This is a genomic window from Klebsiella sp. C283, from assembly GCF_048822555.1.
In the GTDB taxonomy this organism is placed as follows: domain Bacteria; phylum Pseudomonadota; class Gammaproteobacteria; order Enterobacterales; family Enterobacteriaceae; genus Klebsiella; species Klebsiella quasipneumoniae.
This window is the reverse complement of record NZ_JBMEZS010000006.1, coordinates 111914-342599: the sequence shown is the minus strand read 5'-3', so window position 1 is coordinate 342599 and position 230686 is coordinate 111914. Positions and strand designations below refer to the sequence as shown.

The following is a 230686-nucleotide window of genomic DNA, read 5'->3' as shown; positions in this document are numbered from 1 at the left end:
TGTGCCCGGATCCCGGGGTGCTTTCAGCCTCCGCCAGCCGCCACTTCACCCCCAGTTCACGCAGGCTGGTTTCGCTCATCGACACGATATGGGCGGCCAGCTCCACCTGTCCGACCGGCAGATCCATCTCCTGCGCCCAGGCCTTCAGCGCCGGCAGATGCCGCGCATCATCGCGGATCAGCAGCCGATTGGTCCGCTTGTCCGCCATCAGGTTTCCCCGGGCGCTAAGCAACTTACCGCCGCTTTTAGCCAACTCCTCGGCATCGGCATAGTGCAGCGTCACGCTCTCCGCCAGCAGCGGCAGGTTCTGCAGACGTTTCGCCTGTTCAGCTTCGCGCTGCGCCAGATTGGCCTTTTGCCAGGCCTGCGTATGCGCGTAGATGACCGTCCCCTGCTGTTGCAAAGAGAGACCTGCGCTATCCGCCACTGCCCGCAGCGCCTGGGTCCAGGGGACCTTCTGCAGGCGCAGGGAGAGCGTGCCGCTGACGTCCGGTGCGACAACGAGGTTCTTATGGTTCATTTCGGCCAGGGCTTGCAGCACCTGGGCCACTGGCGCGTCGTCAACGACCAGCGAAACCGGCTTGTCATTTCGCGCGGCGACCACCGCCAGCGGTAGCAGCAGAAGCAGCAGGCTTATCCATCGCATCATCTTGTTTTCCTTCACGTTGCCAGCGCCACGCTGGAGGTTCACATCCCGGGGGCGTGACGATGTCCAGCTCGCCGGCCGTCAGCCGACTCACCCGCCAGCCCGTAGGCAATTGCTCATCCAGGCGTACCCGTCGCCACATACCGCTTCCGTCCTGCAAAAACCCCGTCCAGCCTGCGCCATCGCCGGCCGCGCCGCCATAGCGCCATTGCGACAGCTGCGCCGTGCGGCAAGGATCTTCAACCGGCAGGAAAGGATCGCGCCCGGCCGCCAGCAGCGACAGCGGCAACCACAGCAAAATCCAGCATTTACCGCCCATCTTCCGCCTCCAGCTGCAGCCGCATGCGCAGCGCCTGCCCCTCGCGCTCCAGCGAGAACGAACGCGGGTTCATCCCGCAGCGCGCCAGCCATGAGAACAGGGCGGGTACCGTCGGCCAGGGGAGAGCCAGCGCCATCTCACCGCCGCTCCCCTGCGGATGCCAGGCGATTAGCTTCGCGCCGGCGAGCGGAATGGCGATGGGCGAGAACGGCTGCTTGTCGATGCGTTCCCCGGAACTTTCACCGGCGGGGATGCGCAGCGCCATGATCCGCCGCCACTGCGTTTGCAGAGCGCCATCGCGGGACAGCGCCGCCAGCGGCGGGCGGGCATCGCGCCAGAGCGCCACGCCGCCCCCCATCAGCCCCATCGCGAGCAAGATCAACAGCCCCGCCCGGGTGCGCCGGGTGTTAATCCGCATCGGCGCGCGCTCCCGACAGGGTAAAACTGAACCGCCAGCGCCCCTCGGCGTCGCGCTGCGTTCCGCCGGCTTTAGCCGGCGCGAATCCCGCGACGCTGGCCAGAGCAGCCTCCACCCGGGCCAGCGCCTGCAGGTTGAGGGCCAGACCATCCAGCGTCAGGCGCGCCCCCTGGTACTCCAGCCGCGTCAGCCATGCCTGAGCGGGCAGGCCTGCCGCGAGCGCCATTAGTCGGGGTTGCCAGGCGGCGATCGTCGATCTGCGCTGGCGCTGCTCGCGCTGGCGTTGATGCTGCTGCCATGCCTCGCGCATCGCCTGTTCGCGCTGTTTGAGCGAGGCGAGCAACGCTGCGTCGGCTGTCGTGTGGATCCTCGCCAGGGCGTCGCGCTGTAGACCCGCTGTTCGTCCCGCCTGCAGGGTCGTCCCCACCAGCAGCACGATACCGGTGGCTAACAACAGGGCGTAGCGCAGGCGCTGGCGGCGACGCAGGTCACGCCAGGGGAGAAGATTAACGACATACGTCATGGCGCCCACCTCCCAGCGCCAGCCCAAGGGCAATGGCGTAGCGATCGCCGTCGGCTGGCAGCGGAGGCTGCCGGCGGTGAACCACCTGCCAGACATCAAAACGACTGGCCTCGTCGCCCGCATCAGCGCACAGGCGCAAAGGAACCTGAAGTTGCCCCGCCAGCTGGCTTAAGGACCCTATCGCATCGCAGGCGTCACAGCCCCAGGCCTCCTGGGTCGCCCATAGCCAGTGCTTTTCATCCCGCCACGCCAGGCCTTGCTCTGCTGCCGTCACCCAGGGGAAAAAGGCGCCGAGCGCGCTGGCATCCGGTACGATGGCCGCCACCCGCAGCCGCAGCCGCCCTGCCAGCTCCCGCAGAACATTGATATCCAGCCGCTGCGCCGCCGTCACCTGCCAGCCGTCATCCCGCGAGGTGGGCGCATAATCAATACATAGAGAGGAGGCGGGCATCGCCAGCTGTTGGGTCATGGCGCTGGCTATCCACGTCGCCTGTTCCCGCTCTCGCAGGGCAAACTGGGGATAAGGCAGGCGTTTTTGCAGCGTGCGAGCCGCGGGAAAGGCGATACTGATCTGATGCTGCGCCGGTAGCTCCCGCCGCCAGGCGGCCAGCCGTGAGCCGAGGGCGCTAACGTCCGCCACCATCCCCTGCCGCACCAGACCTGGCGGCAGAGGAATGCGCCACCAGCGGCGCAGTGCCCAGTGTGAGCGCTCATGCAGTAGCGCGACAATGGCAATGCTATCCTGTTGGATATGCATTCCGATCCGCCAGTTTCTGAAAGCCATGCTTACGATCTCCTTATCCGGCAAAACTGTCCGGCTATATCAATGCACCTGGCTTGCCTTTATACTACCGCGCGTTTGTTTATAAACTGCCCAAATAAAACTAAATGGGAAAACACCGGTGAAGTTCGTAAAGTATCTATTGATCCTTGCAGTCTGTTGCGTACTGCTGGGAGCAGGCTCGATTTTTGGCCTCTACAAATACATAGAGCCGCAACTCCCCGACGTCGCAACCCTGAAGGATGTGCGTTTGCAGATCCCGATGCAGGTCTATAGCGCCGACGGTGAGCTTATTGCGCAGTACGGCGAAAAGCGCCGTATCCCTGTAACGTTGCAGCAAATTCCCCCCGAGCTGGTGAAAGCGTTTATCGCCACCGAAGACAGTCGTTTCTATGAGCATCACGGCGTCGATCCGGTGGGTATTTTCCGCGCCGCCAGCGTGGCGATGTTCTCAGGCCACGCCTCGCAGGGCGCCAGTACCATCACCCAGCAGTTAGCGCGTAACTTCTTCCTCAGCCCCGAGAAGACGTTGATGCGTAAGATTAAAGAGGCCTTTCTGGCCATCCGCATCGAGCAACTGCTGAACAAAGATGAAATCCTTGAGCTGTATCTGAACAAGATTTACCTCGGCTACCGCGCCTATGGCGTCGGCGCCGCGGCGCAGGTCTATTTTGGCAAACCTATCGACCAGCTGACCCTCAGCGAAATGGCGGTGATTGCCGGTCTGCCGAAAGCCCCGTCCACCTTTAACCCGCTCTATTCGATGGATCGCGCCACAGCCCGTCGCAACGTGGTGCTGTCGCGTATGCTGAGCGAGGGGTACATCACCCAGGCGCAATACGATGAAGCGCGCAGCGAACCCATCGACGCCAGCTACCACGCGCCGAAAATCGCCTTCTCAGCGCCTTATCTGAGCGAAATGGTGCGCCAGGAGATGGTGAATCGCTATGGCGAGCAGGCCTATGAAGATGGCTACCGGGTGTACACCACGATTACCCGCAAAAACCAGCAGGCGGCCCAGCAGGCGGTCCGCAATAACGTGCTGGATTACGATATGCGTCACGGCTACCGCGGCCCGGCCAGCGTGCTGTGGAAGGTCGGCGAAACGCCGTGGGAGGCGAAAAAGATCGTCGACGTCCTGAAGCGCCAGCCTGGCTTAGGCCCGCTTTCTCCTGCGGTGGTCACCTCCGCGAATGCCCAGGAGGCCGTCGCGCTGTTGGCTAACGGCGACTCCGTTTCACTGACGATGGACGGCGTGCGCTGGGCTCGTCGCTTTATCTCCGATACGCAGCAGGGAGCGACTCCGCGTAAAGTCAACGACGTCGTGCAGGCCGGGCAGCAGATCTGGGTTCGCAAAGTGGGTGACAGCTGGTGGCTGTCGCAGGTCCCGGACGTCAACTCGGCTCTGGTCTCCATTAACCCGCAAAACGGCGCGATTATTGCCCTTGTCGGTGGGTTTGACTTTAACCAGAGCAAGTTTAACCGCGCCACCCAGGCGCTGCGCCAGGTCGGCTCCAACATCAAGCCGTTCCTCTACACGGCTGCGATGGATAAAGGCTTAACTCTGGCCAGCATGCTCAACGATGTGCCAATCTCGCGCTGGGACGCCGGGGCCGGCTCCGACTGGCGGCCGAAAAACTCGCCGCCGCAGTATGCCGGTCCGATTCGTTTACGCCAGGGCCTGGGGCAGTCGAAAAACGTGGTAATGGTGCGCGCCATGCGCGCCATGGGCGTTGACTATGCCGCCGAGTACCTGCAGCGCTTTGGTTTCCCGGCGCAAAACATTGTCCACACCGAATCGCTGGCGCTGGGCTCCGCCTCCTTTACGCCTCTGCAGGTCGCCCGCGGGTATTCGGTGATGGCCAACGGCGGCTTCCTGGTCAACCCATTCTTTATCAGTAAGATTGAGAATGATCAGGGTGGGGTCCTCTTCGAGGAGCGCCCGAAAATCGCCTGCCCGCAGTGTGATTTACCGGTGATTTACGGCGATACGCCAAAATCCAATGTGCTGGAAAACAAAGATGTGGAAGATGTCGCCACCTCGACGGAACCGCAGAATGGCAACGTGCCGCCGCAGCCGCAGCTGGAGCAGGCCAATCAGTCACTGGTGGCGCAGAGCGGCGCCCAGGAATACGCGCCGCATGTGATCAATACCCCGCTGGCCTTCCTGATCAAGAGCGCGCTGAACAGCAACATCTTTGGCGAACCGGGCTGGATGGGAACCGGCTGGCGCGCCGGACGGGATCTGCAGCGGCATGACATCGGCGGCAAAACCGGAACCACCAACAGCTCGAAGGACGCCTGGTTCTCAGGCTACGGGCCAGGCGTGGTGACCTCGGTTTGGATCGGCTTTGACGATCATCGTCGCGATCTTGGCCGGACCACCGCGTCAGGGGCGATTAAAGATCAGATCTCCGGCTACGAAGGCGGCGCCAAAAGCGCCCAACCGGCCTGGGACAGCTTTATGAAGAGCGTGCTGGAAGGCGTTGCGGAAGAGCCGTTAACGCCGCCGCCGGGAATCGTCACGGTGAATATCGATCGCAGCACCGGTCAGCTGGCGAACGGGGGCAACAGCCGGGCGGAATACTTTATTGAGGGTACCCAGCCCACGCAGCAGGCGGTCCATGAGGTGGGCACCACCCTGACGGACGGCGGCGGTGAAACCCACGAGCTGTTCTGACAAAAAAAGCGCCTGCGGGCGCTTTTTTATTGCTGCTTAGCGTGAACGCTCGTTCAGAGTCTCCCCTGGGCCTGCAGCCATTCCCGTACTAAAAACAGCGCGCTGACGTTGCGGGCCTCGTTAAAATCTTCTTCATCCAGCAGCGACATCAGCTGCGCCAGCGGCCAGCGCACCTGCGGCAGCGGCTCGGGCTCATCGCCCGGCAGCGACTCCGGATAGAGATCTTCCGCCACCAGGATATTCATTTTGCTGGAGAAGTAAGAGGGAGCCATACTGAGCTTCTTCAGGAACGTCAGCTTATTGGCGCCGAAGCCAACCTCTTCTTTCAGCTCGCGATTGGCCGCTTCATCCACGGTTTCACCCGGATCAATCAGCCCTTTGGAGAAGCCCAGCTCGTAGGATTCCGTCCCGACGGCATACTCGCGAATCAAAATAATATGATCATCCACAATCGGCACAATCATTACCGCTTCGCGGGTGGAAGGCCGCATACGTTCATAAACACGACGCACACCGTTGCTGAATTCCAGATCGACGCTTTCGACATTAAAGAGGCGCGAACGGGCGACAGTTTCAACATTGAGAATGGTGGGTTTTTGTAATGATTTGCTCATTGTCATCGGTCTATGCTGTGATTAAGCAGTCATTGTGCGATACGCAACACGCTTTCGGCAATCCAAATCGCCACTTATTTACAGAGTTGTAACCTTTTCCCTGCAAAGGTGAAAGTAATAAAGATAAAAAAGTCAATAGCTTGAATTCTGTTTGAGAATTTACCGATTTCTGCGCTTTAACGTTTTTGGTAAGCTTATACACTGCTGCATGACATATTCACTACCCTGCAAGCAGGTGCGCCGCTAACACTGCAGCTTGACGTTAGTCTTCACGTTCACCGACGATTTCGTAAGAAAAATATAACTATGATGGGATGGGCATGGGCACCTTACTGATATTCCTTACAGCTCTGCTAATCTGCGTATTGCTCATTGGATGGTGGTATCGCACGCACGCCAGACGCCGCCGGCTCCCCCTACTGCACGCCTTTAGCGATGCCACCACGCGGCCGCTCCCTGCCGATGAGCGCCAGGCCATCGAAAAGTATCTTGCCGAACTGAGCCGCGCCCAGCAGGTGCCCGCGTCCGGCGCCACCAGCGCGCCCGTCGCTCTGGCGCTAAACGAACAGAGCGATACCGTCTATGGGTTGACGCGAGCCATCACCCGCTACGGGATCACCACCGACGCGCCGAATAAATGGCGCTATTTTCTCGATTCGGTGGAGGTACATCTGCCGCCGTTCTGGGAACAGCATATCAACGATGAAAACAGCGTTGAGCTGATCCCCACCGACAGCCTGCCGCTGGTTATCACCCTTAACGGTCATACCCTGAGCGACTATCGTCAGGAAGCGCAAAGCTACGCTCTGGAACGCGCCTCGGCCACCCAGGCCTCGATTCGCGGCGAAGAGAGCGAACAGGTAGAGCTGCGGCAGATCCGGCGGGAAAGCCCGGAAGAGCACGCCCTGAATCGCCCGGACGGTCTGCGGGAAGCGATCCTGATCGTCGCCTCTTTCCTGGTCTTTTATTTCAGCCTGATTGGGCCAGCCGTCTTTACCCCGTGGCTGGTAGCCGCCGGTTTGCTGCTGCTCGCCGCCGGCCTGTGGGGGATCTATGCCCCGCCGCGCCGCGCCGCGCTGCGCGAAATCCACTGCCTGCGCGGCGTCCCGAAGCGCTGGGGGCTGTTCGGCGAAAACGATCAGGAACATATCAATAATATCTCGCTGGGCATTATCGATCTCATCTATCCGCGCCACTGGCAGCCCTGGATCGCCCAGGACCTCGGACAGCAGACCGATATTGATATCTATCTCAACCGCCATGTGGCCCGTCAGGGACGCTACTTGTCGCTGCATGATGAAGTGAAAAATTTCCCGCTGCAGTACTGGCTGCGCAGCGCGATTATCGCCGCCGGCGCCCTGGTGGTGGTGATCATGCTATGGGCCAGCGTACCGCTGAATATGCCGTTTAAGTTCACCCTGTCGTGGCTGAAGGGGGCGCAGACGATTGAAGCCACGACCGTCAGCCAGCTGGAAAAGGCCCATGTGCGCATTGGCGATACGCTGCGCCTGACCGGTACCGGGATGTGCAACATCCGCACGCCGGGCAGTTGGACGGCCAAAGAGGATTCGCCGTTCCTGCCTTTCGATTGTTCGCAGATTGTGTGGAACGATGCCCCTCCTCTGCCGCTGCCGGAGTCTGACATTGTCAGCAAAGCGACCGCCCTGATGGAGTCCGTCCAGCGTCAGCTGCACCCGGAAACCGACGACGACTCCCGCGTCAGCCCGGCGCTGCGCTCCGCCATTCAAAAATCTGGCATGGTGCTGCTGGATGATTTCGGCGATATCGTTCAGAAAACTAACGATCTCTGTTCGGCTGCCGATGATTGCCTGCGCCTGAAGAACGCGCTGGTTAATCTCGGCAATACCCGTAACTGGGAGACGTTAACCAAGCGCGCGTCCGCCGGGAAACTGGATGGCGTGAACGTGCTCCTGCGGCCAGTCAGCGCCGAGTCGCTGGAGAATCTGGTGACCACCTCAACCGCCCCCTTTGTAATGCGTGAAACCTCGCGAGCGGCGCAGGCGCTCAACAGCCCGGCCCCGGGCGGCTTCCTTATCGCCAGCGACGAGGGCAGCGTGCTGGTCAATCAGCCGTGGCCGGCGGTAAGCCTGTATGATTACCCGGCGCATGAGCAGTGGGGCGAACTGCGGCAGCTGGCCGGTATGCTGATGCATACCCCCTTCCATGCCGAAGGGATCGTCACCAATCTGTTTACTGACGCCAACGGCACCCAGCATATCAACCTGCACCGCATTCCCGACCGCAGCGGCCTGTGGCGCTATCTGGGCATCACCCTGCTGCTGCTGTCGATGGTGGGATGCATGGCTTACCACGGCGTGCAGGCGCTGCGTCGTTATCAACGCCATCGCCAGCGTATGGAAGAGATTCAGAAATATTACGAAAGCTGCCTGAACCCGGTGCTGCTCCCCTCGTCTGACCCGCAAGATTAATTTCCCCGGCGGCAGGGTGTGATACCCTGTCGCTCATTTCCCGCTCGCTGGAGAGTCATCATGCATTTTGATATCGCCTGGCAGGAGGTCGATACCGTTCTGCTGGATATGGACGGCACGCTCCTGGATCTCGCTTTCGATAACTATTTCTGGCAAACGCTGGTGCCGGAAACCTGGGGGGCCGCCCGCGGCCTCAATCTGCAACAGGCGAAAGAGGCCATGCACCAGGAGTATCATGCCGTGCAGCATACGCTAAACTGGTACTGTCTGGATTACTGGAGCGAGCGCCTGGGTTTGGATATTTGTGCGATGACCAGCGAACAGGGTCCGCGCGCCGCGCTGCGTGAGGATACCGTGCCGTTCCTTGATGCGCTCAAGGCCAGCGGTAAGCGACGTATTCTGTTGACCAATGCCCATCCCCACAATCTGGCGGTGAAACTCAAACACACCGGCCTGGATGCGCACCTTGATTTATTACTTTCCACCCACACATTTGGTTATCCGAAAGAGGATCAGCGTCTGTGGCGCGCCGTGGCGGAGGAAACCGGCCTTGAGGCGCATAAAACGCTGTTTGTCGACGACAGCGAGGCGATTTTGGATGCCGCGAGGGAGTTTGGCATTCGCTACTGCCTGGGCATTACCAATCCCGACTCCGGGCTGGCGGAAAAGCAGTATCTGCGCCATCCGGGGCTGAATGATTACCGACGACTGATCCCTTCGCTTACCCCGAAGGAGAGGCGATGAAAGAGAAGCCTGCCGCAACCGTCAGACTGGATAAATGGCTTTGGGCCGCCCGCTTTTACAAGACCCGCGCGCTGGCGCGGGAGATGATTGAAGGCGGCAAGGTGCATTACAACGGACAACGCAGCAAACCAGGGAAAATCGTCGAACTGGACGCCATGCTGACGCTGCGTCAGGGCAACGACGAGCGGACGGTGCGCATCGTCGGTATCACCGAGCAGCGCCGCCCGGCAAGCGAAGCCGTCACCCTGTATGAAGAGACGGCGGAGAGTATCGAGAAGCGTGAAAAAATGGCCCTGGCGCGCAAAATGAACGCCCTGACCATGCCGCACCCTGACAGACGTCCGGACAAGAAAGAGCGCCGCGACCTGATGAGATTTAAACACGGCGAGAGTGAGTAACTCGCGCCAGAAAGAGAGATGATTATGACTCAACACGATCAATTACATCGTTATCTGTTTGAAAACTATGCCGTGCGCGGCGAGCTGGTGACGGTGTCGGAAACCCTGGAACAGATTCTGGCGAATCACACTTATCCCCAGCCGGTGAAAACGGTGCTGGCGGAGCTGCTGGTCGCCACCAGTCTGCTGACTGCGACCCTGAAGTTTGCCGGCGACATTACCGTGCAGCTGCAGGGCGATGGGCCTTTACAGCTGGCGGTGATCAACGGCAATAACCAGCAGCAGCTGCGCGGCGTCGCGCGCGTGCAGGGCGAGATTGCGGACGATGCGGATCTGAAAGCGATGGTCGGCAACGGTTATCTGGTCATTACCATCTCCCCGGAAGAGGGTGAGCGCTATCAGGGCGTGGTCGGTCTGGAAGGCGATACGCTGGCTGCCTGCCTGGAAGATTACTTCCAGCGTTCAGAGCAGCTGCCGACGCGCCTTATCATCCGCACCGGCGAACATGAAGGCCAGCCGATGGCGGGCGGGATGCTGCTGCAGGTGATGCCGGCCCAGGATGCCCAGACTGCCGACTTTGAGCACCTGGCGACGCTCACCGAGACCATCAAGGCGGAAGAGCTGTTCACCCTGCCGGCGAACGATGTGCTGTGGCGTCTGTACCATGAAGAAGAAGTCACGGTCTACGATCCGCAAAGCGTGGAGTTCAAGTGCACCTGCTCCCGCGAACGCTGCGCCGGCGCGCTGAAGACGCTGCCGGACGAAGAGATAGATAGCATCCTTGCCGATGAAGGCGAGATTGATATGCACTGCGACTACTGCGGTAACCACTATATCTTCAACGCCATGGACATCGCCGAGATCCGTAACAACGCCTCTCCGGCCGACCCGCAGGTCCATTAAACCTCACTTCTTCTTCAGGCACCGGGCGGCGATGTGGTTTGTCGCCCGGTGCCTGACTTTTATTTATTCACGAGTTGAATCGATTCTCGCTGAAAGTGTTACGTAATTTTATTCCAGGAAAGCGATTACATTCACATTTCAGCAGTTTTTTTAATTACTTTTTAACCATTGAGAAACATCTAACCCCACCATCCGGCCATTTCCTGAGATAATCCACTTCACTTCGTGACAGGAGTCACCGTTTTTTTCGTCATTCTGCGGAATGTCGAGATACGTAAATCTATGAGCCTGGTCGCGGTCAATACCCGGTAATAAACCCTACAATTTACAGCAGTACATCTTGGCTAAGGAGCAGTGACATGCGCGTTAATCATGGTTTAACCCCGCAGGATCTCAAGGCTTATGGTATCAATGACGTTCAGGATATCGTCCACAACCCCAGCTACGACATGTTGTTTCAGGAAGAGCTCGACCCCAACCTGGAAGGCTACGAACGTGGCGTATTAACCAGTCTGGGTGCTATCGCCGTCGACACGGGCATTTTTACCGGTCGTTCTCCGAAAGATAAGTACCTCGTGCGCGACGACACCACCCGCGATACCGTCTGGTGGTCTGATAAAGGCAAGGGTAAAAACGACAACAAGCCGCTTTCGCAGGAAACCTGGCAGCATCTGAAAGGGCTGGTGACACAGCAGCTGTCCGGTAAACGCCTGTTTATCGTCGACGCCTTCTGCGGCGCTAACGCCGATACCCGTCTCAGCGTACGTTTCATTACCGAAGTGGCCTGGCAGGCGCACTTCGTGAAGAACATGTTCATTCGCCCGAGCGACGAAGAGCTGGCGGAATTCGCGCCCGACTTCATCGTGATGAACGGCGCGAAGTGCACCAACCCGCAGTGGAAAGAGCAGGGCCTGAACTCGGAAAACTTCATCGCTTTCAACCTCACCGAGCGCATTCAGCTGATCGGCGGCACCTGGTACGGCGGCGAAATGAAGAAAGGGATGTTCTCGATCATGAACTACCTGCTGCCGCTGAAGGGCATCGCCTCCATGCACTGTTCTGCCAACGTCGGCGAGAAAGGCGATGTCGCCATTTTCTTCGGCCTCTCAGGCACCGGCAAAACCACCCTTTCCACCGATCCGAAACGCCGCCTGATTGGCGATGACGAACATGGCTGGGATGACGATGGGGTGTTTAACTTCGAAGGGGGCTGCTACGCCAAGACCATCAAGCTCTCTGAAGCGGCCGAGCCGGATATCTATCACGCCATCCGCCGCAACGCCCTGCTGGAAAACGTGGTGGTGCGCGCCGACGGCACAATCGATTTCGATGACGGTTCAAAAACCGAAAACACCCGCGTCTCCTACCCCATCGACCATATCGATAATATCGTCAAACCGGTCTCCAAAGCGGGTCACGCCACCAAAGTGATCTTCCTGACGGCCGATGCGTTCGGCGTACTGCCGCCGGTCTCCCGCCTGACCGCCGATCAGACGCAGTACCATTTCCTGTCCGGGTTTACCGCCAAACTGGCCGGCACCGAGCGCGGCGTGACCGAACCCACGCCAACCTTCTCCGCCTGCTTCGGCGCCGCCTTCCTGTCGCTGCACCCGACGCAGTACGCCGAAGTGCTGGTCAAACGTATGCAGGCGGCTGGCGCGCAGGCTTATCTGGTCAATACCGGCTGGAACGGCACCGGCAAGCGAATCTCGATTAAAGATACCCGCGCCATCATCGACGCCATCCTCAATGGCTCGCTGGACAACGCGGAGACCTTTACCCTGCCGATGTTTAATCTGCAGATCCCGACGGCGCTCCCGGGCGTGGATACCAAGATCCTCGATCCGCGCAGCACCTATGGTTCCCCGGAGCAGTGGCAGGAAAAAGCCGACCAGCTGGCGAAGCTGTTTATTGAGAACTTTGAGAAGTATACCGATACGCCAGCGGGCGCCGCGCTGGTGGCGGCAGGGCCGCAGCGCTAACGGACGCAGAGATGAAAAAGCCGGGCTTGCCCGGCTTTTTATTGCGCAACGTTTTGACCAGCCAACCGCGGGCGCGATCAGCTCTCTTTGGCCGGTTTCATCGGCGTCAGCACCCGGTGCACCGGCAGCCAGGCGCGGATCAGTAACCCGCCGCGTTCGCTGGAGCCAATCTCCAGCCGGCCGTTGTGATTGTCGATAATACGCTGAACAATCGCCAACCCCAGCCCGGTTCCGCTGGTGCTGCGGGCGCTGTCGCCGCGCACAAACGGCTGAAACAGGTGCTCCCGCTGCTCAGGTTTAATCCCCGGTCCGTCATCTTCAACCTGGAACCAGGCCCGGCTCGCTTCGCTGCCGCTGCTGACCTTGATCCAGCCATTGCCATAGCGGGCCGCGTTGACCACCATATTCGCCAGCGCGCGCTTGATAGACAGAGGATGCATGCGTACCGGAATTTCGCCGGCCTGCAGGGCGGTGGCGATCTCCCGCTCATAGCCGCTCTCCGCAGCGATCACTTCCCCCAGCACCGCATTCAGATCCGCCAGCTCCAGCGGCATCTCCTGCCCGGTGCGCAGGTAGTCGATAAACTGCTCGATAATGGCGTTGCACTCTTCGATATCTTTGTTGATCGACTCCGCGAGATAGCCGTCCTGCTCGCCCATCATCTCAGTGGCCAGACGAATGCGGGTCAGCGGAGTACGTAAATCATGGCTGACCCCGGCCATCAGCAGCGTACGGTCGTCGGCCAGCTGCTTCACGCCCGCGGCCATGTGGTTGAAGGCGCGGGTCACCGATCGCACCTCAGAGGCGCCGTACTCGCGCAGCGGCGGCGGGATGATGCCGCGCCCGACCTGCAGCGCCGCATGCTCCAGATCCACCAGCGGGCGGTTCTGAATACGGATAAACAGCCAGGCGCCGCCTATCGCCAGCAGCATGATCGCCAGGGTATAGCGGAACAGCGGCGAGAAGTCGCCCTGATGGATCTCGGTCAGCGGCACCCGCACCCAGATATTGGGCGACAGCCAGGTCTTCAGCCACACCACAGGGGAGCTTTTATTGACCTCCACCCGCACCTCAGTGGGGCCGCCAAGCTGATGAGCCATCTGCTGGCTCAAGAATTCATAATGCTGCGCCCAGCGCAGGCCTGCGTCTTCCGCCGCTTCATTGGAATAGAGCGAAATCCCCAGCTCGCGATAAATTTCACGACGAAACGCCGGGGGCACCACCAGTTGGGTGCCATCCTCCAGCTGCAGCTTATCGGTCATCAGCATACGCACTTCGTAGGCCAATACTTTATTAAACTGCTGGAGGCTCGGCAGGATCGCGAAATTCAGTACCACCAGATAGGTCGTCACCAGGCTGACGAACAGCAAGGTGACGATCAGGAGCAGCGTGCGAGCAAAGGAGCTGCGCGGCGAAAAGCGCACGCGTTTCATGCCTTAGAACCGTCCGGGACGAAGACGTAGCCCAGACCCCAGACGGTCTGGATATAGCGCGGATGCGCCGGGTCCTCTTCCACCATGCGGCGCAGGCGGGAGATCTGTACGTCGATGGAACGCTCCATCGCAGAGTATTCGCGGCCGCGAGCGAGGTTCATTAACTTATCGCGCGACAGCGGCTCACGAGGATGGCTCACCAGCGCCTTCAGGACCGCGAACTCGCCGCTGGTCAACGGCATCGGCTCGTCTTCACGGAACATTTCGCGGGTGCCCAGGTTCAGTTTGAATTTACCAAAGGCGATAACCGCCTCTTCCTGCGACGGCGCGCCCGGCAGCTCGTTCGCCTGACGGCGCAGCACCGCCCGGATGCGGGCCAGCAGTTCGCGCGGGTTGAACGGCTTCGGAATATAGTCGTCAGCCCCGATCTCCAGGCCCACGATCCGATCGACCTCTTCGCCTTTCGCCGTCACCATAATGATCGGCATCGGGTTGCTCTGGCTGCGCAGACGGCGGCAAATCGAGAGACCATCTTCCCCGGGCAGCATCAGATCCAGCACCATCAGGTGGAAGGATTCGCGGGTTAACAGACGATCCATCTGTTCGGCGTTCGCCACGCTACGAACCTGGAAGCCCTGCTCGGTCAGATAACGTTCGAGCAGCGCACGCAGGCGCATGTCGTCATCCACAACCAGAATCTTATAATTCTCTTGCATTGTTTGTACTCCCAAAGGTTCACTGCAATAGTCAGTGCGTATTCTCAAAAAAGCCCGGCGCGCTCACCAGCTAAATCTGGTATACATTCCAGGCTAAATTGTTACAAAGCATATTTAACAGCAGGTTAAGTATACATTTAATCATAAGACACAGTATTTATCCTGTCGGTATTATTGCGCGCTGCAAATTGTGCGCAACGACAGACTGTCAGAAGGTTGAACTCACGATGAAAACGCCGCTGATCACCCGCGAGGGATATGAAAAACTGAAGCAGGAGATGGACTACCTGTGGCGCCAGGAGCGCCCGGAAGTGACCAAAAAGGTGACCTGGGCCGCCAGCCTTGGCGACCGCAGCGAGAACGCGGATTACCAGTACAACAAAAAGCGCCTGCGCGAGATCGATCGCCGGGTCCGCTATCTGACCAAATGTCTGGAACAGTTAAAGATCGTCGATTACTCCCCGCAGCAGGAGGGCAAAGTCTTCTTCGGCGCCTGGGTAGAAATTGAAAACGATGAAGGCGATATCAAGCGCTTTCGCATCGTCGGTTACGATGAAATTTTTGGCCGCAAAGACTATATCTCCATCGACTCGCCGATGGCGCGCGCGCTGTTAAAAAAAGAGGTCGGCGATCTGGCCATCGTTAACACGCCGGCGGGGGAAGCCAGCTGGTATGTCAACGAGATCGAATACGTAAAATAGACAAGAACTTTCCGAGAGACGCCGGGCGCGGCTGGCATTTTCAGCCGCCAGTCCGTATAACTAGTCCCTGTTTTTTGACCCTAAAGATGAATTAAAAGCCATGATGAATGATTCGCTCTGCCGCATTATTGCGGGTGAACTTCAGGCCAGAGCCGAACAGGTAGAAGCTGCCGTTCGCCTGCTTGATGAAGGGAACACCGTGCCGTTTATTGCACGATATCGTAAAGAAGTCACCGGCGGTCTGGATGACACGCAGCTGCGTAATCTGGAAACCCGCCTCGGCTACCTGCGCGAACTCGAAGACCGTCGTCAGGCGATCCTCAAATCCATCGCTGAACAGGGCAAACTGACCGACGCGCTGGAAAAAGCCATCAATACCACGCTCAGCAAAACCGAACTGGAAGACCTCTACCTGCCGTACAAGCCGAAGCGCCGTACCCGCGGACAGATCGCCATCGAAGCCGGGCTGGAGCCGCTGGCTGACCTGCTGTGGAACGAACCGTCCCACGATCCGGAAACGGAAGCCGCAAAATATATTGACGCCGATAAAGGCGTGGCCGACAGCAAAGCGGCGCTGGATGGCGCGCGCTATATTCTGATGGAGCGTTTTGCCGAAGACGCCGCGCTGCTGGCGAAGGTCCGTGACTATCTGTGGAAAAACGCCCACCTGGTCTCCACCGTCGTCAGCGGCAAAGAAGAGGAAGGCGCCAAATTCCGCGACTACTTCGATCACCACGAACCGATCGCCGCCGTGCCGTCGCATCGCGCGCTGGCGATGTTCCGCGGCCGCAATGAAGGCGTCCTGCAGCTCTCTTTAAACGCCGACCCGCAGTTTGACGAGCCGCCGAAAGAGAGCCACGGCGAGCAGATTATTATCGACCACCTGGGCCTGCGCCTGAACAACGCCCCGGCGGACAGCTGGCGTAAAGGCGTCGTCAGCTGGACCTGGCGGATCAAAGTCCTGATGCACCTCGAAACCGAGCTGATGGGCACCGTGCGCGAGCGCGCCGAAGACGAAGCCATTAACGTCTTCGCCCGCAACCTGCACGACCTGCTGATGGCCGCGCCCGCCGGGCTGCGCGCCACCATGGGCCTTGATCCGGGCCTGCGCACCGGGGTGAAAGTAGCCGTGGTTGACGGTACCGGCAAACTGGTGGCGACGGACACCATTTACCCCCACACCGGCCAGGCCGCCAAAGCGGCCGTCGCCGTCGCCGCGCTGTGTGAGAAGTACAACGTTGAGCTGGTGGCCATCGGCAACGGTACCGCCTCGCGTGAAACCGAGCGTTTCTTCCTCGACGTGCAGAAGCAGTTCCCGAAGGTCACCGCCCAGAAGGTGATCGTCAGCGAAGCCGGGGCTTCCGTTTACTCCGCCTCCGAGCTGGCGGCGCAGGAGTTCCCGGACCTCGACGTGTCGCTGCGCGGCGCGGTCTCCATCGCCCGCCGTCTGCAGGATCCTCTGGCCGAGCTGGTGAAAATCGACCCGAAATCCATCGGCGTCGGTCAGTATCAGCACGATGTCAGCCAGACCCAGCTGGCGCGCAAGCTGGACGCGGTGGTGGAAGACTGCGTGAACGCCGTCGGCGTTGACCTGAACACCGCCTCCGTGCCGCTGCTGACCCGCGTTGCCGGCCTGACCCGCATGATGGCGCAGAACATCGTCGCCTGGCGCGACGAGAACGGCCAGTTCCAGAACCGCCAGCAGCTGCTGAAGGTCAGCCGTCTGGGGCCGAAAGCCTTTGAACAGTGCGCCGGCTTCCTGCGTATCAACCACGGCGACAACCCGCTGGACGCCTCCACTGTTCACCCGGAAGCCTATCCGGTGGTCGAGCGCATTCTGGCCGCCACTCAGCAGGCGCTGAAAGATCTGATGGGCAACAGCAGCGAGCTACGGAACCTGAAAGCCGTCGATTTCACCGATGATAAATTTGGCGTGCCGACGGTTTCCGACATTATCAAAGAGCTGGAAAAACCGGGCCGCGATCCGCGTCCTGAGTTCAAAACCGCCCAGTTCGCCGACGGCGTGGAGACTATGAACGACCTGCTGCCGGGGATGATCCTCGAAGGCGCGGTGACCAACGTCACCAACTTCGGCGCGTTTGTTGATATCGGCGTTCACCAGGACGGCCTGGTGCATATCTCTTCCCTTTCGAACAAGTTCGTTGAAGACCCGCATACGGTGGTGAAAGCGGGCGACATCGTGAAGGTCAAGGTCATGGAAGTCGATCTGCCGCGTAAGCGTATCGCCCTGACCATGCGTCTCGACGAGCAGCCGGGCGACAGCAACGCCCGCCGCGGCGGCGGTCAGGATCGCCCGCAGGGCAATCGCCCGGCCGCGAAAGCCGCCAAACCCCGCGGTCGCGACGCGCAGCCTGCCGGCAACAGCGCGATGATGGATGCCCTCGCCGCGGCGATGGGTAAAAAACGCTAATCCCTCCCTGCCCCTTTTCAGGGGCAGTTTTCCTTTTCATTGTCACTGACCTATAGCCGCCTTTTCGCGCAAATGGCTCTCAGTTATTTCTGATAACCTGCATTTATTCCGCGCCGGGCAGATAGCGAAATTAATATTTTCATTTCGTTAACTTAAGAAACCTTAATTAAACATTAGAGCGACGAAATAATATTTCGCATATTTTCGATCACAGGCGGACTTTGCGGCATATCAATAAAAAGGTGAATTTCACTTTAAAAATGGCATAAAGCGCATCATATGTATTGATGATAAAAACCATTCTCATTATCATCGCTTGCAGAATGTTTTTTCTTTTTCGTTGGCTACGGTCCCCGGCGCAACTGCCTCCAGGCGTCCGGAAAATTCTTCTTCGGTTAGCGATAGACAAGTAGGCCCTATGCAATTCACACCTGATAGTGCGTGGAAAATTACCGGATTTTCCCGCGATATTAGCCCAGCATACCGTCAGAAATTGCTCTCCCTCGGCATGCTGCCCGGATCCTCTTTTCATGTGGTGCGCGTGGCGCCGCTCGGCGATCCTGTTCATATTGAAACCCGACGCGTCAGTCTGGTATTACGCAAAAAAGATCTCGCCTTAATCGAACTGGAAGCGGTTGCACAATAACGGCTGACCCGGCACAAGAGTTTGAAATATGAAAAAATTAACCGTTGGTTTAATTGGTAATCCTAATTCCGGCAAGACTACCCTGTTTAATCAGCTGACCGGCGCCCGCCAGCGCGTGGGCAACTGGGCCGGGGTCACCGTTGAGCGTAAAGAGGGCGTGTTCGCCACCACTGACCACCAGGTCACGCTGGTCGACCTCCCGGGAACCTACTCTCTGACCACCATCTCTTCGCAAACCTCGCTGGACGAGCAGATCGCCTGCCACTACATCCTCAGCGGCGACGCCGACATGCTGATTAACGTGGTCGACGCCTCCAACCTCGAGCGAAACCTCTATTTGACGCTGCAGCTGCTCGAGCTGGGGATCCCCTGCGTCGTGGCGCTGAACATGCTGGATATTGCCGAAAAGCAGCAGGTGCGTATCGATATCGATGCCCTCGCCGCACGCCTCGGCTGCCCGGTCATTCCGCTGGTTTCGACCCGCGGACGCGGGATCGAAGCGCTGAAGATTGCCCTCGACCGTCATCAGGCGAACAGCGATATCGAGCTGGTCCACTATCCACAGCCGCTGCTGCGCGAAGCCGACCTGCTGGCGCAGCAGATGTCAGCGCAGATCCCGGCCCGGCAGCGGCGCTGGCTCGGTCTGCAGATGCTGGAGGGCGACATCTACAGCCGGGCCTATGCCGGCGACGCCGCCGATAAACTGGATATCGCCCTGGCGAATCTCAGCGACGAGATCGACGACCCGGCCCTGCATATCGCTGACGCGCGCTATCAGACCATCGCCGCCATTTGCGACGCCGTCAGCAACACCCTGACCGCCGAGCCGAGCCGTTTCACCGCGGCGATGGACAAAGTGATCCTCAACCGCTTCCTCGGGTTGCCGATTTTTCTCTTTGTTATGTACCTGATGTTCCTGCTGGCCATCAACATCGGCGGCGCGCTGCAGCCGATTTTCGACGCCGGCTCGGTCGCGGTCTTTATTCACGGTATTCAATGGCTGGGTTACACCCTGCACTTCCCGGACTGGCTGACCGTCTTCCTCGCCCAGGGGATCGGCGGCGGTATCAACACCGTACTGCCGCTGGTGCCGCAGATCGGCATGATGTATCTGTTCCTCTCCTTCCTCGAGGACTCCGGCTACATGGCGCGCGCCGCCTTTGTCATGGACCGCCTGATGCAAGCTCTCGGCCTGCCGGGGAAATCCTTTGTCCCGTTGATTGTCGGTTTCGGCTGCAACGTGCCGTCGGTGATGGGCGCCCGCACCCTCGACGCCCCGCGCGAACGTCTGATGACCATTATGATGGCGCCGTTTATGTCCTGCGGCGCGCGGCTGGCGATCTTCGCCGTCTTCGCGGCCGCCTTCTTTGGTCAGAACGGCGCGCTGGCGGTCTTCTCGCTCTACGTGCTGGGCATTGTGATGGCCATTCTCACCGGCCTGATGCTGAAGCACACCATTATGCGCGGCGAAGCCTCGCCGTTCGTGATGGAGCTGCCGGTGTACCACGTCCCGCATATTAAGAGCCTGATTATCCAGACCTGGCAGCGCCTGAAAGGCTTTGTGCTGCGCGCCGGGAAGGTGATCGTCATTGTCAGCATCTTCCTCAGCGCGCTGAACAGCTTCTCGCTGAGCGGTAAGGTCGTCGACAACATCAACGACTCCGCGCTGGCCTCGGTGAGCCGGGTCATCACTCCGCTGTTTAAGCCGATCGGCGTGCATGAAGATAACTGGCAGGCCACCGTGGGCCTGTTTACCGGCGCAATGGCGAAGGAGGTGGTGGTCGGTACGCTGAACACCCTCTATACCGCCGAAGATATCCAGAACGAGGAGTTCAATCCGCAGACCTTCAGCCTCGGCGAGGAACTGCTGGCCGCCGTCGACGAAACATGGCAGGGACTGAAAGACACCTTCAGCCTCAGCGTCCTGGCCAACCCCATCGAAGCCAGCAAAGGCGATGGCGAAATGGCCACCGGCGCGATGGGCGTGATGGGCAGTAAATTTGGCAGCGCCGCGGCGGCTTACAGCTACCTGATCTTCGTTCTTCTCTATATCCCCTGCATCTCGGTGATGGGGGCCATCGCCCGCGAATCGAGCCGCGGCTGGATGACCTTCTCCATTCTGTGGGGACTGAATATCGCCTATTCGCTCTCGACGCTCTACTACCAGACCGTCAGCTTTAGCGACCATCCGCGCTACAGCCTGGTGTGTATCCTGGCGGTGATATTGTTCAACGTGGTGCTCTTCGGTCTGCTGCGTCGGGCGCGCAGCCGGGTTGACGTCTCGCTGCTGGCCACCCGGAAAACGCCGGCCTCCTGCTGTTCCAGCCCGGCTGGCGATTGCCACTAAGGAGGATCTGTGGCGTCGTTAATGGAAGTCCGCGATATGCTGGCCCTGCAGGGCCGCATGGAGGCGAAACAGCTCAGCGCCCGCCTGCGGACGCCTCAGCCGCTGATTGACGCCATGCTCGAACGCATGGAAGCCATGGGTAAGGTGGTACGGATCAGCGAAACCAGCGAGGGCTGTCTCTCCGGCAGCTGTAAAAGCTGTCCTGAAGGGAAAGCGGCGTGCCAGCAGGAGTGGTGGGCGCTGCGATGAAGGGAGTAAGGCCTGCCAGCGCCACGGGATAAAACGAGTGCGACAGCAGAGAAAAACGGGCCAGCAGGCCCGTTTTTATGACTGGATTATTTATACACGTCAGCGTTAGCGTGAACGGTTTTTTCGTTTTTCTGCCCGGCAATCACCACAAAGTATTTTCCACCCAGCTCATCGGCTTTTTTCGACAGATCGCGTCGGGCGTCCATCGGCGAGGTCGTCCTTGAGGTCGTGATGCTGCCGACCTTGGTCAGATTCATCTTCGCCACGTCCTCTTTTTGGATCTCTTTCGCTGCGAATGCGCCAAAAGACAGACAGCCAATCACCAGAGATGCAACCATTCCTGTAACAAGTTTCATAGCCTCTACTCTCCATTAGGTTGTTATTTTAGGTCACGGTGGCGGAATGAAATAATCAACCACCGTAACAACCTAAGTATTGCTGTGAATGGCCCTTTTACCATGGCGCGGCAAAAAAAATTACCCCAGCCGTTTTTTCAACGCCAGCAGCGGCTCGCAGAAGGCCGCGGGATGGGAAACAAACGGCGCATGCGCTGCCTTGTCAAAGAGAATTGACTCACTATCCGGCCATAGCTTATCCAGCAGCGGGACAATCTTGCGCGGCACCAGCCCGTCCAGCCGACCGTACAGCCGCAGAAACGGCATCGGCAGTCCGACCAGCGCCTGACGCAGATCGACGGTTCTGAGGATCTCCAGACCGCCGTTCAGCGCCTCAGCGGAAGGCATCGGCAGCGAGAGCACCGCCTGCTTTAACGCCCGCGCATCCTGACGAGCGCTCTCCGTTCCCATGGTTTGCAGGGCGAGGAACCGCTCGACGGTACGCTGGAAATCCTCGCTCAGCTGCTGCTGAAATCCGGCCAGCACCTCCGGCTTGATGCCCGGCCAGTCCTCATGGGCCGCGAAACAGGGGGAAGAGGCGACCGTTACCAGCGCCTGCACCCGTTGCGGGCACCTTATCGCTATCTGGCTGGCCACCAGCCCGCCCAGGCTCCAGCCCAGCCACACCGCCTGAGGCGGAGCCTGCTCCAGCACCCGCTGCGCCATCGCCTCCAGCGACATCGCCCCAAACCCGCCGCTACGGCCATAGCCCGGCAGGTCCACCAGGTGAAGGGTAAAATGCGAAGCCAGCTGCGGCGTGATGCAATCCCAGACCTGAGCGTTCAGCCCCCAACCGTGCAGCAGCACAAGATGACAATCACCTTCGCCGATTGTTTGCCACCAGATGTCGTTCATCCGTTACCGTTCTCTTTTTTACTGGACAGAAGGCCAAATATGCTAACAGCACACAGCTTATGCTGGCTATGCCAAATGCCGCTGGCGGTCGCCCGCTGGGGGATCTGCTCTCGCTGCAGCCGCGCCCTGCTCGCCTGCCCCCCGCTCTGCCCGCAGTGCGGCCTGCCGTCGGCAATGTCCCGGCATCCCTGCGGCCGCTGCCTGCAAAAGCCGCCTCCCTGGCATCGGATGGTAGCGGTCAATGACTATTGTCCGCCGCTGAGCGATCTGGTGCGGCAGCTGAAGTTTCACCATCGTCCGGAACTGGGCCCCGCCCTGGCGCGCCTGCTGCTGCTGCGCCTTAAACAGCGTGACGATTTGCCGCCGGTAGACGCGCTGGTCGGCGTGCCGCTGGGGCATCGCCGCCGCTGGCGCCGGGGTTATAATCAGTGCGATGAGCTGTGCCGACCGTTAGCCCGCTGGCGTGGGTGCGTCTGGCGTCGCGACGGCCTGACGCGCCAGCGAGCGGGCGCCGTGCAGCATTCGCTTAATGCCCGCCTGCGCAGGCAGAACCTGAAAAATGCCTTTCAGCTTGAATTTGCCGTGCAGGGACTCCATATCGCTCTGGTGGATGATGTCGTCACGACCGGCAGCACCGTCGCCGAGATATCCCGCCTGCTTTTGCGAAACGGCGCCGCGACGGTTCAGGTATGGTGTGTATGCCGTACCTTGTAGACCCCCGCTGATGGGCGTATTATAACCCAGTAAAATAGTCAACTATTAGGCCAACGCTATGATCCGTATTTCCGATGCTGCACAAGCGCACTTTGCCAAACTGCTGGCAAATCAGGAAGAAGGGACGCAAATTCGCGTATTTGTGATTAATCCCGGCACCCCAAACGCTGAGTGCGGCGTATCCTACTGCCCACCGGATGCGGTGGAAGACACCGACACGGCGCTGAAATTTGAACAGCTGACCGCCTATGTCGATGAGCTCAGCGCGCCCTATCTGGAAGACGCTGAAATTGATTTCGTCACCGACCAGCTTGGCTCGCAGCTGACCCTGAAAGCGCCGAACGCCAAAATGCGCAAAGTCGCTGACGATGCCCCGCTGATGGAGCGCGTCGAGTACCTGCTGCAGTCGCAGATTAACCCGCAGCTGGCCGGGCACGGCGGCCGCGTGTCGCTGATGGAGATCACCGACGACGGTCTGGCTATCCTGCAGTTCGGCGGCGGATGCAACGGCTGCTCGATGGTCGACGTGACCCTGAAAGAAGGTATTGAAAAACAGCTGCTGAACGAGTTTCCGGAGCTGAAAGGGGTTCGCGATCTGACCGAGCACCAGCGCGGCGAGCACTCCTACTACTAAGCCTTCCCTCCGGCGGCAGCCTGTCGCCGGCTCTCCTTTCTCCTTTCTGTGTTACCGCGCAACATCTCCCGCTAAACGACCGGCAAAAACCGGGGAAAGAGTATGACTTAAGTCTCATATTTAACATTTTCCCCCGCCAGGTGATTCTCAACCCTCACATGTTACCCGTATCATCCCCTTCAGGCGCCACCGGCAAAAAAATAGCCAGCTATCCTTTCTCTGGGTAAGGATAATGCAAGCGTTTACGGTGCCAGACTATTTTGCTCCCTGACGGAGCGAATGTTGTAAAGGTTGAAACTTTGACGTTACCCATAACAAATTAAGGCCAGGTAAATCATGCCATTAATCATCGTTGCTATCGGGGTTGCCCTGTTATTGCTGTTAATGATCCGTTTCAAAATGAACGGCTTCATTGCGCTGGTTCTGGTGGCGCTCGCCGTCGGATTAATGCAGGGTATGCCGCTGGATAAAGTGATCGTCTCCATCAAGAACGGCGTCGGCGGTACCCTTGGCAGCCTCGCGCTGATCATGGGCTTCGGCGCTATGCTCGGTAAGCTGCTGGCAGACTGCGGCGGCGCTCAGCGTATCGCCACCACGCTTATCAATAAATTCGGTAAGAAGCATATTCAATGGGCCGTGGTCCTGACCGGCTTCACCGTCGGTTTCGCCCTGTTCTATGAGGTGGGCTTCGTGCTGATGCTGCCGCTGGTGTTTACCATCGCCGCCTCGGCCCGTATTCCGCTGCTGTACGTCGGCGTACCGATGGCCGCCGCGCTCTCCGTCACCCATGGCTTCCTGCCGCCGCACCCGGGTCCGACCGCGATCGCCACCATCTTCCACGCCGATATGGGTAAAACGCTGCTCTACGGCACCATTCTGGCTATCCCGACGGTTATTCTCGCCGGCCCGGTTTTCGCCCGATTCCTGAAAGGCATTGATAAGCCGATCCCGGAAGGCCTGCATAACCCGAAAGTGTTCACTGAAGAAGAGATGCCTGGCTTTGGCGTCAGCGTCTGGACCTCGCTGGTTCCGGTGATCCTGATGGCGATGCGCGCCGTTGCCGAGATGATCCTGCCGAAGGGCCACGCCTTCCTGCCGATTGCCGAGTTCTTCGGCGACCCGGTCATGGCCACCCTGATTGCGGTACTGATCGCGCTGTTCACCTTCGGTTTGAACCGCGGCCGCTCCATGGAGCAGATCAACGATACCCTGACCTCTTCGATTAAAATCATCGCCATGATGCTGTTGATCATCGGCGGCGGCGGCGCCTTCAAACAGGTGCTGGTGGATAGCGGCATGGATAAATATATCGCTTCTATCATGCACGAATCGAATATGTCTCCGCTGTTTATGGCCTGGTCCATCGCCGCGGTGCTGCGTATCGCGCTGGGTTCGGCGACCGTTGCCGCCATCACCGCGGGCGGGATCGCCGCGCCGCTGATCGCTACCACCGGCGTCAGCCCGGAGCTGATGGTTATCGCGGTCGGCTCCGGCAGCGTTATCTTCTCCCACGTGAACGATCCGGGCTTCTGGCTGTTCAAAGAGTACTTTAACCTGACCATCGGCGAGACCATCAGGTCCTGGTCGGTGCTGGAAACCATTATCTCGGTCTGCGGCCTGGTAGGCTGTCTGCTGCTGGGGATGGTGGTGTAAGGTTACTCCCGCCATAGAAAAAGGCCGGTCCGCATCATGCGGACCGGCCTTTTTTATCGGACATACTCTTCGCCGCGCTGAGGTGCGCGCGGCGGGGAGTCATCAGGAGGCGGCTTTTTTGCTCGCCGCTTTGCGCCGTTTATCCAGATCCTTAATCAGCTTATTGACTTGTTCATCGGCAAACATCTGCTCAAGGGTGACGGACAGCTTCCGGCGCCAGTTCGGGTACTCAGTGCTGGTGCCCGGAATATTGACCGGCGACGCCATCTCCAGCCAGTCTTCCGGCTGCAGGCCCAGCAGGGCGCTGTTGCTGTCGGCAATATAACGTTGCATCCCCCGGTTGAGGATCCCCGTCATGCTCATCAGGGAGGCCTTATGGCCGGCACGCTTGGGCAGACAGCCGTACTTATGCAGCGCATCCAGCAGCCCTTGCTTCGCCAGCTCACGGTCCTGGTACAGCCCGCGCAGCACCACCTCATCAGGATAGAGACCCAGCGCTTTGCCTAACGTCAGATCGCCGCTTTCCCAGTAGCCGCGGAGGGTGGGCAGGTCGTGCGTCGTCGCCACAGCCATTGATTGCTCCGGGTACAGCGCCGGCGCGCGGAACGTTTTCTCTGCATCACTCTCAAAATAGAGCACCTTATACGAATAGACGCCGCTGTTGCGTAACTTGCTGACGATCTCCACCGGTACCGTGCCCAGATCTTCGCCGATCACCATGCAGCGATGACGCTGGCTTTCCAGCGCCAGAAGCGACAGCAGGTCGTCGACGGGATACTGAACGTAAGCGCCATGGTCGGCGGTTTCACCATAGGGGATCCACCACAGACGCAGCACCGACATCACGTGATCGATACGCAGCGCGCCGCAGTTCTGCATATTGGCGCGCAGCAGGTCGATAAACGGCTCATAGGCGCGAGCGGCAATAATATGCGGATCCATCGGCGGTAGGCCCCAGTTCTGGCCCAGCGGGCCCAGAATATCCGGCGGCGCGCCCACGGACGCTTTCAGACAGTACAGCTCACGGTCGCACCAGGTCTCCGACCCGCCTTCGGCGACGCCCACCGCCAGATCGCGGTAGAGGCCGATCGGCATCCCGTCGCGCTGGCTGGTTTCCCAGCAGGCGGCAAACTGGCTCCAGGCCAGCCACTGCAGCCAGAGATAGAAACTGACGTCGTCCTCATGCTCGACGCAGAAGGCTTTCACCTCCGGGCTGTCGATATCCTGAAAGGCCTTCGGCCAGGCCGGCCAGCCCCAGCGCAGCGGGTCCTGTTGAACCTGCCAGGCGTGCAGCGCATCGAAAGCGGCCTGCCAGTAGAGGCTTTCCCCTTCGCGCAGAACAAACTCGCGGAACGCCGTCATCTGTTCATCTTCACGACGGGAGAATCGTTTCCACGCCATACGCAGCGCGGTCATTTTCAGCGTGGTGACGGCGGTGTAATCCACATCATCCGTTTGCCGCGCCGCCTGCAAGGCCTGCTGGGTCGCAGCGGACTGCCACCACGCCTGCGCCTCTTCGCTACGCTGGAAATCTTCAACCGCGTTGACGTCGATGTAGATGACGTTCAGCCAGCGCCGTGAAGACGGGCTATACGGACTGGCGCTCTCCGGGTTCGCCGGATAGAGGGCATGGATCGGGTTGAGGCCAATAAACGACCCGCCGCGGCGGGCGATTTCCGGGAGCATGGCGCGCAGATCGCCAAAATCGCCGATCCCCCAGTTTTTCTCCGAACGCAGGGTATACAGCTGCACGCAGGTGCCCCACAGCTTTTTCCCCTCTTTCAGCGGCTGCGGCTCATAGCAGCGGGCCGGGGCGACGATGGTCCGGCAGTGCCAGCGCTCCCCCTCCTGGGTCAGCGTCAGGGAGTGATACCCCTCCGGCAGTCTGGCCGGCAGTGGCAGCGTCTCGCCGCCGCGGGTTTTACCCTGATACTGCTTACCGTCCTCAGTGGTCAGGATCCACTGATACTCACCGCGTCCTGCCACCGGCAGCGACATTTTTTTGCCGTGGGTGAAGATCTTCACGTTCGGCAGCGGGTTAACCGCCACTTTCGTGGCGGCGGTTGAGCGATGCATCGCATCCAGCAGACGCTGTTTGGTGGCAGCCGCGATAGACTGCGGCTTGCCGTGCGCGTTGATATAGCTGGGGCTGATGCCCGCCGCCAGCGCGGCATTATCGAGGCGTTTACTCTCCATAGGCCTTCCTTTAGCGTTTCGCCTGCCAGATACGTTGCTGATAATCGCGGATCGAGCGGTCGGAGCTGAACATGCCGCAGCGCGCAGTGTTGAGGATTGTCGCGCGGGTCCAGGCCTCCTGGTCGCGATACAGCTCATCTACCCGTTTTTGCGCCGCCACGTAGGCCTCGAAATCGGCCAGCACCAGGTACGGGTCGCCGCCCTGCAGCAGACTATGCAGCATCTGGTCGAAGGCATGCTTATCGCCGTTGCTATAGGTGCCGTTCTCCAGCTCCTTAAGCACTGCATCGAGCAGTTTGTCTTTTTTACGCCATTTCAGCGGATCGTAGCCTTTTGCTTTCAGGGCTTTCACTTCTTCTACCGTATGGCCGAAGATAAAGATGTTCTCTTCACCGACCTGCTCGGCGATTTCCACGTTGGCGCCATCCAGCGTCCCGACGGTCAGCGCGCCGTTCAGCGCCAGCTTCATGTTGCCGGTGCCAGAGGCTTCTTTGCCCGCGGTGGAGATCTGCTCGGAGATATCCGCCGCCGGGATCAGTTTTTCTGCAGCCGATACACAATAGTCCGGCAGGAAGACCACTTTCAGCTTATCGCCGACTTTCGGGTCGTTGTTGATCGCTTCCGCTACCTTGTTGATGGCAAAAATAATGTTTTTCGCCAGATAGTAGCCCGGCGCCGCTTTCGCGCCGAACAGGAAGACGCGCGGAACGCGGTCGGCCTGCGGGTTTTCGCGGATCTCTTTGTACAGCGCAAGGATATGCAGCAGGTTGAGGTGCTGACGCTTGTACTCGTGCAGACGTTTGATCTGAATGTCGAAAATCGCCTGCGGGTTGATCTCAATCCCGGTACGTTGCTTCACAAACTCAGCCAGATGAACTTTGTTGGCCTGCTTGATATCGCGATAAGTCTGACGGAATGCCGCATCGTCAGCGTATTTTTCCAGATTGATCAGCTGGTCGAGGTCATTGGCCCACTCTTTTTTCAGCGTCTCATCCAGCAGCGTGGCCAGCGCCGGGTTGCACTGCTTGATCCAGCGGCGCGGCGTGATGCCGTTGGTCACGTTATGGAATTTGTTCGGCCACAGCTGGTTATATTCCGGGAACAGATCTTTCACCACCAGGTCCGAGTGCAGCGCCGCCACGCCGTTGACGGCAAAACCGCCCACCACGCACATGTTGGCCATCCGCACCTGCTTGTCATGCACCACCGCCAGTTTCGCCCAGACCTGCTTATCGCCCGGCCAGGTTTTGTCCACCAGCAGTTTAAATTTGTCGTTAATCGCGTTGATGATCTGCATATGGCGCGGCAGCAGCGCTTTCACCAGCTTCTCATCCCAGCACTCCAGCGCTTCCGGCATCAGGGTATGGTTGGTGTAAGCAAAGGTTTTGCTGGTGATCGCCCAGGCGTCGTCCCAGCTCAGCTGGTGTTCGTCGATCAGCACGCGCAGCAGTTCCGGGATGGCGATGGTCGGGTGCGTATCGTTCAGCTGGATCACTTCGTAATCCGCCAGCTCGGCCAGCTTGCGACCTGCCAGATGATGACGACGCAGGATATCGGCCACTGAGCAGGCGCACTGGAAGTACTGCTGCATCAGGCGCAGTTTTTTACCGGCCTGATGGTTGTCGTTCGGGTACAGCACCTTAGTCAGTTTTTCCGCGTCGATGCCCTGCTGCTCGGCGCGCAGGAAATCGCCGTCGTTGAATTTGGTCAGGTTAAACGGATGGGCGTGTTTGGCCTGCCACAGACGCAGCGGCTGGGCGACGTTGTTGCGATAGCCGAGCACCGGCAGATCCCAGGCTTCGCCGGTAATGACGAACGCCGGCTGCCATTCGCCGTTTTTGCTGACTTTGCCGCCGATGCCGACCTGGACATCCAGCGCCTCGTTATGGCGGAACCACGGGTAGCTGCTGCGACCCCAGTCGTCCGGGGCTTCCTTCTGCTGGCCATCGTCAAAGGATTGGCGGAACAGACCATACTGGTAATTGAGGCCGTAGCCGGTCGCCGACTGCCCCACGGTCGCCATGGAGTCGAGGAAGCAGGCTGCCAGACGGCCCAGGCCGCCGTTACCCAGCGCCGGGTCGGTCTCTTCTTCCAGCAGATCGGTGAGGTTGACGTCATAGCCTTTCAGCGCGTCGCTCACGCCCTCGTACCAGCCCAGGTTGAGCAGGTTGTTGCCGGTCAGGCGACCAATCAGAAACTCCATCGAGATGTAGTTAACGTGACGTTGTCCTTGCGCTGGTTTTGCCACCGGCTGCGCCGACAGAAGTTCCGCCAGCGCTCCGCTGACGGCGCGCCACCATTGACGCTGCGTCATCTCGGAAGCGGACTGTAAACCAAAACGCTGCCACTGACGCGTCAGTGCAGCCTGAAACTGAGCTTTGTTAAATGAAGTCTGTGACATAATGAGATCCGGGTCCTTTACTAAAACGATGGCGCTAGTGTGCCGACCTCCCGATTCATCGTCCTCATCCCGACGGGGATTAGACAGGGAGGAGTACCGGGGATGAGCGAAAAGTGTGATCCTGGCCACTATAGTGTGGGTGAGAAGGCCAAAATATGCTGTAAAAATCACCGCTGTATGACAGTCGAGATGTCACCTGTGCAGGGTAAAAATTTGTTACAGGCCACTACGCGGCAAAACGCTTCCCGCCTTTCGCCTGGTTATTAAAAAAATGAATTGCGACCTCCGGGAAAATAAGCACATTTCATCACATTAATCCGCAAAAAAGATTACTTCTAAGAAATCACTGACAATAATTTAATAAAAACAAACAACTACTCCCGATATAAAATAAATCTCTCCCCGCTCCGCCAGCTGCCGGCTAAAAACCGCTGAGGACGAGTCCTGCCTGCGATTTTTACCCATTCGCAACCAATGTCGAAATTTGTGACATAGAGCAAATTCAAGAGCATAAACTTCGGACATAACTTGCAATAAATTTCATAATCACCGACCTTATTAGATATTAATTACGAAGCGCAAAAAAAATCGCAACCTCTCTCTTGCACAGCGAAATGTAGAACTATGTTGATTCCGTCCAAATTAAGTCGTCCGGTCCGCCTTGAACACACCGTGGTTCGTGAGCGTTTACTGGCGAAACTTTCCGGCGCGAACAATTATCGTCTCGTGCTGATCACCAGTCCTGCCGGGTACGGTAAAACAACGCTCATTTCTCAGTGGGCCGCAGGTAAAAACGATCTTGGGTGGTTTTCGCTGGACGAAGGCGACAACCAGCAGGAGCGTTTTGCCAGCTATCTGATCGCGGCGATCCAGCAGGCCACCGGCAACCACTGCGCGGCCAGTGAAGCGATGGTGCAAAAGCGCCAGTACGCCAGCCTCTCCTCTCTTTTTGCGCAGCTGTTTATTGAACTCGCCGACTGGCAGCGCCCGCTGTACCTCGTCATTGATGATTATCACCTGATCAATAATCCGGTGATCCATGACGCGATGCGCTTTTTCCTGCGCCATCAGCCGGAGAATATGACCCTCGTGGTCCTGTCGCGGAACCTGCCGCAGCTGGGTATTGCCAACCTGCGCGTCCGCGATCAGCTGCTGGAGATTGGCAGCCAGCAGCTGGCCTTTACCCACCAGGAAGCGAAACAATTTTTCGACTGTCGTCTGACGTCGCCTATCGAAGCCGACGACAGCAGTCGGCTGTGCGACGACGTCGCCGGGTGGGCCACCGCGCTGCAGCTCATCGCCCTCTCCGCCCGCCAGAATAACTCCTCCGCCCAACACTCCGCCCGTCGCCTCGCCGGGATTAACGCCAGCCATCTGTCGGATTATCTGGTGGATGAAGTGCTGGATAACGTCGACGCCCGCACGCGCAACTTTTTGCTGAAGAGCTCTCTGCTGCGCTCAATGAACGACGCGTTAATCGTGCGCGTCACCGGCGAAGAGAATGGCCAGATGCAGCTGGAGGAGATCGAACGTCAGGGGCTGTTCCTGCAGCGGATGGATGATTCCGGCGAATGGTTCCGCTATCACCCGCTGTTTGGCAGTTTCCTGCGCCAGCGCTGTCAGTGGGAGCTGGCGGTTGAACTGCCGGAGATCCACCGCGCCGCGGCGGAGAGTTGGATGGCGCAAGGCTTCCCCAGCGAGGCCATCCACCATGCGCTGGCGGCCGGCGATGCCAAAATGCTGCGCGATATCTTGCTCAATCACGCCTGGGGCATGTTTAACCATAGCGAACTGGGTCTGCTGGAGCAGTCGCTGTCGGCGCTGCCCTGGTCAAATTTGCTGGAAAATCCGCGCCTGATCCTGCTGCAGGCCTGGCTGATGCAGAGCCAGCATCGCTACAGCGAAGTCAACACCCTGCTGGCGCGCGCCGAGCAGGAGATGAGCGTCGAAATGGATATCGCGATGCATGGCGACTTCAACGCCCTGCGCGCGCAGGTGGCGATTAACGACGGCGATCAGGACGAAGCGGAACGTCTGTCGATGGTGGCGCTGGAAGAGCTGCCGCTGGCCAACTATTACAGCCGCATCGTCGCCACCTCAGTACATGGCGAAGTCCTCCACTGTAAGGGGAAACTGACCAAATCTCTCGCCGTGATGCAGCAGACCGAACAGATGGCCCGCCGTCACGACGTCTGGCATTACGCCCTGTGGAGCATCATTCAGCAAAGCGAAATTCTGTTCGCCCAGGGCTTCCTGCAGGCCGCCTGGGAGAGCCAGGAGAAAGCCTTCCATCTGGTACGCGAACAGCATCTTGAGCAGTTGCCGATGCATGAGTTCCTGCTGCGCATCCGCTCTCAGCTGCTGTGGGCATGGGCGCGCCTCGACGAGGCTGAAGCCTGCGCCCGCCAGGGGATGGCGGTTCTCTCAACTTATCAACCGCAGCAGCAGCTGCAGTGCCTGGCGCTGATGGTACAATGCTCGCTGGCGCGCGGCGATCTGGATAATGCCCGTAGCCACCTGAACCGGCTGGAAAACCTGCTCGGTAACGGTCACTACCACAGCGACTGGGTCTCCAACGCCGACAAGGTGCGGGTGATCTACTGGCAGATGACCGGCGATAAAACCGCGGCGGCCAACTGGCTGCGCCAGACGCCGAAGCCGGAATTCGCCAATAACCACTTCCTGCAGAGCCAGTGGCGCAATATTGCCCGCGCGCAGATCCTGCTGGGCGATTTCGAACCGGCGGAAATGGTGCTGGAAGAGCTGAACGAAAATGCGCGCTCACTGCGTTTGATGAGCGATCTCAACCGCAACCTGCTGCTGCTCAACCAGCTGTACTGGCAGGCAGGACGCAAGAGCGAAGCGCAGAAAGCCCTGCTGGAAGCCCTGACGCTCGCCAACCGCACCGGCTTTATCAACCACTTTGTGATTGAAGGCGAGGCGATGGCCCAGCAGCTGCGCCAGCTGATCCAGTTGAACACCCTGCCGGAGCTGGAGCAGCATCGCGCCCAGCGTATTCTGCGCGACATCAACCAGCATCATCGCCACAAATTCGCCCACTTTGACGAAGGGTTCGTCGAGCGGCTGCTGAATCACCCCGAGGTGCCGGAGCTTATCCGCACCAGCCCGCTGACCCAGCGCGAATGGCAGGTGCTTGGCTTAATCTATTCCGGCTACAGCAACGAGCAGATTGCCGGCGAGCTTGACGTGGCGGCCACCACCATCAAGACCCATATTCGCAACCTGTATCAGAAACTGGGCGTCGCCCACCGTCAGGACGCGGTGCAGCATGCCCAGCAGTTGCTTAAGATGATGGGATACGGCGTCTGACGACGCCGTTGTCGCTTAGCACAGCTCGAGCTGGAGGTTGTTATCGGTGATGACCTTGAGCACGCCCGCTGGGGGCAGCACATCGGTATAGACCGCATCGACCATGCTGATGCTGCCCATGTTGACCATCGCGTTACGGCCAAACTTGGTATGATCCACCACCAGCATCACGTGGCGTGAATTCTCAATAATCGCGCGCTTGGTGCGCACTTCATGATAATCAAACTCCAGCAGCGAGCCATCGCTGTCGACGCCGCTGATGCCGAGAATGCCGAAGTCGAGACGGAACTGCGAGATAAAGTCGAGGGTGGCTTCCCCGATGATCCCGCCATCGCGGCTGCGCAGTTCGCCGCCGGCGAGAATAATGCGGAAGTCCTCTTTCACCATCAGCGTGTTGGCGACGTTCAGGTTATTGGTCACAATCCGCAAATCGTTGTGATCGAGCAGGGCGTGCGCCACCGCTTCCGGCGTGGTGCCGATATCGATAAACAGCGTCGCCCCGTCCGGGATCTCGCTGGCCACCCGCCGGGCGATACGCTCTTTCTCCGCCGTCTGGGTCGCTTTGCGATCGTGCCAGGAGGTGTTCACCGAGCTGGAGGGCAGCGCCGCGCCGCCGTGATGACGGAGGATCATTTTCTGTTCGGCTAAATCGTTCAGGTCGCGGCGGATGGTCTGCGGGCTGACCGCGAACTGCTCAACCAGCTCTTCCGTGCTGACGTAACCCTGTTTTTTTACCAGCTCGATAATGGCGTCATGACGTTGTGTTTGTTTCATGAAATATCCCTGGAAAAATGTCGCCTACCCGACCCCTGTCGGTAAGTCTTTATGCGCGTTTTCGCCCATGCAAGGTATCGACAAACGCCATCGCCAGGCCGGTCGCCAGACCAGCCACGTGCGCGCCGTTGGCGATCGCCATGCCGAAAACGTCAAACCAGCCAGCAATTAACCACACTAAAGAGAAGAGTATCAACCCGCGCTGCAGATAAATACCGCTCTGCGGATCGCGCTCGCCCCGCAGCCAGACATAGCCCATCAGCGCGTAAACCACGCCCGACAGCCCGCCAAACCACGGGCCGCTAAACTGGTGCTGCACAAAGCCGCTCAGCAGGGCGCTGATGACGGTGATCACCACCAGCTTGCCGCTGCCGATGCGCTTTTCCACCGCGCCGCCGAGATACCACCACCATAGCAGGTTGAAGAGAATATGCATCAGCGAGAAATGCATGAAAGCATGGCTGAAATAGCGCCAGGCTTCGAACTGCAGCGAAGGATCGTAGGGCCAGGCCAGCCAAATCATCACCGGCTGATCGCCCAGCAGATTTTGCAGGATGAACACCGCGATGCAGATCAGCAGAATCGCCCAGGTGAACGGGCCGGCGTTATGCCGCAGCGTGGCAAAGAAAGGAAAGCGCTGATAGCGCAACCCGCTGTTGGTCTGTCCGGACTGCCAGCTCGCCGCCAGATAGCGCGGGTCCGCCGGGTTTTCGAGAAAACGCGCCAGCTCAGCCCTGACGCGCCCGGCCTGACTCTCATCAGCCAGCCAGACGTCGCTCTGGGTGTGCTGCTGGATAGTCAGGATAATCCCCTGCGTCGCCATATAATCGACAAACGCCTGGGCCACGCGCGGGTTGGCAAAAGAGGTAATCATTAACATGCAGCGAATCGCTTATTCCACACAAAGGGAGATAGTATACCTGCCAGTCGTTAAAACGTCCCGTGCGCCACTTCCGCCGGGAAATGGCGATGCCAGGCGTCGAACCCGCCGTCAACGCTGTAGACCTTATCAAACCCCTGCTGCAGCAGATACTGCGCGGCGCCCTTGCTGCTGTTGCCGTGATAGCACATCACCATCACCGCCGTGTCAAAGTCGTTGTCACGCATAAACGCGCCCAGGGTATCGTTGGTCAGATGAAACGCGCCCGGCGTATGGCCCATCGCATAGCTTTGCGGATCGCGGATATCGACCAAAACCGCCGTCTGCTGATGCAGTTTCTGGTGCGCTTCTTCAACGTTGATACATTCAAACTGTTCCATGGTTCTCTTCTCTTTCTCGTCATGACGGGCAGTGGCCGGCCCAATTTTACCCTGTAGTGTACCGTCAGGCGGTAAAGAAACGCCAATATGTTACACCCATCACTCCAAAATGTTTTTTTGATGTTACCAAAAGCGCGTTTGTTTGCTATAGTGAGCGATATCGAGCATTTGTGAGCTTAAACGAAAGTGTGAGAGGGTAAGAACGTGGAAACCAAAGATCTGATTGTGATAGGCGGAGGCATCAACGGTGCCGGTATCGCGGCAGATGCCGCCGGGCGTGGTTTATCCGTACTGATGCTGGAAGCGCGCGATCTCGCCTGCGCCACCTCCAGCGCCAGTTCCAAACTGATCCACGGCGGGCTACGCTACCTCGAACACTATGAGTTCCGCCTGGTCAGCGAAGCGCTGGCCGAACGCGAAGTGCTGTTAAAAATGGCCCCGCATATCGCCTTCCCGATGCGCTTTCGTCTCCCGCATCGCCCGCATCTGCGTCCGGCATGGATGATCCGCATCGGCTTGTTTATGTACGATCATCTGGGCAAACGCACCAGTCTGCCGGGATCCACCGGCTTGCGTTTTGGCGCAGAATCGGTACTTAAGCCGGAAATTGTGCGCGGTTTCGAATATTCCGACTGCTGGGTCGACGATGCCCGCCTGGTGCTGGCCAACGCGCAGATGGTCGTCCGCAAAGGCGGCGAGGTGCGGACCCGCACTCGCGCCATCTCGGCAAAACGGGAGAACGGCCTGTGGGTGGTGGAAGCGGAAGATATCGATAGCGGCGAGAAGTTTACCTGGAAGGCGCGCGGTCTGGTCAATGCCACCGGTCCATGGGTCAAACAGTTCTTCGACGAAGGGATGCATCTCCGCTCGCCTTACGGTATTCGCCTGATCAAGGGCAGCCACATCGTGGTGCCGCGGGTGCATACCCAGAAGCAGGCCTACATTCTGCAAAACGAAGATAAACGTATTGTGTTTGTTATCCCGTGGATGGATGAGTTCTCCATCATCGGCACGACGGACGTCGAGTATAAGGGCGATCCGAAAGCGGTGGCCATTGATGATAAAGAGATTAATTACCTGCTGAACGTCTATAACGCGCACTTTAAAAAGACCCTCAGCCGGGACGATATCGTCTGGACCTACTCCGGCGTCCGTCCGCTGTGCGACGACGAGTCGGATTCACCGCAGGCGATCACCCGCGACTACACGCTGGATATTCACGATGAGAACGGCCAGGCGCCGCTGCTCTCCGTCTTCGGCGGGAAGCTGACCACCTATCGCAAACTGGCCGAGCATGCGCTGGAAAAACTGACCCCCTATTACAAAGGGATCGGCCCGGCATGGACCAAAACCGCGGTGCTCCCAGGCGGCGATATCGGCGGCGACCGCGACGACTACGCGGCAAAACTGCGCCGTCGCTTCCCGTTCATCAGTGAATCACTGGCCCGCCATTATGCCCGCACCTACGGGAGCAACAGCGAGTGGATCCTGAAGGAAGCCAGCGCCCTGAGCGATCTGGGGGAAGATTTCGGCCATGAGTTTTATGAAGCCGAGCTGAAGTATCTGGTTGAGCATGAATGGGTGCGCAGCCTGGATGACGCCATCTGGCGTCGAACCAAACAGGGCATGTGGCTGAATGGCGAGCAGCAGGCGCGCATCAGCGAATGGCTGGCGCAGCATGCGGGAAAGTCTGAGTTGTCGTTAGCGTCTTAACGCGCCCGCCTGCGCGGGCCTGGGGAAACGCCTGAGGCCGGATCCAACCGCAATAATGAAACAACGGGGCCAAATGGCCCCGTTGTGTTGCCTTGACTGGCTTACAGCCTTACCGGGTCGATATGCCAGATATATTTCGCGTACTCCTGGATCGTCCGATCGGAAGAGAAGTAGCCCATATTGGCAATATTCAGCATCGCCTTGTAGGCCCACTCTTCCGGATGTTGATACAGCTCGTCGACGCGATCCTGGCAGTCCACATAGCTACGATAGTCCGCCAGCACCTGGTAGTGGTCGCCAAAGTTAATCAGCGAATCCAGCAGGTCGCGGTAGCGCCCCGGTTCCGCCGGGCTGAAAACGCCGGTACCGATCTGCGTCAGCGCCTGGTGAAGCTCTTCATCCTGCTCGTAATATTCGCGCGGTTTATAGCCGCTGCGACGCAGCTCCTCCACCTCTTCCGCGGTGTTGCCGAAGATAAAGATATTCTCTTCGCCCACGTGCTCCTGCATCTCCACGTTCGCCCCGTCGAGGGTGCCGATCGTCAGCGCGCCGTTAAGGGCAAACTTCATATTACTGGTGCCGGAGGCTTCCGTGCCTGCGAGCGAGATCTGTTCCGACAGGTCTGCCGCCGGAATGATCAGCTGCGCCAGGCTAACGCTGTAGTTGGGGATAAAAACGACCTTCAGCTTGTCGCCAATCTGCGGATCGTTATTGATCACCGCCGCCACATCGTTGATCAGGTGAATAATATGCTTGGCCATGTAGTAGGCTGAAGCCGCCTTACCGGCGAAAATGTTCACCCGCGGCACCCACTCCGCCTGCGGATCGGCTTTGATCCGGTTATAGCGGGTAATGACGTGCAGCACATTCATCAGCTGGCGTTTGTACTCGTGAATGCGTTTGATCTGCACATCAAACAGCGCCTTCGGATTCACCACCACATTGAGCTGCTGCGCAATATAGCTGGCCAGCCGCTGTTTGTTTTCCAGTTTAGCCTGACGCACTGCCTGATTGACCGTCGGATAGTCGATATGCTGCTTCAGCTCGTCAAGCTGGCTCAGATCGGTCCGCCAGGTGCGGCCGATATGCTCATCCAGCACTTTCGACAGCGGCGGGTTGGCCAGCGCCAGCCAGCGGCGCGGCGTGACGCCGTTGGTCACGTTGATAAAGCGCATCGGGAAAATTTTGGCGAATTCGGCAAACAGCGACTCCACCATCAATCGGGAATGTAGCTCCGACACCCCATTGACCTTGTGGCTGACCACCACCGCCAGCCAGGCCATCCGCACGCGACGGCCGTTTGACTCGTCGATAATCGAGGTCCGGCTGAGCAGCGCGGTATCGTTGGGATACTGCTCCTGCAGGGTCTTGAGGAAGTAGTCGTTAATCTCAAAGATAATCTGCAGATGGCGCGGGAGAATTTTGCCCAGCATATCCACCGGCCAGGTCTCGAGCGCTTCGCTCATCAAGGTATGGTTGGTATAGGAGAAGACCTGACAGGTCACCTCGAACGCCTCGTCCCAGCTGAATTTATGCTCGTCGATAAGCAGGCGCATCAGCTCCGGTATCGACAGCACCGGGTGGGTGTCATTCAGGTGGATGGCTATCTTGTCCGCCAGGTTGTCATAGGTCTTATGCAACAGATAGTGGCGGTTCAGAATATCCTGCACCGTGGCCGAGACGAGGAAATACTCCTGGCGCAGGCGCAGCTCGCGGCCGGAGTAGGTCGAGTCGTCCGGATAGAGGACGCGGGAGACGTTTTCGGAGTGGTTCTTATCCTCTACCGCGGCGAAGTAGTCGCCCTGGTTGAACTTACCGAGGTTAATTTCGCTACTGGCCTGCGCGCTCCACAGACGCAGCGTGTTGGTGGCGTCGGTGTCAAAGCCGGGGATAATCTGATCGTAGGCTTCGGCAATGATCTCTTCCGTCTCTATCCAGCGGGTTTTCTTCCCCTCCTGCTGAATGCGGCCGCCGAAGCGCACTTTATAGCGGGTGTTGTGGCGCTCAAACTCCCACGGGTTACCATACTCCAGCCAATAGTCAGGGGACTCTTTTTGCCGGCCATCGACGATATTCTGTTTAAACATCCCGTAGTCGTAGCGGATCCCGTAGCCACGTCCCGGCAGCCCCAGCGCCGCCAGGGAGTCAAGGAAGCAGGCCGCCAGGCGGCCCAGACCGCCGTTGCCAAGCCCGGGGTCGTTCTCTTCATCGATCAGCTCTTCGAGATCGAGCCCCATCTCCGCCAGCGCGCTGCTCACATCGTCATAGATGCCGAGCGACAACAGTGCATTCGAGAGGGTACGGCCGATCAGGAACTCCATCGACAGATAGTATACCTGGCGCACTTCCTGCGAGAGCTGCGCGCGGTTGGAGCGCAGCCAGCGCTCCACCATGCGATCGCGAACGGCAAACAGCGTGGCGTTAAGCCATTCATGCTTGTTGGCGATGGCCGGATCTTTACCGATGATAAACATCAGCTTATAGGCAATAGAATGTTTTAACGCCTCAACGCTCAGCGTCGGTGATGCATAGCTAAAGGGTACATTCATAACAATGACTCCAGTGATTACATCAAGCGTTGATAAAGTTCGCGATAGGAGTTCGCGGCAACCTGCCAGCTAAAATCCATATTCATCGCCTGACGCTGCACATAGCGCCAGAGCGATGGGCGCGACCAGAGGACAAAGGCGCGACGTATAGCGCGCAGCAATGACAGCGCATTGCTGTCCTCAAAGACAAAACCTGTCGCCAGACCATCGGCAAGGTTCTCCAGCGAACTGTCAGAGACCGTGTCCGCCAGCCCGCCGGTGCGGCGCACCAGCGGCAGCGTACCGTACTTCAGACCGTACAGCTGGGTCAGGCCGCAGGGTTCAAAGCGGCTCGGGACCAGAATGACGTCGGCGCCCCCCATAATGCGGTGGGAGAAGGCCTCATGATAGCCAATCTGCACCCCCACCTTGCCCGGGTGTTCGGCAGCGGCGGCAAGGAACCCTTCCTGCAGCACCGGGTCGCCAGCGCCCAGCAGCGCCAGCTGGCCGCCCTGCTCAAGCAGGCCCGGCAGCGCTTCGAGCACCAGATCCAGCCCTTTCTGGCTGGTGAGACGGCTGACGACGGCAAACAGCGGCGCTTTATCATCGACCTTCAGGCCCATGGCGATCTGCAGCTGACGCTTGTTCTCCGCCTTCTCCTCCAGCGTGTCGCGATCGTAGCGCATCGGCAGCAGGAGGTCGTTTTGCGGGCTCCAGATACCGTCGTCAACGCCGTTGAGAATTCCCGACAGCCGCCCTTCATGATGGCGCTGACGCAGCAGCCCCTCCATGCCGTAGGCGTACTGCGGCTCGGTGATCTCGCGCGCGTAGGTCGGGCTCACCGCCGTAATATGGTCGGCGTAGTAAAGACCGGCCTTCAGAAACGAGATCTGGCCGTTAAACTCGAGGCCATGCATGTTGTAAAACGACCACGGCAGCTCGATATCATTCATATGCCAGGAGTAAAACATCCCCTGGTACGCCAGGTTGTGCACGGTAAAGACCGATTTAGCCGGACGCCCGCGCGCCGCCAGGTAGGCCGGCGTCAGGCCGGCGTGCCAGTCGTGGGCATGGACCACATCCGGGCGCCAGAACGGATCCAGTCCGCTGGCCATTTCGCTTCCCACCCATCCCAGCAGCGCAAAGCGCAGAACGTTGTCGGTATAAGCGTGCTGGTTGGTATCGTGGTAAGGGCTCCCCGGCCGGTCATAGAGATGCGGGGCGTCTATCAGATAGATCCCCACGCCGTTAAAGTGGCCGTACAGCAGCGTGATCCGCCCGGCGAACGTATCCCGGCGGGTCACCACCTGGGCATCCACCACGCCGCGGCGGATATCGGGAAACGCCGGCAACAGCACGCGCGTATCGATACCCTCCGCGATTTGCGCCGCCGGCAGCGCGCCGATGACGTCCGCCAGACCGCCCGTCTTTAACAGCGGGAACATCTCAGAACATACATGTAAGACCTGCATTAGCGCTCCTGTTTGTGCCCCAATTTCCGCAGCATGTCGCGGGTCACCAGCACGATACCTTCCTCTGAGCGATAGAAGCGGCGTGCATCCTCTTCCGCGTTCTCACCAATCACCATACCTTCCGGGATGACGCAGGCGCGGTCAATCACGCAGCGACGCAGGCGGCATGAGCGCCCCACCCAGACATCTGGCAACAAGACTGCCGAATCAATGTTACAGAATGAGTTCACCCGCACGCGCGGGAACAGCACCGACTGCACCACCACCGACCCGGAGATAATGCAGCCCCCGGAGACCAGCGAGTTCAGGGTCATGCCGTGGCTTCCGGAACGGTCCTGCACGAACTTCGCCGGCGGCAGCGATTCCATATGGGTACGGATCGGCCAGTTCTGGTCGTACATATCCAGCTCCGGCGTAACTGACGCCAGATCGAGGTTGGCCTTCCAGTAGGCCTCCAGCGTCCCCACGTCGCGCCAGTACGGCTCGGCGTTCGGGTCGGACTGCACGCAGGAGAGCGGGAAAGGATGTGCATAAGCCATGCCAGCTTCGGTGATCTTCGGAATGATGTCTTTGCCGAAATCATGGCTGGAGTGCTCGTTGCGATCGTCTTCTTCCAGCAGCTCATAAAGATAGGCGGCGTCGAAGACATAAATGCCCATGCTGGCCAGCGATTTGGTCGGGTCGGTCGGCATCGCCGGCGGGTTGGCGGGTTTCTCGACAAACTCAATGATTTTTTCGTTTTCGTCGACCGCCATGACGCCGAAGGCGGATGCCTCTTCAATGGGCACCGGCATGCAGGCCACGGTGCAACGCGCCCCTTTTTCGACATGGTCGATCAGCATGCGCGAGTAGTCCTGCTTATAAATATGGTCGCCCGCGAGGATCACCACGTACTCGGCCTTGTAGCGGCTGATGATGTCCAGGTTCTGCGTCACCGCGTCCGCCGTGCCGCGATACCAGTTTTCGCCGTGTACGCGCTGTTGGGCCGGCAGCAGATCGACAAACTCGTTCATCTCTTCGCTGAAGAACGACCAGCCGCGCTGGATGTGCTGCACCAGCGTGTGCGACTGATACTGGGTAATAACGCCGATGCGGCGGATCCCTGAGTTAATGCAGTTAGATAATGCGAAATCGATAATACGGAACTTGCCGCCGAAGTGAACGGCAGGTTTCGCACGCTTAATGGTGAGATCCTTAAGCCGGGTGCCACGGCCGCCCGCGAGGATCAACGCCACGGATTTGATAGGTAATTGACGCGCCAGCATCAGCGGATCGTTTTTTTCAAGCCTAACCATGATTAACTCCTTTTTACACCCCAGCTTTCCTGCTCATCCCGCCGCGCCGCCGCCACGGGTTCAACCGGAAGCTTCAGGGCTTACGACCTTTGAAATACGCACACTCCGTGCGCGGGCCCATGCCAGACAGCCATGATGACCGGATTATCCTCTCCGGCGAATGGAGGAACGGCGCGCCATTCCCCCTCGGGTAAAACCATATCGACCACCTCCGCGGTGGCGTTCAGCGTGAGCAGCCAGCGATCCGACAACTGGATCTGCATACACGCTGCCCCCTGCTGCCACTCCCCGGCAGTCAGCGGCTGGGCATGGCGATTAAGCCAGCGGACGCTGCCATCCCCCTCCTGCCACCAGCGGTTGCGGGTGAGCGCCGGAATGCGCCGACGCAGGTGGATCAGCGCCGCGGTAAAGGCGGTTAATCCCGGGTTCGCCTGGCGCCAGTCGAGCCAGGTAAGGGCGTTGTCCTGACAGTAGGCATTATTGTTGCCGTGCTGGCTGTGGCCCTGCTCATCGCCCGCCAGCAGCATCGGCGTCCCCTGAGCCAGCAGCAGCGTCGTCAGCAGCGCATGCACGCTGGCGCGTCGCCGTTCAATCACCGCAAAATTAGCTTCTAATCCTTCTATACCATGATTGTTGCTGTAGTTATTGTTAGTCCCATCGCGATTCTCCTCCCCGTTCGCCTCATTGTGTTTCTGATTGAAACAAACGCAGTCGCGCAGCGTGAAGCCATCGTGGGCCGTCACCAGATTGACCGTCGCCGATGGCGGCTTGCCATCACGGGCAAAGAGATCGCTGGAGGCCGCGAAGCGTTGCGCGAAATCCCCCAGGGAGACGTTTTGCTGCAGCCAGAAGCGGCGGGCGCTATCGCGAAAATGGTCGTTCCACTCGGCGAACAGCGGGGGAAAATTGCCCACCTGGTAGCCCCCCGGGCCGATATCCCAGGGTTCGGCGATCAGTTTCACCTGCGACAGCACGCTGTCGTGGCGGATAGCCTCGAACAGCGGCGCATCCTGGCGGAATTCCGGCGTCCGCCCCATCACTGAGGCGAGATCGAAGCGAAAACCGTCGACATGGCACTCATCCACCCAGAAGCGCAAACACTGGCGCGCCAGTTCCACTACCCCCGGGTGGCTGAGATTGAGCGTATTCCCGCACCCGGTCCAGTTGTGATAATCGCCATCTTCCCTTACCCAATAATAGCTACGGTTGTCGATTCCGCGCAGGGAGACGGTGGGACCTTCAAGATCGATTTCCGCGCTATGGTTAAGCACGATATCCAGAATCACCTCGATACCGGCGGCATGCAGCGCCTTAACCGCATCGCGAAACTCATCCAGGGCGCGCGTCGGGTCGCTGGCATAGCGCGGATCCAGCGCGAACCAGGCCAGCGGGTTGTAGCCCCAGTAGTTGCTCAACCCCATCCGCTGCAGTCGCGGCTCGCTGGCGAACTGCGCCACCGGCAACAGTTCAAGGGCGCTGATGCCCAGCGATTTGAAGTAAGCGATCATCACCGGGTGGCCCAGCGCCTTATACGTTCCGCGAATGGCTTCCGGCAGCTGCGGATTAAGCAGGGTGAGCCCTTTCACGTGCGCTTCATAAATCACCGTTTCCCCCCACGGGGTACGCGGCGGTTTATCGCCCAGCCAGTCGTAACGCAGATCCACTACCTGCGATTTTGGCGCTATCGCGGCGCTATCGCGATGATCCGGCTGCCACATTCCGCCGTGCAGGCGCTCGTCGTCCGGCAGATCGCCCTCAACCCGGTGAGCGCAGGGATCGAGCAGCAGCTTGGCCGGGTTAAAGCGGTGTCCCTGCGCCGGATCCCAGGGGCCATGCACCCGGTAGCCGTAGCGCAGGCCCGGCCCGACGGCAGCCAGCCAGCCGTGCCAGATGTCGCCGCTGCGCGCCGGGAGATCGAAGCGTTGCTCGTTGCCCTGCTCGTCGAACACGCACAGCTCCACCCGCTCCGCGTGGGCGGAGAAGAGGGCGAAGTTCACCCCCTTGCCGTCATAGCTGGCGCCCAACGGCGCAGGCTTGCCTGCCGCGAGGTTGGTCATTGCGCCTCCCGGACCAGCCAGATCGTCGCCAGCGGCGGCAGGGTCAGGGACAGCGAATGTTCGCGACCGTGGCTGGGGATGGCATCGCTTTCCACCACCCCGCCGTTGCCCTGGTTGCTGCCGTGATAGTGCATTGAGTCGGTATTCAACGCCTCGCGCCAGCGGCCCGGCTGGTTGATGCCGAAGCGGTAGTCGTGGCGCGGCACCGGCGTGAAGTTGCTGGCGACGATAATCTCGTTCCCCGCCCGGTCGCGGCGCACAAAGACAAACACTGAGCGCTCGTGGTCATCCACCACCAGCCATTCGAAGCCGTACGGGTCAAAGTCCAGCTCGTGCAGCGCCTTATGGTGGCGATAGGTATGGTTCAGGTCGCGCACCAGCCGCTGGACGCCGTGGTGCCAGTTGTCGCCGCCCTCCAGCAGATGCCAGTCGAGGCTGCCGTCATGGTTCCACTCGCGGCCCTGGGCGAACTCATTGCCCATAAACAGCAGCTTTTTCCCCGGGAAGGCGAACAGCCAGCCGTAGTAGGCGCGCAGGTTGGCGAACTTCTGCCAGGCGTCCCCCGGCATGCGGTCGAGAATCGATTTTTTGCCGTGCACCACTTCATCGTGGGAGAGCGGCAGCACAAAGTTCTCGGTGTAGTTGTAGAGCATGCCGAAGGTCATTTTGTCGTGATGGTAGCGGCGGTGCACCGGATCGAGTTTCATGTAATCCAGGGTGTCGTGCATCCAGCCGAGGTTCCATTTGAACCAGAAACCGAGGCCGCCGCCGGCTGGCGGACGGGTTACCCCGGCGAAATCGGTGGACTCTTCCGCCATGGTGACCGCGCCCGGCGTCTGTTCGCCAAGGATGCGGTTGGTGTTGCGCAGAAACTCAATGGCTTCCAGATTTTCCCGGCCGCCGTATTCGTTGGGGATCCACTCCCCCGCCTTGCGGCTATAGTCGCGATAGATCATCGAGGCCACCGCGTCGACGCGCAGAGCATCGATGCCGAAGCGTTCGATCCAGTACAGCGCATTTCCCACCAGGAAGTTGCTGACTTCGCGGCGTCCGTAGTTGTAGATCAGGGTATTCCAGTCCTGGTGATACCCCTCGCGCGGATCGCTGTGCTCATACAGCGCGGTGCCATCGAAAGAGGCAAGGGCAAAATCATCCGCCGGGAAGTGGCCAGGCACCCAGTCCAGAATGACGTTTAGCCCGGCGGCGTGCGCGGCGTTGATAAAGTAACGGAAATCATCGCGGGTGCCGAAACGGCAGGTCGGCGCATAGAGGCCGGTGGGTTGATAGCCCCAGCTGCCGTCGAACGGGTGCTCGTTAACCGGCAGCAGCTCGAGATGGGTGAAGCCCATCCATTTCGCGTAGGGCACCAGCTGGTCGGCCAGCTCGCGGTAGCTCAGCCAGAAATTATTGTCGGTATGGCGACGCCATGAGCCAAGATGCACTTCATAGATAGAGACAGGGGCATCGAACTGGTTCGCCGCTTTGCGGTCCGCCGGCTGTTCGACTTTAGGCGGCAGGTCGCAGATAAGCGAGGCGCTTTCCGGACGCATTTGCGATTCAAAGGCGTAAGGATCGGCTTTGACCCGCAGATGGCCGTGGGCGTCAATCAGCTCGAATTTATACAGCTGGCCATTGTGCGCGCCGGGGACGAACAGTTCCCAGATGCCGGACTCTTTGCGGAATCGCATCGGGTGGCGCCGGCCGTCCCAGTAGTTAAACTGCCCCACCACCGAGACGCGACGGGCGTTCGGCGCCCATACCGAGAAACGGGTGCCGGTGACGCCGTCCATGGTGGCGGCGTGCGCGCCCAGCGTTTCGTAAGGGCGCAGGTGGGTCCCTTCCGACAGCAGCCAGACGTCAAGATCCTGCAGCAGCGGACCAAAGCGATAAGGGTCATCAATCAGATTCTGCTGCCCGTGCCAGGTGACGGCCAGCTGATAGCGAAAGGCGTTTTTACGCCGCGGCAGAACGCCGCTGAAGAAACCACGCGAGTCGAGGCATTCGAGCTTGCCGACTTTGCGTCCGGTTTTCGGTTCAATAACCCACACATCGGTGGCATCGGGTAATAATGCGCGCACTTCCAGCCCGGCGTCGGTACGGTGCATGCCGAGCACGGAAAAAGGGTCCGCGAAATGACCGGCGATTAGCGCATTAATCACGTCTCTATCGATATGATTAGACATGCTTTCATCCTGTTGTAAGTGTCGCTCATTCCTGTAACTGGCGACTTTTTTTGACCTGAACGGCGCAGCGCTTTCTGCATCCTTCTGCTCCGTCCCACCTTCAGGTAAGGAATTCCTTACTTAAAGCATAGCCAAGGCTGAGTTACCTCCGTGGGGAAAAATCTAACATCCGCGTTTACTCCTTGTATTACGCAAAAAAAAAGGGGGCTCGAAGACCCCCTTTCTGTTCATCCTGCGCTTACGCCAGCTGGCGAAGCATCCGGCGCAGCGGCTCCGCGGCGCCCCACAGCAGCTGGTCGCCAACGGTAAAGGCCGACAGATACTCCGGCCCCATATTCAGTTTACGCAGGCGACCTACCGGGGTGGTCAGGGTGCCAGTCACCGCGGCTGGGGTCAGCTCGCGCATGGTAATGTCGCGATCGTTCGGTACCACTTTGGCCCACGGGTTGTGCGCGGCCAGCAGCTCCTCAACGGTCGGGATAGAAACATCTTTTTTCAGCTTGATGGTGAACGCCTGGCTGTGGCAGCGCAGCGCGCCGACGCGGACGCACAGGCCGTCTACCGGGATAACGGACGAGGTGGCGAGGATCTTGTTGGTCTCCGCCTGGCCTTTCCACTCTTCGCGGCTCTGGCCGTTATCCAGCTGTTTGTCGATCCACGGGATCAGGCTGCCCGCCAGCGGTACGCCGAAGTTATCCACCGGCAGCTCGCCGCTGCGGGTCAGCGACGTCACTTTGCGCTCGATATCCAGAATGGCGGAAGCCGGGTCCGCCAGCTCTGCCGCGACGTGGTTGTGCAGCTGGCCCATCTGGCTCAGCAGTTCGCGCATATGACGCGCGCCGCCGCCGGAAGCCGCCTGGTATGTCGCCACGCTGACCCACTCCACCAGATCCTGGGCAAACAGGCCGCCGAGGGACATCAGCATCAGGCTGACGGTACAGTTGCCGCCGACAAAGGTTTTTACGCCGTTGTTCAGGCCGGCAGTGATCACGTCCTGGTTAACCGGGTCGAGGATAATGATCGCATCGTCCTTCATGCGCAGCGAAGAGGCAGCGTCAATCCAGTAACCCTGCCAGCCGCTTTCGCGCAGCTTCGGGTAAATCTCGTTGGTGTAATCGCCGCCCTGGCACGTGACAATAATGTCCAGTGCCTTCAGCGCGTCCAGATCGAACGCATCCTGGAGCGTGCCACCGGTGCTACCGCCGAAAGACGGCGCTGGCTGTCCCAGCTGGGAGGTAGAGAAGAACACCGGGCGAATGGCGTCGAAGTCGCGCTCTTCAACCATGCGTTGCATGAGAACAGAGCCGACCATTCCGCGCCAGCCGATAAAACCAACATTTTTCATAACGTATTCCTGCGAGGTGTGTGCTGTTTGTGCCTGACCAGTTTCCAACTGGATTATCCCTCACCTTACAAAATGCAGCTAAAGTCGCAAGTGAAATTAATCAATGATTGCTGAACAATCAGAAAAGCAACTTATCCTGCACATTGTCCACCGTCGCTGGTCGTCGTCAAAGCGCAATGATTATCGGGGAAATCACCAAGGGAATGGAACATTTTCCGTCGCGATTTTATTGATCCTGATTATGGATTAAGCGCGAAATCCTCTGATTTCCCCCTTGCCAAAAACAGGCAACAAACCCAGGTGCAGCAAGGCTTGCCGAAGGATACGAGCATCGTCGTAGCGCTAATAAAGGCGAGGAGCGGAAAGAGAAAAGAGGGAAAAAGCGCGGCTTATCGCCGGGAAGCCAGGGTAAACGGCGTTACCCTGGCTTTTGGCCACCCGCGAGCGGGTGGCGAACAGACTTAGCTCAGCAGCTGGAAGGCGATCATGCCGACAATCGCCCCGGTGGTGCCGAGGATGGTTTCCATCATCGTCCAGGTTTTCAGCGTCTGGGCTTCGGTGGCGCCGGTAAATTTACCGAACAGCCAGAAGCCGGCGTCGTTCACATGGCTCACGACAATCGAGCCGCCGGCGATACAGATAGACAAGGCCGCCATCTGCGCGCCGCTGTAGTTCAGTTGCTCAATCACCGGCATCACCAGGCCGACCGCCGTCAGGCACGCCACGGTGGCGGAGCCCTGGATGATACGCACCGCCGCCGCCAGCACGAAGCAGGTAATGGCGATCGGCAGCCCCATGCCGGTCAGCGCTTCACCCAGCGCCGGGCCGACGCCGGAGTCAACCAGCACCTGCTTGAAGACGCCGCCTGCCCCGATCACCAGCAGGATAATGCCCGCCGGCTGCAGCGCATGACCGCAGATCTCCATCACCCGGTCTTTCGCCATCCCCTGACGTACCGCCAGGCCGTAGATCGCCACCAGGCAGGCCACCAGGATCGCGGTGAATGGGTGACCGATAAATTCAAACCATTCGTAAGCGGTCGACCCCACCGGCACAAAGCGCGCGGCGATGGTTTTCAGGCCTACCAGCACCAGCGGCAGCAGGATCAGCGACAGACTGAAGCCGAAGGAGGGCATTTTGCCTTCGCCGAGATGCGGCTCTGTCACGTCATCAGGAATATGCAGCTCAACGTAGCGGCTGATGAAGTTGCCCCACAGCGGCCCGGCGATAATCATTCCCGGAATGGCCGCGCACAGGCCAATCAGGATCATCCAGCCAAAGTCGGCGTGCATTTGCGACGCCAGCAGCATCGGCGCCGGTCCCGGCAGCAGGAACGCCGCGGCGGCGGCCACCCCGGCAAACAGCGGGATCACCAGCTTCACGAGGTTAGTGCCGGTATGGCGCGCCATCGAGAAGGCGACGCTGATCAGTAGCACGATCGCCACTTCGAAAAACAGCGGCAGCGCGCAGATGAGGCCGGCGAGACCAATCGCATAGTGCGCGCGATTGTGGCCGAAGGATTTGAGCATCTTGACGGCAATCTGATCGACCGCCCCCGTTTCATGCAGGATCTTCCCGAACATCGCGCCCAGCGCGACGACGATCGCCAGGAAGCCCAGCGTACCGCCCATCCCCTTCTCCATCGTCGCCGCGATTTTATCCAGCGGCATGCCGGAGAAGAGACCTGCGCCAATAGAAACCACCATCAAAGCCACGAAGGCGTGCATCCGCGCCTTCATGACTAAAAACAGCAGCAGCAATACCGAGCCGACTGCTGTTAAAACAAGCGTTAAAGTACTCACTAGTGACTGCCTTTGTTGATCACCTCAATGGTGCTGGCCACCACGCCTTCCAGCGGCTGGTCGATATCGACGATAAGCACATCGCTCTCGTCGGCGCCTGGTTCCTGCAGCGTTTCAAACTGCGTCACCAACATTTGGGTTTTGAAGAAGTGCCCTTTACGCGCCTTCAGACGGTTTTCGATCACCTCGAAGTCGCCTTTCAGGTAGATGAAGGAGAGGTTCGGGTTGCCCTTGCGCAGAATGTCGCGATAGCTCTTCTTCAGCGCCGAACAGACGATCAGCGACACCTTATTGGTACGCTGCATGGCAAACGCGGCGTCATTTAGCGCCTGCAGCCACGGGGTACGGTCGTCATCGTTGAGCGGCTCACCGGAGGCCATCTTGGTGATATTGCTGCGCGGATGCAGAAAGTCGCCGTCGAGAAACGCGGCATGCAGCTGATGCGCCACTTCGCTGGCGACAGCGGATTTCCCGCTGCCGGAAACGCCCATCAGAACGTAGACGTGGTGATCATGATTAGTCGTGCTCAAAGCATCCTCCCACCGGACTGGTACGCCGCGCCGGGGCTGACTCATTGAGCGCGAAGGCGGCGTATCGGTTAATTGTTACGGGTAACTGTTATCGGTAACATTGTCATGCCGGACCTGTGGAGAAGCAATATCCATTCGTGCCAGATGTGAATATGTGTGATCTACTTCAAACTTGTCAGTTTAAATTGATCCGCCCGGTGACAATGTGAAACCTAAATCTAACATCTTAGGGGTAATCGCTTCGCCACGAATGCGCGCCAGCAGACGTTCGGCGCCAATGCGCCCCATCCGCTCGCGCGGGGTCAGGACGCTGGCCAGCCGCGGCTCCATCACCTGGCCGATATCGTGGCCGTGGAAACCGGCTATCGCCATGTCGTCCGGGATCTTCAGCCCCAGGCGCTGGCACTCAAAGGCCGCGCCGACCGCGAGGTCATCGTTGGTGCAAAAGATGCCGTCAAGCTGCGGGTATTCGCGGCGCGCCTGGCGCATCAGCTCAATCCCGGATGAATAGGACGAGGACTGCTCCACCATCACGCTGTAGGGCGTCATGCCCGCATCGAGCATCGCCTGCTCGTACCCCTTCTGTTTGATGATAGTACGTTCATCAAGACGCGCGCCGAGATAAGCAACGTGGCGGTGGCCGCGGGCGATAATCGCCGCCGTCATCTGCCGCGCCGCTTCGAAGTTATCGAAACCGACCGCGATATCAAGGCACGGTGACTGGCTGTCCATTAGCTCCACCACCGGAATGCCGGCGACTTCAATCATCTTCAGGGTGCGGGGCGTATGGGTGCGTTCGGTGAGGATCAGGCCGTCAATGTTCCAGGAGAGCATCGATTCGAGGCGTTTCTCTTCCATTTCCGGCTTGTAGCCGTAGTGCGCCAGCATGGTTTGATAGCCGAAGGCGTCAGTGACGCTTTCAATCCCGCGCAGCACTTCCGAGAACACCTGGTTGGTTAACGATGGCAGCAGCACGCCAATGGCGCGGCTGGTGGCGTTGGAGAGAATGTCAGGGGCGCGATTGGGAATATAACCCAGTTCATCGAGGGCAACGGCAATCTTGCCACGCAGCGCTTCGGAGACCTGCTCCGGGTTGCGTAAATAGCGACTGACCGTCATTTTGGTCACGCCGACAAGATCGGCTACATCCTGAAGTACGGGTCTTTTCTTTTTCATCGTCCTGACTGTGATCAACGGGGAACATTTTCTCAGTTTATCACGGACAAAGCGCAACCTTCCCTAACATGAGGGAAGGCTACGCAATTTATTTATACCTATCATACTTCGAGTTGCATGCGCGTTGGCTTTCCTCGCTCACCCCCAGTCACTTACTTAAGTAAGCTCCTGGGGATTCTCTGCGTCGCCGCCTTTCTGCAACTCGAATTATTTTGGGTATAGACGACCTCAGATAACGATCAAACCGGCGGCAGATCGAACAGCAGGATTTCGCTATCGCTGTCGGCATGAACCGAAATCGCCTGCTCGTCCCAGATAGCCAGACCATCGCTGGTAGTGGCTTTGGTACCGTTGATGGTCACTTCGCCTTTGACGACCTGGATCCAGACGCGACGTTCCGCGGCAATCTGGTGAACCGATTGCTCATCTTTCAGCAGCGCCCAGCGATACAGCTCCATATCCTGATAGACCTTCAGCGAGCCATCCCGTGCATCCGGCGACAGCACCAGCTGTTTGCCCTGGGCGGCGTCGAAGCGGCGCTGCTCGTAGCGCGGGGTAATGCCGGTTTCTTCCGGAATAATCCAGATCTGGTACAAACGCAGACGATCGGTTTTGCTCGGGTTGTACTCAGAGTGACGCACCCCGGTACCCGCGCTCATGATCTGGAACTCGCCCGCCGGCACCTGCTCTTTGTTGCCCATGCTGTCCTGGTGCTCCACCGCCCCTTCCAGCACATAGGTCAGGATCTCCATATCTTTATGCGGGTGGGTACCGAAGCCCTGACCGGCGTCGATGACGTCGTCGTTAATCACCCGCAGGGCGGAGAAGCCCATAAAGTTCGGGTCGTAGTAGTTGGCGAAAGAGAAAGTATGCCAGGAATCCAGCCAGCCATGGTTAGCGTGGCCACGTTCGTTCGCTTTGCGTAAGTAGATCATGTTGCACCCCCATATGTTTTCGATGGAGTCAGTGTGGACCCATTTCGCCGACGATCATAGAGGGTGAAAATTGACTCCTCTGTTCAAAAAATATGAACAAGCGCAGAGGAGCCGCTTGGGCTTATTTCACCAGAGTAATGGTGGCCGGTGAGGGCTGGTCAAAGCCGCGCTGCAGGATCTCCATATTGGTAAGAACGTCAGATTCCTTGACGTAATTTGGCTGGCCGTTGACGAGGGTGTCGTACAGCGCGTCGTAGACCCGACCATAGTCGCCGCTCTCCAGCGGGACCGCTTCGCGCACCGTCTCCCCCGCCTCGTTGACATACACCAGCTCGCCGACGCTGTCGTCCGCGCCAAAGCCCGGCTCGCCCGGCATGATATTGGCTTTCAGGCTGGTCTCCTGCTGGTCGATACCATATTTCACAAACGAGCCTTTATGGCCGTGGACGATGAATTTCGGGTAGTCGATCTGCACCAGGTGGCTGGTCTTAACGATGGCCTTCAGATCGCCGTAGAACAGCTGGGCCTCAAAGGTATCATCCGGGTTAGCTTTGTTGCGCAGCGAGCGCAGATCGTAAGCGACATGGTCCGGGCGGCCGAACAGCGAAATAATCTGGTCCAGGGTATGCACGCCAAGGCCATAGAACTCGCCGTTTTGCGGGCCGCCGGGGTTGGTCTCTGCCAGCGGACGGTAGTTGTCAAAATGGCTTTCGATCTCCACCAGTTCGCCAAGTTTGCCGCTCTCAATCACCTTTTTAGTGGTCAGGAAGCAGGAGTCGAAGCGGCGGTTCTGGTAGGGCGTCACCGTCAGGCCTTTGCTGTTCGCCAACGCAAACAGGGTCTTGGCTTCCTCCAGCGTCGGGGTGAACGGCTTTTCCACCAGCACGTTTTTCCCCGCCTCCAGCGCCTTTTTCGCATAGTCAAAATGGCTGTCGGCATGGGTGCAGACCACCACCAGCCTGACCTGCGGGTCGTTTAATACTTCATCGAGATCGCTGGTGAAATGGATGTGGGAATACTGCGGCGCCTGCTCCTCGGGCTTCGCCCGACGGCGATAGATGTGCGCCACCTGCCAGCGGTCCTGGCGGTGTAACACGTAAGGAAGATGGTAGCGGGTGGTGCTTTTGCCGAAGCCAATAAATGCGCAGTGCAGAGTCATAACGCTGTCCTTAGTTAATGAGCTACCTTCAACCATAGCGCAAGCCGGGACATGACTTCATCCTCTCAGTCCGTTTTCCGTGAAGATTCGTCAAAAAAATAGGTCTCGTACCATCCATACGTAATTATTAATAACTCATTGATTAACAACAGATTAAATCGACATTTTTCGGTTAAATATCTTGATCTCAATGGCGAAACTGCGGATAAGTGGAGGGCAAACCAGGACGTTGCTGATGACTAACGGAGTAGCCAGCCGCTACGGATGGACAAACAGTATCTCGCCTTAAACGGCGCCCTTTTTTTCTGGCTTCTCGCGCTGATCGCCTGGTCTGTCGATGCGATCGTGCCGGCGCGCCTGGCGGCCGCCTGCGCACTGGTCGCCTTTCTCCTCCATAGCCAACGGAACAAAATTAACGCGATGTTTATTAAGAAAAATAAAACGGAACCTCAGACGTCAGAAGTGGCCACGCCTCCGGCAAACAACCCAGAACCCCAGGCGGTCGCCAGCAAAAAACAAGAGACCACGGTCATCGCCAGCGGGGTGCATTTCGTCGGCAATATTGTCGCCAGCGGCCATGTCTATATTCACGGCCAGCTTACCGGCAACATTGAGGCGAAAGAACATCTGATTAAGGTGATGCGTGAAGGTCAGGTCGAGGGCAACATCAGCTGCCGTGAGCTGATTATTGATGGCAAGGTTCAGGGCCAGTGCCGCTGCGACAGCATCACCATTGAGGAGCACGGCAATCTGGATGGCACCCTCGCCTATCGCTCGCTGGCGATTAAAAAGGGCAGCCAGTTCACCGGCAGCGCCGAGGTGCTGGCCGCGGCGGAAAGCAAAAGTCATCTCATCGGCCTGGTTGCGGAAGACGGCGTGATGTCCGCCAGGACGCAAAGCGCCTGAGGTAGCAGCAAAAAAAAAGCCAGCACCCGGCTGGCTAAAGTAATACTGGAAGCAATGTGAGCAATGTCGTGCTTTCAGGCTTTCCGCAAGGGTCTTCCTGAATGCAGGACAATAATAATCATTCTCATTCGCACTTGTCTATCTTTTTTTGCAAAAAACGGCATTGACTCCCCGGCTGCCGTCAGAGATGGTGAAGGGGAATCAACCACCAAAAAGAGGATAAGGGAATGAGTGACATAGTGATACGCCATGCCGAACCGCGCGATGCTGAACCTTTACGTATGCTGATGGCGCACCCGGAGGTCTATCATGACACGCTACAGATCCCTTACCCCGCCATGGAAGCCTGGCAGGAGAAGCTACAGCCTAAACCCCATACCTTCCATCTGGTGGCGACGCTGGACGATCGGGTTACCGGGCATCTGTCGCTCCATGTCGAACCGCGCCCTCGTCGCAGCCACGTGGCGACCTTTGGCATGGCGGTTGCCGCCGGCCATCAGGGGCGCGGTATCGGCAGCGCGCTGATGCGCGAGATGATCGACCTGTGCGATAACTGGCTGCGCGTTGACCGCATTGAGCTGACGGTGTTCGCCGATAACAAGCCGGCGATTGCGGTGTACAAAAAACACGGATTTGAGATCGAAGGCACCGGCAAGCGTTACGCGCTGCGCAACGGTGAATATGTGGATGCATATTATATGGCGAGAATGAAGTAGCATGTTGCCGGGTGGCGGCTTCGCCTTACCCGACCTGCGTTCGTGCAGTGGTTGGCCCGGTAAGCGCAGCAGCGCCACCGGGCAACATATCAATACCCCGCCGTTAAATCATCCGGCGAACGCGGGTCGGAGGCGCCATACAGCATCCCGTCCGGCCCCACCATAATGCTCTGAGTGCTGCCCATCGCCTCTTTCAGCGCCACTTTCTGCCCTTTCGCCTCCAGCAGCTTCAGGGTATCCGGGCTAAAGCCTTTCTCCACCCGCAGCTCATCCGGCAGCCATTGATGATGGAAGCGCGGGGCGTTGGTGGCTTCTGCGACGTTCATCCCGAAATCGATGGTATTGACCACCATCTGCAGCACAGTGGTGATGATCCGGCTGCCGCCCGGGCTGCCGGTCACCAGCCAGGTTTTGCCGTCTTTCACCACAATGGTCGGCGACATCGACGACAGCGGGCGTTTTTTCGGCTCCACCGCATTGGCGTCGCCGCCCACCAGGCCATAGACGTTAGGTACGCCGGGCTTCGCCGAGAAATCATCCATCTGGTTATTCAGCAGAATGCCGGAGTCCCCCGCCACAATGCCGGTGCCGAAGGTGGTATTCAACGTATAGGTCACCGCCACCGCATTGCCGTCTTTATCGACCACCGAGAAGTGGGTGGTCTGGTTGCTTTCATAGGGCGCCAGCTTGCCCGGGCGGATCTGGCTGGAAGGCTTCGCCTTATTGACGTCGATCTCGGCGGCAATCGCTTTGGCGTAGGCTTTGCTGGTCAGCGCCTGCCACGGCACTTTGACGAAGTCAGGGTCGCCGAGATATTCAGAGCGGTCGGCATAGGCATGTTTCTCCGCCTCCGCCATCACCTGCATAGCGTCGGCGCTGCCAAAGCCATATTTCTGCAGATCGAAATTTTCGAGGATATTGAGGATCTGCACGATGTGGATCCCGCCGGAGGAGGGCGGCGGCATAGAGTAGATCTCATACCCGCGATATTCGCCGCTAATCGGCGTGCGCTCCACGGCCTTATAGTTAGCGAGGTCGGCTTTGGTGATAAGCCCGCCGTGCTTTTTCATCTCGTCCGCGATCTGGTCGGCAATAGCGCCTTTATAGAAGGCATCCGGACCGTGCTCGGCAATCAGCTCGAGGCTTTTCCCCAGGTTCTTCTGTACCAGCCGGTCGCCCTTCTTCAGCGGCTCGCCGTTCTTCCAGAAGATCGCTTTACTGTTTTCGTGCTGCGGGATCACTTCGCTGCCGTAGGTCTTCAGATCGTCCGCCAGCGCATCGTTAACAATAAAGCCCTCTTCCGCCAGCTTGATTGCCGGGCGGATCACTTTGTTCAGCGGCATGGTGCCGTATTTTTCCAGGGCAAGAGAGAAGCCCGCCACGCTACCTGGCGTACCGGAGGCCAGATGCGAGGTGAGCGATTTTTTACTGTCCGGGTTACCCTGGTCGTCGAGGAACATGTCGCGGGTGGCCTGCTCTGGCGCCATTTCGCGGAAATCGATCGCCGTAGTCTTGCCGTCTTTCGTCCGCAGCATCATAAAACCGCCGCCGCCGATATTCCCCGCCTGCGGATGAGTGACCGCCAGCGCGTAGCCAACCGCCACCGCCGCATCGACGGCGTTGCCGCCCTGGCGCAGAATATCCACCCCGACGCGGGTGGCCAGCGCATCCACCGAGGCCACCATGCCCTGCCGGGCGCGCACCGGGTGGAATACATCCTCCTCTACGCCATAAGAGACCGGCGGCGGCGGTGGACTGGCGGCGACGGTAAAACTACCGCCCGCCAGCAACGCAGCGATGACCACCTGACGCCAGATTGTTGTTTTTATCATTGTCTTACTCCTGATAGGTAGGTTTCATTCCCCGCTTAAGCCTGGTTGATAACTCCTAAAAAATCATTGTTATGGCGGATTCGAGGTACACTTAAGTGATCCCACGCACGGGAGGAGAAAACCATGAAAGCGATGTTATTTCTGGCGGCGCTGATGCCGCTCGGCGTTTTAGCCCAGCCAATCAATATTGATAACAACCCCAACCAGCCGGGTTACGTGGTCCCCAGCCAGCAGCGCATGCAAAATGAGATGAGGGTGCAGCAACAGCAGCAACAGAGCATGCTGAAGCAGAATCTGAACAATCAGACTCGCTCCCAGCAGCAGCATTTGCAAAACCAGCTGCAGACCAATCAGCAGCGCGCGGCGCAGGGCGGGAATCTCAATCCGCCGCAGCAGGTGCTGCCGAACAATAACGGAGGGATGCTGCGGCAGACCAACCCGTAAAGGCCAGCCGCCGCGCAGCGGTTATTAAGGCTGGAAATGGGGCCCGATGACGTCAATAGCATCGGTGCAGATGCAGTCTACGCCCCAGCGCAGCAGCTCGGCGGCGCGCTGGGGTTTGTTAACGGTATACACCAGGATATGCAGGCCGGCCTGTTTCAGGCTTGCCACCCGCCCGGCGTCCAGCAGCTTGTGGTTAAGGTGAATGGAGACGCAGCCCAGCCGGGTGGTCAACTCCCGCCAGTCCTCACGCCACTCATCCAGCAACAGCCCGCGCGGTAGCTCGGGGGCGGCTTCCTGCGCCGCTTCCAGGGCATCGATTTCAAACGACGACAGCAGCGGCGCGGCCATTCCCGCCCACAGCTCCCGCGCCGCCAGGGCCACCACGTTGCCGGTCTGCGGCCCAAGGCCGGTGGTCGGTTTAATTTCGATATTCGCCATCATGCCGTGACGGCGGCAGCGCTCCGCCACCTGGGAGAGCAGTGGCAGCGGCTCGCCCTTAAATTCACGGCTGAACCAGCTACCGGCATCCACCTTCAGCAGATCGTGCCATGGCAGCTCCCCCGCCACGCCCCAGCCGTTGCTGGTGCGTTCGAGATTATCGTCATGCAGCAGAAAGATCTGCCCGTCCTTTGACAGCTTGGCGTCAAATTCAATCATCGTGTGCCCGTAGCGAGCGCCGACGTCGATAGCCGCCAGGGTGTTCTCCGGCGCCAGTTTACCGCCGCCGCGATGGGCGACGATACGGGGATAAGGCCAGTTACTCATGCGCGTTGTCCTGTTTCACCATCAAAGAGGTGCAGATGTTCCAAAGGCAGATGCAGCCATAGCGTGCTGCCTGCCGCCGGGCGCTGCTGGTGCGGCAGTCTGACCACCAGCTTCTGTTCGCCCCAGCGCCCGTGGGCAAGGTTATCGGCGCCTAAAATTTCCAGGGAGTCCATCAGCAGCGGAATGCCGCCTTGCGCCTGCGAGCTTAAGATAAAATGCTCCGGGCGGATACCGAGGGTCATTTTACGCCCGGCGTGGCGCCGGTGCTCATGATTCGTCGGCAGCTGGATGCCGCCCGGCAGCTCAAAGCGACCGCCGTCATCGCTGATGCGCCCTTCCAGCAGGTTCATGGCCGGGCTGCCGATAAAGCTCGCCACAAAGCGGCTGGCCGGCTTCTCATACACTTCCACCGGGGTGCCGATCTGCTCGGCAACGCCTTTATTCATCACCATCACCCGCTGGGCGAGGGTCATCGCCTCCACCTGGTCATGGGTAACGTACAGCGAGGTGGTTTTCAGGCGGCGATGCAGCTGCTGCAGCTCAAGACGCATCTGCACGCGCAGCTTGGCGTCGAGGTTTGACAACGGTTCGTCGAAGAGGAATACCGCCGGGTCACGCACGATGGCGCGGCCCATCGCCACGCGCTGGCGCTGGCCGCCGGAGAGCTCGCGCGGGCGGCGCTTGAGCAGGCCGTCGAGCTCAAGAATACGCGCCGCCTCCTGCACCCGCTCGGCGATCAATCCCTTACCCATGCCGCGGATCTTCAGCCCCCACGCCATGTTCTCTTCCACGCTCATATGCGGATAAAGGGCATAGTTCTGGAACACCATGGCGATGCCGCGATCCTTCGGCTCCATCTCGGTGACCCGCTTGCGGTCGATCCAGATATCGCCGCTGGTCACCCGCTCCAGTCCGGCGACCATCCGCAGCAGCGTTGATTTCCCGCAGCCCGACGGGCCGACCATGACGATAAATTCCCCGTCCGCCACGTCCAGCGTCAACGGTTGAATCACCTGGGTTTTGCCATCCCAGCTTTTGCTTACTGCCTGTAGTTTTAAACCAGCCATTTTATTTCTCACTATCGACCAGGCCACGCACAAATGCGCGCTGCATGGCTAAAACGATGACAACCGGCGGGATCAGGGTCAGCAGCATCGCCGCCATCACCTGATTCCACTGGGTAGTACCTTCGCCGGTGGCGATCATGCCTTTGATGCCGGCGACGGCGGTGCCAAGATTCACATCCTGAATAATCAGCAACGGCCACAGATACTGATTCCAGCCGTAGATAAAAGTGATGACGAACAGCGCCGCGAGGTTGGTTTTCGACAGCGGCAGCACGATGTCGCGAAAGAAGCGCATCGGCGAAGCGCCATCGATACGCGCTGCTTCAATTAGCTCGTCCGGCAGGGTCATAAAGAACTGGCGGAACAGGAAGGTGGCGGTGGCCGAGGCCATTAGCGGCAGCGTAAGCCCGGCGTAGCTGTCGAGCATGTTGAGATTGGCGATCACTTCCACCGTCGGGAAAATACGCACCTCGACCGGCAGCATTAGCGTGATAAAGATCATCCAGAAGAACAGGTTACGCAGCGGAAAGCGGAACCAGACGATGGCGAACGCCGACAGCATCGACACGACGATTTTGCCCACCGTAATGGCGAACGCCATGATGAAGCTGTTGAGCATCATCAGCCAGAACGGCGCGCTGTTGACGCCAACGCCGTTCACCCAGATGGTCTTCATGTTCTCCAGCAGATGTCCGCCGGGGATCAGCGTCATCGGCGTTTCGAACACCGATTGGTTATCCAGCGTCGCCGCCACGAAGGCGACGTACAGCGGGAATAAAATGACGGCGATGCCCAGAATCAGCATGGTGTGGCTGAAAATCGTCAGCCCGCGACGGTTCTCAATCATTGGTAACGCACCTTACTTTCAACGTAACGGAACTGCACCACCGTCAGGATAATGACGAGGAACATCAGCACCACCGACTGCGCGGCGGAAGCGGAAAGATCGAGCCCGGCGAAACCTTCGCGATAGATTTTGTAAATCAGGGTGGTGGTCGCCTGCACCGGGCCGCCGGCGGTGGCGGCATCGATCACCGGGAAGGTGTCGAAGAAGGCGTAAACCAGGTTGACCACCAGCAGGAAGAAACTCACCGGCGCAATCAGCGGCAGCGCCAGCCTGAAGAAGCGGCGGATTGGCCCGGCGCCGTCGATAGCGGCAGCCTCAACCAGCGAACGCGGGATCGACTGCAGCGCGGCGAAGAAAAACAGGAAGTTGTAGCTTATCTGCTTCCATACCGAGGCGAAGACCACCAGGAACATCGCCTGGCCGCTGTTCTGCGCGTGGTTCCAGTCGTAGCCCAGCTCGCCGAGGAAATGGGTGATCAGCCCGCGCCCGGGGTTAAAGAGGAAGATCCACAGCACCGCCGCCACCGCGGGGGCCACGGCATACGGCAGCAGCATCAGAGTCTGATAGAAGCGGCTGCCGCGCACCACGTAGTCGACCAGCGCAGCGAAAAAGAGCGAAATAAGCAGGCCGCTGACGGTCACCAGGGCGCTGAATTTGATAGTGGTCCAGAACGAATCCAGATAGTACGGGTCATGGAACAGCGCCACGAAGTTATCCAGGCCGACAAACTGGCTGGACAGGCCAAACGGATCGACGCTCTGTAGCGAATACCACAGCGCTTCGCCCGCGGGCCAGATAAAGAAAATCAGCGTGATAATCAGCTGCGGCGCGACCAGGACATAGGGCAGCCAGCGCGAGCGGAATACCGGACGGGATGATGACATTGAGATTGGGTTCCTGAACAATGCCGGGTGGCGGCTACGCCCTACCCGGCCTACATAAGGCACATCGTAGGCCCGGTAAGCGCAGCGCCACCGGGCAAGTTACAGATTACGATTTGGTCGCTTGTTCGAAGCGGCGCAGCAGCTGGTTCCCACGCTGAACGGCGGAATCCAGCGCCTGTTGCGGGGTTTTCTTGCCGGTCCACACGCTCTCCAGCTCTTCATCGACGATGGTGCGGATTTGCGGCATGTTGCCCAGACGCAGACCTTTGGTGAACGGCAACGGCGGCTTGTTCAGCATCTGGCGCGTGGCGATATCGGCGCCCGGGTTCTTATCATAGAAACCCTGCTGGCGGGTCAGATCGTAGGCCGCGGTGGTGATCGGCAGATAGCCGGTTTTCTGGTGCCATTCGGCGGCATTTTCCGGTTTGGTCAGGAAGTCGAGGAACTTCGCCACGCCGGTGTAGGTCTCTTTGTCTTTACCCTGCATCACCCACAGGCTGGCCCCGCCGATGATGGCGTTCTGCGGCGCGCCTTTCACGTCGGCATCGTAAGGCATCATGCCGACGCCGTAGTTAAATTTGGCGTACTGGCGGATATCGGCCAGCGAGCCGGACGAGGCAGTGGTAATGGCGCAGTCGCCGTTATAGAACTTTTCGGTGGACTCGTCTTTACGCCCGAAGTAGCTGAAATCGCCCTTCTTGTTCATCTCTTCGAGCAGCGCGATATGCTTCACCTGCTCCGGCTTGTTGAACTCAAGAACCGCGTCGGTGCCGTCAAAGCCATTGTTTTTCGTCGCCACCGGCAGACCGTGCCAGGCGCTGAAGTTCTCAATCTGGATCCAGCCCTGCCAGCCGCTGGCGTAGCCGCACTTCATTCCGGCGGCTTTCAGCTTCGCGGTGTAGGCCGCCAGATCCTGCCAGGTCTTCGGCGGCTGCTCCGGATCTAAGCCGGCTTTTTTGAAGGCGTCTTTGTTGTAGTACAGCACCGGCGTGGAGCTGTTAAACGGCTGGGAGAGCAGATGGCCGGTTTTCGAATCGGTGTAATACCCGGCGACCGTCGGCACAAACTGCGATTCATCAAACGTGATGCCCGCCTCGCTGAACACCTGGTAGACCGGCTTAATGGCTTTTGACGCCATCATGGTGGCGGTACCCACTTCATACACCTGCAGGATCGCCGGCGCGTTGCCGGTACGGAAGGCGGCGATACCGGCGCTCAGGCTCTGTTCATAGTTGCCCTTGTATACCGGAACGATTTTGTAATCAGGATTGGCCGCGTTAAAGCGTTGCGCCAGAGAATCCACTTCTTTACCCAGTTCGCCTTCCATTGAGTGCCAGAACGGGATGGTGGTAACCGCCAGGGCCTGACCGGCAAAAGCCAGGCTCAGCGCCAGTCCTAAAGCTGTATGTCGTAACGATATCATCGGTTATCTCTCTTGTTGTGCCGGATGCGCGATTTCACGCGTTTTATGCTCGCGGGGTAACATGACATGTTCGAATTACAGAAAAATAACTTTTTTATTACAAAAAAAAGATAGTAACGGGTCAGAGAGATGACAAGCCGATGAAAGGACGGGGGAAGTAAAGTGGGAGCTGAGACACGGATAATAGTTGTGCGATCGGCTCCCGGGGTCGGCGCAAGCGCCTCGCCCGGGCTACAAACCGGCGAAGTGAATGACGCCGGGTTGCGATGAATTAACCGCCGAGATAGGCGCTGCGCACCGCCTCGTTGGCCAGCAGCGCGTCGCCGGTATCCTCCAGCACCACGTGGCCGTTCTCCAGCACGTAGCCGCGATCGGCCAGCTTCAGCGCCTGGTTGGCGTTCTGCTCAACCAGGAAGATAGTCATCCCCTGCTCGCGCAGCTGCTCGATGGTATCGAAGATCTGCTGAATGATGATCGGCGCCAGCCCCAGCGACGGTTCATCCAGCAGCAGCAGACGCGGCTGGCTCATCAGGGCGCGGCCGATGGCCAGCATCTGCTGTTCGCCGCCGGACATGGTGCCGGCGCGCTGGATACGGCGCTCGTGCAGACGCGGAAACAGCTCATACACCCATTTGATGCGGGTCTGGAACTGATCGCGGTCGGCAAAAAAACCGCCCATCGCCAGGTTCTCTTCCACCGTCATTCGCGAAAAGACGCGCCGCCCTTCCGGGACGATCGCCACCGCCTCGCGCATGATCTTCGCCGTCTGCCAGTCGGTAATATCCTTACCGTCAAAGACAATACGCCCGCTGGAGGCGCGCGGATCGCCGCACAGCGTGCCGAGCAGGGTGGTTTTCCCCGCGCCGTTGGCGCCGATAAGCGTGACGATCTCGCCCTGTTTGATATGCAGGCTGACGTTGTGCAGCGCCTGAATCTTGCCGTAGTGGGCGCTGACGTTGTCAAAAGTTAACATCGCGTTTTCCATCTTATGCCTCACCAAGGTATGCGCGGATCACGTCCGGGTTATTACGAATCTCTTCCGGCGTCCCGTTGGCCAGCGGTGTCCCCTGGTTCACGACGTAGATGCGATCGGAAATGCCCATCACCAGCTTCATATCGTGTTCGATAAGCAGGATGGTGGTGTTGTGATGGTTACGCAGCTCGGCGATAAGCTCGTCCAGCTCTTTGGTCTCTTTCGGGTTCAGCCCCGCCGCCGGTTCATCGAGCATCAGAATTTCCGGCTGGGTCACCATGCAGCGGGCAATCTCCAGCCGGCGCTGGTCGCCATAGGCCAGGTTGCTGGCCTGCCGGTTAGCGTGCTCCAGCAGGCCGATACGCTCAAGCCAGGTGGCCGCGCGGTCCAGCGCTTCGCTCTGCGCCCGACGGAAGGCCGGCGTTTTCAGCAGGCCGGAGAAGAGCCCGGTTTTCAGCTGCTGATGTTGCGCCACCAGCAGGTTTTCAATCACCGTCATTTCGCGGAACAGGCGCACGTGCTGGAAGGTCCGCACCACGCCCATCCGGGCAATCTGCTGGCCCGGCAGCCCTTCCAGATGCTGGTCGCGCAGCAGAATGGTGCCGCCGGTGGGCTTGTAAAAACCGGTCAGGCAGTTAAAGACGGTGGTCTTCCCGGCGCCGTTGGGGCCGATCAGCGAGACGATCTCGCGCTCTTTGAGCTCCAGCGACACATTGTTGACGGCCAGCAGACCGCCGAAACGCATCATCAGGCCGCTGACGGATAATAATGGCTGACTCATGCCTGCTCTCCTTTCGCCTGACCGTTTTTCAGCTTCAACTGCACGCGCGTCATTGGCAGAAGCCCCTGCGGACGCCAGATCATCATCAGCACCATCAGGCCGCCGAGCATTAACATGCTGTATTCGTTAAAATCACGCATCAGCTCACGCGACACCACCAGCAGAATAGCCGCCAGGATCACCGCAAACTGCGAGCCCATCCCGCCCAGCACGACGATCGCCAGTACAAAGGCGGACTCGGCGAAGGTAAAGGATTCCGGGCTGACGAAGCCCTGGCGCGCGGCGAACAGCGTCCCGGCGAAGCCGGCAAACGCGGCGCTGATGGTAAAGGCGGTCAGCTTGATGCGCGTCGGGCTCAGGCCCAGCGAACGACAGGCGATCTCATCTTCACGCAGCGCTTCCCACGCCCGCCCCAGCGGCATCCGCAGCAGGCGGTTGATAACGAACAGGCTCAGCACCACCAGCAGCAGCGCCACCAGATAGAGGAAAATGACCCGGTCGGAGGGATCGTATTTGACGCCGAAGAAGTTGCTGAAGGTATCCCAGCCGCCTTCGCGGGCGCTGCGGCTGAATTCGAGGCCAAAGAAGGTCGGTTTCGGGATCTGGCTGATGCCGTTTGGCCCGCCGGTGATTTCGGTATTGTTGAGCAGCAGAATACGCACGATCTCGCCGAAGCCTAAGGTCACGATCGCCAGGTAGTCGCCGCGCAGACGCAGCACCGGGAAGCCAAGCAGGAAGCCAGCCGCCGCGGAGACCAGGCCGGCCAGCGGCAGACAGGTCCAGAAGCCGAGACCGTAATAGTGGTTCAGCAGCGCGAAGGTATACGCGCCGATGGCGTAGAACCCGCCGTAGCCCAGGACCAGCAGGCCGGAAAGGCCGACCACCACGTTCAGCCCAAGGCCGAGAATGATATAGATCATCGTCAGGGTGGCGATATCCACCGTACCGCGCGACACCATAAACGGCCAGGCCACGGCAATCACCAGCAGGGCTATCAGGAACAACTTCTGCTTCACCGTCGAGCCGTCAATCGCCGGCATAATAAACTTCGGCCCGGAGACGTTCTTAACCGCTTTCTGGAACAGCGGCCGCAGCAGCTGGAAGAAAAAGACCACCGCGGTGCCGATGAAGATCCACTGCCAGCGAATATCGGCGGCGGTATCCACCACCAGTTTGGTGCCGTTCAGCTCCAGCTGCACGCCCATAAAGACGCCCGCCAGAATGAAGAACATCGCAGCAGAGAGCAGCGCCATTGCAATTTGCATCGGTTTCATACTTTTTCCACCTCCGGGCGGCCCAGAATGCCGGTCGGCATCACTAACAGCACCAGAATCAGCAGCGCAAAGGAAACCACATCCTTATATTCGGTGCTGAGATAGGCAGAAGAGAGCGCCTCGGCAATACCCAGGATCAGGCCGCCGATCATCGCGCCGGGGATACTGCCGATACCGCCGAGCACGGCGGCGGTGAAGGCCTTCATCCCGGCCATAAAGCCGATGTAGGGGTTAATCACGCCGTAGAACTGACCCAGCAGCACGCCCGCCACCGCCGCCATCGCTGCGCCGATGACAAAGGTCAGGGCAATGACGCGATCGGTGTTAATGCCGAGCAGGCTCGCCATTTTCAGGTCTTCGGCACAGGCGCGGCAGGCGCGCCCCATCCGCGAGTAGCGAATGAACAGCGTCAGGGCCAGCATGGCGATAAAGGTCACCACCCAGATCACCAGCTGCATGGTGGTGATCGTCGCGGAGAAGCTGTCGCTGTGGCCGACGACCCACTGGCCGTTAAACAGGCTCGGCAGCGCCACGTCGCGGGACCCCTGGGTCAGGCTGACGTAGTTCTGCAGGAAGATAGACATCCCGATAGCGGAGATCAGCGCAATCAGACGCTTGGAATTACGCACCGGCCGATAGGCCACGCGCTCAATGCTCCAGCCGTAGGCGCTGGCAATCACAATGGCGCCCACGAAGCCGGCGGCGACCAGCAGCCAGCTGGTGTCGATACCCATCATCATCAGCGCGGCGATGATCATGAAGGAGACATAGCTGCCAATCATGTAGACCTCGCCATGGGCGAAGTTGATCATGCCGATAATGCCGTACACCATCGTATAGCCGATGGCGATCAGCGCGTAGGTACTGCCCAGCGTAACGCCGTTAAACATCTGCTGCAGAAAATAGAGAAACTGCTCGGACATAAGGTAACCTTTTTCAAACCGCCCGCGGCTCGCGGGCGGAGGGATAACTCATCTTCAGCGCTTATTTCGCCGCGCTCGAAGAGCCGTCGGCGTGCCACTGGAAGACACCAAACTCAAATCCCTTCAGATCGCCTTTTTCATCCCAGGTCAGCGGCCCAATCACGGTTTTCGCCCCGTGCGCTTTCAAATCTTTGATTAAATCCAGCGGCTGCTGGCTGCCGGTTCTGTCCATCGCCTGCGCCAGCGACTGAACCGCGGCGTAAGTGATCCAGACATACGGCCCGCTCGGATCTTTCTTCTCCGCTTTCAGCGCGTTGACGATGGCGCTGTTGGCAGGGTCCTGATCGTAGCGTTTTGGCATCGTCACCAGCATCCCTTCCGCCGCGGCGCCCGCGATATTGGACAGCGAGGCGTTGCCGACCCCTTCCGGCCCCATAAACACGGTTTTCAGCCCCACGGAGCGCGCCTGGCGCAGCATCTGGCCCATTTCCGGGTAGTAACCGCCGTAGTAGACGAAGTCGATGTTCTCTTTCTTCAGGCGCGCCAGCAGCGCGGAGAAATCTTTCTCGCCCGCGGTGATGCCGTCAAAGAAGACGATGTTGGCCCCGGCTTTTTTCAGGTTGTCCTGCACCGAACGCGCCAGCCCTTCGCCGTACTGCTGCTTGTCATGAATGATGGCGATACGCTGCGGTTTGACGTTCTCGACGATATATTTCGCCGCGGTCGGCCCCTGCGAGGAGTCGAGGCCGGCGGTACGCATGATGTACTGATAGCCGCGCTGGGTCAGCTCCGGGTTGGTCGCTCCCGGGGAGATCATCAGGATGCCTTCATCCTCATAGATATCGGAAGCCGGCTGGGTGGAAGAGGAGCACAGGTGGCCGATAACGTACTGAATACCGTCGTTGACGATTTTGTTGGCCACCGCGACCGCTTGCTTCGGATCGCAGGCGTCGTCATATTCGACGGCCACCAGCTTGTCGCCCTTAATACCGCCGCTGGCGTTGATGTCTTTAATCGCCTGACGCGCGCCGTTGAACTCCATGTCGCCCCACTGGGCCACCGGACCCGACATCGCGCCGACCACGGCGACCTTAATATCCTTGGCCATCGCCGCGTGCGACATCGCTAATGCGACAATGCCCGCGACGATGGTTTTCGCGTTCCTTCTCATGCTGCAGAACCCCGTTCGTGATGTGGTGTAAATGTTTTGTATTTTTATGGTTAAAAAGCATTCTGTGCTTTTATTAAACAACGCCATTTTTACCATTGAGTTTAATGGTTTAGCGCAGCTTTTCACTAAAAAACAGATTAAAATCTCTATTTTTCAGTCGATTAAGCAAAGATAATATTCTGTATTTTGCTGAAGATAAACAAAAAAAAGTCCATGCGGCAGCATAAAATAACGATACATAAGGCGGAATAAAACGCTGCACATTAGGTTAAAATCCTGCTTATTTTTCGATCCATGACGGATTGCGCTACCCCAACAACGCCAGGAAAACGAATCCCCTGATGTCTGCGCAAAAAACAGCGCTCCGCCAGACAGCAATTTTGGGTACACTGGCGCCTCTGTTTTGCACTGGACTTGCCGCCCATGAAACTGACTATTATCCGTTTACAGCACTTCAGCGATCAGGATCGCATTGATCTGGGGAAAATCTGGCCGTCGCAGGATCTGTCGACGCTGACCCTGGATGAAAACCATCGTCTCTATGCCGCTCGCTTTAACGAGCGCCTGTTGGGCGCTGTGCGCGTTACCCTGCGCGGCGTCGAAGGTGAGCTCAGCGATCTGTGCGTGCGTGAAGTGACCCGCCGCCGCGGCGTCGGGCAATATTTAGTGGAAGAGACATTGCGTGATAACCCGGCGATCAATAGCTGGCGCGTCGCCGACCGCGGGGTGGAAGACCGCGGCGTGATGGCGGCCTTTATGCAGGCGCTCGGCTTTAGCGCCCAGCAGACCGGTTGGGAAAAGCATTAAGCCGTAGCCCCAATAAGCGGAGCATGGCCAAGGAAGAACCCGGCGGCGCTTCGCTTAGCCGGGCTACCTGGCTTACATCAGTAAGTGACCGGGGTTGAGGGGCGCAGACAACGCATTTGCAGCGTGAAAGGCGCCCCACCCATTTAACCCAGCATTTCGCATTGCAAAAAGGCGTCAAGACCCGACATCCCCGGGAGCTTACATCAGTAAGTGACCGGGGTTGAGGGGGGCAGACAACGCATTAGCAGCGTGAAAGGCGCCCCACCCATTTAACCCAGCATTTCGCGTTGCAAAAAGGCGTCAAGACCCGACATCCCCGGGAGCTTACATCAGTAAGTGACCGGGGTTGAGGGGCGCAGACAACGCATTTGCAGCGTGAAAGGCGCCGGTTAAATTATTTGGCGTCAGTCGCCGTACCGTTAGCATGCCAGGTAAAGACACCGAACTCGAAGCCTTTCAGGTCGCCTTTCTGATCCCACGACAGCGGGCCCATCACGGTGTCTACCGTCGCCCCTTTCAGGTATTTAGCGATTTCCGCCGGATCGTCAGACTGATTCAGGCCCGCCTGCAGCGACTGCAGCGCCGCGTAGGTGGTCCAGACGAAGGCGCCGCTCGGATCCTGTTTCTTCGCCTTGATCGCATCCACGATCGGTTTGTTCGCCGGCACCTGGTCGTAGTTCTTCGGCTTGGTCACCAGCAGGCCTTCCGCCGACTCGCCGGCGATGTTAGACAGGGAGACGTTCGCTACGCCTTCCGGGCCCATAAACTGGGTTTTCAGACCGGCAGCGCGGGCCTGACGCAGGATCTGGCCCATTTCCGGGTGGTAACCGCCGTAGTAGACGAAGTCGATATTCTCTTTCTTCAGGCGCGCCACCAGAGTGGAGAAATCTTTCTCACCGGCGGTGATCCCGTCGAAGAAGACCACGTTCGCCCCGCCTTTTTTCAGGCCATCCTGCACCGCACGGGCCAAACCTTCGCCGTACTGCTGTTTGTCATGCACGACTGCGATACGCTGCGGCTTCACTTTGTCGAGAATGTATTTCGCCGCGGTTGGTCCCTGGTCGGAGTCCAGACCGGTGGTGCGCAGGATCAGCTTATAGCCGCGCGCGGTCAGTTCCGGCGCGGTCGCTGCGGGGGTGATCATCAGAATGCCTTCGTCTTCATAGATGTCAGACGCCGGCTGAGTGGAAGAGGAGCACAGGTGGCCGATAACGTATTTGATCCCGTCGTTGACCACTTTGTTGGCGACCGCTACCGCCTGTTTCGGGTCGCAAGCGTCATCATATTTTACGATCTGCAGCTTATTGCCCTTAATGCCGCCCTTCGCGTTGATATCCGCTACCGCCTGCTCGGCGCCAGTAAACTCCTGATCGCCGTACTGGGCCACCGGGCCGGACATCGCCCCGACTACCGCGATTTTGATATCTTCCGCCAGCGCCGCGCTGCTCATAACTAAGGCAATACATCCTGCCAGTAACGCTTTACCCTTCATATTCATCCTGAGGCTCCCCATTATTATGGTTTTTGCATTTGTTGTGATGTTGTTTGTTAGCGCATTATTTTGTTTATATCGATAGGAAAAGCATATGATAGCTAACCAACCGGGGGCTGCTCGCGCTTTTGCAGCACACTATGCTAAACATACCGTCATTCTGAGGAATTTGAAACGACTAAATTGCGGGCTATGTAACAGATAAGTGACAAATAAAAAAACCGCGCCAGCATGAACCGGACGCGGTGCAAAACAGGCCCTGATTACCAGCCAGCGGGCAGGTAGCCTACCGCGGACGCTACCGCGTAGACGGCGCTGCAAAGATACAACAACACAATGAAGCATTGGATAAGCGGATGGGTCATCCAGGCCGGACAGGTCCAGCCCGGCGTCAGGTCGCCACGCTGGCGGGCGCCCTTGAGCATCAGGATCGGCATAATCGATAAAATAACGCCGCTGAACACCCCGGCAAAATAGAGCGCGTTGACGAAAGAGACCATACCGCTGTAGGCCAGCACGAACGGCGGGATCGCCACCACCAGCAGCACCATCAAGCGGCGGGCGGGCTGTTCATCATTCCCCAGGCGGAACTGATCGAAGATATTGGGCAGGAAGCTGCCGCCCAGTCCCCAGTAGGAGGTCAACATCGCGCACAGCGCAAACAGGTTGGCGGAGAAGAAGGCCCATTCGCCAAGCGCCCTGCCCCAGGAGATGGTGGCCACATCCGAAATATTGTCCAGGCCATTAAGCGAGATCACCGACAGCGGCACCAGCGCCAGCAGGGTAAAGGTCAGCGCCATACCGACCATAATGGCTTTAGGCAATTTTTCCGGTTTGTCGGCGAAGCCTCGCGCCATTTCCGGGACGATATACTGTGCCGAGAAGCAGAACGCCACGACGTTGAAGACCGGAACCATATACAGCCAGTTGCCGTCGAGCAGATAGCCCACGCGGGTGGTCTCTTTCAGCAGCGTGGCAATCACCAGCACCGAGATCATCACCACCATACCGATGCTGATAAATTTCTCGCCGCGGCCGATCGCCTTCAGCCCCAGATACAGCACCCCTGCCGCCGGGACGAAAAACAGCACGCTGCCCAGCGCCGGCGAAATGCCAAACAGGGAGTAGAGCAGCTTGCCGCTGCCGGTCATATAAGCCGTCAATGCGCCGACGCTGTTGACGCAGACGGAGAGGAACATCATCAGCGCGCCAAAGCCGCCGACGTAGCGCTTTGATAATCCGCTGAGCTGCAGATGTTTACGCGTGCGGAGCGTAGATTCCGCGACATAGAGCATGGTCACCGTGGTCAGGCTGCCCACCAGCACCAGCCAGAACAGCAGCGGTAAGAAGCCTGCTTTGCTTGACGCATAGGCGATGGAGAGGACACCCGCGCCGATATTGGTACCGACAATCATCGATACCCCTTCGACGAAGCTCAGAGATTTTGCAGGGACAGCCGTACGTTCCCGGCCGGTGAGGGCGGGAGAAAAGGTGGAGTTTTCAGACATAATACTTTCCGTTTTACTCCGGCGGTTTTCTCCGCCGGAAAAAAGGTGATATCAGGGTGATAAACCACTCACGCTGAGCATGAACAGCCGGCTGCGGCTTCCTGTTTCTGTTCGGCTTCCCTGCCGCCGCAGCCCACCGGGAGACGTTAGCTCTTCAGTACGCGCGCCAGAATATCCAGCGCTTTCGAGAACTGGGCGTCCGGAATCGTCAACGGATAGAGGAAGCGGATCACGTTGCCGTAGACGCCGCAGCTCAGCAGCAGCAGGCCGTTCTCCTGCGCTTTCTGTTGCACCTGGCGGGTGAACTCCGGCGACGGCTCGCCAGTTTGCGGATCGTTAAACTCCACCGCCACCATCGACCCCCGACCGCGGACATCGACAATCGCCGGACAGGTGGCGCGCGCCTGGTTGAGCACTTCCTGCAGATGGCTACCCAGCTGTTCAGCGCGCTGGCACAGCTGCTCTTCAGCAATCACATCCAGCACCGCGTGCGCCGCGGCTACCGCCAGCGGGTTACCGGCATAGGTTCCGCCCAGGCCGCCTGGCGCTGGGGCATCCATCACCTCGGCGCGACCAACGACGCCCGACAGCGGGAAACCGCCGGCGAGGCTTTTCGCCATCGTCATCAGATCCGGTTTCACATCATAGTGCTGCATGGCGAACAGCTTGCCGGTACGGGCGAAACCGGTCTGCACTTCATCGGCGATCAGCAGAATGCCGTGGGTATCGCACAGATCGCGCAACGCCTGCATGAAATCGGCTGGCGCGACGTTAAAGCCGCCTTCTCCCTGGATCGGCTCGAGGATGATGGCCGCGACCTGATCCGGCGCAATATCCGCTTTGAAAATGCGCTCCAGGCTTTTCAGCGCATCCGCGGTGGAGACGCCGTGCGCCGCATTCGGGTAGACACCGTGATACACCGAGCCCGGGAAGGGGCCGAAGCCGATTTTGTAGGGCGCGACCTTACCGGTGAGCGCCATGGTCATAAAGGTACGGCCGTGGAAGCCGCCGCCGAAAGTAATCAGCCCCGGACGGCCGGTGTAAGCGCGGGCAATTTTCACCGCGTTCTCGACCGCTTCCGCGCCGGTGGTGAAGAAGGCCGTTTTTGCCGGCCCGTCAATCGGCGCCAGATCGTTAATACGTTCCGCCAGCGTGACATAGCTTTCGTACGGCACAATCTGATAGGCGGTGTGGGTGAACGCCTGCAGCTGGTCAGCGACCGCGGCAACCACCTTCGGATGACGGTGACCGGTATTTAACACGGCGATACCGGCGGCGAAATCGATCACCTCATTGCCTTCGATATCCCACAGCGTGGCGTTCTCCGCCTTCTCGACAAAGTAGTTACACATTACGCCTACGCCGCGCGGCGTCGCCTGCTGGCGACGTTGATTCAGTTCTGAGCTTTTCACCTGCGAATCTCCTGTCGTGTATGTCACGTTATCGCAACAAATTAGAAACGATGTCGTTTATTTACACAGGAGTTGGCCCTATAATCGAGTACCAATTTTGAATATCTGAGGGATCCAATTGCGTTCGCTGGTGGGTGACCTGGTGCTGGTCCGTCTGCAGGAAGAGCGCGACCCTCTTCTGCACAAACGCTTATACAACGCGCTTCGCCGCGCGATCCTTGACGGTTCGCTGGCGCCGCAAAGCCGCCTGCCGCCGTCGCGGGACCTGGCGGGAGAACTCGGCGTATCAAGAAACACCATATTAACAACTTATGAACAATTACTGGCGGAAGGATATGTGGTTTCCCGTCGGGGAAGCGGAACATTCGTTGCCCAAACCGCGCCTGAAAGTTCATTGACCGCTAATGGGAGGCGGGAAAACAGCAGTATCGCGACATCGACGGCGCATCTTTCACGCCGCGGCCAGCATCTGCTCAGCCAGGTCAGCGCCAGTCCACGCCAGTGGGGAGCGTTTATTCCCGGCGTACCGGACGTTAACGCCTTTCCCCATCCGCTGTTCAGCAAGATCCAGGCCCGCATCAGCCGTCGGCCAAAGCCGGAGCGGCTCAGCTACAGCTGCAACGGCGGTACCCCGGAGCTACAGCAGGCGCTGGTGGATTATCTGCGGGTATCGCGCGGCGTCCACTGTCAGGCAGATCAAATTCTTATCACCGAGGGGATCCACCAGGCGATTGACCTGGTCACTCGCATGCTGTGCGACAACGGCGATCTGGCGTGGGTGGAGGAGCCTTCCTACTGGGGCATTCGCCATGTGCTGGCGATGAACGACGTCCGGGCGGCCCCCATCACCGTCGATGCCAATGGGCTGTGCCCGCCGGAAACGGTTGACGATGCGCCGCGGCTCATCTTCGTCACCCCCTCTCACCAGTATCCGTTGGGCGCGGTGATGAGCCTTGAACGCCGTCAGCGGCTGCTGGCGCTCGCCCGCCAGCAGGGCAGCTGGATCGTCGAAGATGATTATGACAGCGAGTTTCGCTTTTCCGGGCAGCCCATCCCCGCCCTGCAGGGGCTGGTGGCCGATGCGCCGGTGGTCTATATCGGCACCTTCAGCAAGACGCTCTATCCCGGCCTGCGCCTGGGCTATGTGGTGATCCCCCGCCCGCTGGTCAGCGATCTGAAGCACGCCCACGCCGAGCTTTATCGCGGCGGCCATTCGCTGATCCAGATGGCGCTGGCGGAGTTTATTACCGCTGGTCACTACTCGGCGCATATCCGCCGCATGCGGCTGCTCTACAGCCGCCGTCGCGCCTTTTTAACCGAGCTGATTCAGCGGCACTGTATGCCCGACGCCCTGTCGGACTTCAGCGATAATGCCGGACTGCATTTGATCCTCAATTTACCGGAGGAGGCGGACGATGTGGCGATCGCCCGCGAGGCCAATGCGCGCCACATTCTGGTGCGGCCGCTCTCGCGCTACTACCTGACGGCGGCGCGTAAGAAAGGATTATTGATGGGATTTGCCAGCCAGCCCGAGGAGCAGATGGCGCCGGCGTTCAGCGTGCTGATAGGGTGCCTGCGGACGCACTGTCCAGAGGTGCTGCTGCCCATGGATGGCGCAGAAAAACAAAACGCCCCAACCTGAGGCGGGGCGTTATCGGGGTGCCTGGCGTCAGGCAGGGGTGGCGTATCAGGCTTCGATCGCGGCACGCAGTTTTTTCATGGCGTTCTTTTCCAGCTGACGCACGCGCTCTGCGGAGACGCCGTAGCGGTCAGCCAGCTCCTGCAGCGTGGACTTGTTGTCTTCGTCCAGCCAGCGGGCGCGGATGATATCCTGGCTACGCTCGTCCAGGCCCTGCATCGCGTCAGTCAGCTTATTCGCCGCCTGCTCTTCCCAGTTGTCGTCTTCAATGCCGTCGGCAAAGTTTGACGTTTTGTCCTGCAGATAAAGGACCGGCGCCATCGGCTGGCTGTCGGATTCATCGTCCGACGACATGTCGAACGTCATGTCCTGGGCCGCCATACGGGATTCCATCTCGCGGACGTCTTTGCTCGACACGCCCAGCTCACGGGCCACCATTTCCACTTCATCCTGGTTGAACCAACCCAGACGCTGTTTGGTTTTACGCAGGTTAAAGAACAGCTTACGCTGTGCTTTGGTGGTAGCGACCTTCACGATACGCCAGTTGCGCAGCACGTATTCGTGAATTTCGGCTTTAATCCAGTGCACGGCGAAGGAGACCAGGCGCACACCCACTTCCGGGTTGAAGCGACGCACGGCTTTCATCAGGCCGATATTGCCTTCCTGGATCAGATCCGCCTGCGGCAGGCCATAGCCCGAGTAGTTACGAGCAATGTGAACAACAAAGCGCAGGTGAGACAGAATCAGCTTTTTCGCTGCTTCCAGATCGCCCTGGTAATGCAGCTTTTCAGCAAGCTCCCGCTCTTCATCAGCCGACAGCATCGGCCAAGTGTTAGCGGCCCGGATGTACGATTCCAGGTTACCAACGGGGGCTAAAGCTAAAGTTTGCATTTCTTTGGTCATTCAAATCCTCTCAATTGATATCTTCTGACGTGGTCTTGTCCCCATCAGGCAACAAGCATGCCAGCATTCATGAGCAACGAGAATATCACTCACATTAGTATCAGACAGTGATTTTATCCACAAGTTCCCTGCAACGGTGTGAATAAATTACGCACAAAATGTGACACCACGATGAAAAAGTGAGGGCAGGAAAAGGAGAACAAGCTTGCGGTATCTTTCCCTGCGAACAGGAACTCATTGCAGCAGGGAAAGATTATATCACGCTTTTTTTAATCGGGAGTAAAGTGACGTAAATGTTGCACTGTCGCCAGCCAGGCGGCCACCCACCCGATCATCGAGCAGACGATCAGCATCAGCAGACACTCGTCAAAGCCTAAGCCGCTCAGCTCAAACTGGGTGCCGAACACCTTCGCCACCTCGGTCACTGCCGACGAGAGGCGCATTACCAGAATCTCCGACAGGATCAGCGATAAAAACGCGCCGGAGAAGCCCAGCATCGCCCCGCCGTAGAGGAATGGACGCAGGATAAAGCCGTCGGTGGCGCCGATCAGTTTCTGCACGTTAATGGTATCGCGGCGGGCGAAGATGCTCAGGCGCACGCTGTTGCCGATCACCAGGAACACCGCCGCCACCATCAGCACGCCGATCATCGCCGACACGCGGCCCACCAGCCCTGTGAGCGAGGAGAGGCGGGCAAACCAGCTGTCGTCCATCCGTACTTCATCGACCCCCTGGATCCGCGATACCCGATCGCGCAGGGTGTTCAGCGCTTCCGTGCTCTGGAAATCCAGCTTCGGCACCACGATGGCGACCGCCGGCAGCGGGTTCTCTTCCAGCATATCCAGGGCGCCGCCAAAGCCGGACCAGTTACGGAATTCACCCAATGCCTCGTCACGTGACAAATAGTTCACCTTGTCGACGCCCTGCTCCGCCTGCAGCTGGCCGACCACCCGCGCCGCCGCATCGTCATCCAGCGTTTTTTCCAGATACACGGTGATCTGCGGCGAGGGATAGTACTGTGACGCCGCGCTGCTGACGTTTTTGTAGACCATGTAGCAGACGCTTGGCAGGGTCAACGAGATGGCGATAACCATCACCGTCAGGAAGGTCGCCAGCGGCGTGCTTTTTAAATCCTGGAGCGCGCCGTGCCAGGCGTAGCGCACCTGCTCGTTGAACACGTTGCTCTTACGCGAGGCCGGATTAGGCGCCGCTTTCGGCCGTTTTGGCGCATTGCGCCCGCCGCCGCCGCCGCCCGCCGCGTTGCGCAGGCGATCGAACTTGCTGCCGAACTGGCGGATTTGGTTCATTGCGTCGCGCTTATTCACCCCGAATGCCTCCATGCAGATGGCCGTCGCTGAGCGTCAGCACGCGGTACGGACGGCTGGAGATAAGCCCCAGATCGTGCGTGGCCATCAGTACCGTCACCCCGACGCGGTTAAACTCTTCAAACAGACGTAAAATCCCCTCCGAGAGCGCCTCGTCGAGGTTACCGGTCGGTTCATCCGCCAGCAGCACCGCCGGCTTGTTGACCACCGCGCGAGCGATCCCCACGCGCTGCTGCTCGCCGCCGGAGAGCTGAATCGGAAAGTTCTTCGCTTTGTCCAGCAGCCCGACCTTATCCAGCGCCGCCGAGACCCGGCGACGAATGTCATCGCCGCTGGCGCCGGCGATAATCAGCGGGATCGCCACGTTGTCATACACGGTACGATCCATCAGCAAATGGTGGTCCTGGAAAATCATGCCGATCTGGCGGCGCAGGAACGGCACCTCACGGCTCTTCAGGCGGCTGATTTCATGACCGCTGAAGAAGATTTTCCCGGCGCTGGGCCGTTCGATACCACAGATAAGCTTCAGCAGGGTACTTTTCCCTGCGCCGGAGTGGCCGGTCAGAAACGCCATCTCGCCCGGCTGCAGGTGGAAGTTCACCCCCTGCAGCGCTTGTCTCCCACCGAGATAGGCTTTGCTGACTTGTTCAAAGCGAATCATTCTTAATCCTCTCGGGCAAAAAGTGCCTCAATAAAGTCGCCCGCATTAAACGGACGCAGATCCTCAATACGCTCGCCGACGCCAATATAGCGAATCGGAATGCCGAACTGGTCGGCCACCGAGAAGATCACGCCGCCTTTGGCGGTGCCATCCAGCTTGGTCAGGGTGATCCCGGTCAAACCTACCGCTTCATGGAACAGTTTGGCCTGGCTAATGGCATTCTGCCCGGTGCTGGCGTCGATGGTTAACATCACCTCATGCGGCGCGTCGACGTCCAGCTTTTTCATCACCCGGACGATCTTCTTCAGCTCTTCCATCAGGTGCGATTTATTCTGCAGACGCCCGGCGGTATCGGCAATCAGCACATCAACATGGCGCGCCTTCGCCGCCTGAATGGCGTCGAAAATCACCGAGGCGGAATCGGCGCCGGTGTGCTGGGCGATCACCGGGATATTGTTACGCTGGCCCCAGACCTGCAGCTGTTCCACCGCCGCCGCACGGAAGGTATCCCCCGCCGCCAGCATCACCGATTTGCCCTGCTGCTCAAACTGACGCGCCAGCTTGCCGATGGTGGTGGTTTTCCCCACCCCGTTCACGCCGACCATCAGAATAACAAATGGCGTTTTGCCTTCAACATTCAGCGGCTCATCCACTTTGGCGAGGATATCGCCCATCTCTTCTTTCAGCAGACCGTACAGCGCTTCCGCATCGCGCAGTTGCTTACGGCTGGCGCCCTCGGTGAGATGAGTAATGATCTTGCGGGTAGTTTCCACCCCGACGTCGGCGATCAGCAGTTGCTCTTCCAGCTCTTCAAACAGATCGTCATCGATCTTCTTACCGCGGAACAGGCTGATAAATCCGGAACCGAGATTTTGTTTGGTTTTCAGCAGGCTACGCTTAAGGCGGGCGAAAAAGCCTTCTTTCGTCGGTTTTTCCTGCTCCTGGACCAGCGCTTCCACCGGCGCCTCTTCCTCTGGCGCCGGCACCACCACCGCCGCCTCTTCCGCCGCCTCGGCCGCCAGCGCCTGCGCTTCCAGCTCTTCATCGCTTAACGGCGCGTCCTCTTCCGGCGCTTCCGTCTCCTGAGGTTGGGCCACGACATCCTCTACAGGCTGCTCAGCCACGGCCTCCGCCGCCACCGGTTCGGCGATAACGTCCTCCACCAGCGACTCAACCGCTGCCGGCTGTTCCTCCGCCTTCAGCGGTTCGCTGACCGCAGGCTCCGGCGCGATGACTGGCGCGTCTTCAACCAAAGCAGGCGCTGGCGCCGCCTCTTCTTCCGGCGCGCTGGCAGGCTCCGCGAGGTGGGCCTTTTCGTTTTCGACCACCGTCCCGGTGACCTCGACGACCTCTTCGGCAAACGCCTCCGGGTCCGCTTTCGGCGCGCTCGGCTCAGCAGGGGTTTCCGCCGCCGGCGTCTCCTGGGCAACCGCTTGTTGTTCTTCTACTTTTTGTTCAGTCTCGGTTTCCTGTGCCTGCTCTTTCTGTCCAAAGCCCAGCCAGGAAAAGAAGCCACGTTTTTTCTCTTTTGCCATTTGCGACCACACTCCTCGCTGTTTATTCATGGCGCAGCTTCATCAGAAGCTGAAAAAATGATGAAATTAGTTGGATAGTCTATCACTTAACTTAACTCGCAGCACCGCCCCCGGATTAAGGTTTCGTCAACCGCCGTCGATCGCTAGAATAGCAGGCCGGAAGTTGAGACTTGAGCAGAGAGATGAAAAAACCAAACCACGCGGGCAGCGGCCAGATCCGCATCATCGGCGGGCAATGGCGCGGCCGTAAATTACCGGTGCCGGAGAGCCCGGGCCTGCGGCCGACCACCGACCGGGTTCGCGAAACCCTTTTTAACTGGCTGGCGCCGTCCATCGTTGACGCGCACTGCCTCGACTGCTTTGCCGGTAGCGGCGCGCTGGGGCTTGAGGCGCTGTCTCGCTATGCGGCCAGCACCACGCTACTGGAGATGGAGCGCGGCGTCGCTCAGCAGTTGCAAAAAAACCTGGCCACCCTGAAAGCGGATCGCGGCAAGGTGATCGCGACTAACACCCTCAGCTTCCTGAGCCAACCGGGCACGCCGCATCAGATTGTGTTTGTCGACCCGCCGTTCCGTCAGGGGCTGCTGGAGGAGACGCTGCGCCTGCTGGAAACGCAGGGCTGGCTGGCCGACGAAGCCCTGGTGTACGTCGAAAGCGAAGTCGAAAACGGTTTACCGCCGGTACCGGCGAACTGGCATCTGTATCGTGAAAAAGTGGCCGGACAGGTCGCGTATCGTCTTTACCAACGTGAGGCCCAAGGAGAGAACCATGCTGATTAATTTAGGCCGCCTGCTGATGCTGTGCGTCTGGGCCTTTCTGTTATTGAATCTGTTTCAGCCCTTCCCGAAGCCGCTGAATATCTTCGTCAACGTCGCGCTGATTTTTATGATCCTGATGCACGGTCTGCAGCTGACGCTGCTCAAGGCGACGCAGCCGAAGGATGCCCCGCCGCTGAGCCGCTTTGAGCAAATCCGCATTTTTATCTTCGGCGTGTTTGAGCTCGTCGCCTGGCAGAAAAAACTGAAGGCGACGCTGAAGAAATAGTCCTGACAAGGGCTCAGGGATCGGGCGTGAACGCCACGAACGCTGTGCCCTTATAACTTAACATTCCGCGATCGCCGACGCTCAGCGCATGATACTGCGGCGCGTCAAGGCGAAACACCACCTCCAGCCCGCCGTTCTCAGGGCGAAAGCTCGCTTCATAGCGCATCTCGCTGCCCGCAGGCGTCACCGTCTGCTGCCGCGAACGCCGATCGTTAATCACTTTTTCCCGCTTATTGCTGACGATCACCCGCTTTTGCAACACCGGCGCGGCGTCGTTCGCCAGTTTTTCGCGGCGCTGCTGCACATAGCGAAACGAAGCCGCCACCACAATCACCGCGACGACCAGAACAAAAAAGAGCGGCATTTTACTCATTAAGGTTACCCATAAAAAATATCAGGAATCAGCATACTGCGACTGGAATAACATTGTCATCTGCTGCGCCAAACCACTACACTGAGTGGTAGCTTCACGCATCCGTAACTTTCCTTATGATAACAGATACAGGGACTTACTATGCTTTGGTCATTTATTGCTGTCTGTTTCTCCGCATGGCTTTATGTCGATGCATCCTATCGCGGGCCGGCCTGGCGACGCTGGGTATTTAAACCTGTCACCCTGATTCTGTTGCTGTTGCTGGCCTGGCAGGCGCCGATGTTCAATGCCATCAGCTACCTGGTGCTGGCCGGCCTGTGCGCCTCCCTGCTCGGCGACGCCCTGACCCTGCTGCCGCGCCAGCGGGTGATGTACGCGGTGGGCGCCTTCTTCCTGTCGCATCTGCTGTATACCATCTGGTTCGCCAGCCAGCTGACGCTGTCGTTCTTCTGGCCGCTGCCGCTGGTGCTGCTGGTATTCGGCGCCCTGCTGATGGCGGTGATCTGGAGCCGGCTGGAAGAGATGAAAATGCCGGTGCTGACCTTTATCGGCATGACGCTAGTGATGGTCTGGCTGGCCGGCGAGCTGTGGTTTGCCCGCCCTACCAACACCGCGCTGTCCGGATTCGCCGGCGCCGCTCTGCTGCTGCTGAGCAATGCCGTGTGGCTGGTGAGCCACTATCGCCGCCGTTTCCGCGCCGATAACGCCATTGCCGCCGCGTTTTACTTTGCCGGCCACTTCCTCATCGTGCGCGCGCTGTACCTGTAATTTAGTCCTTGACTCTGGAGTCGACTCCAGAGTGTATCCTACGGCTAATGAGAAAATTATCATTTACCGGAGGGTGCCATGTCGACTCCAGACGCGCAGGATAAAAAAGTCCCACAATTCTCGTCATTCACCATGCGGCCAGCGCCCGCCCCGGCGGAAAGCTGCTGCACAGACCACGCCTGCGCCGCAGAGACCGCGCCTGCCGCCGAAGCGCTCAGCGACGCCCGCTACAGCTGGCAGGTTGCAGGCATGGACTGCGCCGCCTGCGCCCGCAAGGTGGAAACGGCGGTTCGTCAGGTGCCCGGCGTCAGTCAGGTTCAGGTGCTGTTCGCCACTGAAAAATTATTGGTTAACGCCGAAGGCGACGTTCGGACTCAGGTTGAGCAGGCGGTACGTCAGGCAGGCTATACGCTGCGCGATGCCGATGCCCCCGCGTCAGAGAAAACTCAAGGCTCGCGACTGCGCGACAATTTACCGTTGCTGACGCTGATCATGATGATGGCCCTGAGCTGGGGGCTGGAGCAGGCCAACCACCCTGCCGGTCAGTTAGCCTTTATTGCCACCACCCTGGTCGGCCTGTGGCCGGTTGCCCGCCAGGCGCTGCGCCTGATCAAGAGCGGGAGCTGGTTCGCCATTGAAACGCTGATGAGCGTCGCCGCCATCGGGGCGCTGTTTATCGGCGCCACCGCAGAGGCGGCGATGGTCCTGCTGCTGTTCCTGATCGGCGAGCGTCTCGAAGGCTGGGCCGCCAGCCGCGCGCGACAGGGGGTGAGCGCGCTGATGGCGCTGAAGCCCGACACAGCCATTCGCCTGCGCAACGGCGTGCGGGAAACCGTCGCCCAGCGCGATCTGCGCCCCGGGGATGTGATCGAAGTGGCCGCCGGCGGGCGTCTGCCGGCGGATGGTCAGCTGCTGTCGCCATTTGCCAGCTTTGATGAAAGCGCTCTGACCGGCGAGTCGGTACCGGTGGAGCGCCAGGCCGGAGAACGCGTAGCGGCGGGCGCCACCAGCGTCGACCGCCTGGTGCAGCTGACCGTAATCTCCGAACCGGGCGACAGCGCCATCGACCGCATCCTGAAGCTGATTGAAGAGGCGGAGGAGCGTCGGGCGCCGATCGAGCGTTTTATCGATCGCTTCAGCCGGATCTACACTCCGGCCATTATGGTGGTGGCCCTGTTGGTCGCCATTGTCCCGCCCCTGCTCTTCGCCAGCGCCTGGCTGCCGTGGATTTATAAAGGGCTGACGCTGCTGCTGATCGGCTGCCCGTGCGCGCTGGTCATCTCCACCCCGGCAGCCATCACTTCCGGCCTGGCGGTCGCCGCTCGACGCGGAGCGTTAATTAAAGGCGGCGCGGCGCTGGAACAGCTGGGCCAGGTGCGCCAGGTGGCGTTCGACAAAACCGGCACCCTGACCGTCGGCCAGCCGCAGGTGACCTCGGTCATCGCCACGGCTGAGAATGACGATAACACGCTGCTGGCGCTGGCGGCGGCGGTTGAGCAAGGCTCCAGCCATCCGCTGGCGCAGGCTATCGTCCGCGAAGCGCAGCGGCGTCAGCTGAGTATTCCGCAGGCCAGCGGCCAGCGGGCGCTGGCCGGCTCCGGTATCGAAGCCGAGGTCAACGGCAGCCGTATCGTGATCTGCGCGGCCAGCAAAGCCGCCCCGTCAGAGCATGAGGCGCAGATCCAGCAGCTGGAGAGCGTCGGTCAAACGGTGGTGCTGGTCATGCGCGGCGAGACGCTTCTCGGCATCCTGGCGCTGCGCGACACCCTGCGCGACGACGCGCGTCAGGCAGTGGATGCCTTACACCAGCTGGGGGTGCAGGGGGTGATCCTTACCGGGGATAACCCGCGCGCCGCGGCGGCCATCGCCAGCGAACTGGGTCTGGAATTCCGCGCCGGCCTGCTGCCGGCGGACAAAGTCGAAGCGGTGATGGCGCTGAATGCCGATGCGCCGCTGGCGATGGTCGGGGACGGCATCAACGACGCCCCGGCGATGAAGGCGGCGACCATCGGCATCGCCATGGGCAGCGGCACCGACGTGGCGCTGGAGACCGCCGACGCCGCGCTGACCCACAACCGTCTGACCGGCCTGGCGCAGATGATCTCCCTGGCGCGGGCGACCCACGCGAATATTCGCCAGAACATCGCGATTGCCTTAGGGCTGAAGGGGATTTTCCTTGTCACCACCCTGCTCGGCCTGACCGGCCTGTGGCTGGCGGTGCTGGCGGATACCGGCGCCACCGTACTGGTAACGGCTAACGCGCTGCGGTTATTGCGTAAGAAGTTGTAGCATAGATACCGGCTTCCCTGCTCGCGCTACGCTTAGCAGGGCTACGGTTCCAGACCGTCGGGTAGCCCGGATAAGGCGCTACGCGCCGCTATCCGGGAGAGGCTCAGTGGCTTTTGCGGATCAGGTAGCGGTACGGCAGAGCTTCGGTTTGCTGGGCCACCAGCTCATGCTCCATAAAGCGGCAGAATCCCGGGATATCGCGGGTGGTGGCCGGATCGTCAGCAATAATCAGCAGCGTCTCGCCGACGGGCATTGTCCGCACGGTTTTACGCACCATCATGACCGGCTCCGGGCAGCGCAGTCCCAGGGCATCCAGAGTGTGGTCTGGAGTGGAGAAAAGTTCGCTCATTTTAGTCTCACATCAACAAAACGGCCCTAGTTTACCCCCAGTTCGCCAGTACGCAAGCCAGGTTAACGTTTGCGCGAAAAACAACCATTGCATTACGCCGGCAACGCAGTATCATGCAGCCGTTTTTCATTGGGTTCCCTCACCCCAACGTTCCGCTGCCGATTGCTCATTTACCTGAAGCATGACGGGCATAAAAAGGTCACAATATGAATCCGTTTACTACCGTACAGCGCAAAAAAGCGCTCGTCTGGCTTTCGCTATTTCATCTGCTGGTGATCACCTCCAGCAACTATCTGGTTCAGCTACCGATCTCCATCTTTGGTTTCCATACCACCTGGGGGGCGTTCAGTTTTCCGTTTATCTTCCTCGCCACCGATCTGACGGTGCGAATTTTTGGCGCACCGCTGGCGCGACGCATTATTTTTGCGGTGATGGTCCCGGCGCTGGTCATCTCCTACGCCATCTCCGCCCTGTTTTACATGGGCGAGTGGCAGGGTTTCGCGGCGCTGGGCACCTTTAATCTCTTCGTCGCGCGTATCGCCATCGCCAGCTTTATGGCCTATGCGCTGGGGCAGATCCTCGACGTCCACGTCTTCAACCGCCTGCGGCAGAGCCGCCGCTGGTGGCTGGCCCCCACCGCCTCGACGCTGTTCGGCAACATCAGCGATACCGTGGCGTTCTTCTTCATCGCCTTCTGGCGCAGCCCGGATCCATTTATGGCCGCCCACTGGGGGGAAATCGCCCTCGTCGACTACAGCTTTAAAGTGCTTATCAGCATCATTTTCTTCCTGCCGATGTACGGCGTACTGTTAAATATGCTGTTGAAAAGGCTGGCGGATAAATCTGATTTGTCGGCATTGCAGCCGAGTTAAAGGTACTCGCGGGCTGATGTGTTAAGATAGCCGGATGAGCCATTAGTGGCCGTTTATCGAAAGGAAGATGTCAATGCGCAATTTGGTTAAATATGTCGGTATTGGCCTGCTGGTGATGGGGCTTGCCGCCTGCGATAACAGCGATTCAAAAGCGCCAACCGTTGGGGCAGCAGCGGAGAGCAACACCAGCGGCCAGGCGATCAGCCTGCTGGATGGCAAACTGAGCTTCACCCTGCCTGCGGGCATGGCCGACCAGAGCGGCAAACTGGGTACTCAGGCGAACAACATGCACGTCTATTCTGACGCCACCGGCCAGAAAGCAGTCATCGTCATCGTCGGCGACAGCACCAATGAAGACCTGGCGGTGCTGGCGAAACGCCTGGAAGATCAGCAGCGTAGCCGCGACCCGCAGCTGCAGGTGGTGAGCAATAAATCGCTGGAGATCAAAGGTCACACCCTGCAGCAGCTGGACAGCATCATCTCCGCCAAGGGGCAGACCGCCTGGTCTTCCGTGCTCCTCGGCAAAGTGGATGACAAACTGCTGACCCTGCAGGTCACCCTGCCGGCGGACAACCAGCAGCAGGCGCAGACCGAAGCGGAAAGCATCATCAGCACCCTCACCATCCAGTAATTACTGGCCTGGTGCGACGGCCTCCGGTTCGCTGACCGGGGGCCGTTTTTTTAACCGCCAGCCCAGCAGCAGCGCCGCCATCACCAGACCTGCCGCCGCCAGATATATCACCAGGATCCCGGTCCACGCCATCAGCAAGCCGGCCAGCGGCCCGGTGACGCCTAACGACAAATCCATAAACACGGTATAGGTGGCCAGCGCCGACCCCTGGTTATGCTGCGGCACCGCTTTCACCGCCACCACGCCCAGCGCCGGAAAGACCAGTGAGAACCCGGCCCCGGTAAGAAAGGTGCCGATTTTCGCCAGCAGCGGCGTATCGGCAAAGCCGACCAGCAGCAGGCCGATGATCTCCACGCTAAAGCAGAGCATCGCCACGTTCAGCCCGCCGAGGCGGTTAATGGCGTTGGGAAACAGCAGCCGCGCGCCAACGAACGCGCAGCTGAACAGCGTCAGGGCGAAGGCCGCCCCGTCCCAGCCTTTGGCGTCATAAAACAGCGTGATAAAGGTGGCGATAACCCCGAAACCGGCGGAGGCCAGGGCCAGCGCCATGCCGTAGGGCCACACCCGCCCGAGCACCGCGCGAAACGACATTGCTTTGCCTTTCGCCGCCTTCACCGCTGCGCGGGGCAGCGCGCAGAGGATAGCCACCAGCGCAACCGCCATAATGACCCCGGCCAGGCCGCTGAGGCCAATTTGCGAATAGCACAGCACGCCGAGCGGGGCGCCCATCGCCATCGCCCCGTAGGTCACAATGCCGTTCCATGAGATGACCCGCCCGATATGCAGCGACCCAACAACGCCGACGCCCCACAGCGTCGAGCCGGTGCCGGCAAAGCTCTGGCCGATGCCGAGAATGACTCGCCCGAGGCATAGCAGCAGCAGGCTAACCAGCGGCCAGCCGCTGCTCCAGGCGGCCAGCAGATAGCTCAGACCGCTTAAAAAGCAGCCGCAGAGGCCGAAGACGACAATCTTTTTGGGCCCCAGCAGGTCAGCGTAGCGCCCGGCGTGCGGGCGGCTGAGCAGCGTGGCGAAATATTGCAGACTAATCACCAGGCCGGCCCAGAAAGCGTTAAAGCCCATTACATCATGCACATAGCCAGGAAGTACCGCCAGCGGCAAGCCGATGGTGAGGTAGCTGGCAAAGTTAAAAATAACCACGGAGACAATCCGCAGATTGAGGCGCAGTCCATTGAGCGCCGGTTCGGCGACGGGTTCGGGCATCAGGTTCCACCAGATTTGTACTATACAGAGCCACTATTACCACGACTTCTGTTGAAAAGCAGCCTTCCGATGGCAATAACCTCAGCGGCGCCATCGCCGCGCTCATCAGCATAAATTGCCGCGACGATTATTCGACTTTCCTTAATGGAAGGATATATACACATTAATAATTATCGCTATTGCCTGAGCAGGGTTAAATTACTTATACTTCCTCACGGCTCTGATAGCGTCTCATTGTTTATCATGATGTTAATATTTTAATAACATCATATTTCCCCCTCCGGCCCGTTTTAATACAGATGAACATATTGCCTGACAGAACAACCACAGCATATCAGCCTATATAAAAGTTTCTTACGTGGCATAAGTTAATGCCAGTAGCCAATATATTGACATGGAGTATTCATGAAAAAAATTATTCACTGGATGATTGCCGCTACGGTTGTCGGTGCGCTCGCCGGTTGCGCACGGACAGCCCCTATTGAACAGGTCAATGCGATAGTGAGCGCCGGCCATACGGAAGCGCAGGTCAAGGATGCCATTATCAAAGCAGGTGCTCAGCGCCAATGGATTATGTCTGACGCGGGCCCTGGCGTCATAAAAGGTAAATTGCAAAATCGCGACCATGTCGCGGATATTAAAATTAACTACTCCGCAACAAGTTATTCTATTGTCTATGTGAGTAGCATTAATCTCATGGCCGCCAACGGAAAAATTCATAGAAACTATAACCGTTGGGTACACAACCTCGATAAAGATATTCAGGTTACGCTGGCAGCAAACACCGCTCTGCAACAATAAATATACATACGGGTCACTACTGACCCGTTTCGCCGATTATTTGTAATAAGGTTGTACCGAACGTGTACCAAAAGGATTCTCTCAGCGCACTTGATGCCATTACTGAAGCGCAGCGTATTGCTTTTGCCCCCATGCTCTTTCAAACCGCATTATGTCTACGCAACTCAGGTATTCTGGGTTATCTGGACCAACAAGGTAAACGCGGTGCAACGTTTGCAGCCATCAGTGAAATTTTCGACGGAAAAGAATATGCCGTTAGCGTTTTGCTCGATATGGGATTAAGCGGTCGTATCCTGACCTATAAAGAGGAACGCTACCACCTCTCTAAAATAGGACATTTCTTACTTCATGATCCGATGACGCGAGTAAATATGGATTTTACTCAAGACGTTTGTTATCAAGGATTATTCTTTCTGGAAAATGCGCTCCAGGAGGGAAAGCCTTCAGGATTAAAAGTTTTTGGTGAGTGGCCAACGATTTACCCTGCCTTGTCACAGCTACCACCCGCGGCGCGCAAAAGCTGGTTTGCCTTCGACCATTACTATTCTGATGGCGCTTTCACTGCAGCGCTGCCCTATGTATTCGCCAGCCAGCCCGCAAGGCTGTACGATGTAGGCGGTAATACCGGGAAATGGGCGCTACGCTGTTGCCAGTACGATGAAAATATCGCGGTCACGTTATTAGATTTACCGCAACAAATTGCACTGGCACGGGAAAATATAGAAAATGCTGGCCTTGCCCATCGCATCGATTTTCATGCTGTGGATATGCTGAGTGACGCCCCCCTACCCGGAGAAGCGGATATCTGGTGGATGAGTCAGTTCCTGGACTGTTTCTCGCCAGAACAAATCATCACCATACTCAGTAACGTGGCACAGGTCATGAAACCTGGCGCCCGCCTGTACATTCTGGAATTGTTCTGGGATGCGCAGAAATTTGAAGCAGCATCATTTAGTCTGAATGCGTCTTCACTCTATTTTACCTGTATGGCCAACGGCAACAGCCGTTTCTACAGCGTAGAGAAGTTTTATCGCTATCTTGAAATGGCGGGGTTCGAAGTAGAACAGCGTCACGATAATTTAGGCGTTGGGCATACCTTGTTGATATGCCACAAGAATAATTGATTGATCGCGGATGCGAGTGGATGACATTTTCATTTAACATTGTTGATTGGCAGGCCTTCGCGCCTGGCGTCAGTGGCCCCGAGCAATGGCAACGGTGGTCACAGCATTTGCACGCCATCGATCCCGCCGCGGCGCCACCCAAACTCAGCGAATTGCCGATGATGACCGCACGCCGGCTCAGCTCGGGAAGTAAGCTGGCTGTGGAATGCGGTCTGGCTATGCTCCGTCGCCATGAAATCGATGCCGTTCTTTATACCAGCCGTCACGGCGAACTGGAGCGCAACTATCGGATCCTCCATGCGCTGGCTATGGAGCAAGCGATCTCGCCGACCGATTTCGCCTTATCGGTGCATAATTCCGCCGTGGGTAATCTGACGATTGCTGCAAAAAAAGCGATTATGTCGTCATCCCTTTCTGCCGGGCGCGATACGTTTCAGCAGGGATTATACGAAGTGATGGGCCTGCTACAGGCGGGTTATCAGCGCGTGTTGATGGTTGATTTCGACGGTTTTCTCCCTGAGTTTTACCACGCTCAGTTGCCGTCAGGTATCACCACCTGGCCCTATGCGGCAGCCTGGGTGATTGAGCCCGGTCGCCAGTGGCAATGCCACGCCCAGCCTCATGCAGCCGTTGCTGAAAGTCCATTACCGCAAAGTTTACTGTTCTTGCAGTACTATTTGCAGAATGCCTGCACGTTCACGCTTCCCGGCGATCGCGTGCAATGGCAATGGAGCCGCGCATGAAGCCGTTTTTCCACCGGCTTAATCGGCTCTGGCGCGCAGCGATGACCGGTTTCTGCTTCGCACTGTTTGGCATTGGCGGCCTGCTGCTCTCGCTCATCTGGTTTAATCTGCTGCTGGTTTTGGTACGTAATAAAACCCGCCGACGCCGTATCGCGCGGCGCAGCATTTCCGTTAGCTTTCGCGTATTCCTCAGCGTGGTGAAAAGCGTCGGCGTTCTCGATTACCGTATCGATGGCCGCGATATTTTGCGCGCGGAGCGCGGTTGCCTGGTGGTCGCCAATCATCCCAGCCTTATTGACTACGTAATGCTGGCCTCGGTGATGCCGGAGACCGACTGCATGGTAAAAAGCGCGCTGCTGAAAAATCCATTCGTCAGCGGCGTGATCCGCGCCGCCGATTATCTGATTAACGATCAGGCCGATGCCCTGCTGCCGGCAAGCCGGCAGCGTTTACAGCAAGGCGATACGATTTTGATTTTCCCTGAAGGCACGCGCACCATGCCGGGGAAAAAAATGCAGCTACAGCGGGGGGCGGCTAATATCGCAGTACGCTGCGGCAGCGATTTACGCATTGTCGTCATCCGCTGTACCGAGCATATGCTGGGTAAACAAAGCAAATGGTACGACGCGCCGCCAACTAAGCCGCGGTTTACCGTCGAGGTTGGAGAGCGGCTGCCAATACATCAGTTTTATGATGCCAATAAACAAGAACCGGCGCTGGCCGCAAGACAGTTGAACCGTCATATTTTGCTTAAATTAGAAACAGGCACTCTCCCTGAAACAGGAATGAATGATGCAAGCGCTCTATCTTGAAATTAAAAATCTGATCATCAGTACATTGAACCTGGACGAGCTGTCCGCTGATGATATCGACACCGACGCCGCGCTTTTTGGCGATGGTCTGGGCCTGGACTCAATTGATGCGCTGGAGCTGGGTCTGGCGGTGAAAAATCAGTACGGCGTGGTGCTGTCGGCTGAAAGTGAAGAGATGCGTCAGCATTTCTACTCTGTCGCCACGCTGGCGGCATTTATTCAAGCACAGCGCGCCTGAGGAGAGTGGTTATGAATGAACAACAAGCCATTTACGAAGAAATCTCCGCGCTGCTGGTGAACGTGTTTGAAATCGATCCGCAGGATATTACGCCTGAGGCCCGCCTGTACGAAGATCTTGAACTGGACAGTATCGACGCCATCGACATGATCGTCCATCTGCAAAAGAAAATTGGCAAGAAAATCAAGCCAGAAGAGTTCAAAACTGTCCGCACCGTGCAGGATGTGGTCGATGCGGTAGAACGCCTGTTCAAAGAAGAATAATTCACCGTGTCGGGCATTCGCTCACTGCCAGTTGTGCCATTGCTGACGGGCATATTGCTGCTGGCCTGGCCGTTTATCATCTGGTTCGGCCTCGCGCATAACAGCCTGCAAGGGTTGTTACCGCTCATGGCGCTGATGTTGTTTTTACGCTTTCGTCAGACCCGGCGACGGGCGGGAGCGCTGAGCGTGGTCACTCAGATTGTGGCGGTGGCCGGCATGACGCTGTGTATTGCCAGCTACCTGCTGAAAACCCATCAGTTACTGCTATTTTACCCGGTGGTGGTGAACAGCGTGATGCTGGCGGTGTTTGGCGGTTCGCTATGGTCCAGAATGCCGATAATTGAGCGTCTGGCGCGACTGCATGAACCGGATCTTCCGGAGCGGGCTGTACGCTATACCCGGCGCGTCACCCAAATCTGGTGCGCCTTTTTCATCATTAACGGTGGCATTGCGCTTTTTACCGCGCTGTATGGCGATCTGTCCCTGTGGACGGCGTGGAACGGCATGATTTCCTATCTGCTGATGGGCACGCTCATGGCCGGCGAGTGGCTGGTGCGCCAGCGGGTGATAAAACGAGATAAACCATGAAGCAGCCTCTCCCGTTGGACCAGTGGCTCAGCGCCGCGCGTTCGCCGGAAACGCCGATCGCCTGGCAGGACACGCACCTCTGGACGCTTGCACATCTGCGCCATGATGTCGCCCACCTGCTCACGCACTTGCGTCAGCAGCCAGCCATGCGCTGGGCGTTGTGCATTGAAAATAGCTACTTGTTTATCGTCGCTCTGCTGGCAACCCTGCATGCCGGCAAAACGCCGGTCCTTCCCGGCCACGGCCGTATTTCGCTGTTAAATGAGCAGAAGGCGCTGTTTGACGGCATTCTCAGCGATAAAGCGCTGGCATGGGATGGCGCGCTGGTGATTGTCGAGTCCACGATGGCGGTAACGAGCGGCCAGATGCATTTTCCCGCGCCAGGCAAAGAGGCTTGCATTGAATTATTCACCTCCGGTTCCACCGGTCAACCGAAGCGAATTTGCAAACCGATCGGATCGCTCGACCGCGAGGCGGCGCTGTTATCCGACTGCTATGCCGGGCGTCTGGCAGGCTGTCGGGTGGTGGCATCCGTAGCGCCGCAGCATCTGTATGGCCTGACGTTTCGACTGTTCTTGCCAATGGCGTTGGGTTTACCGCTTCACGCGGACATGCTGGAGTACACCGAGCAGTTAACGGCGTTAAGCCGGAAGCATCGCTATCTGTTTATTAGTAGTCCGGCCTTCCTTAAACGTCTCGACCACCGGCTTACCCCTCCGCCGATCGAAATGATCGTGTCCGCAGGCGGCAAGCTGCTTTGGCAGGATGCCGTGCAAACCGCCCGCTGGTGCAATACCTGGCCGGATGAAATTTACGGCAGTACGGAAAGCGGCGTCATCGCCTGCCGCCAGCGCGTGCAGGATGAGGCGCCATGGCAACCGTTTCCCGGCATCCGCTTTCAGCCAGAAGGCGATGCGTTCCGCCTTTTTTCTCCGCTTATTACCGATAACCGCGGCCAGCTGCTCGAGGATATTTTGCATTTTCGCGAGAGTGGCCACTTCCATTTGGCAGGCCGTCGGGATCGCGTGGTCAAAATTGAAGAGAAGCGCATTTCGCTGAGCGAAGTGGAGCAGCGCCTGCTGGAACTTGAAGGCATCATTGATGCCGCCGTGTTACCCATCACCCGCGGAAGCCGTCAGAGTATTGGCGTATTGCTGGTGCTGGATAACCATGCCCGCCAGCGCTGGGGAAAAAGCCAGGAGACTCATTGGCGAAAAGCACTGCGCCCTCTGCTGGAACCGGTCGCCATTCCCCGCTACTGGCGGGTTATCGACGAGATCCCCGTCAATAGTATGAACAAGCGTGTCTACGCGCAGTTACAGGAGTTATTTCATGCAGCCCCATGAAATTGAGCGCCGTCAGCCACAAGCCGATCGGGTTGAAATCATTTTATCGGTGGATCCGGCGTTATTCTGGTTTCGCGGCCACTTTGCCGTTCAGCCCTTGTTGCCAGGCGTCGCGCAGATTGACTGGGCGATGCATTACGCCACCACCTTGCTGGCGCCCGGCTGGCGCTTTCACGATATTCACAATGTGAAATTCCAGTCGCCGCTCCTGCCGGGGGCGATCGTGACGCTCACTCTTAGCTGGCAGGAAGCGCGTCAGCTCATCACCTTCAGCTATCAGCGCCACGATGGCGAAACACGACATACCGCCAGCAGCGGGAAGATTCGCTTATGTCGCTAACCTTCTCCCCCTGCGTGGTGATCCCGTGCTATAACCACGGCGCGATGATGTCGCGGGTGCTGGCGCGCCTGCAGCCGTTTGATCTTCCCTGTATCGTGGTGGACGACGGCAGCGACCGTCGCACACAGCTGGAGCTGGCGCGACTGGCGCTGGAAAACCCGGATCTGACGTTGATCCGCTTACCGCAGAACGCCGGAAAAGGCGCCGCGGTCATCTGCGGATTACAGGCCGCAGCGCAAGCCGGGTTCAGCCACGCGGTGCAGGTCGATGCCGATGGACAGCACGCCATCGAAGATATTCCGCAGCTGCTGGCGCTGGCGCAGAAGCATCCCGAGGCGCTGATCTCCGGCCAGCCGGTTTACGACGACTCAATCCCGCGCTCGCGCCTGTACGGACGCTGGATCACCCACGTCTGGGTATGGATTGAAACGCTATCGCTGCAGCTAAAAGACAGCATGTGCGGCTTTCGCGTCTATCCGCTGGCGCCGACGCTGCAGCTGGCTAAGCGCGTGCCCCTCGGCAAGCGGATGGATTTTGATACCGAAGTGATGGTGCGCCTCTACTGGCAGGGGAACACCAGCTACTTTGTCCCGACCCGCGTGACCTATCCGCCGGACGGTTTGTCGCATTTCGATGCCCTCAGAGATAACTGCCGCATCTCGCTGATGCATACCCGACTGTTCCTCGGCATGTTGCCGCGGATCCCCTCGCTGCTGTTTCGCCGCGCTTCGCCGCACTGGGCGCGTCAGAAGGAGGTCAAAGGCTTATGGGGCATGCGCCTGATGCTGTTGGTGTGGCGGCTGTTGGGACGACACGCGTTTTCGCTGCTGCTCTACCCGGTGGTCGGCGTCTACTGGCTAACGGCCAGCACCGCGCGCCGCGCTTCACAAAACTGGCTTACCCGCGTGCGCGACCAGTTAGCCGCTCGTCAGCTGCCGGAGCCGGGCGAACTCAGTAGCTATCGTCACTTCCTGCGCTTTGGCAACGCGATGCTGGATAAAATCGCCAGCTGGCGCGGCGAACTGCAGTTTGGTCGCGATGTGGTGTTTGCCGCAGGAGCCGAAGAGACGCTCAATATCGACGATCCGCGCGGCAAACTACTGCTGGCCTCACATCTCGGCGATGTTGAAGCCTGCCGTGCGCTGGCGCAGCTGCAGGGCAGCAAGACCATCAACACGCTGGTGTTCAGCGACAATGCCCAACGCTTTAAGCAGATTATGGCGGAGATGGCCCCGCAGGCCGGGCTCAACCTGCTGCCGGTCACCGATATCGGTCCGGAGACCGCCATGCTGCTGCAGGAAAAACTGGATCGCGGAGAATGGATCGCCATTGTCGGCGATCGTATTGCGGTCAATCCGCAGCGCGGCGGCGAGTGGCGCGTCTGCTGGAGCCGTTTTATGGGGCAACCGGCCCCCTTCCCGCAGGGGCCCTTTATCCTCGCGGCTATTTTGCGCTGCCCGGTCAATTTGATGTTCGCTCTGCGTCAGCAGGGCAAGCTGCGCATTTACTGTGAGCCGTTCGCTGACCCGCTGCCGCTGCCGCGCGCCAATCGCCAGCAGGCACTGCAACATATCATCGATCGCTACGCCGAACGGCTGGAATATTACGCGCTGCAGTCGCCGCTCGACTGGTTTAACTTTTTCGATTTCTGGCGTTTGCCGGAGCCCAAAGATAAGGAGTAAAGGGTGCTTAACGATCCCCGTTTTACTGCTGAAGTAGAGCTAACCATTCCCTTTCACGACGTCGATATGATGGGCGTCGTCTGGCATGGCAACTATTTCCGCTACTTCGAAATTGCCCGCGAGGCGCTGCTTAACCAGTTCAACTACGGCTACCGGCAGATGAAAGCCTCCGGCTATCTGTGGCCGGTGGTGGATACCCGCGTGAAGTACCGGGACGTTATCACCTTCGAGCAGCGTATTCGCGTCCGCGCGCGTCTGGAAGAGTTCGAAAACCGCCTGCGCATTGGCTATGAAATTTTTGCCGCCGAGAGCGGCAAACGCACCACCACCGGCTACACCATCCAGGTCGCGGTGGACGAAAAAAGCGGCGAGATGTGTTTTGTCAGCCCGCAAGTTCTGTTTGAACGCATGGGGGTCACGCCATGAGATTGCTGCTGTTGGTGGGACTGTTCATCAGTCCGTTGGTCAGCGCCCTGACGCTCGATGACCTGCAAAAACAATTTAGCGAACAGCCGGTGGTGCGCGCCCACTTCGATCAAACCCGCACCATAAAGGATCTTCCGCAGCCGCTGCGATCCCAGGGGCGGATGTTGATCGCCCGCGACCAGGGCTTGCTGTGGGATCAAACCTCACCGTTCCCGATGCAACTGCTGCTGGATGACAAACGGATGGTGCAGGCGATTAACGGCCAGCCGCCGCAGACCGTCACCGCCGAAAACAACCCGCAGATGTTCCAGTTCAACCATCTGCTGCGCGCGCTGTTCCAGGCCGATCGTAACGTGCTGGAGGAGAACTTCCGCGTGGAATTCGCCGATAAAGGCGACGGGCGATGGACGCTGCGCCTGACGCCTGTCACCACGCCGCTGGATAAGATTTTCGCCAGCATCGATCTCGCCGGAAAAACCTACCTGGAGCATATTCAACTCAATGATAAACAAGGCGATCGCACCGATATCGCCCTTTCCCAACATCAACTGACGCCAGCGCAACTGACCGATGACGAACGCCAACGCTTTGCCGCCCAGTAAACGTCCTGCGCTGATCTGGGGCGTCGTCTGCCTGATACTGGCGGGCGCGCTGCTGGCGCTGTTGCCGCAGGCCCGGCTCAACAGCAGCGTGCTGGCGATGCTGCCCAAACAGACGCTCGGCGCGATCCCCCCCGCGCTGAACGACGGCTTTATGCAGCGTCTGGATCGCCAGCTGGTCTGGCTGGTCAGCCCCGGTAAACAGGCCGACCCGCAGGTGGCTCGCGACTGGCTGCGGTTGCTGCAAACCTCAGACGCGCTGGCCGAGGTCAAAGGCCCAATGGATGCCGCCAGTCAGCAGGCCTGGGGAACGTTTTTCTGGCAACATCGCAATGCGTTAATCGACCCCGCCACCCGCGCACGTCTGCAGGAGGGCGGCGAAGCGCAGGCCCAGTGGATCCTTTCGCAGCTCTATTCGGCGTTTTCCGGGGTCAGCGGTAAAGAGTTACAAAACGACCCGCTGATGCTGATGCGCGGCTCACAGCTGGCGATGGCGAATAGCGGCCAGCGGATGCAGCTGCAGGACGGGTGGCTGACCAGCAAAGACGCGCAAGGCAACGTCTGGTATCTGCTGCACGGCGAGCTGGCGGGTTCGTCGTTCGATATGCGACAGACGCACCGCCTGGTGACCACCCTCGCGCAGCTTGAAAAGGAATTAAAAGCGCGCCACCCGCAGGCGCAGCTGCTGTCGCGCGGCACCGTATTTTACAGTGATTACGCCAGCCAGCAGGCGAAGCGCGATATCTCCACTCTCGGCGCGGCCACCCTGTTCGGCGTCATCCTGTTGATCGTGGCCGTGTTCCGCTCGCTGCGTCCGCTGCTGTTATGCGCGATCTCTATCGCTATCGGCGCACTGGCCGGCACCGTTGCCACGCTGCTGCTGTTTGGCGAGCTGCATCTGATGACCCTGGTGATGAGCATGAGCATTATTGGCATTTCCGCAGATTACACGCTCTATTACCTGACCGAACGGATGGTCCATGGCGCAGCGGCTTCACCGTGGCAAAGCCTTGTTAAAGTACGGAAAGCGCTGCTGCTGGCGCTGCTTACCACCGTGGCGGCTTATTTAATCATGATGCTGGCCCCCTTCCCGGCCATTCGCCAGATGGCGCTATTTGCGGCCGTGGGGCTAAGCGCCTCATGCCTGACGGTGATTTTCTGGCAGCCATGGCTGTGCCATGGGCTCCCGGTGCGTCCCGTTCCAGCGATGGTGCTGATGTCGCGCTGGCTCGCGGCATGGCGGCGTAACAAAAAACTCGCCATCGGTCTGCCGGTGGTTCTGGCCATTTTCTCCCTGACGGGGCTCGCTCTCCTGCGGGTGGATGACGATATCTCACAGCTGCAGGCGCTACCGCAGAATATCCTCTCCCAGGAGCATGACATCACCGCGCTTACTGGCCAAAGCGTCGATCAAAAGTGGTTCGTGGTTTACGGCGACACGGCGCAACAAACGCTGCAGCGGCTTGAAGCCTTTATGCCCGCACTGGCTAAAGCGCAAACCGACGGTATGCTTGGCGGGTATCGCGCCATTCCGCTCAATTCACTGGCCCGCCAGCAGGAGGATCTGGCCCTGCTGAAGCAGGCGGCGCCGGCCATCGGCCAGGCGCTGAATAACGCCGGACTCACCGCTGTTCACCCCGACCTGCGGCCGATGCCGGTGACAGTCGGCGACTGGCTTGCCAGTCCGGCCAGCGAAGGCTGGCGGCTGCTATGGCTGACGCTGCCGGATGGCGAAAGCGGCGTACTGGTGCCAGTGAGCGGGGTGAAAGATAGCGCGGCGCTGAAGGCGCTCAGCACAACCCAGGCTGGCGTGGCGTGGGTCGATCGTAAAAGCGATTTCGACCAGCTTTTCGCGCTCTACCGTCATATTTTAACCGGGCTGCTCGGCGTTGCGCTGGCGGTGATTGCCTGCGGCGCCGCTATCCGCCTTGGCTGGCGCAAGGGCTTAATAAGCCTGGTGCCGTCGGTATTGTCGCTGGGATGCGGCCTGGGGGCGTTGGCGCTCACCGGCCACGCCGTTAACCTGTTCTCCTTACTGGCGCTGGTGCTGGTACTTGGGATTGGCATCAACTACACCCTGTTTTTCAGCAACCCGCGCGGCACGCCGCTGACATCGCTGCTGGCGGTTACCCTGGCGATGATGACCACTTTATTAACGCTTGGCATGCTGGTGTTTAGCGCCACCCAGGCCATCAGCAGCTTTGGCACTGTCCTGGTCAGCGGTATTTTCACCGCTTTCCTGCTGTCGCCGCTGGCGATGCCGAGCAAAAAAGAGAAAAAAAGACGATGAGAAGACCATCATTCTGGCGCGCCTTCGCGCTCTTCGCCGCCTTATTGCTGGCCGGCTGCAGTCATTCGCCGCCGGAGCCGCAAGGCCGTCCGCAGGCGTGGCTGGAGCCGGGTACGCGCGTCACGCTGCCGCCGCCGGGCATCTCGCCGGCCATCAGTTCCCAGCAGTTATTGACCGGCCGCTTCAACGGCCAAACCCAGTCGCTGCTGGTGCTGCTCAATGCCGATGATAAAAAGCTCACGCTGGCGGGCCTGTCGTCCGTCGGTATCCGCCTGTTCCTGGTGACCTATGATCAACAAGGGCTGCGCGCGGAACAGTCGATGGTGATCCCGCAACTGCCGCCCGCCAGCCAGGTGCTGGCCGATGTGATGCTCAGCCACTGGCCGCTTAGCGCATGGCTGCCGCAGCTGCCGAAAGGCTGGACGCTAACCGACCGCGGCGACAAACGCGAACTGCGTAACGCGCGCGGAAAACTGGTCACCGACATCACCTATATCAACCGCAAAGGCAAGCGCGTGCCGATTAGCATCGAGCAGCACGTCTTTAAATACCACATCACCATTCAATACCTGGGTGACTGAGATGATCTTCATTTCTGCTGTCGGCATGATTAACGCCCTGGGACGCGATAATGATGAAATCGCCGCCAATCTGGCCCGCGGTATAGCGCCCGGCATGCGCCCGCGTGAAGGGTGGTTACAGGGGCATCCGCAGGCGATTTTCGCGGGGGTGGACGGCGAACTACCCGCCATTCCCGATACCTTTCGCGACCATCGTTCGCGCAATAATCAGCTGCTGCTGGCGGCGCTGGCGCAGATCCAGCCGCAGGTGGATCGCGCCATCGCCCGCTATGGCCGGGCTCGGGTCGCCGTGGTGTTGGGCACCAGTACGTCAGGGCTGGATGAAGGCGACGTACACGTTAATTTGACGCTTAACGGCAAGGCGAGCGAGGCCTGGCGCTATCCACAGCAGGAGCTGGGCGACCCGTCGCGTTTTCTCAGCCGCTGGCTGGCGCTGGATGGTCCGGCATATACCCTGTCAACCGCCTGCTCCTCCAGCGCGCGGGCGATAATCAGCGGACGGCGGCTCATTGAGGCGGGGCTGGCAGATGTGGCGATCGTCGGCGGCGCGGATACCCTTAGCCGGATGCCCATCAACGGCTTTCACAGCCTGGAGTCGCTCTCCACGACGCAGTGCCAGCCGTTTAGCCGCGACCGCTGCGGGATCACCATCGGCGAAGGGGCGGCGCTGATGCTGCTGACCCGCGAGCCGCAGCCCATCGCGCTGCTGGGTATCGGCGAATCCAGCGACGCCTGGCATATTTCCGCCCCGCATCCCCAAGGAGAAGGGGCGATGCGCGCCATTCAGCAGGCGCTGGACGACGCGGGCATCATGCCGGAGCAGGTGGGTTACATTAACCTGCACGGCACCGCTACGCGGCTTAACGACCAGATAGAAGCCCGGGTGATCAACGCGCTGTTTGGCGAAAGGGTGCCCTGTAGTTCCACCAAACATCTGACCGGACATACGCTGGGTGCGGCAGGGATCACCGAGGCCGCCATCGGCATGCTGATCCTGCAACGCAATCTGTTGTTACCGGCACAGGATTTCAGCCAGTCTCCGCAGGATGACACGCTACCGCCGTGCGGGCTCATTGAACATCCGCAGCCGCTGTCGCGGCCAGTTATCCTGTCGAACTCTTTTGCCTTTGGCGGCAATAACACCAGCATCCTGCTCGGGAGAATGTCATGAGCCACTTTTTATCACCCGGCAGTTACCTGCCGCACGACGCGCCGATGCTGCTGCTGGAAGAGGTCGAGGAGGTGACCGCCGACACCGCCACCTGCCGCGTCGCGGTCTCACCCGGCAGCGTTCTGGCGCCATTTCTCGATACCAACGGCGATCTTCCCGGCTGGTTCGCCCTTGAATTAATGGCGCAGACCGTCGGCGTCTGGTCCGGCTGGCACCGCCAGCAGCAAGGACAAACATCGCTCGCTTTAGGCATGGTGCTGGGCGCGCGCGAACTGGTTTGCGCGGCCGGGAGCCTGCCGGGCGGAAAGACGCTGTCCATCAGCGTGAAGCTCTTGATGCAGGATGAACGTTTCGGCAGCTTCGAAGGCACCATTATGGTGGACGATGACGTCCTGGCCAGCGGGCGGGTCAACACCTTCCAGCCCACAACAGAAGAACTTAGCACTTTATTTCAACAAGGAGCGTCAGAATGAGTCGTTCAGTTTTGGTTACCGGCGCCAGCAAAGGCATCGGTCGCGCTATCGCCTGCCAGCTGGCAGCGGACGGTTTTGTGGTGGGCGTCCACTATCATCGCGACCGCGCGGGGGCGCAACAGACGCTGGAGGCGATAACCGCCGCCGGCGGCGACGGCCGGCTGCTGAGTTTTGACGTCGCCGATCGTCAGCAATGCCGCGAGGTACTGGAGCAGGATATGGCCGACCATGGCGCGTGGTATGGCATTGTCAGCAACGCCGGCATCGCCCGCGACGGCGCCTTCCCGGCGCTTGGCGATGACGACTGGGACGCTGTGATCCACACCAACCTCGACAGTTTTTATAACGTCATTCATCCCTGCATCATGCCGATGATTAGCGCGCGCCAGGGCGGACGTATCATCACCCTCTCCTCGGTTTCCGGCGTCATGGGCAACCGCGGCCAGGTCAACTACAGCGCCGCCAAGGCGGGCATTATCGGCGCCACCAAAGCGCTGGCGATAGAACTGGCAAAACGCAAAATCACCGTTAACTGTATTGCGCCGGGTCTTATCGACACCGGGATGATTGACATGGAAGAGCACGCGCTGAAAGAGGCGATGACCATGATCCCGATGAAACGCATGGGTCAGGCCGACGAGGTGGCCGGGCTTGCCAGCTATTTAATGTCGGATATCGCGGGCTACGTCACCCGCCAGGTCATTTCCATCAACGGGGGGATGCTATGATACGCCGGGTGGTCATTACAGGGATGGGCGGGGTGACCGCGTTTGGCGAAAACTGGCAGGATGTCGCCACCAGGCTGCGGGAATATAAAAATGCGGTGCGTAAGATGCCGGAATGGCTGGCGTATGACGGACTGCATACGCTGCTGGGGGCGCCAATCGACGATTTCACCCTGCCGGAGCATTATACCCGCAAGCGTATCCGCGCGATGGGCCGGGTATCGCGACTCTCCACCCGCGCCACTGAACTCGCGCTGGAGCAGGCCGGGCTTATCGGCGACACCGTGCTGACCAACGGCCAAACCGGCATCGCTTACGGCTCGTCAACCGGTAGTACCGGTCCGGTGAGCGAGTTCGCCACCATGTTGACGGAGAAACATACCAACAATATCACCGGCACTACCTATGTGCAGATGATGCCGCATACTACCGCGGTGAATACCGGATTATTCTTCGGTCTGCGGGGGCGCGTGATCCCCACCTCCAGCGCCTGCACCTCCGGCAGCCAGGCGATTGGCTACGCCTGGGAAGCCATTCGCCATGGTTACCAAACGGTGATGGTGGCCGGCGGTGCCGAGGAGCTCTGCCCTTCGGAAGCCGCGGTATTCGATACCCTCTTCGCCACCAGCCAACGCAATGACGAACCGGCCCTCACCCCCTCTCCGTTCGATGAACAGCGAGATGGTCTGGTGATTGGCGAAGGCGCCGGCACGCTGATCCTTGAAGATCTCGAGCATGCCAAAGCGCGCGGCGCAACCATCTACGGTGAAATCGTCGGGTTCGCCACTAACTGCGATGCGGCCCATATTACCCAGCCGCAGCGCGAAACCATGCAGATCTGCATGGAACAATCGCTAAACATGGCGGGCTTAAGCCCCCGGGACATCGGCTATATTTCGGCCCACGGCACCGCCACCGATCGCGGCGATATCGCGGAAAGCCAGGCAACGGCGGCCGTTTACGGCGACAGCGTGCCGATCTCTTCGCTGAAAAGCTATTTCGGCCATACGCTTGGCGCTTGCGGGGCGTTAGAAGCGTGGATGAGCCTGCAGATGATGCGCGAAGGCTGGTTTGCGCCAACGCTGAATCTCCATAAACCGGACGCCAACTGTGGCGAACTGGATTACATCATGGGGGAAAAGCGCAAACTGGAGTGTGAATTCCTGCAGAGCAACAACTTCGCCTTCGGCGGCATTAACACCTCAATCATTATTCGACGCTGGCCTTGAAATGTATCAGCTTTTTCTGGGTAAGATCTCCGCCCTTAGCGCCCTGCCGTTACCGCCTGCGTTGATGGCGCAGGCGCCGGACGGACCGCGACGAGCCAGCTGGCTTGCCGGCCGCGCGCTGCTGGCGCAGGCGGCTGCCCCGCTGACGGATATTCAGCTTGGCGAACAGGGCAAGCCTGCCTTCCCCGTCGCGCGCGGGCTGTGGTTTAACCTTAGCCACAGCGGCGACGATATTGCCCTGCTGCTCAGCGATAAAGGCGAGGTGGGTTGCGACATCGAAGTGATTCGCCCGCGCGAAGGCTGGCGCCGCCTGGCTAACGCCCTGTTCAGCGAAAGCGAGCACCAGGAACTGGCGCAGGCTTCGCCGGCGCAGCAGCTCACGGTCTTCTGGCGTATCTGGACGCGCAAAGAGGCGCTGGTGAAACAGCGCGGCGGCAGCGCCTGGCAGATGGCCTCCGTTGACAGCGCCTGTCACGGCCCGCTGTCGCTCAGCCAGATTCTGCACGATGGGTTAAGTATTGCGGTCTGTACGCCGACGCCGTTCACGCTGACGGACGCGCGCATTCAACATTTCAGCGGCGCGGTTTAAGCGATCAAAAGATGATGGCGGAAAAGCCGCTCGCCTTTCGGAATATTGGCAGCCAGCGAACCGCTACACTTATCAGGCGCGACTCACAAAAGGAATACCTATGTCCCCTCCGCAGGCTGATAAAGCCGGGCTCCATATTTTACTTAAGCTGGCGGCGCTGGTGATTATCCTCGCCGGGATCCACGCCGCCGCCGATATTCTGGTGCAGCTCCTGCTGGCGCTGTTTTTCGCTATTGTCCTCAACCCGCTGGTCACCTGGTTCATTCGCCGCGGGGTGCGGCGCCCGTTCGCCATTACGCTGGTGGTGACGGCAATGCTGGTCATGCTGACCGCGCTGCTTGGCGTGCTGGCGGCGTCGCTCAATGATTTTGTCGCCATGCTGCCCGATTTCAACCGCGCCCTGACGCGTAAGATCGTCCAGCTCCAGGAGTATCTCCCCTTTCTCAACCTGCATATCAATCCGGAACGCATGCTGCGACGTATGGATTCAGAACGGCTGATGACCTGGGCCACGACGCTGATGACCCAGCTTTCCGGGGCGATGGCCAGCATTGTGCTGCTGGTGATGACGGTGATCTTTATGCTGTTTGAGGTGCGCCACCTGCCCTACAAACTGCGTTTTGCCCTCAATAACCCTCGCCTGCATATCGCCGGGCTGCACCGGGCGCTGAAAGGCGTCACCCACTATCTGGCGCTGAAAACGCTGATCAGCCTGTGGACCGGCCTGATTGTCTGGCTGGGGCTGCTGGCGATGGGGGTGCAGTTCGCGCTGATGTGGGGGGTGCTGGCGTTCCTGCTGAACTATGTGCCGAATATCGGCTCCGCCATCTCCGCCATCCCGCCCATGCTGCAGGCGCTGCTGTTCAGCGGCATCTATGAGTGCCTGCTGGTCGGGGCGCTGTTTCTGGTGGTGCATATGGTGTTGGGCAACATGGTGGAGCCGCGCATGATGGGCCACCGGCTGGGGATGTCGACCCTGGTGGTGTTCCTGTCGCTGCTGGTCTGGGGCTGGCTGCTGGGGCCGGTGGGAATGCTGCTCTCGGTGCCGTTAACCAGCGTCTGTAAAATCTGGATGGAGACCACCGTCGGGGGCAGCAAGCTGGCGATCCTGCTCGGCCCGGGGCGCCCCAAAAGCCGGCTCCCCGGCTAGCGGCGTTTCACCGGCCAGAAGATGGTCAATACGCCGGCGACGATAATCGCCACGCCCAGCAGTGATTGCCAGTGGAACGGCTCATGCCAGCCGGGCAGCCAGATGGCGGCGGCCCAAACGAGGATATAGCTCAGGCTCAGCAGCGCATACGCTTTCGACAGCGGCAGACGGTGGAGGGCAAAGTACCAGCAGACCATCGACAGCAGGTAGCCCAGCAGGCCGAAAAACAGGCCGAAGGTGCCGGGCTGGAGATGCAACAGATGCTGGAGAAACGCCAGATTATCGGTCAGCGGCGGCAACACCACCATGGCGCTGCGCAGTAGCAGCTGCGCGCCGCTGACGAGGCCGACGCTGAATAATGCCCAGAGAAAGCCCATCAGACGCTGGTCCCCAGAATGACAATGCCCACGACGATCAACCCGACGCCAAACCAGTGGCGGGGAGCGACCGGCTCATGCCAGATGCCCCAGCCCGCGAGGGTGACCCAGACGAAGTTCAGACTCAGCATCGGATAGGCGATGCTCACCGGAATTGACTGCAGGACGCTCAGCCACAGCAGCATGCCGCAGCCGAGGCATAACAGCGCCATCCCCAGCCAGAAGAGTATATGACGACTCCGCCGTCCGCGACGGGACGGGCGGGTCGCCTGTTTCTGGCACAGCTGTCCGGCGCAGCTCAGCAGGCTGGCGAACACCAGACAGATCCAGACGCTCATTGCGGCAGATACTGAAGGAAAACGACCCGCCCCAGCTCGTAAGCGTTATCGGGTTTCGGTAACGGTAAGTCGAGCATACTCTCTCCTTTATCCATCAACAGCACCAGCGAGACCGGCCCCTGCTGACGATGCGCGGCCAGCCAGTCGGCAAACCCGGCCTGGCTGACAAAGCTTCCCTGAGCGTCCGGCCAGTCGAGACCGTACTTCAGCTCACCCTGTTTGTCGAACATAATAATATCGCTTCGCTTCAGCTCCCAGGCCAGGCCGCCGGCGATCCCGACGTTGTTGGTCAGGACGTAGCGGCTGGGCTGCAGGGATTCGCTGACGATATCCACGAGGAACTGCGGCTGTTTGCTGTCGATAACCCGGTCCGGGATGGCGAAGCCCACCAGCAGCGCCAGGCCGAGCGGGCAAAGCGCCGCCAGGCTCCAGCGGCGGCCAGCGTCTTTCATCGCCAGCCAGCCCATCAGCGCCCAGACGGCGAAGGCGATCGCCGCCAGCAGACATTTATACAGCTCAATCTTGGTCCACACCGGCTTGTGCATCACGCCCCAGGGCGAGACCACCAGCACGGCGATCAGCCCCAGCAGGCCGACGCCCAGGTTGATCATCCCGTTGACCCGTAACGCTTTCGCGCCGGTCTTCGCCGCCTCCAGCGCGTAGCGCGCCATCAGGATCGACAGCGGCGCAAAGCACGGCAGGATATAGGTCGGCAGTTTGCCTTTGGCGATACTGAAGAACAGGAGCGGCATCGCCACCCAGCCTAACAGATACAGCGCGCCGCGGGCCTCATCGCGCTCAAGCCAACCGCGCTTCAGCGCCCCCGGCAGCAGGGCCAGCCACGGCAGGCTGCCGGCGATCAGGAACGGGATGTAGTACCAGAACGGCGCTTTGTGCTGGGCGTCTTTTTCGGCGAAACGCTGAATATGCTCGACCCAGAAGAAGTAGCGCCAGAAGTCCGGCTCGCGCTGGGCGATAGCCAGCCCCCAGGGCAGCACCACCAGCGTACAGACGACCACCGCCAGCCAACCGTAGGTCAGCACTTCACGCCAGCGTCGACGGGCGAGCACCCACGGCAGAACGCCCACTACCGGCACCGCCAGCGCAAGGAAGCCTTTGGTCATCACCCCCATACCGCAGGCGACGCCCAGCAGCGCGTAACCCAGTATTTTGCCGCTGCGGCTCTGCGCCTGCGTCGCGCCCCAGAAACTGCACATCGCCAACGCCAGCCACAGGGTGATCATCGGGTCCAGCACCGCATAGGTGCCAATCGCATACACCAGCATCGCGGTGAGAAAAATCACCGGCGACAGGACAGCTACCTTTTTGTCGCGAAAGACGCGCCACGCCAGCCAGGCCACCAGCACGGCGGTCATGGTGATGGCGAAGACCGACCCAAAGCGTACGCCGAAGTTATTATGGCCAAACAGCCATTGACCGATACTGTTGATCCAGTAACCGGCAATCGGCTTTTCGAAATAGCGCAATCCGAGAAAATGCGGCACCACCCAGTCGCCGGTGGCCAGCATTTCACGGCTGATCTCCGCATAGCGGGTTTCATCGGGTTGCCAGAGCAAACGGAAATTAAGCGGCAGCAGGTAATACAGCGCAAACAGCGCAATCAGAGAGACGCCATAGCGAATGCTTTTCATCAAACACCCGAAGTCAGTAATTGTTCACGTCCGAGCCAGCCTTCCCGGCCAGCCAGTTCACCCCGAACCACTTTGCCAGACGGCAGCTCGCTAAAGTCAGCGGGCAACAGCTGGCTCAGTGGGCAAAACTGAATTTCTTCTTCTGCCGCCATGGTCAGCAGTTCATTGAACTGATCCGCGTAGGCAATGCCTTCCACTTCGGCGTGAATGGTATAGACCGGCACGCCCGGGTCGCGATGGATGCAGTCGAGGAGATAGCGGTTAAAGCCGGCGATTTCCACCGCCGTGCCCACCGCCTCGTCCCAGGTCGGCAGCGTGACCGGGATCTGCACCGTACCGGAGACGCCGCTGCCGAGCTGGGGCAGAAACGGCCGCGTGCCGCGACAGTCGCTGTTGTAGAGGAAATCGAAGGATTCTTTGGCTTTCACCACTCGCTGATCGGCGCGCCAGCCGGCGACAGCCGAACAGGTGACCGGCCGGCCGATGATGCGTTCGAGCTCCAGCAGGCCGCGCTCAACCTCCAGCGTCAGCCGTTCCTGCGGCCAGACGCCGCTCCACGCCTGCCAGCTGTAGTGGTCCCAGGCGTGCAGGCCCACTTCATGAGACTCGGCGGCGGCGCGGATCACCGCTTCGTTCCCCGCGCCGATGCGGCGTCCCGGCCAGGCGGTGCCGGCCAGCAGAATATCCCAGCCGTACAGCGAGGCCGCTCTGGAGCGCAGCATCTTCCACAGAAACTTCGGTTTTACCAGGCGCCACAGGTGGCGTCCCATATTGTCCGGCCCGACGCTGAAGAAGAAGCTTGCCTGGATCCCGTGCTGACCCAGCAGGTCCAGCAGCCGCGGAACGCCGTCCCGCGTGCCGCGAAAGGTATCGACATCTATGCGTAAGCCGACCTGTTTCATGGATTTTTAGCGTCCACCAGTTCAACCGTGCGCAGGAAGAAGTCCAGCGTATGCTCAACGGTCTCTTCCATCTCCACCTTCGGCTCCCAGTTCAGGCAGCGTTTGGCGTTGCGGATGCTCGGTTTGCGATGCTCAACGTCCTGATAGCCCTTGCCGTAGTAGTCGCTGCTTTCCACTTCGCGGAAGCCGGCAAACGGCGGGAAGCGATCGCGCAGCGGATGACGTTCGAAGCAGGCCAGCAGCATCTCCGCCAGCTCTTTGATGCTCGCTTCGTTATCCGGGTTACCGATGTTGATGATCTGCCCGTCGCAGCGGCCGTCTTTGTTCTCGATGATGCGGAACAGCGCTTCGATACCATCGCTGATGTCGGTGAAGCAGCGCTTCTGCTTACCGCCTTCGATGAGCTTGATCGGCGAGCCTTCCACCAGGTTGAGGATCAGCTGGGTGATGGCGCGGGAGCTGCCGATACGCGCGGCGTTGAGGTTATCCAGACGCGGCCCCATCCAGTTGAACGGACGGAACAGGGTGAACTTCAGGCCATTCTTATCGCCATAGGCCCAGATCACGCGGTCCAGCAGCTGCTTGGAGACCGAGTAGATCCAGCGCTGTTTGTTGATCGGCCCGACCACCAGATTGGAAGTGTCTTCGTCGAAGTTTTTATCAGTGCACATGCCGTACACTTCCGAGGTCGACGGGAAGATGATGCGCTTATTGTATTTCACGCAGTCGCGGATGATCTTCAGGTTCTCTTCGAAATCCAGCTCGAAGACGCGCAGCGGGTTGCGGGTGTACTCGATAGGGGTGGCGATGGCCACCAGCGGCAGCACCACGTCGCATTTCTTAATGTGATATTCGATCCACTCGGAGTGAATGCTGATATCGCCTTCCACAAAGTGGAAACGCGGGCAGTCGAGGAAACGGCTGATGGCGTCGGAGCCGATATCCAGGCCGTAAATCTCATAGTTGTCGTCCTGCAGCAGGCGTTCGGTCAGATGGTTACCGATAAAGCCATTGACGCCGAGGATCAGCACCCGGGTGCGACGCTTAACCGCCACCACCGGTTTGCTGCTGATCACCGCCCCGGACACCAGGCCCAGCCCCTGCGCCAGCTGGGCGCCCTGCATGTACACCCCGCGTTCGGTCTGGCCGGTGACAATCTCCAGCGCCCCCTCCTGGCACGCCACGATCAGCGGCGCAACGGAGATAACGGTACCCGGTTTGGCTGCCGGCAGATCATGACGGACGCGGGATTTCCAGACGATAAACTTGTTCGCGCCGGCGTAGCCGAAGGCGCCCGGCCACGGATCGGAGACCGCACGCACCAGATTGTGCAGGGTCTGCGCCGGCTGCTCCCAGTCGAGGCGGCCATCTTCCGGGGTACGACGCCCCACATAGGTCGCCTGGCTGTGATCCTGCGGACGTTCATCGGTGGTTCCGGCGAGGATCGCCGGCAGCGCCTGGCCCAGCAGCCCGGTGGCGGCGGCGCACAGCTTGCGGTGCAGCGTCAGGGCGGCGTCATCCGGGCCAATCGCCACGGCCTGCTGGGCGACGATATCCCCCGCGTCGGCGCGGTTCACCATTCGGTGCAGGGTGACGCCGGTTTCGCTTTCGCCATTGACCAGCACCCAGTTCAGCGGCGCGCGGCCGCGATATTTCGGCAGCAGCGAACCGTGCAGGTTAAACGCCCCTTTCGGCGCGAGACGGAGGATCTCATCGCCCAGCAGATTGCGGTAGTAGAAGGAGAACAGCACGTCCGGCTTCATCTCGCGGATACGCTCAATCCACAGCGGATGGTTCACGTCTTCCGGCGCCCACACCGGAATGCCCTGCTCGGCAGCAAGGCGCGCCACGGAGCCAAAGAAATGGTTTTCGCCAGGGTTATCCGGGTGGGTGAAAATAGCAGCGATATCATACCCGGCGTCCAGCAGAGCCTGGATACCGGTGCAGCCCATATCGTGATAAGCGAAGACTACGGCTTTCATGAACGATCTTCCTCTTTAGATGCCGTTTCCGGCTGGCGAACAACACGTTGAATAAAGTAGCGGGGACGCGCGCGCACGTCGTTATAGATGCGTCCGATATACTCCCCGAGCAGACCCATACCGATAAACTGGGCGCCGATAAACATAAACAGCACGGCGAAGAGCATAAACACCCCTTCCGCCGCCCACTGCGGGCCGAAGGCCAAACGCAGCACCACCAGCAGCAGGCCGAAGGCGAAGCCCAGCAGGGCTATCACGCTGCCGAAAATGCTGAGCAGACGCAGCGGCGTGGTGGTCAGACAGGTCACCAGGTCGTACATCAGGTTGATCAGGCGCATAAAGCTGTATTTGGAGTCGCCGAATTCACGCTCGGCGTGCATCACCGGGATCTCCACCGCGCGACGGGCGAAGGTATTCGCCAGAATCGGGATAAAGGTGCTGCGCTCGTGACAGTTGAGCATCGCGTCGATAATGTGGCGACGGTAGGCGCGCAGCATGCAGCCGTAGTCGCCCATCGCTTTGCCGGTGGTGCGCTGGATCAGGCGGTTGATCATCTTCGAGGCGGTTTTGCGGAAGATGCTGTCCTGACGGTTCTGACGGACGGTGCCCACCACGTCGTAACCTTCATCCGCCTTCGCCACCAGCCGCGGGATCTCTTCCGGCGGGTTTTGCAGGTCGGCATCAAGGGTAATAATCAGATCGCCCGTCACATGGCTGAAGCCGGCCATGATCGCCGAGTGCTGGCCGTAGTTACGGTTTAATAGCACGGCGACGACGTGACTGCCTTCCGCCTCGGCGGCTTCGGTGAGCATGCGCGCGGAATCGTCGCTGCTGCCATCGTCGATCAGCAGAATTTCATATTGCCGCCCCAGCGTGGCGCAGGCGGTTTCCGTACGACGAAGCAGCTCCGGCAGGCTATCCTGTTCGTTATAAACCGGGATAACCACCGAGACCTTCTTCACGGGAGGGTAAGTAAGCATATCAACGTCCTGACAGCTGGCGCAGTGCGGAAATGACGCGAGTGACATCGTCATCGGTCATGTCCGGGAACAACGGGAGAGAACAGATGCGGGCGCTGTTCCATTCGGTATTCGGCAGGGAAACCTCAGGGAAGCGCTCGCGGTAATATTTTTGCGTATGGGCCGCACGGAAGTGCAGACCGGTGCCGATACCCATCGCCTTCAGCTTTTCCATCAACGCGTCGCGGCTGATGCCGCACGCAGCCTCATCGACGCGGATGATAAACAGATGCCAGGCGTGCTGGTGATCCCAGGCCGGGACGGTCAGGGGCGTAAACGGCGTGTCCGCCAGTTCGCGCAGATAGCGCTGGGCAATTTCCGCCCGGCGCTGGTTGGCGTGAGGCAGTTTTTCCAGCTGGACCAGCGCCAGCGCGGCGTTGATGTCGGCAAGGTTGTATTTAAAGCCCGGAGCGATCACCTCCGCCTGCGGCGCGCGGCCGTGGGTCTGGCGGTCATAGGCGTCCACGCCGAGGCCATGGAATTTCAGGCTACGGATGCGGGAGGCCAGCTCGTCGTCGTCGGTGACAACCAGCCCGCCTTCAGCGCAGGTCATATTTTTGATCGCGTGGAACGAGAAAATCGCGGTCCCCTGCCAGCCTACGTGGCGGCCTTTATAGTGGGTCCCCGCCGCATGAGCGGCGTCTTCGATCACCGGAATGCCATGGCGCTCGCCCACCGCGCGAATGGCGTCGATATCGGCTGGCGCCCCCGCGTAGTGCACAGGAATAATCGCTTTAGTCCGCGAGGTGATCGCCGCTGCCACCGCCTCAGGGGTGATCATCAGATTGTCGTTATCGACATCGATCATCACCGGCGTGGCGCCCAGCAGGCAGATCATATTGAGGGTGGAAACCCAGGTCTGGGACGGCGTAATGACTTCATCGCCGGGGCCAATACCCAGCGCCATCAGGGTCACGTGCATCCCGCCGGTCGCTGAACTGACGGCAATCGCGTGGCGGTTGCCGGTCAACTGGCAGAATGCCGCTTCAAGTGCCTGATTCTTCGGCCCGGTGGTGATCCAGCCCGACGCTAAAACTTCACGCAGCGCTGCCAGCTCTGCGTCGCCCATCGACGGGCGCGAAAAAGGCAAAAAATCGCTCATCATCATCCTGTTCTGTAGATGACCCACGCACAAATCAGGGTCGTTAGAATAAAATATCCTGCGCCTGTGGACTTAAACGAAATTAAAATGAAGTGACTTCAGCGCGGCATTCCATTTCAGGGTATTTCGACCACTATTAATGTAGTTGACCTTGCTTAGGATAATATTAAGAAATTAATCTTTTCTCAGCATGGCCAAATAAATCATTAAGAAACAGAATGATAGGTTTTATTTATGGCAGAATTTTGACAAAAAAACGTTCCTGTCTGGAAAAGCAAACAGGAACGCTATCGCGGAAAGTAAACGGGGGTTAAACCAGATAACAATTAATGACGCTGTCTTTGTCACGCTTGATGACAAAAAGTTAGCGCAGATCACAAAGTTATTTCTGCTTAATTACAAATTTGCAGGAAAATCCGCAGGCAATTCACTCGCCGGGCAATTAATTACCTCATCATTATCTGCGCCACAGTCGCGAATGAAGGTGATGGTGGCGAACTCGTCAATCACTTCTGTCGGGTAGGCCGGGCCGGCATCGCGGTAAGAATTCATCAGCGGAATGTGATCGTTCTGGAAGCAGACGGTTTTTTCCGGGTTATTCATGATCCAGCGCGGGAAGAAGATGGTGCCGTGGAACAGTTTATCGCCCAGGTTGACGATCAGGCTCACGTCGGTACCGGTCGGTTCGGTCCAGGAGATTTTGTAGATACTTTCCCCCACCCGCACGATGTACGCTTCCTGATCTTTCACCCAGCGATTGCCGACGATGCCGCTGTGAATACGATAGTCGAGGGTATGGTCGTTTTTGACGTAAATTTCGTAGTTCCAGCCGTTGTCGTAGGTGTAGACCAGATGTTTACCGATAAAGCCGCTGAGGTCATGTTTGTCGAAAGTGCTCATCATTTGTTCTCCTCTGTGTTGTTGAGAACAGCATACGTCTTTAAAAATTGAATGAATAACGCTATGTTTGGATTAAATACATCCAAATTTTAGATTGATTATGCACAAGACAACCCTGGAGCAGTGGGCATTACTGGAAAAGGTAGTGGAACTCGGGAGCTTTGCCAGAGCGGCGGAGGAGACCAACCGCAGTCAGTCTTCGGTGAGCTATAACCTCGCGCTGCTGCAGGAGCGCTTAGGGGTGGCGCTGCTGGCGCCGTCCGGTCGGCGGGCGGTGCTGACCCCGGCCGGCGAACTGCTGCTGAATCAGGTCAAACCGTTGCTGCAGGCCTTCGCCTACGTTGAGACGCATGCTGCCACTCTGCGCAACGGGGCGCGCACCCGTCTGGACCTGGTGGTCGACAGCATTTTCCCACGCCAGCGGCTGTTCGCCATTTTGCGCCAGTTTCAGCAGCGTTATCCGCAGACTCAGGTCAGACTCACCGAAGTGCTGGAAAATATTGATGACGAGGGCGCGGCGCGAACGGAAGCCGATGTCATGGTTCTGACCCGCCGCCAGGATATTACCGGCCGCGGAGAGTGGCTGATGAATATTGATTTTATCGCCGTCGCCCACCGCGACCATCCTCTCGCCGCCCTCGACGGTCCGCTGGAGGATAGCGCGCTGGCGCCATGGCCGCTGGTGCGCATTGCCGACCAGACCGGCGATGGCCAGGCGACGCGTGACGCCTGGACCTTCTCCACCATTGACGCGGCCATTGATGCGGTGATGTATCAGGTCGGCTTCGGCTGGCTGCCGGAAGAGCGCATTCGTTCCCATCTCGATCAGGGCGTGCTGAAGCGGCTGCCCCTCAGCCACGGCGCGCGCCGCGCGACGCCGCTGCATCTGATCGTCAAGCGGGATCTGGCGCCGATCGACGAACAGGTGGCCACGCTGCTGGGGTTGTTCCGGGCGCCCTGAGGGGTAAGGCGGCGCCTGCCCCTGCGCATAATCATACGGATTACTTATACTTTCCGGCGCAATATTGATCCAGGTTACTCCGAAAGTATGATGAATCACTAAAATCGTCATACTTTCCTGTCGCTGAGAACGCCGTCTTGTCTATTTTCCGCCTCACTCTGCTGGCGCTGGTCGCCTGCGCCCCTCTGCTGGCTCAGGCCGCGCAGCACTCGCTTACTACCGCCTGGCCGGTGAACGTCGGCCCGCTGAATCCGCATCTCTATACGCCCAACCAGATGTTTGCCCAAAGCATGGTCTATGAACCGCTGGTGAAGTATCAGGCTGACGGCAGCGTGCAGCCCTGGCTGGCGACCCGCTGGCACCACTCCGCCGATGGTAAAACCTGGTGGTTTACCCTGCGCGAGGATGTGACCTTCTCCAACGGCGAACCCTTTAACGCCCAGGCCGCGGCGGCTAATTTCCAGGCGGTGCTCGCCAACCGCCAACGCCACGCCTGGCTTGAGCTCGCCAATCAGATAACCGACGCGCGGGCGCTCAGCGCCAGCGAGCTGCAGCTCACTCTGAAAAGCGCCTACGCCCCCTTACTACAAGAGCTGGCTCTGCCCCGCCCGTTCCGCTTTATCGCCCCCTCGCAGTTTATCGATGGCGGCACCGCCAACGGCATCAAAGCCCCGATCGGCACCGGGCCGTGGCGACTGGCGAGTTCGCAGCTCAATCAGCGCGACGTGCTGGTACGCAACGAACGCTACTGGGGTAATAAACCCGCGCTACAGCAAATCACCATCAAAGTGATCCCCGACGCCACCAGCCGCGCGGTGGCGTTCGAAACCGGAGAAATCGACATGCTCTACGGCGACGAGGGGCTGCTGCCGCTGGATACCTTCGAACGCTTTCGTCATCACCCCGGCTACGCGGCTCGTCTCTCCGCCCCGGCGGAGACGGTGATGCTGGCGCTGAACGCCAGCCAGGGCCCGACCCGCGAGCAGGCGGTTCGCGAGGCGCTCAACTACGCCGTCGACAAGCAGACCCTCGTCGATAGCGTGCTCTACGGCACCCAGCAGGTTGCCGACACCCTGTTTGCGCCCTCGGTCCCCTACGCCCCGCAGGATCTGACGCCGCGCCGTTACGACCCGGCAAAAGCCCGCGCCCTGCTGGCGCAGGCCGGCTGGCAGCAACCGGAAGGCCAGCCCTGGCGACAAAAGGCCGGGCAACCGCTGGCGATTGAGCTGGCGTTTATCGGCACCGACGCGCTGGCTAAATCGATGGCCGAAATTATTCAGGCCAATCTGCGGGAGGTCGGCGTCCGCGTCACCCTGGTGGGCGAGGAGGAGAGCAGCATCTATGCGCGCCAGCGCGAAGGGCGGTTCGGCATGATCTTCAATCGCACCTGGGGCGCCCCCTACGATCCGCATGCCTTTTTAAGCTCGATGCGCGTGCCCTCCCATGCCGATTATCAGGCCCAGCGCGGCCTGCCCGACAAGGGGCTAATTGATAAAGAGATTAGCGAGGTGCTGACCACCAGCGACGAGGCGCAGCGGAAACGGCTGTACCACGATGTGCTGAGCCGCCTGCATCAGGACGCGGTGTACCTGCCCATCAGCTATGTCTCGCTGATGTCGGTTGCGCGCCGGGAGGTCGGGGAGATCCCGTTCGCGCCGGTGAGCACCGAGATCCCTTTCGACCAGATTAAACCGGTAACGCCATAATGCTACGCTTTATTTTACGCCGCCTGCTGCTGCTGATCCCGCTGCTGCTCGCCGCCTCCGCCATCATCTTTCTGCTGCTGCGGCTCGGCACCGGCGACCCGGCGCTGGATTATTTACGCCTGTCGAACCTGCCGCCCACTGAAGAGATGGTCGCCTCGACCCGCGAACTGCTGGGGCTCAACCAGCCGCTGGCGATGCAGTATCTGCACTGGCTGTGGCGGGCGCTGCACCTGGACTTTGGCCTCTCCTATGCCACCCGGCGCCCGGTGCTGGATGACCTGCTGCACTTCCTGCCGGCCACCCTGCTGCTCACCGGCGCGGCGCTGGCGCTGATCCTCGTCACCTCGCTGCCGCTGGGGATCTGGGCGGCGCGCCATCGCGATCGCCTGCCGGACTTTGCTGTGCGGCTGATAGCCTTCCTCGGCGTGTCGATGCCGAACTTCTGGCTGGCCTTTCTGCTGGTGATGCTTTTTTCCGTGCATCTGCAGTGGCTTCCGGCGATGGGGTACGGCGACTGGCAGCACCTGATATTGCCCGCCGTCTCCATCGCCTTTATGTCGCTGGCGATCAACGCCCGCCTGCTGCGCGCCAGCATGCTGGAGGTCTCCAGTCAGCGTCACGTGGTGTGGGCGCGGCTGCGCGGCTTGAGCGCGCGCCAGGTGGAGCGGCGGCATATCCTGCGCAACGCCACCCTGCCGGTGGTGACCGCCATGGGCATGCACATTGGCGAGCTGATCGGCGGCACCATGATTATTGAAAATATCTTTGCCTGGCCGGGGGTCGGCCGCTACGCGGTTTCCGCGATCTTCAATCGCGATTACCCGGTGATTCAGTGCTTTACGCTGATGATGGTCACGGTGTTCGTGCTGGCTAACCTGGCGGTGGATGTGCTCAACGCGGCGCTCGACCCGCGCCTGCGCCGCCATGAGGAGGTGAGCGTATGAGATGGCTACGAAACTTCCGCTGGCCGGTGAAACTGGCCCTGCTGGTTATTGCGCTGCTGGCGGTCATCGCCATCGGCAGCGGCTGGTGGCTCCCCTCGGATCCGGCGGCGATTAACCTGCAGCAGCGACTGCTGCCGCCAGGGGCAGCGCACTGGCTGGGGACCGATCATCTAGGACGGGATATTTTCTCGCGCCTGCTGGCCGCTACCCGTGTCTCGCTGGGGGCGGTAATGGCCTGCCTGCTGCTGGTGCTGCTGATCGGTCTGGCGGTTGGCGGCAGCGCCGGGCTGCTGGGCGGCCGCGCCGACCGCGGCCTGATGCGCCTTGCCGAACTGTTTATGACCTTTCCAACCTCGATCCTGTCGTTCTTTATGGTGGGGGTGCTCGGCACCGGGCTGACCAACGTGATCCTCGCCATTGCGCTATCGCACTGGGCCTGGTACGCCAGAATGGTGCGTAATCTGGTGGTCTCCCTGCGCCAGCGCGAATTTATCCTCGCCGCCCGCCTGAGCGGCGCCAGCCAGTGGCGGCTGTTCAGCGACCATCTGGCAGGGGCGGTGATCCCCTCGCTGCTGGTGCTCGCCTCACTGGATATCGGCCATATGATGCTTCACGTGGCCGGCATGTCGTTCCTTGGCCTCGGCGTCAGCGCGCCGACGGCGGAATGGGGGGTGATGATCAACGACGCCCGGCAGTATATCTGGACCCAGCCGCTGCAGATGGTCTGGCCGGGGCTGGCGCTGTTCATCAGCGTGATGGCCTTTAACCTGCTGGGCGACGCGCTGCGCGATCGCCTCGATCCTCACCTGATCGCGGAGCATAGCCACTGATGCCGCAAAAGATCCAACTGCAACAGATCGCCCTTGCCGCCGACCGCCCGCTGGTCAGCGACGTCTCTCTTACCCTGCGCCGCGGCAAGGTGCTGGCGCTGCTCGGCAGCAGCGGCAGCGGGAAATCGCTTACCTGCGCCGCCGCGCTGGGCCTGCTGCCGCCCGGCGTCAGCCAGACCGCCGGCCGGGTGTTGCTTGACGGCATGCCGGTGCACGGCGAACAGCTGCGCGGCGCGACTATCGCTACCATCATGCAGAACCCACGCAGCGCCTTTAATCCGCTGCATACCATGGCCGCCCACGCCCGGGAAACTTGCCGGGCGGCGGGACGCGAAGCGAATGACGCCGCCCTGCTGGCGGTGATGGAAGAGGTGGGTCTGGATAATCCGCGCTCGCTGCTCAGCCGCTATCCCTTCGAGATGAGCGGCGGCATGCTGCAGCGGATGATGATCGCCCTCGCCCTGCTCAGCCGCGCGCCCTTTATCATCGCCGACGAGCCGACCACCGACCTCGATGCCATCGCCCAGGCGCGGATCCTCGATCTGCTGGCGGATATCGTCGCCAGCCGCGGTCTGGGGCTGCTGCTGGTGACGCATGACATGGGCGTTGTGGCGCGGCTGGCGGATGACGTAACGGTCATGGAGAACGGTCGCCTCGTTGAACAGTGCGATGTAAACACGCTGTTCAGCGCCCCACAGCACCCGCTGAGCCAGCGCCTGCTGGCGGCGCATCTGGCGCTGTACGGACTGGAGAAAACAGCATGAATTTACTCAGCGTCAACGGGGTGAGCCACGATTACCCCCACCACGGCAGGGTCCTGCACGAGATCCAACTCGCCATCGCCCCCGGCGAAACGGTGGCCCTGCTCGGGCGCAGCGGCTGCGGCAAGAGCACCCTGGCGCGGATGCTGGTGGGCCTGGAAACGCCGCAGCACGGCGATATTGTCTGGCGCGGCACACCGCTGACCGCCCTGAAGGGTGAGGCCATCGGCGCCTTCCGCCGTGATATTCAGCTGGTGTTTCAGGATGCCTTCAGCGCGGTGAATCCGCGCAAAACGGTGCGCGAGATCGTCAGCGAGCCGCTGCGCCATCTGTTCCGCTTGTCGCGCGAGGAGCGCGCACGGCGGGTGGAAGAGATGCTGCACGCGGTCGACCTTTCCACGACGCTGCTCGATAAACGCCCGGCGCAGCTCAGCGGCGGACAGCTGCAGCGCGTCTGCCTGGCTCGCGCCCTGGCGGTGCGGCCGCAGCTGTTGATCCTGGATGAAGCGGTCTCGAATCTCGATCTGCTGCTGCAGGCGGAGATTATCGCCCTGCTGAAGCGCCTGCAGGCCCGGTTTGGCACCGCCTGCCTGTTCATTACCCACGACCTGCGGCTGGTGGAGCGCTTTTGCCAGCGGGTGCTGGTGATGGAGCACGGACGCATCGTCGAAACCGCAACGGTCAGTCTACCGCTGCGCCTGCGCTCTCCTGCCGGACAGGCGCTCCAGCAGGCGGTGCTGCCACCTTTTCCTGCCACTCTGCTCAACGAGGCCATGCCATGCAGCGCGTAACCCTGACCCTTGATGATGACCTGCTGGCCGCTCTCGATGCGCTCAGCGCCCGCCGCGGCTACCATAACCGTTCGGAGGCGGTACGCGATATTCTGCGCGACGCCCTCAACCAGGATCCCGCGCCGTCGGAGCCGCGGCGCGGTTATGCCGTCCTGTCATATGTCTACGAGCATGAAAAACGCGAACTGGCGAGCCGGCTGGTGGCCACCCAGCATCATCATCACGATCTCTCCGTCGCCACGCTGCATGTGCATATCAGTCATGACGACTGCCTGGAGATTGCGGTGCTGAAGGGAGACATGGCCGAGGTGCAGCATTTTGCCGACGACGTGATTGCCCAGCGCGGTGTGCGCCATGGGCATTTGCAGTGTTTAGCGGATGATTAACTATTTGAAAATGCCTGGGTGGTTTATCAACAGTTGATAAACCACCTAAACTATACGCTTGGTGAATTATCCCTCTTCGCCAATAATGGCGCCTCATTTAACGATCTCGTTATGGCGAGGCTCCTGCATAAATACAAGTTACCGCCCTGTTGGTATCGAGAGAGACCACTCAGGGAAATACAGGCTTCCATCGAATCAAGGTGTTGCCAAGGTAACTTCTGGCGGTCATGACCGTTCAGATACGTTATGCAGTGCTAAAACCAGGACGTAGGGATCTGCCTGCGCTAACCCTGTCTTGTTCGCCCCTATGAGTGATTTTTTATAGGGATTTTAATCATGTCTTCCATTCAACTCTGCGCCGCCCATCAGGCGACCTCTGGCTTCGACGGCGATGCCATCGCCCAGTACATGCGTACCGACTTTATTACGCTGCAGGAACATCTCAGCGTCCATGAAGCGCGGGAGCACTTTATCTCACAGCTCACCAGCGATGATATTCCCGGCCAGGTGTTTGTGGTCGCCGGCAAGAAGCTGCGCGGCAGCCTGTCGGTCAAAAAGCTACTGCAGGAAGGGGATGTCGGGCAGTCTATCCGCTACCTGATGGACAGCTGCCTGTTCCGCGTCAAACCTGACGATGAACGCCCGCAGGTGATAGCCGAGCTCAACGAGCGCGGCCTCGACCTGGTTCCCGTCGTCGATAAAGGCGAGCTGGTCGGCTGCCTGATGGAAAAGGAGATCGCCCATCTGCTGGAGGATGACGTCACCGAGGACGCCCAACTGCAGGGGGCGACGCTGCCGCTGGAAAAACCGTATCTGGACATCAGCCCCTGGACGCTGTGGAAGAAACGCTCGGTGTGGCTGCTGCTGCTGTTCGTGGCCGAAGCCTACACCAGCAGCGTGCTGCAGCATTTCGAAGAGGCGCTGGAATCGGCCATCGCGCTGGCCTTCTTTATTCCGCTGCTCATCGGTACCGGCGGCAACAGCGGAACGCAGATCACCTCGACGCTGGTGCGCTCGATGGCGCTGGGAGAAGTACGGCTGCGCGATATGGGGCGGGTGATCCGCAAAGAAGTATCGACCTCGTTTCTGATTGCCTTAACGCTTGGGCTGGCGGGCTGCCTGCGCGCCTGGATGATGGGCATCGGCATGGAAATCACGCTGATCGTCAGCCTGACGCTGGTATGCATTACCCTGTGGAGCGCGATTGTCTCGTCGGTCATCCCGATGGTGCTTAAACGGATCGGCATCGATCCGGCGGTGGTTTCCGCGCCGTTTATCGCCACGCTGATCGATGGCACCGGACTGATCATCTATTTCAAAATCGCCCAGTATTTTCTTGGGTTGAACTGACGCCATGCCACAGCCCGGCCGACTGGCGCCGGGCTTATTCAGCCAGGTGCTTTGCGCGGCGAATAGTCGCGATAGCATGCAGTATGCCGAGGATCTGCGGCGTCAGCTTATAAAAAGCCCTTCCCTTTTCCGTTAATATCACCTTCCTGATATTTTTTCCTCGCAAGATGAGATTAAAACCAATCTCGTTCTCCAGCGCACAAATACTGGTGGTGACAGCAGCAGCATCAATGCCAAGCCGTTGCGCAGTATGATGAATATTTTCCGTTTGAACCATGACGCTGAAGATTTCAATCTGGGTATTATTCACGATCAATACATCCTGTGTATTTATTCATCCCGCTTCGTTTTAGTTAACCGACAACAAAATGTCAATGCCTCTCGACCCAGGCTCTGTCAAGCAACAATGTGAAATGCATAACACTGTTATTTAATTTTGCAATTCAGCCATTTCATAATGAAAAAACCAGGTGATAACGCCTAATATGAATTTGTGACACCCATCACCACGAAAACAATTTACCAATAATTAACAAAATAAAAATTATTTTAATTTCAATAGATTAAAAATAAAGTCAACGCTGAAATCATTTATGGCATCCGGCATGCATTTACCTCCTCGTAAACAACACTGGAGAAATTGACATGACGTATAAAATTCTACTCCCGCAAGAGATCATGGCCGAAGGGAGAGCGTACCTGGAAAGCCGAGGTTATCAGCTAATTAAAGGTTCGGGGATGGAAGAAGAAGATATCATTCGTGATATCGGCGACTGTGACGGTATTATCGTACGCCTTTCAAAAATGTCCGACCGCGTATTTGAAGCCGCTAAAAAGCTGAAAGTGGTGGCCCGCCATGGCGCGGGTTACGATACCGTGGATCTGGAGTCAGCCAAACGTCATGGCGTTGTGGTATTAAATGCCCCGCTAGCCAATAGCATGTCGGTCGCTGAACTGACAATATTTTATATGCTGCACTGCTCACGTAATTTCAAGCTGGTCGAAGAGAAAATGCTTGAAGATTATTATTGGGCAAAATTGCGCACGCCGAAAGTTGAACTTGACGGTAAAACCCTGGGTTTAATTGGCGTAGGAAATATCGGCTCTCGCGTCGCGATCAAAGCACTGCATGGCTTTAATATGAAAGTCATTGCCTATGATCCCTATAAAACACAGCAGCAGATCCCCGAAGGTGTCGAACTCACTGACGATTTCGACCGTATTTTCAAAGAGAGTGATTTCGTTTCGCTGCACTGCCCAACAACGGCGGAAACCACCGACTTTGTCGGCGAAAAACAGTTCTCGATGATGAAACCCAGCGCCTATTTCATTAATACCGCCCGCGGCAAGCTCGTCGATGAGCGCGCGCTTTATCACGCCTTAAGCCAGCAAATTATCGCCGGCGCCGGCGTTGATGTTTTAAAGAAAGAACCCTTCGATGCCAACGATCCTATTTTCGCATTGAGCAATATCGTCATCGGTCCTCATATCGGTGCTGCCACCATCGAAGCGACTGACAGGGCTTCCCTGCATTCCGCCATCGGTATTGACGAAGTGTTATCGGGTAAAAAACCGTCCTGGCCGGTCCCAGGTTTTTAAGGAGCAAGAGATGACTATTGGTAACCGTGTATTTTTAAAACGTCCGGCGGGAAATATTGCACTGCTGAAAGAATATGAGCACCTGCCGGCGGCAAATATTGCTGACACCATGAACCGTATTGCGGTATTAGGCAACGGCATCAAGCGCATTTCCTCACCCAAAAAACCGATAATGGCCGGCTTCGCTATTACGGTAAAAGCACGCGCCGGCGACAATTTGATGCTCCATGCCGCCCTGGATATGGCGGGGGAAAATGACGTCATTGTGGTCTCTAACGAAGGAGATCGCTCGCGGGCGTTGATGGGCGAAATCATGGTGGCGTATGCCCATCACATGAAGAACATTGCCGGCATCGTGCTCGACGGGCCAATTCGCGATATCGACGCGCTATCGGTTCTTGATTTTCCGCTCTATGCCACCGGTTCGAACCCGGCGGGCCCGTTCAAAATGGGTCCAGGGGAAGTGAATACCCCTATTGCCGTGGGCGGCGTCGCGGTCTGTCCCGGCGATCTGATTGTCGGTGATGCGGATGGCGTCATTGTCATCCCACTGAGCGATGCAGAGACTGTGCTGGATAAAGCGAAAGAGTACGCCAAATTCGACTCCAGCAAAGTGGATGCCGCAAAAAACGGCACAGCCAACCGCCAATGGGTTAGAAAATCGCTGGATGCAACCGGCGTCGAATTTATCGACGACACATATCGTTAATTCGATTGAATAATATAAGCCACGGTCATTTAACTGCCGTGGCCTTAAAGCAAAGGTAACAAAAATGCTTTATTTAAAACTCTTGCCGATTATCTTTTTCCCTGTTTTATTTTGGATAATACCGCATCCGGAAGGCGTTGCCGCCCCGACATGGCATATGGTTGGTATTTATCTGGCCATGCTCTGTGGCCTGGTTTTACGCCCGTTTACCGATTCGGTGATTATGCTGATTATTTTGGGATTCGCCTCTCTGGTACTCGACCCCGGTCCGCTATTCGCTGGATTTGGCAGCCCAATGGTATGGTTTATTATCAGCGCTTTTATTATTTGCAAAGCGTTTGTCATTACCGGGTTAGGTAAACGCATTGCTTATCTGTTACTCAAACGCTACGGCAAAAATACCCTGACGCTCGGGTATTTGATGATGGTCACCGATACCGTGCTGGCCCCAGCGACCGGTTCAAACATGTCGCGTTCGGGAGGGATTACCTACCCCATTTTCAGGAATATCGCCGAAGCGCTTGGCTCGAAGCCCGACGACGGCAGCCGCAAAATCGGCGCCTACCTGACTATTTTGATGTACGTCGTCTCGATGGGCACCTCCAGCCTGTTCCTGACCGGGATGGCCACCAACTCGATCACCGTTTCATTAGCCAATGAGATTATGAAGGTTAATCTTGAGTGGATGACCTGGTTTAAAGCCGCCATTGTCCCGGCGGGACTGGTGCTCATTCTGGCGCCCTGGATCCTGTATAAAATCTATGCCCCGGAACTGAAAGTCATTACGAACGTCAATGAAATTGCGGAAAAAGGACTCAATGAATTAGGGCCGGTAAAACGCGAAGAGAAGCTGTTAATCGCGTTCTTTATTCTTGGCGTGTTAGGCTGGATGACGGGGTCTATCACCGGCATTGCCTTTATTCCCGTGGGACTCGCCTTCCTCGCTTGTCTGTTGCTTTTCGGCGTACTGAGCTGGAATGACGTAGTCAGCGAAAAATCAGCCTGGCAAACTTTTGTCTGGTACGGCGCCTTCTACGGCTGCGCGGTCGCGCTGTCAAAAGGCGGATTCTATGTTTACCTGGTCGACGTGATTAAAAATTATCTCGATCTCTCGCATTTGAGTGAATTCAGCGCGATTGCTGTGCTGGTGTTTATCAGCCTCGCGGTCCGCTATTTCTTCGTCTCAAACAGCGCCTTTGTCGTCTCTTTCTATCCGGTACTCTTTACCCTCGGAATGACCACGCAGGCACATCCTATGTACGTGGCGCTCTCTCTGGCCTTCTCCGCAGGCTATGGCGCGTTATTGACCCACTATGGTAATGGGGCTGGCGTATTTACCTTCTCCAGCGGCTACGTGCCGCAAAAAACGTTCTGGATGCTCGGCACCATTATGGTTGTGGTTAACGTATTGATATTTTTCTTAATCGGTATTCCTTACTGGAAGCTTATCGGTATCTGACAGGAGCATAAAATGAAACTGGATATAGTCATTAAAAACGGCCAGATCGCCGATATGGAAAACCGAACTTATATCAACGCCGATATAGGTATTAAGGGTAACCGCATCGTTGATATCACGCATCAGGATGAACGACAGGCAGAAACCGTTATTGATGCCTCAGGCTGTATTGTTCTTCCCGGGCTCATCGACTTTCATGGGCACGTTTTTCATGGCGGAACGGCGATTAGCGTCAACCCCGACATCGTCTGTTTACCAAACGGCGTCACCAGCATGGTCGATGCCGGGAGCAGCGGATGGGTAAACTATTCGCTATTTCGTAATAGCGTGATTCATCCGGCGATGGTGAAAATCAAGAGCTATTTAAACGTGGTCAACGTTGGCCTTTCGACCCTTGGCGGTGGGCCAACCGGCTATCTTGAAAATACCAATCCAGCAAATTACAACGAGGAAAAAATTGCCCAGACGCTGAATGAAAATAAAGACAACATTCTGGGCTTGAAATTACGCTATAGCCAGGATATCGCCCGGGGCAAACAGTATGCCAGCGATCCGCTGTTAGCTACGGTCTCCCTGGCGCGAAAACTGGATACCTCCATTTGCGTGCATGTCACCGACTCCCTGTTATGCGCCGATGAGCTGATCCGCTATTTCGAGGAGGGTGACATCTACGCGCACTGTTTCCACGGTACCGGTCATTCCATTCTCAATGAACAGGGGCAGGTCTATGCCGCCATCAAAGAAGCGCAGTCCCGGGGGGTGATCTTCGATTGTTCAAACGGTGTCGCCCACTTTGATTTTGAGGTGGCGCAATCGGCGATGGAGCAGGGATTCTACCCTGATATCATCAGTACCGATTTAACCCTGCGTAATAGCTTGCGTACCGACAAGGTCTATAGTCTGCTGCATGTGATGTCGAAATATCTCAATATGGGCATGTCCTTCTTTGACGTTATCCGCGCCGTCACCGCTACCCCGGCTCGCCTGATGAAAATGCAAGGGCAGATTGGTACTCTGGCGCCAAATGCTCTTGCCGATATTTCCATTGTGAAATTACGCAAAGATAAAATTATGTTTGAAGATACCCGGGGAAAAATCCTGGAGGGTGATCGCTACCTCGATAACTGCGCCACTATCTGTAACGGGCAGATCGTTTATCGCCGACTGCGGTTCTAATTCGCCAGCCACCAGCCTTGCGTCTTTCCAGGCGTAAGGCTGGTACGATAAAACCCACCTTCCATGACCTTCGTCATTATTTATCTGCACCTTAAAATTATAATGATTTTAGCCAATCTTGAGCCGATGGAAGTGAATAATGTATGAAGAATAATGAAATTGTCATCTTCTCAGTTTCCAGCACTATTACCCAACGAATTATCAATGTCCTTATTGAGCGCAAACTGGAAATCCCCGTCTATGAGTTTCGTTATTCTGATGTCCTCAATAAAGCCAACGAAATGATCCAGTCCGGTACCCGAATCATTATTAGCCGGGGCGGTACCGCCGCCCTGCTTCGCAATAACATTCCCATTCCGGTGATCGAAATCGCCCATGATTTTCATGGCGTATACCGCATCCTGCAGGAAGCCAAGAATAAATCGCAGAAAATCGCCGCCATCGGTTTCCCCCAGTTTTGCCGGGCGCTGCGGCATTACCAAAGCATGACCAACGACGAGTTTAAGATTTGCCAGGTCTATAACCATCATGATATTGAAAATGTTATTAAAAACCTGTCTGAAAATGATTACCATATGGTCATTGGCGGTTTAACGGTCGCCGAAATGGCCAAGAAATACAATCTCAACGTTATTGAAGGTGATGCTGACAATAATTCTATTGAACAAGCAATTAATGAAGCTCATGGCTTACTAAAATATATCAATCGGGAAAATTTAAAGTTAGTGATGAGCCATGCGGCGCTTAACCAATCCCGCGAAGGAATTATGTGCGTTGATCAGCTGGGTGAGATTATTCATATTAATGCTATCGGCATGACCTTATTTCAATGTCAGGTGGGTGACAAATTATTTAAAAAAGAGGTTTTTAAAGATATCTATGCCAGTATGATTAATGAGTCAAACGTCAAAGAGCAAGCTATCGAAATTAATGGCACACTTGTTAGTCTCTCCGTCCGGCATTTTTCCAATCGCCACAACAGCTATGCCGTCATCACCGGCTTAAGCCAGGAAAGTACGCTCTGGCAGCAAACTACCAGTAAGAAAAGTCACTTACGCGGCTATGCCACCAGCTACTCTTTTGACAATATTATTGCGCAATCGCCGATCATGCATCAGGTGATACAAAAAGCCAGGCTGTGCGCTCAACATGAGCTTCCGGTCCATATCCTGGGCGACACCGGCACGGGGAAAGAGCTGTTTGCCCAGAGTATTCATCACGTTAGTGCCCGAAGCCATGGTCCTTTTGTCGCGCTTAACTGCGCGGCTATACCGGAGAGCCTGCTGGAAAGCGAACTGTTCGGTTATGCCGAAGGCGCGTTTACCAACGCGCGGAAGGGAGGCAAGCCCGGGGTCTTTGAAATGGCCACTAACGGAACGGTATTTATCGATGAGATCAGCGAAGCCCCGCTGTCGGTCCAGGTGAAGCTGCTGCGCGTATTGCAGGAGAAGCAATTTTCCCGTCTTGGTGGCGACACCCTGCTCTCAGCCGACTTTCGCCTGATCACCGCCAGCAATAAAGATCTGGGTCAGCTCGTCGCCAGCGGGGAGTTCCGCCAGGATCTTTATTACCGAATCAATATCCTTGAACTGCAGCTCCCGTCATTACGCGAAAGACCCGAAGATATTATGGTGCTGATTCACCATCTTCTGCAGCAACAAAACAAGCACCTCACCTTTACTGCGGATGCCGTGAACTGCCTACAAAACTATGACTGGCCGGGCAATATTCGTGAACTGCAGGCGGTCATCTATCGTCTTATCGTCTTGCTGGACGGAAACACGGTGAACAAAGAGGTTTTACAGCAGATCAGTCACCTCTCGCCGGCCTGCCACCAGAGCGTGTCTCTTGTTTCTGACCACACGCTGGTCGCGGATGAGAGCGATCTGTTAAAAAAACAGGAGAAACAGCTGATTGCGAGCGTGATTGAAAAAACGGATGGCGACAGAACCAGAGCCTCCGCCATCCTCGGCATCAGCCCTACCACGCTGTGGCGAAAACTGAAGCAGCATAACATAAGCGGATAAGCCGAAACCTATCCGCCGGAACGATACCGCCGTTACCCTTCCACCAGCGCCTGCGCGCAGGCCCAGGCGCTTGACCACGCCCACTGGAAGTTATACCCGCCGAGCCAGCCGGTGACGTCCATCACTTCGCCGATAAAGTAGAGGCCCGGCGCCTTGCGCGCCTCCATAGTACGCGACGAGAGCTCATTGGTGTCCACGCCGCCGAGGGTCACCTCCGCCGTCCGGTAGCCTTCGGTGCCGTTCGGCTGCACGCGCCAGGCGGTCAGCGTCTCCACCAGCGCCTGCTGGTCGCGAACGTTCAGCTGCTTCAGCGTGACATCAGGAATTTGCCCCAGCTGCTGCAGGCACTCCACCAGCCGCTTCGGCAACTGCATCGCGAGGGTGTTTTTCAGGCTCTGGTTGGGATGCGCGCCGCGCTGCTCATTAAGGAAGTCTTCAAGATTGCAGTCCGGCAGCAGATTCACGGTGACGAACTCGCCGGGCTGCCAGTAGCTGGAAATTTGCAGCACCGCCGGTCCGGAAAGGCCGCGATGGGTGAACAGCAGATTTTCGCGGAACAGGGTGCCGTTCTCGGCGGTGATGGTCGACGGCACCGAGACGCCGGAGAGAACCTGCAGCTGCTCAAGCAGCGGCTTGTGCAGGGTAAACGGCACCAGACCCGCACGGGTCGGCAGCACCTTCAGGCCGAACTGTTCGGCGATTTTATAGCCGAACGGCGAGGCGCCAAGGCCCGGCATCGACAAGCCGCCGGAGGCGATCACCAGCTTTTTGGTCGCCAGCGTTTCGCCGTTCACCTGGAGCCGGTAGCCTTGCTCGTCGCGCTCGACGCTGAGGATTTCGCTGCGCAGGCGGATCTGCACGCCGCCCTTTTCGCATTCCGCCAACAACAGATTGACGATCTGTTCCGCCGAATCATCGCAAAACAGCTGACCGAGGGTTTTCTCATGCCAGGCGATGCCATATTTGCCGACCAGCTCGATAAAGTCCCACTGGGTGTAGCGCGCCAGGGCAGATTTGCAAAAATGCGGGTTTTGGCTCAAATAGGCCGCCGGCTCAACATACATATTGGTAAAGTTGCAGCGACCGCCGCCGGACATCAGAATTTTTCGCCCCGGCTTTTTGCCGTTGTCGAGCAGCAGAACGCGACAGCCGAGCTGCCCCGCCTGCGCTGCGCAAAACATTCCCGCCGCTCCGGCGCCAACGACAATGGCATCAAACCTTTCCACAGCGCATTCCTCGTTCCCCAATTGTCGGGTTTTGTAAATATTTCACTCTGGTCACACCAGCGGGAAAAATCCCGCATTAGATACATCATTGAAAGATATAGGATTACTCCCAACAGGGTAAAACCTAAACAGGAAGAAAATCAAAAAAAGTCTATATTTCACTTTGCCCGCGCCGCTAAAGTCACTGATAATGCGCCGCGTTCATGTCCTCAAAATGGCGTAACGTCCTATGCTACATTTATTTGCCGGTCTGGATTTACATACCGGACTATTATTATTGCTTGCTTTAGCTTTTGTACTGTTTTACGAAGCGATTAACGGTTTCCATGATACCGCAAACGCGGTGGCTACGGTTATCTACACTCGCGCTATGCGCTCACAGCTCGCTGTGGCGATGGCAGCGCTCTTCAACTTCTTCGGCGTTCTGCTGGGGGGTCTCAGCGTAGCCTATGCCATCGTGCATATGCTGCCGACCGATCTGCTGCTTAACATGGGTTCCGCACATGGCCTCGCCATGGTGTTCTCTATGCTGCTGGCGGCGATCATCTGGAACCTCGGCACCTGGTACTTCGGCCTGCCGGCATCCAGTTCCCATACGCTGATCGGCGCTATCATCGGGATCGGTCTCACCAATGCCTTAATGACCGGTACGTCGGTCGTTGACGCGCTGAATATCCCGAAAGTCATCGGCATTTTTGGATCGCTGATTATCTCGCCTATCGTCGGCCTGGTGATCGCGGGCGGCCTGATTTTCCTGCTGCGTCGCTACTGGAGCGGCACCAAGAAACGGGCGCGTATCCACCTGACCCCAGCGGAGCGTGAAAAGAAAGACGGCAAGAAAAAGCCGCCGTTCTGGACCCGTATCGCCCTGATCCTGTCCGCTATCGGCGTGTCGTTCTCTCACGGCGCTAACGATGGACAGAAAGGCATTGGTCTGGTGATGCTGGTCCTGATTGGCGTCGCCCCGGCGGGCTTCGTGGTGAATATGAACGCCTCCGGTTACGAAATCACCCGTACCCGCGATGCGGTCAACAACGTGGAAACCTTCTTCCAGCAGCGCCCTGACCTGCTGAAGAAAGCCACCGGCGTTGACCAGCTGGTTCCCTCTCCGGACACCAATACCGCGGCCAACGGCGAGTTTCATTGTCATCCGGCGAACACCATCAACGCCCTTGACCGCGTGAAGACCATGCTGACCGGCGTTGAGAACTACGAGTCGCTAAAACCGGAACAGCGCGGCCAGCTGCGTCGCATCATGCTCTGCATCTCCGACACCACCGACAAAGTGGCGAAACTGCCGGACGTGAGCGCTGACGACCAGCGTCTGCTGAAGAAACTGAAAACCGATATGCTGAGCACCATCGAGTACGCGCCAATCTGGATTATCATGGCGGTCGCGCTGGCGCTGGGTATTGGCACCATGATCGGCTGGCGCCGCGTGGCGACCACTATCGGTGAGAAGATTGGTAAGAAGGGCATGACCTACGCCCAGGGGATGTCGGCGCAGATGACCGCGGCGGTGTCTATCGGTCTGGCGAGCTACACCGGGATGCCGGTCTCCACCACCCACGTACTCTCCTCCTCGGTAGCGGGGACGATGCTGGTGGATGGCGGTGGTCTGCAGAAAAAGACGGTGACGAGCATTCTGATGGCCTGGGTGCTGACCCTGCCGGCAGCGATTATCCTTTCAGGCGTCCTTTACTGGCTCTCCCTGAAGCTGATTTAAGCGCTATTCGTTCAAAACGGGCCAGCTTGCTGGCCCGTTTTTTTATCCCGAAGATGCCGTCAGTGCCAGATCATCAACGCAATCAGGCTCACCACCACCAGGCCGCACAAGGCGCTGGTCAGAATAAACTGGCGACGAACACGTTCGCAGCGACGAATAAATTCATCGTCATGATGGTCACGGTAGCGCTGGGCATAGATATACCACACCAGGCGCATCTGTTTGCTGGGCTGCCCGTGCGAGGTAAAAAAGCCGCCGCCATCGACGTACTGATAGAGCAAGGGATCGCAACCACGTAGCACAACCAATAATGCACGCAACGATGAGAAGTAGCGTGCCATATTCACCACACAAACGACACACAGGGCCCAAAACAGCGCAATAGTGCTGATCATACCTCCTCCCCGGCGACCCGCCCACGGAGAAACCCTCCGCGGCTACCGCTCCCCAAATAACCGACGACAATACCGTAAAGAGTGCGATTCCGATCACATTTATTTTTCCGACCGGCTCATTAAATAGTGTAGGAGATCCATTAATTTTTTTACCACAAGGTTATTCGTTATCAATACGTAAGACGGATAAATTTGTTTAACTTTTAGGTGAACCCAGTGCATTGACGGAGTGCGGGGGGCGCTATAAGGTAAGAAATATCTTCTACAATGAAGTCCTTAAAGGCTACCCTCCCGCGAATGTAGCACGCAGGACGCGGGCGAAACGGCAGCGCCAGCTGTCAGGTCCAATGGTCATCGACAAACTTATGGAAGGAGTAACACTATGGCTTACAAACATATTCTGATTGCAGTAGACCTGTCCCCGGAGAGTAAAGTACTGGTTGAAAAAGCCGTTTCTATGGCCCGCCCGTATAACGCGAAAGTCTCCCTGATCCACGTGGATGTGAATTACTCCGACCTCTACACCGGGCTGATTGACGTGAACCTCGGCGACATGCAAAAACGCATCTCCGAAGAGACCCATCACGCGCTGACCGAGCTCTCGACCAACGCCGGCTACCCGATCACCGAGACCCTGAGCGGCAGCGGCGACCTGGGCCAGGTGCTGGTCGATGCGATTAAAAAATATGATATGGACCTGGTGGTCTGCGGCCACCATCAGGACTTCTGGAGCAAGCTGATGTCCTCTGCCCGTCAGCTGATCAACACCGTCCATGTCGACATGCTGATTGTCCCGCTACGCGACGAAGAAGACGAATAACCGTCCCGTTGTGTCATGCCAGACGCCCGCCGCTGCGGGCGTTTTTATTTTCGCTTCCGCCTCGCCAGACAATAGAGCTTAACTCCATAAAAAAGCCATTCAATTAGTGTGATCAACCAGTTATTCACTAAAACATCTATATAATAATCTACTCAATAAGCCAATAACCGCAGCATGGCGAGTTATCAGACATTTTCGGCGCGTTCTGGCATACGCGTTCATACTTTTTGGGAAAGTAATACAAGGCGAAGGAATATGAATACAACTGCACCTACGGGCTTGCTGCAGCAACCTCGTCCGTTCTTTATGATCTTCTTTGTGGAGCTCTGGGAACGTTTTGGCTATTACGGCGTTCAGGGGATCCTGGCGGTCTTCTTTGTTAAACAGTTGGGCTTCTCTCAGGAACAGGCCTTTATCACCTTCGGCGCCTTCGCGGCGCTGGTTTACGGGCTGATCTCCATCGGCGGCTACGTGGGCGACCATCTGCTGGGGACCAAACGCACGCTGGTGCTCGGCGCGATTGTGCTGGCCATCGGCTACTTTATGACCGGGATGTCGCTGCTGAAACCGCAGCTGATCTTTATCGCCCTCGGCACCATCGCCGTCGGCAACGGTTTGTTTAAAGCCAACCCGGCGAGCCTGCTGTCAAAATGCTATCCGCCGAAGGATGCCCGTCTCGACGGGGCGTTTACCCTGTTTTATATGTCGATAAACATCGGTTCGCTGCTGTCGCTGTCGCTGGCGCCGGTGATCGCGGAAAAGTTTGGCTACGCGGTGACCTATAACCTGTGCGGCGCGGGGCTGATTATCGCGCTGCTGGTCTACCTCGCCTGCCGCGGGATGGTGAAAGAGATTGGTTCCGAGCCCGATCATCGCCCCCTCTGCCTGCGCAATCTGGCGCTGGTGCTGGCCGGTACGGTGGTGATGATTTTTCTCTGCGCCTGGCTGATGCATAACGTGATGATCGCCAACCTGGTGCTGATTGTCCTGTCGGTCGTGGTCATTGCGTTCTTTTTCCGCGAGGCGTTTCGCCTTGATAAAACCGGGCGCAACAAAATGTTCGTCGCCTTTATCCTGATGATCGAGGCGGTGCTGTTTTACATTCTCTACGCCCAGATGCCGACCTCGCTGAACTTCTTCGCCATCAATAACGTCCATCATCAGATCCTGGGTTTTACCATCAACCCGGTCAGTTTCCAGGCCCTGAACCCCTTCTGGGTGGTGGTGGCCAGCCCGGTGCTGGCGGCGATCTACACCCATCTCGGCCACAAGGGTAAAGACCTGACCATGCCGGTGAAATTTACCCTCGGGATGTTCCTCTGCGCGCTGGGCTTCCTTACCGCCGCGGCCGCCGGGATGTGGTTCGCCGACGCCCAGGGATTAACCTCGCCGTGGTTTATTGTGCTGGTTTATCTGTTCCAGAGCCTGGGCGAGTTGCTGATCAGCGCCCTGGGGCTGGCGATGGTCGCCGCGCTGGTGCCGCAGCATCTGATGGGCTTTATTCTGGGGATGTGGTTCCTGACCCAGGCCGCCGCGTTCCTGCTCGGCGGCTATGTGGCGACCTTCACCGCGGTGCCGGAAAATATCACCGACCCGCTGCAGACGCTGCCCGTTTACACCAGCGTGTTCAGTAAAATTGGCCTGGTGACCCTGGGGGTCACGGTGGCGATGGCGCTGATGGTGCCGTGGCTGAACCGGATGATTAATACCCCGGGGGAAGCTGAGCGGTAGAGATGTTCGTCGGTTTGCGCCTTACTCAGCCCGGGCCTGGGGGAATGGTATCCATCTGATATATAAATGATTATGTAGGCCGGGTAAGGCGCAGCCGCCACCCGGCAGCATGACGGCGCGATGCCTGATAGATTGCAAATTTACGCCGGCGTGCCGGCGTAAATATCAAACCGATGCCCTTTGGTCACCACCGCGTTCGGCGTGGCGACTTCCGCCAGCGGCGGCGCGTAATCCGGGCGCTTCACCACCACCCGTTTGGTCGCCAGCTGGCGCGCCGGGGCCAGCAGGCCATCGGCGTCTAAATCGGGCCCCACCAGCGACTGAAAGACGCGCATCTCTTTCTTCACCAGCGCGCTTTTCTGCTTATGCGGGAACATCGGGTCGAGGTAGACCACCTGCGGACGCGGGGTAATATCGGTCAGCGCCGTCAGGCTGGAGGCGTGGATCAGCTGCAGCCGCTCCTGCAGCCAGCCGCCGATTTCCGCATCGGCATAGCCGCGGGCCAGGCCATCGTCGAGCAGCGCGGCGACCACCGGATTACGCTCCAGCATCCGCACGCGACAGCCGACCGACGCCAGCACAAAGGCGTCACGCCCCAATCCGGCAGTGGCATCGACGACATCCGGCAGATAATCGCCTTTAATACCGACCGCTTTGGCCACCGCTTCACCGCGGCCGCCGCCAAACTTGCGCCGGTGGGCCATCGCCCCGCCGACGAAATCGACGAAGATACCGCCGAGTTTGGGCTCATCGCGCTTACGCAGCTCCAGATGCTCAGCGGTCAGCACCAGCGCCATCAGATTATCGTCATCCTGCTCCAGCCCCCAGCGGGCGGCTAAAACAGATAAGGCGCCGTCTCCGGCGCCCGTTTCATCAATTAAGCAGATCTTCACCGCAGACTTAACCCTTGATCCCGTAATGCTCCAGCATCGCATCCAGCTGCGGCTCGCGCCCGCGGAAGCGTTTGAACAGCACCATCGGCTCTTCAGAACCGCCGCGGCTCAGGATGTTATCGAGGAACGACTGACCGGTTTCACGGTTGAAGATCCCCTCTTCTTCGAAGCGTGAGAAGGCGTCTGCCGCCAGCACGTCAGCCCACAGGTAGCTGTAGTAACCCGCCGCGTAACCGCCGGCGAAGATATGGCTGAAGGCGTGCGGGAAGCGGCCCCAGGTTGGGCCCGGCACCACGGCGACCTGCTTTTTAATCTCCGCGAGGGTCTCAAGGATTTTCGCCCCCTGCTCCGGCTTGTACTCCGCGTGCAGGCGGAAATCGAACAGGCCGAACTCCAGCTGGCGCAGAATAAACATCGCCGCCTGGTAGTTTTTCGCCGCCAGCATTTTCTCCAGCAGCGCCTGCGGCAGCGGTTCACCGGTTTCATAATGACCGGAGATAAAGGCCAGCGCTTCCGGCTCCCAGCACCAGTTTTCCATAAACTGGCTCGGCAGCTCGACCGCATCCCACGGCACCCCGCTGATGCCGGAAACCCCGGCGGTATCGATGCGGGTCAGCATGTGGTGCAGACCGTGGCCGAACTCGTGGAACAGAGTGATCACTTCGTCGTGGGTGAACAGCGCCGGTTTGCCGTTGACCGGACGGTTGAAGTTACAGGTCAGGTAGGCGACCGGCTTCTGCAGGGAACCATCCAGCTTACGCATCTGGCCGACGCAGTCGTCCATCCACGCCCCGCCGCGCTTGTGCTCGCGGGCATACAGGTCGAGATAGAAGCTGCCGCGCAGCTCGTTGTGTTCGTCATACAGCTCGAAGAAGCGCACTTCCGGATGCCACACGTCGACATCGGTACGCTCTTTGGCGGTAATGCCGTAAATGCGCTTCACCACTTCGAACAGACCGTTAACGGCTTTGTTTTCCGGGAAATAGGGGCGCAGCTGCTCATCGCTGATGCTGTAGAGATGCTGTTTCTGTTTTTCGCTGTAGTAAGCGATGTCCCACGGCTGCAGCTCTTCGACGCCGAACTCGGCTTTAGCGAAAGCGCGCAGCTGGGCCAGCTCTTTTTCGCCCTGCGGACGGGCGCGTTTTGCCAGGTCGGTGAGGAAATCGAGCACCTGCTGCGGATCCTCCGCCATTTTGGTGGCGAGGGATTTAAAGGCGTAGCTGTCAAAGCCCAGCAGCTGCGCCAGCTCGTGGCGCAGGGCGAGGATCTCCGCCATCACCGGGCTGTTATCCCATTTACCGGCGTTTGGCCCCTGGTCGGAGGCGCGCGTGGAGTAGGCGCGGTACATCTCTTCGCGCAGCGCCTGATTGTCGCAGTAGGTCATCACCGGCAGGTAGCTCGGGATATCCAGGGTCAGCAGATACCCTTCCTGCTCTTTGGCCTGGGCCTGCGCCTGAGCGGCGGCCAGCGCGCTTTCCGGCATACCGGCCAGATCGGCGACGTCGGTCACCAGCTTGTTCCAGCCCATGGTGGCGTCAAGGACGTTGTTGCTGTACTGGTTGCCCAGCTCAGAGAGGCGCGCGGCGATTTCACCGTAGCGTTTCTGCGCCTCCGGCGGCAGGCCAATACCGGATAATTCGAAATCGCGCAGCGCGTTATCCACCGCTTTTTTCTGCGCGGTATTCAGCGTGGCGTAGTTATCGCCATCGCGCAGATCGCGGTAAGCTTTATACAGGCCTTCATGCTGGCCGACCCAGGTGCTGTACTCGGAGAGCAGCGGCAGCGTCTGTTCGTAGGCCTCACGCAGTTCCGGGCTGTTTTTTACCGAATTGAGATGGCTGACAGGCGAGAAGATGCGTCCCAGCACATCGTCCACTTCCGCCAGCGGCTGGCAAAGATTTTCCCAGCTATACGGCGCGCCGTGCGCCACTGCGCTTTCCACCGCGGCCCGGCAATCCTCCAGCGCTTTGGTGACCGCTGGGACCACGTGCTCTGGTTTGATCGCAGAAAAAGGCGGCAGGGAAAAAGGCGTCAGTAATGGATTGGTCATATGCGCTGTCCTGTTGAAAAGGGTGAGTGAAGCGCGCGTCCGGCGCTTATGCATGAGATCTAGAATGGGGGATAGTTGGGGGAATTTCAATGACGGGCGGTGCGTCAGCCTGGGTATTGCTGCGATAAGTCCGCCCGTTGCCGGAAAAGCGCGACACGCGGCGCAGCGTGCCGGAAACCGCATTAATGCCTTTTTTGCGCCATCTCCCAGGCCGCCGACAGATTCAACCGCTGCCAGAACTGCTGTTCGGGGGTGGCGCCGGACAGCGGGTAGCCCGCCGGCAGCGCGGTGTTGACCATCAGCGCCCGACGCTGGGCCGCTGACAGCTGCGGCAGAGCAGCCTCCAGCAGCACTTCCGCCCCCTCCGGCGCCTGCAGGCGCGGCTGCGGCCCCTTCTGCCGCGGCAGGTCGTAGGTCATGGCGAAACGAGTGAAATCACGCATCACCGGATCGCGCCAGGGATCGTCTTTCACGCTGCTCTTCGCGCACTCGGCAAGCGACGTACCGCAGGCTTTCGCCAGCGCGGCGCGCAGCTGATCGCGGGCTTCGTTAAATAATACCCGGTAGCGCGGATCGTTAAGATAATGGGCCACGTTGCGCTCGGCCACCATCCGCGAGCCGATCACGTCCAGCGGATAGTGGACGCCCAGCACGATGCGCGAGTAGCCATAGCGGGCGCCGCGCGCCACCAGCGCGTCGTAGCGCTCCGGGATCATCGCCGCCAGCAGCAGCGCATCGGTATAGCCAGTGTTGGTGTGGCCGCTGGGGAACGAGCCGCCGTCGGCGGTATAGGGCTGGTTATCCTTCACCACCACGTCGTCCGGCACCAGGTGAATGGTGTTGCCCTGGACCAGGAACGGCCGCGGATTGTGGAAGTGCTTTTTCGCCTCGCCGGTGCTGACTTCCGAGGCTTTGATCAGCGCCGCCGCTTTCCCCAGCGCGCCCTGGTCATAGGCGGTCAGAAACGCGTTGCCCAGACGAGGCCCCAGCGCGTCGCTGAGGAAATAGAGGTAGCTAATCCCTTGCGCATCGGCCAGCGCCTGACGGCGGGTGGTCTGCACGGCGTCGCGGTTGATGGCGGTCACCGTCGCCAGATTCTGCTTCACGACGGTCTCCGGCAGACTGCTGAACGCCGACAATAGCGCAATATCCGCCTGCTGGTTTGCCCGGGTCTGGAAGTCGTAGCCGCTGGCCTTCAGCCAGGCGGTATCGGCCTGGGTTTTGTTTTGTTTCGTGTGCGCCAACCGATCGCGGGTCAGCGTCGCGGCATCCCCTTGCAGCGCGTGGCGCAACTGCGCCAGCGCCTGTTGCTCAAGATCGTCATACGCCTGACTGGAGGCAGCCGGCGTCACGCTATTGGCGAGGGCCGCCGCCCTGTTCAGCGGGATGTCTTTAGCCAGAACCGGTTGCGCCAGCAGCAGCGCAACGGCCAGCAGCGAGAGTTGCTTTTTCATTATTTTTCCTTTTATTCAAACAATTACCTTGCCTGTCTCCGACGCTAGCGCGGCCGTTTGACGCTTTTATGACAGCGTTATGTTTTGCAACGCTTTTGGCAGAAATGAAACAGCGCGGCGGCGCAGCGGTAATCTCGGCCGATCTGCGGTAAACTATCGGTTAACTTGTTTATTTCCCGGAATCTCTGCATCCATGCTCAGTTATCGCCACAGCTTTCACGCAGGCAACCACGCCGACGTCCTCAAACACACCGTTCAGAGCCTGATCATTGAAGCGCTGAAAGAGAAAGAAAAACCGTTTCTCTACCTGGACACCCACGCCGGCGCGGGCCGCTATCAGCTGAGCGGCGAGCACGCCGAGCGTACCGGCGAGTATCTCGAAGGCATCGCCCGCATCTGGCAGCAGGACGACCTGCCGGCAGAGCTTGAGCCCTATATTTCGGTGGTCGAACACTTCAACCGTAACGGCCAGCTGCGCTACTACCCGGGTTCTCCGCTGATCGCCCGCCAGTTGCTGCGCGAGCAGGACAGCCTGCAGATGACCGAGCTGCACCCGAGCGACTTCCCGCTGCTGCGCGCCGAGTTTCAGAAAGACAGCCGCGCGCGCGTCGATAAAGCCGATGGCTACCAGCAGCTGAAAGCCAAACTGCCGCCAGTCTCGCGCCGCGGTCTGATTCTGATCGACCCGCCGTACGAAATTAAAACCGACTATCAGGCGGTGGTGACCGGAATTAACGAAGGCTACAAACGCTTCGCCACCGGCACCTACGCGCTGTGGTACCCGGTGGTGCTGCGCGCGCAGATCAAACGCATGATCAAAGACTTAGAAGCCACTGGCATTCGCAAGATTCTGCAGATTGAGCTGGCGGTACGTCCTGACAGCGACCAGCGCGGCATGACCGCCTCCGGGATGATCGTCATCAACCCGCCGTGGAAGCTGGAGCAGCAGATGAACAATGTGCTGCCGTGGCTGCACAGCAAGCTGGTGCCGGCCGGTACCGGTCACACGACCGTCAGCTGGATCGTGCCGGAGTAATCGCAACCATCGGTGGAACCTTTTACGCCTCGCGTTACAATCGCGGCAATCAACGATTAAGGACATATGGGCATGAGCAAACATTATGATTACCTCGCCATCGGCGGCGGTAGCGGCGGTATCGCCTCGATTAACCGTGCGGCCATGTACGGCCAGAAGTGCGCGCTGATTGAAGCCAAAGCGCTGGGCGGCACCTGCGTCAACGTCGGCTGCGTGCCGAAAAAAGTGATGTGGCATGCGGCGCAGATCCGCGAAGCGATTCATCTTTACGGCCCGGACTACGGTTTCGATACCACCATCAACCATTTCGACTGGGAGAAGCTGGTCGCCAGCCGCAGCGCCTATATCGACCGCATTCATACCTCCTACGACAACGTGCTGGGTAAGAACAACGTCGACGTGATCAAAGGCTTTGCGCGCTTTGTCGATGCCCACACCGTGGAAGTGAACGGCGAGACCATTACGGCCGATCATATCCTGATCGCCACCGGCGGCCGTCCGAGCCACCCGACCATTCCGGGCGTGGAATACGGTATTGATTCCGACGGTTTCTTCGAACTGCCGGCGCTGCCGAAGCGCGTGGCGGTGGTCGGCGCGGGCTACATCGCCGTTGAGCTGGCGGGGGTGATTAACGGCCTCGGCGCTGAAACCCACCTGTTCGTGCGCAAGCACGCGCCGCTGCGCAGCTTCGATCCGCTGATCGTCGAAACGCTGGTGGAAGTGATGAACGCCGAAGGCCCGCAGTTGCATACCAACGCCATCCCGAAAGCGGTGGTGAAGCATGCCGACGGCAGCCTGACCCTTGAGCTGGAAGATGGCCGCAGCCAGACCGTTGACTGCCTGATCTGGGCGATTGGCCGCGAACCGGCGACCGATAACTTCAACCTGGCGGCTACCGGCGTGAAAACTGACGATAAAGGCTACATCGTCGTCGATAAGTTCCAGAACACCAGCGTGCCGGGCATCTACGCCGTGGGCGATAACACCGGCGCCGTTGAGCTGACCCCGGTGGCCGTGGCCGCTGGCCGTCGTCTCTCCGAACGCCTGTTTAACAACAAACCGGAAGAGCATCTGGACTACAACAACATTCCGACCGTGGTCTTCAGCCACCCGCCTATCGGCACCGTCGGCTTAACCGAGCCGCAGGCGCGCGAGCAGTATGGCGACGACGCCGTGAAGGTCTACAAATCCTCCTTCACCGCGATGTATACCGCCGTCACCTCGCACCGCCAGCCGTGCCGCATGAAGCTGGTGTGCGTCGGCCCGGAAGAGAAGATTGTCGGTATCCATGGCATCGGCTTCGGGATGGATGAGATGCTGCAGGGCTTTGCGGTGGCGTTGAAGATGGGCGCCACCAAAAAAGACTTCGACAACACCGTCGCCATTCACCCAACGGCGGCAGAAGAGTTTGTCACCATGCGCTAAGGCGCGCAGCCCCGTCTCCGGACGGGGCTTTTTTATTGCGCCGCCAGGTGACGCAGGATCTGGTGGCCGATATAGTTGCTCCAGTTAAAGCTGTTTTGCAGCACCACCACCGCATTCTGATTCGCTTTATCAAAACCGATATAGCTCGAATAGCCGCCGATGTACCCCACCTGATAGGTTAATTGCTGCTCGCCGAACGTGTCTGTTACCCAGGCGATATTCGCCGCTTCAATCCGCCGCGGATAATAGTCGACGCTAACGTCGCGGAACGCCTGGTCCAGCGCCGCCTGACCGGTGGGCGCGAAGTGGGCGCGGGCATAGTGAATCAGATCTCCGGCGTCGCTGTACAAACTCGCCGCACCGACCATGTTATGACGGAACTGCCAGTCCGGCGTCAGCGCGCCGCGGGGTTTAAATTTCGGCTGATCGCCAGCATGGCCCAGCGCCCGCCACGGATAATCACGCAGCGTTTGCGGCAGGAAGCTGGTGTTCCCCATCGCCAGCGGGCGGAAGATCATCCGCGAGGCCAGCGTCTCAATCGATTCGCCAGTCTGGTACTGGAGAAGATAGCCGAGGATCGCGTAGCCGAGGTTGGAGTAACTCGGCGCCGGTTCCGCCGGGGCCTGGAAATGCTGCAGATAACTCAGAACGCCATCGGCATCGAGCTCATGGTAGAAGTTTTCGCCATCGTTGAGATAGGCCAGCAGGTGCTCAAGCGACAGCATATTCATCGGTTGCCGCGGCAGCCCTGAGGTATGCGTCACCAGCTGCAGCAAGGTTATCTTACGGGCATCCTCACTCAGCGCGGTACCCGGCGGCAGCAGGGTCTGCAGCGTGTCGTGCCAGTGGAAACGGCCCTCGTTCACCAGCATCGTGACCACTTCGGCGGTAACCCCTTTGCTCAGCGAGCCGAGGGCAAACAGCGTATGCGGGGTTATCGGGTAGCGATGTTGGTCATCGGTCACGCCGAAGCAGTGAAACTCCGCCGGGCCGTTATGATGAATAATTGCCACCACCATGCCGCTGACCTGCTTCTCGCGCATGTAATGCCTGACATAATCATCGACGGAAAGCCGCTGACCGTTGCGCCCTGTCAGACTGGTTTCATTGCTGGGCGGGCTCATTTGCGACAGCGTGCCGGAACAGCCTGAAATCAACAGTAATGCCAGTAGCACAAGGCCTAACCGTTTTTTCAAACTGCACCTGCCTGCCACACGTTATTTGGGATGGGATAAAAAACAGACGCGGGATCGTAGCGGCATTACCCCGCCAGTGCAAAGCGAATACGCTGAAAAATCGATAAGGCCCAGGCCCGTTCGCTACGCCACGCCGTTATTTCCATGGCGCATAAACGCCGGGCGCTGATTGAGCGCCATATACCAGCGCTCCACGGCCGGCATTTCCGGATGGGCAAAGGGCGTCATCTTCCAGCGATGCACCGACAGGCCCAGCACAATATCCGCCAGGGTGAAGCGCTCGCCGGCGACCCACGCCCCGGTCCGCTGCAGCTGCGCTTCGACAATGCGCACGCAGTGGGTCCAGGTGGCAATGCTCTCTTTAATCGCCGCCGGATCCTGAAAGCGGGGATCTTTACGCACCAGCCCCATAAAAGCATGGCGCCAGGCATTATTGAACTCGGTCGCCTGCCAGTCCATCCAGTGCTCCACCTCGGCGGCGGGCTGCGGCCCGGCGGGCAGCAGATCCCAGCGCTCCGCTTTTCGCGCCAGATAGCGGCAAATACTGTTCGACTCCCAGAGCACAAAGTCATCGTCCAGCAGCACCGGCACCAGGCTGTTAGGATTCAGGCGCTGAAATTCGGGGGTGTCCAGGGGCTTAAACCCGCTGCCGTAATCCTCCTGCTGGTACGCCAGCCCGATCTCCTCGCAGGTCCACAGCACTTTCCGTACATTGATTGAAGAGCGTTTGCCCAGAATTGTTAGCATCGTCAGCGATTCCTCAGCCATAAAAGAGAGTTCATTCACTCTACTCTATTGCCAGCCAGCAACAAGGCAGAGCGCTGGATAATGTGTATAGTTGATTCCAGCCTGTTTGCCGAAAAGGAACCCGACATGTTGACCCCTTTTACCGTTTTGATGCCTGCAAATATTCGTTTTGGCCGCGGTCAGGCCCAGAGCGCCGCCCCCTGGCTGGCGCAGCAGGGCGGTCCTGTTCTGCTGGTGCATGGCGCCAGCCCGCAGCGGGCGGCATTTCTCCGCCATCAGCTGGAGGCGCTGCAGCTGGCGGTCACGACGCTGGCGATAAGCCGCGAACCCTGGCTTATCGATATTGAGCAGGGCGTCCAGCTGGCGCGCGAGATAGGGATCAGGGCGGTGGTCAGCCTCGGCGGCGGCGCGGTGATTGACGCCGGTAAGGCGATTGCGGCGCTGGCGCCCGCCACCGGCCCGCTGGTCGACTATCTGGAAGTCGTGGGAACGGGCCGTCAGCTGGAAGCCAGCCCGCTGCCGTTCGTGGCGATCCCCACCACCGCGGGCACAGGCGCGGAAGTCACTAAAAACGCGGTGATCAACGTCGTGGAACAGCAGCGGAAAGTGAGCCTGCGCGACGACCGGATGCTGCCTGACCTGGCTATTGTCGACCCGGCGCTAACCGACAACGCGCCGCGCAGCATCACCCTGAGCTCCGGCCTCGACGCCCTGACCCAGGTGATCGAGCCCTGGCTCTGCAGCCGGGCCACCCCTTTCACCGACGCCCTCTGTCAGCAGGCGATCCCGCGCGGCATCCGCGCGCTGAAGGTTCTGATGGAAAAAGAGTGCCCGGCCAGCCGCGACGAGATGGCCTGGGTCAGCCTGTGCGGCGGAGTGGCGCTGGCGAACGCCGGGCTGGGGGTGATCCACGGCCTCGCCGGCCCGCTGGGCGGCCTGAGCCGCGCCTCGCACGGCGCCTTATGCGGCAGCCTGCTGCCGTTTGGGCTGGCGCTGAATGAGTCGCAGATAAACGACCCCGCCCTGCGCCAGCGCTTCAACGACGTTCGCCGCTGGTTGGCCGACGGGCTGGAGGTCCCGGCGGATCGGGTCTGGGACAGTCTGCGGGAATGGAGCCATCGCGCCGGTCTCGGCACCCTGCGCGACCTCGGCGTGGCGCGCGACGCCCTGGAGCCGGCGGCGCTGGCGGCCAGCACCTCCTCGTCGATGAAGGCCAATCCGGTCAGCCTGAGCAGCGAACAGCTGCTGGAGATGCTGGAGGCGGCGTGGGAGTGAGCGCGCCGGGATAAAATTTTGTTGCATAATGAATGCTCCGAATTTTATCTTCACCTAATCGCGGACTTAATAATTATTTATCAACGTGTTAATTAGAAATCACGGCGTCCCCTGTCGGCGGAAAAGCGTGATCTAACGCACAGTTTACTTCACACTCACCGAAGCGACTGTCTACGCTTAAAAGACAAGGCCGGGTACGCCCGGCCGCGAACTCACGCTATCCGGAGGTCCGTATCGCTATGTTCAGCCAGAAATTACGCCACGTTGAAGACGACGAGTTAAGGATCGACATCGATCCCTGCTACGAAGCCGATCCGTACGAATTAAAGCTGGATGAGATGATTGACGCTGAACCGGAGCCTGAGGTGATCGAGGGGCTTCCGGCCTCCGATGCCCTCACCCCGGCGGATCGCTATCTTGAGCTGTTTACCAACGTGCAAAAATCACGCATTTTTGCCGACAGCAAAACTTTTCCCGACTGCGCGCCGAAACACGACCCGCTGGACATCCTGCGGAATTACCGGAAGGTCAAACGCCAGCCCGATTTCGACCTGCGGCAGTTCGTTGAGGATAATTTCTGGCTGCCGGAGAGCCATACCGACGTCTACATCTCCGACCCCAGCCTGACGCTGAAAGAGCATATCGATAAGCTATGGCCGGTGTTGACCCGCGAGCCTCAGGATCATATCCCCTGGTCATCGCTGCTGGCGCTGCCGCAGGCCTATATCGTGCCCGGCGGTCGCTTTAGCGAAACCTATTACTGGGACTCTTATTTCACCATGCTGGGGCTGGCGGAGAGCGGCCGGGAAGATCTGCTGAAATGCATGGCCGATAACTTCGCCTGGCTGATTGAAACCTACGGGCACATTCCGAACGGCAACCGCACCTACTACCTCAGCCGCTCGCAGCCCCCGGTGTTCGCCCTGATGGTCGAACTCTTTGAAGAGGACGGCGTGCGCGGCGCGAAGCGCTATCTGGATCATCTGAAGATGGAGCATGCCTTCTGGATGGACGGCGCCGAGTCGCTGATCCCGCATCAGGCGTATCGGCACGTGGTCCGCATGCCGGATGGCTCCCTGCTCAATCGCTACTGGGACGACCGGGACACGCCGCGGGATGAATCGTGGCGCGAGGACGTGGAGACCGCCCGACACTCCGGACGGCCGGCCAATGAAGTCTACCGCGACCTGCGGGCGGGCGCCGCGTCCGGCTGGGACTACTCCAGCCGCTGGCTGCGGGATATCACGCGACTGGCCAGTATCCGCACCACGCAGTTTATACCCATCGACCTGAACGCCTTCCTGTTCAAGCTGGAGACGACCATCGCCAACCTCTCCGGCCTGAAGGGCGATCGCGAGACGGAAGCGGCCTTCCGCCAGAAGGCTCAGGATCGGCGGGCGGCGGTTAACCGCTATCTGTGGGACGATGAGAACGGCTGTTTTCGCGATTATGACTGGCGCCGCGAACAGCTGGCGCTGTTTTCCGCCGCCAGCATTGTCACCCTTTACGTCGGCCTGGCGACCCACGAACAGGCGGAACGCCTTGCCGATGCGGTGCGGGCCCGCCTGCTCACCCCCGGCGGGATCATGGCCACCGAATACGAGAGCGGCGAGCAGTGGGATAAACCCAACGGCTGGGCGCCGCTGCAGTGGATGGCGGTGCAGGGATTTAAACGCTACGGCCAGGATCCGCTGGGCGATGAGATCGCCTGGAGCTGGCTGCAGACGGTCAACCACTTCTACAAGCAGCACCACAAACTGATTGAGAAATACCACATCGCCACCGGCGTTCCACATGAGGGCGGCGGCGGGGAGTATCCCCTGCAGGATGGCTTCGGCTGGACCAACGGCGTCGTGCGCCGGCTGATTGGCCTCTACGGCGAGCCAACTTAGTCGGGCTGTTCCCGGCGGCCTTCTCCTGCTATGTTCAGAGGATTCGCCCTGCCCGGAATGACGCTTATGCCTGAACTTCTGACGCCGCGCCTGCGCTGCTCACCGCTGCAGCTGGACGACTGGTCGTTTTTTCTTTCCCTGCAGCAGGATCCGCAGGTCATGCTCTACGTGGCCGACCCCAGGCCGCAGGCGGCCATCCGCGAGGCGTTCGATTCGCGGCTGCCGCCGTGGACGCCCGGGGATGAACACTGGCTGTGCCTGGTGGTGCGCGACAGGCTGACCCATACCCCGCTCGGCCTCACCGGTTACCAACATCATCAGCGCGACATTGCCGAGGTCGGCTTTCTCTTCGCTCCGGCGGCGCAGGGTCGTGGCTACGGCTACGAATCGCTGCGCGCGCTGTGCGACTACGCCTTCACCACCGGCGGCGTCCGCCGCCTGACCGCCAGCGTCACCGCCGGCAACGAGGCGTCCAGGCAGTTACTGCTCAAAGCCGGCTTCCGGCTGGAGGGGGAGCTGCGGGAGAACTACTGGCTCAACAGGCGCTGGCACAACGACTGGCTGTTCGGTCGGCTGCGCGCGGAGGGCGATGCGCCCTAGCGCACCGCCGCTCACGGTCTGACGACAGCGGGGTTCAGAGGAACATCCCTCCCGAGACTTCCACGCGCTGCGCGTTCATCCACGCCAGCTCATCGCTGAGCAGGGCGGCGATGGCGTCGCCGATATCATCCGGCAGCCCGACGCGCCCCAGCGCGGTCTGGGCGGCGATATGCCGATTCACCTCGGCGTTATCGCGCACCACCCCGCCACCAAAGTCGGTCTCAATGGCCCCCGGCGCGATGATGTTCACCGATATCCCCCGTCCGCCCAGCTCTTTCGCCTGATAGCGGGTCAGAACCTCCATCGCCCCCTTCATCGCGGCGTAGGCCGCATAGCCCGGCAGGGCAAAGCGCGCCAGGCCGCTGGAAACGTTGAGGATGCGCCCCCCGTCCTGCAGGAGGGGCAGCAGCCGCTGGGTCAGGAAAAACGGGCCTTTGAACTGGATGTTCATCAGCTCGTCAAACTGCGCTTCGCTGGTCTCGGCGAAGGGGACGTTGAGGCCGATCCCGGCGTTGTTCAGTAAATAATCAAAGGTGGTGCGTCCCCACTTCTGCGCCAGCACCTGCGCCACCTCGCTGGCGAAAGCGTCGAATGTTGAAGGATCGCCGACGTTCAGCGCCAATGCTGCCGCCTTCACCCCTTTTTGCTCAATCTCCGCCACCACCTCGAGCGCCGCCTGGCGGTTGCTGTGATAGGTCAGAAGAATGTCGGTTCCCTTCGCCGCCAGCTTCAACGCGGCGTTTTTACCCAGACCGCGGCTGCCGCCGGTCACTAAAGCGATACGTTGTGTCATCAGAAGACCCCTTTCAGGTTGCGTTGTGATTGTGTTCCAGCTTATTAACTGCCAGTGAAACAATAAATACGCTACATTACGTTTTACTGTTTCATTCACAACAACAATAGGCCATCGGCATGGATAAAATTCATGCAATGCAGTTATTCATTCGCGTAGCGGATCTGGAGAGTTTCTCCCGCGCCGCCGAGACCCTGGCGCTGCCGAAAGGCAGCGTCTCGCGGCAGATTCAGGCCCTGGAAAGCCATCTTGGCGTGCGGCTTCTGCACCGCACCACCCGCCGGGTTCAGCTCACCCAGGATGGGATGGTCTACTACGAGCGGGCGAAGGATCTGCTGAGCAACCTCGACGAACTGGACGGTATGTTCCAGCACGATCCGGCGAGCATCAGCGGCCGGCTGCGGGTGGATATGCCGGTCGGTTTTGCCAAAAAGCTGGTGATCCCGCACCTGCCGGCTTTTTTGCAGCAGTATCCGGGCATCGAACTGGAGCTGAGCAGCAGCGACCGGCTAGTGGACGTGATCCGCGAGGGGTTTGACTGCGTGGTGCGCGTCGGCGCGCTCAAAGACTCCGGGCTTATCGCCCGCCCGCTGGGCAAGCTGACGCAAATTAACTGCGCCAGCCCGGACTACCTGACCCGTTTTGGCTACCCGCAATCCCTGGAGGATCTGGCGGATCATGCCCTGATCCACTACGCCAGCACCCTCGGGGTCCGTCCTTCCGGCTTCGAGGTGGTGATCGACGGCGCCGTGCGCTGGGTAAAAAGCGGCGGCATATTGACGGTCAACAGCACGGAAACCTATCAGGCGGCCTGTATCGCCGGGCTGGGAATTATTCAGGTGCCACGCACCGGCGTGCGCGAGGCGTTACGCGCCGGCGAACTGATTGAGATCCTGCCCCAGTACCGCGCTGAGCCGCTGCCGGTCTCGCTTATCTACCCGCACCGGCGCAATCTCTCCCGCCGCGTGCATCTGTTTATGGAGTGGCTGGGCGGGCTGATGAAAGATTACGTCGATTGATCCGCGCGGAGGGTGAACGGGGGGCGGGCTGATGCATTCCTGCAGGATACGGCATTTAAGGTATACTTTTTGCTGAATCTCGCGGTAAAAAAGGAAGAAATCACGTATGACGCCGGAAAACGACGATCGACGCCCCCCACAGGAACCGGACACGCAGCCGGAGAAAAACAAAAGCCCCCTCGACGCTCTCAATGACACGGCCGTCGGGCAAAAAGCCAGCCAGGCGCTGAAGACCGTCACCGGAACGGCGGCCAAAGTGCAGCGCAACCCGGTAGTCGCCCACCTGATACGCGCCGCAGAGCGCTTCAACGACCGGCTGGGCAATCAGTTCGGCGCGGCCATCACCTACTTCTCGTTCCTGTCGATGATCCCGATCCTGATGGTCTCGTTTGCCGCCGCCGGCTTCGTGCTGGCCTGGCATCCGACCCTGCTGCAGGACATTTTCGACAAAATTCTGCAAAACGTCAGCGACCCGACGCTGGCGGCGACGCTGAAAAACACCATCAACACCGCGGTGCAGCAGCGCACCGCCGTCGGCCTCGTCGGCCTGCTGGTGGCGCTCTATTCCGGTATTAACTGGATGGGCAACCTGCGCGAAGCGATCCGCGCTCAGTCGCGCGACGTCTGGGAGCGCCGGCCGCAGGACGAGGAGAAAATCTGGATAAAATACTTCCGCGATCTTATCTCGCTGATCGGTCTGCTGGTGGCGCTGATTATTACGCTGTCGATCACCTCTGTCGCCGGTTCCGCCCAGCAGTTGATTATCTCCGCGCTGTATCTGGATAATATTGAATGGCTGAAACCCGCCTGGCGGCTGATCGGTCTCGCCATCTCGATTTTTGCCAACTACCTGCTCTTTTTCTGGATCTTCTGGCGGCTGCCGCGCCACCGTCCGCGGCGCAAAGCCCTGTTTCGCGGCACGCTTATCGCGGCGATTGGCTTTGAAATCATCAAAATCGTCATGACCTGGACGCTGCCGGCGCTGGTGAAATCCCCTTCCGGGGCGGCGTTCGGATCGGTGCTGGGGCTGATGGCCTTTTTCTATTTCTTTGCCCGCCTGACGCTGTTCTGCGCCGCGTGGATCGCCACCGCGGAGTATAAAGACGACCGGCGGATGCCGGGCAAAACCCACCGCTGAGGTATTGCGAGGATGAATAAAAGAGGCAAAATTCATCCTCGCGCTTGATTTCAGCAGATAAATCCAGGACGTAACTTTTATTTAACGAAAAACTGGTTTTATTCTCTATCTTTTTAATTGTGTGAAGCATTTCATAGAACTATTTTTTCTGGCGTAAAAATTATCCGCTTTTTGCCTCTTTTTTGCTCATTTTCCGCGTTTGTTACAGATTGAAATGTCCCGGTGGCTGTGGCTATATGGCTTTTCGTTCGCGCAAAAATAAGAAAGATCTATGCAAGCCACAGCCACCACACTCGAAAACACGCAGGAAACCGCCCCGGTCAACTCACGCAATAAAGTCGTTGTCGCCTCGCTCATTGGCACCGCCATTGAGTTTTTCGACTTCTACATCTATGCCACTGCCGCGGTCATCGTCTTCCCGCATATCTTCTTCCCGCAGGGCGATGCCGCCGCGGCCACCCTGCAGTCGCTGGCCACCTTCGCCATCGCCTTCGTCGCCCGGCCTATCGGCTCCGCGCTGTTTGGCCACTTCGGCGATCGCGTCGGCCGGAAGGTCACCCTGGTGGCCTCGCTGTTAACCATGGGGATCTCCACTGTGGTAATCGGCCTGCTGCCCGGCTATGAAAGCATTGGCATTGTCGCGCCGATGCTGCTGGCGCTGGCGCGCTTCGGTCAGGGACTTGGCCTCGGAGGGGAATGGGGCGGCGCAGCGCTGCTGGCAACGGAAAACGCCCCGGCGCGCAAGCGCGCCCTGTATGGCTCCTTCCCGCAGCTGGGCGCGCCGATCGGCTTCTTCTTCGCCAACGGCACCTTCCTGCTGCTCTCCTGGCTGTTAACCGATCAGCAGTTTATGGAGTGGGGCTGGCGCGTGCCGTTTATCTTCTCCGCGGTGCTGGTGATCATCGGTCTGTATGTTCGCGTTTCGCTGCATGAGACCCCGGTCTTCGCCAAAGTGGCGGCGGCGAAAAAACAGGTCAAAATCCCGCTGGGTACTCTGTTGACCAAACACGTCCGCGTGACGGTGCTGGGCACCTTCATCATGCTGGCAACCTATACCCTGTTCTACATCATGACCGTCTACTCGATGACCTTCAGCACCGGCGCGGCGCCGAATGGCCTGGGCCTGCCGCGTAACGAAGTGCTGTGGATGCTGATGATGGCGGTGATTGGCTTTGGCGTAATGGTGCCGATCGCCGGCCTGCTGGCGGACGCCTTTGGTCGTCGTAAGAGCATGATTATCATCACCACGATGATTATTTTGTTCGCCCTGTTCGCCTTTAAACCGCTGCTGGGTTCCGGTAACCCGCTGCTGGTCTTTGCCTTCCTGCTGCTGGGCTTAAGCCTGATGGGACTGACCTTTGGCCCGATGGGCGCGCTGCTGCCGGAGCTGTTCCCGACGGAAGTGCGCTACACCGGGGCGTCGTTCTCCTATAACGTGTCGTCGATCCTCGGCGCCTCGGTCGCGCCGTACATTGCCGCCTGGCTGCAGGGCAACTATGGCCTCGCGGCGGTCGGCACCTATCTGGCGGCGATGGCGGCGCTGACGCTGATCGCCCTGCTGCTGACCCACGAGACCCGCCACCAGTCGTTGTGATCCTTCGCCCTGACGCCGCTGGCGTCAGGGCTCTCCCCTACTTTTTCATCTGCGACAATATGGTCCGGCACTGGTTGCTATCGCCCTCCGCCGGGGATATCAGCGCCAGCAGCGCGGCAGCCGGCGTCACCAGGGTTGCCAGCGCCGCCGCTACCGCGCCGCGGACAATCAGCGGCCCGGCCTTCACCCCCGCCTGCGGCGATTTAAAGGTGCCGCGAACATATAGCGGGGAACGCAGAGTGATGACCCGGAAGCCTTTGCTTTCCGGATCGATGGTCAGGTCCAGCTGCTCGGAGGCGAAGCTGGCGGTCCCGGTCACATTGATCAGCGCGTTTTCCGTATCGAAGGCAAAAATCTGCGGCCGGGCGACGCCGTTGGTCACGTCGATATTGGCCGCCGCGCAGTTCACCCGAACCTCCTCATCGCCAAAAATCTGGCCGATCAGGTAGTTGCCGACGTTAAGGCCGAGAATTTCCATCAGGTTGCGACTGATCAGGCCGTCGTTCATCAGCAGCTTCAGGTTGCCGTTGCTGTTGCCGAGCAGGGCCGCCACCGAGTTGCCGCTGCCGCGCAGCTGAACGTCGCCATTCATCTCGCCGAGGGTTTTCTGCATCATTTCGACGTTCGGCATCAGCGCCTTCAGCTTCAGGCGCCGCGCCTGCAGATTGGCCTCACCCTGCAGCGGCTTTTTATCGCCCTGCAGGTGCACGCTGCCGGCAATCGACCCGTTGGCCAGGCCAAAGCGCACCGGCTGCAGGCGCAGGTCGCCATCCTCCAGGATCACGTGGGTCGCCAGATCGCTGATCGGCAGCGTACCGCCGTGCTCAATTCTCCGGCCCTTAAAGCGCACATCGGCATCCATCACCTGCCATTTATCGGTTTCAAAGCGGTCCGCCGGCAGCACTTTACCCGCCGGCTGCGGCCGATCGCCCGCCTGGCGCGCAGCGCTTTTCTTCGTCCCTTTGCCGGAGTCGACGCCGATTAACGGCCCGAGATCCGCCAGCCGCAGCTGCTTCGACTCCATGTCGCCGCTGAGCTTCGGCCGCGGTTTGCCAGTGGTATAGGTCAGGGAGCCATGAATGTCGCTATCGCCGATCCGGCCGTTAAAATTCTGATAGTCAAAGCGCATGCTGTTTTTCTGCTTAAAGTCGGCGCGCAGACGGCCGTCGGTGGAGAACGACGGCGTCTCCGGCAACAGCACGCCGGTCAGGTCGTAGAGATCGCGCAGCGAATCGCCGGCGAATTTCAGCCGCAGGTCAATGCCGCCGACGTTGAGCGGATCGCTGACCGTGCCGCTGAACGCCACCCGCGTATTGCCGGAGCGGAAGTCGCCCTGCAGCGGGAAAGGCGTGCTTGCGCTGCGCAGAGCCAGCATGCCGCCGATTTTACCGTTGCCGGTGACCGGCTGGTCCTTATAGCGGCCCTTCAGCGACAGGCCAAAGACGTAGTCGCCTGGTTTCGCCGCGCTATGCCGATCCTTCGTGCCAGTGACTTCGCTGAACGGCAGCGGTTTGCCGAGGGGATCGACGAGGATGGTGATATCGCTGCGGGTGATCTTGTCATCAATGGCGATAGTCCCGCGATCGAAGAGAATGTTATCGAGGCGGAAAGACCAGCTGGAGGGGGCGCTGTCCCCCGCGGCACGCTGATCGCCAGCCAGCTGAAAGGTCCAGTTATTGTTGTCTTCCGCCAGGCGGATCAGCCGCACGTCGGGCTGTTCCAGCTTGATCCACGGCAGATACACCGTTTTGCTCAGCAGCGCCAGCGGGGCGAGGGTCGCCTCCACCCGCGGCAGGTGGATCATGGTCACCTGGGGAATGGCCGGCGGGTTGCCCAGCACGATATCTTCCGCGTGCACATGGGGCCACGGGATCCAGCTGCGCCAGCCGCGCTCCTCCGGCTGCCGCTCCCAGACCACGCCGAGATCGCCGCGGATGGCGAACGGGCGGTTCAGCTCGGCAGACACTTTTTGATTAATCGTCGGCTTCAGCCGGTTCCAGTCGAAGGTGGCCAACACGATAAAGAAGAGAACGATCAGCAACAGTATCGTTCCTGTGATGATAACCAACGTTTTACGGGTTCTGCTCATCCCTACTCCGCTCCTTTTGCATCACGTCAGTCCTGAATATAGTCAAAAAGCGGCGTTTCTCCTGGAAATGCGCTTTACGTCACATTACGCGCGTCAGGTCAAAAAAATAATGGAACGATGTTTTAATATGATTGACCAGCAAAACAGCGCAGCGCACACTAGCGCTTATATCGATTCCATTGCAGGTTCTGGCTATGTCTAAAAAAATTGCCGTCATTGGCGAATGCATGATTGAGCTGTCAGAGAAGAACGGGGCCGTTAACCGCGGCTTTGGCGGCGATACCTTAAACACCTCGGTCTATATCGCGCGGCAGACGGATGCCAGCGCGCTGAGCGTCCACTACGTCACCGCGCTGGGAACCGATGGGTTCAGCCAGCAGATGCTCGACAGCTGGCAGCAGGAAAACGTCAACACCAGCCTGATCCAGCGGATGGCCGACCGTCTGCCGGGGCTGTATTACATTGAAACCGATGACGCCGGCGAGCGCACCTTCTACTACTGGCGCAACGAGGCGGCGGCAAAATTCTGGCTGGAGAGCGATCGCGCGGCGGCGATTTGCGAAGAGCTGGCCACGTTCGACTATCTCTACCTGAGCGGCATCAGCCTCGCCATTCTCAGCCCGGCCAGTCGTGCCAGGCTGTTCACGCTGCTGCGTGAGTGCCGCGGCAACGGCGGCAAGGTGATCTTCGACAACAACTATCGCCCGCGCCTGTGGGCCAGCCAGGCGGAGACGCAGCAGGTCTATCAGGAGATGCTCGCCTGCACCGATATCGCGTTTCTGACCCTCGATGATGAAGACGCGCTGTGGGGGGAAAAACCGGTCGCCGAGGTGATCGCCCGCACCCACGCCGCCGGCGTGGAAGAGGTGGTGGTGAAGCGCGGAGCGGATGCCTGCCTGGTCTCGGTGAGCGGGCAACCGCTGCAGGAAGTGCCGGCCGTCAAGCTGGCCAAAGAGAAAGTGGTGGATACCACCGCCGCCGGCGACTCCTTCAGCGCCGGCTATCTGGCCGTGCGCCTGACCGGCGGCGATGCTGAATCCGCCGCCAGACGCGGACATCTGACCGCCAGCACGGTGATCCAGTATCGCGGGGCGATTATCCCCCGGGAAGCAATGCCGCAATAATCCTCACCTGTAAGCGCTCTCCGGCCGCCGCTGGCGCGCCGGAGAGGCGTCAGGTTACTGCCCCGACGGGATGTCGCTGGCCTCGCTGTGGGCGTCAACCGTATCGGCGCTGCCGCTGGTCGCTGCGGTCGCCGGACTCGGCGCCATCAGTTTTTCCCACGTGGCCTGCAGCTCCTTCATGTTGTATTCCGGTTCGCCTTTCGGCTGCTGCAACACCAGCGCCATATCCTGAGACAGTTGCTGACGCAGGTACTGGTTCAGCATGTCCACCGTCAGGGAGTTGAGGAACTCCTGACGCAGCTTCTGGTACTGCTCCGGCGCGATATCCACCACCTGATTTTGCAGGGAGCGCATGCGCTGGCTCATCAGAATGTCGGTATCGGTGCGCGCATAGGTGGCAAACAGCTTCTGCAGCTCGAGGCTTTTCTGAGCGATAAGCGCGTCAAACTCCTCCTGCGGCAGGCCGTTGTCGCGCACTTTCGCCAGCTCGCGCGAGACCACGCTCAGGTTGTTATTCAGGCGCTCGCCCGGCGATTCGATGTTGATGGCGCACTGAGCGCGCTGATAGAGCACCCGGCAGTCAAAACCAAGACCAATATCCTTGACGTTATTTTTGCTCAGGCTCTGCTGCACGTGCCAGAACAGCGCTTCGCGGGCGAGGTCGTCGCGCCAGTAGCGCTGCAGCGCCGCGGAGTCGCGGATCGGCTGCCAGGGGGCGTCCCACATGATGGACAGTTTGTCCTGGCGCACGGCGCTGGTCATGATGCTGACCGGCACGGTGGGCAGCGGCGATAAGGTCGGCACCGCCGCGGGCGTTTCCCGCTTGCCCTTCAGATCGCCAAAAGTTTTGCTGATTTGCTCAGCGACGCTGCGGCTGTCGACGTTACCCACCACGATCAGCGTCATGGCGTCGGGGGTGTACCATTTTTGATAAAAGTCTTTCAGATGCGCCACGTCGATCGGCTGCTTCAGCGGCGCAGCAGGATCGTGGCCCAGCATGGTGGAGCCCTTGAGGCGATAGCGCCACCAGCCCTCTTTGGTATCCAGCGGCCAGGTCGCCACCATGTCGTTGCCCTGCAGCGCGTGATTGATCGATTCAGGCGTAATGGTCAGTTTACCGCTGGCGTCCGCCAGCCAGCTCAGCGCCTCTTTCAGCAGATCGTTGCGGTTATTCGGCAGGCTGAGATTAAACATCGTGTAATCGTAGGAGACGATGGCCGGCGGCAGAGGACGCTTCGGGTCAATACTCTGCTGCCACAGCGAGCGTGCCTGCATCGTCGGCAGGCTGCCGCTTTGCGTCAACGCCAGACGGGGAATAAAACGGCTGAAACCGCTCTGCTGAGTGCTTTCGCTCAGCGAGCCAATATTCACGGACAGACGGACTTCGATACGGTCGCTGGGACGCTGCGGCGTGGCCAGCACCTGCCACGACAACCCATTCGCTAAGGTCCCTTGTTGCCAGGCCGGATCAGGCTGGAGCGCTTCTGCCTGCACATAACCGGCCGCCGCTACCATCAGCAAACCGCCCGTTAAGAGTTTAATTGTTGTGCCCTGCATGTGAACCCCTGATGAACATTCCTGGTTACAACAGCATCCCACTGACGGGCTGCCGAAAAAAGTGAGAGTGAAATACGTCGGTTAGACCACACGGAGACGAAAATGTCGCATGACAACGTAAAATAATCATTTCGTGTCATTCCCGCCGGGCGGAAATGACCTCTAATTATGCGCAGGAGCCCGTACTCCAGCAAGGGAGTACGGGCCTAAGAGGAGGATTTAAGAGGATAATTCGTGCGTTTTGTTCGCGGGAACACGGTTATTCAGCACATCATCCATCTGTTTGGCATCGAGTTCTTTAACCCATTTCGCGACTACCACCGTGGCGACGCCGTTACCCACCAGGTTAGTCAGCGCACGGGCTTCGGACATAAAGCGGTCAATACCGAGGATCAGCGCCAGGCCAGCCACCGGCAAATGCCCGACGGCCGAGATGGTCGCCGCCAGCACGATGAAGCCGCTGCCGGTCACTCCCGCCGCCCCTTTCGAAGAGAGCAGCAGCACCACCAGCAGGGTGATTTGATGGAAAATATCCATATGGCTGTTGGTCGCCTGGGCGATAAAGACCGCCGCCATCGTCAGATAGATAGAGGTGCCGTCGAGGTTGAACGAATAGCCGGTCGGGATCACCAGACCCACCACCGATTTACGACAGCCGAGCTTCTCCATCTTGTCGAGCATGCGCGGCAGCGCCGATTCGGATGAGGAGGTCCCCAGCACGATCAGCAGCTCTTCGCGGATATAGCGGATAAATTTAAAGATGCTGAAGCCGGTGGCTTTGGCGATTGACCCCAGCACCACCACCACGAACAGGATACAGGTGATATAGAAGCAGATGATCAGCTGGCCCAGCTGCACCAGGGTGCCGACGCCATATTTACCGATGGTGAAGGCCATAGCCCCGAAGGCGCCGATCGGCGCCAGGCGCATGATCATATTGATGATGCCGAAGATGACCTGCGAGAAACTTTCAATGACGTTGAAAATCAGCTGGCCCTTGCTGCCCAGACGATGCAGGGCAAAGCCAAACAGAACGGCGAACAGCAGAACCTGAAGGATGTTGCCGCTGGCGAAGGCGCCAATGACGCTGCCCGGGATCACATCCAGTAAAAAGGCCACTACCCCCTGGTCTTTCGCCTGCTCAGCGTACACCGCCACCGCTTTCGCATCGAGCGTCGACGGGTCGACGTTCATCCCGGCCCCCGGTTGCACCACGTTGACAATAACCAGACCGATAATCAGCGCGATGGTGCTGACCACTTCGAAATAGAGCAACGCCACCGCCCCGGTACGGCCAACGGCTTTCATGCTCTCCATTCCGGCGATCCCCGTCACGACGGTACAGAAGATAACCGGAGCAATCACCATTTTAATCAGCTTAACGAAGGCGTCGCCGAAGGGTTTCATTTGCGCGCCCAGTTCCGGGTAAAAATGGCCCAGCAGAATACCGATCGCTATGGCCGTCAGAACCTGGACATAGAGGCTTTTAAAGATAGAGGTTTTCATAGGGTGTCCTTTGGGAATAACCACAGAGCAAGAAGGGATATTTGACGTCTGTGGCTTAAAAATAACACCCTGGAAACATTTCAGAAATAACTAACGCCGAAAGTGCAACGCGATTGTTAAAATCTTTGAGCTGACTCGCACAAGTCAACAAAATATTTACAAATTTGCATCTTCGCGGACCGGAGATAAATAGCGGGCGCTGAACGCCTCCTGCGGTAAAGCGCAACCGAACAGGTGGCCCTGGAGCACCTCGACGCCGGCGGCTTGCAACCAGCGATACTGGTCTTCCGTTTCCACCCCTTCCGCCACAATGCGCAGCGACAGGCCGCGCGCGAGCTGGATTATCGCCGGCACCATGCTGACATCCTCCGGCAGCATATCGATGAATACCTTATCAATTTTCAGAATATCCACCGGCAGAGCCTTCATCTGCTGCAGCTGGTGCAACCCGGCATAACCCATGCCAAAATCATCCAGCGCAATCCGCACGCCGGCCTCGCGCAGAGGCCGCAACCGCGCCATCACATCCTGCGGATCGTCCATCCGGCAGCTCTCCGTCACCTCAAGGATGAGGGTGCCCGGCGCAATGCGGTAGCGGGCGATCAGCTTCAGCATCTCCTCACCACGGTCGTGCTCCAGCAGCTGGAGCAGGGAAACATTGACCGACAGCGGCAGCATAATGCCCTGGCTTTGCCAGGCGGCCAGCTGGCGGCAGGCCTCTTCCATCACCCAGTAGCCGACCGGGATAATCAGCCCGCAGGACTCAATGCGCTCAATCAGCGACGGTGGTAGCGACCAGCTGCCATCCGCCTGCCGCTGGCGCAGCAGCACCTCGGCGCCGCAGAGCTCGCCGCTGGCGCAGGCCACCTGCGGCTGCAGCCAGATCGCGAACTGCTGGTTGTCGAGGGCGGTCATAATTTCGTGCTCTTCCATCAGGCGGCGCTGAGCCTTTTCCATCTGCTCGGGATCGAAGAACTCAATCTGATTTTTACCTTTGCGTCTTGCGGTGACCGCGGCCGAGACCGCGCGCCGGTAAAACTGTTCGGCGCTGAGACCGGGGTGGAACATGGCGATCCCGACGCTGGCGTAGGGCCGCAGCTGCAGACCATGCAGCGGTAAACGTTCATTAATAATAGTGAGCACTTGCTTACTTATCGTCACCGCCTGCCAGGATTCGGCGAGGCCATCGGCGAGAATGGCGAAGTCATAGCCGCTTACCTGGGCCAGCACCATCTGCGGCGGGATCGCGGCGCGCAGCTTCTCCACCAGCGTCAGGAGCAGCATTTCGCGCTGGCTCTCCTTGAGCACGCCGGCGGCGTCCTGCAGGGTTTCACAGGCGACGACGATCAGCGCGGCGCTCTGCGGGCGGGCCACCGTCTGCTCCAGCATCGCCAGCAAGAAGGCTTTATTCGGCAGCTCGGAGACCGGGAAGCGGGTCGACTGGATGGACAGCTCATCATGCTGGCGCACCAGGCTCTGCTGGTTGCGGTTATAGCTGCGCACCAGCATGCCGATCTCGTCGTCATGGTGCAGGCGCGGGAGGGTCAGCTGATGGCCAAGACGCTCCTGCTGGGAGAGATCGTTCAGCTCGCGGGCGATACGCCGTAGGGGGCGAACCATCAGCCGGTTGATGCACCAGGTGAGCGCCACCGTCAGCATCAGCACCAGAAGTAAGTAAGCAGTCACTAACGTAGCAAGGGCGCTCATGACGAATTTATACATGCGATAGGAGTCGGCCTGCAGCACCAGATAGGCCAGCGGCTGCGGGTTGGCCGGCCGCTCCAGCGAATAAATGGGCAGCGAAATCTGCACCGGCAGCTCAAACAGCCGGGTGATGGTCACCGGCACCGACCGCTCAGGGATAAACCGCATCCGCAGCGCCTGGAACTGGTTGGGCAAGACGACATCCGCCCGGCTGACGATGCCAGCAGGCTGGATACGGCTTAAAATGGCTTCCGCTTCCGGAATATCGGCTTTCAGAATAGCCGCAGACAGCGGTTCGCGAACGGATCGCGCGATACTTTCTAACTGCGTGGCCGTGGTAAAGCGACTCTGTTGCACAAAGTGAAACAGCAAAATAGTGCAAAAAACCAATACAAAGGCCATGGACACGCTCGCGACCATCGCCATCTGTTTGATTGTAAGTGAACGGCTGACGCGCAACGGTGTTCTCCACTGATACTGAATGCATACCCGGCATTAATCCTTCAATCCCGGTCGTTTCAGGCTGATTATATACTTAAATCCTTCGCCCACGCCCGCGAGGGATGAAGTGACGGGATAGCTCCGCGCGGTGGCGCAGACGCCGGAGAGACCTCCCCGGCGGCCGACGGTGGGCAACGCCTCACGAGTATACGCGAAGCGCGCCGTGGAGTGGTGCTCTGTGACGTAATTCAGCCTATTCTGCTACCAGTCGGCGTAAGGCACCAGCGGCTGGGGCGGCATATCCAGATCCCCCTGCCAGCCGGCCGCCGAATAGCGCACGTAAAGCAGCGCATGGCTCGGGGTGTAGTCCTTCGCCTGCTGAATATCGACCGCGGCGCCAACGAACCAGTTGCTGGTCACCCGCCGCTCCACCAGCGCTCTGGCGGTGTAACCGAATCCCTGGCTGCTGCCGCCCTCCTCCGTCAGTTCGCTGGCGCGCTGCCGGTAGTCGGACGGGATCAGGTTCAGCAGCGGATAGCGGGCTTGCGTCTGGGTACGCGAATGGGACCATGAGACCGATCCGCCGAGTTCCCAGGACCAGTTCTCCGTGCGCTGACGCCAGGTCACCGGCACAGCGAACGAGAGATACTCCTGCGGGCTGTAATAGCCGCCCTGGCCGAGGGTGTAGCCGCTGAGATCTTTGTCGTAGTGCCAGATCATATTGTTGAGGCCGACGGTGACGCGACGATTATTCTCGTTAATCACCTTATAGTAGTAGCCGGTCATCCAGCGCACGCGCCAGTTATCCGCCACGTTTTTACCGGTCAGCGAGTCGGCCCCCAGCGAGGACCAGATACCGTGCGCTTCGCCCCGGTCATAGCTGAGGCTCACACCGCCGCCGTCGGCGCGAACGCCGCCCCAGGTGGTGCCGGTATGGCTGTTGCTGTCTTTCTGCCCGCCAAAGGAGAGCAGCGAGCTGGAGATGGGCCGCCGGTGCACGTTGACCGTGTACCCCACCGGCCCGACGTCGCTGCTGTAGCTCAGGCCGCCGACCACATCGACGACATTGAAGCCCATCGGCGTGGTGCCGATATCGCCGCTCCAGGTGTCATTCTTCCAGCCGACCGCTACGCTGGCCCCGCTGTCGGTCTGATTTTTACTGCCGCTGGTACAGGCGATCTCCCCGCAGGTGCCCCAGCTGGGCGAGTAGCTCCCGTCGCTGTGGGTGGAAAAGCTGCCGGCATCCATATTGACCAGGTCGGTGCGGAAGAACATCCGGCCATCCGCCAGCGGGGCATCCACCTGCAGCATGGTGGTATGCGCCTTGAGGTCGGAATAGCCGCCGGTGCCGCTGGATCCCCAAAAGTCGTGTTCCAGGGTGACGTTCAGATCCTGCTGGCGATAAAGGTCGGCGGCATCGCTGCGGATCCCGCGCTTCAGCCAGTCATCCCGGCTGTCGTTGCGCGTCAGCCGGGTAAAGGTATCGTTATCCTGCGGCTGCGCGGGGGTGATGCCGGAGGCCACCATCGCCTCCCGGTAGTGGGTCAGCGCCTGCTGCGGCTCCCCGTTCCGGGTGGCTAAACGCGCGGCATCGCGCAGCACCAGCGCGCTCTCCATCGAGGGCGGCTGCGCCTTCGCCTGCGGCACAATCTGGTTAAAAATCTGTTGGGCGTCAGCGGTATCGCCAAGGCCGGCTCGCGCCAGGGCGACCCGCCGCTGCATATTCATGGATTCGGCCTCTGCGCCTTTCAGCTGCATGACCTGCGCCCGGGCGGCCTGTTTATCGCCCTCGGCCAGATAGACTTCCGCAAGGCCGAGGCGCGCATCGCCGTTGTCGGCTTCCTGACGCAGCACCCGCTGATAGTCGGCAATCGCCGTCTGGTTGTCCCCGCGCTGCTGGGCCCAGTCGGCCAGCGTCAGGTCATAGCGCACCGAGGCCGGCTGCTGTTTGATGAGGGCGATCGCCTGCGCTTCCTCGCCGCTGTCGCGCAGCTGGTTCGCCTGGCGCAGCACCCGGTCGCTTTGCAGACGCGCCTCAAGTTCACGAATGTTATCCGTCCATGCGCTGCGCGGCAGAGCGGCGATTTGCGCCAGCGCCAGATCGTCCTGGTCGTTCCCCGACAGGTAGAGCCCCGAGGCGTAGACCCGTTCGGCATCCTGCGGCTGGCGGTTGACCATCGTCCGCATCAGTGCGTCGGCCTCCTGGCGCTCACCGGCGCTGACCAGATCCCGCGCCAGACGGTAGGTTATCCACACGCTGTCCGGATCCAGCGCCAGGCGCCGACGCTGAACTTCCGCCGCCTGCGCCCAGTTGCCCTGGCTCTCCAGGGCCTGCGCCTGTTTCTCCAGCCGGTCGTTGGTCAGGCTGCGCTCAATATCATCGATGCTGCGCCGCTGGGCGGCAGGAAGACCAGCGATCCAGGCGCTGGCTTTCTCGGGCGATTCAGCGCGATAGAGGTTGGCCAGGCCGCGCACCGCCAGATTATTCCCGCGATCCAGGCGCAACGCCTGCTGATAATAGCGCTCAGCCGCCGCCGACGCCTTGCGCGCCGCCGCGACGTCGCCCAGCCCCAGCACGGCATAGCTGTCGGTCCGATCGACCCGCTGCGCCTGGGCATAATAATTCTGCGCCTGTGAAAGCTGACCGGCCTTCAGGGCGTTATCCCCCTGCTTGATCAGCAGCCAGTAGCGGTTGGTTTGCAGCAGGCTGTCCCATTTGCCGCGATTCGGGCTGTCGGGATCCATGGCAATCGCTTTATTGAGCTGGGCCACCGCGCGCGCGCGATCGCCGCGCTGGGAATAGGCCTGGCCGAGGGCGCCCACCGCATCGCTGTCGCGGCTGTCGGCCTGAACGGCTTTCTGCAGATCCGCCACCGCCTGCGAGGTATTTCCGGATTTGACCGCCGCCAGCCCTTCCGAGCGGGCGCGGAACGTCGGATCCTGCAGCTGCGCCTGCTGCTGGTCAAGCAGGACGCGGGCGTTCGCCGCCACCGAGCCGGTAGGAAACTGCAGCAGGAATTGCTGCAACGCCTGCACGCTGGCTTTGCTCACCGGCATGCTTTTCACTTCGCTGAACCACATATCGGCGGCGATACCGCGTCCTGAGGCTGAGCGGGCCATTTCCGCCAGATAGGCGAACCCTTCCTGCGGTTTGTTATCGGCAAACATCTGCTTCGCCAGCGCCGTCAGCAGGCTGACGTTGCCCGGCGCGCTGGCGTTCAGTTTTTTCAGCTGGCTGACGCCTTCGCTATGACGGGCCGGCAGGCGCGCCACCAGCGTCCAGTATTCAATAGCGGCATCAACATCATCTGGCACGCCGCCGAACAGTTTTTCATAGGCGGCGATGGCTTCATCGACCTTCCCGGCCACGCCCAGCAGGCGCGCCTGCTGCAGCGCCTGACGGCCCTCGCCGGTGTTGCTTTTCATCTCATTGCGCGACGCCTTCAGCTCAGGGGAATCCGGCGCCAGCTTCGTCAGTCGCTCCAGCTCTTTTTGCGCCCCGGCGGTATCCCCCTGGCGCAGCAGATAGCGCATCCGCGCGGCAATCAGGTCCGGGTTGTTGGGGTCGATCAGCTCCAGACGGTATAGCGACTGGCGCACCAGGTCTTCACGATTGCTGGCCTCGCCGAGGCGCACCTGCTCCAGCAGATGTTCCTGGGCGGGCGTCGTCGCCGCCTGCGCTAACGGCAGCAGCGCGACGCCGAGGGACAGCGTGAGTAAACTTAGTGAGAGCTTGCGCATTCCTGGTTCCAGTCAGGTTGTAATTCGCCACCCGCAGTGAAACGAAAACGGTGTTGATCCCAACCCTGACCGAACAGCGTCAGGACCGCGCTGTAGTAGGCATCCGCGCCGGGATAGTTATCGGCGACGCGCTGTCGTTGCACCGACCGGGCCTCGTCGTTCTGTAAAAACGGCAGCATCACCGCGGAGAAGCCCACCGGCCCCTGGCCGCTGGTTTTACCGGTGGCGATATTCACTTTCTCCGGCGGTACCCCCTGCTCCGTGGTCTGCGCCGCCATCGGCGCAAAGCGGGCCAGCAGACGCGCTTTTTGCTTATCGCCATCATGAAGCATGCCCACCCACAGGTAGACGCGAATCGCGTCATAGCTGCCGATCAGCGGCTTCTCCGTTTTCAGCTGCCAGCCTTTCCCTTTCTCATAGCGCACCCAGTCCGGGGTAAAGCCTTTCGGCGCGGTCTCCAGCAGCAGACGCAGGTTCGTGTCGCGCAGGGTGGGCCACGGCGCGCCAAAACGCACAAAATAGGTGGCCAGCTGCGGCGGAAGATAGCTGGGGTTAAACCGCCAGCCGCTGTCATCGGCAAAACCGACTTTTCCCGGCAGCAGCATCGTGCCAAGGCCCGGCACCGCCACCGTCTCTTCGTCGACAATCCGCGCCAGCAGCGCTTTCCCGGTCTCGGTGTACTGCGGCTGCTGCCACAGGCGCCCCGCCTCCAGCAGCGCCCAGGCTATCCACAGATCCGAGTCGGATGCCGAATTGCTGTCCAGCAGCGTCCACTGTTCGTCGTCCTTTTTCCCCCACAGCCAGCCCGGCAGATGCTGCCGCAGGTCGCCCTCCGCCAGGTTGTTCTGCGTCCAGGTCAGCAGCTTGTCGAACCCCGCGCGATCGTTGGCCGCCAGGGCAAAGAACAGGCCATAGCTCTGTCCTTCGGAAGTGGAAATTTTGCGCGCATCGCTGGGGTCGATCACCCGCCCCTCGGGGCTGACGTACGCTTTCTTAAACTGCTCCCAGGCGGGCCACTGGCAAGCGGCGCTCGCCTGGCCCGCCGCCAGTACCAGCGCGGAGAGCACCGCGCCGCAAAGTACTTTCATCATCGTTTATTCATCATCCAGGCTAAGGCGGCGGCGGCTGATAATGCGCAGCATGCGCCACAGCACCCACGCCAGCAGCACGATACTGACCGCGGCGAAGATCGCCAGCAGTATCGGGTGGTTAGAGAGCGCGAACCAGATGCGCTCGAACCAGGGCAGATGGCCAACATAGTAAACATCGCCCACCCGCAGGCTGTTGACGCCGGATTCACGGATCACCGCCACCGAGCCAAACATCGCCGCCCGCTTACCGCTGTCGTTGAGGGCGTTGGTCAACAATTCATTACCGCGCGGGCTGTCGGCCAGCAGGGCCACCACGCTACGCTGATCGTTGTAGGGCGACTGGAAGCCAATCACCGCCGCCATCGGTCCGGAAGAGGTGATGTCGGTGCGGGTGTTGGGCGTGCGGGCCTCGTCATCGGGATAAATGCTCGCCAGGTCATAGTGGCGCATCGGCATTTTCACCCAGCTTTTGGTCGCCTCGACCAGCAGGTTGATTTTGGTATCGTCCTTGAGAGACGAAGGGATCGCGCCGATCAGCAGCAGATCCGCGTCTTTATTCTTGATCTGGTTGCCATCGTCGGTCATTTGCAGATTAATCGCCGCCAGGCCGGTCTGCGAACCGATGCCGCCCAGCGCCTGCAGCAGCGTCGCCACCTGGCCCTGGGTCGGCGCCTTCGGCACCACCACCAGGGTGTCGGCGAGGTCAGCCATTCGGCTGTAAGGGAAGCCCGCATTGGCGAAGACGCGCAGGTCCGGCAGCGCAATAAAGTGATAATACTTCGAGAAGTCGATGGTCGAATCGTCGCCGATCACCACATGGTTCTGCACCGGCTGGAAGGTAATACAGTTGTCGATGGAGCCGCCGGGCATCGGGTTCATGTACTGGAAGTCAAAGCGCAGCTGGTTCACCGCCCCAAGACGCAGCGCGGGGATGGTGACCTCCGATTTGCCGTCCAGCAGCCCCTGCAGCAGGTCTTTATCATCGCGGCCGAAAATCACCAGCAACTTGACGTAAGGATCGTTCGGGTTGTCGATCATTTCGATGGTCGGCGCGTTGACCGGCGGATGATCGCGCAGGAAATCCGGACGCTTGTCGTTGGTGGCGAAGACAATGGCGTTACGATCCGGCAGTTCGTTGAAATAGACCGGGAACTGCTGGCCGCGCCAGCCGGCCTTGCTGCCGAACCATGAGGCGATAATCGCCGCCGCCTGCTGCTGGGCCACCGCCGGCGAACCCGGGAAAATCATCGGCAGCGTCAGCGGGCGGTTGTCGCGCGGATCGTAGAACGGCACCGGGAAGTGCGACAGATCGTTATGCACCTTCAGCGACTGGTAGGTGAGATCCAGATAGCTTTCGCGCCCGACGTCCAGCCACAGCGTGCTGCTGGCCGGGTTTTCGCAGACATCGCGATAGTGGCCGACAAACTCCAGCCGTATGCGGTTGAAGTCGGTGATATACAGCGGGTCAATCGGCAGCTGCGCGCGGATCTTTTTCCCCAGCTGCTCTTTGGTGACGGGCAGGACGCCCATCAGCTCATCGTTGAGATAGACTTTCAGCTGCGACTGCACGGGCAGCAGCGAGGGCGACGGGGTATATTCCAGATTGAGCAGCGCGTTGGCGACCAGCTCATCGCTGCGCATGCCGAATTCGACCGAGGCGTCAGGCCGTGAGCCGCGCAGCACAATGCTGCCCGGAGGCGGCGCGATGGTGGCAAAGGTCAGCTTCACCTCCCGCTGCGGGATATTCTCGGCGACCACCGCCGGTGCGGTCGGTTCGGCGAGGGTCGCCGTCGGCTCGCCAATCGTCACCGGCGCGGGCGCGGGCGGGGTGGCCGCCTGCGGCTGAACGCCAGGAGCCGGGTTCACCACGGCGGCCGGCGCCGCGTAAGAGGCCAGCGGATACCAGCTGCACATGCCCACCGCTACTGCACACATCCAGGAAAGTTTTCTTTTCATCGCATTATCATCATTGTTGAGCCATTGCCGGGTCTGCGGAGAGCGTCGGCGCGGCGCGTTCAGGGCGTCGGGGTACAAACGACACTATCCATGCCACCAGCGAGGTGAGCGCGCGGAAAATGACCTTCACCGACGGCGGCGAAAACTCCGCCAGGTGACGGTAACCACGGAATCCCAGCTTGAGGATATCCAGCAGGCTTTCCATCGGCTTATCTTCCGGGAAGCTATCCTGCCAAAGCGCCCACGTATCGGCGCGGGCAAACGTACACTGCACAAAATCGATATGCTGCTGGTTGGTCAACGGCAGCAGCTGCAATCCCACTTCGTTGCCGTTTACCCGCGCGACCCGCACCGGGAAGACATACTCCTGCTGTCCCCGTTTGAGCAGCAGCCTGGCGTTCTGCCCCTCCAGCACCTGCGCGTCGCTGTGAATTTTGATCCCCAGCCCGCCGTCGGAATAGTCGTGAACGGTGCAGGAGAACAGATGGCCGTCATCGCGGGCGATGGCCGCCGGCATGCTCATTTCGACACGATGCGACCGGCGGACCTGCTTGCTTTCGACCGAGACCGCCACCGCGCCGCCAAGAATAATCAGGTTGTAGAACACCCAGACAATACTCACCCAGACGGTGAGAATTTCGTTTTCCGGGCCGTACATAAAGCGCCAGATCCCCACCGCGACGCCGACCAGGTTGAGCAGCACGAGGTAGATATAGGGCCGGGAGATCACCCAGTCGACATACTCCTCTTCCACCAGCCCACCCTTCGCGGTGACGTTGAATTTGCCTTTATGCGGGTTAATCAACGCCACAAAGGTGGGCGGCGCGATATACCAGGCGAGCACCGTCTCGTAGATTTCACTCCAGAACGAATGGCGGTATTTGCCCTGAATCTTCGAGTTGGTCAGGCTGGCGTGGATCATATGCGGCAGCACGAACAGCGCGATCATCAGCGCCGGCGCATAAATGATATAGGCATGGAGCAGCAAAAAGGCCAGCGGCGCCGTGAGGAAGATGAGGCGCGGAATACCGGAGAGGAAGTGGAGCATGGCGTTGGCGTAGCAGACGCGCTGCGCCAGCTTCAGCCCCTTGCCAAACAGCGGGTTATCGAGACGGAAAATCTGCACCATGCCGCGCGCCCAGCGGATGCGCTGGCCAATGTGCGCCGACAAACTCTCCGTCGCCAGCCCCGCCGCCTGCGGAATACGCATATAGGCGGAGGTGTAGCCGCGTCGGTGCAGGCGCAGCGAGGTGTGGGCATCTTCGGTCACCGTTTCGACGGCAATGCCGCCAATCTCGTCCAGCGGGCCGCGGCGGATCACGGCGCAGGAGCCGCAGAAGAAGGTGGCGTCCCACATATCGTTCCCGTCCTGCACCAGGCCGTAGAACAGGGTGCCTTCGTTCGGCGTTTTGCGAAAACGGCCAAGGTTGCGCTCAAAGGGGTCTGGCGAGAAGAAATGGTGCGGGGTCTGCATCATCGCCAGCTCTTTCTCTTTCAGGAACCAGCCCATGGTCATCTGCAGAAACGAGCGCGTCGGCACGTGGTCGCAGTCAAAGATCGAGACAAACTCCCCTTTGGCGTATTTCAGCGCATTGTTGATGTTACCGGCCTTGGCGTGCTCATGGCTGGTACGGGCGATGTAGTGCACCCCGACATCTTTGGCAAACTGGCGAAACGCTTCCCGTCCGCCGTCGTCGAGGATCCAGATGTTGAGCTTGTCCTTCGGCCAGTCGATGCCCTGCGAGGCATAGATGGTGTTTTTCACCACGTTGAGATCTTCGTTGTAGGTGGGGACGAAGATATCCACCGTCGGCCACAGATCCATGTCCTCCGGCAACGGCACCGGTTGGCGGTTCAACGGCCAGACCACCTGGAAGTAGCCCAGCACCAGCACCACCCAGGCGTAGGTTTCGGCGAACAGCAAAATAATCCCGCACACCAGGCTTACCGGGTCGTTCCAGTTCAGCGTCGAGGTGTAGCGCCACCAGATATAGCGGCACGAGACCGTCAGCGACAGCACGATCAGCATCAGCGCCGAGAAGCGGCCGGGGATGCGCCGCACCAGCAGCGCCACGCCCCACAGCAGCATCAGGAAGATAAATTGCGACAGCGGGTTAAAGGGCTGCGTAATACACATCAGCGCCAGCACCAGCGAGCAGCAGGTCACCACTCCGAGGATTGCCCGGCGCAGTTTAGGATTGAGGTGCGCCAGCTCTTTCTGTTTATCCAGATGGCGGGTGCGGGCGTTAACCTGCTCAGGCAGTTTCTCCATCCATTGCGCGTAGCGACCGTGCACCCCTTCCAGCGCCGCCAGCGAACGCCAGTTGACCTTTTTCTCCGGCTCCGGCACGCGGGTCGCCAGCAGCCACAGGGATTGCAACAGATAGCGCAGCGGATCCAGGAGCCGTGGCCGGTGCGGATTAATATGGGGGAAATAGGTGTCATGGTGCGCCAGAATCGCCTGCCAGCGCGGCGTCTCCAGCGGCATGAGCGCCCAGACCAGCGATGCCCACAGGCAGCCAAGCGACGCCGACAGCCAGGAGGCGCCATGCTGCCGGTAGTCGTCATAGCGCGCGCGCAGCCGTTCCCCCACCGGCGGGGCCAACAGCAGCGTGCTGAGGCGGATCATACCGGCCTCCCGCCGGCATAGTGGATCAGGCACCAGTTCGCCAGGGTCAGCACCTCTTCCGCCGCCAGAGAGTCCTGGCGATACTCCCCAAGGGGCTGTTTCGCCGCCAGGCACTCGGCCATCGCCTCGTCGCGGTGAATGGTCACCGGCAGGATCCGCGGCTGGCTCTCGAGCCACAGCTGATAGAGATCTTCCTGCAGCTGGCTGCCGACCCGCAGATCGTTAATCAGAATATCGCTGTTGGCCGGAAAGGGCTGCTGGTGCAAACGGATATGGCTGTTGGCGTCGGGATGGACCACCACCAGCGAGCGGTCGCAGAGCGTCAGCAGCTCGCGGGTCAACGGCGAATAGCCCGCCGGCAGATCCAGCAGCAGCCAGCGGTACTGGCCCTGCAGCTGCTGCACCGCCTCCGTCATCGCGCCCAGGGTGGGCAGCAGCTGGTCGACGTTTTCTCTTTCGCCCGCGCTGAGCTGGCCAAACGGCAGCAGATCGATATGTTGCGTATAGCGCAGACCCGCGTCGCGCCAGTCACGGCCGTCAAGCAGCGACCGGGCCCAGCCGTCCTGATGATGGATATCGGTGTTGAAAAAAAAGCGCAGCATATTATCCGGGCTGGCGTCGATCGCCAGCACGCTTTCACCGAGCAATTGCAGCGCCCAGGCGAGTGCAGCCGTAATGGACGTGACGCCAGTTCCCCCGCGCACGCCCTGTAACCCCAGAATAGCCATCTCCGGCTTCCTTATTTTTTCTCTGCAAACTCTGCCAGCAGCGGCCAGCGCTTCAGCGCTGCGTTCAGCTGTTCACGCCTCGAAATATCATGATAATCAATATCCGGCAGGGAAAATGCCCGGCTTAGCGCCAAAAAATCATTTTGAAAGGTGTACCCCAGCGTGGCGTCCGTGGGTACGACAGGATCTTTTGCTGGCATATCTCTGTCCGTTCGAAATTTATTATTAAACCAGAGGACGTATACAGCGCATCCTTAAAAAGCAGGTGTACATGCTAAAACTGATGACCTTTAATTTCAATGTTAGGTTTACTCTGTCAGTTTCGCTAGTAAACTTATCCAGTGTGAATCAGGGCGCACGAGGGATGCCGTGGATAGTGTATTTACTTTGGGTATTTCATCATTATGGGATGAAGTGTGCCATATGCCGGTCGGCGGGGTATGGTGGCTCAACGTTGACCGTTATGCCGATGCCGTCAGTCTGGTTAATCAGACGCTGGCCGCGCAGGCGAAAAACAGCAAAGTTGCCGCGCTGGTCATGGGTGATAAACCTGATGATATCATTTCATTAGATAGCATTCATGGCCCGAATAATATCGCGCTGTTTACCCTGCCGAATCGCCCGGAGGCGCTGGAAGAAATACATCGTGATTTAGTCTGCTCCCTCGAGCCTGGCAATTATTTGTTTATTCTGCTATGCGCTGAAAATGCCTGGCAAAATATAAATAATGAAAAGTTATGCGCCTGGGTGGAAAAAACCAGTCGCTGGGCGCAATATCATCGCTGCGCGTTCTTAGCGATCAATCCCGCCCAGGATATCGATCGGCAACTCACCCCATTATTACGCGCGTACCGATCCCTTTCCGGTCTGGCAAGTATTCGCTACCAGGGCGACCGCCATCTTTTTGATATTGCCTGGTGGGGAAGCGATAAAGGCATCAGCGCCCAGCAGCAGCTGATGGTGCAACACGACGACGCCGGCTGGCGATTAGCGCAGGATGCTGAAACCAGCGTGCAGCCGCGTAGCGACGAAAAAGCGATCCTCAGCCATGTGCGCGTCCTCGAAGGCGCCCCGCCGCTCTCGGAATACTGGACCCTGTTCGATACCAATGACGAGGTCTTCAACGCCGGGCGCACTGCGCAGGCGGCGACGATCCTCTTCTCCATTACCCAGAATACGCAAATTGAACAGTTGGGGCGCTATATTCATACCCTGCGTCGTCAGCGCGGCACCGCGCTGAAAATTATTGTCCGCGAACAAACCCCCAGCCTGCGCGCGACCGATGAGCGGCTGCTGCTCAGCAGCGGCGCCAGCCTGGTGATCCCCAACAGCGCGTCGCTTTCCCGCTGCCTGACGCTGATTGAAAGCGTACAGAACCAAAAGTTCTCCCGGCGTATCCCGGAAGATTTTGCCACCCTGCTCACCTGGAGCCAGCCGTTAAAGCTGCGGGGCTATCAGAAATGGGACGCCTTTTGCGAAGCGGTGCACAACGTGATGACCAATACCCTGCTGCCGGCCGACAGCAAAGGCGTGATGGTGGCCCTGCGCCCGGCGCCGGGGCTGCGCGTCGAGCAGGCGCTGACGTTATGCAAACCCAACCGGATGGGCGACATCATGACCATCGGCAATAACCGGCTGGTGCTGTTCTTGTCATTTTGCCGAATCAATGACCTCGACACCGCGCTAAATCATATTTTCCCGCTGCCGACCGGCGATATTTTTTCTAACCGTATGGTGTGGTTTGAAGACAAACAGATCCTCTCGGAAATCGTGATCATGCGCGGCGTCGAGCCGGCGCGCTGGAACACGCCGCTGCCCCTCTCGGTCGGTAAAAACGAAACCATCAACGCCACCCATGATGGACGCCACTGGCGACGCTATCCCGAACCACACCGGTTAACCACCCGTGAGGAGCAAGCCTGATGATGTCTATCGCCGATATTCTGCAACTGGTGGTGCTCTGCGCCCTGCTGTTTTTTCCGCTGGGCTACCTGACGCGCCACTATCAGCGCCGGATCCGCACGACGTTAAGATTGATGTTCTTTAAACCCCGTTACGTGAAACCGGCAGGGGTATTACGCCGGGGAACAACGGTTAAGCAAGGCAAAGCGAATAAATGACAAATAAAAAAACGACCGCGGCACCGCTTCCGCTCTGGCAGTACTGGCGCGGCCTTGGCGGCTGGAACTTATACTTTCTGGTCAAATTTGCCCTGCTGTGGGCCGGGTATCTCAATTTCCACCCGATGCTGAACCTGGTGTTTCTCGCCTTTCTGCTGGTGCCGATCCCGCGCGAAAAGCTGCACCGCATCCGCCACTGGATCGCCATTCCGCTCGGCTTCGCGCTGTTCTGGCATGATACCTGGCTGCCCGGGCCGGAAACGCTTCTTAGCCAGGGCTCGCAAATCGCCGGCTTCAGCGCCAGCTATATCTGGGATCTGATTGTCCGCTTTATCAACTGGAGCATGGTCGGCGCCTTCTTTGTTTTGCTGGTGCTATGGCTGTTTATCAGCCAGTGGCTGCGCGTTACCGTGTTTGTCTCCGCGATGGTCGTCTGGCAGGCGGTCAGCCCGTTGCTGCCGGCCTTTACCATTTGGCCTGCCGATCAGCCCACCACCGCCGCCGCCACCGCGCCGGCCAACGTCGGGACCAACGCCGCCGCTGGCGCCGCGTCCAGCCCCGCCAGCCCGGCCAGCAGCGATATTCCGCCGCAGACCGAGCCGCCGACCTCGGCCAACCTCACCAACTGGCTGAACGGTTTCTATGCCGCCGAGCAGAAGCGCAAGACGCCGTTCCCGGACCAGCTGCCGGCGGATGCGCAGCCGTTTGACCTGCTGGTGATCAATATCTGCTCGCTCTCCTGGTCGGATATTGAAGCCGCCGGGCTGATGGACCACCCGCTGTGGAAGCATTTCGATATCGTCTTCAAAAACTTTAACTCCGCGACCTCCTACAGCGGACCGGCGGCGGTGCGCCTGCTGCGCGCCAGCTGCGGCCAGCTGTCGCATACCAACCTGTATCAGCCGTCCGGCGCCGATTGCTACCTGTTTGAAAACCTGGCGAAACTCGGCTTCAACCAGCAGCTGATGCTCGGCCACAACGGCCTGTTCGGCGACTTCCTGAAAGAGCTGCGTTCACTGGGCGGCATGCAGAGCCCGCTGATGGACCAGAGCGGTCTGCCGGTCAGCCTGCAGGCGTTTGACGGCTCGCCGGTGTACGAGGATCTGGCGGTCCTCAACCGCTGGCTGAAGACCGAAGAGGCCAGCAGCAATCCGCGGAGCGCCACATTCTATAACACCCTGCCGCTGCATGACGGCAACCACTTCCCGGGACAAAGCAAAACCGCGGACTACAAAGTGCGCGCGCAAAAGCTGTTTGACGACCTGGATAACTTCTTCACCGAGCTGGAAAAATCGGGGCGGAAGGTGATGGTGGTGGTGGTGCCGGAACACGGCGGCGCGCTGAAGGGCGATAAGATGCAGGTGTCTGGCCTGCGGGATATCCCGAGCCCGTCGATCACTAACGTCCCGACGGCGGTGAAATTCTTCGGCATGAAGGCGCCGCATGAAGGCGCGCCGATTATCATCGATCAGCCCAGCAGCTACCTGGCGGTGTCGGAGCTGGTGGTGCGCGCCCTCGACGGCAAAATGTTCAGCGAAGAGAGCGTCAACTGGCAGCAGTATGTCGCCAACCTGCCGCAGAGCGCGGCGGTGTCCGAAAACGCCAACGCCATCGTTATCCAGTATCAGGGCAAGCCGTATGTCCAGCTGAATGGCGGAAGCTGGGTGCCTTATCCGCAATAAGCGACAAGGCCGCCCATGCTGGCGGCCTGACATCGTGAGACGTTCCTGCTTTTCCCTCTCAGCCCGCAGGCATACGGGCTGAGAGGCCTGCAAAGCCATCACCGCGCTAGCGCTGATCCTGTTTCGCCAGCCAGACCAGCAGCTTGAGGCTGGCGGAGTAATAATCATCCTTGTCGTCAATCTGCGGCGCTTCCTGCGGTTCGCCAAGCGTTAAATCACGCACCGCCAGCAGGCCGCCGGCCATATTCCACGGGGCGACCTCGTTGGTGCTAACGTTGATCCACGCCGGGGTTTGCAGACGCGGGTAACTCTGCATCCAGGCTTTCCATGGCGCGAGCAAGGCGCTATGCGGATCGACCCACGAGATATACAGCGGAATACGGATCGCATCGAAACTCATCCGCGGCGGCCACTCTTTGGCCGGCAGCATCTTGCCATCCGCCCGCAGCGCCACCCAGTCGCTGGGCAGGTGCGATTTCCCCCAGCCCATCTGCCCCAGCAGCGCCTGCCCGTCACTCTGCAATGTCCGCCAGGCGGTCAGGTGCGTCCGCTCCGCAAAGGCGCGCCAGGCCGGGAAGATGAAATAGGAGGGGTTAAGGTTCAGGTGGTCGTTGCGGTTGAACCCCTTCCCCCCCGGGAGCATCACCTGGCGACCGGCGAAAGTCACCACCGTATATTTCAGCAGGGAGGCGGTGATGGCATCGGAGGCCGTCGCGTAGCGCTTGTCCTGCCACTGCTTTTGCGCGCGCAGCAGCGCCCAGGCGATCAGGGTATCGCCATCGGTGGCGTTGTTTTTATCGGCGATCGGGTCCGGCGCCACCGGGTTATAGCGCCAGTAAAACAGCCCGTTAGACTTGTCGCGCAGGGTGCTGTCCGTCCACTGCCACAGTTTGTCGAACGCCGGGCGATCGTTATTCGCCACCGCCAGGAGCATGGCGAAGCCCTGGCCTTCCGTATGCGACACATTGCCATTGGCGGTATCAATGATACGACCGTCCGGCATCATAAAACGGGCCTTATAGCGCTCCCATGCCGTATCCGCCCACGCCCGGGGCACCAGCATCACTGCCGTTGTCACTATCACCGCCACTAAAGCACGCAGGGGCATAAATTCACTCTTTATGGATGGTAGTAAAGAAACTGAACGTCAGAGACGGAGAACACCCGCTCACGCTGCAATATCACGTGAGCACTGCCTCCCTGACTCTGCAGCCAGCGAGAATATAACCCCTCGAGTATGGCACAGAACGCGTTGCACCAGCGCACGCGCCCCGCGTCGTCGCGGCTGACCGGCAACGCCTGATGGCGCAGGCGCAGGCCATCCTCGCCGACGTCGATGGTCACCACCCCCCAGTGGAAATGGGTCAGCAGCCGGTTGATATTCGCCTCCAGCTCCCCGACGGTCTCCGACGCCGGCAGCGGATGGGTCTCCGCCAGCGAAGCGCCCATCTGACGCAGGAACGGCTGGCTCTCCAGCTCACCGGCATTATTGAGCATACCTTCGACCATAATAATCAACAGATCGAACCATCCGGCAGGCGTCTGCTGCTGCTGAAACCAGGTCATCACCACCGGGTTATTGTTCTCCGTCATCATCAATGATCTCCTAACATATAGCGAATATAGAGCCCGGCGGTGCTTTCGTTATAATCCCCGAAGGTGTCATAGCCAATCTGGCCCCCCAGCGTCATCTGTTTGTTGACCTTGTAATCCGCCCCGGCGCGCAGGGTATAGCCGATGCCGCTCTTCGAGGTCGCGGAATAGTAGGCTTCCTTGGCAAACCCGTTGCTTACCGCCGTCTCCAGGGTTTGCTGCCACTCCGAATTGGTCGGGAAATAGGCGCTCTTATCCTGGCTGTAAGACTGGTAGCCCACCGAGCCGCCGAGCTTCATGGTCCAGTTATCATATTTCTCCGTCAGACTGACCGGCAGCGACACGCTGACGTAGTTTTGCGGACTAAAGTAGCCCCCCTGGCCATAGGTGAAGTAGCTGAGGTTTTTGGAGTAATCCATATAGCTCATGCTCAACCCGGCCTGCAGCTGGCGGTATTCGTCATGATAGGGCCGCAGATAGACCCCGGCATTGGCATTGATGCTGGTGTTGCTGGCGACGTTCTGTCCGAGATAGCTGTATCCGCCGCCGCCAACGTAGAAGCCCGCATCGCCGTCGTCATAGCTCAGCTGCAGGGTGCCGCCGTTTTTCGTCACCTGCCCCCAGTTTTTCCCGGAATAGGCATCCTTCAGACCGACATAAGAAAGCAGGCTGTCGGTCAGCGAGCGGCGTTCGCCGGTGAGGATCAGCGACAGATAGTTGGTCAGCTTGGGCGACCATTTCACCCCGCCGACAACGGTATTAAGATCCTGGCCCAGCGGCGTGCTGCCGATATCGACCCGGTAATCGTCGCCGCTTAGCGCCAGCGCCAGTTCGACGCCGTTGGCCTTCTGCGAATCGGTCGAGCCGCTGGTCTGGTCAACGTTCGGCTTGCGGCTGGACGAGGAGAGATAGCTGGCCACCTGCCCCGAATCATAGCTCCCGAGCTTGGCCAGGTTTTCCATCCCGCTGCTGGTGGTCGGATTGAAATCCGCCGCGTTCAGGGTGCCGAGGCCGCTTAACGCCTCCGCGCCCGGATTGCTGGCAAAATAGGCCGTCCGCTCCGCCTCGGTCATCGCGGCGATCGCCGCCTGTTCGCTGGTGGCGGTACTCACCATATTGGAGACCGCATTGGCCAGCGGGTTGGCGCCGTAGCGACGCCAGGCGTCGCCGCTGGCGGTCCCGGCGTTTAACGACACCGGGGTGACGGTAAAGTCAAAGCGCGAGTCGCCAAACGGCGAGGAGGACCAGGTCAGCGGCGTTCTGAGCTCCGTCAGCTTGCTGGTGCCCGATTCGCCGTCGCGTCCGCGCACGTCCATTCCCCCCTGCAGCCAGCTGCCGGTTTTCTCCTGCAGCGACTCCATCATGGTGTCCACCTGACGCAGCATCCGCGTCTGGGCGGTGTCCACCGGCAGATCGGTGCGCTGGATCCCCGGCAGCGAGGAGCCGGGCGCGGCGGCCGACTGGGCGACCTGCCACGGCATATACTGGCCGTAGGCGGAGGCCGTCCGCGTCGGCGCTGACGTTTGCGACACGCCGATAAAGGGGTTATCCGCCGCAAGCACCCCGCCGACGGTCGGCGTTTCGCTGCTGTTGGTGCTTTGCATGCCCAGCAGTTTGCCGCGGGCGCTGCGCAGGTAGGTCATCGCCTGCTGATGATGACCCTGGGCCTCCGCCACTCTCGCCAGCAGCAGCAGGCGATCCGGGGAGTTATCCTGACGCAAGCCGCCGGCCAGCTGTTCAGCGCGATCGTTGTTCCCCGCCGACAGCGCCACGTCGATGGCCCCGGCGCGCGCATCCTGGTTCGGCGTATCGCGCGTCATCAGGTAGTCATAGACCACCCCGGCCTCTTTGTTCATTTTGCCGCTCTGGTACAGCCGCGCCATGGCGAACATCAGATCGGTGTTTTGCGGATCGCTTTGCATGGCGCGGATCAGCTTGTCATACGCCGCGGCGTAATTGCCCTGCTCGCGCAGGCGATCGGCCTCGTTGATCACATAGCCATTGCGAATGCTCGCCAGCTGCGTCGGCGTACTGCTGGCCTGCAGCTGCGGATTGCTGATCAGGTTCTGCGCCTCGCCGGTCAGCCCGGCCTGGTTCAGGACGGCGATCTGATCGGCGTAATCGCCGGCGTTGCCGGACACCCCGCCGCTGATATTGTTGCGCACCAGCGATACCGCGGTGGTCAGATCGCCGCTCTCGGCCAGCAGCCGCGCCAGCTTGCCGGCGTCCGCCGGGGCTTTCGGCGGCGTAGAGGCCATCGCCCGCAGGGTATTGCTGGCGGCGATGGTATTGCCCTGCGCCAGGTAGTTTTCGGCCGTCACCAGCTGCAGGTTGTAGTTCACCCGCTGACGTAAATCGCGCATGTCGCTGGTCTGGCTGCCGCCGGGAATGCGCGACAGCAGCGTCTGCGCCTGCTGCCAGGCGCCGTTTTCGCTGGCGAACAGCGCGGCGGCATACAGCGCGCTGTTGCTGGCGCCGGGGCGATAGGCCGCCGACATCAGCGAAGAGGCCTCGCTGGCGTTACCCGATTTTTGCAGCAGTCGGGCCAGATCGAGACGCAGCCAGGGATCGTCCGGATAGCGGGCGACGCCCTGGCGCAGGGTGGCAATGGCGCCGGCTGGGTTACCGCTGCTGACCTGCGCCTGGGCCTGGCGGCGCAGAGCGTCGCCCGGGACGCCGGCCACCACTCGCGGCTGCAGTTTTTGCTGCAGACTCTGCGGCAGCGTCTGCAGCATCGCCTGCGCCTCGGCGGATTTATTCTGCTCGCGCAGCACGTAGTAGAGGTTTTCCCGCGCTGCCGCATTCTGTGGATCGTCGTTTAACAGTGAGCGCAGCGTTTGCTCGGCCTGGGGTAAATCTTTGTTATGCCGCAGCACATCGGCGCGAAACAGCTTCGCCGAGGCGCCCCGCGCCCCGCTCTGCTGCGCCAGCGGCGCGGAGAGCGCCAGCGCCTGGCTGATATTGCCCTGCTTATAGGCCTGCTGGGCCTGCGCCAGCTGGCCGTAGAACAGGGCATCGGCCGCCTGCTGACGGCGGGTCGCCGAAGCGTCGCCGCCGAGATCCGCCGCCCGGCTCAGATATTGTGACGCGGCCTGGTAGTCGCCGCTGCGCTGGGCGATATAGCCCATGCCCGCCAGCGCATCGGCATCCTGCGGGTTGGTCTGCAATACCTCTTCAAACTGCTGTTTCGCGGCAGCGGTATTGCCGCTGTTGAGATTGGCGTAGCCCTGGCCGCGCGCCTGACCGCTGCGCCGTTCACGAAAGTAGTTCTGAACTTCGCTATCCTGCGGATGCCGCTGCATCCAGGTATCGTAATACTGCTCATCCCCGGCCTGCGGGCCCAGCCAGAGCAAGGCCTGACGCAAGCCGCTGTCCGCCTCTTTATTGCCGCTGGCCATCGGCTCGAGCAGGGCGATCCCTTCCCGACGGGTCTCTTCCCGCCAGGTTAACGCTTTGCCCAGCGCCACCCGCGGGGCGTTCTCCTGCGGATGCTGCGCCACGTACTGCCGCAGTTCGCTGATGGCCTGCGGATAAAGCGATTTGTCGCTGGCCATGGTCAGGTAATATTCTGCCGCCAGCCCGGCAGGCGGCGTATTGCCATTGAACATGCTGCGCCAGGTCGCCAGCGCCCCGGGGATATTGCCGCCGCGCGCCTGCTGGCGGGCAAGGCTGAGCTGGCCCTGCGGCACCTGCGACATCTTTTTGGCGTTGTCCAGATCCTGCAGACCCGGGCTATCCGGCGCCGCTTTCGCCAGCCGCGCGCGCCACTGCGCCGCCGCCTGCATATCGCCGCCCTGCTGCGACCAGAGCGCCATCAGATACAGCGCCTGGGTGTTGTTGGCATCCACCGAGAGCACCTTCTGCAGGGACTCCATCGCCAGCTCGTCATGGGATTTCTCATGCCAATAGTTGGCCTGGGCGAACAGCGCCTGCAGCGCCGCGTCGTTACCCGCCGCCAGCGCGCCGCCAGAGGCGCCGAGAGCCAGGGCGCCGGTGAGGCAGAATGTGGTGAGCCGCCGGGAGCTTTTCATCGTTATCGTTATCTTTCTTTTCATTGGTTATCCCCCGAACCCAGACGCTTACGGGCGTGACGTTTAAACATCGCGGTCAGCGCCAGTCCCATTATCGAGGTGGCAATCAGCCCCAGCAGGGCGAGGAAACCGGAGTGCTGGCTGGCATACCAGACCGCCATCATGTACCACGGCATCTGACCGCTGGGGAACGGCGTACTCACCTGGAAACTGCGCACCCCGTTATCGCTGGTGATCACCGCGGTATCGCCACGGATCCCGGCGTTGATGCGCGGTGAGTCCAAATCGTTTTTCAGTCGCGCCAGCTGATCATCATTGCTGGCCATCGCCACCACCACCAGCCGGGCGGGGTTCCACGGCGAACGATAGCTGATAAACCCGCGCCAGGCGCTGCTGGACGAGAAGTAGCGATCGGCGTCGAGGCTGGCGGAGGTCCAGTCGCCGGTGAGCCGGCGCTGCGCTTTTTGCCACAGATCGGGCTCGCGGACGCTCAGCACATTATCCACCGGGCGGTAGGGTGAATCGGCCAGCAGGCTCTGGTTGAAGGCCTGCTGATCGAGAGCGGTGACCGCCAGCACGTCACGTTCGCGCAGCGACTGCAAATCCCCGCCGCCGGTGGGCATCCCGAGAACGACGCGGTTATTCGCCAGCGCGGTGCCGGTCGCATTCCCGGAGCGCGCGGCCAGATTCAGCAGGGTCGCCACCTGGGTCTCAGACGGTTCCGCCGGCAGCAGGAGCGTCGTTTGCGAATAGTCCGCCAGCCGCGAGAAGGGGAACGAGGCGCCGACGAAATAGGAGAGGTTTGGCAGCAGCGAGAAGTGTCGCGTCTTGCTCAAATCAATCCAGGAGTCGTCAGTGATGCGGCTCTTGATATTGTTATTCAGCAGCACCTGGCACGGAACATCGTCCTTCGGCACCACATTGAAGTACATCGACAGCTGGTTATCGCCGTAGATCAGGTAGGGGGCCAGCGGGATGGTAAAGCGCTCCTGGCGCGCATCCCCGCCGAGGTGGCGCCAGACTTTCTCCAGCGGCCCCTGCTTGTTCATCGGCAGGTTGTTGAGGAAGGTGCCATTGAGCGTGACGCTCAGCAGGGACTTATCCTCATTGATCCAGTTTTCCGACGGGAAGCGGTAGCCAACCTGCAGCGGGATCGTCTCGCCATCCCACAGATAGAGGTCCGGGGCGGCGCGGAAGGCGATACGTAAAGGTTCATGCCAGACGCCGCTGACGGTCGGGCTTTGATCCTTACGCAGCAGTTCGCTGAGCCTGACCGGACGATCGGTGGGGATCCAGCGCGGGGCATCATACGCTTTGCCAACCGGGATGGTCTGCGGCTCGACATCCAGCGTCGCGGTTTGCGGCGCAAAGTTGCCGCGGGTTAACCGCCAGGCTGCCATGCGCAGCGCGGTATCGTTTTTGCCGACGATCAACAGCAGCTTATAGGCCGGATTGGCGGGATTGGCGATGATGCGCAGCAGCGGCTTATCGGTTTCCGGCAGCGTCATACCGCCCACCTGCTCGCCCGGATGGCCAATCACGATGCCATGGCGTTCCGGCAGGCGGTCGCGCAGCGCGCTGAAGGCGATGCCGCGATAGTCCGCCTGGATACCCAGCCAGGAGGAGACCAGCGCCGCGGCGCTGAAGACGTCGGCCGACGGCTTCGCTCCATAGGAAACGGCGATGTCCGCCGGCGTCATCTGCATGCTGTCGAAGAAGGGACGCGGGAAGTGGCTCAGATCGTCGCTGATGTTCAATTGCTGGCTTTCCCAGCTGAAATGCGACGTGGGCAGCACCGTGACCCGCGACGAATCATGAATGTCACGCTGGCACTGCAGGGTATCGCCATCGTTGATCTTCACGCTCAGGTTATTGCTGGAGACCATCAGCGCGGGCGGGATATCCAGCTGATAATGGGAGACATCCTCGCCATCGGCGCCCAACGGCAGGGTGCCGAGCGGTTGACCGTTGAGCATCAGCTGCAGGGTGGCGTTGCGGCTCGCCATTTCCGGCGATACGCGAACGGCAAGGCTGAGCTGCGAATGGATCACCACCTGATCGGAAGGCAGGGTAAAGCTGACGCCCCCCTGCCGCTGACCGCCGCTGAGGATAATGCCGTCCGGCATCCCCATCTGCGCCAGATTCAGGTCGCCTCCCCAGACCGGGGCGACAGGAATGACCTCCGGCGCGGCCGTACCGCTCACCGGCGGGGGTAAGTCCGGCATATCAGGCGCAGGGGCCGTCGCCGCCGCATCGCCGTCGGTGGCGGGGGCTGCCGGAGAGGCGCCCTCCTCCGGCGAGGCAGCCGGGGGTTCGTCGCCTGGCTCGCTGTCCGCCGCGCCGTTGAGCTGCGGGAAGCTCAGCGGCGCGGCGGCGCCCGGTTCTTCACTGTGCAGCGCAGGCGCAGAGAGCATCCCTGCCAGCAGCGCCAGCGTCGTTAATCGCTTCATAACGTGCCATCCTCCTGCGCCGTTTTCGCCACTGTTGCCCGATTGCGCTGGCTGCGACGGGTTTTCCACGTCAGCCAGAACAGTTCGAACACGCAGCGTAAAATGGTGAAGAAGGAGCGGAACGGGTTATCCTGCGGGCGCGGCGGATTAATCCAGGCATCCGCGCGGGCCAGCACCACGCGCACCAGTTCACGGCGGCGCGAAAGCGGAATATCTTCATCAAACTTGAGGCGCAGGAAGCGCTCGTCAGAGGTGACCAGCTGCGCCGGGATCGAAATAGCCCCGGACTGCAGGATCAGCTCAATCTCTTCGATATCATCCTCCAGATGGCGCGTATCCGGCGCCACCACGCGGCAGCCGCCCATCGACAGATCCTCGGTATGGCTGCGGGAAACGATGCCGCTGGCGTAATGGATCATCACCGGAATATCGACATCGATACGAATGGTTTTGCGCACCTGCCGCGTTTCGCGCGCTACGGCAATCGCCGCCAGCAGGAAGATCAGACTGTAGATCCCCCATCCGACGTTGAGGGCGATAACGTTGGGGTCCGATCCAAAGTAGTCATGGCCAATCGCCCGGACGATGCCGACGATCACCCCAAGCGCCAGCAGGCAGGCCACCACCAGATGCGGGCGCACCACGGTGAAATCGAAGTAGCCGACGTCCAGCAGGCCGCCCTTATCGGTGACGTTGAATTTGCCGCGCTTGGGGAAAATCATCGTCACCAGGGTCGGCAGCACCAGGTGGAAAGCCAGCACAATGTCGTAGATTTCCCCCCAGAAGCTGTAGCGATAGCGGCCGTTCATTCGCGAACCGACGTAAATGGCGAGAAACAGGTGCGGCAGCGCATAAGAGACGATCAGGCTCGCTGATGAGTAAATAATATTGAGGTTAAACAGCAGGTAAGCCAGCGGGGCGGTGACAAACACCACCCTCGGAAGCGCGAACTGGTAGTAGAGCATGGCGCTGAGATAGCACAAGCGCTGCTGGAAGGTCAGCCCGCGGCCAAACAGCGGGTTATCAACGCGAAAAATCTGCGTCATCCCGCGCGCCCAGCGAGTACGCTGGATAACGTGCACCACCAGGCGCTCGGTGGCGAGGCCAGCCGCCAGCGGAATATCGAGAAAGGCCGATTTCCACCCAAGGCGCTGGAACTTGAGCGCCGTATGGGCGTCCTCGGTGACCGTTTCGACGGCGAAACCGCCGATCTGCGCCAGCGCCTCGCGGCGGATCACCGCGCAGGAGCCGCAGAAAAAGGTGGCGTTCCAGTTATCATTGCCCTGCTGAATCGGGCCATAGAACAGCATCCCTTCGTTCGGGATATTGCGCCCGACGGAGAGGTTGCGCTCGAACGGATCCGGGGAATAGAAGTAGTGCGGCGTCTGCACCAGCGCCAGCATCGGATCTTTCAGAAAGCCGCCGACGGTGGCCTGCAGAAACACGCGCGTGGCGACGTGGTCGCAGTCGAAGACGCAGATAAGCTCTCCCTGGGTCAGGGTCAGCGCGTGGTTAAGGTTCCCCGCTTTGGCGTGCTTGTTGTCGTTGCGGGTGATATAGCCCACCCCGACGTCGGCGGCGAACACGGCAAACTCGCTGCGCTTACCGTCATCCAGAAGATAGATTTTCATTTTATCTTTTGGATAATCAATACATTGTGCCGCAAGGACGGTGTCACGCACCACCTCCAGCGGTTCGTTATAGCTCGGAATATAGATATCGACCGTCGGCCACTTACTCATATCATCCGGCAGCGGAACAATGCCGCGCTTCAGCGGCCAGACCGTCTGCAGATAGTTAAGCAGCAGCATCACCCAGATATAGACTTCCGCCAGAAAGAGCCCCATGCCGAGAATGGTTTCAATGGCTGAGTTGAAGTGCAGGGTCTGCGTGAGGCGAAAATACATGTAACGGGTGGACATCAGCAGCGAAGTGACGACCATAATCACCGAGATGCTGCGCCGTTTGCTGAAACCCATCAGAAACAGAATACCAATGCTCAGCAGACCAAAGATGTACTGCTTCTGGCTGTCCATCGGCGTGATCACTACCAGCACGGCGACCGGAGAGAGCACCAGCGCCAGCAACCAAAAAAGAGATTTTTTCATTCAGCAGCCCTGCAATAAGTTAAAGCCCTGACATGCGTGGCTGGCTGTGCACCGTGCCATCGCCAATATGGATACCCAACAGCGAAGATATTTTTTTAGCAATAATTTCAATATCGAAGGCCGCTGCCGAGGAGGCGTTAAAGTCCAGAATCGACTTCTGCGACGCATTGGCCTCCACCACGCTTTCATCACGATGGACAATGCCAAGCAGTCGTTCGCCCAGTTTTTCTTCCATCAGGCTGGTGACGTCCCGGCTGACCTGGCGACGGCTATCGCTTTGGTTAATGACGAAATAGTGCCCATGCTTGTGATTCAGCGCCGCGCCGGTCAGGCGCTGTTTTTCCACGTGCGCCAGGGTCGACATCGAGGCGGTATCCGCCAGCAGCGGGATCAGATGCAGGTCCGCCAGACCCGTCAGCGCCTTTAGCGCCGGCGAAGGCCCTGGCGGCATATCGGCGATGGTGATCAGCCCGGGATAATTCAGCAGCGCGGAGAGACCGCGCTGGAGAAAATGGTCGTTGTGAGTCAGCTGCTCATCAAACGCCTGACGCTGCGCTTCGCTCACTTCGCCATACGGCAGGACGAAAATATTGCTGCCGGCGCTCAGCACGCACTGGCTCCAGTCGTGCATTTCCAGCGCCTTCGCCACGTAGCCGCGCTCATCGTTCAGCGGCACGCCAAAATGCAAACGCAGAGCGTTCTGGACGTCAAAATCCAGCGCCAGAACTTTGCTGCCGGTCCGCGCCAGCGCATAGGCTAAATTGGCCGCCAGGGTCGTTTTCCCTACGCCACCTTTCGGTGAACAGACGCAAATCAACGGCATGTTGCGATCCTTTCCAGAAGTGATTTCAAAGGCTGGTCTTTATTTTTCGCCACCGGCTCTGCGCTTTTCGCCGCGAACAGGTGGGCATAGTTCTCGGCGGCGGGCGCGGGTCGGGGGGCCATTCTCGGCGGCGGAGCCATTGCCGGTTCAGGCGCCGGGATGGGAGGCGCAGGGGCCACCGCAGGCTCCTGCCTGACCGGCTCCGGCGCGGCTGCGGCGGTCTCCACGACCGGCTGCGGGGCCGCTGGCGCGGCAAACGCAACAGGATCAGAGGCTGGCGCCGCTGCGACGGCCGCCTCTACCTGGCGGAACAGATCCGCAGGCACCGACTGCGGCAACGGCGCGGAGACCGAGCCTCCCAGCGCCAGGGAAGAGGGTTTCTCTGCACCGGGATTCAGCTGATTGAGAATCGCCCAGTCTCCATGCTCCCGCGTGGCGGCTTGCGATGAAAGATCCTGAAAGTTGAGGTTTTGCGTCCGCGTTTTTTCCTGAAAGCGCTGCAGATCATCATAATGGTTCATTGATAACCTCATGATTTTAAAAATTTCATATTAAGTTTGTTGTTATTTTCTGAGTATATTTAAAATATCGTAACGTCTCTGGTATGGCAGAAAAAGCGCCGGTGGAGACGTACCAATACACACGATTGACAGGGTTATAATAGTTTAGATTTTGATTTTCGGTGTGATTCCACGGCAGAAGTATCGCTACACTAACATTTCCCTTTGAGAAGAATAGCCCCATTTTTTAGGTATGCGTACATCCTCAAGCCCCGCAACCACCGCGCTTCCCATTCGTTTTTATATAAAGGTATTTCGCGATGATAGAATCATAGCGTCAGATAAGCGAAAGAATAAACCTGAACCATTTTAATTTCTCTTAAATTCTATAAAAATGGACTGAAAGTCTTATTTTTTCGGATAATCGACGAAGAATGCTCCGAGAGCATGGCATTCACTGCGATAAAAGGCGATATCGTCGGATTTCATCTCCGGCGGGAGAGAAGCTCCCGGTCATCGGACCGGGAGCGTGCCATCAGGCGTGGGGCTTTTGCGGATTCTCATCCTGGTCGACGGCAAAGCAGGCCACCAGCTGGCCGCCGTAATCCTTCAGCTGCGGCTGAAGCTGGGTGCAGGGGCCGAAGCGCCGGCGGCAGCGCGCGTTGAAGGCGCAGCCCGGCGGCGGATTCAGCGGGCTCGGCAGCTCGCCGGTCAGCTTAATCCGCTCGCGACGGTCGTCCGGGTTCAGACGCGGCGTCGCCGACAACAGCGCCTGGGTGTATGGATGACGCGGATTGTTAAAGATCTGCTCCTTGGTGCCCTTCTCCACGCAGCGGCCGAGATACATCACCATCACTTCATCAGCGATATGCTCGACGACCGACAGGTCGTGGGAGATAAACACGTAGGACAGCCCTAAATCCTGCTGCAGATCCATCATCAGGTTCAGCACCTGAGCGCGTACCGAAACGTCCAGCGCGGAGACCGGCTCATCGGCAATCACCACGTCCGGATCGAGCATCAGCCCGCGGGCAATGGCGATACGCTGGCGCTGACCGCCGGAGAACATATGCGGGTAGCGATCGTAATGCTCTGTTTTCAGGCCCACTTTCGCCATCATCGCCAGCGCTTTTTCGCGGCGCTGCTCTTTGCTCAGGCTGCTGTTAATCAGCAGCGGCTCTTCCAGAATCTGCCCCACTTTTTTACGCGGGTTCAGAGAACCGTAGGGGTTCTGGAACACAATCTGGATTTTTTGCCGCCGCAGCTTCTGCGCCTGCGGGTCGTGCTTAAGCAGATCCTGCCCCTGATAATAGAGCTCGCCGCCGGTGGGAATTTCAATCATCGTCAGCAGACGACCGAGGGTCGATTTACCGCAGCCCGACTCCCCCACCACCGCCAGCGTTTTACCGCGCTCAAGGGTAAAGGAGACGCCGTCCAGCGCCTTCACCAGCCGTTCCGGGGCGAATAACCCCTTCTTCACCGGGTAGTGTTTTTTCAGATCAATGGCCTGCAACAGCGGTTGTGGCGTGGCGGCCTTTTGCGTACTCATAATCCAGGCCTCCCGGCATCATCGAGTGGGTAGTGACATTTAGACTGGCGGCCGCCAGTGAGATCCGCGAGCGCCGGCTCTTCGCTACGACATTTATCCGTAGCATAGGGGCAGCGCGGGTTCAGCAGGCAGCCGTTGGGACGGTCATATTTCCCCGGCACCACGCCCGGCAGCGACGCCAGACGCGCTTTATCCTGGGCGAACTCCGGCAGCGCGCGCAGCAGCGCCTGGGTGTATGGATGACGCGGCGCGCGGAAAATATCCTTCGCATCGCCAGTCTCCACCACCTGACCGGCATACATAACGATAATTTTATGCGCGGCCTCGGCCACCAGCGCCAGGTCGTGGGTGATCAGCACCAGCGCCATATTCTCCTGCTGCTGCAGATCCAGCAGCAGCTCGATGATCTGCGCCTGAATGGTCACGTCCAGCGCGGTGGTCGGTTCATCGGCAATCAGCAGTTTTGGCCGACAGGCAATCGCCATCGCGATCATCACGCGCTGGCTCATCCCGCCGGAAAGCTGATGCGGATAGACGTCCAGCCGCGACGCCGGATCGGGAATGCCCACCAGGTTCAGCAGGTCGATGGCCCGCTGGCGGCGGGTTTGCTTATTGCCGCCCTGATGGACTTTAATCGCTTCCATAATCTGGTAGCCGACGGTATAGCACGGATTGAGGCTGGTCATCGGATCCTGGAAGATCATCGCCACCTCCGCCCCCACCAGCTGGCGCCGCTCTTTTTCAGAGATGCGCTGCAGATCGCGGCCGTTAAACTCCAGTTTGTCCGCCATCACCCGGCCGGGGTAATCAATCAGGCCCATAATCGCCAGCGAGCTGACGGATTTACCGGATCCAGACTCCCCGACGATGCCGACCACTTCGCCCTGCTTCACGCTATAGCTGATGCGGTCCACGGCGCGGAACGGCGCGTTTTCATCGCCGAAATGCACCGATAATTTATCTACATTCAATAACGCCATCTCGAACCTCTTACTGCTTCAGTTTGGGATCGAGCGCGTCACGCAGACCGTCACCCATCAGGTTAAATGCCAGCACCGTCAGCAGGATCGCCACGCCCGGGAAGGTCACCACCCACCAGGCGCTCTGTGCGAACTGCAATACGTCGGAGAGCATGGTGCCCCACTCCGGCGTCGGCGGCTGCGCGCCCATGCCGAGGAACCCCAGCGCGGCCATGTCGAGAATGGCGTTAGAGAAGCCCAGCGACGCCTGAACGATCAGCGGCGCGAGACAGTTAGGCAGAATATTGACGAACATCTGGCGCATCGCCCCGGCGCCCGCCACGCGGGAGGCGGTCACGTAGTCGCGGTTGACCTCCACCAGCACCGCCGCGCGCGTCAGACGCACATAGTGCGGGAGCGCCACGAAGGTGAGCGCCAGCGAGGCGTTAACGATGGAGGGCCCGAAGATAGCCACCAGCACCAGCGCCAGCAGCAGACTCGGCAGCGCCAGCATAATATCGACGACGCGCATGATGACCGAATCCACCACCCCGCCGAAATAGCCCGCCACCAGGCCGAGCACCACGCCAAGGATCAGCGACAGGACCACCACCAGGCAGCCCACCAACAGCGACAGGCGCGCGCCATACATCAGGCGAGACAGAATATCGCGGCCCACGTCGTCGGTGCCGAGCAGATGCGCCAGGCTGCCGCCCTCCTGCCAGAACGGGGGCGCCAGCAGCGAATCACGGAACTGATCCGCCGGGTTATACGGGGCGAGGAAGTTGGCGAACACGGCGATAATGATCATCACCGCCACGTACACCAGACCAACCACCGCCCCTTTATTGCGCTTGAAATAGTGCCAGAACTCCTGCAGCGGGGTCATGGGCACCGGCGCAGTGATAACTTTATTTTCAGTAACTTGTGACATGATGGCCCCTTACTTCTTATGCCGGATACGCGGGTTCACCACGCCGTACAGCAGGTCGACCAGCAGGTTGACGAGGATAATCATCGTCGCCACCAGCAGCACCCCGCCCTGCACCACCGGATAATCGCGACGCTGCAGCGCGTCGATCAGCCAGCGGCCTAAACCAGGCCATGAGAAAATGGTTTCCGTCAGGATGGCGCCCGCCAGCAGCGTGCCCACCTGCAGGCCAATCACCGTGACCACCGGCAGCATCGCGTTACGCAGCGCGTGGATCACAATCACCCGCATCCGGGTCAGGCCTTTGGCGCGCGCGGTACGGATGTAGTCTTCGCCGAGCACTTCCAGCATCGACGACCGGGTCATACGCACGATCACCGCCAGCGGAATGGTGCCCAGCACGATGGCGGGCAGGATCATATGCATTAAGGCGTCAATAAAGTCGCCCTGCTCGCCCCAGATGGCGGTGTCGATCAGCATAAAGCCGGTCAGCGGCAGGGTATCGTCAAGGAACACCGTATCGCTGATGCGCCCGGAGACCGGCGTCAGGTTCAGCTGTACCGAAACCAGCATAATCAACATCATGCCCCACCAGAAGATAGGCATCGAGTAGCCGGTCAGCGCCAGGCCCACCGCGGTGTGGTCAAAGATGGAGCCGCGTTTTACCGCAGCCAGCACGCCCACCGGAATGCCGACGGCGACGGCGAAGATCATCGCGCAGACGCCCAGCTCAAGGGTGGCTTTAAAGCGTGGGACAAACTCCTGCCACACGGGAATGCGGCTTTTCAGCGAGATGCCTAAATCGCCGTGCAGCACGCCCCAGATATAGTGGGCATATTGCTGCCACAGCGGCTTATCAAGGCCCATTTCGGCCAGCAGCTGCGCGTGACGTTCGGGGGAAATACCACGTTCGCCCGCCATAATCATCACCGGATCGCCGGGGATCATATGGACGAAGGCAAAGGTGAGAAGGGTGATACCGATAAATGTCGGGATGACAAGTCCCAGACGTCGGAGAATAAACTGCAACATAACCCGGATTCTCTCTAGTGACGCCCCGCCTGGCGACAGGGCGTCTGTATTGCTCACAAAAGCATTCCCCGGAATAGCGGGAATACGCCCCCCACCTCTCCCACGCGGGGAGAGGGGGTCAGGCATCGTGCTTATTATTCGACAGAGACGTTATCGAAGTGGTGTTTACCCAGCGGATCCACCACATAGCCTTTGACTTCTTTACGCACTGGCTCATAAACGGTGGAGTGAGCGATGATCAGCGCCGGAGCCTGGTCATGCATCACTACCTGAGCCTGTTTGTACAGTTCAATACGCTTGTTGTGGTCGTCGGTGGCGCGGGCCGGCTGAATCAGATCTTCAAACGGCTTATAGCACCAGCGCGAGTAGTTGGAGCCGTCTTTCGCCGCGGCGCAGCTGAACAGGGTCGCGAAGAAGTTATCCGGATCCCCGTTGTCGCCGGTCCAGCCCATCATGACGGTCTGGTGCTCGCCCGCTTTCGCGCGTTTCAGATACTCGCCCCACTCGTAGGTGACGATCTTGGCCTGGACGCCAATCTTGGCCCAGTCGGCCTGGATCATCTCCGCCATACGGCGGGCGTTCGGGTTATACGGACGCTGTACCGGCATCGCCCACAGGTCGATAGTGAAGCCTTTTTCCAGGCCCGCTTCTTTCAGCAGCTGCTTCGCCTTCTCCGGATCGTAGGTGTAGTCTTTGACGTCGTCGTTATAGCCCCACATGGTTGGCGGGATCAGGTTCTTCGCCGCCTGGCCTGCGCCCTGGTAAACCGCTTTGATGATCGCTTCTTTGTTAACCGCGTAGGTCAGCGCCTGACGAACTTTCACCTCGTCCAGCGGTTTCTTCTCGGTGTTGAAGGAGAGATAACCGACGTTCAGACCCGGCTGTTCCAGCAGGGTAATGTTTTTATCTTCCTTCATGCGTGCGATGTCCGCCGGGTTAGGATACGGCATCACCTGGCACTCATTTTTCTGCAGCTTGGCGTAGCGCACGGAGGCATCCGGGGTGATGGAGAAGACCAGACGATCGATCTTCGGCTTGGTGCCCCAGTAGCCCGGGAAGGCTTTATACAGAATGCGGGAATCTTTCTGGTACTGCAGCAGCTGGAATGGACCGGTACCGATAGGATTGAGGTCTACTTTTTCCGGCGTGCCGGCTTTCAGCATGTTGTCGGCATACTCTTTAGAAAGAATGGAAGCGAAGTCCATGGCCAGGTCAGCGAGGAACGGCGCTTCCGGGCGGGTCAGGACGAACTGGACGGTTTTATCGTCCACTTTCTTCACTTCGCTAATCAGGTCTGGTAATCCCATCCCTTCAAAGTATTCATAGCTGCCGCCAGAAACTTTATGGTACGGGTTATTGGTATTCTTCTGACGATCGAAGGAGAAAACCACGTCATCGGCGTTCAGGTCACGGGTTGGCTTAAAGTCTTTATTATCCTGCCACTTCACGCCCTGACGCAGGTGGAAAGTATAGGTTTTACCGTCCGCACTAACTTCCCATTTCTCAGCCAGTCCCGGAATAACTTCCGTCGTACCAGTTTTGAATTCGACCAGGCGGTTGTAGATGGGTACGGAACTGGCGTCATAGGTGGTGCCAGAGGTGAAGAGCTGTGGGTTAAAGCCTTCCGGCGAGCCTTCTGAACAATAAACCAGGGTTTTCGCTTGCACGCTGGCGGCGACGGTCATGGCGACCAGGCTCAGACCAAGCTTCAGCATCCCTGATTTCTTCAAGGAAATACTCATTATTCTGCTCCAAAACTGTGATGTTGTTTGCATATATCCGCCAGACCTTTATTTATTTTTATTCGTCATATTTCGAACCACGGATGCGTTGGCTGCGCTCGATTATCCCAGTCACATCGTTATCTATGTTCCTGGGGACTCGCAAACTTGCCGCCTTCCCGCAGCGCGAACTATTTAGAATATACCCGGTCCGGTCGGTGGTGCCCGAAGGCGTAGAGAGAGATGGGGATTCCTTTCGCAAAAACGACTGAGTTGCAGTACGGATTCTCCATGAAATGCCCCTCATGCCCTACAATCTGTCAACAGAATGGGGAAACGTCAATACAGCCAGCCGGGTTTTACATCCAGCGTGAGAAACGGCAGGCAAAGATTAAAAAAACTTCAAGACGCTATTTTCAGCAGAGAAATTTATGCTACAGGCGAATATGCAGAATAAAGACCTTATTAAGGTGCGACACCCAGTGGGAAACAATGCCAGCAAATGAGAAAAATTTCTTACTATGTGACCAATATGTGAGCGATTAATAGCGTGAACGTTAAAACGCACAGCGGAAAATGCTGCATTTAGCCATAAGCTTCGCGAAAAAAGATCTGTTCATCGATAAAAAAATGCAATGGAAGATGTCACAAAATAGCGAACAGCTGGCTGGAAATGGGGATAAAGACGTTTTTTGTGATTTTGATGGGGTTTTGGCCAGTAGCGCGCTGATTATGCCCGGCGGCGCTGCGCTTGCGCGGGCCTACGGAACCCAAGTCGAACCTCCTGCCCCCGGAGGTTCTCATCCTCACAGGCTACAGATGCAAAAAAGCCTGCTCATTGAGCAGGCTTTTCGAATTTGGTCGGTGATAGAGGATGACTCGCCACTACGTGGCTCGCCCTGCGGGCCGTTGCTGACGCAACGTTCTCTCGCTCCGCTCGAGTCGAACCTCCTGCCCCCGGAGGTTCTCATCCTCACAGGCTACAGATGCAAAAAAGCCTGCTCGTTGAGCAGGCTTTTTGAATTTGGTCGGTGATAGAGGATGACTCGCCACTTTGTGGCTCGCCCTGCGGGCCGTTGCTGACGCAACGTTCTCTCGCTCCGCTCGAGTCGAACCTCCTGCCCCCGGAGGTTCTCATCCTCACAGGCTACAGATGCAAAAAAGCCTGCTCATTGAGCAGGCTTTTCGAATTTGGTCGGTGATAGAGGATTCGAACCTCCGACCCCTTCGTCCCGAACGAAGTGCGCTACCAGGCTGCGCCAATCACCGAATGCGGGGCGCATCTTACTGCTGGGATGCACCCCCGTCAATGCCTTATTAGCAAAAAATCAATCAAGCGGCGAGAATCTCGCCACTATTGCTATTCCTTCGCCGCTTTCTTCGAAGCCGGCACGCGACACCAGTTGTTGTTCTCGTTGATCCCGCCATCCGGCGAGGTATAGCCGAGGCAGCCCATAATGGTGTCGTACAGCTCGACGTGGCGTCGCGGCACCTTCATCGCGGCCTGCTGCTGCAGATGGGCGAACGCGGCGGCATGATCGGGATTCTCCAGATATTTATCCGACATCCAGACCATCATCGGCACACGGAACTGTTCCGGCGGCGCCATCTTGCGCGGCGTACCGTGCAGATGTTCGCGCTCGTTAATCGACTCGCCATGGTCGGCGGCATAGAACACAATCGCTTTCTTATCCCGCAGCTGGTCGAGGACGCTGACGATAAAGTGATCGACATAGGTCACGCTGTTGTCGTAGGAGTTAATCAGCTCCGCTTTAGAACATTTGTTGTCGACGCCGACACACTCCGGCTTCCACTGGGCGAAGCTGCGCGGATAGCGTTGGGTATAGTTAAAGTGCGAGCCTTTCGTATGCAGGATGATCAGGTGCTTACCGGAGGCGTTGCCCTGCGCCATACCGCGCTTCATCTCATCCACCAGCAGCATATCGTCAACGCTCTTGCCGCGGTTACGCGGTTCGGCGCCAATCTGCTCGCGATAGGCGATATTGTTGGCCATCGTGTTACTGTAGAACCACATCTCACTCTGCATGGCGTACAGATTGCCGCTGAAGCCCAGTTGATGCAGCACCGCAAAGACGTTCTGCTCTTTGAGGGTCCGCTGCGGATTATCCTCTGCCCCGCCCTGACGCACAAACATGCAGCGTAACGACAGCTTGGTGGCGGTATCGCACGAGTAGCCGCGGAAGGCGACCAGATTCTTCTCTTTCGCCAGCTCTGGCGTGGTGTTGCGGCTATAGCCGAGGATGCCCATATGATCCCAGCGGGTGGTTTCGCCAATGATAAACACCACGTAGGTGTCATCGAGCCCTTCCGGGGCGACGTAGGTAAATTTCTTCGCCGGGTTAATCAGCGATTTGTTGTCTGAGGATTCATCCACCTGCGCCCAGGCGTACAGCCCCAGCGCCGACAGCCAGTTCGATGGCAGGTAGGAGTTGGCGATCACCCCGCCGTAGCTCGGCATATCCACTTCAGAATGGCGCTCTACATCGTGTTGGCGCAGCTCAAGCAGGCGGATGGGGCCCCAGACGATGAGGCCGGCCAGCACCACGATCAGCACGTTTTTAACCCGCTGACCCGGGGTACGCAGTTGGCGCAGCAGCGTATGACGGCAACGGTTGCTCCAGATAAACAGCAGCGGCGGCGCGCTCACCGCCGCCAGCCAGAGGATCAGATGCCAGCCGATGACCTCTTTCGACAGGTCGATATCGGTGGTCATCACCGAGGCGATAATCCCGTAGCCAATCACCACGTTGAGGAACGTCATGTAATAACTGGCGGCGGCGGAAAACAGAACAATCAGCGTCGCCAGAATGCGCCAGATACGGCGGCCGAACAGCGACAGAAGACGTAACAGGAAGAAGGTGACAAAGACCGTGGCCACCAGTTCAACGACACCGGAAAGCCCTTTCCAGAAAGTGAACTCTTGAGCATAACCATCGAAACGCCGAAAAAAAACGGCGACGTTCATAAACCAGCCGATGTACAGCGCCAGCCAAAAACTAAGCTTCTGCTGCGTCATCGTTCTAATATATTTCATGCAAGCAAACCTGGAAAAAGAAGAATAAAACACCGCCTGACGCTGTGGCATGAGTCAGTAGGCTAATAGGGTGCGTTAGGGTTGGTTATCAGAAACCTCTACAAAGCGCGATAAGTAGACCACAGGGAACGGGAAAAGTATCAGGAGGGAATGTGATCCAGCCAAACATTTACAAAACATTTGGCTGGATTGGCACTATTTGCTTAGGGTATTAATCAGGGGCACGTTTCACGCTGCAGGTTTCAGGCGTGCGCCTCGCTATAGACACTGCCTTTTGGCTGACGAATGGTAGTGGAAAGCGCCAGCGAAATAATCAGCAGAGCGAAGATCACGCAGAAGGTGACGTAGAAGCCCCCGAACAGCGAAGCGATGAGGGAGCCGCAGATGCTGCCGATACCAAAGCCCAGATAAATGACGCCATAGTTTTTCGCCAGGTTGTTCAGACCGAAGAATTCACTGACCAGCGACGGGAAGACGGTGATGGTTCCGCCGAAGTTAAAGGCGACGCAGGCAATCGCGGCGAAAAAGGTCATGGCATTCAGCGGAGCGAACAGCAGCGCGGCCATCCCCACCAGCGACACCACCTGACCGAGGGTGATCACGCGAATGCGGGAGATTTTATCGGACAGGATACCTAACACCAGGCGACCGCTAAGGTTAGCGATTGAGATAACCGTTACCGCATTGGCCGCCGTGGCGACATCCAGATGGACCATCCCCTGCGCGATATCTTTCGCCACGCCAATCACATACAGACCGCTCATGCAGGCCGTCAGGAACATCACCGCCAGCATCCAGTACTGCGGTTTACGCATCGATTCGGCGAGAGTAAAGTCATTTTCCACGACGCCGTTGGCCGCGGTGGTCGCCGTATGATTTGGCGCATCTTTCATCAGGGTCGCGCCAAAGACGATCATCACCAGCACGATAGCGCCCCAGATGACGAAGGTTTTTTCCAGACCGACGGTGGCCAGCAGATGAGTATCAATGAATTTGAACCCCAGGCTGCCGAGGCCATAGGAACCGATGGAGAAGGCGGAAATCAGCCCTTTGCGTTCCGGGAACCACTTCACGCAGTTCGACAGGGTCAGCAGATAACCGGCGCCGTCCGCCAGCCCCACCAGCACGCCCGCGCTCAGCCACAGCATCATCAGGCTGTTGGAGTGCGCGGTCAGGAAGAAGCCCAGTCCGAGCAGGATCCCGGAGGCCATGGTGACGCGCTTCACGCCGAAACGCTCCTGCAGCTTGCCGGCGACCGACGAGGAGAGCGCCAGCCCGAGGCTCAGCAGGCCAAAGGAGAACGCGACCTGGCTGACCGGTTCGCCCAGTTTGTCAGACAGTGAACTGTTAAACAGGCTCCAGGTATAAACCGAACCGAGAGCGAATTGGGTGATGATGGTGCCGATAAGCGTAAGCCAGCGGGTCGATTGACGGTTTGCAGCGTTCATAGCAGTTGTCCTGATAAATTAACTGCCGCCACAATAGCGAAGGCCCCTCATCCAGTGGGGGAAAAAGGCATGAACTGCCATCAGCAGGGAATGAAATGCATTAATGGCGGAATGAATGGCATTGCATGACATTCATTCCGCGAATATCAGCAAAAAAGTTAGTGTGCGCTATCTCACAGAAATGCGCCATTACTGAGATTTAACAATAACCGCATCGTTTCAAACGCGTAACAATCCCCGCTCAAAAGTTGGCGCTGACCCCCATCAGATAGAGCGTATTTTCCCCCGACGGGACATTATCCGCCTGCGACAGGGTGGCCCATGCCGCCACATGCGATCCCAGCGGCATATCGGCGCCCAGGGTGACATCACTCCAGCCGCCCTCTCTGGCGCGAGTGGTCGGCGACCAGGCATCGCTGGCGAGCGACTGGTTATAGCTCACCTGAGCCCAGGGGTGCACGCCCCACAGCGACTGATAATCCATACGCCAGCCGAGCGTGTTGACATATCCCGTCTCGCCAACGCTTTTCGTCGCCGGCGCGCTGTAGTCGCTGCGCAGGCTGGCCACCGGCCCGGAGGTCATGCCGTTTGCCAGCAGATAATTCCAGCCGACGCTCATCCCCCGGCTGCTGTCCGGCGGCGCCAGCCCCTGGTTTAACGCCAGTCCGCCCGGCGTTTCAGACGACTTCATCCGCTCGGCGAGGATATCTTCATAGCGTGGTTGGTGATCGCTATCCCATGTATAACGTTCCGACGTATTACTTTTTGTATCGATAGCGATATATTCCTGTTGCCAGGCATTCGCTCCAGAGACACACGATACCCAGACGGATACGCACACCGGGAACAAGAACCCCCGGAGGCCATTGCATTTCTTTATTATCATTAATGCGACTCCAGAAAAGAGCCGAATCGGCATTATTGCTGTGTTTTTTAGGGGATACGATTTCCCTGTATTAACTATTATCTTTATCTTTCAGTCGTCAAGCCGGGGCGTCCACTTTTTTAGCGCAGAGGGAGAAATAGCTATGCAGCGTTGCGGATGGGTGAGTCAGGATCCGTTATATATCGAGTATCACGATACCGAATGGGGTGTCGCGCAAAAAGCGTCCCAGCGGCTGTTTGAAATGATCTGCCTTGAAGGCCAGCAGGCCGGGTTGTCGTGGATCACGGTGTTAAAAAAACGGCAGAACTATCGCCAGGCTTTTCACCAGTTCGATCCGGTGCGCGTGGCGGCGATGGGGGACGATGATGTCGAGCGGCTGCTGCAGGATGCCGGGATTATCCGCCATCGGGGAAAAATCCAGGCCATTATCGGCAACGCCCGGGCGTATCTGGCGATGGAGGAAAATGGCGAGTCGTTCACTGATTTTGTCTGGTCTTTCGTCGACAATGCGCCGCAGGTCACCCGCGCGGCGACGCTGGCGGAGATCCCGACCACGACGCCGGCCTCTGATGCGCTTTCTAAAGCATTGAAAAAACGCGGCTTTAAGTTTGTCGGTTCGACGATCTGTTACTCTTTTATGCAGGCCTGCGGGCTGGTCAACGACCATGTCACCGGCTGCTTCTGTCACCCGGGAGGTCAGGATGATCCGCAAGTGGGTCGCTAAAGATAATACACCGCTGCTGGCCCTGTGGCTGGATAGTACGATCCATGCCCATCCCTTTATCAGCGAAAGCTACTGGCGCGAAAGCGTCGCGGTGGTACGGGACGTCTATCTTCCCGCCGCCAGCACCTGGGTCTGGGAGCGCGACGGAGAGCTAAAAGGCTTTGTCAGCGTGCTGGAGTCCCGCTTCGTCGGCGCGCTGTTCGTCGCGCCGGACGCCATCCGCCAGGGCATTGGCCGGGCGCTGCTGGATGAAGTCAAGCAGCACTACGCCTGGCTTAGCCTTGAGGTTTATCAGAAAAACGAATCAGCGGTCAGTTTCTACCATGCGCAAGGCTTCCGCATTGAAGATTGCGCATGGCAGGATGATACTCAGCACCCCACCTGGATTATGCGCTGGCCGGCGGATCAAATGCTGTAAGCGGCAGCGCCGGGCCGGTATATTTCTCCAGCCACGCCAGGGCGGTGTTCCCGGCACAGCCGTTGCCCAGCCGGGATGTCGGGATATCTTTGGTTAAGACGTTCACCGCCCCGTTTTTGCAGATGCCCGCCACCGGATCCAGGTCGGGCCACGCCCCTTCATGCAGGCATATCACCCCCGGGCGGATCCCCTCCGTCACCACCGCGCCGGCCAGCACCTGACCGCGGGCGTTCCACACCCGCACCAGATCGCCATCGGCAATCCCCCGCGCCCGGGCATCCTGCGGATGAATAGTCAACGGTTCGCGTCCGGCGACGGCATAGCGTTCGCGCAGCGCGGAGTAGTTCAGTTGACTGTGCAGACGGTGTGCCGGATGGGCCGACAGCAGCTGCAGCTGCCCCGCCTCGGCGTTGCCATGCCACTCGTCGGGCTCCAGCCACATCGGGTGCGGCGGGCAGTCGGCGTAGCCAAAGGCGGCGATGGTCGGCGAGTGGATCTCAATTTTACCGCTCGCCGTTTTCAGCGGGTTGGCCAGGGGATCGTCGCGGAAGGCGGCGAAGCGGATGAAACGGGCATTCTCCGTCGCCTCCGGCATCTCAATCAGCTGGTTAGCCTGCCAGAATTCGGCAAACGGCGGCAGCGTCACCTGCTGCTGGGCGCCGCGCCGGGCGGCCATCTGATAGAAGGTCTCCAGCCACTGCAGATCGCTCTTCCCTTCGGTAAAGCGCTCGCGGCCGCCCGCCTCCCAACGTTCGCTGAGGTCGGCAAAGACCGCGAAATCATCGCGCGCTTCACCCCGCGGGGCGACCACCTGCTTCATCGGCACCAGATGCTGATTGCTGTAGTCCCCGGTCATCGTCAGATCGTTGCGCTCAAACGAGGTGGTCGCCGGCAGAACGATATCGGCATGACGCGCGGCGGCGGTCCAGAAGCATTCGGAGATGACCATAAGCTCTGGCTTCTGCCAGGCCTGAATCAGGCGATTGGTATCCTGGTGATGGGTAAAGTTGGCGCCGCCGGCCCACCAGATAAAGCGAATATCGGGGAAGCGCCGCGCCATGCCGTTGTGCTGATACTCCGCACCCGGATGCTCCAGCGCCTCGACAATCCGCGCGACCGGGATCTTCTCCACGGCGTCCACGCCTCCGGCCACGCTCCCCTGCATCGAGCCCAGCACCGCCGCGCGGCGGGTCGGGTTGCCGCCGTTGGCGAAATGGTAGGAAAGTCCAAACCCGCCCCCCGGGGTGCCAATCTGCCCCAGCATCGCGGCCAGGGTGACCAACATCCAGTGTTTCTGCTCGCCATACTGCTGGCGCTGCATGCCCCAGCCAGACATCAGCATGGTGGTGTTTTCGTGGAAAAGTTTCGCCAGTTCGCGGATCTTATCCGCTGAGACGCCGCAAATAGCCGCCGCCCAGTCGGCGGTTTTCGCCACGCCGTCGCTTTCGCCGATCAGGTAGCGGGCAAAAATCTCGTAGCCGCTGGCGCAGCGGGCAAGAAACTCGTCGTCCTGCCAGCCATTCTCCACCAGCGTATGGGCGATACCCAGCATCAACGCGACGTCGGTGCCCATATGCGGCGCGATCCACTCCATCGAATCGCCAAAGAAATCGACCGTTTCCGATCGCATCGGATCGATGCAGATCAAGCGCTTTCCGCTCTGGCGCAGCCGGTCGAACCACGGTATACCCTGCTCGTCGGAGGCGTTCCAGGCAATTTTCAGCGTGTTCAGCGGGTTGGCGCTCCACAGCACCACTACCTCGCTGTGCTCCAGCACCAGCGGCCAGCTGGTCTGCTGCTGATACACCTCATTGCCGCCCACGACGTAAGGCATGATCGCCTGCGCCGCGCCGGTGGAGTAATCCCCGAGATGGCCGGTGTAGCCGCCCGCCAGGCTCATATAGCGCTGCAGCAGGGTGGCCGCCTTATGCAGGACGCCGTTAGAACGCCAGCCGTAGGAGCCGGCAAAAATGGAGGCCGGTCCATAGCTTTCGCGGATCCGACGATGCTGGGCATCGATCAGATCCAGCGCCTGCTCCCAGCTCACCCGCACAAATTCATCCTGACCGCGGACCCCCTGGGGCTTGTCCGGAGAGGCGAGAAAGCCTTTGCGCACCATCGGGTAGCGCACGCGGGTTTTGCTGTGCACCTGGTCGCGCACCGCCGTTTGCAGCGAATTGGCAAACGGCGTCGCCAGCGCGCCGCGGGAGGAGAGGACGTTTTCCCCGTCCGTTTCCACCAGCATCGGTCCCCAGTGGGCGGCGGTTAAAATGGTTTTGGTTGCAGATGAGGTTGGCAAAGGCGGCTCCTGGTCAGCGAAGGCAGGTGTGGTGACGGCGCGAATCGGCGCCGTTCAATGTTATTTACAAAATGAGATGGTATGCGGGGAATTTTCTACGTATTCGCGCGTCATAATCAACCGTCACGTTCGCTGTGGCAAAGAATAAAAAGGATTAAGGACATTAAATGAAAAAACGCGTACTTATGATTGCGGCTCTGGTCAGCGGCACCCTGGCCGTTTCCGGCTGCACCACCAACCCCTATACCGGTGAGCGTGAAGCTGGCAAATCCGGTATTGGCGCAGGTATTGGCTCCTTAGTGGGCGCTGGCGTCGGCGCGCTTTCCTCCTCCAAACACGACCGCGGCAAAGGCGCGCTGATTGGCGCAGCGGCAGGCGCGGCGCTGGGCGGCGGCATTGGCTACTACATGGACGTGCAGGAAGCGAAGCTGCGCGAAAAAATGCAGGGAACCGGGGTCAGCGTGACGCGAAATGGTGACAACATCGTGCTGAACATGCCGAATAACGTCACTTTCGACAGCAACAGCGCCAACCTGAAACCGGCCGGCGCCAACACCCTGACCGGCGTGGCCATGGTGCTGAAAGAGTATGAGAAAACCGCCGTTAACGTCGTCGGCTACACCGACAGCACCGGCAGTAAGGACCTGAATATGCGTCTGTCGCAGCAGCGTGCTGACAGCGTCGCCAGCGCGCTGATCACCCAGGGCGTGGCGGCCAACCGCATTCGCACCACCGGCATGGGCCCGGCGAACCCCATCGCCAGCAACAGCACGGCGGAAGGCAAGGCGCAGAACCGTCGCGTGGAAATCACCCTCAGCCCGCTGCAATAAGCGCATCCTCATGTTGCCCGGCCGCGCCTCTGCCGGGCAAAATGCTTGATATCGCTATTTTTCGCGCTAAGGTGTTGGCAGATTTTCAGCAAAGGAAGCCACCATGGCGAAAGCGGCGCGTGCAACCATTAGCGATGTGGCGAAAGCCGCAAAGACCGGCAAAACCAGCATTTCACGGTATCTTAACGGCGAGAAGCATCTGCTTTCCGACGATCTGTTATCACGTATTGAACAAGCCATTGCCGAACTCGACTACCGCCCCAGCCTGATGGCCCGCGGCCTCAAGCACGGCCGAACCCGCCTCATCGGCCTGATCATCGCCGATATCACCAACCCCTATTCGGTCAACGTCATGAGCGGCATTGAAGCGGCCTGCCGGGAAAAGGGCTTCACCCTGCTGGTGTGTAACACCAATAACGAGCTGGATCAGGAGCTGCACTACCTCGACCTGCTGCGCAGCTACCAGGTGGAAGGCATCGTCGTCAACGCGGTCGGCATGCGGGAGGATGGCCTGAACCGCCTGCAGCAGTCGGCCCTGCCGATGGTGCTGATTGACCGTAAAATCCCCGATTTCGCCTGCGATGTGGTCGGGCTTGATAACGCCCAGGCCGCCACCACCGCCACCGAACACCTGGTGGAGAAAGGCTTTGAGGCCATCCTGTTTCTTAGCGAACCGCTGGGGTCGGTCAATACCCGCCGCGAGCGCCTGAGCGCCTTCCGCGCCACGCTCACCCGCCACCACGGCGTGGTGGCCGAAAACGCCGAAGTGCAGCTCAACGACGGCGCGATGATGGACAACGTCCTGCGCCAGTTCCACGCCCGCCACCGCGGGATGCGCAAAGCGGTGATCTCCGCCAACGGCGCACTGACGCTGCAGGTGGCCCGCGCCCTGAAGCGCGTCGGCCTGATCTGGGGCAGCGATATCGGCCTGCTGGGCTTCGACGAACTGGAGTGGGCGGAGCTGGCTGGCGTCGGCATCACCACCCTCAAACAGCCGACGTGGCAGATCGGCTACGCGGCGGTGGAACAGGTGATTCGGCGCATTGCTGGCAGTAACGACCCCATCTGCGAGCGGGTCTTCTCCGGCGAGCTTATCGTCCGCGGATCAACTTCCCGTTAACGATCCTTCGTGATGCCGATCATAAATTAAACATCTCGCCCTTTCTTATGGAACCGATACCATCTAGCGTAATAAGGAGATTAAGCAACAAACGCCGGGAGTAAGAGCGCGATGGCCAGAAAAATTATTGTCGTTACCGCTGCGTATGGTAATGACCATGTTAAATCCTTAGGCGGCCAGGCCGCCGTCCTGCCGTTTATCGCCGACGCCGGCGCGGACGGCGTCGAAATCCGCCGCGAGCTGTTCAGCGCCGAAGAGCTCAACGCCCTGCCGACGCTGGCGGCCACCATTGAGCGCCACGGCCTGCTGGCCTGCTACTCCGCGCCCCAGGCGCTGTTCGCCGACAACGGCGAGCTTAATCCGCATCTTCCGACGCTGCTCGCGGAAGCGCAGACCCTTAACGCCCTGTGGCTGAAGCTCTCCCTGGGCCATTTCCGCCACAACCAGCAGCTCGACGAACTGCGCGATATCCTCAGCGACAGCGGCATGGCGCTGGTGGTGGAGAATGACCAGACCGACTGCGGCCAGCTGGCGCCGATGCAGCGCTTCAAAGCCGCCTGTCGGGTCCATCAGCTGCCGATCACCTTAACGTTTGATATGGGCAACTGGCTGTGGGTCGGCGATTCGCCGGAAGAGGCCGCCCGCCATCTTGCGCCGGCGGTCAGCTATATTCATGTAAAAGCGGCGGAGCCTCATCAGGAGAAATTCCGCGCTGTGCCGCCGGATCAGGCCGCCGACCGCTGGCTGGCCCTGCTCGATAATCTTCCCGCCGACGCGCCGCGTGGAATCGAGTTTCCGCTGACTGGCCATGACCTGACGGCCGTGACCCGCCGCTACGTCAACCTGTTACGCGAGGAATAAGCCGTGGAAAATTTAGATGTCATCACCATCGGCGAAGCTATGGCCATGTTTGTCGCCACCGAAACCGGCGATCTGGCCGAGGTGGAGCATTTTATGAAACGTGTCGCCGGCGCTGAGCTGAACGTCGCCACCGGCCTGGCGCGCCTGGGTCTGAAGGTCGGCTGGGTCAGCCGCGTCGGCAACGACAGCTTTGGCCGCTTCGTACTGCAATCGCTGGCGAAAGAGGGGATCGATAGCCACGCTGTCGCCATCGACAACCGCTTCGCTACCGGTTTCCAGATGAAATCGAAAGTCGAAAATGGAACCGATCCCATTGTGGAATATTTCCGCAAAGGTTCTGCCGCCAGCCATCTGTCGCCGGACGATTTTCGCGCCGACTACTTCACCAGCGCCCGTCATCTGCACCTGAGCGGCGTGGCCGCCGCGCTCTCTGAAAGCTCATATGCGCTGCTGGAGCATGCGGCGAAGGTCATGAAAGCCGAGGGCAAAACCCTCTCTTTCGACCCCAATCTGCGGCCGGTGCTGTGGAAAAGCGAAGCCGAGATGGTGGAGAAACTCAACCGTCTCGCCTTCCAGGCTGACTGGGTTTTGCCAGGCTTAAAAGAGGGCGTCATCCTCACCGGCCAGCAGACCCCGGAGGGGATCGCCAATTTCTATCTCTCGCGCGGCGTCAAGGCGGTGGTCATTAAAACCGGCTGCGACGGCGCCTGGTTCAAGAGCGCCAGCGGCGAACAGGGAACGGTTGATGCCATCAAAGTCGAAAACGTCGTCGATACCGTCGGCGCCGGCGACGGCTTTGCCGTCGGGGTGATTAGCGCCCTGCTGGAAGGCAAAACCCTGCTTCAGGCGGTGAACCGCGGCAATAAAATCGGTTCGCTGGCCATTCAGGTCCAGGGCGACAGCGAGGGGCTGCCCACCCGCGACGCGCTGGGCGAATAACATTTATACGCAACAATAACAGCCGTCCTGTACCCTACCTGCAGCGCGGCACAGCAGCGTCCGTTTCGACGGACGTATGTCACCTCATTGACAGAGGCAAGCCTATGAATAGCTCAACAAATGCAACGAAACGCTGGTGGTACATCATGCCTATCGTGTTTATCACGTATAGCCTGGCGTACCTCGACCGCGCCAACTTCAGCTTCGCCTCCGCGGCAGGCATTACCGAAGACCTGGGCATCACCAAAGGGATCTCCTCCCTGCTGGGGGCCCTGTTCTTCCTCGGCTACTTCTTCTTCCAGATCCCCGGCGCTATCTATGCGGAGCGCCGCAGCGTTCGCAAACTGATCTTTATCTGCCTGATCCTGTGGGGCGGCTGCGCCTCCCTGACCGGGATTGTGCATAATATCCCGGCGCTGGCGGCCATTCGCTTTATCCTCGGCGTCGTCGAAGCGGCGGTGATGCCGGCGATGCTGATCTATATCAGCAACTGGTTCACCAAATCCGAGCGCTCGCGGGCCAATACCTTCCTGATCCTCGGCAACCCGGTGACGGTCCTGTGGATGTCGGTGGTCTCCGGCTACCTGATTCAGGCCTTCGGCTGGCGGGAAATGTTCATCATCGAAGGGGTGCCGGCGGTGATCTGGGCCTTCTGCTGGTGGGTGCTGGTGAAAGATAAACCGTCGCAGGTATCCTGGCTGGCGGAGAGTGAAAAAGCCGCGCTGCAGGAACAACTGGATCGTGAACAGCAGGGCATCAAAGCGGTGCGTAACTATGGCGAGGCCTTCCGCTCCCGCAACGTGATCCTGCTCTGCGCTCAGTACTTTGCCTGGAGCATCGGCGTGTACGGTTTTGTACTGTGGCTGCCGTCGATTATCCGCAGCGGCGGCGAAAATATGGGGATGGTGGAAGTGGGCTGGCTCTCTTCGGTTCCGTACCTGGCGGCGACTATCGCCATGATCGTGGTCTCCTGGGCCTCCGATAAAATGCAGAACCGTAAACTGTTCGTCTGGCCGCTGCTGCTGATTGGCGGACTGGCCTTCATCGGCTCCTGGGCGGTCGGCGCCAACCACTTCTGGGTCTCTTACACCCTGCTGGTGGTGGCTGGTGCGGCAATGTATGCGCCTTACGGCCCCTTCTTCGCCATTATTCCGGAAATGCTGCCACGCAACGTCGCCGGCGGCGCGATGGCGCTGATCAACAGCATGGGCGCCCTGGGCTCCTTCTGCGGCTCGTGGTTTGTCGGCTACCTGAACGGCGCCACCGGCAGCCCCGCAGCTTCCTATATTTTTATGGGGGTGGCGCTTTTCGCCTCAGTATGGCTGACTTTGATTGTTAAGCCTGCTAATAATCAAAACCTTCCACTTGGCGCTCATCACGCCTGAACGACTCACACTACGGAGATTCGCATGAAGCCGTCTGTCATTCTCTATAAAACGCTTCCCGACGACCTGCTACAGCGTCTGGAGGAGCACTTTTCCGTCACTCAGGTAAAAAACCTGCGGCCGGAGACCGTTTCGCAGCACGCTGAGGCCTTCGCCCAGGCTGAGGGCCTGCTGGGCTCCAGCGAAAAGGTTGACGCCGCGCTGCTGGAGAAGATGCCGAAGCTGCGTGCGACCTCCACCGTGTCCGTTGGCTATGACAACTTCGACGTCGAGGCGCTGAACGCCCGCCGGGTGCTGCTGATGCATACCCCGACCGTGCTGACCGAGACCGTCGCCGACACGATCATGGCGCTGGTGCTGAGCACCGCCCGCCGGGTGGTGGAAGTGGCGGAGCGCGTCAAAGCGGGCGAGTGGACGAAGAGCATTGGGCCAGACTGGTTCGGCACCGACGTACACCATAAAACCTTAGGTATCGTCGGCATGGGCCGCATCGGCATGGCGCTGGCGCAGCGCGCCCACTTCGGGTTCGGCATGCCGATCCTGTACAACGCGCGCCGCCAGCATCCACAGGCAGAAGAGCGCTTCAACGCCCGCTATTGCGATCTCGATACCCTGCTGCAGGAAGCCGATTTTGTCTGCCTGATCCTGCCCCTGAGCGAAGAGACCCACCATCTGTTCGGTCAGGCGCAGTTCGCCAAAATGAAATCTTCCGCCATCTTTATTAACGCCGGGCGCGGCCCGGTGGTCGATGAGCAGGCGCTGATCGCCGCCCTGCAGGCGGGCGAGATTCACGCTGCCGGCCTTGATGTCTTCGAGCACGAGCCGCTGGCTAAAGATTCGCCGCTGCTGAGCCTGCCGAACGTCGTCGCGCTGCCGCATATCGGCTCCGCCACCCATGAGACGCGCTACAACATGGCGGCCTGCGCGGTGGATAACCTGATCGATGCCCTGAACGGCAAGGTCGAGAAAAACTGCGTCAATCCGCAGGTAAAATAAGCCATAAAAAAACCCGGGTAGCGGCGGCCATCGCCCTCCCCGGGTTCTTTTTGCATTCTGTCCGTCATCCAGCCCGTTCGCCGCAGCTCACGTCAGCCAGACGGGGCATTAGCGGGTGGCGTTCACCGCCGCCGTCCATGCCTGATTAAACGCCTGATGCTGCGCCGCCAGCGGCCCAATCAGCGCATTATACTGGCTGGCCTGCTGCGAGGTCGGGAACTGAATGCCGTTGGCCACAAAGCTCACCTGGGTCCCCTGCTGAGCGACAAAATCCCCCACCTGAACCAGCTGCTGGGTAAAGATCTGCGCGGCCGGGATCAGCGGCTGCAGCGCGTCGGCTGGCGCGGTGACGACCTTGGCGTATACCTGATCGAAGACCGGCTTGAGATCGTCAGCCTGCTTCAGAGCGCCATGCGCGGCATCAGCCTGCATTTTGGCATTCTGCAGCTGCTGGCTGAGCACGCCCAGCGCGCCGTTCGCCTGACGCAGCGGCTCGCGCTGGGTCATATAGTCCTGCGGAACGCGGATCGCATTGACGCTATCCACCACCGGGCGCAGACCAGCGTCCATCGCCTGGCTCACCTGCTGCGAGTAGCCGTAGATCACCGCGTAGTCAGAGACAAACGGCCCAAACTGTTTTTTCTGATCGGCGGTCAGCGTCGGCAGTCGTTCACCGCTACGCATCGCCGTATTCTGCAGGAAGTCGATAAACGCTTTGCGCTGATCGCCCTCTTTATCAAAACACCCACTCAGGCTAACCACCATTAATAAGGCCGCCATAGCCGCAAACCAGCGAGAGCAGGACTTTCCTGTCGCCATTTTTTTACTCCTTTCAGCCAAAAAAAGCGCACAAAGACACACACGTGCCAGACGCTGACAAGGATAGTCCAGCTCGGCCTCGCAGGATACCCTTTACTGCTAATCTTACGCAGGAAAAACGCCATTCCATACGCCGCTATCGCCGCCTGGCGCGTCTGTTATGCGCATCACAAATATGCGCTTTAAATCAGGCCAGTGGATATAACGTAACTTATTGATATTCTTTAAACAAAAAATCCATCAACCGGCGCCTCGCCCGGAAGCGGACGATAATCGCACGCTTTGGCGCGCGCCCGGATTGCCTGGCCAGCGCTTCAATGATTTGATGAATGAGCGATTAACGGCGATGCGTTCGATTATCGCACAAATAAAACTCAATGACGCGAAGGCGACGATAATAACAAACCTCTGTCCCTCGCTCAGTCTGCCAGGAAAGCCGTATGACTAAGACAACCATCGACATTCAGGCCTTTATCAACGAGCACCCCTTCACCCGCTACCAGTGGATGATCCTCGCGCTCTGCTTCATCACCGTCGCGATGGACGGGTTCGACACCGCGATCATCGGATTCATCGCCTCCGACCTGGTCCAGGAATGGGGCGTGGAAAAATCCGCCCTCGGCCCGGTGATGAGCGCCGCGCTGGTGGGCCTGGCCGTCGGCGCGTTAACCGCGGGACCGCTGGCTGATCGTATCGGCCGCAAGAAAGTGCTGATTATGTCGATCGTGGTGTTCGGCGGATTCAGCCTGCTCACCGCCTTTGCCACCAGCCTTAACCAACTGACGCTGCTGCGCTTTCTGACCGGCCTGGGCCTTGGCGCAGCGATGCCCAATGCCGCCACGTTAATGAGCGAATATGCGCCGGAGCGCCGTCGGGCGCTGCTGGTGAACCTGATGTTCGTCGGCTTTCCGATGGGATCGTCGCTGGGCGGCTTTTTATCCGCCTGGATGATCCCGCACTATGGCTGGCAGAGCGTGCTGGTGCTGGGCGGCGTGATGCCTCTCCTGCTGGCGGTGGCTTTAATTTTCCTGCTGCCGGAGTCCGCCCGCTATCTGGTGGTGAAGCGTCAGCCGGCGCAGCGCATTGCCGCCATCCTGCGGCGTATCGCGCCGCTGCCGGAGGCGGTGGAATTTGAGCTGCGCGAAGCAGGCCAGGTGAAAGAGAAGTCGGCTATCGGCGTCATTTTCTCCCCGCGCTACGCAGTGGGTACCGTGATGCTGTGCCTGACCTACTTCATGGGTCTGCTGATCTTCTATCTCCTGACCAGCTGGCTGCCGCTGCTGATCCGTGAAACCGGCGCATCGATGAGTCAGGCCTCAATTATCACCGCTCTGTTCCCGCTCGGCGGCGGAATTGGCGTGCTGATCCTCGGCGCCCTGATGGACAAGATCAACCCCAATAAGGTAGTGGCCGTCGGCTGGCTGCTGACCGGCGTTTTCGTCTGTCTGGTCGGCTTCTCCACCAGCAGCCTGGCGCTGATGGGAGTGATGGTGTTTATCGCCGGCAGTATTATGAACGGCGCGCAGTCGTCGATGCCGGCGCTGGCGGCAGGCTTCTACCCGACGCAAGGGCGCGCCACCGGCGTCGCCTGGATGCTGGGTATCGGCCGCTTCGGCGGGATCCTCGGTGCTTTCAGCGGCGCCTTCCTGATGCAGGCCCAGCTCTCTTTTGAGACCATTTTCACTCTGCTGGCCATCCCGGCGTTCCTGTCAGCCATCGCGCTGCTGATTAAATACCGGGTCAGTAAATCAGCGCCCGTGGCGACAGAGGACGCGCGAGGTCTGCAGAAAGCCTGATCGATAAGCCGGCGGCCCGCGCCGGCTTTGCCGCTTTTTTCTTATCCGTTTACAAAAATTTTCGAAGCCACGCCATCGCGTTAGTAATCATTCTCTTAGGCCCCGTTGCCGTTTGGCTGACGGGGCCGATTCGATAACCTGCTGGCAAATAATCACGGACGTTACCATCCTTTACGCCTTTTTCTGACTATTCTTAAAGAGCTTTAGAAAAATCTCTTCCGCTGTGTGATAAAAGGAGTTCTCAATGGAATATAAAGATCCCGTGTTTGAACTGCTGAGCAGCCTGGAACACATCGTTTTTAAGGACGATAATCAGACACTTACCTCAAACCGTAAGTCCACTGTGTTTAGTGAATTTGAACAGCTGCGTAAAGGCACTGGACTTAAGATTGACGACTTCGCCAACGCCATGGGCGTGAGCGTCGCCATGGTAAGAGAGTGGGAGTCGAGACGGGTAAGACCGTCCCCCACAGAGCTGAAATTAATGCGCCTGATTCAGGCCAATCCGCAGCTTTCAAGACAGTTACTCGATTAATCCAGCGCGCAGCGGCAAGGGCCAGTAAGGGAGCTTTTGCCGCTGCGCCGTAAAAAAAAAGTTTGCTATCAGGTGCTGAACGTGCGTTAATGCTCGCAGGTTTGATGTACAGACCACAGAGCAGTCGAATAGAGCAGTCCTTCTAAGGTTATCCAAAGATACCCCCGTAGTGAACTTTCCCTTTATCGCTTTAAATCTGTAGTCCAGACCGCTACGCCGCAAGGCTCACTTATTTTTTTAAAGGTAATTCACTATGTCCGGTAAAATGACTGGTATCGTAAAATGGTTCAACGCTGACAAAGGCTTCGGCTTCATCACTCCTGACGATGGCTCTAAAGACGTGTTCGTACACTTCTCTGCTATCCAGAACGATGGCTACAAATCCCTGGACGAAGGTCAGAAAGTCTCCTTCACCATCGAAAGCGGCGCTAAAGGCCCGGCAGCTGGCAACGTAACTTCTCTGTAAGTTCAAGCCGCTAAGAATCGAGAATCCCTGCCTGATGGCGGGGATTTTTTTTATCTGTCGCCAGCCGCCGCCAGCATACGATGGCGGCTGCCGGGCATTCAGAGTCGGGTATCGTGCCAGCCCGTTTCCCCCCACGTCAGGCTGTGGGTGAGTTTCAACCCCTGCAGAAACGCCTCGTCATGCGACACCACCACCAACGCGCCGGGAAACGTCGCCAGCGCACACTCAATGGCCTGTGTCGACGCTAAATCGAGATGGTTGGTCGGCTCATCGAGCAACAGCAGCTGGGCAGGATCGCGTCGCCAGAGCACGCAGGCCAGGGCCGCTTTCAGGCGTTCGCCGCCGCTGAGCGCCGCCAGCGGCAGGTTGACCTTATCGGCGCCCAGCTGCAGCTGCGCCAGACGGGTCCGCAGCAGCCCCTCATCCAGCGGAGTATCGTCCAGGCTCAGATGCGTTATCACCGATAACGACAGATCCAGCTGCGTCAGATGTTGATCCAGATAAGCGGCGCTCACCGACAGCCGGACATCGCCTGAGGCGGCCTGCTCCAGCCCCAGCAGCGTTTTCAGCAAGGTAGTTTTGCCGCAGCCGTTCGGCCCTCGCAGCGCAACGCGCATCGGACCATCCACGCGCCAGTCCAGCGGCGCAGCGGGGGAATGGGCGAGCTGCAATGCTTCCACGACCAGCACCTGCTTGCCCGCCGCCACTTCGCTGCCTGGCAGGGTGAACATCACCGGCGTATCCTCTTCCACCCGCTCTCGCGCCTGCTGCACAGCGCCATTCAGACTGCTGTTCTGTTCACGATGCTGACGGCGCAGCGTTCCCGGACGCTCTTTTGCCGCGCCTTTGTACTTCACGCGTTCGAAAGAGGCGATATTCAGGGTATCAACGGTACGCAGTGTCTGCGCCGAGCGCCGCTGGGCAGCATCATGCTCTTTTTGCATTCGCGCGCGGGTGCGTCGCCGCTCGGTCGTCGCATGGTCCAGCGCCGCGCGCGCCGCCTGCTGCTCCGCCTCGCGCTGCCGCTGATATTCGTCATAGTTGCCGCCGTAGCTGCGCAGCGCCGTCGGCGTCAGCTCGATGATCCTCGGCATCCGCGCCAGCAGTTGACGATCGTGGCTGGCGATCAAAGCTCCGCCGTGCCAGTTTTCCAGTTGCTGATAGAGCCACTCTCGCCCCTCACTGTCCAGATGGTTGGTGGGCTCATCCAGCAGCAGATAATCGGCGCTAGAAACAAAGGCGCCGCACAGCAGGGCCTTCATCCGCTCGCCGCCGCTGAGTGAAAAAGCGGGACGATCGGCAGAGAACGGCGGGAGACCGGCATCGCGGAAAGCTAAACTCAGCCGATCGGGGAGATCCCAGTGGCCATCCAATAGCTCGAAATCGTCGGCCAGTCCATGACCCTGTTCAAGGCGGTACAAGGCGTCAAAGACCGGCGCATAGCCCAGCAGCGTAGCGAGGGTGGTCTCCGGCGTAAGCGTCGGCTGCTGCGCCACCCAGGCAATGGAAGCCGCGCGCTCGATATGGCCACCGGCAGGAGAATCAAGGCCCGCCAGCAGGCGCAACAGACGCGACTTACCGACGCCGTTCCGGCCGACCAGACCGCAAAGGGACGGTTCCAGCGAGACGTTGAGAGGACCAAACAGGGTCTGCCCCGTCGCAAACTGACAGGTGACCTGATGTAAAACAAAAGCGGGGATGTGGGCGCAATGAGCCATAAGCACTCCTGAATGAAATCAATACTCCCCTACCCGCAACGTCTGCGAGGTAAGGCGTGAAGTTCATCAGTCGTGTTTGTTCATTTGTAGGGCGCGCTCCAGTGAGACGAGGGATTCGTCGGGGCATAGGATAGCCACACTCCGCTATGAATTTCAAGCCCGTTTAATTCAACAATCGTTTAAAAATAAAAAGGCCTCCTGATATCAGGAGGCAAATGATTTATTTGGTGAACAATGAAAGGGTGCATTGAGAATGCCTGACACTGCAAGCATAGTGGGGATAGATCCCCACCAGATGCTCTTACTGTTTACTATCACAGGCTAAGAATGCCACCAGCTCACTATTTCCCTGCCTGAGCTGTAATTCACATAGCGAATCACGAACCATCCAGGTCAATAATAAAACAGTGAAGCAAATCACTATTAAACCAAACAACAGATAGTTTCGCGGCACTCCTCGCCTACCGTGTTGATTTTCAACAAGTAAGAGGCTACGCTTATGGTGTTCATGCATTAGGGGAGCCTCACTTTGATGACTATCAGGTGGGGCTTTTCTCTGTCTGTCTCCCGCTGAATACCTGAGACACACAGTCTCAAGCACCCGCCGCCATTCTAGCGTAAATAACTTGCAGAATTATGTTTATATATTCTTAAAATATTTTTTATTGATCAATGTAAATAATTAAAATATCAATGACTGAATTATTAGCGGTTCGACTACTTATATTTCAGGTATAAAAAAACCTGCCCTGAGGCAGGTTTTTTATTATTACCGCTACGCTTACTGCAGCAGAGAAATATCCGCCACCTGCAGGAACAGTTCACGCAGTTTGGACAGCAGCGTCAGACGGTTGATGCGGACATCTTTGTCTTCGGCGTTGACCATCACGTTTTCGAAGAACTCATCCACCGGCTCGCGCAGAGCGGCCAGCTCAATCAGCGCATCCTGATAGCGGCCTGCGGCGAAGTACGGCTGCAGCTTGTCGCGCAGCACCACCAGATTGCCCGCCAGCTTAATTTCCGCCGCTTCTTTCAGCACGGAAGCGTGAACGATGTCGTTCAGCGTCTCGTCGGATTTCGCGAGGATGTTGGAGACACGTTTGTTCGCCGCCGCCAGCGCGGAGGACTCTTCCAGGGTACGGAAGTGCGATACGGCTTTCATGCGCGCATCGAAATCCGCCGGGCGGGTTGGACGACGCGCCAGTACCGCCTGGATAGTGTCGACGCCGTAGCCTTCGTCCTGATACCAGGCGCGGAAGCGGCCCAGCATAAAGTCGATCACGTCATCAACCACGTTGGCGTTGGTCAGCTTCTCACCGTACAGACGCACCGCTTCTTCGGTCAGCGTTTGCAGATCGAGGTTCAGGTTCTTCTCGACGATGATACGCAGGACGCCCAGCGCGGCGCGACGCAGCGCAAACGGGTCTTTATCGCCTTTCGGATGCTGGCCGATACCGAAGATACCCGCGAGGGTGTCCATCTTATCGGCAATCGCCACCGCGCAGGCCACCGGGTTAGACGGCAGCGCGTCGCCGGCAAAGCGCGGCTGATACTGTTCGTTCAGCGCCACGGCCACATCTTCCGCTTCGCCATCGTGGCGCGCGTAGTGCATCCCCATCACGCCCTGGGTGTCGGTGAACTCGAAGACCATGTTGGTCATCAGGTCGCACTTGGACAGCAGGCCCGCGCGGGTCGCGTGGTTCACGTCAGCGCCAATCTGCTCGGCAATCCAGCCCGCCAGCGCCTGAATGCGATCGGTCTTGTCGCGCAGCGTACCCAGCTGCTGCTGGAACAGCACGGTTTCCAGACGCGGCAGGTTGTCTTCCAGACGTTTTTTACGGTCTGTGTTGAAGAAGAACTCGGCGTCGGCCAGACGCGGACGGACCACCTTCTCGTTACCGGAGATGATCTGCTGCGGATCTTTCGACTCGATGTTGGCGACGAAGATGAAGTTCGGCAGCAGCTTACCGGCGTTGTCGTAAACCGGGAAGTACTTCTGGTCGCCCTTCATGGTGTAAACCAGTGCTTCAGACGGCACCGCGAGGAATTTTTCTTCGAACTTCGCCGTCAGCACCACCGGCCATTCCACCAGCGAGGTGACTTCTTCCAGCAGGCTTTCGCTCAGATCGGCTTGACCGCCAATCTTACGCGCCGCCTCTTCCGCATCGGCTTTGATTTTGGCTTTACGCTGTTCGTAATCGGCGATGACTTTACCGCGCTCCAGCAGGATCTGCGGGTACTGGTCGGCATGGTCGATGGTGAATTCCGGCTCGCCCATAAAGCGATGGCCGCGGATCACGCGATCGGACGGGATACCGAGGATAGTAGCCGGGATTACCTTGTCGCCCAGCAGCAGCGTGACGGTGTGAACCGGGCGCACGAAGTGGACGTCAGACGCGCCCCAGCGCATCAGTTTCGGGATCGGCAGCTTCGCCAGCGAGCTGGCAATCATGTTCGGCAGCAGCGCTTCGGTGCTTTCGCCCTTCACATGGGCGCGATACAGCAGCCACTCGCCTTTGTCCGTAGTCAGACGTTCGGCCTGATCGACGGTAATACCGCAGCCGCGCGCCCAGCCTTCGGCCGCTTTGCTTGGCTTGCCTTCGGCATCGAACGCCTGGGCAACGGCCGGGCCGCGTTTTTCCACTTCGCGATCGGCTTGCGCCGCCGCCAGGTTGGCCACCTTCAGCGCCAGACGACGCGGGGCGGCAAACCATTCCACTTTACCGTGCGCGAGGCCGGCGTTATCCAGCTCCGCGGTCACGTTCGCAGCAAAAGATTCCGCCAGGCTGCGCAGCGCTTTTGGTGGCAGCTCTTCAGTGCCGATTTCCACCAGAAAAGTATTCTCAGACATGGCCGCCTCTTATTTATTCTTGTTGCACATCGGGAAGCCGAGCGCTTCACGGGAAGCGTAGTACGCTTCCGCCACTGCTTTCGTCAGGGTGCGAATGCGCAGGATATAGCGCTGACGCTCGGTGACGGAGATGGCTTTACGCGCATCCAGCAGGTTGAAGCTGTGAGCCGCTTTCAGAATACGCTCGTAGGCCGGCAGCGGCAGCGGGGTCTCCAGCGCCAGCAGATGCTGGGCCTCTTTCTCATACTGCTCGAAGCAGGAGAAGAGGAAATCGACGTCGGCGTATTCGAAGTTATAGGTGGACTGCTCCACTTCGTTCTGGTGGAACACGTCGCCGTAAGTGGTTTTACCCAGCGGGCCATCGCTCCAGACCAGGTCGTAGACGCTGTCGACGCCCTGGATGTACATCGCCAGACGCTCCAGACCGTAGGTGATCTCGCCGGTAACCGGCTTACACTCCAGGCCGCCCACCTGCTGGAAGTAGGTGAACTGCGTCACTTCCATGCCGTTGAGCCACACTTCCCAACCCAGACCCCAGGCCCCCAGTGTCGGGTTTTCCCAGTTGTCTTCGACGAAGCGAATGTCGTGAATGGTCGGGTCCATACCCAGCTCTTTCAGCGACCCGAGGTACAGCTCCTGGATGTTGTCCGGAGAAGGCTTAATCACCACCTGGAACTGATAGTAATGCTGTAAACGGTTCGGGTTTTCGCCATAGCGGCCATCGGTTGGACGACGGGAAGGCTGTACGTAGGCGGTCGCCATCGGCTCCGGCCCTAACGCGCGCAGGCAGGTCATCGGGTGAGAGGTGCCGGCGCCGACTTCCATGTCCAGTGGTTGAACAATGGTGCAGCCCTGACGAGCCCAGTAATCCTGTAAGGTCAGGATCAGGCCCTGGAAGGTCCTGGTATCAAACTTTTGCATATGATTTCGTGCTGGATACGTGTGGATTTAAAGGAAGGAGTCAGTATACCCGCTGGCTGCGAGATATACAGTACGAAACGGCGTAGTTTCAGGAAAACGGACGAAATTTACGCCAGGCGGGGTCGATTCAGCGCATCGAAAGATGCATAAACTGGCCGTCGGGGTCAAAGGAACAGATGAAACGTTCATTCTTGCCGGTACGACCCGACAGCTCATAGCTCGCCTGGAATTGTTCAAGATGGTTCACGTCAACTAACTGCGTTTGCGTGTTATAGCGGATAGCGGCCTGATCCTTGCAAAGCTGCGCCATATTGAGCGTAGTTTGCGGTGTAATATGCGCGCGCTGCGCCTTTTGCGCCGGCGGGGAAACGGTCTCGCTGCAGCCCGCAAGGAGCAGCGCCAGCATTATGGAAACGACACCTTTCACCACGTTCTCCTCCACCGCCTTGTCAGCAAGTTGTTATCGCAAAGATCCAGTATTACAGGTATTTTGCGAATATCATGAAACAGCGACAAGTCTGTGATCAAAAACTCAGACTAATCTCGTGCGACACCGGGGCATAAGGCGGGTCAGACCTTATATCGCCAGTAGACTTTGAGGGACTGATGCAAGAAAAGATACACTGGATCACCAACCTGCGCGGCATTGCCTGCATGATGGTGGTGATGATCCATAGTACCAGCTGGTATATCACTCATCCGCATACGATTACCCTGCTGCAATGGGATATCGCCAATCTGCTCAATTCCGCCTCCCGCGTCAGCGTGCCGCTGTTTTTTATGATCTCGGGGTATCTGTTTTTTGGGGAACGCAGCGCCCAGCCGCGCCATTTCTGGCGGATTGGCCTGTGCATTGCGTTCTATAGCGCGCTGTCTCTGCTGTATATCGCGCTGTTTACCCATATTAACGTCGGGCTGTCGTTAAAGAATTTGCTGCAGAAGCCCGTCTTCTACCACCTGTGGTTTTTCTTTGCTATCGCCGTTATCTATCTGCTCTCGCCGCTTATTCAGGTTAAATCCGTCAACGGCAAAATGCTGCTGGCGCTGATGGCGATCCTCGGCATTCTGGCCAACCCCAACATGGTTGGCGTCAAAGCCGCCGGGATTGAGTGGCTGCCGGTCAACCTCTATATCAATGGCGACACCTTTTATTACGTGCTCTACGGCGTGCTGGGCAGGGCCATTGGCACCCTGGATACCGATAAAAAATGGCTGCCCCCGCTCTGCGCCGCGCTGTTCCTCGCCGCCGTGTGGGTCATCTCCCGCGGCACGCTGCATGAGCTACGCTGGCGCGGGGACTTCGGCGACACCTGGTATCTCTACTGCGGGCCGGCGGTGTTCGTTTGCGCGGTCGCCCTGCTGACGCTCGCCAAAAACTGGCTGAACGCGCGTCCCCTGCCCGGTATCGAATGTATTGCACGTCATTCTCTGGGAATTTACGGCTTCCATGCCCTGATTGTGCATGCGCTGCGCGCCAGCCATCTGGAACTGAGCCGCTGGCCGCTGCTGGATATTGTGTGGATTTTCAGCGCCGCCCTGCTCGGCAGCCTGCTGCTGTCCGGCCTGGTGCAGCGGGTTGATAGCCGGCGGCTGGTCAGTTAACGACCTGCCGCCGAGAGCGGGCCCGACTCACAGTTCAGGCCCCTCTTCCGGCACGCTGAGAGGCTCTCTTGCACGGGTCGGGTCCCAGGCATCACGCACGTTTTTCTGCACCGCAACGGCGCCAAACAGGCTCAAAAAGTACGCCAGTCCATAGAACCCTTTCTCGCTGAGCAGCAGACTGGCATTCCACAACCCGATAACCAGCAGGCCAACGGCGATGACGAAGGCCACCAGACAGGTGGTGTAGTACAGCGCGGTGGTCGGAATGGCTTCATATTTATCGCGCACCGTCTTCTGATAAGACGCTGCGGCAAACAGCCCCAGCACCAGGACAGCAAAATAATAACCTTTTTCATTCAACTGCATGTCCGCATTCCACAGGCCGACCAGATAGGTGGCGATGCCGCCGATCAGGGCAATCCAGGAGATTAAATGAAAGGCCGGAGAATACGTCGCGTGCTTGTTTTCCATTACTTTTACCTCTTACGCGCCCACGGGTGGCGCTTATTCCGTTTTTTGCATCGCGCAGGCGACGCGGATCCGTTCGGGGTTTGCCGATGCGCCATATAAGCAGACAAACCATGCCGCGATATAGACGGCTTTTTCATGCCAGTCTGCCGGCACATACCAGGCGCCTACCAGCAGCAGGCCGACCGATAGCAGCAGCACCAGCCGGCATAAGGCAATAAAACCGTCGTCCTGTTCCTGCCACCGTCTGGCGCGCTGATGGGCGAGGACGGCAAACATCCCCATCACCAGTACGCCGAGAAAATAACCTTTACCGCTAAACAACGGGCAGGTTCGCCAGATACCGAGCAGATAAACCAGCGATCCTGCTGCCATCATCACCCTGGCAATATTGCGTTTTGTGTTCATCTCACCTCCCTGGTCGACAGGGGCTGATTATGACCGACTCCCCCGGCGATGCCTCAGGTTACGCACGGCCAAACGGAGATTTCGGAATAAACAAATACGCTTTTTTGGATGGATGTAGCCGGGACATTCAGGGAAGTAATCCGCCCGGCGTTGCCGGACGGACTGAGGCTATGACATCAGCGGTTTCAGCTGCTGATAAATCTGGCGGAAGGTTTCCCGCTGTGGCGCATAGTGGGCCACTCGGCGATCGTCCGGACGATGCGCTTGCTCAAGCGGCAGCGGCGTCAACAGCCCGGCGCGGTCGGCTTCGCCGTGCACCGCCAGCTGCGCCAGCCTGGCCGCCCCCAGCGCCGGACCGACGTCGCCCCCGGTACGGTAATCGAGCTGCTGGCCGCTGATATCCGCCAGCATTTGTCGCCAGTAAGCGCTACGCGCCCCGCCGCCGATAAGGGTGATGCTCTGCGGCTTGATGCCGCAGGCGTGAACCACGTCCATGCCGTCCGCCAGCGCATAGCCCACCCCCTCCAGCACCGCCCGCGCCAGCTCCGCCGGCCCATGCTGATGCGTCAAGCCGAAGAAGACGCCCTTGGCCTGCGGGTTGTTGTGCGGCGTGCGTTCGCCCGACAGATAGGGCAGGAACCACACCGGACCAGCGCTCTCGTCGGCTGACTGCGCCGCCGCAATCAGCGCCGGCACGCTGGCGAGACCGGTTAATTTCGCCGCCCAGTCCAGACAGGAGGCCGCGCTGAGCATCACCGACATCAGATGCCAGCGGCCCGGCAGCGCATGGCAAAAGCTATGCACTGCGCTTTCAGGCTTGCTGAGGAACCCTTCGCTGACCGCGAAATACACACCTGAAGTGCCCAGCGACAGCATCGCCTGACCGGCATCGGCCATGCCGACCCCGACCGCGCCGGCGGCGTTGTCGCCGCCGCCCCCCACCACCAGCGCCTGTGGCATATTCCACGCCTGCGCCACCTCCGGACGCAGCTGCCCGGTGACGTCGCTGCCTTCAAACAGCGCCGGCATCGCGTCCCGGCTGAGATCGCAGGCGGCGAGCATCTCATCGCTCCAGTCGCGTCGGGCGACGTCCATCCACAGGGTACCGGCGGCGTCAGACATATCGCTGGCAAGCTCGCCGGTCATCCGCAGACGCAGATAATCCTTCGGCAACAGCACTTTATCGACCTGGCTGAACACCGCCGCCTCGTGGCGCTGCACCCACAAGAGCTTCGGCGCCGTAAAGCCCGGCATCATCAGGTTGCCGGTGATCTGCCGGGAAGCGCTGACTTTTTCCTCCAGCAGCTGGCACTCTTCGCCGCAGCGGCCGTCATTCCATAAAATGGCAGGACGCAGCACCTGTAGCGATTTATCCAGCAGGGTGGCGCCGTGCATCTGCCCGGCGATCCCCAGCGCCTTCACGTCGCGCAGGCTATGCTGCGCGCCCAGGGCTTTCATCGCCGTGTCCGTAGCCTGCCACCACTGCTCGGGATCTTGTTCCGACCACAGCGGATGCGGACGCGAGACGGTGAGTTTTTCGGTATGCGATGCCACCACATCACCCTGCTCATTGAGCAGAATGGCTTTGACGCCCGATGTCCCCAGATCGATGCCGATATACATACTACCTCTCCTTAAACGCGCGCCACGGCTGAGCGTGGCGCGAACAGAGCATCCTGGTGGCGGTCCCGGTCACGCCGGGCGCCGCCGCATGATTACTTGTCAAACAGATAATGGTTGACCAGGTTTTCCAGTTGTTCCTGCTGGCCGCTGCGATGCTGCGGCGCCAGCTGATGCTGAGCGGCGTACTGGGCAATGTCGCTGAGGGTCATCTGCCCGTTAAGGATCTGCTGCCCCAGCTCGCCGTTCCAGCCGGCGTAGCGTTTGGCCACGCGTTTATCCAGCTCACCGTCTTCGATCATCCGCGCCGCGACCTTCAGCGACAGCGCCATGGTATCCATCGCGCCGATATGGCCGTAGAACAGATCGTATTTGTCGGTGCTCTGACGGCGCACTTTCGCATCAAAATTGAGGCCGCCGGTGGTGAAGCCGCCCGCTTTGAGAATTTCATACATCACCAGCGCATTCTCTTCGACGCTGTTCGGGAACTGGTCGGTATCCCAGCCCAGCTGCGGATCGCCGCGGTTGGCGTCGACGGAACCGAACAGCCCCAGCGCGATGGCCGTCGCGATCTCATGATGGAACGAGTGGCCGGCAAGGGTCGCATGGTTGGCTTCAATGTTCAGTTTAATCTCTTTTTCCAGACCAAACTGCTTGAGGAAGCCGTACACGGTAGAGGCGTCATAATCATACTGATGCTTGGTAGGCTCCTGCGGTTTGGGCTCGATCAGCAGCGTGCCTTTAAAGCCGATTTTGTGCTTATGCTCCACCACCAGCTGCATAAAGCGGCCAATCTGTTCACGCTCCTGGCGCAGGTCGGTATTCAGCAGGGTTTCATAGCCCTCGCGACCGCCCCACAGGACATAGTTTTCGCCGCCCAGTTGATGGGTGGCATTCATGGCGGTAACCACCTGGGTGGCCGCCCAGCTAAACACTTCCGGGTCCGGGTTGGTGGCCGCGCCGGCGCCGTAGCGCGGGTTGGTGAAGCAGTTTGCGGTCCCCCACAGGAGCTTGACGCCGCTCTGCTGCTGCTTCTCCGCCAGCACCTCGACCATCCGGGCGAAGTTATTGCTGTACTCCTTGAGCGAACTCCCTTCCGGCGAGACGTCAACGTCGTGGAAGCAGTAGTAAGGCACGTTGAGTTTATGGAAAAATTCGAACGCCACATCGGCTTTGCGTTTGGCCATCTCCAGGGCGTCGCCAGGCTGCTGCCATGGGCGGTCGAAGGAGCCCACGCCAAACATATCGGCGCCATTCCAGCAGAAGGTGTGCCAGTAACAGGCCGCAAAACGCAGATGATCTTCCATCCGTTTGCCCAGCACCAGTTCATCCGGGTTGTAATGACGGAAAGCCAGCGGGTTAGCGGATTTCGGGCCTTCGTAACGAACGCGATCGAGTTGATCGAAATAGGTCTGCATAGAGAACTCCATATTCAGAGATGCGGCGAATAACCAATCAGGTACCCTAAATAATTCGAGTTGCAGGAAGGCGGCAGGAGCGCGAGTCCCCGATAACCAGGGGGCGAAGCAACGAATGTCACCAACACACCTACAACTTGAAGTATGACGGGTTTAAGCCAATATAGAATTTCGCTTTCATTTTCCTCAATTACGTTATTTCACACCGCCATTGAGAGAATCCACAAACGTGCGCCAGCTCGCAAAAAATAATATCGGCGCGTTCTTCTGCCGTCCTGTCAGAGAGGTCCAGTGCAATAATAAGAGTGTGCATGAATAAAATACGATCGCCGTCATAATTTGCGCATTAAACGAAATTTCATAACTGCAAAATAAGAACCGGTAATTGCCAGCCCTGCTTTCCGCGTTAAGAATCTGTAACGTATCCGCAACCTCATGTATCAAACATTATTTTTCCGTTCGTCTTACCTACCCTTACAAAAAAGGTATCGTTATTATGAAGATAAAGAACCTTTGCCTTACGCTTTGCGCCAGCTCCCTCCTGCTCGCCAGCATGGCGGGGATGGCGAAAGAAGTGAAGATTGGCATGGCCATCGACGATCTGCGTCTGGAACGCTGGCAGAAAGACCGCGATATTTTCGTCAATAAAGCGGAATCCTTAGGCGCCAAAGTTTTTGTCCAGTCCGCCAATGGCAATGAAGAAACGCAGATGTCGCAAATTGAAAACATGATCAACCGCGGCGTCGATGTCTTAGTCATTATTCCTTATAACGGTCAGGTGCTCAGTAACGTTATTAAAGAGGCTAAGCAGGAAGGTATTAAAGTGCTGGCCTATGATCGCATGATTAATAATGCCGATATTGATTTCTATATTTCTTTCGACAATGAAAAAGTCGGCGAAATGCAGGCGCAAAGCCTGGTCGACAAAGTGCCGCAGGGTAATTATTTTCTGATGGGCGGCTCGCCGGTGGATAATAACGCCAAGCTGTTCCGCGCCGGCCAGATGAAGATCCTCAAGCCGTATGTCGATGAGGGCAAAATTAAGATTGTCGGCGATCAGTGGGTTGACGGCTGGCTGCCGGAAAACGCGCTGAAAATAATGGAAAACGCGCTGACGGCGAATAATAACAAAATCGATGCCGTGGTGGCCTCCAATGACGCAACCGCCGGCGGCGCCATCCAGGCCTTAACCGCCCAGGGGCTGGCAGGCAAAGTGGCGATCTCCGGTCAGGATGCTGACCTGGCGGGCGTGAAGCGCATTATTTCCGGTACCCAGACGATGACCGTCTATAAACCGATTACCACCCTGGCCACCAACGCCGCCGAAATCGCCGTTGAGCTGGGCAACGATAAGCAGCCGAAGTCTGACACCACGCTGAATAACGGCTTAAAAGATGTCCCTTCACGCCTGTTAACGCCAATTGAAGTGAATAAAGAGAATATCGACGCCACGGTGATAAAAGACGGTTTCCATAAAAAGAGTGAACTGTAATGGCTGACGCCCCGCTACGGGGCGTCATTTTCATCCCGCCGGATATCACTTTTGCGGAGTCTTTATGGCCTGGCTACTCGAAATGAAGAACATCACCAAAACCTTCGGCGCCGTTAAGGCCGTGGATAATGTCAGCCTGCGCCTGAACGCTGGCGAGGTGGTCTCGTTATGCGGTGAAAATGGTTCGGGAAAATCGACGCTGATGAAGGTGCTGTGCGGTATCTATCCGCACGGAAGCTATGAGGGCGAGATTATTTTTGCCGGCGAAACGCTGCAGGCAAACCATATTCGCGATACCGAACGCAAAGGCATCGCCATTATTCATCAGGAGCTGGCGCTGGTGAAACATCTCACCGTGCTGGAGAACATTTTCCTCGGCGCCGAAATATCCCGCCACGGCCTGCTGGATTATGAAACCATGACGCTGCGCTGCCAGAAGCTGCTGGCGCAGGTCAATCTGCCCATTTCGCCCGACACCCGCGTCGGCGACCTCGGCCTCGGTCAGCAGCAGCTGGTGGAGATCGCCAAGGCGCTGAATAAACAGGTGCGCCTGCTGATCCTCGACGAACCAACCGCCTCCTTAACCGAACAAGAGACCGCGACGCTGCTGGCGATCGTTCGCGATCTGCAAAACCACGATATCGCCTGCATCTATATTTCGCACAAGCTCAGTGAGGTCAAAGCGATCTCCGATACGATCTGCGTGATCCGCGACGGCCAGCATATCGGCACCCGCGACGCCAGCGGCATGAGCGAAGACGACATCATCACCATGATGGTTGGCCGGGAGCTCACCGCGCTCTATCCCAGCGAACCGCACGCCCACGGCGAAGAGATCCTGCGGGTCGAACATTTAACCGCCTGGCACCCGGTAAACCATCATATTAAACGGGTCAACGACGTCTCGTTTTCCCTGCATCGCGGGGAGATCCTCGGCATCGCCGGGCTGGTCGGCGCCGGACGGACCGAGGCGGTGCAGTGCCTGTTCGGCGTCTGGCCGGGGCGCTGGCAGGGGGAGATCTTCATTGATGGCCAGCCGGTCAGCATCACTAACTGTCAGCAGGCCATTGGCCACGGCATCGCCATGGTGCCGGAAGACCGCAAAAAAGACGGCATCGTGCCGGTGATGGCGGTGGGTAAGAACATTACCCTGGCGGCGCTCAGCCAGTTCACCGGCGCGATGAGCAGCCTGGACGACGCCGCCGAGCAGCACTGTATTGAGCAGTCCATTCAGCGATTGAAAGTTAAAACCTCCTCTCCGGAGCTGGCGATTGGCCGCCTGAGCGGCGGCAACCAGCAAAAGGCGATTCTGGCCCGCTGTCTGCTGCTGAATCCACGCATTCTGATCCTCGACGAACCCACCCGCGGCATCGATATCGGGGCGAAGTATGAAATTTATAAACTGATTAACCAGCTGGTGCAGCAGGGCATCGCGGTCATTGTCATTTCATCCGAACTGCCCGAGGTGCTTGGTCTTAGCGATCGGGTGCTGGTCATGCACGAAGGCAGGCTAAAAGCCAATTTGGTTAATCAACATCTGACCCAGGAACAGGTGATGGAAGCCGCGCTGAGGAGCGAACGCCATGTCGAAGAACACGTCGTCTGAAATCAAACTTACCCCAACCGCCCCCACCGCCCTGCCGGCGCTGAAGGGGCTGAACCTCCAGGTCTTCGTGATGATCGCCGCGATCGTCGTCATTATGCTGTTTTTCACCTGGGTTACCGATGGCGCCTACCTGAGCGCGCGCAATATCTCCAACCTGCTGCGCCAGACGGCCATCACCGGCATCCTCGCCGTCGGCATGGTGTTTGTGATTATTTCGGCAGAAATCGACCTCTCCGTCGGCTCGATGATGGGGCTGTTGGGCGGCGCCGCGGCGATCTTTGACGTCTGGCTCGGCTGGCCGCTGCCGCTCACCATTCTGGTGACGCTGGTGATGGGGCTGCTGCTCGGCGCATGGAACGGATGGTGGGTGGCCTATCGCAAGGTCCCCTCGTTTATCGTCACCCTCGCCGGGATGCTGGCGTTTCGCGGCATTTTGATCGGCATCACCAACGGGACCACCGTCTCGCCCACCAGCCCGGCGATGGCGCAGATCGGCCAAAGCTACCTGCCAGATGGCATTGGCTTTGGCATCGGCGTTGTCGGCATGGCGGCGTTCATTATCTGGCAGTGGCGCGGACGGATGCGCCGTCAGGCGTTAGGTCTGGCGACCGCGTCCTCCACCGCGGCCGTTGGCCGCCAGGCCATTACCGCGGTGATTGTGCTGGGCGCAATCTGGCTGCTCAATGACTATCGCGGCGTGCCGACGCCGGTACTGATCCTCGCCGCCCTGCTGCTGGCAGGCCTGTTCATGGCCACTCGCACCGCCTTTGGCCGCCGCATCTACGCCATCGGCGGCAACCTGGAGGCGGCACGTCTGTCCGGGATTAACGTCGAGCGTACCAAGCTGGCGGTGTTTGCCATTAACGGCCTGATGGTCGCCATTGCCGGACTGATCCTCAGCTCGCGCCTTGGCGCGGGCTCCCCCTCGGCGGGCAACATCGCCGAACTGGACGCCATCGCCGCCTGCGTCATCGGCGGTACCAGCCTGGCGGGCGGTATCGGCAGTGTCGCCGGGGCGGTAATGGGGGCGTTTATTATGTCGGCCCTGGATAACGGCATGAGCATGATGGACGTCGCCACCTTCTGGCAATATATCGTCAAAGGCGCCATTTTGCTGCTGGCGGTGTGGATGGACTCCGCCACCAAGCGGCGCGCGTAAGGAAGCGCTCTCTGAAGAATGTCTGAATTCTTTGCGCTACCACCAAACTTCGCCATAAGGCGCTTGAAATATCTCGGGCATTAGCCGGTAGTGTATACCCAACAGCATTCGGGTTGCAGACGGCGCATCCCAGCCGCGTATCGCGTACGTGGCTGGGGTGAATGAGAAAGCCAGGCCATCGGCAACATCATGAATGAAGGGGTATGACCGGGGTTAGAGCAGGAACATCATCTATGTTTGAAAAGCGTCACCGTATTACGCTGTTATTTAACGCCAACAAAGCTTATGACCGCCAGGTGGTTGAGGGTGTCGGCGAGTATCTGCAGGCCTCTCAGCTGGAGTGGGATATCTTTATTGAAGAGGATTTTCGGGCACGAATCGAAAACATCAAAGAGTGGTTAGGCGATGGCGTTATCGCCGACTATGACGATCCCGAAATCGAAAAGCTACTGGCCGATGTCAACGTCCCCATCGTCGGCGTCGGCGGCTCTTATCATCAGCCAGAGCAGTACCCGCCGGTCCACTATATCGCCACGGACAACACCGCGCTGGTGGAAAGCGCCTTTCTTCATCTGAAGGAAAAAGGGGTACACCGCTTCGCGTTTTACGGACTGCCCACCTCCAGCGGTAAACGTTGGGCGGTAGAGCGCGAGTATGCCTTCTGCCAGCTGGTGGCGAAGGAGAAGTACCGCGGCGTGGTCTACCAGGGGCTGGAGACGGCGCCGGAAAACTGGCAGCACGCGCAAAACCGGCTCGCCGACTGGCTGCAAACGCTGCCGCCGCAAACCGGCATTATCGCCGTAACCGACGCGCGCGCCCGCCACGTCCTGCAGGCCTGCGAGCTGCTGCATATCCCGGTGCCAGAGAAACTGTGTGTTATTGGCATCGATAATGAGGAGCTGACCCGCTACCTCTCGCGCGTCGCCCTCTCCTCCGTCGCCCAGGGCACCCGCCAGATGGGTTATCAGGCGGCAAAATTGCTCCACCGGCTGCTGAATAACGAGGCGCTCCCGCTGCAGCGCCAGCTGATCCCGCCGATGCGCGTCGTTGAACGACGTTCCACCGACTACCGGTCGTTAAACGATCCCTCCGTGATTCAGGCGATGCATTACATTCGCAACAATGCCTGCAAAGGCATCAAGGTGGAGCAGGTGCTCGACGCCGTCGGCATTTCACGCTCCAACCTGGAGAAACGCTTTAAAGAGGAGGTCGGGGAGACCATCCACACGGTGATCCACAGCGAGAAACTGGAAAAGGCGCGCAGCCTGCTGGTATCCACCAGCCTGTCGATCAATGAAATTTCACAAATGTGCGGCTACCCGTCGCTGCAATATTTCTATTCGGTGTTTAAGAAAGAGTACGACGTGACGCCGAAGGAGTACCGTGACCGGCACAGTGAAGTCATGATGTAGAGAGCAAAGAAAAATGCCCGGGTTTGCGCGCCGGGCATGAATAATCACGTAGATAAGCACATTACATGTGCGCGGCAATTAACCGCTGGTTATCCTGATACATCGCGAAGAGATAGTTGTTGTAGCTCGACCCTCTGGTCGAATACCCCTTCAGCTTATGAATCATGGTGCTGGCCGTTACTTCCTGATCCGCCTTGCGCAGCTGCAGGCGCGATTTGCGGAAAGAGGAATAGGCCGGGTGAGTGTTCAGGTTTGTGACGTAAGCCTGCACCGACTGCTCCACCGACTCAAACTGCGAGTAGCCTTTCATCGCGCCGCGGCAGCGACCAGCGCCGCACTTCATGCCGAACAGATTGTTGTTCTCACGCGCCAGCTTGGAAGTACCCCAGCCACTTTCCGCCGCCGCCATGGTCGCGACCATGCTGTTCGGAATAATGTCGACACGCTCAAGCAGCGCGTTCCAGGGCACATGACGCGTATTGCCTGACCACTTCACCTTATAACGTGTCGCGATGTCTTTCAGGCGCGCCTTTTCGCTCGGCGACCAGCGAGCATCGTACTGCTTGGAAACAAGCCAGTTACGATCCGCAGTAATCGCCTGATTCTGCTTGGTAATATAAGGCATGACCGTCCGGAGAAACGCTTTTTTCCTTGGTGTTCCGGAAGGGTATTTTCGCAAGTCAGGAAGTGAACTGCTCTTTACACTATTGCGAGAATACTCTTGTTTACTGCTTACCTTAGTACTACTTATCTTCTTAACCGTTGGGGCTTTATGACTCTTTGTTGCTGTGTGCGTTGTTGCCAACACACTACCTGAAAAGACGCAGGTTAGTAACATAAGTATGGCGGCCCCATATCGTCGTATGGGATTCGATATCATCAGGTCTCCTGGTCGGATATATGCATTCCAACACCTTGTTTTTCACAAAAAAACGATAGCTGAATCGCTAATAGTATCAAAAATACGCACTGAGAGCATCAACAGAAATAGTCCAATTCCGAATTGCTGTCATCTGAAATCGGTTTCTGCGCCGCATCGCTAGCGCGAAAATGCTAGCTTCGTCTCATTTTTAGCCTATTTTTTGAGCGGTGTCACTCACCCCTTTTCATCCTCCTGGCAAAACGTCCGCCGGGAGGAGTTCACTCGCGCGGCAACAAGGCACACTAGCTAAAAACCGCTCAAGGATCCCGCAATGAAACTCGCTGCGCTTGCCACGTTATTCGTGCCTGGGATGGCCTTTGCCGCCTGGACTACCGCCGACTTCCCTGCTTTTACCGAAGAGGGGACGGGTCGCTTCATCAGCCAGAAAGTGGTTGAGAAGGGTACACGTCCCCTGCAGCTAAATTTTGACCAACAGTGCTGGCAGCCTTCCGGCGGCATTAAGCTCAACCAGATGCTCTCCATGGAACCCTGTCGCGGCACGCCGCCGCAATGGCGCGTCTTCCGCCAGGGTCTGTATACCCTGGAAGTGGATACCCGCTCCGGCACGCCGACGATGATGATTTCGCTGGAAGAAAAAGAGGCCAGCGCCGCGGCGCCGCAGATCCGCCAGTGTCCGAAGTGGGATGGAAAACCTCTCACCCTCGACGTCAGTAAAACCTTCCCGGAGGGCAGCAAGGTTCGCGATTTCTACAGCGGCAATGTCGCGACCGTCAGCGGCGGCAAAATCACGCTGCAGCCCGCCTTCGGCAGCAATGGTCTGCTGCTGCTCGAGCGCGCCGAGACGGCCGCGCCGGCGCCGTTCGACTGGCACAACGCCACCGTCTACTTCGTCCTGACCGACCGCTTCGTGAACGGTAATCCGGCCAACGACAATAGCTACGGCCGACATAAAGACGGCATGCAGGAGATAGGCACCTTCCACGGCGGCGACCTGCAGGGATTAACCAGCAAGCTGGATTATCTGCAGCAGATGGGGGTCAATGCCCTGTGGATCAGCTCCCCGCTCGAGCAGATCCACGGCTGGGTCGGCGGCGGGACGAAAGGCGATTTCCCTCACTACGCTTACCACGGCTATTACACCCAGGACTGGTCGAAACTGGACGCCAATATGGGGACCGAAGCCGATCTCCGTCGGCTGGTGGATGAAGCGCATAAGCGCGGAATACGTATTCTGTTCGACGTGGTGATGAACCATACCGGTTACGCCACCCTGGCCGACATGCAGGAGTTCCAGTTCGGCTCTCTGTATCTGCAAGGGGATGAGCTGAAAAAAACCCTCGGCGAGCGCTGGACGGACTGGAAGCCCGGCGCGGGCCAGACCTGGCACAGCTTTAACGACTATATCAACTTCAGCGATAAAGCCGGGTGGGAGAAATGGTGGGGCAAGAAGTGGATCCGCACCGATATCGGCGATTACGACAACCCGGGCTATGACGATCTCACCATGTCGCTGGCCTTCCTGCCGGATCTGAAAACCGAATCGAAGGAGGCGTCGGGCCTGCCGAACTTCTACAGCCATAAACCGGACACTGCGGCGAAAGCGATCCCGGGCTATACGCCGCGCGACTACCTGACGCACTGGCTGAGCCAGTGGGTGCGCGACTACGGCATCGACGGCTTCCGCGTCGATACCGCTAAACATGTGGAGATGGACGCCTGGCAGCAGTTAAAAACCCAGGCCACCGCCGCGCTGGCGGAGTGGAAGAAAGCCAATCCGGATAAAGCGCTGGATGCGGCGCCGTTCTGGATGACCGGCGAAGCCTGGGGACACGGGGTGATGGAGAGCGATTACTATCGCCACGGTTTTGATGCGATGATCAATTTCGACTACCAGGACCAGGCGGCGAAAGCGGCTAACTGCATGGCCAACATTGACCTCACCTGGCAGCAAATGGCGGACAAGCTGCAGAGCTTTAACGTCCTGAGCTACCTCTCCTCGCACGATACGCGCCTGTTCCGCGAAGGCGGCACCACGGCGGCAGAGCTGCTGCTGCTGGCCCCTGGCGCCGTGCAGATCTTCTATGGTGACGAGTCGTCGCGCCCGTTCGGCCCCACCGGCTCGGACCCGCTGCAGGGCACCCGTTCAGAGATGAACTGGCAGGATGTCAACGGTAAAGCAGCCCGCAGCGTTACCCACTGGCAGAAGATCGGCCAGTTCCGCGCGCGCCATCCGGCGATCGGCATGGGCAAACAGACAACGCTGTCGATGCCGCGGGGTTACGGATTCGTGCGCGAGAGCGGTGAAGACAAAGTGATGGTCATCTGGGCCGGACAACAGCAGTAAAGCAGGAGTGGCTCCCTGCCCGGCGGGGAGCCAGTCAGAACAATACGCTGATAAAATATCGATTCACAGGATAAAAACAAAAACACTCCCCTTCCCTTCGATTTGCACCTCGCTGGCGCTGGCGTTATGGTTAGCCACTTTCCAGAACCACCGACAGACGATTCGCGATGACATTTTCCCTTTTCGGCGACAAATTCACCCGTCATTCAGGCATTACCCGCCTGATGGAAGACCTTAATGACGGTCTGCGCACGCCGGGCGCTATTATGCTGGGCGGCGGCAACCCCGCTCAGATCCCGGAGATGAATGACTACTTCCAGCAGCTGCTCTCCGACATGCTGGATAATGGCAAAGCCCTTGATGCGCTTTGTAATTATGATGGTCCGCAGGGCAAAAGCGAGCTGCTGAGCCTGCTGGCGAAGATGCTGCGCGACGAGCTGGGCTGGGAGATCGAACCACAGAATATTGCGCTAACAAACGGCAGTCAGAGCGCATTTTTCTACTTGTTTAATCTGTTCGCAGGCCGTCGGGCAGATGGCACCACCCGTAAGGTGCTGTTCCCGCTGACGCCGGAATATATCGGCTATGCCGATGCCGGCCTGGAAGAGGATCTGTTCGTTGCCACCCGGCCGAATATCGAACTGCTGCCGGAAGGCCAGTTCAAGTACCACGTTGATTTTGAGCATCTGCAGGTGACGGAAGAGACCGGGATGATCTGCGTCTCGCGTCCCACCAACCCGACCGGCAACGTCATCACTGATGAAGAGCTGATCAAACTGGATGCGCTGGCGAATCAGCATGGGGTCCCGCTGGTGATTGATAACGCCTACGGCGTGCCGTTCCCGGGCATTATTTTCAGCGACGCCCGACCGCTGTGGAATCCGAACATCGTGCTGTGTATGAGCCTGTCCAAGCTGGGCCTGCCGGGCAGCCGCTGCGGGATTATCATCGCCAACGAGAAAATCATCACCGCCATCAGCAACATGAACGGCATTATCAGCCTCGCGCCCGGCGGTATCGGGCCGGCAATGATGTGTGAAATGATTAAACGTCAGGATCTGCTGCGCCTGTCAGAGACAGTGATCAAACCCTTCTATTACCAGCGGGTGCAGGAGACCATCGCCATTATTCGCCGCTATCTGCCGGAGGAGCGCTGCCTTATTCACAAACCGGAGGGGGCGATCTTCCTCTGGCTGTGGTTTAAGGATCTGCCGATCTCCACCGAGCTGCTGTATCAGCGGCTGAAAAAGCGCGGCGTGCTGATGGTGCCGGGGGATTTCTTCTTCCCGGGACTCGATAAACCGTGGCCGCATACCCACCAGTGCATGCGCATGAACTATGTGCCGGACCCGCAAAAAATCGAGGCCGGGGTGAAAATTCTCGCCGAAGAGGTTGAATTCGCCTGGCGCGAACAGGAAGCCTAATCCCTGACGCCGCTGACGGGAAACGCCCGTTAGCGGACCCGCTCACGCCAGTGCCAGCAGCTGGCGTTTTTGCGCGCATAGCGCCTCCAGCTCCGCGGGAGCCATCACCCGCAGCGCCTGCGTCGGGCAGGCGGCTACGCAGGCCGGCCCTTCGGCGCGGTGGTGGCATAAATCGCATTTCAGCGCCTGCGCCTGCTGGTTCACCACCGTGACGGTCATTGCGCCGTACGGGCAGGCGACCATGCAGCTTTTACAGCCGATGCAGCGGCGCTGATCGACCCACCAGACGTCCTCCTCCCGACGAATCGCCCCCTGCGGGCAGACGCTGGCGCAAGGCGCATCCTCGCACTGCCGACAGGCCGTCGCCGTTGATATCTCGCCGCTTTTCACCACCCGGATACGCGGCGTGAAATGGCCTGTCGACAGCATGGAGAGATCCTGCGCCTGCTGGTGCGCCACCGCGCAGGCCACTTCACAGGTACGACAGCCAATACACTGCTGGGCATTGGCAATAAGAAACCGGTTCATCCTCTGCTCCCTGGGGATAAAACCGCAGGGTGCCAGAATAATCCCTGCCCGCGCTTTGATCCTGAATGGAATCAGCGCTGTTTTTAGTCACTAGCACAAGTGATTTTTCATTACGCTGAATTAATGTGCTCCTTACAGTAGCGGCGCTTCCAGGCTGCAGGCGTGAGGCTGGTGTGCTTGCGAAAGATCTTGCGAAAATAACCGACGTCATTAAAGCCGCACTGGCTCGCGACTTCGGTCAACGACAGTGAATCACTGATCAATAGCTTTTCCGCCGCTCTGACCCGCTGACGATGCAGCGCTTCGGTCAACGTCACGCGAAAAACGTGACGATAGACGCGTCCTAAATAGTCCGCATTACAGTGCAGCTCTTTCGCCAGCGTCGATGCTGAAACAGGCAAGTGGTAACGAGTATGGATGATCTGCTGCGCTTTCCAGGCCAGCGCAGCGCCGGGACTGTCGTCCGGTTTTTCGCTTGCCGCCGCGGCAATCTGCTGCAGTATCAGCAATAACAGGAGCTCCAGCGCCAGGCTGCGGTGAATATTCTCCTGTTCACGAAGAAACTGGCGAAACAGCGAAATAATGTATTGTGGATCGCTGACGCGGGTATGTTGCGGAACGTTAAGCAGCGCAGGCGGCAGAGACCGGACATTGTCCGTTAATACTTCAAAATGCAGCCAATAAAATTTCAGGTCGGCGGGAAATTCCCCCACCCCAACATGAGAACGTTCTGGCCACAGCAGTAAACTCTCCCCTGCATTAACGTTAAATATTTCACCCTCCTCGCAAATCGTTAACGTCCCCTTTTCGACAAAA

At 59.1% G+C, this 230686-nt stretch carries 195 protein-coding genes, 1 tRNA gene, 2 other RNA genes, 2 pseudogenes and 1 riboswitch (2 of these 201 cut by a window edge); of the genes and pseudogenes, 94 read left to right on the top strand and 106 right to left on the bottom strand.

Annotated elements, in window-relative coordinates; all coding sequences use genetic code 11:
• The 5 genes in view from hofQ to ACOI7Z_RS14295 are tightly spaced (each overlapping or abutting the next) and all read right to left on the bottom strand, a layout consistent with a single transcriptional unit that may run on beyond the window.
• Positions 1-649 carry the 5' portion of a DNA uptake porin HofQ gene (gene hofQ, locus ACOI7Z_RS14315; RefSeq protein WP_032429004.1) on the bottom strand. Its footprint begins 593 nt before the window's first position, so only the first 649 of its 1242 coding nucleotides appear in the window; its start codon is at positions 647-649; the stop codon falls past the left edge of the window.
• Positions 585-965, bottom strand: coding sequence for a HofP DNA utilization family protein (locus ACOI7Z_RS14310; protein WP_023291194.1), 381 nt, complete (start codon positions 963-965; stop codon positions 585-587). Before ACOI7Z_RS14310 ends, hofQ begins: the two co-directional genes overlap by 65 nt.
• Entirely contained in the window at positions 955-1383 is a 429-nt protein-coding gene (locus tag ACOI7Z_RS14305; RefSeq protein WP_087848956.1) for a pilus assembly protein PilO, read from the bottom strand. Before ACOI7Z_RS14305 ends, ACOI7Z_RS14310 begins: the two co-directional genes overlap by 11 nt.
• Positions 1373-1906 carry a PilN domain-containing protein gene (locus ACOI7Z_RS14300; RefSeq protein WP_065883126.1) on the bottom strand — a complete coding sequence of 178 codons (534 nt, stop codon included), beginning with the start codon at positions 1904-1906 and terminating at the stop codon, positions 1373-1375. Before ACOI7Z_RS14300 ends, ACOI7Z_RS14305 begins: the two co-directional genes overlap by 11 nt.
• Entirely contained in the window at positions 1890-2690 is an 801-nt protein-coding gene (locus ACOI7Z_RS14295) for a pilus assembly protein (RefSeq protein ID WP_065883129.1), read from the bottom strand. Before ACOI7Z_RS14295 ends, ACOI7Z_RS14300 begins: the two co-directional genes overlap by 17 nt.
• Positions 2691-2808: 118 nt before the next feature.
• On the opposite strand from ACOI7Z_RS14295, the gene mrcA reads away from it, so the two are divergent.
• The gene (gene mrcA, locus ACOI7Z_RS14290) at positions 2809-5367 is read left to right on the top strand and encodes a peptidoglycan glycosyltransferase/peptidoglycan DD-transpeptidase MrcA (protein WP_087848955.1); all 2559 of its coding nucleotides are present in this window, start codon (positions 2809-2811) and stop codon (positions 5365-5367) included.
• A 53-nt stretch (positions 5368-5420) separates the two neighbouring features.
• On the opposite strand, the gene nudE is transcribed toward mrcA, so the two are convergent.
• The gene (gene nudE, locus ACOI7Z_RS14285) at positions 5421-5981 is read right to left on the bottom strand and encodes an ADP compounds hydrolase NudE (protein WP_004202164.1); all 561 of its coding nucleotides are present in this window, start codon (positions 5979-5981) and stop codon (positions 5421-5423) included.
• A gap of 320 nt (positions 5982-6301) precedes the next feature.
• On the opposite strand from nudE, the gene ACOI7Z_RS14280 reads away from it, so the two are divergent.
• From ACOI7Z_RS14280 to pckA, 5 genes are all read left to right on the top strand, one after another.
• Positions 6302-8431 (top strand): intracellular growth attenuator family protein, encoded by a 2130-nt coding sequence (locus ACOI7Z_RS14280; RefSeq protein ID WP_420702314.1) that lies wholly within the window; start codon positions 6302-6304, stop codon positions 8429-8431.
• Positions 8432-8491: 60 nt separating this feature from the next.
• Complete coding sequence (gene yrfG, locus ACOI7Z_RS14275; RefSeq protein ID WP_087848953.1) at positions 8492-9175, top strand: GMP/IMP nucleotidase; 684 nt, start codon at positions 8492-8494, stop codon at positions 9173-9175.
• Positions 9172-9573, top strand: coding sequence for a ribosome-associated heat shock protein Hsp15 (gene hslR / locus ACOI7Z_RS14270; RefSeq protein WP_065883138.1), 402 nt, complete (start codon positions 9172-9174; stop codon positions 9571-9573). Before yrfG ends, hslR begins: the two co-directional genes overlap by 4 nt.
• 18 nt (positions 9574-9591) lie before the next feature.
• Entirely contained in the window at positions 9592-10476 is an 885-nt protein-coding gene (gene hslO / locus ACOI7Z_RS14265) for an Hsp33 family molecular chaperone HslO (RefSeq protein WP_017899960.1), read from the top strand.
• 359 nt (positions 10477-10835) lie between these two features.
• Positions 10836-12458, top strand: a complete 1623-nt coding sequence (pckA, locus tag ACOI7Z_RS14260) for a phosphoenolpyruvate carboxykinase (ATP) (protein WP_087848952.1) — start codon at positions 10836-10838, stop codon at positions 12456-12458.
• A gap of 77 nt (positions 12459-12535) precedes the next feature.
• Here the strand turns inward: pckA and envZ are convergent, their stop codons facing one another.
• Together envZ and ompR are read right to left on the bottom strand one after the other, a co-directional pair.
• Positions 12536-13891: a two-component system sensor histidine kinase EnvZ gene (gene envZ / locus ACOI7Z_RS14255; protein WP_023291203.1), complete on the bottom strand. Its 1356-nt coding sequence runs from the start codon at positions 13889-13891 to the stop codon at positions 12536-12538.
• Positions 13888-14607: a two-component system response regulator OmpR gene (gene ompR / locus ACOI7Z_RS14250; RefSeq protein ID WP_001157751.1), complete on the bottom strand. Its 720-nt coding sequence runs from the start codon at positions 14605-14607 to the stop codon at positions 13888-13890. The genes envZ and ompR overlap by 4 nt, the downstream gene beginning before the upstream one ends.
• Before the next feature lie 227 nt (positions 14608-14834).
• On the opposite strand from ompR, the gene greB reads away from it, so the two are divergent.
• The 5 genes from greB (at position 14835) to feoC (ending at position 20981) form a co-directional block, all read left to right on the top strand.
• Positions 14835-15308, top strand: a complete 474-nt coding sequence (greB, locus tag ACOI7Z_RS14245) for a transcription elongation factor GreB (protein WP_002920503.1) — start codon at positions 14835-14837, stop codon at positions 15306-15308.
• Between the two features lie 100 nt (positions 15309-15408).
• A complete protein-coding gene (locus ACOI7Z_RS14240) occupies positions 15409-17739 on the top strand; it encodes a Tex family protein (protein ID WP_048335460.1) in 2331 nt (776 codons plus the stop codon).
• 418 nt (positions 17740-18157) lie between these two features.
• Positions 18158-18385 (top strand): ferrous iron transporter A, encoded by a 228-nt coding sequence (gene feoA / locus ACOI7Z_RS14235; protein WP_002920506.1) that lies wholly within the window; start codon positions 18158-18160, stop codon positions 18383-18385.
• A 28-nt stretch (positions 18386-18413) separates the two neighbouring features.
• A complete protein-coding gene (feoB, locus tag ACOI7Z_RS14230; RefSeq protein ID WP_032454235.1) occupies positions 18414-20732 on the top strand; it encodes a Fe(2+) transporter permease subunit FeoB in 2319 nt (772 codons plus the stop codon).
• Positions 20733-20741: 9 nt separating this feature from the next.
• Positions 20742-20981: a [Fe-S]-dependent transcriptional repressor FeoC gene (gene feoC / locus ACOI7Z_RS14225; protein ID WP_004202151.1), complete on the top strand. Its 240-nt coding sequence runs from the start codon at positions 20742-20744 to the stop codon at positions 20979-20981.
• Between the two features lie 86 nt (positions 20982-21067).
• Here feoC and ACOI7Z_RS14220 read toward each other — a convergent pair whose 3' ends face one another.
• Entirely contained in the window at positions 21068-21337 is a 270-nt protein-coding gene (locus tag ACOI7Z_RS14220) for a YdgH/BhsA/McbA-like domain containing protein (RefSeq protein WP_004202149.1), read from the bottom strand.
• 120 nt (positions 21338-21457) lie between these two features.
• Positions 21458-22231, bottom strand: coding sequence for a pimeloyl-ACP methyl ester esterase BioH (gene bioH, locus ACOI7Z_RS14215; protein ID WP_023291206.1), 774 nt, complete (start codon positions 22229-22231; stop codon positions 21458-21460).
• Between the two features lie 39 nt (positions 22232-22270).
• Between bioH and gntX the strand changes: the two genes are divergently transcribed.
• The 3 genes from gntX to gntT all read left to right on the top strand — a co-directional run bounded on the left by gntX (position 22271) and on the right by gntT (position 25232).
• Complete coding sequence (gene gntX, locus ACOI7Z_RS14210) at positions 22271-22945, top strand: DNA utilization protein GntX (RefSeq protein ID WP_065883147.1); 675 nt, start codon at positions 22271-22273, stop codon at positions 22943-22945.
• A gap of 58 nt (positions 22946-23003) precedes the next feature.
• Positions 23004-23579 carry a Fe-S biogenesis protein NfuA gene (nfuA, locus tag ACOI7Z_RS14205; RefSeq protein WP_004202143.1) on the top strand — a complete coding sequence of 192 codons (576 nt, stop codon included), beginning with the start codon at positions 23004-23006 and terminating at the stop codon, positions 23577-23579.
• A gap of 336 nt (positions 23580-23915) precedes the next feature.
• Positions 23916-25232, top strand: a complete 1317-nt coding sequence (gene gntT, locus ACOI7Z_RS14200) for a gluconate transporter (RefSeq protein WP_008806999.1) — start codon at positions 23916-23918, stop codon at positions 25230-25232.
• A gap of 102 nt (positions 25233-25334) precedes the next feature.
• Here gntT and malQ read toward each other — a convergent pair whose 3' ends face one another.
• Both malQ and malP read right to left on the bottom strand, forming a co-directional pair.
• Complete coding sequence (gene malQ / locus ACOI7Z_RS14195) at positions 25335-27428, bottom strand: 4-alpha-glucanotransferase (RefSeq protein WP_087848951.1); 2094 nt, start codon at positions 27426-27428, stop codon at positions 25335-25337.
• 10 nt (positions 27429-27438) lie between these two features.
• Positions 27439-29829: a maltodextrin phosphorylase gene (malP, locus tag ACOI7Z_RS14190; RefSeq protein ID WP_023291209.1), complete on the bottom strand. Its 2391-nt coding sequence runs from the start codon at positions 29827-29829 to the stop codon at positions 27439-27441.
• Between the two features lie 624 nt (positions 29830-30453).
• On the opposite strand from malP, the gene malT reads away from it, so the two are divergent.
• Complete coding sequence (malT, locus tag ACOI7Z_RS14185) at positions 30454-33159, top strand: HTH-type transcriptional regulator MalT (protein ID WP_065883149.1); 2706 nt, start codon at positions 30454-30456, stop codon at positions 33157-33159.
• Between the two features lie 15 nt (positions 33160-33174).
• Here the strand turns inward: malT and ACOI7Z_RS14180 are convergent, their stop codons facing one another.
• The 3 genes from ACOI7Z_RS14180 to glpE are packed head-to-tail and all read right to left on the bottom strand — an operon-like array spanning position 33175 to position 35193.
• Complete coding sequence (locus tag ACOI7Z_RS14180; RefSeq protein ID WP_002920548.1) at positions 33175-33933, bottom strand: DeoR/GlpR family transcriptional regulator; 759 nt, start codon at positions 33931-33933, stop codon at positions 33175-33177.
• Positions 33934-33982: 49 nt separating this feature from the next.
• Positions 33983-34813, bottom strand: coding sequence for a rhomboid family intramembrane serine protease GlpG (gene glpG, locus ACOI7Z_RS14175; protein ID WP_004151408.1), 831 nt, complete (start codon positions 34811-34813; stop codon positions 33983-33985).
• Positions 34814-34863: 50 nt separating this feature from the next.
• A complete protein-coding gene (gene glpE / locus ACOI7Z_RS14170; RefSeq protein WP_023291211.1) occupies positions 34864-35193 on the bottom strand; it encodes a thiosulfate sulfurtransferase GlpE in 330 nt (109 codons plus the stop codon).
• Positions 35194-35397: 204 nt separating this feature from the next.
• Here glpE and glpD point away from each other — a divergent pair, with 204 nt between their 5' ends.
• A complete protein-coding gene (glpD, locus tag ACOI7Z_RS14165) occupies positions 35398-36906 on the top strand; it encodes a glycerol-3-phosphate dehydrogenase (protein ID WP_004202136.1) in 1509 nt (502 codons plus the stop codon).
• Between the two features lie 101 nt (positions 36907-37007).
• Here the strand turns inward: glpD and glgP are convergent, their stop codons facing one another.
• The 6 genes from glgP to asd form a co-directional block, all read right to left on the bottom strand.
• On the bottom strand, positions 37008-39455 hold the full coding sequence (gene glgP, locus ACOI7Z_RS14160) for a glycogen phosphorylase (RefSeq protein ID WP_023291212.1): 2448 nt from the start codon (positions 39453-39455) through the stop codon (positions 37008-37010).
• Positions 39456-39472: 17 nt separating this feature from the next.
• Positions 39473-40906 (bottom strand): glycogen synthase GlgA, encoded by a 1434-nt coding sequence (glgA, locus tag ACOI7Z_RS14155; protein ID WP_004202133.1) that lies wholly within the window; start codon positions 40904-40906, stop codon positions 39473-39475.
• Positions 40906-42201, bottom strand: coding sequence for a glucose-1-phosphate adenylyltransferase (glgC, locus tag ACOI7Z_RS14150; protein ID WP_023286919.1), 1296 nt, complete (start codon positions 42199-42201; stop codon positions 40906-40908). Before glgC ends, glgA begins: the two co-directional genes overlap by 1 nt.
• Positions 42202-42281: 80 nt before the next feature.
• The gene (gene glgX / locus ACOI7Z_RS14145) at positions 42282-44258 is read right to left on the bottom strand and encodes a glycogen debranching protein GlgX (protein ID WP_048335467.1); all 1977 of its coding nucleotides are present in this window, start codon (positions 44256-44258) and stop codon (positions 42282-42284) included.
• A complete protein-coding gene (glgB, locus tag ACOI7Z_RS14140; RefSeq protein WP_420702311.1) occupies positions 44255-46441 on the bottom strand; it encodes a 1,4-alpha-glucan branching enzyme in 2187 nt (728 codons plus the stop codon). The genes glgX and glgB overlap by 4 nt, the downstream gene beginning before the upstream one ends.
• A 238-nt stretch (positions 46442-46679) precedes the next feature.
• Entirely contained in the window at positions 46680-47786 is a 1107-nt protein-coding gene (gene asd, locus ACOI7Z_RS14135) for an aspartate-semialdehyde dehydrogenase (RefSeq protein WP_023291215.1), read from the bottom strand.
• 103 nt (positions 47787-47889) lie between these two features.
• Between asd and ACOI7Z_RS14130 the strand changes: the two are divergent.
• A pseudogene (locus tag ACOI7Z_RS14130) lies at positions 47890-48251 on the top strand (hypothetical protein).
• Here ACOI7Z_RS14130 and gntU read toward each other — a convergent pair.
• The 5 genes from gntU to ACOI7Z_RS14105 form a co-directional block, all read right to left on the bottom strand.
• A complete protein-coding gene (gene gntU, locus ACOI7Z_RS14125; RefSeq protein WP_004202127.1) occupies positions 48248-49588 on the bottom strand; it encodes a gluconate transporter in 1341 nt (446 codons plus the stop codon). The pseudogene ACOI7Z_RS14130 and the gene gntU sit on opposite strands and share 4 nt — an antisense overlap.
• Positions 49588-50118: a gluconokinase gene (gene gntK / locus ACOI7Z_RS14120; RefSeq protein WP_004202126.1), complete on the bottom strand. Its 531-nt coding sequence runs from the start codon at positions 50116-50118 to the stop codon at positions 49588-49590. The genes gntU and gntK overlap by 1 nt, the downstream gene beginning before the upstream one ends.
• 180 nt (positions 50119-50298) lie before the next feature.
• Positions 50299-51294, bottom strand: coding sequence for a gluconate operon transcriptional repressor GntR (gntR, locus tag ACOI7Z_RS14115; RefSeq protein WP_023291217.1), 996 nt, complete (start codon positions 51292-51294; stop codon positions 50299-50301).
• 239 nt (positions 51295-51533) lie between these two features.
• Entirely contained in the window at positions 51534-52229 is a 696-nt protein-coding gene (locus ACOI7Z_RS14110) for a pirin family protein (protein ID WP_002920779.1), read from the bottom strand.
• Positions 52230-52350: 121 nt separating this feature from the next.
• Positions 52351-53388 carry an oxidoreductase gene (locus tag ACOI7Z_RS14105; protein WP_065883153.1) on the bottom strand — a complete coding sequence of 346 codons (1038 nt, stop codon included), beginning with the start codon at positions 53386-53388 and terminating at the stop codon, positions 52351-52353.
• Between the two features lie 264 nt (positions 53389-53652).
• Between ACOI7Z_RS14105 and ACOI7Z_RS14100 the strand changes: the two genes are divergently transcribed.
• Together ACOI7Z_RS14100 and yhhY are read left to right on the top strand one after the other, a co-directional pair.
• A complete protein-coding gene (locus ACOI7Z_RS14100) occupies positions 53653-54294 on the top strand; it encodes a bactofilin family protein (protein ID WP_137916302.1) in 642 nt (213 codons plus the stop codon).
• Between the two features lie 239 nt (positions 54295-54533).
• Positions 54534-55010 (top strand): N-acetyltransferase, encoded by a 477-nt coding sequence (gene yhhY, locus ACOI7Z_RS14095; RefSeq protein WP_072096665.1) that lies wholly within the window; start codon positions 54534-54536, stop codon positions 55008-55010.
• Between the two features lie 89 nt (positions 55011-55099).
• Here the strand turns inward: yhhY and ggt are convergent, their stop codons facing one another.
• Positions 55100-56842, bottom strand: coding sequence for a gamma-glutamyltransferase (gene ggt / locus ACOI7Z_RS14090; protein ID WP_087848950.1), 1743 nt, complete (start codon positions 56840-56842; stop codon positions 55100-55102).
• Between the two features lie 123 nt (positions 56843-56965).
• Here ggt and ACOI7Z_RS14085 point away from each other — a divergent pair, with 123 nt between their 5' ends.
• Positions 56966-57286 (top strand): DUF2756 family protein, encoded by a 321-nt coding sequence (locus ACOI7Z_RS14085; RefSeq protein WP_087848949.1) that lies wholly within the window; start codon positions 56966-56968, stop codon positions 57284-57286.
• A gap of 24 nt (positions 57287-57310) precedes the next feature.
• Here ACOI7Z_RS14085 and ugpQ read toward each other — a convergent pair whose 3' ends face one another.
• The 10 genes from ugpQ to livK form a co-directional block, all read right to left on the bottom strand.
• Positions 57311-58051: a glycerophosphodiester phosphodiesterase gene (ugpQ, locus tag ACOI7Z_RS14080; RefSeq protein WP_087848948.1), complete on the bottom strand. Its 741-nt coding sequence runs from the start codon at positions 58049-58051 to the stop codon at positions 57311-57313.
• Positions 58048-59118: a sn-glycerol-3-phosphate import ATP-binding protein UgpC gene (locus tag ACOI7Z_RS14075; RefSeq protein WP_087848947.1), complete on the bottom strand. Its 1071-nt coding sequence runs from the start codon at positions 59116-59118 to the stop codon at positions 58048-58050. Before ACOI7Z_RS14075 ends, ugpQ begins: the two co-directional genes overlap by 4 nt.
• Position 59119: 1 nt before the next feature.
• Positions 59120-59965 (bottom strand): sn-glycerol-3-phosphate ABC transporter permease UgpE, encoded by an 846-nt coding sequence (ugpE, locus tag ACOI7Z_RS14070; RefSeq protein ID WP_008806976.1) that lies wholly within the window; start codon positions 59963-59965, stop codon positions 59120-59122.
• A complete protein-coding gene (ugpA, locus tag ACOI7Z_RS14065) occupies positions 59962-60849 on the bottom strand; it encodes a sn-glycerol-3-phosphate ABC transporter permease UgpA (protein WP_032454247.1) in 888 nt (295 codons plus the stop codon). The genes ugpE and ugpA overlap by 4 nt, the downstream gene beginning before the upstream one ends.
• A 106-nt stretch (positions 60850-60955) precedes the next feature.
• Complete coding sequence (ugpB, locus tag ACOI7Z_RS14060) at positions 60956-62272, bottom strand: sn-glycerol-3-phosphate ABC transporter substrate-binding protein UgpB (RefSeq protein ID WP_032454248.1); 1317 nt, start codon at positions 62270-62272, stop codon at positions 60956-60958.
• A 271-nt stretch (positions 62273-62543) separates the two neighbouring features.
• Positions 62544-63257 carry a high-affinity branched-chain amino acid ABC transporter ATP-binding protein LivF gene (gene livF, locus ACOI7Z_RS14055; RefSeq protein ID WP_004145133.1) on the bottom strand — a complete coding sequence of 238 codons (714 nt, stop codon included), beginning with the start codon at positions 63255-63257 and terminating at the stop codon, positions 62544-62546.
• A 1-nt stretch (position 63258) separates the two neighbouring features.
• The gene (livG, locus tag ACOI7Z_RS14050) at positions 63259-64026 is read right to left on the bottom strand and encodes a high-affinity branched-chain amino acid ABC transporter ATP-binding protein LivG (protein WP_023291227.1); all 768 of its coding nucleotides are present in this window, start codon (positions 64024-64026) and stop codon (positions 63259-63261) included.
• Positions 64023-65300 (bottom strand): branched chain amino acid ABC transporter permease LivM, encoded by a 1278-nt coding sequence (gene livM / locus ACOI7Z_RS14045; protein WP_004202111.1) that lies wholly within the window; start codon positions 65298-65300, stop codon positions 64023-64025. The genes livG and livM overlap by 4 nt, the downstream gene beginning before the upstream one ends.
• A complete protein-coding gene (gene livH, locus ACOI7Z_RS14040; RefSeq protein ID WP_002920807.1) occupies positions 65297-66223 on the bottom strand; it encodes a high-affinity branched-chain amino acid ABC transporter permease LivH in 927 nt (308 codons plus the stop codon). The genes livM and livH overlap by 4 nt, the downstream gene beginning before the upstream one ends.
• A gap of 61 nt (positions 66224-66284) precedes the next feature.
• Positions 66285-67394 (bottom strand): high-affinity branched-chain amino acid ABC transporter substrate-binding protein LivK, encoded by a 1110-nt coding sequence (livK, locus tag ACOI7Z_RS14035; RefSeq protein WP_087848945.1) that lies wholly within the window; start codon positions 67392-67394, stop codon positions 66285-66287.
• Between the two features lie 423 nt (positions 67395-67817).
• Between livK and panM the strand changes: the two genes are divergently transcribed.
• A complete protein-coding gene (gene panM / locus ACOI7Z_RS14030) occupies positions 67818-68201 on the top strand; it encodes an aspartate 1-decarboxylase autocleavage activator PanM (protein ID WP_023291228.1) in 384 nt (127 codons plus the stop codon).
• Positions 68202-68595: 394 nt separating this feature from the next.
• On the opposite strand, the gene livJ is transcribed toward panM, so the two are convergent.
• The 3 genes from livJ to ACOI7Z_RS14015 all read right to left on the bottom strand — a co-directional run bounded on the left by livJ (position 68596) and on the right by ACOI7Z_RS14015 (position 72613).
• The gene (gene livJ / locus ACOI7Z_RS14025; RefSeq protein WP_002920812.1) at positions 68596-69699 is read right to left on the bottom strand and encodes a branched chain amino acid ABC transporter substrate-binding protein LivJ; all 1104 of its coding nucleotides are present in this window, start codon (positions 69697-69699) and stop codon (positions 68596-68598) included.
• A 257-nt stretch (positions 69700-69956) separates the two neighbouring features.
• Positions 69957-71201 carry an aromatic amino acid transport family protein gene (locus ACOI7Z_RS14020; protein ID WP_087848944.1) on the bottom strand — a complete coding sequence of 415 codons (1245 nt, stop codon included), beginning with the start codon at positions 71199-71201 and terminating at the stop codon, positions 69957-69959.
• A gap of 146 nt (positions 71202-71347) precedes the next feature.
• On the bottom strand, positions 71348-72613 hold the full coding sequence (locus ACOI7Z_RS14015; protein WP_023291230.1) for a 4-aminobutyrate--2-oxoglutarate transaminase: 1266 nt from the start codon (positions 72611-72613) through the stop codon (positions 71348-71350).
• A 118-nt stretch (positions 72614-72731) separates the two neighbouring features.
• Here ACOI7Z_RS14015 and ACOI7Z_RS14010 point away from each other — a divergent pair, with 118 nt between their 5' ends.
• Positions 72732-74255: a PLP-dependent aminotransferase family protein gene (locus tag ACOI7Z_RS14010; RefSeq protein ID WP_087849089.1), complete on the top strand. Its 1524-nt coding sequence runs from the start codon at positions 72732-72734 to the stop codon at positions 74253-74255.
• Positions 74256-74300: 45 nt separating this feature from the next.
• On the opposite strand, the gene rpoH is transcribed toward ACOI7Z_RS14010, so the two are convergent.
• The 4 genes from rpoH to ftsY all read right to left on the bottom strand — a co-directional run bounded on the left by rpoH (position 74301) and on the right by ftsY (position 78676).
• Positions 74301-75155 (bottom strand): RNA polymerase sigma factor RpoH, encoded by an 855-nt coding sequence (rpoH, locus tag ACOI7Z_RS14005; protein ID WP_002920815.1) that lies wholly within the window; start codon positions 75153-75155, stop codon positions 74301-74303.
• A gap of 269 nt (positions 75156-75424) precedes the next feature.
• Positions 75425-76480, bottom strand: a complete 1056-nt coding sequence (gene ftsX, locus ACOI7Z_RS14000; protein ID WP_002920816.1) for a permease-like cell division protein FtsX — start codon at positions 76478-76480, stop codon at positions 75425-75427.
• Positions 76473-77141: a cell division ATP-binding protein FtsE gene (ftsE, locus tag ACOI7Z_RS13995; RefSeq protein ID WP_004202097.1), complete on the bottom strand. Its 669-nt coding sequence runs from the start codon at positions 77139-77141 to the stop codon at positions 76473-76475. The genes ftsX and ftsE overlap by 8 nt, the downstream gene beginning before the upstream one ends.
• A gap of 2 nt (positions 77142-77143) precedes the next feature.
• Positions 77144-78676, bottom strand: coding sequence for a signal recognition particle-docking protein FtsY (gene ftsY, locus ACOI7Z_RS13990; RefSeq protein WP_087849088.1), 1533 nt, complete (start codon positions 78674-78676; stop codon positions 77144-77146).
• 182 nt (positions 78677-78858) lie between these two features.
• On the opposite strand from ftsY, the gene rsmD reads away from it, so the two are divergent.
• Together rsmD and ACOI7Z_RS13980 are read left to right on the top strand one after the other, a co-directional pair.
• Positions 78859-79455 carry a 16S rRNA (guanine(966)-N(2))-methyltransferase gene (gene rsmD / locus ACOI7Z_RS13985; protein WP_023291233.1) on the top strand — a complete coding sequence of 199 codons (597 nt, stop codon included), beginning with the start codon at positions 78859-78861 and terminating at the stop codon, positions 79453-79455.
• Entirely contained in the window at positions 79445-79720 is a 276-nt protein-coding gene (locus ACOI7Z_RS13980) for a DUF1145 family protein (protein ID WP_087849087.1), read from the top strand. The genes rsmD and ACOI7Z_RS13980 overlap by 11 nt, the downstream gene beginning before the upstream one ends.
• A gap of 13 nt (positions 79721-79733) precedes the next feature.
• Here ACOI7Z_RS13980 and ACOI7Z_RS13975 read toward each other — a convergent pair whose 3' ends face one another.
• Entirely contained in the window at positions 79734-80084 is a 351-nt protein-coding gene (locus ACOI7Z_RS13975; protein ID WP_023291234.1) for a DUF2500 domain-containing protein, read from the bottom strand.
• A gap of 150 nt (positions 80085-80234) precedes the next feature.
• On the opposite strand from ACOI7Z_RS13975, the gene ACOI7Z_RS13970 reads away from it, so the two are divergent.
• Both ACOI7Z_RS13970 and zntA read left to right on the top strand, forming a co-directional pair.
• On the top strand, positions 80235-80861 hold the full coding sequence (locus ACOI7Z_RS13970; RefSeq protein WP_004173987.1) for a lysoplasmalogenase: 627 nt from the start codon (positions 80235-80237) through the stop codon (positions 80859-80861).
• A 78-nt stretch (positions 80862-80939) separates the two neighbouring features.
• A complete protein-coding gene (gene zntA / locus ACOI7Z_RS13965; protein ID WP_087849086.1) occupies positions 80940-83150 on the top strand; it encodes a Zn(II)/Cd(II)/Pb(II) translocating P-type ATPase ZntA in 2211 nt (736 codons plus the stop codon).
• Between the two features lie 103 nt (positions 83151-83253).
• On the opposite strand, the gene tusA is transcribed toward zntA, so the two are convergent.
• Positions 83254-83499: a sulfurtransferase TusA gene (gene tusA, locus ACOI7Z_RS13960; RefSeq protein WP_044524980.1), complete on the bottom strand. Its 246-nt coding sequence runs from the start codon at positions 83497-83499 to the stop codon at positions 83254-83256.
• Between the two features lie 206 nt (positions 83500-83705).
• Between tusA and ACOI7Z_RS13955 the strand changes: the two genes are divergently transcribed.
• On the top strand, positions 83706-84371 hold the full coding sequence (locus tag ACOI7Z_RS13955; RefSeq protein WP_023291236.1) for a 7-cyano-7-deazaguanine/7-aminomethyl-7-deazaguanine transporter: 666 nt from the start codon (positions 83706-83708) through the stop codon (positions 84369-84371).
• 73 nt (positions 84372-84444) lie between these two features.
• Positions 84445-85002 (top strand): DcrB family lipoprotein, encoded by a 558-nt coding sequence (locus ACOI7Z_RS13950; RefSeq protein WP_023291237.1) that lies wholly within the window; start codon positions 84445-84447, stop codon positions 85000-85002.
• Here ACOI7Z_RS13950 and ACOI7Z_RS13945 read toward each other — a convergent pair whose 3' ends face one another.
• The gene (locus tag ACOI7Z_RS13945; protein ID WP_087849085.1) at positions 85003-86223 is read right to left on the bottom strand and encodes an MFS transporter; all 1221 of its coding nucleotides are present in this window, start codon (positions 86221-86223) and stop codon (positions 85003-85005) included.
• Positions 86224-86628: 405 nt separating this feature from the next.
• On the opposite strand from ACOI7Z_RS13945, the gene ACOI7Z_RS13940 reads away from it, so the two are divergent.
• From ACOI7Z_RS13940 to ACOI7Z_RS13845, 20 genes are all read left to right on the top strand, one after another.
• Positions 86629-87024, top strand: a complete 396-nt coding sequence (locus ACOI7Z_RS13940) for a lipoprotein (RefSeq protein ID WP_023291239.1) — start codon at positions 86629-86631, stop codon at positions 87022-87024.
• 62 nt (positions 87025-87086) lie between these two features.
• Positions 87087-88148: a methyltransferase gene (locus tag ACOI7Z_RS13935; RefSeq protein ID WP_032454260.1), complete on the top strand. Its 1062-nt coding sequence runs from the start codon at positions 87087-87089 to the stop codon at positions 88146-88148.
• Positions 88149-88168: 20 nt separating this feature from the next.
• Positions 88169-88891, top strand: coding sequence for a beta-ketoacyl synthase chain length factor (locus ACOI7Z_RS13930; protein WP_065883184.1), 723 nt, complete (start codon positions 88169-88171; stop codon positions 88889-88891).
• Positions 88870-89703: a lysophospholipid acyltransferase family protein gene (locus ACOI7Z_RS13925; RefSeq protein WP_170927830.1), complete on the top strand. Its 834-nt coding sequence runs from the start codon at positions 88870-88872 to the stop codon at positions 89701-89703. Before ACOI7Z_RS13930 ends, ACOI7Z_RS13925 begins: the two co-directional genes overlap by 22 nt.
• Positions 89684-89941, top strand: a complete 258-nt coding sequence (locus ACOI7Z_RS13920) for a phosphopantetheine-binding protein (protein ID WP_023291243.1) — start codon at positions 89684-89686, stop codon at positions 89939-89941. Before ACOI7Z_RS13925 ends, ACOI7Z_RS13920 begins: the two co-directional genes overlap by 20 nt.
• A gap of 11 nt (positions 89942-89952) precedes the next feature.
• Entirely contained in the window at positions 89953-90204 is a 252-nt protein-coding gene (locus ACOI7Z_RS13915; protein WP_023291244.1) for an acyl carrier protein, read from the top strand.
• 6 nt (positions 90205-90210) lie between these two features.
• Entirely contained in the window at positions 90211-90792 is a 582-nt protein-coding gene (locus ACOI7Z_RS13910) for a hypothetical protein (RefSeq protein ID WP_086076377.1), read from the top strand.
• Entirely contained in the window at positions 90789-92138 is a 1350-nt protein-coding gene (locus tag ACOI7Z_RS13905; RefSeq protein WP_087824973.1) for an AMP-binding protein, read from the top strand. Before ACOI7Z_RS13910 ends, ACOI7Z_RS13905 begins: the two co-directional genes overlap by 4 nt.
• Entirely contained in the window at positions 92125-92478 is a 354-nt protein-coding gene (locus tag ACOI7Z_RS13900) for a beta-hydroxyacyl-ACP dehydratase (protein WP_023291247.1), read from the top strand. The genes ACOI7Z_RS13905 and ACOI7Z_RS13900 overlap by 14 nt, the downstream gene beginning before the upstream one ends.
• A complete protein-coding gene (locus ACOI7Z_RS13895; RefSeq protein ID WP_087849083.1) occupies positions 92469-94160 on the top strand; it encodes a glycosyltransferase family 2 protein in 1692 nt (563 codons plus the stop codon). Before ACOI7Z_RS13900 ends, ACOI7Z_RS13895 begins: the two co-directional genes overlap by 10 nt.
• Positions 94161-94163: 3 nt before the next feature.
• Complete coding sequence (locus ACOI7Z_RS13890; RefSeq protein WP_032454265.1) at positions 94164-94586, top strand: acyl-CoA thioesterase; 423 nt, start codon at positions 94164-94166, stop codon at positions 94584-94586.
• On the top strand, positions 94583-95188 hold the full coding sequence (locus ACOI7Z_RS13885) for a LolA family protein (protein ID WP_023291250.1): 606 nt from the start codon (positions 94583-94585) through the stop codon (positions 95186-95188). Before ACOI7Z_RS13890 ends, ACOI7Z_RS13885 begins: the two co-directional genes overlap by 4 nt.
• Complete coding sequence (locus ACOI7Z_RS13880) at positions 95157-97475, top strand: MMPL family transporter (protein ID WP_087849082.1); 2319 nt, start codon at positions 95157-95159, stop codon at positions 97473-97475. Before ACOI7Z_RS13885 ends, ACOI7Z_RS13880 begins: the two co-directional genes overlap by 32 nt.
• Positions 97472-98056, top strand: a complete 585-nt coding sequence (locus ACOI7Z_RS13875) for a DUF3261 domain-containing protein (RefSeq protein WP_023291252.1) — start codon at positions 97472-97474, stop codon at positions 98054-98056. The genes ACOI7Z_RS13880 and ACOI7Z_RS13875 overlap by 4 nt, the downstream gene beginning before the upstream one ends.
• Before the next feature lies 1 nt (position 98057).
• Entirely contained in the window at positions 98058-99227 is a 1170-nt protein-coding gene (locus tag ACOI7Z_RS13870; protein ID WP_048298523.1) for a beta-ketoacyl-[acyl-carrier-protein] synthase family protein, read from the top strand.
• Complete coding sequence (locus tag ACOI7Z_RS13865) at positions 99224-99700, top strand: 3-hydroxy-fatty acyl-ACP dehydratase (protein WP_087849081.1); 477 nt, start codon at positions 99224-99226, stop codon at positions 99698-99700. Before ACOI7Z_RS13870 ends, ACOI7Z_RS13865 begins: the two co-directional genes overlap by 4 nt.
• Positions 99697-100428 carry a 3-ketoacyl-ACP reductase FabG2 gene (locus ACOI7Z_RS13860; RefSeq protein WP_023291255.1) on the top strand — a complete coding sequence of 244 codons (732 nt, stop codon included), beginning with the start codon at positions 99697-99699 and terminating at the stop codon, positions 100426-100428. The genes ACOI7Z_RS13865 and ACOI7Z_RS13860 overlap by 4 nt, the downstream gene beginning before the upstream one ends.
• Entirely contained in the window at positions 100425-101654 is a 1230-nt protein-coding gene (locus ACOI7Z_RS13855) for a beta-ketoacyl-ACP synthase (protein ID WP_023291256.1), read from the top strand. The genes ACOI7Z_RS13860 and ACOI7Z_RS13855 overlap by 4 nt, the downstream gene beginning before the upstream one ends.
• A gap of 1 nt (position 101655) precedes the next feature.
• Positions 101656-102243 carry a 4'-phosphopantetheinyl transferase AcpT gene (gene acpT, locus ACOI7Z_RS13850; protein ID WP_065883199.1) on the top strand — a complete coding sequence of 196 codons (588 nt, stop codon included), beginning with the start codon at positions 101656-101658 and terminating at the stop codon, positions 102241-102243.
• Positions 102244-102343: 100 nt separating this feature from the next.
• Positions 102344-103393 carry an AI-2E family transporter gene (locus tag ACOI7Z_RS13845; protein ID WP_004202085.1) on the top strand — a complete coding sequence of 350 codons (1050 nt, stop codon included), beginning with the start codon at positions 102344-102346 and terminating at the stop codon, positions 103391-103393.
• On the opposite strand, the gene arnF is transcribed toward ACOI7Z_RS13845, so the two are convergent.
• The 8 genes from arnF to ACOI7Z_RS13805 all read right to left on the bottom strand — a co-directional run bounded on the left by arnF (position 103390) and on the right by ACOI7Z_RS13805 (position 111668).
• Positions 103390-103770 carry a 4-amino-4-deoxy-L-arabinose-phosphoundecaprenol flippase subunit ArnF gene (gene arnF, locus ACOI7Z_RS13840; protein ID WP_087849080.1) on the bottom strand — a complete coding sequence of 127 codons (381 nt, stop codon included), beginning with the start codon at positions 103768-103770 and terminating at the stop codon, positions 103390-103392. The genes ACOI7Z_RS13845 and arnF overlap by 4 nt on opposite strands.
• Positions 103770-104108 carry a 4-amino-4-deoxy-L-arabinose-phosphoundecaprenol flippase subunit ArnE gene (gene arnE / locus ACOI7Z_RS13835; protein ID WP_023291259.1) on the bottom strand — a complete coding sequence of 113 codons (339 nt, stop codon included), beginning with the start codon at positions 104106-104108 and terminating at the stop codon, positions 103770-103772. Before arnE ends, arnF begins: the two co-directional genes overlap by 1 nt.
• Positions 104105-105760 carry a lipid IV(A) 4-amino-4-deoxy-L-arabinosyltransferase gene (gene arnT, locus ACOI7Z_RS13830; RefSeq protein ID WP_087849079.1) on the bottom strand — a complete coding sequence of 552 codons (1656 nt, stop codon included), beginning with the start codon at positions 105758-105760 and terminating at the stop codon, positions 104105-104107. Before arnT ends, arnE begins: the two co-directional genes overlap by 4 nt.
• A complete protein-coding gene (gene arnD, locus ACOI7Z_RS13825; protein WP_032454286.1) occupies positions 105760-106662 on the bottom strand; it encodes a 4-deoxy-4-formamido-L-arabinose-phosphoundecaprenol deformylase in 903 nt (300 codons plus the stop codon). Before arnD ends, arnT begins: the two co-directional genes overlap by 1 nt.
• A complete protein-coding gene (gene arnA / locus ACOI7Z_RS13820; protein WP_032454287.1) occupies positions 106659-108644 on the bottom strand; it encodes a bifunctional UDP-4-amino-4-deoxy-L-arabinose formyltransferase/UDP-glucuronic acid oxidase ArnA in 1986 nt (661 codons plus the stop codon). The genes arnD and arnA overlap by 4 nt, the downstream gene beginning before the upstream one ends.
• On the bottom strand, positions 108641-109624 hold the full coding sequence (gene arnC / locus ACOI7Z_RS13815; RefSeq protein WP_023291263.1) for an undecaprenyl-phosphate 4-deoxy-4-formamido-L-arabinose transferase: 984 nt from the start codon (positions 109622-109624) through the stop codon (positions 108641-108643). The genes arnA and arnC overlap by 4 nt, the downstream gene beginning before the upstream one ends.
• Before the next feature lies 1 nt (position 109625).
• Positions 109626-110765 (bottom strand): UDP-4-amino-4-deoxy-L-arabinose aminotransferase, encoded by a 1140-nt coding sequence (gene arnB / locus ACOI7Z_RS13810; protein ID WP_023291264.1) that lies wholly within the window; start codon positions 110763-110765, stop codon positions 109626-109628.
• A gap of 396 nt (positions 110766-111161) precedes the next feature.
• On the bottom strand, positions 111162-111668 hold the full coding sequence (locus ACOI7Z_RS13805) for a phenolic acid decarboxylase (protein WP_167875413.1): 507 nt from the start codon (positions 111666-111668) through the stop codon (positions 111162-111164).
• 97 nt (positions 111669-111765) lie between these two features.
• Between ACOI7Z_RS13805 and ACOI7Z_RS13800 the strand changes: the two genes are divergently transcribed.
• The 8 genes from ACOI7Z_RS13800 (at position 111766) to ACOI7Z_RS13765 (ending at position 119394) form a co-directional block, all read left to right on the top strand.
• Positions 111766-112626 carry a LysR family transcriptional regulator gene (locus ACOI7Z_RS13800; RefSeq protein WP_050534014.1) on the top strand — a complete coding sequence of 287 codons (861 nt, stop codon included), beginning with the start codon at positions 111766-111768 and terminating at the stop codon, positions 112624-112626.
• 137 nt (positions 112627-112763) lie between these two features.
• Positions 112764-114332 carry a nickel ABC transporter substrate-binding protein gene (gene nikA / locus ACOI7Z_RS13795; protein WP_087849078.1) on the top strand — a complete coding sequence of 523 codons (1569 nt, stop codon included), beginning with the start codon at positions 112764-112766 and terminating at the stop codon, positions 114330-114332.
• Entirely contained in the window at positions 114332-115276 is a 945-nt protein-coding gene (gene nikB / locus ACOI7Z_RS13790; RefSeq protein ID WP_087849077.1) for a nickel ABC transporter permease subunit NikB, read from the top strand. Before nikA ends, nikB begins: the two co-directional genes overlap by 1 nt.
• Positions 115273-116106, top strand: coding sequence for a nickel ABC transporter permease subunit NikC (gene nikC, locus ACOI7Z_RS13785; RefSeq protein WP_048298537.1), 834 nt, complete (start codon positions 115273-115275; stop codon positions 116104-116106). Before nikB ends, nikC begins: the two co-directional genes overlap by 4 nt.
• Positions 116106-116870: a nickel import ATP-binding protein NikD gene (nikD, locus tag ACOI7Z_RS13780; RefSeq protein WP_023291269.1), complete on the top strand. Its 765-nt coding sequence runs from the start codon at positions 116106-116108 to the stop codon at positions 116868-116870. Before nikC ends, nikD begins: the two co-directional genes overlap by 1 nt.
• The gene (gene nikE, locus ACOI7Z_RS13775) at positions 116867-117658 is read left to right on the top strand and encodes a nickel import ATP-binding protein NikE (protein ID WP_087849076.1); all 792 of its coding nucleotides are present in this window, start codon (positions 116867-116869) and stop codon (positions 117656-117658) included. Before nikD ends, nikE begins: the two co-directional genes overlap by 4 nt.
• Entirely contained in the window at positions 117646-118044 is a 399-nt protein-coding gene (gene nikR / locus ACOI7Z_RS13770; protein ID WP_023291271.1) for a nickel-responsive transcriptional regulator NikR, read from the top strand. The genes nikE and nikR overlap by 13 nt, the downstream gene beginning before the upstream one ends.
• A gap of 98 nt (positions 118045-118142) precedes the next feature.
• A riboswitch (M-box (ykoK) riboswitch) is annotated at positions 118143-118324 on the top strand.
• 56 nt (positions 118325-118380) lie between these two features.
• Positions 118381-119394, top strand: coding sequence for a magnesium transporter (locus tag ACOI7Z_RS13765; RefSeq protein ID WP_023291272.1), 1014 nt, complete (start codon positions 118381-118383; stop codon positions 119392-119394).
• A 34-nt stretch (positions 119395-119428) separates the two neighbouring features.
• Here the strand turns inward: ACOI7Z_RS13765 and ACOI7Z_RS13760 are convergent, their stop codons facing one another.
• Entirely contained in the window at positions 119429-119704 is a 276-nt protein-coding gene (locus tag ACOI7Z_RS13760; protein ID WP_060589786.1) for a LysR family transcriptional regulator, read from the bottom strand.
• 335 nt (positions 119705-120039) lie between these two features.
• Between ACOI7Z_RS13760 and ACOI7Z_RS13755 the strand changes: the two genes are divergently transcribed.
• The 5 genes from ACOI7Z_RS13755 to ACOI7Z_RS13735 all read left to right on the top strand — a co-directional run bounded on the left by ACOI7Z_RS13755 (position 120040) and on the right by ACOI7Z_RS13735 (position 126364).
• Positions 120040-120993: a hydroxyacid dehydrogenase gene (locus ACOI7Z_RS13755; protein WP_060589789.1), complete on the top strand. Its 954-nt coding sequence runs from the start codon at positions 120040-120042 to the stop codon at positions 120991-120993.
• A 10-nt stretch (positions 120994-121003) separates the two neighbouring features.
• Positions 121004-121702: a methyltransferase gene (locus ACOI7Z_RS13750; RefSeq protein ID WP_060589791.1), complete on the top strand. Its 699-nt coding sequence runs from the start codon at positions 121004-121006 to the stop codon at positions 121700-121702.
• A 64-nt stretch (positions 121703-121766) separates the two neighbouring features.
• Complete coding sequence (locus ACOI7Z_RS13745; protein WP_060589793.1) at positions 121767-123161, top strand: DASS family sodium-coupled anion symporter; 1395 nt, start codon at positions 121767-121769, stop codon at positions 123159-123161.
• A 12-nt stretch (positions 123162-123173) separates the two neighbouring features.
• Entirely contained in the window at positions 123174-124337 is a 1164-nt protein-coding gene (locus tag ACOI7Z_RS13740; RefSeq protein ID WP_087849075.1) for a metallo-dependent hydrolase, read from the top strand.
• Positions 124338-124480: 143 nt separating this feature from the next.
• On the top strand, positions 124481-126364 hold the full coding sequence (locus ACOI7Z_RS13735; RefSeq protein ID WP_087849074.1) for a sigma 54-interacting transcriptional regulator: 1884 nt from the start codon (positions 124481-124483) through the stop codon (positions 126362-126364).
• 32 nt (positions 126365-126396) lie between these two features.
• On the opposite strand, the gene ACOI7Z_RS13730 is transcribed toward ACOI7Z_RS13735, so the two are convergent.
• Entirely contained in the window at positions 126397-127590 is a 1194-nt protein-coding gene (locus tag ACOI7Z_RS13730; protein ID WP_065812597.1) for an NAD(P)/FAD-dependent oxidoreductase, read from the bottom strand.
• Between the two features lie 229 nt (positions 127591-127819).
• Between ACOI7Z_RS13730 and pitA the strand changes: the two genes are divergently transcribed.
• On the top strand, positions 127820-129316 hold the full coding sequence (pitA, locus tag ACOI7Z_RS13725; protein ID WP_004204940.1) for an inorganic phosphate transporter PitA: 1497 nt from the start codon (positions 127820-127822) through the stop codon (positions 129314-129316).
• A 59-nt stretch (positions 129317-129375) separates the two neighbouring features.
• On the opposite strand, the gene uspB is transcribed toward pitA, so the two are convergent.
• Positions 129376-129711, bottom strand: coding sequence for a universal stress protein UspB (gene uspB, locus ACOI7Z_RS13720; protein ID WP_002921203.1), 336 nt, complete (start codon positions 129709-129711; stop codon positions 129376-129378).
• A 382-nt stretch (positions 129712-130093) separates the two neighbouring features.
• Here uspB and uspA point away from each other — a divergent pair, with 382 nt between their 5' ends.
• The gene (gene uspA / locus ACOI7Z_RS13715) at positions 130094-130531 is read left to right on the top strand and encodes a universal stress protein UspA (RefSeq protein WP_004145166.1); all 438 of its coding nucleotides are present in this window, start codon (positions 130094-130096) and stop codon (positions 130529-130531) included.
• 255 nt (positions 130532-130786) lie between these two features.
• Positions 130787-132262, top strand: a complete 1476-nt coding sequence (gene dtpB, locus ACOI7Z_RS13710) for a dipeptide/tripeptide permease DtpB (RefSeq protein WP_023291274.1) — start codon at positions 130787-130789, stop codon at positions 132260-132262.
• Positions 132263-132402: 140 nt separating this feature from the next.
• On the opposite strand, the gene rsmJ is transcribed toward dtpB, so the two are convergent.
• From rsmJ to ACOI7Z_RS13695, 3 genes are all read right to left on the bottom strand, one after another.
• Positions 132403-133155: a 16S rRNA (guanine(1516)-N(2))-methyltransferase RsmJ gene (rsmJ, locus tag ACOI7Z_RS13705; RefSeq protein ID WP_032429010.1), complete on the bottom strand. Its 753-nt coding sequence runs from the start codon at positions 133153-133155 to the stop codon at positions 132403-132405.
• A gap of 7 nt (positions 133156-133162) precedes the next feature.
• Entirely contained in the window at positions 133163-135205 is a 2043-nt protein-coding gene (gene prlC / locus ACOI7Z_RS13700; protein WP_023291276.1) for an oligopeptidase A, read from the bottom strand.
• A 182-nt stretch (positions 135206-135387) separates the two neighbouring features.
• Entirely contained in the window at positions 135388-136659 is a 1272-nt protein-coding gene (locus tag ACOI7Z_RS13695; protein ID WP_087849073.1) for an acid phosphatase, read from the bottom strand.
• A gap of 193 nt (positions 136660-136852) precedes the next feature.
• On the opposite strand from ACOI7Z_RS13695, the gene ACOI7Z_RS13690 reads away from it, so the two are divergent.
• Both ACOI7Z_RS13690 and gorA read left to right on the top strand, forming a co-directional pair.
• The gene (locus ACOI7Z_RS13690) at positions 136853-137695 is read left to right on the top strand and encodes a 23S rRNA (adenine(2030)-N(6))-methyltransferase RlmJ (protein WP_004204945.1); all 843 of its coding nucleotides are present in this window, start codon (positions 136853-136855) and stop codon (positions 137693-137695) included.
• A 72-nt stretch (positions 137696-137767) separates the two neighbouring features.
• Complete coding sequence (gene gorA, locus ACOI7Z_RS13685) at positions 137768-139120, top strand: glutathione-disulfide reductase (protein ID WP_032454297.1); 1353 nt, start codon at positions 137768-137770, stop codon at positions 139118-139120.
• 32 nt (positions 139121-139152) lie between these two features.
• On the opposite strand, the gene ACOI7Z_RS13680 is transcribed toward gorA, so the two are convergent.
• Entirely contained in the window at positions 139153-140244 is a 1092-nt protein-coding gene (locus ACOI7Z_RS13680; RefSeq protein ID WP_065882861.1) for a serine hydrolase domain-containing protein, read from the bottom strand.
• A gap of 195 nt (positions 140245-140439) precedes the next feature.
• Positions 140440-141063 (bottom strand): glutathione S-transferase family protein, encoded by a 624-nt coding sequence (locus ACOI7Z_RS13675; RefSeq protein WP_065882909.1) that lies wholly within the window; start codon positions 141061-141063, stop codon positions 140440-140442.
• A gap of 126 nt (positions 141064-141189) precedes the next feature.
• Here ACOI7Z_RS13675 and ACOI7Z_RS13670 point away from each other — a divergent pair, with 126 nt between their 5' ends.
• The 3 genes from ACOI7Z_RS13670 to ACOI7Z_RS13660 all read left to right on the top strand — a co-directional run bounded on the left by ACOI7Z_RS13670 (position 141190) and on the right by ACOI7Z_RS13660 (position 144830).
• Entirely contained in the window at positions 141190-142338 is a 1149-nt protein-coding gene (locus ACOI7Z_RS13670) for an iron-containing alcohol dehydrogenase (RefSeq protein ID WP_087849072.1), read from the top strand.
• A 239-nt stretch (positions 142339-142577) separates the two neighbouring features.
• Complete coding sequence (locus ACOI7Z_RS13665) at positions 142578-144230, top strand: alpha,alpha-trehalase (protein WP_087849071.1); 1653 nt, start codon at positions 142578-142580, stop codon at positions 144228-144230.
• Positions 144231-144296: 66 nt separating this feature from the next.
• Complete coding sequence (locus ACOI7Z_RS13660) at positions 144297-144830, top strand: GNAT family N-acetyltransferase (protein WP_087849070.1); 534 nt, start codon at positions 144297-144299, stop codon at positions 144828-144830.
• Between the two features lie 34 nt (positions 144831-144864).
• Here ACOI7Z_RS13660 and ACOI7Z_RS13655 read toward each other — a convergent pair whose 3' ends face one another.
• A complete protein-coding gene (locus ACOI7Z_RS13655) occupies positions 144865-145623 on the bottom strand; it encodes an SDR family NAD(P)-dependent oxidoreductase (RefSeq protein WP_023291284.1) in 759 nt (252 codons plus the stop codon).
• 119 nt (positions 145624-145742) lie between these two features.
• Here ACOI7Z_RS13655 and ACOI7Z_RS13650 point away from each other — a divergent pair, with 119 nt between their 5' ends.
• The 3 genes from ACOI7Z_RS13650 (at position 145743) to ACOI7Z_RS13640 (ending at position 149374) form a co-directional block, all read left to right on the top strand.
• On the top strand, positions 145743-146642 hold the full coding sequence (locus tag ACOI7Z_RS13650; RefSeq protein ID WP_023291285.1) for a LysR family transcriptional regulator: 900 nt from the start codon (positions 145743-145745) through the stop codon (positions 146640-146642).
• A gap of 106 nt (positions 146643-146748) precedes the next feature.
• On the top strand, positions 146749-147780 hold the full coding sequence (gene yhjD / locus ACOI7Z_RS13645; protein ID WP_023291286.1) for an inner membrane protein YhjD: 1032 nt from the start codon (positions 146749-146751) through the stop codon (positions 147778-147780).
• A 271-nt stretch (positions 147781-148051) separates the two neighbouring features.
• On the top strand, positions 148052-149374 hold the full coding sequence (locus ACOI7Z_RS13640) for an MFS transporter (protein WP_017900001.1): 1323 nt from the start codon (positions 148052-148054) through the stop codon (positions 149372-149374).
• A 37-nt stretch (positions 149375-149411) separates the two neighbouring features.
• Here the strand turns inward: ACOI7Z_RS13640 and ACOI7Z_RS13635 are convergent, their stop codons facing one another.
• A complete protein-coding gene (locus tag ACOI7Z_RS13635; RefSeq protein WP_064158038.1) occupies positions 149412-151463 on the bottom strand; it encodes an AsmA family protein in 2052 nt (683 codons plus the stop codon).
• A 194-nt stretch (positions 151464-151657) separates the two neighbouring features.
• On the opposite strand from ACOI7Z_RS13635, the gene ACOI7Z_RS13630 reads away from it, so the two are divergent.
• A complete protein-coding gene (locus tag ACOI7Z_RS13630) occupies positions 151658-152587 on the top strand; it encodes a sugar kinase (protein WP_087849069.1) in 930 nt (309 codons plus the stop codon).
• 54 nt (positions 152588-152641) lie between these two features.
• On the opposite strand, the gene ACOI7Z_RS13625 is transcribed toward ACOI7Z_RS13630, so the two are convergent.
• From ACOI7Z_RS13625 to bcsR, 9 genes are all read right to left on the bottom strand, one after another.
• The gene (locus ACOI7Z_RS13625) at positions 152642-154144 is read right to left on the bottom strand and encodes a M16 family metallopeptidase (RefSeq protein ID WP_023291289.1); all 1503 of its coding nucleotides are present in this window, start codon (positions 154142-154144) and stop codon (positions 152642-152644) included.
• Positions 154145-154363: 219 nt separating this feature from the next.
• On the bottom strand, positions 154364-155650 hold the full coding sequence (locus tag ACOI7Z_RS13620) for a dicarboxylate/amino acid:cation symporter (RefSeq protein WP_023291290.1): 1287 nt from the start codon (positions 155648-155650) through the stop codon (positions 154364-154366).
• Between the two features lie 156 nt (positions 155651-155806).
• Positions 155807-157813 (bottom strand): biofilm formation regulator HmsP, encoded by a 2007-nt coding sequence (gene hmsP, locus ACOI7Z_RS13615; protein WP_205837368.1) that lies wholly within the window; start codon positions 157811-157813, stop codon positions 155807-155809.
• 243 nt (positions 157814-158056) lie between these two features.
• Positions 158057-161536, bottom strand: a complete 3480-nt coding sequence (bcsC, locus tag ACOI7Z_RS13610; RefSeq protein WP_087849067.1) for a cellulose synthase complex outer membrane protein BcsC — start codon at positions 161534-161536, stop codon at positions 158057-158059.
• Positions 161518-162627 carry a cellulose synthase complex periplasmic endoglucanase BcsZ gene (bcsZ, locus tag ACOI7Z_RS13605; protein ID WP_023291293.1) on the bottom strand — a complete coding sequence of 370 codons (1110 nt, stop codon included), beginning with the start codon at positions 162625-162627 and terminating at the stop codon, positions 161518-161520. The genes bcsC and bcsZ overlap by 19 nt, the downstream gene beginning before the upstream one ends.
• A gap of 3 nt (positions 162628-162630) precedes the next feature.
• On the bottom strand, positions 162631-164583 hold the full coding sequence (gene bcsB / locus ACOI7Z_RS13600; RefSeq protein ID WP_420702301.1) for a cellulose biosynthesis cyclic di-GMP-binding regulatory protein BcsB: 1953 nt from the start codon (positions 164581-164583) through the stop codon (positions 162631-162633).
• A 10-nt stretch (positions 164584-164593) separates the two neighbouring features.
• Positions 164594-167212: a UDP-forming cellulose synthase catalytic subunit gene (gene bcsA, locus ACOI7Z_RS13595; protein ID WP_023291295.1), complete on the bottom strand. Its 2619-nt coding sequence runs from the start codon at positions 167210-167212 to the stop codon at positions 164594-164596.
• On the bottom strand, positions 167209-167940 hold the full coding sequence (gene bcsQ / locus ACOI7Z_RS13590; RefSeq protein WP_023291296.1) for a cellulose biosynthesis protein BcsQ: 732 nt from the start codon (positions 167938-167940) through the stop codon (positions 167209-167211). Before bcsQ ends, bcsA (ACOI7Z_RS13595) begins: the two co-directional genes overlap by 4 nt.
• Before the next feature lie 11 nt (positions 167941-167951).
• On the bottom strand, positions 167952-168140 hold the full coding sequence (gene bcsR, locus ACOI7Z_RS13585; RefSeq protein WP_023291297.1) for a cellulose biosynthesis protein BcsR: 189 nt from the start codon (positions 168138-168140) through the stop codon (positions 167952-167954).
• Between the two features lie 169 nt (positions 168141-168309).
• Between bcsR and bcsE the strand changes: the two genes are divergently transcribed.
• Genes bcsE through bcsG form a run of 3 tightly spaced genes read left to right on the top strand, consistent with a single transcriptional unit; the run spans position 168310 to position 171742 of the window.
• A complete protein-coding gene (gene bcsE, locus ACOI7Z_RS13580) occupies positions 168310-169863 on the top strand; it encodes a cellulose biosynthesis protein BcsE (RefSeq protein ID WP_101993034.1) in 1554 nt (517 codons plus the stop codon).
• The gene (gene bcsF, locus ACOI7Z_RS13575; RefSeq protein WP_004204976.1) at positions 169863-170060 is read left to right on the top strand and encodes a cellulose biosynthesis protein BcsF; all 198 of its coding nucleotides are present in this window, start codon (positions 169863-169865) and stop codon (positions 170058-170060) included. The genes bcsE and bcsF overlap by 1 nt, the downstream gene beginning before the upstream one ends.
• The gene (gene bcsG / locus ACOI7Z_RS13570) at positions 170057-171742 is read left to right on the top strand and encodes a cellulose biosynthesis protein BcsG (RefSeq protein WP_137916304.1); all 1686 of its coding nucleotides are present in this window, start codon (positions 170057-170059) and stop codon (positions 171740-171742) included. The genes bcsF and bcsG overlap by 4 nt, the downstream gene beginning before the upstream one ends.
• A gap of 106 nt (positions 171743-171848) precedes the next feature.
• On the opposite strand, the gene ACOI7Z_RS13565 is transcribed toward bcsG, so the two are convergent.
• The 18 genes and pseudogenes from ACOI7Z_RS13565 to ACOI7Z_RS13480 all read right to left on the bottom strand — a co-directional run bounded on the left by ACOI7Z_RS13565 (position 171849) and on the right by ACOI7Z_RS13480 (position 194828).
• Complete coding sequence (locus ACOI7Z_RS13565) at positions 171849-172850, bottom strand: glycosyl hydrolase family 8 (RefSeq protein WP_137916305.1); 1002 nt, start codon at positions 172848-172850, stop codon at positions 171849-171851.
• Positions 172851-172861: 11 nt separating this feature from the next.
• Positions 172862-173338 (bottom strand): cellulose biosynthesis protein BcsD, encoded by a 477-nt coding sequence (bcsD, locus tag ACOI7Z_RS13560; protein WP_004204979.1) that lies wholly within the window; start codon positions 173336-173338, stop codon positions 172862-172864.
• Positions 173338-177390 carry a cellulose biosynthesis protein BcsC gene (locus tag ACOI7Z_RS13555; RefSeq protein ID WP_072422194.1) on the bottom strand — a complete coding sequence of 1351 codons (4053 nt, stop codon included), beginning with the start codon at positions 177388-177390 and terminating at the stop codon, positions 173338-173340. The genes bcsD and ACOI7Z_RS13555 overlap by 1 nt, the downstream gene beginning before the upstream one ends.
• The gene (gene bcsB, locus ACOI7Z_RS13550; protein WP_101978225.1) at positions 177387-179816 is read right to left on the bottom strand and encodes a cellulose biosynthesis cyclic di-GMP-binding regulatory protein BcsB; all 2430 of its coding nucleotides are present in this window, start codon (positions 179814-179816) and stop codon (positions 177387-177389) included. Before bcsB (ACOI7Z_RS13550) ends, ACOI7Z_RS13555 begins: the two co-directional genes overlap by 4 nt.
• Entirely contained in the window at positions 179813-181924 is a 2112-nt protein-coding gene (bcsA, locus tag ACOI7Z_RS13545; protein WP_101978224.1) for a UDP-forming cellulose synthase catalytic subunit, read from the bottom strand. Before bcsA (ACOI7Z_RS13545) ends, bcsB (ACOI7Z_RS13550) begins: the two co-directional genes overlap by 4 nt.
• A gap of 19 nt (positions 181925-181943) precedes the next feature.
• A pseudogene (locus tag ACOI7Z_RS13540) lies at positions 181944-182736 on the bottom strand (cellulose synthase operon protein YhjQ/BcsQ).
• Between the two features lies 1 nt (position 182737).
• On the bottom strand, positions 182738-183268 hold the full coding sequence (locus ACOI7Z_RS13535) for a cellulose biosynthesis protein BcsO (RefSeq protein WP_137916306.1): 531 nt from the start codon (positions 183266-183268) through the stop codon (positions 182738-182740).
• A gap of 514 nt (positions 183269-183782) precedes the next feature.
• Entirely contained in the window at positions 183783-184796 is a 1014-nt protein-coding gene (dppF, locus tag ACOI7Z_RS13530; protein ID WP_023291307.1) for a dipeptide ABC transporter ATP-binding subunit DppF, read from the bottom strand.
• Positions 184793-185776 carry a dipeptide ABC transporter ATP-binding protein gene (gene dppD, locus ACOI7Z_RS13525; protein WP_023291308.1) on the bottom strand — a complete coding sequence of 328 codons (984 nt, stop codon included), beginning with the start codon at positions 185774-185776 and terminating at the stop codon, positions 184793-184795. The genes dppF and dppD overlap by 4 nt, the downstream gene beginning before the upstream one ends.
• Before the next feature lie 10 nt (positions 185777-185786).
• Positions 185787-186689 carry a dipeptide ABC transporter permease DppC gene (gene dppC / locus ACOI7Z_RS13520; RefSeq protein WP_065882873.1) on the bottom strand — a complete coding sequence of 301 codons (903 nt, stop codon included), beginning with the start codon at positions 186687-186689 and terminating at the stop codon, positions 185787-185789.
• A gap of 9 nt (positions 186690-186698) precedes the next feature.
• Positions 186699-187718, bottom strand: a complete 1020-nt coding sequence (gene dppB, locus ACOI7Z_RS13515) for a dipeptide ABC transporter permease DppB (protein ID WP_002921786.1) — start codon at positions 187716-187718, stop codon at positions 186699-186701.
• 134 nt (positions 187719-187852) lie between these two features.
• Positions 187853-189460 (bottom strand): dipeptide ABC transporter periplasmic-binding protein DppA, encoded by a 1608-nt coding sequence (gene dppA, locus ACOI7Z_RS13510; RefSeq protein ID WP_023291310.1) that lies wholly within the window; start codon positions 189458-189460, stop codon positions 187853-187855.
• 837 nt (positions 189461-190297) lie between these two features.
• Positions 190298-190430: non-coding RNA, RtT sRNA (locus tag ACOI7Z_RS13505), on the bottom strand.
• Positions 190431-190464: 34 nt separating this feature from the next.
• Positions 190465-190597: non-coding RNA, RtT sRNA (locus ACOI7Z_RS13500), on the bottom strand.
• Between the two features lie 34 nt (positions 190598-190631).
• A tRNA-Pro gene (locus tag ACOI7Z_RS13495) sits at positions 190632-190708 on the bottom strand.
• Positions 190709-190799: 91 nt separating this feature from the next.
• The gene (eptB, locus tag ACOI7Z_RS13490) at positions 190800-192494 is read right to left on the bottom strand and encodes a kdo(2)-lipid A phosphoethanolamine 7''-transferase (protein ID WP_023291311.1); all 1695 of its coding nucleotides are present in this window, start codon (positions 192492-192494) and stop codon (positions 190800-190802) included.
• Between the two features lie 242 nt (positions 192495-192736).
• Positions 192737-193942, bottom strand: a complete 1206-nt coding sequence (locus ACOI7Z_RS13485; protein WP_023291312.1) for an MFS transporter — start codon at positions 193940-193942, stop codon at positions 192737-192739.
• Between the two features lie 241 nt (positions 193943-194183).
• Positions 194184-194828 (bottom strand): lipase, encoded by a 645-nt coding sequence (locus ACOI7Z_RS13480; RefSeq protein WP_023291313.1) that lies wholly within the window; start codon positions 194826-194828, stop codon positions 194184-194186.
• A gap of 142 nt (positions 194829-194970) precedes the next feature.
• Here ACOI7Z_RS13480 and tag point away from each other — a divergent pair, with 142 nt between their 5' ends.
• The gene (tag, locus tag ACOI7Z_RS13475; protein ID WP_044525019.1) at positions 194971-195552 is read left to right on the top strand and encodes a DNA-3-methyladenine glycosylase I; all 582 of its coding nucleotides are present in this window, start codon (positions 194971-194973) and stop codon (positions 195550-195552) included.
• The gene (locus ACOI7Z_RS13470; protein WP_087848688.1) at positions 195530-195970 is read left to right on the top strand and encodes an N-acetyltransferase; all 441 of its coding nucleotides are present in this window, start codon (positions 195530-195532) and stop codon (positions 195968-195970) included. Before tag ends, ACOI7Z_RS13470 begins: the two co-directional genes overlap by 23 nt.
• On the opposite strand, the gene ACOI7Z_RS13465 is transcribed toward ACOI7Z_RS13470, so the two are convergent.
• Complete coding sequence (locus ACOI7Z_RS13465; RefSeq protein ID WP_087848689.1) at positions 195939-198269, bottom strand: molybdopterin guanine dinucleotide-containing S/N-oxide reductase; 2331 nt, start codon at positions 198267-198269, stop codon at positions 195939-195941. The two genes, ACOI7Z_RS13470 and ACOI7Z_RS13465, sit on opposite strands and share 32 nt — an antisense overlap.
• 167 nt (positions 198270-198436) lie before the next feature.
• Here ACOI7Z_RS13465 and ACOI7Z_RS13460 point away from each other — a divergent pair, with 167 nt between their 5' ends.
• The 6 genes from ACOI7Z_RS13460 (at position 198437) to ghrB (ending at position 204400) form a co-directional block, all read left to right on the top strand.
• A complete protein-coding gene (locus ACOI7Z_RS13460) occupies positions 198437-199099 on the top strand; it encodes an OmpA family lipoprotein (RefSeq protein ID WP_087848690.1) in 663 nt (220 codons plus the stop codon).
• A 103-nt stretch (positions 199100-199202) separates the two neighbouring features.
• Positions 199203-200219, top strand: a complete 1017-nt coding sequence (locus ACOI7Z_RS13455; protein WP_023291318.1) for a LacI family DNA-binding transcriptional regulator — start codon at positions 199203-199205, stop codon at positions 200217-200219.
• A 111-nt stretch (positions 200220-200330) separates the two neighbouring features.
• Positions 200331-201080, top strand: coding sequence for a sugar phosphate isomerase/epimerase family protein (locus ACOI7Z_RS13450; RefSeq protein ID WP_049013063.1), 750 nt, complete (start codon positions 200331-200333; stop codon positions 201078-201080).
• 3 nt (positions 201081-201083) lie between these two features.
• Positions 201084-202019: a sugar kinase gene (locus ACOI7Z_RS13445; protein ID WP_087848691.1), complete on the top strand. Its 936-nt coding sequence runs from the start codon at positions 201084-201086 to the stop codon at positions 202017-202019.
• Between the two features lie 104 nt (positions 202020-202123).
• A complete protein-coding gene (locus ACOI7Z_RS13440; RefSeq protein ID WP_004205006.1) occupies positions 202124-203404 on the top strand; it encodes an MFS transporter in 1281 nt (426 codons plus the stop codon).
• A 24-nt stretch (positions 203405-203428) separates the two neighbouring features.
• On the top strand, positions 203429-204400 hold the full coding sequence (ghrB, locus tag ACOI7Z_RS13435; RefSeq protein WP_023291320.1) for a glyoxylate/hydroxypyruvate reductase GhrB: 972 nt from the start codon (positions 203429-203431) through the stop codon (positions 204398-204400).
• Positions 204401-204508: 108 nt separating this feature from the next.
• On the opposite strand, the gene ACOI7Z_RS13430 is transcribed toward ghrB, so the two are convergent.
• On the bottom strand, positions 204509-205219 hold the full coding sequence (locus tag ACOI7Z_RS13430) for a DUF3053 domain-containing protein (RefSeq protein ID WP_002921929.1): 711 nt from the start codon (positions 205217-205219) through the stop codon (positions 204509-204511).
• Positions 205220-205659: 440 nt separating this feature from the next.
• Between ACOI7Z_RS13430 and ACOI7Z_RS13425 the strand changes: the two genes are divergently transcribed.
• The 3 genes from ACOI7Z_RS13425 to cspE all read left to right on the top strand — a co-directional run bounded on the left by ACOI7Z_RS13425 (position 205660) and on the right by cspE (position 208016).
• Positions 205660-207015, top strand: coding sequence for an MFS transporter (locus ACOI7Z_RS13425; RefSeq protein WP_023291321.1), 1356 nt, complete (start codon positions 205660-205662; stop codon positions 207013-207015).
• A gap of 244 nt (positions 207016-207259) precedes the next feature.
• Positions 207260-207550, top strand: a complete 291-nt coding sequence (locus ACOI7Z_RS13420) for an HTH-type transcriptional regulator (protein WP_004205010.1) — start codon at positions 207260-207262, stop codon at positions 207548-207550.
• 253 nt (positions 207551-207803) lie between these two features.
• Complete coding sequence (gene cspE, locus ACOI7Z_RS13415) at positions 207804-208016, top strand: RNA chaperone/antiterminator CspA (protein WP_000014594.1); 213 nt, start codon at positions 207804-207806, stop codon at positions 208014-208016.
• Positions 208017-208114: 98 nt separating this feature from the next.
• Here the strand turns inward: cspE and ACOI7Z_RS13410 are convergent, their stop codons facing one another.
• From ACOI7Z_RS13410 to ACOI7Z_RS13390, 5 genes are all read right to left on the bottom strand, one after another.
• Positions 208115-209734 (bottom strand): ATP-binding cassette domain-containing protein, encoded by a 1620-nt coding sequence (locus ACOI7Z_RS13410; RefSeq protein WP_065805286.1) that lies wholly within the window; start codon positions 209732-209734, stop codon positions 208115-208117.
• Positions 209735-210035: 301 nt separating this feature from the next.
• Entirely contained in the window at positions 210036-210188 is a 153-nt protein-coding gene (gene hokA / locus ACOI7Z_RS13405) for a type I toxin-antitoxin system toxin HokA (RefSeq protein ID WP_049013068.1), read from the bottom strand.
• A 327-nt stretch (positions 210189-210515) separates the two neighbouring features.
• Positions 210516-212585 carry a glycine--tRNA ligase subunit beta gene (gene glyS / locus ACOI7Z_RS13400; RefSeq protein ID WP_023291325.1) on the bottom strand — a complete coding sequence of 690 codons (2070 nt, stop codon included), beginning with the start codon at positions 212583-212585 and terminating at the stop codon, positions 210516-210518.
• Positions 212586-212594: 9 nt separating this feature from the next.
• The gene (gene glyQ / locus ACOI7Z_RS13395; protein WP_023291326.1) at positions 212595-213506 is read right to left on the bottom strand and encodes a glycine--tRNA ligase subunit alpha; all 912 of its coding nucleotides are present in this window, start codon (positions 213504-213506) and stop codon (positions 212595-212597) included.
• Positions 213507-213633: 127 nt separating this feature from the next.
• On the bottom strand, positions 213634-213933 hold the full coding sequence (locus ACOI7Z_RS13390) for a YsaB family lipoprotein (protein WP_072096573.1): 300 nt from the start codon (positions 213931-213933) through the stop codon (positions 213634-213636).
• A 179-nt stretch (positions 213934-214112) separates the two neighbouring features.
• Between ACOI7Z_RS13390 and ACOI7Z_RS13385 the strand changes: the two genes are divergently transcribed.
• Positions 214113-215108, top strand: coding sequence for an acyltransferase (locus ACOI7Z_RS13385; protein WP_087848692.1), 996 nt, complete (start codon positions 214113-214115; stop codon positions 215106-215108).
• Between the two features lie 27 nt (positions 215109-215135).
• Here ACOI7Z_RS13385 and yiaA read toward each other — a convergent pair whose 3' ends face one another.
• The 4 genes from yiaA to xylA all read right to left on the bottom strand — a co-directional run bounded on the left by yiaA (position 215136) and on the right by xylA (position 219022).
• Positions 215136-215579 carry an inner membrane protein YiaA gene (gene yiaA, locus ACOI7Z_RS13380; protein ID WP_085551483.1) on the bottom strand — a complete coding sequence of 148 codons (444 nt, stop codon included), beginning with the start codon at positions 215577-215579 and terminating at the stop codon, positions 215136-215138.
• Between the two features lie 33 nt (positions 215580-215612).
• Positions 215613-215984 carry an inner membrane protein YiaB gene (yiaB, locus tag ACOI7Z_RS13375; protein WP_087848693.1) on the bottom strand — a complete coding sequence of 124 codons (372 nt, stop codon included), beginning with the start codon at positions 215982-215984 and terminating at the stop codon, positions 215613-215615.
• A gap of 168 nt (positions 215985-216152) precedes the next feature.
• The gene (gene xylB / locus ACOI7Z_RS13370) at positions 216153-217607 is read right to left on the bottom strand and encodes a xylulokinase (protein ID WP_004205018.1); all 1455 of its coding nucleotides are present in this window, start codon (positions 217605-217607) and stop codon (positions 216153-216155) included.
• A 92-nt stretch (positions 217608-217699) separates the two neighbouring features.
• The gene (gene xylA, locus ACOI7Z_RS13365) at positions 217700-219022 is read right to left on the bottom strand and encodes a xylose isomerase (protein ID WP_023291332.1); all 1323 of its coding nucleotides are present in this window, start codon (positions 219020-219022) and stop codon (positions 217700-217702) included.
• 496 nt (positions 219023-219518) lie between these two features.
• On the opposite strand from xylA, the gene xylF reads away from it, so the two are divergent.
• From xylF to xylR, 4 genes are all read left to right on the top strand, one after another.
• Entirely contained in the window at positions 219519-220514 is a 996-nt protein-coding gene (gene xylF, locus ACOI7Z_RS13360) for a D-xylose ABC transporter substrate-binding protein (RefSeq protein ID WP_023291333.1), read from the top strand.
• 64 nt (positions 220515-220578) lie between these two features.
• Positions 220579-222120 (top strand): xylose ABC transporter ATP-binding protein, encoded by a 1542-nt coding sequence (locus ACOI7Z_RS13355; RefSeq protein ID WP_087848694.1) that lies wholly within the window; start codon positions 220579-220581, stop codon positions 222118-222120.
• Positions 222098-223279 carry a xylose ABC transporter permease XylH gene (xylH, locus tag ACOI7Z_RS13350; RefSeq protein ID WP_017900029.1) on the top strand — a complete coding sequence of 394 codons (1182 nt, stop codon included), beginning with the start codon at positions 222098-222100 and terminating at the stop codon, positions 223277-223279. The genes ACOI7Z_RS13355 and xylH overlap by 23 nt, the downstream gene beginning before the upstream one ends.
• 233 nt (positions 223280-223512) lie before the next feature.
• Positions 223513-224691, top strand: coding sequence for a D-xylose utilization transcriptional activator XylR (gene xylR / locus ACOI7Z_RS13345; RefSeq protein WP_023291336.1), 1179 nt, complete (start codon positions 223513-223515; stop codon positions 224689-224691).
• Between the two features lie 61 nt (positions 224692-224752).
• Here the strand turns inward: xylR and ACOI7Z_RS13340 are convergent, their stop codons facing one another.
• The gene (locus ACOI7Z_RS13340; RefSeq protein ID WP_064757123.1) at positions 224753-225571 is read right to left on the bottom strand and encodes a protein bax; all 819 of its coding nucleotides are present in this window, start codon (positions 225569-225571) and stop codon (positions 224753-224755) included.
• A 313-nt stretch (positions 225572-225884) separates the two neighbouring features.
• Here ACOI7Z_RS13340 and ACOI7Z_RS13335 point away from each other — a divergent pair, with 313 nt between their 5' ends.
• Together ACOI7Z_RS13335 and avtA are read left to right on the top strand one after the other, a co-directional pair.
• Positions 225885-227918 (top strand): alpha-amylase, encoded by a 2034-nt coding sequence (locus ACOI7Z_RS13335; protein ID WP_086076514.1) that lies wholly within the window; start codon positions 225885-225887, stop codon positions 227916-227918.
• Positions 227919-228085: 167 nt separating this feature from the next.
• On the top strand, positions 228086-229342 hold the full coding sequence (gene avtA / locus ACOI7Z_RS13330) for a valine--pyruvate transaminase (RefSeq protein ID WP_023291339.1): 1257 nt from the start codon (positions 228086-228088) through the stop codon (positions 229340-229342).
• Between the two features lie 42 nt (positions 229343-229384).
• On the opposite strand, the gene ACOI7Z_RS13325 is transcribed toward avtA, so the two are convergent.
• Entirely contained in the window at positions 229385-229870 is a 486-nt protein-coding gene (locus ACOI7Z_RS13325) for a 4Fe-4S dicluster domain-containing protein (RefSeq protein ID WP_087848695.1), read from the bottom strand.
• A gap of 110 nt (positions 229871-229980) precedes the next feature.
• Positions 229981-230686, bottom strand: the 3' portion of a protein-coding gene (locus tag ACOI7Z_RS13320) for an AraC family transcriptional regulator (protein ID WP_032454348.1). 110 nt of this gene lie beyond the right edge of the window; the window shows 706 of its 816 coding nt (coding positions 111-816); its start codon lies beyond the right edge, outside the window — the gene reads right to left on this strand; the stop codon is at positions 229981-229983.

Bases quoted from the DNA above. Each gene is read 5' to 3' on its own strand.
- ACOI7Z_RS14310 (WP_023291194.1), bottom strand. From the start codon at position 965: ATGGGCGGTAAATGCTGGATTTTGCTGTGGTTGCCGCTGTCGCTGCTG.
- ACOI7Z_RS14305 (WP_087848956.1), bottom strand. From the start codon at position 1,383: ATGCGGATTAACACCCGGCGCACCCGGGCGGGGCTGTTGATCTTGCTC.
- ACOI7Z_RS14300 (WP_065883126.1), bottom strand. From the start codon at position 1,906: ATGACGTATGTCGTTAATCTTCTCCCCTGGCGTGACCTGCGTCGCCGC.
- ACOI7Z_RS14295 (WP_065883129.1), bottom strand. From the start codon at position 2,690: ATGGCTTTCAGAAACTGGCGGATCGGAATGCATATCCAACAGGATAGC.
- nudE (WP_004202164.1), bottom strand. From the start codon at position 5,981: ATGAGCAAATCATTACAAAAACCCACCATTCTCAATGTTGAAACTGTC.
- ACOI7Z_RS14280 (WP_420702314.1), top strand. From the start codon at position 6,302: ATGGGCACCTTACTGATATTCCTTACAGCTCTGCTAATCTGCGTATTG.
- yrfG (WP_087848953.1), top strand. From the start codon at position 8,492: ATGCATTTTGATATCGCCTGGCAGGAGGTCGATACCGTTCTGCTGGAT.
- hslR (WP_065883138.1), top strand. From the start codon at position 9,172: ATGAAAGAGAAGCCTGCCGCAACCGTCAGACTGGATAAATGGCTTTGG.
- hslO (WP_017899960.1), top strand. From the start codon at position 9,592: ATGATTATGACTCAACACGATCAATTACATCGTTATCTGTTTGAAAAC.
- pckA (WP_087848952.1), top strand. From the start codon at position 10,836: ATGCGCGTTAATCATGGTTTAACCCCGCAGGATCTCAAGGCTTATGGT.
- envZ (WP_023291203.1), bottom strand. From the start codon at position 13,891: ATGAAACGCGTGCGCTTTTCGCCGCGCAGCTCCTTTGCTCGCACGCTG.
- ompR (WP_001157751.1), bottom strand. From the start codon at position 14,607: ATGCAAGAGAATTATAAGATTCTGGTTGTGGATGACGACATGCGCCTG.
- greB (WP_002920503.1), top strand. From the start codon at position 14,835: ATGAAAACGCCGCTGATCACCCGCGAGGGATATGAAAAACTGAAGCAG.
- ACOI7Z_RS14240 (WP_048335460.1), top strand. From the start codon at position 15,409: ATGATGAATGATTCGCTCTGCCGCATTATTGCGGGTGAACTTCAGGCC.
- feoA (WP_002920506.1), top strand. From the start codon at position 18,158: ATGCAATTCACACCTGATAGTGCGTGGAAAATTACCGGATTTTCCCGC.
- feoB (WP_032454235.1), top strand. From the start codon at position 18,414: ATGAAAAAATTAACCGTTGGTTTAATTGGTAATCCTAATTCCGGCAAG.
- ACOI7Z_RS14220 (WP_004202149.1), bottom strand. From the start codon at position 21,337: ATGAAACTTGTTACAGGAATGGTTGCATCTCTGGTGATTGGCTGTCTG.
- bioH (WP_023291206.1), bottom strand. From the start codon at position 22,231: ATGAACGACATCTGGTGGCAAACAATCGGCGAAGGTGATTGTCATCTT.
- gntX (WP_065883147.1), top strand. From the start codon at position 22,271: ATGCTAACAGCACACAGCTTATGCTGGCTATGCCAAATGCCGCTGGCG.
- nfuA (WP_004202143.1), top strand. From the start codon at position 23,004: ATGATCCGTATTTCCGATGCTGCACAAGCGCACTTTGCCAAACTGCTG.
- gntT (WP_008806999.1), top strand. From the start codon at position 23,916: ATGCCATTAATCATCGTTGCTATCGGGGTTGCCCTGTTATTGCTGTTA.
- malQ (WP_087848951.1), bottom strand. From the start codon at position 27,428: ATGGAGAGTAAACGCCTCGATAATGCCGCGCTGGCGGCGGGCATCAGC.
- malP (WP_023291209.1), bottom strand. From the start codon at position 29,829: ATGTCACAGACTTCATTTAACAAAGCTCAGTTTCAGGCTGCACTGACG.
- malT (WP_065883149.1), top strand. From the start codon at position 30,454: ATGTTGATTCCGTCCAAATTAAGTCGTCCGGTCCGCCTTGAACACACC.
- ACOI7Z_RS14180 (WP_002920548.1), bottom strand. From the start codon at position 33,933: ATGAAACAAACACAACGTCATGACGCCATTATCGAGCTGGTAAAAAAA.
- glpG (WP_004151408.1), bottom strand. From the start codon at position 34,813: ATGTTAATGATTACCTCTTTTGCCAACCCGCGCGTGGCCCAGGCGTTT.
- glpE (WP_023291211.1), bottom strand. From the start codon at position 35,193: ATGGAACAGTTTGAATGTATCAACGTTGAAGAAGCGCACCAGAAACTG.
- glgP (WP_023291212.1), bottom strand. From the start codon at position 39,455: ATGAATGTACCCTTTAGCTATGCATCACCGACGCTGAGCGTTGAGGCG.
- glgA (WP_004202133.1), bottom strand. From the start codon at position 40,906: ATGCAGGTCTTACATGTATGTTCTGAGATGTTCCCGCTGTTAAAGACG.
- glgC (WP_023286919.1), bottom strand. From the start codon at position 42,201: ATGGTTAGGCTTGAAAAAAACGATCCGCTGATGCTGGCGCGTCAATTA.
- glgX (WP_048335467.1), bottom strand. From the start codon at position 44,258: ATGACCAACCTCGCGGCAGGCAAGCCTGCGCCGTTGGGCGCCAGCTAT.
- glgB (WP_420702311.1), bottom strand. From the start codon at position 46,441: ATGTCTAATCATATCGATAGAGACGTGATTAATGCGCTAATCGCCGGT.
- asd (WP_023291215.1), bottom strand. From the start codon at position 47,786: ATGAAAAATGTTGGTTTTATCGGCTGGCGCGGAATGGTCGGCTCTGTT.
- gntR (WP_023291217.1), bottom strand. From the start codon at position 51,294: ATGAAAAAGAAAAGACCCGTACTTCAGGATGTAGCCGATCTTGTCGGC.
- ACOI7Z_RS14110 (WP_002920779.1), bottom strand. From the start codon at position 52,229: ATGATCTACTTACGCAAAGCGAACGAACGTGGCCACGCTAACCATGGC.
- ACOI7Z_RS14105 (WP_065883153.1), bottom strand. From the start codon at position 53,388: ATGACTCTGCACTGCGCATTTATTGGCTTCGGCAAAAGCACCACCCGC.
- ACOI7Z_RS14100 (WP_137916302.1), top strand. From the start codon at position 53,653: ATGGACAAACAGTATCTCGCCTTAAACGGCGCCCTTTTTTTCTGGCTT.
- ggt (WP_087848950.1), bottom strand. From the start codon at position 56,842: ATGATAAAAACAACAATCTGGCGTCAGGTGGTCATCGCTGCGTTGCTG.
- ACOI7Z_RS14085 (WP_087848949.1), top strand. From the start codon at position 56,966: ATGAAAGCGATGTTATTTCTGGCGGCGCTGATGCCGCTCGGCGTTTTA.
- ugpQ (WP_087848948.1), bottom strand. From the start codon at position 58,051: ATGAGTAACTGGCCTTATCCCCGTATCGTCGCCCATCGCGGCGGCGGT.
- ACOI7Z_RS14075 (WP_087848947.1), bottom strand. From the start codon at position 59,118: ATGGCTGGTTTAAAACTACAGGCAGTAAGCAAAAGCTGGGATGGCAAA.
- ugpE (WP_008806976.1), bottom strand. From the start codon at position 59,965: ATGATTGAGAACCGTCGCGGGCTGACGATTTTCAGCCACACCATGCTG.
- ugpA (WP_032454247.1), bottom strand. From the start codon at position 60,849: ATGTCATCATCCCGTCCGGTATTCCGCTCGCGCTGGCTGCCCTATGTC.
- ugpB (WP_032454248.1), bottom strand. From the start codon at position 62,272: ATGATATCGTTACGACATACAGCTTTAGGACTGGCGCTGAGCCTGGCT.
- livF (WP_004145133.1), bottom strand. From the start codon at position 63,257: ATGGAAAACGCGATGTTAACTTTTGACAACGTCAGCGCCCACTACGGC.
- livG (WP_023291227.1), bottom strand. From the start codon at position 64,026: ATGAGTCAGCCATTATTATCCGTCAGCGGCCTGATGATGCGTTTCGGC.
- livM (WP_004202111.1), bottom strand. From the start codon at position 65,300: ATGAAACCGATGCAAATTGCAATGGCGCTGCTCTCTGCTGCGATGTTC.
- livH (WP_002920807.1), bottom strand. From the start codon at position 66,223: ATGTCCGAGCAGTTTCTCTATTTTCTGCAGCAGATGTTTAACGGCGTT.
- livK (WP_087848945.1), bottom strand. From the start codon at position 67,394: ATGAGAAGGAACGCGAAAACCATCGTCGCGGGCATTGTCGCATTAGCG.
- panM (WP_023291228.1), top strand. From the start codon at position 67,818: ATGAAACTGACTATTATCCGTTTACAGCACTTCAGCGATCAGGATCGC.
- livJ (WP_002920812.1), bottom strand. From the start codon at position 69,699: ATGAATATGAAGGGTAAAGCGTTACTGGCAGGATGTATTGCCTTAGTT.
- ACOI7Z_RS14020 (WP_087848944.1), bottom strand. From the start codon at position 71,201: ATGTCTGAAAACTCCACCTTTTCTCCCGCCCTCACCGGCCGGGAACGT.
- rpoH (WP_002920815.1), bottom strand. From the start codon at position 75,155: ATGACCAAAGAAATGCAAACTTTAGCTTTAGCCCCCGTTGGTAACCTG.
- ftsE (WP_004202097.1), bottom strand. From the start codon at position 77,141: ATGATTCGCTTTGAACAAGTCAGCAAAGCCTATCTCGGTGGGAGACAA.
- ftsY (WP_087849088.1), bottom strand. From the start codon at position 78,676: ATGGCAAAAGAGAAAAAACGTGGCTTCTTTTCCTGGCTGGGCTTTGGA.
- rsmD (WP_023291233.1), top strand. From the start codon at position 78,859: ATGAAAAAACCAAACCACGCGGGCAGCGGCCAGATCCGCATCATCGGC.
- ACOI7Z_RS13980 (WP_087849087.1), top strand. From the start codon at position 79,445: ATGCTGATTAATTTAGGCCGCCTGCTGATGCTGTGCGTCTGGGCCTTT.
- ACOI7Z_RS13975 (WP_023291234.1), bottom strand. From the start codon at position 80,084: ATGCCGCTCTTTTTTGTTCTGGTCGTCGCGGTGATTGTGGTGGCGGCT.
- ACOI7Z_RS13970 (WP_004173987.1), top strand. From the start codon at position 80,235: ATGCTTTGGTCATTTATTGCTGTCTGTTTCTCCGCATGGCTTTATGTC.
- zntA (WP_087849086.1), top strand. From the start codon at position 80,940: ATGTCGACTCCAGACGCGCAGGATAAAAAAGTCCCACAATTCTCGTCA.
- tusA (WP_044524980.1), bottom strand. From the start codon at position 83,499: ATGAGCGAACTTTTCTCCACTCCAGACCACACTCTGGATGCCCTGGGA.
- ACOI7Z_RS13955 (WP_023291236.1), top strand. From the start codon at position 83,706: ATGAATCCGTTTACTACCGTACAGCGCAAAAAAGCGCTCGTCTGGCTT.
- ACOI7Z_RS13950 (WP_023291237.1), top strand. From the start codon at position 84,445: ATGCGCAATTTGGTTAAATATGTCGGTATTGGCCTGCTGGTGATGGGG.
- ACOI7Z_RS13945 (WP_087849085.1), bottom strand. From the start codon at position 86,223: ATGCCCGAACCCGTCGCCGAACCGGCGCTCAATGGACTGCGCCTCAAT.
- ACOI7Z_RS13940 (WP_023291239.1), top strand. From the start codon at position 86,629: ATGAAAAAAATTATTCACTGGATGATTGCCGCTACGGTTGTCGGTGCG.
- ACOI7Z_RS13930 (WP_065883184.1), top strand. From the start codon at position 88,169: ATGACATTTTCATTTAACATTGTTGATTGGCAGGCCTTCGCGCCTGGC.
- ACOI7Z_RS13925 (WP_170927830.1), top strand. From the start codon at position 88,870: ATGGCAATGGAGCCGCGCATGAAGCCGTTTTTCCACCGGCTTAATCGG.
- ACOI7Z_RS13920 (WP_023291243.1), top strand. From the start codon at position 89,684: ATGCAAGCGCTCTATCTTGAAATTAAAAATCTGATCATCAGTACATTG.
- ACOI7Z_RS13915 (WP_023291244.1), top strand. From the start codon at position 89,953: ATGAATGAACAACAAGCCATTTACGAAGAAATCTCCGCGCTGCTGGTG.
- ACOI7Z_RS13905 (WP_087824973.1), top strand. From the start codon at position 90,789: ATGAAGCAGCCTCTCCCGTTGGACCAGTGGCTCAGCGCCGCGCGTTCG.
- ACOI7Z_RS13900 (WP_023291247.1), top strand. From the start codon at position 92,125: ATGCAGCCCCATGAAATTGAGCGCCGTCAGCCACAAGCCGATCGGGTT.
- ACOI7Z_RS13895 (WP_087849083.1), top strand. From the start codon at position 92,469: ATGTCGCTAACCTTCTCCCCCTGCGTGGTGATCCCGTGCTATAACCAC.
- ACOI7Z_RS13885 (WP_023291250.1), top strand. From the start codon at position 94,583: ATGAGATTGCTGCTGTTGGTGGGACTGTTCATCAGTCCGTTGGTCAGC.
- ACOI7Z_RS13880 (WP_087849082.1), top strand. From the start codon at position 95,157: ATGACGAACGCCAACGCTTTGCCGCCCAGTAAACGTCCTGCGCTGATC.
- ACOI7Z_RS13875 (WP_023291252.1), top strand. From the start codon at position 97,472: ATGAGAAGACCATCATTCTGGCGCGCCTTCGCGCTCTTCGCCGCCTTA.
- ACOI7Z_RS13870 (WP_048298523.1), top strand. From the start codon at position 98,058: ATGATCTTCATTTCTGCTGTCGGCATGATTAACGCCCTGGGACGCGAT.
- ACOI7Z_RS13865 (WP_087849081.1), top strand. From the start codon at position 99,224: ATGAGCCACTTTTTATCACCCGGCAGTTACCTGCCGCACGACGCGCCG.
- ACOI7Z_RS13860 (WP_023291255.1), top strand. From the start codon at position 99,697: ATGAGTCGTTCAGTTTTGGTTACCGGCGCCAGCAAAGGCATCGGTCGC.
- ACOI7Z_RS13855 (WP_023291256.1), top strand. From the start codon at position 100,425: ATGATACGCCGGGTGGTCATTACAGGGATGGGCGGGGTGACCGCGTTT.
- acpT (WP_065883199.1), top strand. From the start codon at position 101,656: ATGTATCAGCTTTTTCTGGGTAAGATCTCCGCCCTTAGCGCCCTGCCG.
- ACOI7Z_RS13845 (WP_004202085.1), top strand. From the start codon at position 102,344: ATGTCCCCTCCGCAGGCTGATAAAGCCGGGCTCCATATTTTACTTAAG.
- arnF (WP_087849080.1), bottom strand. From the start codon at position 103,770: ATGGGCTTTCTCTGGGCATTATTCAGCGTCGGCCTCGTCAGCGGCGCG.
- arnE (WP_023291259.1), bottom strand. From the start codon at position 104,108: ATGAGCGTCTGGATCTGTCTGGTGTTCGCCAGCCTGCTGAGCTGCGCC.
- arnT (WP_087849079.1), bottom strand. From the start codon at position 105,760: ATGAAAAGCATTCGCTATGGCGTCTCTCTGATTGCGCTGTTTGCGCTG.
- arnD (WP_032454286.1), bottom strand. From the start codon at position 106,662: ATGAAACAGGTCGGCTTACGCATAGATGTCGATACCTTTCGCGGCACG.
- arnA (WP_032454287.1), bottom strand. From the start codon at position 108,644: ATGAAAGCCGTAGTCTTCGCTTATCACGATATGGGCTGCACCGGTATC.
- arnC (WP_023291263.1), bottom strand. From the start codon at position 109,624: ATGCTTACTTACCCTCCCGTGAAGAAGGTCTCGGTGGTTATCCCGGTT.
- arnB (WP_023291264.1), bottom strand. From the start codon at position 110,765: ATGAGCGATTTTTTGCCTTTTTCGCGCCCGTCGATGGGCGACGCAGAG.
- ACOI7Z_RS13805 (WP_167875413.1), bottom strand. From the start codon at position 111,668: ATGATGAGCACTTTCGACAAACATGACCTCAGCGGCTTTATCGGTAAA.
- ACOI7Z_RS13800 (WP_050534014.1), top strand. From the start codon at position 111,766: ATGCACAAGACAACCCTGGAGCAGTGGGCATTACTGGAAAAGGTAGTG.
- nikB (WP_087849077.1), top strand. From the start codon at position 114,332: ATGCTACGCTTTATTTTACGCCGCCTGCTGCTGCTGATCCCGCTGCTG.
- nikC (WP_048298537.1), top strand. From the start codon at position 115,273: ATGAGATGGCTACGAAACTTCCGCTGGCCGGTGAAACTGGCCCTGCTG.
- nikD (WP_023291269.1), top strand. From the start codon at position 116,106: ATGCCGCAAAAGATCCAACTGCAACAGATCGCCCTTGCCGCCGACCGC.
- nikE (WP_087849076.1), top strand. From the start codon at position 116,867: ATGAATTTACTCAGCGTCAACGGGGTGAGCCACGATTACCCCCACCAC.
- nikR (WP_023291271.1), top strand. From the start codon at position 117,646: ATGCAGCGCGTAACCCTGACCCTTGATGATGACCTGCTGGCCGCTCTC.
- ACOI7Z_RS13765 (WP_023291272.1), top strand. From the start codon at position 118,381: ATGTCTTCCATTCAACTCTGCGCCGCCCATCAGGCGACCTCTGGCTTC.
- ACOI7Z_RS13755 (WP_060589789.1), top strand. From the start codon at position 120,040: ATGACGTATAAAATTCTACTCCCGCAAGAGATCATGGCCGAAGGGAGA.
- ACOI7Z_RS13750 (WP_060589791.1), top strand. From the start codon at position 121,004: ATGACTATTGGTAACCGTGTATTTTTAAAACGTCCGGCGGGAAATATT.
- ACOI7Z_RS13745 (WP_060589793.1), top strand. From the start codon at position 121,767: ATGCTTTATTTAAAACTCTTGCCGATTATCTTTTTCCCTGTTTTATTT.
- ACOI7Z_RS13740 (WP_087849075.1), top strand. From the start codon at position 123,174: ATGAAACTGGATATAGTCATTAAAAACGGCCAGATCGCCGATATGGAA.
- ACOI7Z_RS13735 (WP_087849074.1), top strand. From the start codon at position 124,481: ATGAAGAATAATGAAATTGTCATCTTCTCAGTTTCCAGCACTATTACC.
- pitA (WP_004204940.1), top strand. From the start codon at position 127,820: ATGCTACATTTATTTGCCGGTCTGGATTTACATACCGGACTATTATTA.
- uspB (WP_002921203.1), bottom strand. From the start codon at position 129,711: ATGATCAGCACTATTGCGCTGTTTTGGGCCCTGTGTGTCGTTTGTGTG.
- uspA (WP_004145166.1), top strand. From the start codon at position 130,094: ATGGCTTACAAACATATTCTGATTGCAGTAGACCTGTCCCCGGAGAGT.
- dtpB (WP_023291274.1), top strand. From the start codon at position 130,787: ATGAATACAACTGCACCTACGGGCTTGCTGCAGCAACCTCGTCCGTTC.
- prlC (WP_023291276.1), bottom strand. From the start codon at position 135,205: ATGACCAATCCATTACTGACGCCTTTTTCCCTGCCGCCTTTTTCTGCG.
- ACOI7Z_RS13695 (WP_087849073.1), bottom strand. From the start codon at position 136,659: ATGAAAAAGCAACTCTCGCTGCTGGCCGTTGCGCTGCTGCTGGCGCAA.
- ACOI7Z_RS13690 (WP_004204945.1), top strand. From the start codon at position 136,853: ATGCTCAGTTATCGCCACAGCTTTCACGCAGGCAACCACGCCGACGTC.
- gorA (WP_032454297.1), top strand. From the start codon at position 137,768: ATGAGCAAACATTATGATTACCTCGCCATCGGCGGCGGTAGCGGCGGT.
- ACOI7Z_RS13680 (WP_065882861.1), bottom strand. From the start codon at position 140,244: ATGAGCCCGCCCAGCAATGAAACCAGTCTGACAGGGCGCAACGGTCAG.
- ACOI7Z_RS13675 (WP_065882909.1), bottom strand. From the start codon at position 141,063: ATGCTAACAATTCTGGGCAAACGCTCTTCAATCAATGTACGGAAAGTG.
- ACOI7Z_RS13670 (WP_087849072.1), top strand. From the start codon at position 141,190: ATGTTGACCCCTTTTACCGTTTTGATGCCTGCAAATATTCGTTTTGGC.
- ACOI7Z_RS13665 (WP_087849071.1), top strand. From the start codon at position 142,578: ATGTTCAGCCAGAAATTACGCCACGTTGAAGACGACGAGTTAAGGATC.
- ACOI7Z_RS13660 (WP_087849070.1), top strand. From the start codon at position 144,297: ATGCCTGAACTTCTGACGCCGCGCCTGCGCTGCTCACCGCTGCAGCTG.
- ACOI7Z_RS13655 (WP_023291284.1), bottom strand. From the start codon at position 145,623: ATGACACAACGTATCGCTTTAGTGACCGGCGGCAGCCGCGGTCTGGGT.
- ACOI7Z_RS13650 (WP_023291285.1), top strand. From the start codon at position 145,743: ATGGATAAAATTCATGCAATGCAGTTATTCATTCGCGTAGCGGATCTG.
- yhjD (WP_023291286.1), top strand. From the start codon at position 146,749: ATGACGCCGGAAAACGACGATCGACGCCCCCCACAGGAACCGGACACG.
- ACOI7Z_RS13640 (WP_017900001.1), top strand. From the start codon at position 148,052: ATGCAAGCCACAGCCACCACACTCGAAAACACGCAGGAAACCGCCCCG.
- ACOI7Z_RS13635 (WP_064158038.1), bottom strand. From the start codon at position 151,463: ATGAGCAGAACCCGTAAAACGTTGGTTATCATCACAGGAACGATACTG.
- ACOI7Z_RS13630 (WP_087849069.1), top strand. From the start codon at position 151,658: ATGTCTAAAAAAATTGCCGTCATTGGCGAATGCATGATTGAGCTGTCA.
- ACOI7Z_RS13625 (WP_023291289.1), bottom strand. From the start codon at position 154,144: ATGCAGGGCACAACAATTAAACTCTTAACGGGCGGTTTGCTGATGGTA.
- ACOI7Z_RS13620 (WP_023291290.1), bottom strand. From the start codon at position 155,650: ATGAAAACCTCTATCTTTAAAAGCCTCTATGTCCAGGTTCTGACGGCC.
- bcsC (WP_087849067.1), bottom strand. From the start codon at position 161,536: ATGCGCAAGCTCTCACTAAGTTTACTCACGCTGTCCCTCGGCGTCGCG.
- bcsZ (WP_023291293.1), bottom strand. From the start codon at position 162,627: ATGATGAAAGTACTTTGCGGCGCGGTGCTCTCCGCGCTGGTACTGGCG.
- bcsB (WP_420702301.1), bottom strand. From the start codon at position 164,583: ATGAAAAGAAAACTTTCCTGGATGTGTGCAGTAGCGGTGGGCATGTGC.
- bcsA (WP_023291295.1), bottom strand. From the start codon at position 167,212: ATGATCCGCCTCAGCACGCTGCTGTTGGCCCCGCCGGTGGGGGAACGG.
- bcsQ (WP_023291296.1), bottom strand. From the start codon at position 167,940: ATGGCTATTCTGGGGTTACAGGGCGTGCGCGGGGGAACTGGCGTCACG.
- bcsR (WP_023291297.1), bottom strand. From the start codon at position 168,140: ATGCCAGCAAAAGATCCTGTCGTACCCACGGACGCCACGCTGGGGTAC.
- bcsF (WP_004204976.1), top strand. From the start codon at position 169,863: ATGATGTCTATCGCCGATATTCTGCAACTGGTGGTGCTCTGCGCCCTG.
- bcsG (WP_137916304.1), top strand. From the start codon at position 170,057: ATGACAAATAAAAAAACGACCGCGGCACCGCTTCCGCTCTGGCAGTAC.
- ACOI7Z_RS13565 (WP_137916305.1), bottom strand. From the start codon at position 172,850: ATGCCCCTGCGTGCTTTAGTGGCGGTGATAGTGACAACGGCAGTGATG.
- bcsD (WP_004204979.1), bottom strand. From the start codon at position 173,338: ATGATGACGGAGAACAATAACCCGGTGGTGATGACCTGGTTTCAGCAG.
- ACOI7Z_RS13555 (WP_072422194.1), bottom strand. From the start codon at position 177,390: ATGAAAAGAAAGATAACGATAACGATGAAAAGCTCCCGGCGGCTCACC.
- bcsB (WP_101978225.1), bottom strand. From the start codon at position 179,816: ATGAAGCGATTAACGACGCTGGCGCTGCTGGCAGGGATGCTCTCTGCG.
- bcsA (WP_101978224.1), bottom strand. From the start codon at position 181,924: ATGAAAAAATCTCTTTTTTGGTTGCTGGCGCTGGTGCTCTCTCCGGTC.
- ACOI7Z_RS13535 (WP_137916306.1), bottom strand. From the start codon at position 183,268: ATGAACCATTATGATGATCTGCAGCGCTTTCAGGAAAAAACGCGGACG.
- dppF (WP_023291307.1), bottom strand. From the start codon at position 184,796: ATGAGTACGCAAAAGGCCGCCACGCCACAACCGCTGTTGCAGGCCATT.
- dppD (WP_023291308.1), bottom strand. From the start codon at position 185,776: ATGGCGTTATTGAATGTAGATAAATTATCGGTGCATTTCGGCGATGAA.
- dppC (WP_065882873.1), bottom strand. From the start codon at position 186,689: ATGTCACAAGTTACTGAAAATAAAGTTATCACTGCGCCGGTGCCCATG.
- dppB (WP_002921786.1), bottom strand. From the start codon at position 187,718: ATGTTGCAGTTTATTCTCCGACGTCTGGGACTTGTCATCCCGACATTT.
- dppA (WP_023291310.1), bottom strand. From the start codon at position 189,460: ATGAGTATTTCCTTGAAGAAATCAGGGATGCTGAAGCTTGGTCTGAGC.
- eptB (WP_023291311.1), bottom strand. From the start codon at position 192,494: ATGAAATATATTAGAACGATGACGCAGCAGAAGCTTAGTTTTTGGCTG.
- ACOI7Z_RS13485 (WP_023291312.1), bottom strand. From the start codon at position 193,942: ATGAACGCTGCAAACCGTCAATCGACCCGCTGGCTTACGCTTATCGGC.
- ACOI7Z_RS13480 (WP_023291313.1), bottom strand. From the start codon at position 194,828: ATGATAATAAAGAAATGCAATGGCCTCCGGGGGTTCTTGTTCCCGGTG.
- tag (WP_044525019.1), top strand. From the start codon at position 194,971: ATGCAGCGTTGCGGATGGGTGAGTCAGGATCCGTTATATATCGAGTAT.
- ACOI7Z_RS13470 (WP_087848688.1), top strand. From the start codon at position 195,530: ATGATCCGCAAGTGGGTCGCTAAAGATAATACACCGCTGCTGGCCCTG.
- ACOI7Z_RS13460 (WP_087848690.1), top strand. From the start codon at position 198,437: ATGAAAAAACGCGTACTTATGATTGCGGCTCTGGTCAGCGGCACCCTG.
- ACOI7Z_RS13455 (WP_023291318.1), top strand. From the start codon at position 199,203: ATGGCGAAAGCGGCGCGTGCAACCATTAGCGATGTGGCGAAAGCCGCA.
- ACOI7Z_RS13450 (WP_049013063.1), top strand. From the start codon at position 200,331: ATGGCCAGAAAAATTATTGTCGTTACCGCTGCGTATGGTAATGACCAT.
- ACOI7Z_RS13440 (WP_004205006.1), top strand. From the start codon at position 202,124: ATGAATAGCTCAACAAATGCAACGAAACGCTGGTGGTACATCATGCCT.
- ghrB (WP_023291320.1), top strand. From the start codon at position 203,429: ATGAAGCCGTCTGTCATTCTCTATAAAACGCTTCCCGACGACCTGCTA.
- ACOI7Z_RS13430 (WP_002921929.1), bottom strand. From the start codon at position 205,219: ATGGCGACAGGAAAGTCCTGCTCTCGCTGGTTTGCGGCTATGGCGGCC.
- ACOI7Z_RS13425 (WP_023291321.1), top strand. From the start codon at position 205,660: ATGACTAAGACAACCATCGACATTCAGGCCTTTATCAACGAGCACCCC.
- ACOI7Z_RS13420 (WP_004205010.1), top strand. From the start codon at position 207,260: ATGGAATATAAAGATCCCGTGTTTGAACTGCTGAGCAGCCTGGAACAC.
- cspE (WP_000014594.1), top strand. From the start codon at position 207,804: ATGTCCGGTAAAATGACTGGTATCGTAAAATGGTTCAACGCTGACAAA.
- ACOI7Z_RS13410 (WP_065805286.1), bottom strand. From the start codon at position 209,734: ATGGCTCATTGCGCCCACATCCCCGCTTTTGTTTTACATCAGGTCACC.
- glyS (WP_023291325.1), bottom strand. From the start codon at position 212,585: ATGTCTGAGAATACTTTTCTGGTGGAAATCGGCACTGAAGAGCTGCCA.
- glyQ (WP_023291326.1), bottom strand. From the start codon at position 213,506: ATGCAAAAGTTTGATACCAGGACCTTCCAGGGCCTGATCCTGACCTTA.
- ACOI7Z_RS13385 (WP_087848692.1), top strand. From the start codon at position 214,113: ATGCAAGAAAAGATACACTGGATCACCAACCTGCGCGGCATTGCCTGC.
- yiaA (WP_085551483.1), bottom strand. From the start codon at position 215,579: ATGGAAAACAAGCACGCGACGTATTCTCCGGCCTTTCATTTAATCTCC.
- yiaB (WP_087848693.1), bottom strand. From the start codon at position 215,984: ATGAACACAAAACGCAATATTGCCAGGGTGATGATGGCAGCAGGATCG.
- xylB (WP_004205018.1), bottom strand. From the start codon at position 217,607: ATGTATATCGGCATCGATCTGGGGACATCGGGCGTCAAAGCCATTCTG.
- xylA (WP_023291332.1), bottom strand. From the start codon at position 219,022: ATGCAGACCTATTTCGATCAACTCGATCGCGTTCGTTACGAAGGCCCG.
- xylF (WP_023291333.1), top strand. From the start codon at position 219,519: ATGAAGATAAAGAACCTTTGCCTTACGCTTTGCGCCAGCTCCCTCCTG.
- ACOI7Z_RS13355 (WP_087848694.1), top strand. From the start codon at position 220,579: ATGGCCTGGCTACTCGAAATGAAGAACATCACCAAAACCTTCGGCGCC.
- xylH (WP_017900029.1), top strand. From the start codon at position 222,098: ATGTCGAAGAACACGTCGTCTGAAATCAAACTTACCCCAACCGCCCCC.
- xylR (WP_023291336.1), top strand. From the start codon at position 223,513: ATGTTTGAAAAGCGTCACCGTATTACGCTGTTATTTAACGCCAACAAA.
- ACOI7Z_RS13340 (WP_064757123.1), bottom strand. From the start codon at position 225,571: ATGATATCGAATCCCATACGACGATATGGGGCCGCCATACTTATGTTA.
- ACOI7Z_RS13335 (WP_086076514.1), top strand. From the start codon at position 225,885: ATGAAACTCGCTGCGCTTGCCACGTTATTCGTGCCTGGGATGGCCTTT.
- avtA (WP_023291339.1), top strand. From the start codon at position 228,086: ATGACATTTTCCCTTTTCGGCGACAAATTCACCCGTCATTCAGGCATT.
- ACOI7Z_RS13325 (WP_087848695.1), bottom strand. From the start codon at position 229,870: ATGAACCGGTTTCTTATTGCCAATGCCCAGCAGTGTATTGGCTGTCGT.